The following is a 222593-nucleotide window of genomic DNA, read 5'->3' on the forward strand; positions in this document are numbered from 1 at the left end:
GGGGACGCGCGTTATGGGGACCAATGCGCTTTTTGACACCCACACCATTCGGGCCGCTGAGGCCGGAATGATTGCGCCAATTGCGCGCTGGTGTGAGTGTTTGCACGGCTGTGCGCCTTTCAGGGACGCGTTGAGCGGACTGGCGGCGGCCATTAAGGGGGAAGCAGCTGCAATTTGCAGGATACCGGCCAGCCAGGGCCGGGCTTCAGGAACAGTTATCTTTGACAGGTCTGCGGGCAGCGGAAACGGCCCGCCATTGGAGCGGTCCTTTGCCCGCTCGGTGCTTGGCAGCTATCTGGACAAGGCCAAGCCGGGGGCAATCTGGTACAAGTCCATGAGCGGCGAGGAGGCGGATCCGGCACTGGACCGGTTCCATAGCGCCCGCAAACTGGTGGAACTGGCGGTGATCCCGCTGTCTTCCGGAAAGCAGCACACAGATTTTCTGGAGCTGCATTTTTCCGCCAGGCCCGGGGCGGTGCAGCAGGCGCTTCTGAACATCATCTCCGGCACTCTCGTGCGGACCTGGACCAACCGGTCTCCGGGCCTGTACGCCGAGGCCTGCCTGCGGGAGCAGCGTGCCGCCCGCAAGGACGGGGTGCAGGCGCATCTGCTGAGCATGGAAAACCCGGCGCAGCTGAGCCGCGCTGAATACCGGGTCTGCGTGCTGCTCAGCAAGGGCCAGCCGGCCAAGCGGGTGCAGTCGGATCTGGGGATCTCAAAGTCGACCATGCGCACCCATCTGCGTAACATCTACGCCAAGACGCAGACCAGCAACATGAGCGAGCTGGTCTATCAGCTGGTCTCGGTTGACACCTTTGCCGGCCAAACGCCGCGGCGGAGTTCTGCCGCGTGACGGGTGCCGCTCAGCTGCTGCCGCTGGCTGCGGCCGGCCCGGTGCTGATCTATGCCGGGCTGGGCGACCTGCGGCACTTGCGGCTGTCCAACAGGACGATGCTGGCGCTGGCGGCAGCCTTTGTGCTGACCGCGCCGCTGCTGCCGCTGGCGGAATCCGGGCTGCGCCTGCTGTCGGCAGGCATCGTCTTCGCGCTGTGCTTTGCGCTGTTTTGCGCGCGTGTGCTGGCGGGCGGCGACGTCAAGATGATGGCTCTGGCAATGCTGTTCGTGCCGTCCTCCGCGCTGGCGGCATTCGGATGGTGCTTCAGCGCCGCAATGCTCACCGTGCCCATAGCCTTGACGCTGCTGGGCCGGACGGAGGCCGCCGCCGGCTGGCGGCATTGGGCCTCGCTTCAGACGCCGGGGAGAATGCCGATGGGGGCGGCAATTTCCCTGGCGCTGATGCTGCTGCTGGTTGCGCTGGCCGTCAGCGCCTGATTCTGCACGGCGGCTGAAAACTCAGCGGGCGGCGGGAAACACCGCCGTCCGCTTGACCGTTCCGTAGACAAAACTGGTGTCGATAGAGGCAATGCCGCCGACAGGGTGGATCCGGTTGCGGATGAACTCCTCATAGGCTTCCAGATCCGGCACCAGCACCCGCAACTGGTAATCCATCGCGCCGGTCAGCACGTGGCACTCCAGCACTTCGTCGATCAGCTGCATCTTGCGCTCGAAATTCTTCACGTCCGCCTCGCCGTGCCGCTCCAGCTTGATGCGGACAAAGACGGTGATCGGCAGGCCGTAGGATTTGGCGTCCACCACCGCGCTGTAACCCTGGATCACGCCCTGCGCTTCCAGATTGCGCACCCGCCGCAGGCAAGGGGAGGGGGACAGGTTCACCGCCTCTGCCAGATCTTGGTTGGTCATCCGCCCGTCGCATTGCAGGGCACGGATGATTTGGCGGTCCTTACTGTCCATTTAAAATCCCCTAATTGGCAGAATCTGCCAATATTGATAGTCGGATCAGAATAATTCGCAATCCATTGCTGATAAAACAATCGGATGATGCCTGTAACAACAAACAGGAGCATCCCATGAAAACCTCCGGCGGCTTTGCCACACGTGCCATCCACCACGCCTATGACCCGCAAGAGAACGAAGGCGCGCTGACGCCGCCGCTGCACCTGACATCGACCTTCACCTTCGAGACCGCAGAGGCCGGCGGCGAGATGTTCGCAGGCGAGCGTCAGGGGCATATCTACAGCCGGATTTCCAACCCGACCTGCGACCTGCTGGAGCAGCGCATCGCCACGCTGGAAGGCGCTGAGGCGGGCCTTGCGCTCAGCAGCGGCATGGGCGCCATCACCGCGGTTCTGTGGACGCTGCTCAGCCCCGGTGACGAGGTGATCGTGGACAAGACGCTTTACGGCTGCACTTTCGCCTACATGCGCCACGGTCTGGCGAAGTGGGGCGTTACCATCACCCATGTCGACATGACCGACATGGAGAACCTGCGCGCGGCTGTCTCGGAAAAGACCCGCGTGGTCTATTTCGAAACCCCGGCCAACCCGAACATGCGGCTGGTCGACATTGCTGCGGCTTCTGAAATCGCCCATGCCGCGGGCGCGCAGGTGGTGGTCGACAACACCTATGCCACCCCCTATCTGACCCGCCCGATCGAGCTGGGCGCTGATATCGTGGTTCATTCGGCCACCAAATACCTGGGCGGCCACGGCGATGTGGTGGCGGGCCTGGTCGTGGGCACCGCCGAGCAGATCGGTGAAATCCGCCTGGTCGGCATGAAGGACATGACCGGCGCGGTGATGGCGCCCTTCAACGCCATGCTGATCCTGCGCGGCCTCAAGACCCTGGCGCTGCGGATGGACCGCCACTGCGCCTCCGCCGTGACCGTGGCGGATTACTTGGCCGCCCACCCGGCAGTGAAGTCGGTTTCCTTCCCGGGTCACGACAGCTTTGCCCAGGCCGATGTCGCCAAGCGCCAGATGGCGCAGCCGGGCGCCATGATCGCGTTTGAGGTCGAAGGCGGCCTGCAGGGCGGTATCGCCTTCATGAACGGGCTTCAGATGATCCAGCGCGCGGTGTCGCTGGGTGATGCCGAAACCCTGATCCAGCACCCTGCCTCGATGACCCATTCGACCTATACTCCGGAAGAGCGCGCCGAGCACGGCATCAGCGACGGGCTGATCCGGTTGTCGGTGGGGCTGGAGGACGTGGCCGACATCCTGGCCGACCTGGAACAGGCCTTGCCCGCCCCCGTTCAGCACGCCGCCGAATAAGGAGAGAGCCATGCGCCCCGATCTGACACATCTCAAGACCATCGAACAGCGGCTGCTGTGGCTGTCGCATTGGATGATCCACAACGCGAACCACATCCGCCCCAAGGCGGACGGGATCAAGATCGGGGGGCATCAGGCGTCTTCGGCGTCTATGGTGTCGATCATGACGGCGCTGTACTTCTCGGCGCTGAAGCCGGGCGACCGGGTGGCGGTGAAACCGCATGCCTCGCCCGTCTTCCATGCGATGCAGTACCTGATGGGCAACCAGACGCGCGAGAAGATGGAGAACTTCCGCGGTTTCGGCGGGGTGCAGAGCTACCCCAGCCGCACCAAGGACGTGGATGACGTGGATTTCTCCACCGGCTCTGTCGGCCTTGGCGTCGGGATCACCGCGCTGGCCTCGCTGGTGCAGGATTTCATCACCGCCAAGGACTGGGGCCAGGACGCCCGCACCGGCCGCATGGTGGCGCTGGCAGGTGATGCCGAGCTGGACGAGGGCAACATCTACGAGGTGCTGCAGGAAGGCTGGAAGAACGATCTGCGCAATTGCTGGTGGATCATCGACTACAACCGACAGTCGCTGGACGGGATCGTCCGGGAGGGGCTGTTCGAGCGGATCGAAAAGATCTTCGGCGCCTTCGGCTGGGACGTGGTGCGGGTGAAATACGGCGCCCTGCAGCGGGCCGCGTTCGAGGAGCCGGGCGGCGAAGCCTTGCGTGCCTGGATCGACGCCTGCCCCAACCAGGAGTACTCCGCGCTTACCTACATGGGCGGCGCGGTCTGGCGGCAGCGCCTGATGGACGACCTCGGCGACCAGGGCGAGGTCAGTGCGCTGATTGAGAAGCGCAGCGATGATGAGCTGGCCGAGCTGATGGAAAACCTCGGCGGCAACTGCGTGGAGACGATGGCGGATGCGTTCGCCGCCGTCACCCACGACCGCCCGGTCTGCTTCCTGGCCTACACGGTCAAGGGCTGGGGCACGCCGATTGCCGGCCACAAGGACAATCACGGCGGGCTGATGACCAAGTCGCAGATGACGGAGTGGCAGGCCCATATGGGCGTCGCCGCAGGAGAGGAGTGGGACCCCTTCGCCACCGTCTCCGACCCCGCCGCGCTGCAGGGCTTCCTGCGTCAGGTGCCGTTCTTTGCCGAAGGCCCGCGCCGCCATTTCGACGCGCCGCTGCCGGTGCCTGCTATCGCAATAGACACCTCCCGCGAAATCTCGACCCAGATGGCGTTCGGCAAGATCCTCGACGATCTGTCCAAGGGCAGCAGCGAACTAGCGGCGCGGATCCTGACCACTTCGCCCGATGTGACCGGCACCACCGGACTGGGGCCTTGGGTCAACCGGCGCAAGCTGTTTGCCCGCGAGGTGCAGCAGGATGCCTTTATCGAGCACCGTATCCCGTCAACGGCGAAATGGAACTTCGCTCCCGAAGGCCAGCACCTGGAACTGGGCATCGCGGAGATGAACCTGTTCCTGCTCCTGGGCGCCGCAGGCCTGTCGCATTCTCTGTTCGGCAAGCGGCTGATCCCCATCGGAACAGTCTACGATCCCTTTGTCTGCCGCGGTCTCGATGCGCTGAACTATGCCTGCTACCAGGACGCGCGGTTCATGATCGTCGGCACCCCGTCGGGTGTAACGCTGGCACCAGAAGGTGGCGCGCACCAGTCCATCGGCACGCCGCTCATCGGGATGTCGCAGGACGGGCTGGCGGCGTTTGAGCCGGCCTTCGCCGACGAGCTGGCGGTAATCATGGAATGGGCCTTCAACTACCTGCAGCGCGACGGCGAGGGCGACCCGGATGAGCGCACCTGGCTCCGGGATGAGACCGGCGGTTCGGTCTACCTGCGCCTGACCACCAGCCCGATGGAGCAGCCTGGCAAGCGCGCCGATGAGGATTTCCGCCAAGGCTCCATCGACGGCGGATACTGGCTGCGCAAGCCGGGGCCGAATTGCGATGTGGTGATCGCTTACCAGGGCGCGGTGGCGCCGGAGGCGATCAAGGCCGCGGGCATCATCGGCGAAAGCCGCCGCGACGTGGGCGTGCTGGCGGTGACCTCCGCCGACCGGCTGAACGCGGGCTGGTCCGCTGCGCAGCGGGCTCGTTCGCGCGGCAACGCCGCCGCGCAATCCCATATCGAAACACTGATGGGCGGCCTGCCGCCCCATTGCAAGGTCATCACCGTGATCGACGGCCACCCGGCGACGCTCGCCTGGCTGGGCGGGGTGGCGGGCCACCAGACCGTGCCCTTGGGGGTGGAGCATTTCGGACAGACCGGAACTATCGGCGACCTCTACCGCCACCACGGGCTGGACGCTGCCGCAATCGTGGCCAAGGTGAACGGGCTGACCGCCGGCAAACGGGTCAGTAACGCTGTGCCGGCCGGGTGATGACCCGGCAGGCCCATCGCGGTCAGGATCGAATGCAGAGGCAGCCGCGCCAAAACGCGGCTGCCTCTTGCGTTATTCCGCCACGCAGTCGGCGAAGTAATGGGTCAGCCCGTCGGGACCGGTTTCCTGCACCAGCCCATGAATGTCGGTCTCGAACCCCGGGCATTCCCGCCCGAAGGCGCGGTTGAACTTCAGGTATTCCACGATCTTCTTGTTGAACACCTCGCCGGGGATCAGCAGCGGAATGCCAGGCGGGTAGGGGGTCACCAGGCTGGTGGTGATGCGCCCCTCCAGTTCGTCGATCGGCACCCGCTGGGTGGTGCGCCGGGCGATATGGCTGAAGGCATCGCTCGGCTTCATCGCCGGGGTCAGGTCGCTCAGGTACATCTCGGTCGACAGCCGCGCTACGTTGTTGCGGGCATAAAGCGCGTGCACATGCTCGCACAGGTCGCGCAGGCCCATCTGCTCGTACCGCGGCTGGCTGGCGCAGAACTCCGGCATCGCGCGCGGCACGGCCAAGTTGCGTGCAAAGTCGTCCTTGAACTGCTGCAGCGCGCTCAGCAGGGAATTCCAGCGGCCCTTGGTGATGCCGATGGTGAACATGATGAAGAAGGAATAGAGCCCGGTCTTTTCCACCACCACGCCGTGCTCCGCCAGGTATTTGGTCACGATTGAGGCCGGGATGCCCCAGTCCTCAAACCGGCCGTCCAGATTGAGGCCAGGGGTGATGATGGTGGCCTTGATCGGGTCCAGCATGTTGAAGCCCGGCGCCATGTCGCCGAAGCCGTGCCAGCTGTCCTCACCGCCCGCTTCCACACCGTCGGCATCGGTCTTCTTCAGGACCCAATCCCGGGTGCTGCCGATGCCCTCTTCGGCCAGATCCTCCGGCCCCCAGACCTGGAACCACCAGTCGTCTGAGCCGTATTCTTCATCGACCTTGCGCATGGCGCGGCGGAAATCCAGCGCCTCCATGATGCTTTCCTCGACCAGTGCGGTGCCGCCTGGCGGCTCCATCATCGCCGCCGCCACATCGCAGCTGGCGATGATCGAATACTGCGGGCTGGTGGAGGTGTGCATGAGATAGGCTTCGTTGAACAGATGCCGGTCCAGCTTGGTCTCCTCGCTGTCCTGCACCAGCACGTGGCTGGCCTGGCTGATGCCCGCCAGCAGCTTGTGGATCGACTGGGTGGCATAGGTCACCGAATGCTTGGTGCGCCCGCGCTTGCGGCCCATCGCGTGGTAGCTGCCATAGAACGGGTGGAAGGCCGCATGCGGAAGCCAAGCCTCGTCAAAATGCAGGTTCTCGGCATAGCCGTCCAGCTGGCCCTTGATCACCTCGGTGTTGTACAGCACCCCGTCATAGGTCGACTGCGTCAGCGTCATGATCCGCGGCTTCACCGCATCGGCATCCACGTCCTTCAGGAGCGGGTTGGCACGGATCTTGGCCTTGATGCTGTCGATCTCGAACTCGGAATGCTGGATCGGGCCGATGATGCCCCAGTGGTTGCGGGTCGGTTTCAGGAACACCGGGATGGCGCCGGTCATGATGATCGAATGCAGGATCGACTTGTGGCAGTTGCGGTCTACCACCACCACGTCGCCCGGCGCCACCGTGTGGTGCCAGACCATCTTGTTGGAGGTCGAGGTGCCGTTGGTGACAAAGAAACAATGGTCGGCGTTGAAAATCCGCGCCGCATTGCGTTCCGAGGCCCCGATGGCGCCATTGTGGTCCAAAAGCTGCCCCAGTTCCTCAACCGCGTTGCAGACATCCGCCCGCAGCATGTTTTCGCCATAGAACTGGTGGTACATCTGCCCGACGGGGCTTTTCAGAAACGCAACGCCGCCGGAATGCCCCGGACAGTGCCAGGAGTAGGAGCCGTCCTCGGCATAATCCAAGAGCTTCTTGAAGAATGGCGGCTGAATGCTCTCGAGATAGCCCTTCGCCTCGCGGATGATGTGCCGGGCCACGAATTCCGGCGTGTCCTCGAACATGTGGATGAAGCCGTGCAGCTCGCGCAGGATGTCATTGGGCAGATGGCGGCTGGTCTTGGTCTCGCCGTAGATGTAGATCGGCACATCGGCGTTCTTCCAGCGCACTTCCTCGATGAAGGTGCGCAGGGCCAGAACAGCCGGGTCCAGATCCGGACCGGGGGTGAACTCCTCGTCGTCGATCGACAGTACAAAGGCGCTGGCGCGGGACTGCTGCTGCGCGTATTGCGACAGGTCGCCATAGCCGGTGACGCCCTGCACTTCGAATCCCTCGTCCTCGATGGCCTGGGCCAGAGCGCGGATGCCGGAGCCCGAGGAGTTCTCGGAGCGGAAATCTTCGTCAATGATCACAATGGGGAAGCGGAACTTCATGCCAATCTCCTAGCGGCTCTCCAGCTCTGTTCCCGAAGATACAGGCTGACCGCGTTGATGCAACGCCCGCGGCAGGGCGCAGATCGCGTTACGCCCATCCGTGCACGCCGCCAAGAGGGGATGTAAAGATTCCGCTGGCCTTTGCCGTTCAAATAGTTGACATTGTCAATTACCATGACTCAGCACAGCTTTCATCTTCACACTTCCCTTGGCTATCAGATCACCATGCTGGCGCGTGTGATCGAACGCCGTTTCGAACAGCGCATCGCCGAATACGGCCTGACCCGTGTGACCTGGTGTGTGCTGCTGGCGGCGGGGGAGGAGGGACTGGCAACGCCCTCCGAGATTGCGGATTTCATCGGCATCGACCGCACTGCCACCTCCCGCGCCTTGCGGCAGATGGAGGCGGGCGGCCTCGTCACCCGCAGCAGCGGCCCGGGGGACGGCCGGTCGATCCGGGTGGCGCTGACCGGGCCGGGGCAGGCGGCGCTGCAGGCGGTGCTGCCTATCGCGCAGGAAAACGCCGCCCATTTCGAGGCCAAGCTGTCAGAGAGCGAGCTGGCACAATTGCGCCAGGCCGCTGCCAAGCTGCTGCAGGACGAGCCGCGCATCGTCGCCAAGCTGTAACTCACCGGGGATCAAACATGGGCAAACTGTTTTCCTACCGCAACCGTCCTGTGCATCTGGGGCCGTACCCGATGGAAACCCTGGCGCGGCAGAAGATGCCGGCCGGCCAGGACGCGCTGCCGCCGCAGGGGCAAGCCGGCTTCCGCCGCCCGGATGCGCCGCTTTCCATCGTCAATGCGATGCGCGACTATCAGGCGATGCTGGACGCCACCCGCGAAGGGCTGGTGAAACGGGAGCGTGCGGACATTCCCGCCAGCCCGCAGGAGCGCACCGATCATCTGAAGGCCTTCGGCTATTTCTGCGATGCCTCGCTGGCAGGCGCTTGCGCAGTGCCTCCCTCGGCCTGGCTGGACACGCCGCTGGTGAACCCGGATGTGGCCGCTCTGGCCGAAGCATTGCGCAGCAAGCAGACCAAGACTTTTGCCTCCGGCATTGACGTGGTGATGGCGAACCTGCGCGAGGCAATGCAGGCCCCGCCCGCGGACTGCCGCCACCACAGCCACGCACTGGTCTATATCTACGAATTCCCTCGCGACCCCGAAGCAGGGGAAGACGGCACCGATTGGCTGATGGACGCGCAAGAGCAGCGCGCCTGCCTGCGCGCAGCGGAAACCGCGGTGACGCTGGCCAACTACATCCGCCTGCTCGGGTGGGAGGCGCGCGCCCACACTGGCGCGGCCAGTGACGTTCACCTGGGCAAGCTGGTCGTGCAGGCAGGCCTTGCCGCCTATGAGGACGGCGTGCTGACCAACCCGTACCTCGGCAGCCGCTTCGGCATCGCCGCGGTCACCACCACGCTGGAACTAGCCGCCGATCTGCCGCTGGTCCCGGGGCAGGCGCCGGGCCTGAAATACCGGCTGGGCCTCGGCACCCACGCCAAAAGCGCCGCCAGCCGCGACCCTTACGCCAAACGCCGGTTCAGGGACGGTCCGCACCCGTTCGAGACCCTGAAACGGGTGAAGGATCCAACGACTTACATCGACGAGGCGAACGTCGCGCGGGTGCCGAAACGCGCTGACATGTTCGCGCGCGCCCTGTTCGGAGACCTCGGCAAAGGCCCGCAGGAGGCGGCCAGGAACGGCAACTACGTCCGCAAATCCTCTGCCGCCTTTGCCTTCCGCTCCTCCCTGGCGGCCTTCGTGCTGCTGCAGGACGGCGAAGCCGCGCCGCAGATCGACCCCAGCGCCGCGGACGCCGCCCGCAATGCCGCCAACATCAAGGCCGCAGCCTATTTCCTCGGCTGCGATGCGGTCGGCATCTCGCGCTGCCCGGACTGGGCTTATTACTCCCATGACGCCGCGGGCGAACGCCTGGCGCCATATCACGAAAACGCCATCAGCATGATCATCGATCAGGGCCACGAGACGATGGAAGGCGCCTCCGGCGACGACTGGATCGCCTGTGCCCAATCGATGCGCGCCTATCTGCGGTTTTCGCTCCTGGGCGGGGTGATCGCGCAGCAGATCCGCAACCTGGGCTATACCGCGCGGGTGCATTCGGTGATGGACGGCGAAGTGCTGCAGCCGCCTCTGCTGCTCTTATCGGGTCTCGGCGAGGTCTCCCGCATCGGCGAGGTGATCCTCAATCCCTTCCTGGGCCCCCGCCTGAAATCCGGTGCGGTCACCACCAATCTGCCGATGACCCATGACAAGCCGGTCGACTTCGGGTTGCAGCGGTTTTGCGAGGCCTGCAACAAATGCGCCCGCGAATGCCCCTCGGGCGCCATTACCGCCGGGCCTAAGCTGATGTTCAACGGCTACGAGATCTGGAAATCCGACAGCCAGAAATGCACCACCTACCGGGTTACCGTGCCGGGCGGCGCGATGTGCGGGCGCTGCATGAAGACCTGCCCCTGGAACCTCGAAGGGCTGTTTGCCGAGGCGCCGTTCCACTGGGCCGCGATGAACGTTCCCGGCAGCGCGCCGCTGCTGGCGAAGCTCGACGATGCGCTGGGCAACGGCGAGGTGAACGCGGTCAAGAAATGGTGGTGGGATCTGGAGATGGAGGACGATGGCGCGTATCTGCCGTCAAAGCACCCGGTCAACGCCCGCAGGCTCTCTAAGGATCTGGACCTGAAGTTCGAGGATCAAACCCTGGCGGTCTACCCCGCGCCGCTGGCGCCGCCGCCCTACGCCTGGCCTGCGCCGATGGACCGCGAGGCCGGGATCGGGGCCTATCAGGCCATGATCACCGCAGCGGAACACAAACGCCGCCGCGCCGCAGGCCAGCCGCCGGAACATGTTTATACCGCCGATCAGGGCGAAGCGCCGGTGATGCGGGTGCGGCTGTCGAAGGCCGAGCATATGACGGACGCCGTCACCAAGTATGAATTCTCCTTGCCTGACGGCGCCCTGCTGCCCCCGGCAACAGCTGGCGCCCATATCGACGTGGTGGTGGCGCCGGAATTCTTCCGCCAGTACTCGCTGTCGGGCGATCCGGCGAACCGCACGAAATACCAGATCGCGGTGCTGCGCGAGGAGGCGGGCCGCGGCGGCTCCAGGCTGCTGCACCGGATCTTCGAGGAAGGGCGGATGGTGTTCATCTCCAAGCCCATCAACCACTTCCCGCTGGCCGAGGACGCAGCCAGGTCCTACCTGATGGGCGGCGGCATCGGAGTGACGCCGATGATCGCCATGGCCCACCGCCTGCATGCGCTGGGCCGGGAATTCGAGTTCCGCTATTCTTGTTCGAAAAAGGCAAGCGCAGGGTTCCTGGAGGACCTTCGGAACGTTCCCTGGGCAGATAAAGTGCATCTGCATTTTTCGGACCAGGGCTCCCGCGCGGACCTGGACGAAGTGCTGCAATACGCGCCGGGCAGCCATGTTTACACCTGCGGACCGGAGGCATACATGCAGGCCGTGCTTGAGGCCGCAGAAGCCAATGGCTTCCCGGAAGGGGCCCGTCATATGGAATACTTCTCGGTTCCCGAACAGCCCGAATACGAAAACCACCCCTTCACCCTGAAGCTGGCAAAATCGGGACGCGAGATTCTGGTGCCGCCCCAGAAAACCGCCACCGAGGCGCTGGCGGACAGCGGCATCCATGTGGATGTGAAATGCGCTGACGGCATTTGCGGCGTCTGCAAATGCGGGCTGATCTCCGGCAACGCCGAGCACCGCGACTTCGTGCTTTCGAACAAACAGCGCGAGGGCGCGATCATTCTTTGCCAGTCCCGGGCACTGGAACCGGACGGGGTGCTGGAAATCGATCTCTAAGCGGCAGGCAGCAGCTCAGAACGGCTGCCGCTCGCCGAGCAGGTAGCGCACCGCATCCGCGTAATCGAATGCCAGTGAGACCACGATTACCGTGCACACCGTCAGAATGATCCGCCGCGGCCAGACTGGCATATCCGGGCGCGCCTGCTGGTGCCGCAGCCAGAAAACCAGCGGTGTCCAGAAAAGGATATGCGGCAGCCCGAGCAGGCGCACATAGCCAAGCTGCCCGTAGATCCAGTAGACCCCTCCCGCTGCCAAGATGCTGGCTGCCGCCGTCACCAGTCCCGCGATCCGGCTGGGCTTCCAGATCAGCAGCGCCAGCGGCAGCACAAAGGCCCCAGAAACAGGATATTGACCCATACCTGCAGCCACACCGGCCGGGTTGCGATTGCCTCTTCCAATGTCATGGTGCGGCCCTCCCGCCTGCGACCCTAGGCAGGGGCATTCCGCGCGGCAAGGGTCGGAGCGCCGGACCTTCACGCAACTTGTCCTGTTCCGACGGCGCTGGCGTGCGGTTGAACACGTAAGTTGTGCGGCAGGCCTCCTCGCCGCCCAATTCCTCGATCCTGCAGCGCTGATCGGCAAAGGCGCGGGCGTTTACCTCTTCGGGATCGCAAATCGCCCGCAGACGCCGCTCGCCCTCAGCCAGCGCAGCCTTGGCCTCCCGGTCATTCTCCCCGTCCGCTGCCCGGTCCGCCTGCTCATGAGGATCCCCTGCCAGATCGAACAACTGCGGCCGCAGCCCGGCGTAATGGAGGTATTTCCACATGCCCCACCGGACCATGAAGGCGCCGGTTTTCGACCCTCCATCCTGGTATTCGCTGAAGCCGGTTCGGCTCTCCTTGTAGGATGCTTTGGCAATCGCGCGCAGCGGGACACCGGGCAGGCCTGCGTCCTCAGCTGTGGCGCGCGCCACCAGTGCATCCAGGTTCGGGGTCTTCACGATGGGATGGCCCGCGCGGCCCATCGCATTCTTGCGGTGCTCATCCGGGATGATGACCAGCAAATTCGGCAGTTGGCTCATCCTGACCTCCCCCTTTTGGCTTGGCTCCCAGACTGGCGGCAAAACACGGCGCCTGAATGCCGGATTTCGGCATCCGGGCGGCAGAAAACCCTTTGCGCGTCCACACTCTGCTGCCTCCAGGGTTGCGGGCTGCGGAACAGGCTGCTATCTCTGCTGTTAGGGATGTTATGATATAACATAAAGGATTCGCGCATGACAGACAGCAGGCTGCCGGTAACCGTGCTCTCGGGCTTCCTCGGGGCGGGCAAGACCACGCTTTTGAACCACGTTCTGAACAACCGCGAGGGGCGCCGGGTTGCAGTGATTGTCAACGACATGAGCGAGGTGAACATCGACGCTGACCTGGTGCGCGGTGAAACCGAGCTTTCGCGGCAGGACGAGAAACTGGTGGAAATGACCAATGGCTGCATTTGCTGCACGCTGCGCGACGACTTGCTGCAGGAGGTGCGCCGCCTCGCGGCGGAAGGGCGGTTCGACTACCTGCTGATCGAAAGCACGGGCATTGCCGAGCCGCTGCCGGTGGCTGCGACCTTCGATTTCCGCGATGCCGAAGGGCAGAGCCTCTCGGACGTGGCCCGCCTTGACACGATGGTTACGGTGGTCGATGCGGTGAACCTGCTGAAGGACTTCTCCAGCCATGATTTCCTCAGCGACCGCGGCGAAAGCCTGGGCGAGGAGGATGACCGCACCCTGGTCAACCTGCTGACCGACCAGATCGAGTTCTCCAACGTAATCATTCTGAACAAGGTGACGGATGCAGGCCCGGCGCAGACCGAAGCCGCGATGGCGGTGATCAAGGCGCTGAACCCGGATGCGGAAGTGATCCAGACCGACTTCTCCGAAGTTGAAGGAAACCGCATCTTCGACACCGGCCGCTTCGATTTCGATAGGGCGCATGAGCACCCGCTGTGGGCCAAGGAGCTTTATGGTTTCGAGCACCACGTGCCGGAAACCGAAGAATACGGCATCTCCTCCTTTGTCTACCGTGCCAAACGCCCCTTTGATCCTGCCAGGATCCATGCGCTGCTGAATGGCGACCTGCCCGGCGTGATCCGCGCCAAGGGCCATTTCTGGCTGGCCACCCGCCCGGAATGGGCCGCCGAGTTCTCGCTGGCCGGCGCCATCTCCTCGGTCCGTCCGCTGGGCCTGTGGTGGGCGGCGGTGCCAACGGAACGCTGGCCCACGCACCCCGAGGCCCGGCGCGAATTCTTGCAGAATTGGGACGAGACCTGGGGCGACCGGCGCCAGGAGCTGGTGTTCATCGGTGCAGGCCTCGACAAGGAAGCCACCACCGCGCGCCTGGATGCCTGCCTGATGCCGGAAACGGCAAATGGATTCGATCCGGCCTGGGCCTCCCTGGAGGACCCCTTCCCAAGCTGGCGCCGCAATGGCTGACCGCCGGCCGCGCCGCAACCTGAACTCCCGCCTGAAACGGCGGCGCAGGGCAGGGGATCCGATGCAGGCCTATGACGCGCTGCCGCCGGGGCTGCGGCAGTGGCTAGCCGCGGCCTGCCTGCCCTGGAGCCCGGCCTCGGCGCTCAGGATCTGGATCAAGGCGGGCGGCAGCCGCGATCCAGCTGCCGCGGCCGCCCGGCTGGATGCCGCCGAACAGGCGATGCTGGAACGGGACGCCCGCGTCTGGGCGGTCCGGGACTGACCGCGAGGGCCGCAGCATCAAGCGGTCTTCTTCTCCGCCTCCGCGGCGGCATCATATTCGGCCCGTGCCGCGTCGATCGCCGGCAGATGCTCCAGCGCCCATAGCCCCAGCGCCTTGACCGGCTCACGGAATGACTCCCCCAGCGGCGTCAGAGCGTACTCCACTTTGGGCGGGATTGTCGGGTGATAGGTGCGGCTCACCAGCCCGTCGCGTTCCAGCTCGCGCAAGGTGAGGCTCAGCATGCGCTGGGAAATCCCAAGATGCCGCTTCAGGGCGTTGAACCGCAGCACACCGTATTGCGCCAAAGAGATCACGACCAGCACGCTCCAGCGGTCGCCGACCCGCGACAGCACCTCGTTGATACGGCCGCACTCCGGGCATTGTGGCTCTGCCATGGTGGTTCCTTCCGTGTAACCTGGGCTCAGGAATGTGCCTTCTTGTGTCCATTCCAGTGCTGCTTATATAGCCGGTCACAAATTTATACCAGCCTTCACGCAATCCCCGAAAGGACCGGAAACATGAGCAAGAGCCCCCTGATCGAGAAGCTGAACTGGCGTTACGCCACCAAGAAGATGGACCCCTCCAAAGCGGTCCCGCAGGAGAAGGTCGATCAGATCATCGAGGCGATCCGCATGGCGCCGACCTCCTCCGGCACCCAGCCGTTCGAGGTTTTCGTGATCACCAGCCCGGAGATCCGCGCGCAGATCCGCCCGCACGCCTGGGACCAGGCCCAGATCACCGACGGCTCGCATCTCATCGTCTTTGCCGCCTGGGACAACTACTCCGAAGACCGCATCGACGCGGTGACCCGCCAGATGACCGAGGAGCGCGGCGAGATCCCGATGCTGAACCAGTATTATGATAACCTCAAGGCCACCTACCTGCCGCGCGAGGAGCGCACCAACCACGACCACGCCGCCCGTCAGGCTTATATCGCGCTGGGCTTTGCCCTGGCCGCCGCGGCGGAACTGGAGGTGGACAGCACTCCGATGGAAGGTTTCACGCCTGAGAAAATCGACGAAATCCTGGGGCTTCGCGAGAAGGGCCTGCGCTCAGTCCTCCTGCTGCCGCTTGGCTACCGCCAGGAGGACGGCGACTGGCTGCTGCCGATGAAAAAGGTCCGCAAGTCCCGTGAAGCCATCGTGACCGACATCGTCTGAGGTCTTTGCAGCGGCGGGGGCGGCCGGCACATCGCGCGGCCCGCCGCTGCACCTGCGGCCTTTCTGGCCGCCGGAAACCTTTAATATACTGAATTCAGATACGTTAGGCGGGAAGTCTTAGTTGCGAGTGATGGCGGCTTACCGGAAGCCGCGGTGATTTGGAGTGATGTGCCTTGGGCCGCCAAAGCCTGTTTACGTCTGATTTTTCAGCGGGCGAACTGGCGCCGGAGCTGAAGGCCGTGTTCTTCCAGTGGCGGAATGCGTCGGAAGACGGAGCCTTTCCGAAGCTCACGGAGTTCGGCCTTCCCAACACCCCGCACGCCCCCAATATCCTCTCTGTCTATGAAATAGAGCGGTCGGAAACGGGAGAGCCAGCCGATTTCAAGGCGCTTTATGCGCGCAGCAGGATCAGCAACACGCTGCGCGACAAGTTCGTTGGCACCCGGCTGTCCGAACATGAGGGGTTTGGCCCGGGATCAAGGATCTGGAGCTGCTTTTCAGAAGCCGCTGCCAGCCCCGGCCCTCTGCTGGTGTCTTTGCCCTACGTCGGCCCTTTGCCTGGCTACCGCAGCACTTCAGAAATCTACCTTCCCCTGCTTGGGGAAGCGGGCGGCGTGGACTATCTTCTGACGGCGGTGGTTCTGCTGGAGGATGAATACCGCGGCCCGGATCCCGGCTGACGCGGCCAAGGCGGCACCTGGGTGCGGCAGGCACCGGCGGTGCAAATGCGTTGCCCCCTTGCCATGAAGGGCTTTTCCCTTGCGCAACGTTGGGAAACCGCCTATATCGCGCGCTGTCAGAACATGGGCGGCTAACGTCCGGGCGGCATATCTGAGCAGGGCTGAGGAACACCTCGGCCCTTTGTGTTTGTTTGATCAGATATGCGCCGGGCCACGAACTGGACTGGCTGAACCAAGACCGGCGGAGACAACCGCATGGCCAGAAAACACTTAGTAAAGGAAACCTGAGACCTCATGGCTCAAAACGCATCGATGGAGGAATTCGAAGCCCTCCTGAACGAAAGCTTCGAAATGGACACTCCGGACGAAGGTTCGGTTGTCAAAGGCAAAGTGCTGGCAATTGAAGCCGGCCAGGCCATCATCGACGTCGGCTACAAAATGGAAGGCCGCGTTGATCTGAAAGAATTCGCAAACCCCGGCGAAGCGGCTGAAATCGCAGTCGGCGACGAAGTGGAAGTCTTCCTGCGCGCCGCTGAAAACGCCCGTGGCGAAGCCGTCATCTCCCGCGAGATGGCCCGCCGCGAGGAAGCCTGGGACCGCCTGGAAAAAGCCTACGCAGACGATCAGCGCGTCGAAGGCGCGATCTTCGGCCGCGTCAAAGGCGGCTTCACTGTCGACCTGGGCGGCGCTGTTGCCTTCCTGCCCGGCTCGCAGGTTGACGTGCGCCCCGTGCGCGACGCAGGCCCGCTGATGGGTCTGAAGCAGCCGTTCCAGATCCTGAAAATGGACCGCCGCCGCGGCAACATCGTTGTCTCCCGCCGCGCGATCCTCGAAGAGTCCCGCGCCGAGCAGCGCGCCGAAGTCATCGGCAACCTGTCCGAAGGCCAGGCAGTCGACGGTGTCGTCAAGAACATCACCGAATACGGTGCATTTGTTGACCTGGGCGGCGTTGACGGCCTGCTGCACGTCACCGACATGGCATGGCGCCGTGTGAACCACCCCTCCGAGATCCTGTCGATCGGCGAAACCGTCAAGGTTCAGGTCATCAAGATCAACAAAGAGACCCACCGCATCTCCCTCGGCATGAAGCAGCTGCAGGAAGATCCGTGGGATCTGGTTGGCGCCAAGTACCCGCTGTCCTCCGTGCACAAGGGCCGCGTCACCAACATCACCGATTACGGTGCATTTGTTGAGCTGGAGCCGGGTGTCGAAGGTCTGGTCCACGTCTCCGAGATGTCCTGGACCAAGAAGAACGTCCACCCGGGCAAGATCGTCTCCACTTCCCAGGAAGTCGACGTCATGGTTCTGGAAATCGACGGTGCCAAGCGCCGCGTGTCCCTGGGCCTCAAGCAGACCATGCGCAACCCGTGGGAAGTCTTTGCGGAGACCCACCCGGAAGGCACCCAGGTCGAAGGCGAAGTCAAGAACATCACCGAATTCGGTCTGTTCATCGGCCTCGACGGCGACATCGACGGCATGGTTCACCTGTCCGACCTGTCCTGGGACGAGCGCGGCGAAGATGCGATCCAGAACTACCGCAAAGGCGACATGGTTTCGGCCGTTGTCTCCGAAGTGGACGTCGAGAAAGAGCGTATCTCGCTGTCGATCAAAGCCCTGGGCGGTGACAAGTTCGCCGAAGCCGTGGGCGGCGTGAAGCGCGGCTCCATCGTGACCGTTGAAGTGACCGCAATCGAAGACGGCGGCATCGAAGTGGAATATGAAGGCATGAAGTCCTTCATCCGCCGCTCCGACCTGTCCCGCGACCGTGCCGACCAGCGCCCCGAGCGTTTCTCGGTTGGCGACAAGGTCGACGTGCGCGTCACCAACGTCGACTCCAAGACCCGCCGCCTGGGCCTGTCCATCAAGGCGCGCGAGATCGCGGAAGAAAAAGAAGCAGTCGAGCAGTATGGCTCCTCGGACTCCGGCGCATCGCTGGGCGACATCCTGGGCGCCGCACTGAAGTCGGGCGACTAAGCTCCCCGGCCTCACGGCTGACAAAACTAAGCCCCGCAGGAAACTGCGGGGCTTTTTTTGTCCAGGCTGGCTGTCCGGGCAGCCAGCCCGCGCCTCCGCCTCAGCCGTCTTGCAGCCGGGTCAGCATCGGGCAGGAAACATTGCCGCTGTCACAGTTCCCGCTCAGCTCATGCAAGGCTGCGTCCAGGCGTTCCAGCTCGGCGATTTTGCTGCGCACATTGGCGATGTGCTGCTCTGCCAGCGCCTTGACCGATTGGCAATCGGTGCTGCCTTCCTCCGACAGGTCCAGCAGCGCCTTTGCGTCCGCCAGCGGGAAACCCAGCGCGCGGCACTTCTTCAGAAGACGCAGACGCCCGACATCGCCGTCGGAGTACAGCCGCCGGTTGTTCGACGCCCGCGCAGGCTTGGGCACGATGCCCTCGCGCTCATAATAGCGGATGGTCTCGATCCCGACGCCGCTCCGGCGGGACGCTTCTCCGATGGGGATCATCTTTTTTTCCTGCTTGATCCTGTAGTCGCTACAGGAAGTATACCTGCGGCCGGACCTTGCGGCAAACCCGCGCTGAAAGGCGGCAGATGCAGAAATACCTGAGACTGAGTTACCTTGGATCCGCGTCGGCGCTGCTGGCGGCGGCCTGCTGTGTTTTGCCCGTGATGCTGATGCTTCTGGGAATCGGCGGCAGCGGACTTGCGGTATTTGGCCTGATCGCCGCCGCCAGCTATCACGTGCTGTTCCTGTCAACAGCGCTGCTGCTGGTCGCCGGATGGCTGTCGCACACGCGGGGGGCGCTGGCCCGTTTCAGGTGGTGGCTTGCCGGCAGTGCCGCGCTGACCGCCGTGGCCTGGCTGATCGCGCTGAACGAGAGCCGGATAAACGATTATCTTATTATGCAGATGTGAGCCGATGACTGACCAGCCGATAGAATTGCAATGCACCCTGACCTGCCCGGAGTGCGGCCATAGAGAGACGGAGACCATGCCAACGGAGACCTGCCAGTGGTTCTATGAATGCAGATCCTGCGGCATCGTTCTGAAGCCGCAGCCCGGCGATTGCTGCGTGTTCTGCTCTTACGCCACCGTCCCGTGCCCGCCGGTGCAGCGGGGCGGCGGCTGCTGTGGCTGACCGCGGACGCTGGCCCGGATCAGCCCTGTGGAATCAGTGTGCCAGCATTTCGTGCACGATGTCTTCGCCGCTCATCGAGGCGGGGTAGTAAGTCGGCCAGTTGGTCAGCTCTTTCAGAACCTCGGCGCGAACATCGCCCCAGTACAGATGGTAATGGCTGACCTTTTCGGGCGCGATGCGGTGGTCGCTGAACTGGATGTAACCGGGGGCCGCCGCGTCGCCGCTTTCCTTCCTGAAGATATAGCGCACGCCGCGGTTGCCCTTGTCGTAGGTCAGGATCTCGTGGCCGTCGGAAACGTAGGTTCCGCTGACGGTGCCTGCATCCGTGGTGAAGCTTACCGTCTGCCCGTCGATGCGGATGCTGTCCGTTTCGGTGCCATAGCCCGTTGTGTAATAGGCGCGGTATTCCTCAACGGTTTTGCTGCCATGGGCGGCGCGGTCTTCCAGCACGGGGTCCAGTGTGCCGTTCTCCAGGTAGGGGAACACCGACTGCCAGTCGCCTTCCCAGTCGGACAGGGGGCGTGGCTGGATCTCGCTGTCCTCGAAATACCCCTTGTAGATGCGCTTTGCTGCCACGGTCTGCTCGTGACTGTGATTGTGCGTGCTAGCGGCAGCCGCAGGCAGCGCCGCCGAAAGCAGCAGCGCTCCGGCCGCAAGAGCAGGGAGGGAGATCAGTTTGGTCTTGGTCATTGGATTCTCTCGCTGATTGAAATGTAATAACATAACTAACACTGACTAAAACTTTTGCCTGATCCTTGCAAGGGCGCTGGTCCATAGTTGGCGGGGGCACATGCACGGCGGGGGCCGGGCCGGGCGATATCCGCAGGCGCCCGGCTGCTGCCTGTGGCGCCGGGCGGGCGTTCTCCCCTGTCAGGTTGGCCTGCCCGGATACCGCGCAGACTGTACCGGTCGCCCTGCCTAGTTCGGCCGCACTGCCACCAGAACAACACCCAGTTCCTGTTCCAGTTCCTGCAGCTTCTTCAGCTGCTCCTCCGGCAGGGCGGCGGTGTTTGCCTCTACGCCTGCCAGCGCCACCACCGGGCTGCCGATGTCCTTTTCCAGGCTCTTGATCGCGTCCAGTTTGTCGGCCTCAAGCGAAGCAAGCGGGTACAGCATGGTCGTCTCCTCTCTATTGATGACGCCGACTATAGCCGATTCTCGGGTCATCAGGCCTGCGGGAACAAAAAAAGGCCCCGGCGTCTGCCGGGGCCTCTTCAGAATGCGTCAGGCGGGATCAGGCACGCTGGGTGCTGTCAGCATGGGTAACAACATCCGGCTCCAGATCCCAGTTCTTGCCGTCCAGCCCGTCGATCTGGTCGTCCTCGGACACCTTCAGCCCCACGGTGCGCTCCAGCAGGAACGACAGGATCAGTGCGGTGACAACACCGGTGCCGATGCAGGCGGCGGTGCCTACGAGCTGCATCACCAGCGAGATCTCGCCGTGCTGGAAGGCATAGGCGCCTTCCTCGACGCCAAAGTAGCCGCCGCGCGGGGTGCCTGCCTTGAACAGGCCCAGCAGCACCAGACCGAGGGTGCCGGAGCCCAGGAACAGCGGGAACAGCTTGTGCTCGTCAACACCGCGTTTCAGGGTGAACTCGTAAACCACGAAGGCCGCAAAAGGTGCCACCAGGCCGACGATGAAGGCCTGCCAGGGCAGGTAGACATCAAAGCCGGAGGCGCCCGCGACGTAGCCTGCCAGCGGCCCCAGCAGCGTATAGGCGTATTTGCCGGTGGCATAGGCGATGACCAGACCGGTCACCGCGCCGCCTGCCCAGACCAGGGCGTAATTGTTGATTGCAACGCCGACACTGGTGTCGGCCATGGTGATGCTGACCGCAAGCGCTTCGGGGTCAAAGAAGAACAGGCAGGACAGGATCACCATCGGCAGGCCGGCGAAGATCAGCAGCAGGCCCGGCGCGCAGAGGCCGATGCTGGGAGCCAGATAGGCCGAGATCCGCGGGTGCGGTTCCATCATGCCGGGGCGGGCGCCCAGCTTCGGGGTGAACACCAGCGCCATGCCGGCTGGGAACAGATAGACGAAACCGACGCCGAAGAAGTCGTGGAAACCGGCATTGGTCAGCGGCCCGACCGAGCCCCAGGTCGCCCAGCTGAGCGCCGAGGACACCACCGCGGCCACGATGCAGGTGATGAAATAGGCCGAGGCCTTCATCCGCTCAGACACCGCGAAATGCAGCAGGATGTTGATGATCCCGGCAAACACCGCCAGGAAGAAGACGAAGATCTGGAAGGTGTTCAGCCCCGGAAAGGTCGCCGGGTCGGTGTGATGCGCCAGAGCGTTTGTCATGGCGCCGCCCAGCCACCAGTCCCTGATGGAATCCATCATGGTGGCGCCTTCCATGATGTAATACTGCCCGGCCCACAGGCCGAAACCGATGACGTAGTAAGTGGCAAAGCCGAGGAAGAACCCCAGCGTCTTCTCGATGGTCGAGTTGAACAGGTTCCTGCGTCGCGCGGTGCCCGCGTCGATCAGCAGCAGGCCTACGACGACCAGGATGGCCCCGACGATTCCCGATGCGTACAGGATGTTCTGCACCAGGGAATTCAGGGTAACTTGCTGCACATGTATCGTGCTCATGTCCAATGGCATTTCCAGTTCTCTCCAAGTTGGTTTGCCGTCCTGCCGGTTGTTTGCCACCGGCTTTGGCAGGCCGGCGCCCGTTGCCGCCAGGAGGCGGGCGCGCCGGTTCGAAGGCACCGGGGCCTGTCAGTTTTCTGACGCGCCCGGTTCAGAAAAGGATGGGCGATGCCGGGCGCTTTACAAAGAAAAATTTTACCTAGCGGAAATATAGTTTCATATGCGGCATCAGGGGCGGGCAGATGCCGCATCCGGCGCTGCCGGACCGGGATGGCGATGGCGTCCTGCCGCTTCCGGCTGCGGCCCGCGGCCTTCCGAATCAACCGGGCCTCTATGCGCTGCTCCGGCGCCGATGCCGCGCTGCGGCAGCGATTTGCCGCCCGGGAAACGCCCTTTGAGTCCGGAAAAGCGGGCAAACAGCTGCCGATTTGCCCGCCGGCCCCGCGGCATTTTGTTCCCCCGGGCTCGAATTTTTCCTATACTCTCAGAACAATAGCCAAAACATACCGGCACCTGGGAGGAAAAAGAACATGATCCGCTCTGAGTTGATTCAGAAGATTGCAGATGAAAACCCGCACCTGTATCAGCGGGATGTAGAGAGGATCGTGAACACGGTGTTCGAGGAAGTGACCGACGCCATGGCCCGCGGCGACCGGGTCGAACTGCGCGGCTTCGGCGCCTTTTCGGTCAAGAAGCGGGACGCGCGCGTCGGCCGCAATCCGCGCACCGGCGAGACGGTCGAAGTCGAGGAAAAACATGTGCCGTTCTTCAAGACGGGTAAGCTCTTGAGGGACCGCCTGAACGGGAAAGCCTGATGCGTTACATTCGCTACGCGGTTCTGGGGGCGCTGGCCGTTGTGCTGGTGTCCGTCTGTCTGGCCAACAGCAAGGTGGTTGAGCTGAAACTGATGCCGTCGGCATTGGCGGAGCTGTTTGGCTTCAACTACAGCATCGCGCTGCCGCTGTTTGTGGTGGTGCTGGGCGGGGTCGGTGCCGGGCTGGTGATCGGCTTCCTGTGGGAGTGGATCCGCGAGCACAAGCACCGCAGCGAAGCGGCCCAGAAAGCGCGCGAGGCGCGCAAGCTGAACCGCGAAGTGACCCGGCTCAAGAAGCAGAAGAACGAAGGCAAGGACGAGGTCCTGGCGCTTCTCGAAGACGCGAACTGATACGGGAAAAGTAACGGGCCATGACGGACATCCGGGTCAAGATCTGCGGACTCAGCACCCCGCAGGATGTGGCTGCCGTTGCAGCAGCCGGGGCGGCCTTTGCAGGCTTTGTGTTCTTCCCGAAATCGCCGCGCAATGTCTCCATCGCCCAGGCCGCCGCGCTGGCCGTCGAGGCGCCTATCGGGCTGTGCAAGGTGGCGCTGACGGTAAATGCCTCGGACGATGATCTGGACGCCATCACCGGCGCGGTGCCGCTCGACATGCTGCAGCTCCACGGCAAGGAAAGCCCGGAGCGTGTGGCCGAAGTGCGCGCCCGCTACGGCCTGCCGGTGATGAAGGCGGTGGGCATCGCCGATGCTTCGGACGTGCCGCAGATCGCGCTATATGAACAGGTGGCCGACCAGCTGCTGATCGATGCCAAGCCGCCCAAGGAGGCAGAGCTGCCAGGCGGCAACGGCCTCTCCTTCGACTGGCGGCTGCTGGCCGGGCGCAAATACTGGCAGAAACCCTGGATGCTGGCCGGCGGGCTGACGCCGGAAAACGTGGCGGAGGCCATCCGCATGACCGGAGCCCGGCAAGTGGATGTCTCCTCCGGCGTCGAAAGCGCACCGGGGGAGAAGGATTCGGGTCTGATCGAGGCCTTCACGAAGGCAGCCTTGGCCGCCCGCGGCTGACGGCTCCCGCGGCTGCCCCTTAAGCCTGATTTGCAGAGAGCGGAATTTGAGTATTTGGAGAAAGATGAAAACACTGGGCCTGCGCCTTCATCTTTTTAAAAATACTCACAGCGCAACCGCAGCGCCCAAGGTGTTGCGCCCCCGGCGTACGCTGGTCACACGCGATCTTAAGTCCCATATGTCATGATCTTTCCTGATCGCGGTCACCAGCCGGGCCTGACACCCCCGGCACTTGGGAACTGGGCCCATTGGTACGGGCACGCACAGACGACGTTTCGCGTGCGGGAGCAACCCTCCCGTCCCGCCTCCGCCCTGTGGCGGCGCCGCCATCCTTATCCGTCCGTCTCTCAGGACAGGCAGCAGACAGCAGATAGCAGCAGCACACCGGCGGGGCAGGGGCCTTGGCCGGGCGCATCCGGTTGCGCAATCTCCCTTTACCCGGACCCCGCTGCGCTATAGTCATGGCGGGCGCTGCGAAAGTGAGGGAAGAACCATGGCCGACGATCTTTTCAACAGCTTCATGAACGGTCCGGACGAAAACGGCCGCTTCGGCATCTTCGGCGGGCGTTTCGTGTCTGAAACCCTGATGCCGCTGATCCTGAGCCTTGAGGAAGAATACAACAAAGCCAAGGACGACCCCTCCTTCTGGGCCGAAATGGACAATCTGTGGAAACACTACGTCGGCCGCCCCAGCCCGCTGTACCATGCCGAGCGCCTCAGTGCGGAACTCGGCGGGGCCAAGATCTACATGAAGCGCGACGAGCTCAATCACACCGGCGCGCATAAGGTGAATAACGTGCTGGGCCAGATCCTGCTGGCGCGGCGCATGGGCAAGACCCGCATCATCGCCGAGACCGGCGCCGGCCAGCACGGCGTCGCCACGGCCACCGTCTGCGCCAAGTTCGGGCTGAAGTGCATCGTCTACATGGGCGCCCACGACGTGAAGCGCCAGGCGCCCAACGTCTTCCGCATGCGCCTGCTGGGCGCCGAGGTGATCCCGGTGACCTCCGGCCGCGGCACCCTGAAGGACGCGATGAACGACGCGCTGCGGGACTGGGTGACCAACGTGCGCGACACCTTCTACTGCATCGGCACCGCCGCAGGCCCGCACCCCTATCCGGCAATGGTGCGTGATTTCCAGTCGATCATCGGCAAGGAAGTCCGCTGGCAGCTGGCCGAGCAGGAGGGCGAAGGCCGCCTGCCGGACACCGTGATCGCCGCCATCGGCGGCGGCTCCAACGCCATCGGCCTGTTCCACCCGTTCCTGGATGACGCTTCGGTCAACATCATTGGCGTCGAGGCAGGCGGTAAGGGCGTCGACGACAAGATGCAGCACTGTGCCTCCCTCACCGGCGGCCGCCCCGGCGTGCTGCACGGCAACCGCACCTACCTGCTGCAGGACGAGGACGGCCAGATCCAGGAGGGCTTCTCGATCTCCGCTGGACTGGACTACCCGGGCATCGGGCCGGAGCATTCCTGGCTGCATGACACCGGGCGGGCGCAATATGTCTCGATCACCGACAAGGAAGCGCTGGAGGCCTTCCAGGTCAGCTGCCGCACCGAGGGCATCATCCCGGCGCTCGAGCCCAGCCACGCGCTGGCGCATGTGATGAAGATCGCGCCGGAGCTGCCCAAGGACCACATCATCGTGATGAACATGTGCGGCCGTGGCGACAAGGATGTGTTCACTGTCGCCAAGCATCTTGGCTTCGATATGTCCGACACCGAGGAAGGCCGCACCTTCGAGGAGTGAGACCGGATATTACGGAAAAAGAACAGGCGCCCCGCGGGGCGCCTTTTTTTGTTGCAGTCTATCCGCGGGCGGGCTCAGGCCGGGTCGGCGGCGTAGCTTTGCAGCACGCTCAGCGGCACGATGTCCAAGGCCCGCATGTGGGTGGCCTCCAGGTTTACCTTGGGCGCGCAGCCCTCGTCCGCGGCCTGCAGGAAACGGGCAGCGCACAGGCACCAGCGGTCGCCGGGCTGCAGGCCGGTGAAGCTGAACTCGGGGCGCGGGGTGGACAGGTCGTTGCCGACATATTTGGAAAACGCCAGGAACTCCGCCGTGGTCACCACGCAGACGGTGTGGCTGCCCTGATCCTCGGCGCAGGTGTTGCAATGGCCGTCGCGGAAGAAGCCGGTCACCGGCGCGGTGGAGCAGGGGGCAAGCGGGCCGCCCAATACGTTGATGCTGTCGTCTTTGTTCATGGGGTGCCCCGTCCCTGATACGGTTGAGTGTAATGATAGGGCGAAACTGCCGCCCGTCCCGGTATTTCCGGCAGCGGGGGCGGGGCTGTCAAACGCAAACCGCCCGCCAGCGGGGCTGACGGGCGGCGGAAAACTATTCGGGACAAGCGGATCAGGTGTTGAACAGGAAGTGCAGCACGTCGCCGTCCTTGACGACATAGCTCTTGCCTTCAGCCCGCATCTTGCCGGCTTCCTTGGCGCCCTGTTCGCCGCTGCAGGCGATGAAATCATCATAGGCAATGGTTTCGGCCCGGATGAAGCCCTTCTCGAAATCGCCGTGGATGACGCCGGCGGCCTGCGGCGCAGCGGTGCCCTGGCGGATGGTCCAGGCGCGGGCTTCCTTGGGGCCGACGGTGAAATAGGTCTCCAGGTGCAGAAGGTCGTAGCCGGCACGGATCAGCCGGTCGAGGCCAGCTTCTTCCAGCCCCATTTCCTCCAGGAACATCTGGGCTTCTTCGGCTTCCAGCTGGCTGATCTCTTCCTCGATCTGGGCGGAGATGATGACGTGGCTGTTGCCCTGCGCCGCGGCCATTTCCGCGACGTTGGCGGAATGGGCGTTGCCTTCGACCGATTCCGACTCGCCCACGTTGCAGACGTAAAGCACCGGCTTGGTGGTCAGAAGCTGCAGCATCTTCCAGGCCTTGGCGTCCTCGGCATCCACTTCGACCAGGCGGGCGGGCTTGCCGTCCTCCAGCATCGCCTGGGCGGCGGCCAGCAGGCGGTCCTGCTGCTGGGCCTCCTTGTCGTTGCCCTTCAGCTTGCGCACCAGGTTGGCGCGGCGCTTCTCGATGCTTTCGAGGTCGGCAAGCATCAGCTCGGTCTCGATCACTTCGGCATCGGTCACCGGATCGACGCGGCCGTCCACATGGGTCACGTCGCCGTCTTCAAAGCAGCGCAGCACATGGGCGATGGCGTCGGTCTCGCGGATGTTGGCCAGGAACTGGTTGCCGAGGCCTTCGCCCTTGGAGGCGCCCTTGACCAGGCCCGCGATGTCGACAAATGTCATCCGGGTCGGGATGATCTGCTTGGATTTGGCGATCGCCGCCAGCTTGTCCAGCCGGGCATCCGGAACTGCCACTTCGCCCACGTTGGGTTCAATGGTGCAGAACGGAAAGTTGGCCGCCTGCGCCGAGGCGGTCTTGGTCAGCGCGTTGAACAGTGTCGACTTACCCACGTTGGGCAGGCCGACGATTCCCATTTTAAAGCCCATTCCGGCCTCCTGATGCCACTTGGGAGCTGCTTCTAGGCAGCATTCGGCGTGCGCGCAAGGCACCTGTGGCAGGCAGCTGTGCCACTTTTGCAATCTGTGCGCGGGTTCACAGACAGCTTGCGCCCTGAAACAGCATAGAAGGCTTCAGATTTCGCAGCGAAGACCGTAACACTGGGCAGCGGAAAGCTGCCGGTCAGCTGCACGCAACGTTCGAGGGGCTTGAAATGAAGAAGACAATTATGCTGGCGGCGGCGGTTTCGGCAGCCGTGGCGCTGCCTGCTGCGGCACAGGAGGTGGCCCTGGGGCTGGGGTATTCCGACTATCACCGGGAAACCGCGGATGACGGGGCGGTGTTCTCGCTCGACTACCTGCATGCGCCGTTCCACGAGCGCGGCCGGCTGTCGGCGCGGTTCGGCGCCACGCTGGAGGTGCAGGATGCGGGCGACATTTTTGCCGGTGTCGGCATCAGCGGCGTGATCGACCTGAACAACGACTGGTTCATCGAAACCAGCGTGATGCCGGGGGCCTATCACGAAAGCTCGCGGGAGAATGATCTGGGCTCCGCCTTCGAGATCCGCAGCCTGCTGGCGGTGGGCAAACGGTTCCACAACGGCAAGGCGGTGTCGCTGGCGTTCAGCCACAAGTCCAACGCGTCCACCGCGGATGAGAACCCGGGCGTGAACTCGCTGACCCTGCGCTGGCATATTCCGCTGGGCGGCTGAGCCAGGCCGCAAAACTGCGCGGGATTGATTTCCCGCGCAACATTCGGCACACCAAGGCGGACAGATTTTAAAAGGCCCGCCCATGACCCGTATCGATGCCAAATTCGCCGAACTGAACGCCGCCGGCAAGAAAGCCTTTGTCACCTATGTGATGGCGGGCGACCCCGACTACGACACCTCGCTGGAGGTGGTGAAGGGGCTGCCGGGCGCCGGTGTCGACATCATCGAACTGGGCCTGCCCTTCACCGATCCGATGGCGGACGGCCCGACCATCCAGCTGGCCGGCCAGCGTGCCCTGGACGGCGGCATGACGCTTGAGCGCACGCTGCAACTGGCCGCCGACTTCCGCAAGGAGGACGACACCACCCCGATCGTGCTGATGGGCTACTACAACCCGATCTACAACCGCGGCGTGGACAAATTTCTGGCCGACGCCAAGGCGGCGGGCATCGACGGGCTGATCGTGGTGGACCTGCCGCCCGAAGAAGATGACGAGCTGTGCATCCCGGCGCAGAAGGCGGGGCTGAACTTCATCCGCCTGGCCACCCCCACCACCGACGACGCGCGTCTGCCCAAGGTGCTGCAGAACACCTCCGGTTTTGTCTATTACGTGTCGATCACCGGCATCACCGGCGCCGCCGAGGCCGAGGCCGGCGACGTCGGCCCCGAGGTTGCCCGCATCAAGGCGGCGACTGATCTGCCGATCATCGTGGGCTTTGGCATCAATACCCCGGAGAAAGCGCAGAACATCGCCTCGATCTCCGACGGCGCAGTGGTGGGCAGTGCCATCGTCAGCCAGATCGGCGCGGGCAAATCCCCGGCCGAAGTGCTGGCCTTTGTGAAGTCCCTGGCGGAGGGCGCCCACAAGGGCTGAGAAAGCCGCTGCCCGCAGGTTTGAAAACCGCTCCTTCGGGGGCGGTTTTTGCGTTTCCAGGGTGCGGCAATGGCGGCGTTGCTAATGCACCGGTAAATTGGTAAGGAAATTTTACCAAATAAAAGCGGGAGAGAGACCGGTGCCGGTGATCACCAATATCAACGACCTGAAGCGCATCTATGAACGCCGGGTGCCCCGGATGTTCTATGACTATGCCGAAAGCGGCAGCTGGACCGAGCAGACCTTCCGCGAGAACACCTCGGATTTCGAGCGGATCCGCCTGCGCCAGCGGGTGGCGGTCGACATGACAGGGCGGACCACGGCAAGCCGGATGATCGGGCAGGACGTGGCAATGCCGGTGGCCCTGGCGCCGGTGGGGCTGACCGGCATGCAGCACGCCGACGGCGAGATCAAGGCGGCGAAGGCGGCTGGGGAGTTCGGGGTGCCCTTCACGCTCTCGACCATGTCGATCAACTCGATCGAGGAGGTGGCGGAGGCGACCTCCAAACCGTTCTGGTTCCAGCTTTATACCATGAAGGACGAGGATTATATCCGCCGCCTGATTCAGCGCGCTAAGGATGCGAAATGCTCGGCACTGGTGATCACGCTGGACCTGCAGATCCTGGGCCAGCGCCACAAGGACCTGAAGAACGGGCTGTCGGCGCCGCCCAAGCTGACCCCGAAAACCATCGCCAACCTGATGACCAAATGGGCCTGGGGCATTGAAATGCTGGGCGCCAAGCGGCGCAACTTCGGCAATATCGTCGGCCATGTGCAGGGGGTCTCCGACACCTCGCAGCTTGGGGTCTGGACGGCGGAGCAGTTCGACCCGGCGCTGGACTGGGGCAAGGTCGAAAAGCTGATGGAGATGTGGGGCGGCAAGGTGATCCTGAAGGGGATCCTGGACGCCGAGGATGCACGCATGGCCGCCAGGCTGGGCGCCGATGCCATCGTGGTTTCGAACCACGGCGGCCGCCAGCTGGACGGGGCGCTGAGCTCGATCCGCATGCTGCCGGAGATCATGGATGCGGTCGGCGGCGACGTCGAGGTGCACCTGGACAGCGGTATCCGTTCCGGTCAGGACGTGCTGAAGGCGCTGGCGCTGGGCGCCACCGGCACCATGATCGGCCGCGCCTTTGTCTATGGCCTGGGTGCAATGGGCCAGAAGGGCGTCAGCACGGCGCTGGAGGTGATTCGCAAAGAGCTGGATACTACCATGGCGCTGTGCGGAGAACGCTCTGTGGAGGGACTGGGGCGCCACAATCTGCTGGTGCCGCAGGATTTCGGCGGGCGCTGGCAGGAATAATGCGCCGGCGGCACCGGGCTTGGGGCATTGCCCCTTCCCATGATCTGCTTTCCGGTCTATAGGCACGGCTTCACGCGGGGTGACAGCCTTGGAGGCATCCCGGTAGTCATATTGGAGAATTAAGATGGCAAAAGAGATTCCTGATCTCGTAGTCCAGGAACGTGCGGGGACGGGCAAGGGCGCCGCTCGCGCTGCGCGCCGCGCAGGCATGGTTCCGGGTGTGGTTTACGGTGGCGATGCAGCGCCGCTGGCAATCCAGGTTCCGTTCAACGAGCTGCTGAAAAAGCTGAAGGCCGGCCAGTTCAAGTCCACCCTGTGGAACCTGAAAGTGGAAGGCCACGAAGACGTGCGCGTGATCTGCCGCGACGTTCAGCGTGACGTGGTCAAGGACCTGCCGACCCACCTCGACCTGATGCGCCTGCGCCGCACCTCGAAGATCAACCTGTTCATCCACGTTGAGTTCATCAACGAGGACAAGGCCCCCGGCATCAAGAAAGGCGGCATGCTGACCGTCGTGCGTCCGGAAGTCGAGCTGAGCGTCACCGCCGGCGATATCCCGGAGAAGATCGTTGTGGACCTGGAAGGCCTGAACATCGGCGACGTGGTCACCATCTCGTCCGTGGATCTGCCCGCAGGCGCCAAGCCGACCATCGACCGCGACTTCGTGATTGCGAACATCGCAGCGCCGGCAGGCCTGGCCTCTTCCGATGAGGAAGAAGGCGAAGAAGGCGAAGAAGCAGAAGCAGCTGCTGAAGAATAAGAACCAGCGCCCATCGGGCAACGGTTTCACGGGCTCCCTACCGGGGGCCCGTTTTCTTTTGTGCGGCAGGCCGTCCGCAAGCGATTGACTTTTGCCTGCCCCGCTGCCCCAGTTCCGCCTGAGGACGGGAGGAGACGGGCATGGCGGATTACGATATTGCCGTCGCGGGCGCAGGGGCGGTGGGCATGAGCTGCGCGCTGTGGGCGCAGATGCGCGGCCACAAGGTGCTGCTGATCGATCCGGAGGATCCGGGGTCCGGTACCAGTTACGGCAATGCTTGCACCCTGGCGACCTATGCCTGCCTGCCCGTGAATGATCCCTCAGTGCTGACCTCGCTGCCCGGCCTGATGTTTTCCAAGGACAGCCCGCTGTCGCTGTCTTATGCCCACGCGCTGCGCAACCCGGGCTGGATGCTGTCTTTCCTGGCCAACTGCCGCCCCGGCCCGTCGCGGCGGATCGCAGGCCATCTGGCGGATCTGCTGTCGCACGCCGACGCCGGGATCAATCCGCTGATCGAGGCCGCGGGCGCGCAGGATCTGCTGGTCGAGCGCGGCCAGCTGTCGGTCTGGTCGACAGCGAAGGCCGCCAAGGCCGCAACGGCTGGGCTGGAGCGCCGCCGCGCCCTGGGCGTGCCCTGGCGGGAGGTGGGTCCTGACGAAGCGCTGGAGATGGAGCCGGGGCTGCAGCTGCCCATAAAGCGCGCGGTGCATTTTCACGCCGCCCGCAGCCTGCGCGATCCGCTGGAATTCATCACCCGGATGCACAAGGCGTTCACGGACCTGGGCGGCACCACCCTGCGCGCCAGGGCCGACGCGGTGAGGGTTTCAGACACCGGCGTGGAAGTGCAGGCCGGCGGCCAAAGCCTTACCGCGGGCCATGCAGTGATTGCCAGCGGTGCATTCTCCAAGCAGATCGCGGGGGCAGGGGCGGAGCGTCTGCCCCTGGGCACCGAGCGCGGCTACCACGTGATGTATGAAGGCGAGGCGCACCGGGTGACGCGGCCGGTGGGCTGGGGCGAGGCCGGGTTTTACGCGGTGCCCCATGCAAAGGGGTTGCGGCTGACCGGCACGGTGGAGATCGCGGCGCTGGATGCGCCCATGAACACGCGGCGGCTGGCCTACATCGCCCGCAAGGGGGCGGAGATGCTGGGGGATCTGCCCGCACCCGGCAGCGAATGGCTGGGCTACCGCCCGACGATGCCGGACTCGCTGCCGGTCATCGGCCGCAGCCCGCAGTCGGAGCGGGTGCTTTATGCCTTCGGGCACCAGCACATCGGGCTGACCCTGGGCGGCATCACCGGGCGCTTGATCGCGGATCTGGCGGAGGGCCGCCAGCCGAATGTCGATCTGGCACCCTATGCGGCCGGCCGCAGCTATGTCTGAAGCCGCGCGGCTCTGGATTCCGGGCGCCAAATAGGGCATCACTCGGTTTCCTTGAAACGCAGATTGAGCTCCGCCCATGAAACTCTTTGTCGGCCTTGGCAATCCCGGCCCGAAATATGAGCGCAACCGCCATAACATCGGCTTCATGGCGCTGGACCGGATTGCCGGCGATCACGGGTTTTCTCCGTGGAAATCCAAGTTCCAGGCGCTGATCTGCGAGGGCAATCTGGGCGGCGAGAAGGTGCTGCTGCTGAAGCCGCAAACCTTCATGAATCTCTCTGGCCAGTCGGTGGGGGAGGCAATGCGGTTCTACAAGCTGACGCCCGCCGATGTGGTGGTGCTGCATGACGAGCTGGATCTGGCGCCGGGCAAGGCGCGCATGAAACAGGGCGGCGGCCATGCCGGCCACAACGGGCTGCGCTCGATCCATTCCCATATCGGCGCCGACTACGCGCGGGTGCGGCTGGGGATCGGCCATCCGGGCCATAAGGATGCGGTGGCGGGCTATGTGCTGCGCGATTTCCCCAGGGCGGACGAGGGTTGGCTGGACGACCTGATGCGCGGAATTTCCGACGGCGCGGCAGAGCTGGCCAAGGGGGACGGCGGCAAGTTCATGAATGCCGTTGCCTTGAGGGTCGCACCGCCGCGCAGCTCCAACAGCAAGCCCAAGGCGGAGGCCAAGGCAGACAAAGTTGCCATGGATGAGGTGGCGCCGGACACCCGCTCGCCGCTGGAGAAACTGATGGACAAGTTCAAGTAAGCCGGGAGGCAGGCAGATGGTGAAACTGATTATCGACACCGATCCGGGCATCGACGATGCGATGGCGATCTTCTATGCCGCCGCGGCCCCGGACATCGACCTCTTGGGCCTGACCACGATCTTCGGCAATGTGACCACGGCAACCGCCACCCGCAACGCGCTGCGCCTGCTGGAAGCGGCGGATCTGGACGTGCCGGTTGCCGCAGGCGCCACCGCACCGCTGGTGCTGCCGCCGTTCAAGCCCTCGTCGCATGTGCACGGCGAGGAAGGTTTTGGCGACATCCCCGCGGCGGAGCCCAAGGGCAAACCGCTGGAGGAGGAGGCCGCGGATTTCCTCTGCCGCATGGCGCGCGAGCACAAGGGCGAGCTGGTGGTCTGCCCGATCGGCCCGCTGACCAACATCGCGCTGGCGATGCAGCGCGATCCGGAGTTCATCAAGAACGTCAAATCTATCGTGGTGATGGGCGGCTCTTTGGAAGAGGGCGGCAATATCACGCCCCAGGCCGAGGCCAACATCTATCACGACCCGCATGCGGCGGACCTGGTCTGCCAGGGCGGCGGCAAGGTGGTGTTCGTCGGGCTGGACGTCACCCACCGCATCCTCTGCCTGGCCGAGGACTTCGAGGTGATCGCCTCCAAGTCGCCGGAGCTGGGCGGCATGCTGCAGGAGATGTCATATTTCTATCTGAAGTTCTACCTGGAGGTCGCGGGCAAGAACGGCTGCTCGCTGCATGATCCGGCGGCGGTGATCGCCTGCACCAATCCGGAGCTGTTCGGGATGCGCGACGTGCCGCTTGAGGTGTCCTGCGAGGGCGAAACCTCCGGCGCCACCCTGGCCGCGCCGGACAGCGGGCGCGATCCGGTCAAGGTCTGCATGACGGTGGATGCGGAGGCGGTGAAGGGGCTGTTTCTCAAGCGGTTGGCGCTGCTGCCGTAACCCGCCTGGCGGCCTGCGGGCCGTCACGCATAGCGCTTGGCCCCGGCGACGCAGAGCACCACGAAGGCGGTGGCGCCCAGCATGGCGGGGGCGATGGGCTCTGACAGCAGCCAGGCCGCCAGGATCAGGCCCAGGAACGGCTGCAGCAACTGCAGCTGCCCGACGCCCGTGGTGCCGCCAAGCGCCAGGCCGCGGTACCAGAACACAAAGCCGATCAGCATCGAGAACATCGAGACATAGCCCAGGCTGATCCAGACCGGCAGACTTAGCCCCGAAAGGGTTTCGGGCCGGAAGGCAATGGCGGCTGCGGCCATCACCGGCAGCGCCAGCGCCAGTGCCCAGGAAATCACCTGCCAGCCGCCAAGCCGCCGTGACAGCTGCGCGCCCTCGGCGTAGCCAAGCCCGCACAAGGTGATGGCGGCCAGCATCAGCGCGTCGCCGGCCAGCGACACATCCGCATTCTGCGACAGCGCAAAGCCTGCCACCGCCAGGCTGCCGAGGACGGAAAACAGCCAGAACAGCGGGCCGGGGCGCTCGCCGCCGCGGAGCACGCCGAAGAGCGCGGTTGCCAGCGGCAGCAGGCCGATGAAAACCGTCGAATGGGCCGCTGTTATGTGCTGGAGTGCCATCGCCGTGAGCAGCGGGAAGCCGATCACAACGCCGGCTGCCACCACGGCCAGAGACGGCAAATCCCGCCGCTGAGGCCACGGCTGGCGCAGCACGAGCAGCAGCGCGGCGCCAAGGAGGGCGGCAATGGCAGCGCGGGCCGAAGTCAGGAACAGCGGGTCCAGCATACCAACCGCAACGCGTGTCGCGGGCAGGGATCCGCTGAAGATCACTACGCCCAGCAGTCCGCTGCCCCAGCCCGAAAACGACGCCTGCATCATCTCTCTCCTGTGTTTTTAGCTTTCTAGGTCTGTCTTGCTGCATTAGACAGATACGGAGTCATACAGTTTTCCAAAACTGTACTGGTTCTTGAAGCAGTACAGCGAGGTTCCCCATGGCACAGCCCTCCCGCCGTGCGCTGGTCATCAACGATATCCGGCGGCGCATCACCTCGCGGGCGCTGGTGGCGGGCGACAAGCTGCCGTCGGTCCGGGGCTGCGCGGCCAGGCTGGGCGTGTCGCCGTCAACCGTGGCCGAAGCCTACGATGTTCTGGCGGCCGAAGGGATCATTCTGGCCCGTCGGGGCGCGGGTTTCTTTGTGGCCGCCAAGCCGCAGCCCTTTGCGGTATCAGAGACCGGACCGCAGCTGGCGCGGGAGGTGGATCCGTTGTGGGTGGCGCGGCAGTCGCTCGATGCAGGCACGGACGCGCCCAAGCCCGGATGCGGCTGGCTGCCGGAGGATTGGATGCCGGTTGCCGCCCTGCGCCGGGCGATGCGCGCGCTGGCGGCGGCACCCGACGCGGTGCTGACCGAATACGGCAGTTCTAAGGGCGCCGCCGGGCTGCGCCGCCATATCAGCCGCCTGCTGTTCGACCAGGGTCTGGCCTGCCCGCCGGACCAGGTGCTGCTGACCGGCTCGGGTTCGCAGGCGCTGGATCTGGTCTGCCGGATGCTGCTGCGGCCGGGCGATACCGTGCTGGTCGATGATCCCTGCTACTTCAATTTCCAGGCGCTGCTGCGGGCGCATCAGATCCGCATCGTCGGGGTGCCCTACACGCCGGAAGGTCCGGACCTGGACCGTTTTGAAGCGGCCCTGGGCAAACACCGCCCGCGGCTCTACCTGACCAACTCGGCGCTGCACAACCCGACCGGCGCGACGATTTCGGCGCCGGTTGCGCACCGGGTGCTGGCGCTGGCCGCGCAGCATGACCTGATTATCGTCGAGGACGATATCTTTGCCGCCTTTGAGCCTGACCTGTCGCCGCGGCTGGCGACGCTGGACGGGCTGGAGCGGGTGGTGCGGACCGGAAGCTTTTCCAAGACCCTGTCGGCTTCGCTGCGCTGCGGCTACATCGCGGCCCGCGGCGACTGGATCGAGGCGCTGACCGACCTGCAGGTCGCGGTGAACTTCAGCGGCCCCAGCCCGATGGTGGCGGAGCTGCTGCATGCGGTGCTGACGGACGGCAGCTGCCGCAAGCACCTGGAGGCCCTGCGCAACCGGCTGAGCCGTTGCCGGGCGGAGACGCAGTCGCAGCTTGCGGATCTCGGGATCCGGCCCTGGGTGCAGCCGCGCGGCGGGTTCTACCTGTGGTGCGAGCTGCCGGGCGGGGCGGACGCGGCTGCCATCGCGCGGGCGGCGCTTCAGGAGGGCCTGGTGCTGGCGCCGGGCAATGTGTTCAGCGTGTCGCAAAGCATGACGCCGTTCATGCGGTTCAATGTGAGCCAGATGCAGGACCGCTCCTGCGGCCGGATTCTTGGCCGGCTGCTGGAAGCCGCGACGCGCCGGCCTCCCGGCGGGCAAGGTGAACCTTGAGCGCAATCTGTGCGGAGCAGGGGCTTGGCCCGGCGCCGGCCCATTGGACCGAGCAAGCCGTCAGGTCGCTGGCTGAAACCCCTGTAACTCAAACGCTTGGCACTGCGATCAGGCGTTTGGGAAGCCAGCGGCGCCTGGGGCGTGACGGTCAGATGCAGCCGCAAGAATTTTCTGTGGATAAGGCATTTTGCCCTTGTTCTCCGCGCCCAAGCGCTGATAGACGGGTCAGCGGAGACGTGGCCGAGTGGTCGAAGGCGCTCCCCTGCTAAGGGAGTAGGCGGGAAACCGTCTCGTGGGTTCGAATCCCATCGTCTCCGCCATAATCATATAAAAACACATGGCTTCTGCTGCTTCGAAGGCGGACGATATGCCATTTGATGAGCTGCGCTGCAAACGGATGTTCGGCGTAGCGTCTTGTCTGTACCGACTATGATTTCGACTTAGGTTACAAACTTCTGATAGTGGGCGGGCGCTGGCCGTGCTGTTCGGCATGGGCCGGGGTATTGCCACGGGTAACCAGCGCTTAAGGCGCCTTCCGTCCGGAATGCAGGGCTGCCCGGGAAACGAAGAGTTCCTCGCCGCCTGAGCCGGACGCGGACACTGGGAGCTGGCCGGTTACAAGCGATGGAAGCTGAAAAGATTAAGGCCGCGGATCAACACGTTGCCAGGGCAAAGCTTCATCGGACTGCTGATTGCAGTTTAAGCCGGGGCGCGCTGCGCCCCGGCGGGCGGCATTATTCTCCCGGAACGGCCCGAAGTTCCGGTTCGTCATGGTGGTGATGCTCTTTCACCGGTCGCATGGCGAGATTGGCAAAGAAGGCCACCGCCAGCAGCGCCGCCATGCAATACATCGTTGTATTGTAGAGGCTGGGCGTCGGATCCACGGTGCCCGCGGGTGCGATCTCCATCAGCTTGGCAATGGTCACGGTCTTGGCTGCCACCAGCTGGTCCAACTGAGCAACGGGCGCGCCGAATTTCGCGGCAAAGGCGGCAGGATCCACTTTGGCAGCCAGATCCTGGACCGCGCTGGTCACCGACATCTGCCGCAGCGAGGTGATCGCCAGCGGCCCCAGCACGCCCGCGGTCGACCAGGCGGTCAGCAGCCGCCCGTGGATGCCGCCCACATGCATGGTGCCGAACATATCCGCCAGATAAGCCGGGATGGTGGCAAAGCCGCCGCCGTACATCGAGAAGATCAGCATGGTGGCCAGGTAGAAGCCGCCGAGATACAGCAGCGAGGGGTTGGCCGCAGCCGCCGAGGCGAAATAGGGGATCGACAGGTACAGCGCCGTGCCCAGCACGAAGAAGCACATGTAGGTCGCCTTGCGCCCGATGTAGTCCGAGGTCGAGGCCCAGAAGAAGCGCCCGACCATGTTGAAGACCGAAATCATCAGCACGTAGGTCGAGGCAAAGGCCGCGGTCGCCACCAGCGGCATGACCGAGCCGAAGATCTCGGACATCATGGTCTTGGCGACGCCGATCACGCCGATGCCGGCGGTCACATTGAAGCACAGCATCACCCACAGCTGCCAGAACTGCGGCGTCTTCAGCGCCTGGTCGATATGCACGTTGTTCTGCGTCACCAGCCCCGAGGCGGCAGGTTTCGGCTGCCAGCCTTCCGGCGCCCAGTCCTTGGCCGGAACCCGGTATTGGAAGGCGGCCAGGATCATCACCACCAGGTAAACGATGCCCAGGGTCATGAAGGTCTGCGCTGCACCGGTGTTGCCGGTGCCTACCACATAGATGCCGGCCTCGCCGCCGAACTCGGCAGCCTGCGCCGCGCTGGCGATCACCACCTCGATCTTGCCCTGTGCGGTTGCGGCAAAGACCCGGCCGTTTTCGACCACGGTCTGCACCGCATCCCTGGCGCCCAGATAGGTCGGCGCGGTTGCATAGAAGTCCAGCAGCCAGCCCTTGACCGGCGCGGCGATCATCGCGCCGCCGCCAAAGCCCATGATGGCCATGCCGGTGGCCATGCCGCGCCGGTCTGGAAACCAGCGGATCAGGGTCGAGACCGGCGAGACATAGCCCAGCCCCAGCCCGCAGCCGCCGAGCACGCCGTAGCCCAGATAGACCAGCCACAGCTGATGGCTGGAAATGCCGAAAGACCCGACAATGAAGCCGCCGCCCCAGAGCAGCGCGGCCACCACGCCCACCATGCGCGGGCCGACTTCCTCCAGCCATTTGCCGGCGAACGCGGCGGCCAGGCCGAGGAAGACAATGGCGACCGAGAAGATCCAGACAACGGAGCCGAGGCTCCAGTCATCGGCGCTGGAGGCCACCACCCCCAGCTCGCGGGTGAGCGGCGGGTTGAACACAGACCAGGCGTAAACCGAGCCGATGCAGAGGTGGATGGCGATGGATGCCGGCGGAACGCGCCAGCGGTTGAAACCTGGTTTGGCTATAATGTGATGCTTGTGCAGAAAGCTCAGCCCGCCGGATGATGGCGTACTCATGTTGTGTCCTCCCTAGTGCGGTTCCGGCGGCCGCAACCTCCTATTGCGGCCGTCCCGAATGGCCCGCGGCAATGTGCCGTAGCTTGACAAAGGCGGAGAGCTGGCCCAGCTGTCAAATAAATAATTCAGCAATAACAGTAACTTATCATGACTTCTTGTCTGCTCCGCCGAGCCGCTGCCGACCATATCGGGACATTCTGTCCGCGCCAGTGAGACAACACCTGAATTTTTGCGCCAATTTGTCCCGATCAAGCGCCGGCGGGCGAGGGGAGAAAAATTTCGAACCGGGTGCCCTGTCCGGGCTCGGATTGCACGGTGATACGGCCGCCTGCGCGACTCACCAGCTGGTGGCTGATCGACAGGCCCAGTCCGGTTCCCTGCGCTTGCTTTGTGGTGAAAAACGGATCGAAGATGCGGTTCAGCAGGTCCGCGGGGATGCCGGTGCCGGTATCCTCTGCGGTCAGCAGCACCCCGTCCGGGGCATCCTCGGCGCTCAGCGTCAGGCGGCCGCCGCCGGGCATCGCCTGCACCGCATTCAGGATGAGATTGACGATCACCTGCTGCAATTCCGTGCGCGACATCCGGACTTGGCCGGTACTGGCCAGATGCGCCTCTGCCTCGATCCCGGTGGCCTCGATCTGATGGCGGGTCAGCACCAGGCAGTCGGCCACAACTTCGGCCGGAGAAATCAGCCCGGCAGCGCCGGAATATTCTTCGGGCCGGGCGAATTGAAGCAGCTTGGAGACGATCACGCCGATACGGTAGACCTGATCGTCGATCAGCCGGAATTCCTCCTCGACCGGTTCCGCGTGGCGGCCCAGCACCGTCCGGGCCAGATCCAGGTTGCCCTGGATTACCGCCACCGGGTTGTTGATTTCATGCGCGACAGAGGCGGTGATCTCGCCGACCGCGGCGAGTTTCTCGGAGACAATCAGCCTCTCGGTGGTCCGTTCCAGCCTCTGGTTTGCCTCGCGCAGATCCGCGGTGCGCTCCTCGACCTTGGCCTCCAGGCTTTCCCCCCAGCCGCGCAACTGCCGGTCGCGCTCCTGCACCTGATCCAGCAGGCTGTCGAAATGCGCCGCCACGCGGGCAATCTCGCCGCCGTCCTGCTGCGGGCGGTTGCGGGCGGTCAAGTCGCCCTGTTCGACCAGTGCGATGGTTTGGGTCATGCCCTCGAGCGGGCGGAAGATGCGCCCGGCCCACCGCAGGAAAAGCGGAACTGACAGCGCAGCGATCAGCAGGAAAGCGCCGCCGAGAGACAGCGCGGAGCTGCGCTTGGCTTGGCGGAACGGGGTTTCCAGAAAGCCGACATAGAGCATTCCGGCCCGGTTGCCGTGGCTGTCGAGGATTGGCTCGTAGGCGGAAATGTACCAATCGTTCACCACAAAAGCCCGGTCGAGCCAGGTGTCGCCGCGCCCCAGCACCTGGCCGCGCACCTCGGCCGAGACCCGGGTGCCGAGCGCGCGCACGTTTTCGAACAGCCGCACATTGGTGGAGATCCGCACGTCCTCCAGAAACAGCGTTGCGGTGCCCTGGCTGCCCTCCGGCAGGCTTTGCTCGCGGTAGACCAGCGCGTTGATGGTGTCGATGAAATCCAGGTTGCGGTTCAGCAGCCGCCCGCCCACCAGCACCGCTTTCTGGCCGTCCGGCAGGGCGACCGGGGCCGCGGAGTGGATGATCATGCCGCGGGTCTCGGCGGTGCGGTCCGTGGGCACAGCCGCTTCGGTCGCCACCAGCGGGATGGCTGCGCGGGCGGCGAGGCCGGGGGCCAGCGCATCAAGCTGGGAGGCATCAAGAATGTCGACGGCACTTTGCCATTGGCCTTGCAGCGCGCCGCGGATGACCGGCCAGTCGGCGGGCGAGAAAGCGGCCCGGCCACCGGGGCCGGCGAGATAGAGGAAATCGAGACCGAGCCGGGTCCGTTCCTGTGCGAGGAAATCCGTGCTGCTGCCCGCGGCGAGAGCGCTGCGGAACCGGACAGATTGCGCCACCGCATCCAGCAGCTCGCCCGAGGTGGCAGTCAGCCTGGCCAGATACTGGTCGGCAATGGTCAGATCTCCGTTCACCTTGCTGATCAGCAGGCCGTCGATTTTTTCCGACCAGCGCCAGGTGGCAATACCGAGCAGCAGCGGCATCAGCACCAGCATCGGCAGCAGCGCGATCAGCAGCAACCGGACCCGGACCGACTGCATGAGCGAACGAAGCCTTCGCACGGATTAAAGACCCCAGGCCGCGCATTTGCGGTCAATGGTCTTGCGCGAGACACCCAGCCGGCGCGCCGCCTCGCTGCGGTTGCCGTTCGCTGCCTCCAGGGCGTGCAGGATTTCGCGGCGCTCGACCTCTTCCAGCGGCAGGATGTCGGCAGCGGGACGGGGCGGAGCCAGGGTGTCCAGGGAAAAGCTTCCGAAGATCAGCGAGCGTTCAATGAAATTGCGCAGCTCGCGGATGTTGCCCGGCCAGTCATGGCGCAGCAGGGCGGATTTGACGGTGGCGGGCAGCTCCAGCGGCGGCAGCTGCAGCTGGGCAGCGATTTCGGAAAGGAACAGTTCGGCAAGATCGACAATGTCGGTGCCCCGCTCGCGCAATGGCGGCATGGCGACTTCGACCACGTTGATGCGGAACAGCAGGTCCTCGCGGAAATTTCCCGCGGCCACCGCCTCGGCCAGCGCGCGGCTGGAGCTCATCACGAAGCGGACATCGAGCTGCACAGTCCGCTCAGTACCGACCGGCCGGATGCGGCCGTCCTCCAGCACTCGCAGCAGAGCATTCTGCGCCGAAGGGCTGAGTTCGCCGATTTCGTCGAGGAAGACAGTACCACCCTGCGCCGAGGCCAGCAGGCCTTCGCGGCCTGCAGGGGCACCGGGGAAGGCGCCTGGGGCGTGGCCGAACAGCTCGTATTCGATCACATCCGCCGGAATGGCACCGCATTGCACCGGCACAAAGGGCGCTCCGGCGCGGCTGGAGCGCGCATGCAAATGCCGCGCGGCAACCTCTTTGCCGGTGCCGGAGGCGCCGGTGATCAGCACTGGGGTAGAGACCTGCGAAACCCGGTCCAGCAGGGCGCGCACCTGGCTGACGGCCGGGGATGCTCCGACCAGCTCGCGGCGGCGCCGGCGCCCTACACCTGTTGCTTCCAGCTCCCGCCGCAACAGCATGTTCTCGCGCTTCAAGCGGGCCGTTTCGATGCAGCGGCGCAGGGCATTGAGGATCTGGTTGGAGCGGAAAGGCTTCAGCACAAAGTCCGAAGCCCCGGCCCGCAGAGCGTCGATCGCCGTTTGCAGGTCGGCGTAGGCGGTGATCAGGATGGTGTCGGTGAAACCGCCCTCCCGCCGCTGCTCCTCCAGCCAGTCGAGGCCTTTCTGGCCGGGCATGATGTTGTCGAGGATCATCACATCGTACTGCCGGGTATTGAGCAGGGCCACCGCGCCTTCGGTGTTCCCGGCCTCGTCCACCAGCTGGCAAAGAGGGCGCAGGGTTTTCACCAGGAAATTGCGCATGCCCGGCTCATCGTCCACGATGAGAATACTTGCTTGTCCGAGCGGGTCGGCCAGCCTTGCCATATCTGTTTTTGTCATACCTGCCGCTCTTCAGTGGGGGCGGTATTGGACTATTGTCGCTTTCCATTGCTTTGTCGAGAGACCAGGGGCAGCGCCGCTGCCGGCCGGGCGCAATCAGTCAGCCGCTGCGTGAAGAAGCCTTTAAATCCCGGCGCCCGTGCCGCAGCGGGCTGCTTTTTGTGCCCCGCTGCGGGAAGGACCGGTCAGGAGAGGCGCGGCAGGTCTACACCTCCGCGGGTGCCCGGACCGAGCTGAGTGCCGATTGCACCAGAGGGTCCAGGCCTGTTGCCCCGGTGGCGGCATAGCCGATCAGCTGGCTGCGCATCCGCGGTTCCCAGAAGTCGTTGATATGGGCCGCCACATTTTCAGCCTGGCCGCTGCCAGGCTGGGTTTTAAAGAAGGTGGCAATCTGGTTGGCCATCATCACCATTTTCTCAGGCGACATGTTTCTCTCCGTCAGTGATCCGCTCTGGGCAGGAATAAAGGTCAAAGCCGCCGCCGCGGGCAAAGGCGGCGAGTGTCAGGTTGGCGCCTCGGGCCAGACGCAAGGCATGGGCGGTGGGAGCCGAGACAGCAACCAGGCTGCGGGCGCCGGCCACAACGGTCTTTTGAACCATTTCGACCGAAACCCGGCTGGTCAGCACAAAGGCGCCTGACGCCGGATCCTTCCCGGCGCGGGCCAGCGCCCCGATCAGCTTGTCCAGGGCATTATGGCGCCCGACGTCCTCCCGTGCCAGGACAATACCCTGTCCCGGCAGCAGGAATCCCGCCGCGTGGGTGGCGCGGGTCTGGTCGTGCAGAGGCTGGTGGCCGCGCAGATCGTCCGCGGCGCGGGCGATTTCGGCCGCCGAGAATTCCGGGCCGCCCAGGGGCAGCACCGGCAGCGGGCGCAGGGCCTGGTCCAGGCTGTCGATGCCGCAGAGCCCGCATCCCACCGGCCCCATCATCGCCCGGCGGCGCGCCTTCAGATCCGCGGCGCGTTCCGGCGGCAGCCAGAACCGGGCCTCGATACCGCCGCCATGCTCGGCGGTTTCAAGGTCACAGATTTCACCGGGATGCCGGACGTAGCCCTCGCTGAGGGCGAAGCCGATGGCGAAATCCTCAATGTCCTGCGGTGTTGCCATCATCACGCCTTGGGTGCTGCCGTCGAAGACCATCGCAACCGGCAGTTCCTCCGGCAGGCTGCGCAGCACGGGGCGCTGCCCGTCGCGATGAACGGACAGGCCCGGCAGGCTTTGGGCTGAGCAGAGCGCCATCGGTTACTCCGCCGCTGGAAGAATGCGGCGGGAGCGCTGGGCCTGGGAGGCATAGTCTTCCTGCCATTCCGTGGGGCCGTTCGACAGGCTCACCTGCACGGCTGTCACCTTGTACTCCGGGCAATTGGTGGCCCAGTCCGAGAAATCGGTTGTGATGACATTGGCCTGCGTGTCCGGGTGGTGGAATGTGGTGTAGACCACACCAGGGCTCACCCTGTCGGTCAGCTCGGCCCGCAAGGTGGTTTCGCCTGAACGCGAGGCCAGCTTGATCCAGTCGCCCTGTTTCACCCCGCGGACCTCGGCGTCATGGGGGTGGATCTCCAGAAGATCCTGGTCATGCCAGACCACGTTCCCAGTGCGCCGCGTCTGGGCACCCACGTTGTACTGGCTGAGGATTCGGCCCGTTGTCAGAAGCAGCGGGAAACGCGGCCCTGTCTTTTCGTCCGTCGCCACATATTCGGTGACGATGAAGCGCCCCTTGCCGCGCACGAAGCCGTCCACATGCATTAGCGGCGTGCCGCCGGGGTGAGCCTCGTTGCAGGGCCACTGGACCGATCCCTTTTCCTCCAGGAGCGTGTAGTCGACGCCGGCGAAGGAGGGGGTGGTTGCAGCGATCTCGTCCATGATCTGAGACGGGTGGGTATAGGTCCAGCCAGCCCCCATCGCGTTGGCCAGCAACTGGGTCACCTCCCAGTCGGCGTAACCGTTCATCGGTGCCATCACCCTGCGCACGCGGTTGATGCGGCGTTCTGCGTTGGTGAAGGTGCCGTCCTTTTCCAGGAAGGTGGAGCCGGGCAGGAACACATGCGCGTAGTTGGCGGTTTCGTTCAGGAACAGGTCATGGACGATAACGCATTCCATGGCTGCAAGGCCGGCTGCAACGTGTTTGGTGTCCGGGTCTGACTGCAGGATGTCTTCGCCCTGGCAGTAAAGCCCCTTGAAGCTGCCGTCGACTGCCGCGTCCAGCATGTTGGGAATGCGCAGTCCTGGCTCCGGGTCGATTTCGACACCCCATGCCTGTTCGAAGACCGCGCGCACCTCGGGCAGTTTCACATGCCGGTAACCCGGAAGCTCATGCGGGAAAGAGCCCATGTCGCAGGAGCCCTGCACGTTGTTCTGGCCGCGCAGCGGGTTCACGCCCACGCCTTTGCGGCCGATGTTGCCGGTCAGCATCGCAAGGTTGGCGATGCCCATCACCGTAGTCGAACCCTGGCTGTGCTCGGTCACGCCGAGGCCATAGTAAATCGCCCCGTTGCCGCCAGTGGCAAACAGCCGGGCTGCGGCGCGCAGTTCTGCGGCCGGCACGCCGGTCAGCAGTTCGGTTGCTTCCGGGCTGTGGCGCGGGGCGGAGGCAAACTCGGCATAGACCTGAAACTCTTCCCAGTCGCAGCGGGTGCGGATGAACGCCTCATCCATCAGCCCTTCGGTCACGATCACATGCGCCAGTGCAGTGACCACGGCAACATTGGTGCCGGGACGCAGTGCAAGGTGGTGCGCTGCCTGGATATGCGGCGATTTCACCAGGTTGGTGCGGCGGGGGTCGATCACGATCAGCTCGGCCCCGTCCCGCAGCCGTTTTTTCAGGCGGCTGGCGAAGACCGGGTGGCCGTCGGTCGGGTTGGCGCCGATCACGATCACCACGTCGGTATGCTCGACCGAGTCGAAATCCTGGGTGCCGGCCGAGGTGCCGAAGGTCTGGCCCAGCCCATAACCGGTGGGGGAGTGGCAGACACGGGCGCAGGTGTCGGTGTTGTTGTTGCCGAACACACCGCGGGCAAGTTTCTGCACCAGGAAGGTTTCCTCGTTGGTGCAGCGGCTGGAGGTGATCACGCCAATCGACTTCTTGCCGTACTTCTCCTGCAGGCCGCGCATCCGGCTGGCGGCGAAGCCAAGAGCTTCCTCCCAGGAGACCTCGCGCCACGGCTCGTCAATGCTGTCGCGGATCATCGGGTTCAGGATGCGGTCCTTGTGCTTGGCATAGCCGTAGGCGAAGCGCCCCTTGACGCAGGAGTGGCCGCGGTTTGCCTTGCCGTGCTTGTAAGGCACCATCCGGACCAGCTCATCGCCGTTCAGCTCCGCCTTGAAGGAACAGCCGACGCCGCAATAGGCACAGGTGGTGATGACGGAGCGTTCCGGCGTGCCCAGCTCGATCACCGATTTCTCCTGCAGGGTCGCGGTCGGGCAGGCCTGCACGCAGGCGCCGCAGCTGACGCAGTCGGAGGACAGGAAATCATCCGCCGCGGTGCCTGCGCTGACACGGCTGTCAAATCCGCGGCCCGCGATGGTCAGAGCGAAGGTGCCCTGCACCTCCTCGCACGCCCGCACGCAGCGGTTGCAGACGATGCATTTTGAAGGATCGTAGGTGAAGTAGGGATTACTGTCGTCCTTGGGAACGTACTGCGGATTAGCTTCGCCGTTCTGCCGTGCTTCGAAGTGGTTGGACATGCCGCCGTCCGCCGGTGCCTGATACCGCACATCGCGCAGGCCGGTGGCACCGGCCATGTCCTGAAGCTCGCAATCGCCGTTGGCAGCACAGGTCAGGCAATCGAGCGGGTGGTCGGAGATGTAAAGCTCCATCACCCCCTTGCGGATCTTCTTCACCTTCTCCGACTGGGTCCGCACCACCATCCCCGGCGCCACAGGCGTGGTGCAGGAGGCGGGCGTGCCGCGGCGGCCTTCGATCTCGACCACGCAGAGGCGGCAGGACCCGAAGGCCTCCAGGCTGTCGGTGGCGCAAAGCTTGGGGATCTGGAAGCCGGCTTCGGCCGCGGCCCGCATGACCGAGGTGCCCTCCGGCACGGTGATGTCAAAGCCGTCGATGGTCAGGGTTACCGGGGCGCCCTCGCGAGCAGGCGTGCCCATGTCGCGGTCGTTGTCCCGCGGGATAATCAGGTCTTTCATTCTGCGGCCTCCTTTGCGGTGGCGAAATCGTCGGGGAAATGGGTAAGAGCGGACATCACCGGATACGGGGTGAAACCGCCCAGAGCGCAAAGCGAGCCGTCCGTCATCGTCTCGCAGAGATCGGTCAGAAGCGGGACCGCAGCGGGATCGCCTGCGGCAATACGGTCGATGGTTTCCACGCCGCGCACCGCGCCGATCCGGCAGGGGGTGCATTTGCCGCAGCTTTCGACGGCGCAGAATTCCATCGCGAACCGTGCCATCTGCAACATGTCTGCGCTGTCGTCGAATACCACGATGCCGGCATGACCGATCAGCCCGCCTGCACCGTCGAATTCCTCGTAGCCGAAGGGAGTCTCGAATTTGCCGCAGGGCATGTAGGCGCCCAACGGCCCGCCGACCTGCACCGCCTTGACCGGGCGGCCCGAGGCAGTCCCCCCGGCAATGTCCAGCACCAGTTCGCCCAGAGGCATGCCGAAGGCCGTTTCGAACAGCCCGCCGTATTTCACGTTGCCTGCAATCTGGACCGGAATGGTGCCGCGCGACCGGCCAAGGCCGAAATCGGCGTAATGATCTGCGCCTTTCTCAAGGATCACCGGCACAGTGGCGAGGCTGATCACGTTGTTGACCACCGTGGGGCGGCCCCTGAATCCCTCCAGTGCCGGCAGCGGCGGCTTGGCGCGGACCACGCCGCGCTTGCCTTCGAGGCTGTTCAGCAGCGAAGTTTCCTCGCCGCAAACGTAAGCGCCGGCGCCAGTGCGGATTTCCATGTCGAACGACCGGCCCGACGCCAGAATGCCGGCGCCGAGAATGCCATTGGCGCGGGCGATGCGCACCGCCTCCTGCATCACGCGGATGGCATCGGGGTACTCAGAGCGCAGGTAGACGTAGCCCTTGGTCGCGCCGACGGCGAGACCGGCGATCGCCATGCCCTCGATCAGGCAGAAGGGGTCGCCTTCCATGATCATCCGGTCGGCAAAGGTGCCGCTGTCGCCCTCGTCCGCGTTGCAGACAATGTATTTCTGATCCGCTTGGGCCTGCAGAACCGTGTTCCACTTGATGCCGGTGGGGAAGCCGGCACCGCCGCGCCCGCGCAAGCCGGACCGGGTCACCTCTTCGACGATCTCCGCGCCGCTCATGGCGGCTGCCCGGCGCAGGCCGGCAAGCCCGCCGTTTGCTTCGTAGTCGCTCAGGCTCAGGGGATCTGTCACGCCGCAGCGGGCAAAGGTGAGCCGCGTCTGCCTGGCGAAGAACGGGATGTTTTCAACCGGACCGAGACTGTCCAGCGTGCCGTCCAGCAGCGCAGGCACATCGGCAGCTGTGACCGGGCCATAGCCCTCGCGGCCTGCGCCACGGTCGATCTCGACCAGGGGTTCCAGCCAGATCATGCCGCGGGTGCCGTTGCGGATCAGGTCGATGTCCAATCCGCGGCTGGCGGCCTCGGCGGCGATTGCCGCGGCCACTTCATCGGCGCCAAGCGCCTTGGCGGCGCTGTCCATGGGAACGTAGATCTTCATGCCCCGGCCTCCGCCAGCAGTTTCTCCATGCGGGTTTCATCGACGCGGCCCAGAACCTTGCCGTCGACCATCGCGGCGGGGCCGCAGGCGCACAGGCCCAGGCAATAGACCGGCTCGATGGTGACAGCGCCGTTGCGGGTTGTGCCGTGCCACTCCACGCCCAGCCGGGCGAGCGCGGCCTCAGCCAGGGGGGTGGCCCCCATTGCCTGGCAGGCCTCGGCGCGGCAGATTTTCACCACATGGCGGCCTGCAGGCACCTCGCGGAAGTCATGGTAGAAGCTGATCACACCGTGCACTTCGGCCCGGGAAATGTTCAGAGCGTCCGCAATCAGCGGGGTCGCGGCCTCGGGAATGTGGCCGTAAACCTCCTGCAGCGCATAGAGGATCGGCAGCAGCGCCCCCTCCAGCTGCAGGTGTTCAGAAATGATGTTGCGCATGTCCGTTTCGGACGGCGCTGGCGTTCGTGGTTGCATAGCTGGCCTCCGGCAATTTGCCCAAGGAAAACCAGAGCGTGTATAGTCAGATCAATAACGCCGTTTCGTTGAGTGATAGAGGCCTTCTATCAGCGGGTCTCAGACATCCGCCGTGCCTCCGTAAGCAAGGCCTGTAAAACAGGGGTATGGGGCTCTCGGTAAGGGGCCACGAGGCCGACGGTATGGACGGCCTCCACGGCGCCCATCGGCACGATTTTGAGCGGTTTCCCGACCGCAAGAGAGCGCGCCATGTCGGCCGGCAGCACCGTGAGCCAGCCGCCGTCCTCCACATTTGCGGTCAGGACGATGGTGGAATTTGATTCGATCCAGGCCTCCGGGCTGACCCCTGCTTCCCGGAAATTCTTGTTGATGATCCGCCTGTTCTGCATGTCAGGCGTCAGCAGGCACAGTTTCTGGCCGTCGAGTTCCGCCCAGCCCACCGACTTTCGCTGTGCAAAGGGCGAATCGCGGTGGCATACCAGCATGTAATGCTCGCGGTAGAGCGGCTCTGAGCTGACTTTGCCCATGGGCTCGTTGTCGAGATAGGAAATGCCCGCATCGACAGAGAAATTTTCGATCATCGACAAGATCTCGGCCGAGGTGCGGGACAGGATCGTGAACCGCACCTTGGGGTGTTTTTCGCTGAACCGCGCGGTCAGCCGGGCGGCCCAGGTCAGCGCGGTCGGGATCACGGCAATCCGCAGCTGGCCGGTCAGGCCATGGCGTGTGAACCGCATCTCCTCTTTCAGCTGCCGCGTGTCGCCGACGATCTTTCTGGCCCAGTTCAGCGCGCTTTGCCCTTCCGGCGTCAGCCCGCCATAGCGCGACCCGCGGAAAATAAGCCGCACGCCAAGCTGGTCCTCCAACTGTTTGACGCCCGCAGACAGCGTTGGCTGGGTAATGCCGAGGGCTGCGGCTGCGCGCCCGAAATGCTCTTCCCTGGCGACCGCGATGAACATCTCAAGTTTGTCGAGCATGATGGAAATTCACTATCAAAGTTGTATGTTTTGGCATGGCTACCGCAATGATTGCGTCTTGGCACCACTGGAAACCGGCTTGGGCACCTGCTTTTGCGGCGCTGGCAGATTAAGACCTGCAGAGGGGAATAGCCCTTTGCAGGCCGTTCACGAGTATCTGGAGTTTCCGTCACTTGCGTGCGGGCAGGTACCAAACTGCTCCGCAACAGGGGCTTGCGCGGGCTGACGCAGGGCGGAGCGGATTCGTTGTTCAGCGCCGGAGGAGGAGCGGGGGCTGTTGCCTTGTCTGTGTTCTGTCTCCTGCGGGCCTTGATCTCCTTTGCCAGCCGGAGTTACAGGCGCAGGCGCGGCAATAAGCGGTTAAGCCTCTGAACTGGGTGAGATATTCCTGCAGCGCATGGCCCCGATGTGCATCCTGCATACCCTATGCGATATCGGCATTTCACAGTTCCGGTCCCGCGGGATAGCGTTTGCCGCATAATCACAGGGGAGTATGCCTAATGACGAAATTTGTCAGAAGCCTGGCGGCTGCAGCGGTGGTGGCGATGGCACCGGTTGCCTATGCCGAAACCACCGTGCGCGTTGCCTATGACGCTGACCCGGTCTCGCTGGATCCGCATGAACAGCTGTCCGGCGGCACGCTGCAGTTGTCGCACATGGTCTTTGACCCGCTGGTGCGCTGGACCCAGGACCTGCAGTTCGAACCGCGCCTGGCTGAAAGCTGGGAGCAGATCGACGACACCACCATGCGCTTCAAGCTGCGCAGCGGCGTCACATTCCACAGCGGCAACCCGCTGACCGCAAATGACGTGGACTGGACTTTTGACCGGCTGAAGCAGAGCGACGACTTCAAAGGTATCTTTGCTCCCTTTACTGATGTCGAAGTCGTCGATGACATGACCTTCGACCTAAAGACCGCGGAGCCTTATCCGCTGGTCCTGCACACCGCGACCTACATCTTCCCGATGGACAGCGCGTTTTACACCGGCACCACGGATGACGGCAAAGACAAGGCCGAAGTGGTCAAGCACGGCAACAGCTTTGCGTCCCGGAACGTTTCCGGCACCGGTCCGTTTGTGGTCTCCGAGCGTGAGCAGGGCGTGCGCGTCGTGTTCGACCGTTTCGACGGCTACTGGGATGCCGATGCAGGCAATGTCGACAAGATCGTGCTGACCCCGATCAAGGAAGACCCGACCCGTGTGGCAGCGCTGCTGTCGGGCGACGTGGACTTCATCGCGCCGGTTCCGCCGACCGATCTTAAGCGCGTGGAAGAGGCCGAGGGCGTTGACCTGATCACCATGCCCGGCACCCGCATCATCACCTTCCAGATGAACCAGAACCGCGTTGAAGCCTTCAAGGACGCCCGCGTCCGCAAGGCAATCGACTATGCCGTGAACAACGCCGGGATCGTTGACCGCATCATGCGCGGCTTCGGCACCGTGGGCGCGCAGGCAAGCCCGGCAGGCTACCTGGGCTACGACGAGGCCCTGGCGCCGCGTTTCGACCTGGAGAAAGCCAAGGCGCTGATGGCTGAGGCAGGCTATGCTGACGGCTTCTCGATCACCATGATGGCGCCGAACAACCGCTATGTGAACGACGACAAGATCGCTCAGGCGGTGGCCTCGATGCTGGCGCAGATCAACATCAAGGTCGACCTGCAGACCATGCCCAAGGCGCAGTACTGGCCGGCCTTTGACGAGCGCGCAGCGGACATGATGATGATCGGCTGGCACGCGGACACCGAAGACTCCGCCAACTTCCACCAGTTCCTGACGGCCTGCCCGAACCCGGAAAACGGCAACGGCCAGTACAACTCGGGCAATTACTGCAACGAGGAAGCCGATGCGCTGATGGATGCCGCCAACGCGGAAACCGATCCGGACAAGCGTGCGGAACTGCTGCAGAAGCTGGAAGGCATCCTGTACGAAGAAGCGGCCTTCATCCCGCTGCACTGGCAGAACCTGGCATGGGGTTCCAAGTCCGGCATGAACGCTGCAGAGATCGTGAATGCGCTGAACTTCCCCTACTTTGGCGATCTGGTCGTCGAGACCGGCAGCTAACCCGGATCTACAAAACACACCGGGGCGGCGCATCTGCCGCCCCGGCCACCCAGCCAGAAGAACTGCAGCCACCGGGCTGCGCGTGCGGGAGCTGTGCCAGATGGCGCATCCTGCGTGCTGAACAAATTCTACAAAGGTCAGGAAGATGTTTGCCTATCTCGCCAAGCGAGTGATCCAGGCGATTGCCGTGATGTTCGTCATCTCGCTGATCGCCTTTGCCATCCAGGGCAACCTGGGCGACCCGCTGCGCGAGCTGGTCGGCCAGTCCGTCTCGGAGGAAGTGCGCCAGCAACTGCGCGATGAGCTGGGGCTGAATGACAGCTTCGTGACCCAATACCTGCGGTTTGCAGGCAATGCCCTGCAGGGCGATCTGGGCACATCTTACTTCTTCAAGGAACCGGCGCTGGACGTCATCCTGAAGAAGCTGCCGGCGACGCTGGAACTGGTGTTCGGCGCGACGCTGATCATTATCGGTTTCTCGGTGCCGCTGGGGGTTTATACCGCGATCAAGCCGGACAGCATTCTGAGCCGTATCATCATGGGCCTGTCGATTGTCGGCATTTCGATCCCGGTGTTTCTGACCGCGATCCTGATGATCTTTGTATTCTCTGTGGAATACGGCTGGTTCCCCTCTTACGGGCGCGGCGACACCGTGCATGTCTGGGGCTACTGGCAGACCAACTTTGCCACCGCAGACGGCTGGATGCACATCATCCTGCCCTCGATCGCGCTGGCCTCGATCATGCTGCCGCTGTTTGTCCGCCTGATCCGCGCCGAGATGATGGAAGTGCTGCAGTCGGAATACGTGAAATACGCCAAGGCCAAGGGTATCAACCCGTGGCGGATCTACTTTGTGCATGCGCTGAAGAACACGCTGCTGCCGGTGATCACGGTAGGCGGGGTGCAGATCGGCACTATGGTGGCCTATACTATCCTGACCGAGACAGTGTTCCAGTGGCCGGGCATGGGCTTCATGTTCCTTGAGGCGGTGAACCGCGTCGATACCCCGCTGATCGTAGCCTACCTGATTGTTGTCGGCTTCATCTTCGTGGTCACCAACACCATTGTCGATCTGATCTATGGCCTGGTGAACCCGACCGTGAACATTGCGAGGATGGGCGCATGAGCATCGAAACGCTTTCCCCGAAACCCGAACCGTCGCGCTGGTCCAAGGCCTGGAACTCCAACATGGGCTACAGTTTCCGCCGCAACCCGGTGGCGGTGGTCAGCATGATCGTCTTCCTGCTGATCGCGGCGGCGTCCTTCCTGGCACCGGTGATCGCGCCCTATGATCCCTATGACCCGGGCTCGATCGACATCATGAACTCCGAATACCCGCCGGTATGGATCGACGGCGCGCTGCCGGAGTTCATGCTGGGCACCGACGACCAGGGCCGCGACTTGTGGTCGACGATCCTGTACGGCACCCGCCTGTCGCTGCTGATCGGCATCTGCGCGGTTGCACTGCAAGCGTTCCTCGGCATCTCCATCGGGCTGCTGGCCGGCTATGTCGGCGGCCGCCTGGACAGCCTGCTGATGCGGCTGGCGGACATCCAGCTGTCGTTCTCCACTCTGATGGTGGCGATCATCTTTCTGGCCGTGACGCAGGCGATGTTCGGCTCCGACACCTTCAACCAGTATGCGGTGATCTTCCTGATCGCAGTGATCGGGGTGGCGGAATGGCCGCAGTATGCCCGCACCGTCCGTGCCACCGTGCTGGCCGAGAAGAAGAAGGAATACGTCGACAGCGCCCGCGTGCTGGGCTTCGGGCCGATGCGGATCATGGTGCGGCACATCCTGCCGAACTCGCTGTCGCCGATTTTCGTGATCTCCACTGTGCAGGTCGCCAATGCGATCATCTCCGAAGCCTCGCTCAGCTTTCTTGGCCTTGGCATGCCGCCGAGCCAGCCGTCGCTGGGCTCGCTTATTTCTTCCGGCTTCGACTACATCTTCTCGGGCAGCTGGTGGATCACCGCCATTCCCGGCGTGGTTCTGGTGGTTCTGGTCCTTGTCATCAACCTGCTGGGCGACTGGATGCGCGACGTCCTGAACCCGAAACTCTACAAGGGGTAACGCGATGAGCCTTCTTTCCGTTCGCGACCTCACCGTCAAATTCGCCATGCGCGACCAGACGGTCACCGCACTCAACGGCATTTCCTTCGATCTTGCCAAGGGCGAGCGCTTGGGCATCGTCGGCGAAAGCGGCGCCGGCAAGTCAATCACCGGGTTTTCGCTGATGAACCTGCTGAGCCGCCCGGGCTATATCGACAGCGGCCAGATCCTGTTCGAGGGTGAGGATGTCGTTCAGATGAACGACAAGCGTCTTCGCAACCTGCGCGGCAACCGGATGGCGATGATCTTCCAGGATCCGATGGTGACGCTGAACCCGGTGCTGACCATCGGCCAGCAGATGATCGAAACCCTGATGGCGCACCGCAAGCTGAGCCGCGAGGAAGCGCGCCAGATCGCTATCGTCAAGCTGCGCGAGGTTTATATCCCGTCGCCGGAGGAGCGTCTGGAGCAATACCCGCACGAGCTGTCGGGCGGCATGCGCCAGCGGATCATCATCGCGATTGCTCTCTTGCTGGACCCGCAGCTGATCATCGCGGATGAGCCGACCACCGCGCTGGACGTGACCATTCAGGCCGACATCATGGAGCTGATGCTGGAGCTGTGCCAGTCCAATCAGGTGGGGCTGATCCTGATCACCCACGACCTGGGCGTGGTCAGCCAGATGACCGAGCGCACGCTGGTGATGTATGCCGGCCGCATCATCGAAGCCGGGCGCACCCGCGAGATCATCAATGATCCGCAGCACCCCTACACCCAGGGGCTGATCAACGCGCTGCCGCAGCAGACGGTGCCGGGCCAGCGGCTGAAGCAGATCCCGGGAAATATGCCCGGACTTGCCAGCATCCCCCCGGGTTGCGCCTTCAACCCGCGCTGCAAATACGCCACCGACCTGTGCCGTGCCCGGGTGCCGGAAATCGTGCAATACAGCGAGGTTGCAGTGGCCTGCCACGAGGTGCAGCGCCTGCACAGCGATGAAGACCGTCAGGAGGCACGGGCATGAGTGACGCAAAAACAGACCGCCCGCTCTTGGAGATCAGGAATCTGGAAAAGCGGTTCGACCTCGATCACGGTTTTCTGGAAACGCTCAAGTTCAAGAAAGGCAAGATCGTGCGGGAAAGCCGCTCGGTCCATGCGGTGAACAACATCTCACTGGAGGCCCGCAAGGGCGAGGCACTGTGCGTGGTGGGCGAGTCGGGTTGCGGCAAGTCAACCGTTGCTCGGCTTGTGGCCGGGCTGCTGACCCCAACAGCGGGGGAAATCCACTACGGCGGGCAGCGCATCGACAACCTGTCGCGCGGCGACATGCAGCCGCTGCGCAAAAAGATCCAGATGATCTTTCAGAACCCCTATGCCTCGCTGAACCCGCGAATGACCATCCGGCAGGCGCTGGAGGAGCCGGTGCGCCATCACTACCCCAGTGCTTCGGCGGCGGAGGTTCGCGACAAGGTGACAGAGGTGATGCTGTCGGTCGGCGTCGATCCCAGCTGGGCCAAACGCTACCCTCACGAGTTCTCCGGCGGCCAGCGCCAGCGGATCGCCATTGCCCGCGCCCTGACGGTGGACCCGGAGTTCATCATCGCGGATGAGCCGATCAGCGCGCTGGACGTGTCGATCCAGGCGCAGGTTCTGAACCTGATGCTGGAAGCCAAGGAAAGCCGCGGGCTCACCTATCTGTTCATCACCCACGATCTGAGCGTGGTGGAGCATTTCGGCACCCGCGTCGCAGTTCTTTACCTCGGGTCGGTTTGCGAAGTTGCGGACACCGCGACATTGTTCTCCAACCCCAAACACCCTTATACTCGGGCCTTGCTGTCCGCGGTGCCGCAGCTGAAGGACGACCGGCCGAACCATATCCGCCTCAAGGGCGAGATCCCGACGCCGATCAACCTGCCGACCGGCTGCCCGTTCCAAAGCCGCTGCGCCTTTGCGGACGCACGATGCAAGAGTGAAAAGCCCAAAGCCATTCACCAGCCCGATGGCAGCACCGTTGCGTGCCACGCCGTTGAAGAAGACAGGCTGGATGCGGTGGCTGCCGGCTAGGACGGGACGCCCAGTTGGATATCATCTGGCTAAAGGACTTCGAGGCTTTGGTCGCGTGCAAGAATTTCTCGCGCGCGGCCGAAGAGCGCAATGTCAGCCAGCCCGCTTTCTCCCGCAGGATCCGGGCGCTGGAGAATGAGATCGGTGTGCGGCTGATCAACCGCGAGACGCTGCCGCTGACCCTGACCCCGGCCGGGGAGGTGTTCCTGTCGCAGTCCCGCATTATGCTGCGCACCTACGAGGAAACCATCGAGCGCTGCCAGACCATCGATGCGGCGGGTGAAAACGTGATCCGTTTTGCCGCTTCGCAGTCGCTCTACATGACGCACTACAAGACCCTGATTGCGCCCTTGGCCAGCGAGGGCGGGGTGGATACCGACCTCAATTCCACATCTTGGGCCGCCGACCAGTTCGTCAGTGCGCTGCAGCAGGGCTATTGCGATGTGATCCTGACCTATTGGCACCCGTCAATGGATTTCCTGGGACCCTTGGAAGTTGCCAATTTCGAGTATCTGACGCTGTCCACCGACCGGTATGTGCCAGTTTCCCGCACGACCCCGGACGGTGCGGCGGAGTTTGCCTTCAAGACCGGCAGCAAGGACGCGGTGCCGCTCCTGTCTTACGGTGCGGTTTCGGCACTGCGCTCCGTGCAGGAGTTTGCCCTGACCCAGCTTTTGCCCGGACAGAAAGTGTTTGTCGTGAACCAGAACGCGCTGGCCAACAGCGTCAAGGCGATGATCCAGGAGGGCTTTGGCATCGGCTGGCTGCCGCTGAGCCTGTGCCGCCAGGAAATCGCCTCTGGCCGGTTTGCTGTGGTTGATGAACGGCTGGGCACCGATCTGGAAATCCGCCTTTATCGCGATCCGCGCAGCACCAAGCAGACGCTGGATGTGCTGTGGAAGCAGCTGAAACGCTCGGCGATGAAAGCGGCCTGAGCCGGGCAGGGCCGCGGCGTGTTCGCCCTCTGAATGCGCTGGCAGGCTTGCGGTAATTCTGTCATTGCTTGGGCAGGCGGACGGACTGCCGCGCGGCGCTAGCGGGGACGGGTGGAAATGCACTATCTCAAACGCGAGCTGTATGAGCTGGTCAAAAGCGACGAGGCGATTTTCGACTTTTTGCAGATCGGTTCGCTCGACGGGATCTGGTATTGGGACCTGGAAAACCCCGAGCATGAATGGATGAGTCCGGAACTCTGGCGTCTGTTCGGTGTCGACCCGGAGACCAAGGGCCATTTTGCCTCCGAATGGCAGGATCTGATTCATCCTGACGACCTGGCGCTGGCGCTTGAGAATTTCCAAAAGCATCTGGAAGACCCGGACCATCCCTATGATCAGATCGTGCGCTACCGCCACGCCAAGGGCCACATGGTCACCGTGCGCTGCCGCGGCCTGGCAATTCGGGATGAAAACGGAACACCGGTGCGGATGCTGGGGGCGCACAACGACCTGACGAAGCTGAAGGCGCGGGAGGCCGAACTGGCTGCGGCGAATGTTGAACTTGCCTCTGAAGTGGTGCGCGCCAATACCGCTGTCGAAGCCCGCACTGCCTTTCTGGCAACGATGAGCCACGAGATCCGCACACCGCTCAATGTGATTTTGGGGCTGTTCCACCTGATCAAGAGCGATGAGACGGCTTCGGGTAAAACCCGGGAGCGGGCCGATGTCGGACACCGGGCGGCGGAGATGCTGATGACCCATCTGGTCAATGTGCTGGAGGCGGCGCGGCTGGATTCCGATGCTTTGGAATTCGATCCGAAGCCGGTTGAGACAGCGAGCCTGACAGCGCTGTGGCGCGAGGCGCTCGAAGCTTGCACCACCCGTTACGGAAAGCCTTTGCGCGTCTGTGTGGACGCCCCGGACGGGCTGCCGGAAACGCTCCTGATCGACCATGCCAAGGTTACACAGATCGTGAACAACCTGATCGACAATGCCGTGAAATTCACCGCGCAGGGCAGCGTCTGCATCGTGCTGGAACATGACGCCGCGGCGGCATGCCCCGTCAGCATCACGGTGTTGGACACGGGGCCTGGCATAGCAGCGGAGGATCGCGGCCAGGCGTTTGAGCGGTTCCAGCAACTCGAAAGTGCAGTGTCGCAGCACAAGGGCGGGTCCGGGCTGGGCTTGTCCATTTGCGACGAACTGGCGGCGTTGATGGGCGGGACGCTGACCATTCTGGATCGTCCGCCGGACGGGTTCAGCCTGGGGATCAGGCTGCAAGTGCCCGAGAAGAAAAGCGGTCTCAGGAAAAGGTGACCACCTGCGGGAGGAGGCCTGCGTGCTGGCATTCCGAAGCGGCAGGATCGCTTTAGGCAACAAAAAAAGGCGCCCAAAGGCGCCTTGTTTTATTGGTCGGAGTGAGAGGATTCGAACCTCCGACCCCTGCCTCCCGAAGACAGTGCTCTACCAGGCTGAGCTACACTCCGACCGTGGAGGGCGAAATAGCCCAGGGCGCGGGGTTTGACAAGGGTGATTTCACAGAAAGATGCGGATTTCGGGATTTCTTTTTCGCACTGCAGGCCCGACGGCTGAAGGCCACGAAAAAGCCCCGCGCCGGGGGCCGGGCGGGGCTTTGATTTTTTCAGTTTTGCGACCGGAAATCAGAGGCTTGCGTCCAGAGCGGCAATCACCGCATCGCCCATCTGGCTGGTCGAGACCGGCTCCACGCCTTCGCTGGCCAGCAGGTCGGCGGTGCGCACGCCGTCAGCCAGGACTTTCTCCACTGCGGCTTCCAGCCGGTCGGCTTCAGCGCCCTGGTCAAAGCTGTAGCGCAGCGCCATGGCAAAGCTCAGGATGCAGGCGATCGGGTTCGCCTTGCCTTGGCCTGCGATATCGGGGGCGGAGCCGTGCACGGGTTCATACAGCGCCTTGGGGCGGCCGTTGGCCATCGGCGCACCGAGCGAGGCGGAAGGCAGCATGCCAAGGCTGCCGGTCAGCATCGCGGCGCAGTCGGACAGGATGTCGCCGAACAGGTTGTCGGTCAGGATGACGTCGAACTGCTTGGGCGCGCGCACCAGTTGCATGGCGCCGTTGTCGGCATACATGTGGCTGAGCTCGACCTCGGGGTAGTCCTTGCCGACGCGGGTCACCACCTCGCGCCACAGGATCCCGGATTCCATCACGTTGGCCTTCTCCATCGAGCAGACTTTTTTGTTGCGGCGCATCGCCAGCTCAAACGCCGAACGGGCGGCACGCTCGATCTCGGACTCAGTGTAGCGCTGGGTGTTGATGCCGACGCGCTCGTTGCCTTCCTCGAAGATGCCGCGCGGCTCGCCGAAGTAGACGCCGGAGGTCAGCTCGCGCACAATCATGATGTCGAGGCCGGCAACGATGTCCTTCTTCAGCGAGGAGAAGTCCGCCAGCGCGTCAAAGCACTGCGCCGGGCGCAGGTTGGAATAGAGATCCATCTCCTTGCGCAGGCGCAAGAGGCCGCGCTCGGGTTTCACCGAGAAGTCCAGATCGTCATAGGCGGGGCCGCCCACGGCGCCGAGCAGCACCGCGTCGACTTCCTGCGCCTTGGCCATGGTCTCATCCGCCAGCGGCTTGCCATGCTTGTCATAGGCGGCGCCGCCGACCAGATCCTCGCTCACATCGAACTGCAGGCCGCGCTTGTCGCCGAACCAGGTGATGATCTTGCGCACCTCGGTCATGACTTCGGGGCCGATCCCGTCTCCGGGCAGAATCAGAATCGATGGGTTGGGCATGGGGATCCTCCTAAAAACAGCTGGCACGGGCGTAGCGGGACAGCGGAGCAGGGTCAATAACGGCCCTTGGGAATAAAGGGCAAAGATGAGGATTTGCCCGCGCAATGAAGTTGTGGCAGGCTGGTCAGTCCAGCAGCAAATCCACCCAGACCAGCCGATGGCGGCTGGCGATCGCCGCGGGGTCGTCCGGTCCATCCGGCCAAACCACGCCGCCGCCGGTTACCGTAAGCTCGGCAGAGGCGAGCACATAATCTACCCGCATGGGGCCCGCATTCTGCCATTCCACAGTAGCGGTGCCGCCCTGCGGGCTTTGCGGGCGCGGGTCCTGCAAGCGCGGGTCCGCCAGCAGGCTGCGGATGGCTGCCTTGTGGCCCTCGCCGTGCTCCGGGTCGAGATTGGCGTCTCCGGCAATCACAAAGGGACCTTCAGGCGCGGGCCCAAGCTGGCCGTCCAGCAGCAGCTGCCACAGGCGGATTTCGTCACGGTTGCGCAAACCATTGCGGTCTTCCGGCCCGTCAAACAGCGGTGGAGTGGCATGAAAGGTCATGACATTCAGGCGGCTGCCATCCGGCAGTTGCAGCGGCACCATCCAATGGGCGGTGGCGGACAGGCGCTGTACTGCTTGCGCTTCGGGCGAAGGGAATGGGCTTCCGTCCGGGTGCTGCGGCAGCAAGGCGCCGGGCAGGTTCCGCCACAGGAGCGCGCTGAAGTCACGGATGCCTGCGCGGCCGACCGGCAGCCGCGACAGCAGCGCGATGCCGCCCTGGCCGCGGAACCGTCCATAGCCCTGGTTGTCGCGCGGCTCGCCGGCTTTGCCGTTGCCATCCATGTCCAGCGGAGCAGGCGGCGGCAGGCCGGAATTGGGCTGCAGCGCAACGTGGTAAGGGTAGTCCAGCCCTTGGTCCGCCAGCCGTGCAGTCAGCGCTGCCAGAGCCCGGCCCTCGTAATCCCAGTCGATGCCTTGCAGCGCCAGGACATCCGGCCGGGCGGCGGCGATCACAGCCGTCACCGCGGCAATCTGCGGATCCTTGCCGCGCTCGATATCGCGCAGCAGCAGGCCTGGGCCCTTGCGGGAAAGTTCAGTGTTGAAGGTCGCGATCCGGAGCGTGTCCGCCCAGCCCGGCCCGGCGGCATGGATCAGGAGAAGAACCGCCGCCAGCCGCCTCATGCGGTTTGCAGGGTCTCGTCGGGATCAGCACAGGCAGCGCGGCGTTTCTGTGCGATCAGCCCGGCGATGCGCAGCATCGCCATGCCGCGCATGATCATCGAGGCCGGCACCAGCGCCCAGGCGCTGATCACCCAGATCAGCATGTGCGGCGCGGCCAGCATGCCCGGATCCACCAGGCCTGAGGCGAGCTTGACCGCGGCGGGCAGGGCAAAGGGCAGGAGAACGCCGCCAACGATGTTGACACGCCCGTCGCGCTGCAGCCGCTGAACCACGTCGCCGCCGGTGGTGGGATCGAACAGCGGCAGGTTGACCCAGACGTTGAAAGCGCCGCTGCCCACAGGCCAGTGGCCGACCCGGACCACCAGCGCAAAGATGGCGATAGCGGTCGCCGCCACCGCACTGGCGAGCCCGGCTGCATCCCGCACTGTCAAAATCAGCGCTTCCGGCACCTGCGGCGGCATCATCAGCACCGTCAGCTGCACCGGGGAGTAGGCGAAGTCGAGCTGGCCGCCCAGCCAGCCGCCCAGACGCTGCACAAGGGCTGTCAGCCCGGTCGGCGCCAGTGGGTGCGCTGCCAGCAGGCTCAGCGCGCCGACAGTAACTGCTGCGGCTCCAAAGCGCATCCGGTTGATCGGCGGAGCGTTGCGGAATTCGACAAAACTGGGGAAAAGGGAGGCGTATTCGCTGAAGGCCAAGGCTGATCCCAGCAGCGCGATAAACAGGATGATCTCCGGGGACTCGGTGGCGGATGCCGGCAGAATCAGCGTCGGCATCGCAAAAAGCATGGCCACCAGTATGCCGCGGAACGCCGCGCCTGTGATGCGTGCAAACACGTCTTACATTCCCTTCAAACCGGTGCGGGCGTTGTTTGCCTCTCGTGTCCGGATTTGAAGCCCCCCGGGAAGCGGTCCAGGGCGCTCTGCCTCATTTTCGCCCCATTGTGGCCGGCTGGCGGCTCTCCGCTCAAGGGGCAGCTGCAGGCAAGGGGCCACTTTCCCGGACGCACTGGTGCGGGTTTGCATCAGGGTTTTGCTTCTATTTGAGGGGCTTGGCCGAGTGCATACCAGATGATGTGTGCCCGCGCGCCAAGAGCACAATTAAGGCACCGGTCCGCAATTAAGGCGGAAATGCGGCGCGAATCTGGCGGGGCAAAAGAAAACCGCCCCAGGGCAGGGCGGTTTCCAAATTGTTCAACGGTCAGGTCCGGATCAGACCCAGGGGCGCTCCTGGGCGGCCTTGTCCTCGAAGGTCTTGATCGAGTCGGCCTTTTCCATGGTCAGGCCGATGTCATCGAGGCCGTTCAGCAGGCAGTGCTTTTTGAAGGCGTCCACTTCGAACGGAATGACTTCGCCGTCAGAGGTGGTGATCTCCTGTGCTTCCAGATCGACGGTCATACGGGCGTTTTCGCCTTTTTCCGCATCGGCCATCAGGATGTCGACCTGCTCCTGCGGCAGCACGATCGGCAGAATGCCGTTCTTGAAGCTGTTGTTGTAGAAGATGTCGGCGAAAGAGGTCGAGATGATGCACTTGATGCCGAAATCAGCGATCGCCCACGGCGCGTGCTCGCGCGAGGAGCCGCAGCCGAAGTTGTCGCCCGCCACCAGGATCTCGGCGTTGCGGTACTGCGGCTTGTTCAGCACGAAGTCCTCGATCTCGGTGCCATCGCGGTTATAGCGCATCTCGTCGAACAGGTTCTTGCCGAAGCCGGTACGCTGGATGGATTTCAGGAACACCTTGGGGATGATCATGTCGGTGTCGATGTTCACCAGCGGCATCGGGGCTGCGATACCCTGCAGTTTCTGGAACTTTTCCATTACTCGTTTCCTTGTTTCTGATGCTTCAAACCGCTGAGATCAAAACCGATCTCCTGCGCGTGGCGTGCGATGAAGCTGTGTTTTTCGGGCCGGTGCGCCTTGTGGTAGCGGCGCACCATGGATGCGTAGAGATGAACGGCCAGCGTGTTGTCCGTCAGCCAGCCGTCTTCCTGGCAGCTGCCGCTGAACAGCACGTCAGTCAGCACGCCCCGGATCGGGTAAAAGACGTCCGGCTCCCGGACATGCTCGACCTCTCCGGTCAGGTGCAGCGTGTAGTCCAGCGCCCGGGGGCCAAGCGACGGGCGCTGCAGCTCGAAGGCTGTCAGCAGCCGTTTGCCGGGCGGTGCGGCTTCGACTTCCTTGCGGATTTTGCGGCCAAGCCAGGGCGGCACGAACTCGGGGTCCTCGAACCAGTCCAGCAGGTGGTTCAGCGTTGCCGAGCTTTTCGGCAGCCGCAGAACCGCACCGTTGATCGACCGGGTCGGCTCATAGCCGACGTGATAGTCCGCGTCCGGTAAAGGCCGGCAGCAGAGCATATCGGTGTCGATCCAGATCATGTCCGTCTTCTTCAGCAGATGAAGACGGAACAGATCCGACAGCATCGAGGCCGGCGCCTCCCCGTGCCCTGCCTTGGCAGGGTCCCAGATTTCCGCCGCCGGGCAGGTGCGGACACCTGCCGGAACCGGCGGTGCCGCAGGCCCGGTGTGGAACAGCACAACCTCATGACCGCGCTGCACGAAACTGGCCAAGGACAGTTCGTGCAGCCAGTTGAGGCTGTCACCGATCCACAGGCTTGCGACTGCGGGCAGGGAAGGGCTGGACGGCATCGGCGGCCCCTCAGGCTCAGATCAACTCACGCACATCCGTCAGCCGGCCGGTCAGCGCGGCGGCGGCGGCCATCGCAGGCGACACCAGATGGGTGCGGCCTTTATAGCCCTGGCGGCCTTCGAAGTTGCGGTTTGAGGTGGCGGCGCAACGCTCGCCCGGGGCCAGCTGGTCAGGGTTCATCGCCAGGCACATGGAGCAGCCCGCAAGCCGCCACTCGAAACCGGCTGCTTCAAAGATCTCGGCCAGGCCTTCTTCCTCGGCCTGCGCCCGCACCAGGCCGGAGCCCGGAACGATCATCGCACGCATGCCGTCCTTGATCTTCTTGCCCTTCACCACCTCGGCCACGGCGCGCAGATCCTCAATGCGGCCGTTGGTGCAGGATCCGATGAACACGGTGTCGATCTCTATGTCGGTCAGCTTCTGGCCGGGGGTCAGCCCCATGTATTCGATCGAGCGGCGGGCTGCTTCAACCTTGCCGCCGGTGAAGTCCTCGGGGTTCGGCACCACGCCGGTGATCGGCAGAACGTCCTCGGGGGAGGTGCCCCAGGTCACAACCGGCTGGATGTCTTCGCCCTTCAGCGTGACAACCTTGTCGAAATGCGCGCCTTCGTCGGTGTAAAGCGTCTTCCACCAGTCCAGCGCCGCCTCCCACTGAGCACCCTTGGGGGCGTGCGGGCGGCCCTTGACGTATTCAAAGGTGGTCTCGTCCGGCGCGATCAGACCGGCGCGGGCGCCGCCTTCGATCGCCATATTGCAGACGGTCATGCGGCCTTCCATCGACAAATCGCGGATCGCTTCACCGCAATATTCGATGACATAGCCGGTGCCGCCGGCGGTGCCGGTCTCGCCGATTACCGCCAGGGTGATGTCCTTGGCGGTGACGCCCGGCTTCAGCTTGCCGGTGATCTCCACCTTCATGTTCTTGGACTTCTTCTGGATCAGCGTCTGGGTCGCGAGCACATGCTCCACTTCCGAGGTGCCGATGCCATGCGCCAGCGCGCCGAAGGCGCCGTGGGTGGCGGTGTGGCTGTCGCCGCAGACCACGGTCATGCCGGGCAAGGTCCAGCCCTGTTCCGGGCCGACGATGTGCACGATGCCCTGGCGGACGTCATCCACCGGGTAATAATGCACGCCGAATTCCTTGGCGTTCTTGTCGAGCGCTTCGACCTGGATGCGGCTTTCCTCATTCTCGATGCCTTTGGCACGGTCCAGGGTGGTCGGCACGTTGTGGTCCGGCACCGCGATGGTCTTGTCCGGAGCATGCACCTTGCGCCCGGCCATGCGCAGGCCTTCGAAGGCCTGCGGGCTGGTCACTTCGTGGACCAGGTGGCGGTCGATATAGAGCAGGCAGGTGCCGTCCTCTGCTTCATGCGCAACATGCGCATCCCAGATCTTGTCATAGAGTGTCTTGGGGGACATGGGTCCTCTCCCGTGATGTATTTGGGTATGCTGGCTTTGGGCTGGGCAAGCACCTTATAGGCGCGCCAGGACCGTGCGGGCGGCGCCAAAGAACCGCTCGCGCAGCCGCGCGCGGTCTTGCAGTTCGATCTTTTGCGCCAATACGAGGGTCATGGCTGTCAGATACATCTGCTGTGGCCGGCAATCAAGATTCGTTCGCAGGGCGCTGCGCCAGCCATTGCATGGGGGCGCAGCGCTCTGCGGCCCCGGTATGCGCTTGGGGCTTCCGGCTCAGCCCCGGAGCGGCTGCGGCCTGTCTCCATTCTTGCTCCGGCTTGATCGAAACCGGGCAGGACGGCACACTGGGAAAAAAAGGGGGGCGCAATGGAGCCGGAAGAGCAGACACCACCCAGGGACGCGATTGCGGAGAGCACGGCCGAGGCGCTGGAGCTGGGCCAGCAGCTGTGGGCTCTGGCCGCCGGCGGGCTTGAGATGCTGCTCAGGCCCTGGAACGCTTATCAGGCGGGTATCGTGCTGGCCGTCTTTGTGGCGGCCACCCTGATCGCGCGGCCGATTGCCAATGCCTTCCACAACTGGCTGCGGACCCGCGAGGGCTGGCCGCGCTGGCGGATGCGGGCGGGGCTGGTGCTGCACAAGCGGATCCGCGGCATCCTGTTTGTGCTGCTGATCTGGACCGTGGTGCTGGTGATGCAGGAAATGACGTGGCCCAGCCGGTCCCGGCTGCTCACGGTGATCGCCAACCTGTCGCTGGCCTGGCTGATCGTATCCTTTGCCACCCGGCTGGTCGGCAATCCGTTGCTGCGCAACCTGGTGAAATACGGGGCCTGGATCTGGATTACCCTGAGAATCCTGGGCATTACCGAAGATGCGATACATCTGATGGACGGCATCGCCATCAATTTCGGCGATCTCAGGATTTCACTGTTTCTGGTTGTTCAGGCGATTGTGATACTGGGCGTCATGCTGACGCTGGCGCGGGTGATCTCGTCAGTGGCCTCGAACCGGATACGCGCCAATTCCGATATCTCGCCCTCCATGCAGGTGCTCGGCGCCAAACTGGCACAGATCCTGCTGTTCGGCGGCGCCTTCTTTATCGGGTTGAAGGCCATCGGCATCGACCTCACCGGCCTTGCGGTGCTGTCCGGCGCCATTGGCGTCGGCCTGGGTTTCGGCCTGCAGAAGGTGGTTTCGAACTTGGTGTCAGGCCTGATCATCCTCCTGGATAAGTCGATCAAACCGGGTGACGTGATCTCGCTGGGCGATACCTTCGGCTGGATCAACGCGCTGGGCGCGCGCTATGTTTCTGTGGTGACCCGCGACGGACGGGAATATCTGATCCCGAACGAGGACCTGATCACGACCCAGGTGGTGAACTGGTCGCATTCTGACAAGTATGTCCGGCTGGACCTGCATTTCGGCACCGGTTATGGCGATGATCCCCATAAGGTCCGCAAGATTGCGATTGACGCGGCCTGCGGGGTCACGCGGGTGCTGCAATACGGCAGCAAGAAACCGGTCTGCCACATTACCGGCTTCGGCGACAGCAGCGTCGATTATGTGCTCCGGTTCTGGATCGACGACCCCACCGGCGGTCTCACCAATATCCGCGGCAACGTCTATCTGGCGCTGTGGGATGCATTCCAGGCAGAAGGCATTTCGATCCCCTTCCCGCAGCGCGAGGTGCGGATGCTGAACGACCCGCTGCCGGTCAGGGTTGCACCTGGCGAAGATGACGGATAAAGCACATGGCTTGCATCGCGGGGCAGGGCTTTCATTGAAAGTTTACCCTCTGGTTGCTACATTATTAACAGGCCCGGCGCCGGGGCGTGGCGGCGCGTTGTAAGGAGGACCATGTCCTGTCACCCGTACCTCAAGCGGCGGATGCCGCTGTTAATGGGGCAGCCGTGATGGCCGCCCAGTCCCAGCCCACCAGCGAACAGCTGCTGGAGCGGATTCTCTCCTCACTCAGCGATGACAAAGCCGAAGATGTTGTGCAGATCGATCTGCGCGGCAAGACTTCGATCGGCGATTACATGGTGCTGGCCTCCGGCCGCTCCACCCGTCAGGTCGCGGCCATGGCGGAAAAGCTGACCGACCGGCTCAAACAGGAGTTCCGGATCACCTGCAAGGTTGAAGGCAAGGATGCCGGCGACTGGGTGCTGATCGACTCCGGTGACGTGATTGTCCATATCTTCCGCCCGGAAGTGCGCGAGTTCTATCAACTCGAGAAGATGTGGATGCCCGCTGGCACCGAGGCTGCACCGGCAGCTGAAGGCTGATCCAAGGCTGATTTGATGCAGGCCCGCGCATGGGTGCGGGCCGGATTGCTTCGGGAATTTCATGCGTCTGCATATCTGTGCGGCCGGGCGTCTACGCTCCGGCCCGGAAAAATCCCTCATCGACGATTACCTCACCCGGTTCGACCGGACCGGGCGCGCGCTGGGTCTGGGGCCTGCGCGGGTGGTGGAGATTGAAGATAAGAAAAACGCAGGCATGGCCGCCGAGGCAGCACTCTTGCGCAAGGCGCTGCCCAAGGGCGCGGTGATCTGCACCCTGGACGAGCGCGGCAAGGTGATCTCCTCCCCGGATTTCGCGGACAAGCTGGCCGGCTGGCGCGACAGCGGCCGCCAGGATCTGGCGCTGATCATCGGCGGTGCCGACGGGATCGATCCCTCGCTGCGGGCTGAGGCCGATTTCTCGATCTCCTTCGGCAAGATGGTCTGGCCGCATATGCTGGTGCGGGTGATGCTGGCCGAGCAGATCTACCGCGCGGCGACGATTCTGGCCGGCAGCCCCTATCACCGCGTTTGACTGCGCCGGGCAGTGGCGGACTGCGGTGCGGGTATTTTCTGAAATGAAATGCGTCAGGGCAGAGTGTAGGTATAGACTGCCTTGCTCCAGCCGTCCGTCAGGCAGCGGGCCTGGATTTGCACCTGGGTCGCGCCCTCCGGGAGTTGCACGCGGCTGAGTGAGCGGGTGAAGGGCTGTTCGTGCTCGTGCGGATGTGCAAGTACCCGCAGGCCCAGCTCGTTTCCGTCCATATCCAGCACCCGCCAGCCGTCAGCATAGTGATCCCACCCGGTGTCCGGGTGAGAGAGGGTGACGCTGAAAGTCCAGCCGCCTCCGCTCTGACGCGCGGTGACAGCTTCTACCACCGGTTCATCGGCAAGTGCGGGCAGGGCGGAGGCGCAGAATGCGCCAGTGAGAAACAGATGTCTCATCACCGCACCATAGCCGCGGGCGGTCCGGGCTGCAGTCACGAAACCGTGTCCCCTTGGCTTTCGGGCGGGATGCGCAGCAGGATAGCGCGTGAATGCGAGGCGAATTCCCGCCGGTACAGCACCGCGAGGGTGATCAGAGCCGCACCTGCCAGCGGCAGTGCACCTGCCAGCCATGCGACGGCGGCCAGCGCGAAGTATGTTGACCTCATGCCCCGGTTGAAGCTGCGTGCGGCGGTGATGCTGATCTCAGCGGCCTGCGCGGCGCGGGGGTAAGCAAGGTCATGGCCGGGATCATTCGGCACCGCAGCCATCAGCACTGAGCAATATCCGAACAGCCGGTGCGCCCAAACGTATTTCAGAAATGCGTTGGACAGGAACAGCAGAACTGTCAGGATTTTCACCTCCCAGACAAAGGCGGGGATGCTGTCCTGGATCAGGTCTTCGGCAATGCCTGCCAGCTGCTCGGTGTTGCCGATCAGCGCCAGCCCTCCGCCGATGGCGATCATCGCGGCAGAGGCAAAGAAAGCGGTGCCCTGGCGCAGGTTGCCGACCAGCTGGGCATCAAAAATCCGCGGATCGCGCTCCACCATCCGTTTCATCCAGTCGCGCCGGAAATCAGCCATCAGCCAGGAAACGGAAGGCCGCCCTGCGGGCGGGTTTTCGATGCGCCAGCCGATCCACAGCCAGCCCGCGATCAGCAGGGTCAGCGCAGCGAGGTCAAAAAGGGAAAACTGGGTCAGACGGTCAGGCCAAATCATGGCCTGAACCTAGCGCGGCAATCTGCCCCTTGCCAGACGCATTTAATTGGTAATATTATTTTACCAAACAGGAGAGCCCGATGGAAATGCCATCCCCGAACCCCGCCGTTCTGGCCCGCAAGGCGCGGCTTGCCGCGCGGCTGCAGTCGGTGCTGCCGTCCGACGCGGTGATCCAGGACGAGGCAGAAACGCGGGCCTATGAATGCGATGCGCTCACCGCCTACAGGTGCCCGCCGCTGCTGGCGGTTCTGCCGAGAACCACACAGGAAGTTTCCGCGGTGCTGCGGATCTGCCACGAGGAAGGCGTGCCGGTGGTTCCGCGCGGGGCGGGCACCTCGCTTGCGGGCGGAGCGCTGCCGACAGCGGATTGTGTGATCCTGGGCGTGGCCCGGATGAACGAGGTGCTGGAGACCGATTACCGGAACCGCATTATCCGGGTGCAGACCGGCCGCACCAACCTGAGCGTCTCCGGCGCGGTGGAAGAGGAGGAGTTCTTTTACGCTCCCGACCCGTCCTCACAGCTGGCCTGTGCCATTGCCGGCAATATCGCGATGAACTCCGGCGGCGCGCATTGCCTGAAATACGGGGTGACCACCAACAACCTGCTGGGCGTGACCATGGTGATGATGGACGGCACCGTGGTGGAGATCGGAGGTGCCCATCTGGACGCTGGCGGGCTGGATCTTCTGGGGGTGATCTGCGGCAGCGAGGGGCAGTTGGGCGTGGTGACCGAAGCCACCCTGCGCATTCTGCGCAAGCCGGAGGGCGCCCGGCCGGTGCTGATCGGTTTTGACAGCAACGAGGTGGCGGGCGCCTGCGTATCGGACATTATCAAGGCAGGCGTGCTGCCGGTGGCCATCGAGTTCATGGACCGCCCCTGCATCGAGGCCTGCGAGGCCTTTGCCAAGGCAGGCTACCCGATGTGCGAAGCCCTTCTGATCATCGAGGTCGAGGGCAGCCCGGCGGAAATCGATCACCAGCTGGGGCTGATCATCGGGATCGCCAAGTCCCACAACCCGGTGGAGCTGCGCGAGGCCGGGGATGCGGATGAGGCGGCCCGCATCTGGCTGGGCCGCAAATCGGCCTTTGGCGCCATGGGGCAGATCAACGATTACATGTGCCTGGACGGGACTATCCCGGTGTCCTCGCTGCCGTTTGTGCTGCGCCGGATCGGCGAAATGAGCAAGGAATTCGGTCTCGACGTGGCCAATGTCTTCCACGCGGGCGACGGCAATATGCACCCGCTGATCCTGTTCGATGCCAACAAGCCGGGCGACCTGGAAACCTGCGAGGCCTTCGGAGCCGAGATCCTGAAGCTGTGCGTCGAGGCAGGCGGCTGCCTGACCGGCGAACATGGAGTGGGGATCGAGAAGCGCGATCTGATGCTGCACCAGTACAGCGAGGCGGATCTGGAGGCGCAGCTGAAGGTCAAGGATGTGTTTGACCCCAAGTGGCTGCTCAATCCGTCCAAAGTGTTTCCGCTGCCGGTGACCGAAGGCCGCCGGGCCGTGGCGCTGGCCGCGGAATGATTGGGGGCTAGCCCCCAAACCCCCAAAGTATTTCCGGAAAGATGAAGATGATGACACCAGGGAGCGAGGCGGAACTGGCCGAAGCCATTGCAGGCGCAAACGGGCCACTCTGCATTCAGGGCGGCGGCAGCCGCGGGCTGGCGGTGGAGGGGGACGTTCTGAGCACCCGCGGATTGTCGGGTGTGGAGCTTTATGAGCCCGGCGCGCTGACACTGGTGGTCAAGGCGGGCACGCCCGTTGCCGAGGTTGAAACGCTGCTGGCCGCGCAAAACCAGCAGCTGGCCTTTGAGCCGATGGACCACCGCGGGATGCTGGGCACCGAGGGCGAGCCGACCATTGGCGGGGTGATTGCTGCAAATGTCTCCGGTCCCCGGCGCATCCAGGCTGGCGCGGCGCGCGATCACCTGCTGGGCGTGCGGTTCGTGGATGGCAGCGGCCAGGCGGTGAAAAACGGCGGCCGGGTGATGAAAAACGTGACCGGCTATGACCTGGTCAAGCTGATGTGCGGCGCCCATGGCACGCTAGGGGTGCTGACGGAAGTCTCGCTCAAGGTGCTGCCGCGGGCAGAGGCCTCTGCGACCGTGACCGTGACCGGTGTCGATCTGCCCGGTGCGATCCGGATGATGTCGGCGGCTTTGGGCTCCCCTTATGATGTCACCGGTGCGGCCTATGACGCGGACACTTACCAGGTGCATGTCCGGGTGGAAGGGTTTCAGGATTCCGCCGCTTACCGCAGCGCCAAGCTGGTCGAACTGCTGTCGCCATCCGGGCTGGCGGAGGTGCGGGAGGATGCCGGAGTCTTGTGGAAGGGCATTCGCGACGTTTCTGCCTTTGACAGCCGGCCGGGCGATATCTGGCGGATCTCGGTGAAGCCGTCGGATGCGGCGGATCTGGCGCCTCGGCTGGAGGCTGAAGCGCTGCAGTTCGATTGGGGCGGCGGGCTGATCTGGGCGCTGGTGCCGGATGGCACCGATCTGCGCGCCCGTATCAATGTGCCGGGCCATGCCACGCTGGTGCGGGCCTCGCAGGACACCCGTGCGCGGCTTGGGGTCTTCCAGCCGCAGCCCGCACCGCTGGCGGCCATCTCCGCGGGGCTGCGGAGCCAGTTCGATCCGCGCAGCATCCTCAACCCGGGACTGATGGGGTAAGTTATGCAGACCACATTCACCGAAGAACAGCTGCAAGACCCTGGCACCAAACGCGCCAATGAAATTCTGCGCACCTGCGTGCATTGCGGTTTCTGCACCGCGACCTGCCCGACCTATCAGGTGCTGGGCGACGAGCTCGATTCCCCGCGCGGCCGCATCTACCTGATCAAGGACATGCTGGAGAACGAGCGGGTGCCGGACGCCAAAACCGTCAAGCACATCGACCGCTGCCTCAGTTGCCTGGCCTGCATGACCACCTGCCCCTCGGGCGTGCACTACATGCACTTGGTGGATCATGCGCGCGCCTATATCGAAAAGCACTATGACCGCCCATGGAGCGACCGTGCCTTGCGCTGGCTGCTGGCCCGGATCCTGCCCTATCCGGGACGGTTCCGGCTGGCGCTCTTGGGGGCCAAGCTTGCGAAGCCGTTCAAGGGGCTGCTGCCGGACGAACGGCTGCGCGCGATGCTGGACATGGCGCCCGAAACCATCCCGCCGGTCAGCCGCAATGACGATCCGCAGAGCTTTGCCCCCGCCGCGCCGCGCAAGAAGCGCGTGGCGCTGATGACCGGCTGCGCCCAGAGGGCGCTGAACACCGATATCAATGACGCCACCATCCGCCTGTTGACCCGGCTGGGCTGCGAGGTGGTGGTGGCCGAGGGCGCGGGCTGCTGCGGCGCGCTGACCCACCACATGGGACGCGAGGACGAGAGCCACGCCACCGCGGCCAAGAACATCCGCGCCTGGGCGGCTGAGATGGACGGGCAGGGGCTGGACGCCATTGTCATCAACACCTCCGGCTGCGGCACCACGGTCAAGGACTACGGCCACATGTTCCGCAACGCGCCGCTGGCAGCAGATGCGGCTCGGGTGTCTGGCATCGCGATGGATATCTCCGAATTGCTGATGCAGCTGGACCTGCCCGGGGGCGCAGAAAAGGGGCTGACCGTGGCCTACCACGCCGCCTGCTCGCTGCAGCACGGCCAGCAGATCAAGACCCACCCAAAGACATTGCTGAAACGTGCTGGCTTCAGCGTGGTAGAGCCCGCCGACAGCCACCTCTGCTGCGGCTCGGCAGGCACCTACAACCTGATGCAGCCGGAAATCTCAGCTCAGCTGAAGGCGCGCAAGGTCAGGGCGCTGGAGGCCAAAGAGCCCGACGTGATCGCTGCGGGCAACATTGGCTGCATGATGCAGATCGGTTCCGGCACGGAGGTGCCGATTGTGCATACGGTGGAGCTGCTGGACTGGGCAACAGGCGGCCCGCAGCCGCCTGCGCTGACGGCACCGGGCAGGCGGGCGCCGGAGGTACCCATCCTGCGCTGAAATTTCTGCAAGGAATCGGGCTGCACAAACCGCGCATTTGCCGTAATTTTGCCGGAACAGACAGTTAATCTCCCAGCCGGTGGATAAGAGGAGACGCATGTGAGGCAGTGGTTTCTTGCGGTTGCAGCGCTGTTGCTGCCAGCCGCAGCAATGGCGCAGGACAGCCGGTTGCAGCGGATGGATACGCTGGATGCGGGGCGCAAGTGGGAAGCCGTGGGCCGGCTTGATGTGAACGGCGAGGGGTTTTGCACCGGCGCCCTGATCGCTCCGGACCTGGTGCTGACCGCAGCGCATTGCCTGTATGACAGCCGCACAAAGGCACCGATTGACCCTGCCACAATCGAGTTTCTGGCCGGCTGGCGCAACGGCCGTGCCTCAGCCTACCGCAGTGTGCGACGGGCGGTGCAGCATCCCTCCTATGTTTATGACGGGGAGCTGTCGACGGACCGGGTGCGCAATGACATTGCCCTGCTGCAACTGCAGCGCCCCATCCGCAATACCACGGTTACGCCGTTTGAAACTGACGAACGCCCGCGCAAGGGCGCCAAAATCGGTGTGGTCTCCTACGCCCATGACCGCTCCGAGGCGCCCTCCTTGCAGGAGGTCTGCGCGGTGATGGCGCGCCAGCAAGGGGTGCTTGTGATGTCCTGCGACGTGGACTTCGGCTCCTCGGGCGCACCTGTGTTCTCCTTCGACGGCGGCTCCCCGCGCATTGTTTCAGTAATTTCCGCCAAGGCGGAGGTGAGCGGCAAACGGGTCTCACTCGGATCTGCCTTGGCAGAAGAACTGACACTTTTGCAGGCGCAGCTGACTGGCGTTGCCACCGGCGGTCGGCTGCCGCCTGGCGTGGGCCGGGTCAAAGTGGGAGAGCGTGCCAGCTCTTCCGGTGCCAAGTTCATCAAGCAGTGAACTGGCGGGCACTGATTCTGGCTGCTGTCACCCTGGCGCACGGAGCCGGCGCAACGGCCCAGGGCAGCGGCCTGCGGCGGCTGACTGACCGCGATGACCTGTTCGGCTGGGAAGCTGTCGGCAGGCTGGAACTGGACGGGCAGGGCTTCTGCACCGGCACGCTGATCGCACCGGATCTGGTGCTGACCGCGGCGCATTGCGTCTATGACCAAGAGGATAATCTGCGCCCGGTGGAGCAGATCAGCTTCCGTGCAGGCCTGCGCGACGGGGTCGCGATCGCCGAAAGCCAAGCGCTGCAGATCGCGGCGCATCCGGGTTACAACCCGCGCACCCGCCTGAGTATGGAGAACATCCGCCATGATGTGGCGCTGATCCGCCTTGCAGAGCCGGTGCAGAGCGGCCGGGCAGATGCTTTTGCGCTGCATTCCGGGCGCGGCTACGGCAGCGATATCTCTGTAACCTCCTATGGCGTGGGCCGGGCCGAGGCGCTCTCGCGCCAGCGCCAATGCAATCTGATGGGCGAACATGACGATGTGCTGATGATTGATTGCAACGTTACTTTCGGCTCCTCCGGGGCACCGGTGTTTTCCCGGGTGGGAGGGCGCGGGCGTATCCTGGCGCTGGTTTCCGGCGGCGGCAGTTACCGGGGCAAACAGGTGGCATTCGGCATGAAGCTGCCGGAGCGCGTGGCCGAGCTGAAAGCGCAGTTGCGCCGCAATCCGGTGGCCGCACCTGACCGGAGGATCAAGCGGATCCGGGTTGGCGGCGGCACTGCGGGCGGTGCTAAATTTGTCAGCGTTGGCGACTGACCCCCCTCTTGAAGCCGCATTTTCCATCCCTATCTCGTGATTATCCGGGCAGCCGCTGATTGGGGCCTGGAGCAAAACAGCCTGTCCCCGCGGGGAAGGCATCCTGAAATCGCTCATGAATGAGGATGGAATATGCGTACCTTTGACTTTGCACCGCTGCACCGTGCCACCATCGGCTTTGACCAGATTGCCAGCCTGATGGACCGCGCCTTGAGCGCCGATGCCGCCCAGTCCAGCTACCCGCCCTACAACATCGAGAAGACTGACGCTGACAGCTACCGCATTTCGATCGCTGTTGCCGGTTTTTCTGACGACGACTTGAATGTTGAAGTTAAGGAAAACGCGCTGGTCGTGTCCGCGAAGAAAGCAGAGGACGGTGAAGACCGCACTTTCCTGCACCGTGGCATTGCCACCCGCGCATTCGAACGCCGTTTCACCCTGGCCGACCACGTCCACGTGACCGGTGCCAGCCATGAAAACGGCATGCTGCACATCGATCTGCACCGCGAGGTGCCGGAGGCGCTGAAACCGCGCCGGATCGAAATCTCCTCCTCCCGCCCGAACCGCCCGGAGATCGAGGCCAAAGCGGTCAACTGATCACCCGGACCCCGGTTCGCGCACGAGAAGCCCCCTGGCCTTGCCAGGGGGCTTTTTTAGTGGCTTGCCGGGGTGCGCCTTAGGCGGGTTCGCATGAGGCCTCTGAGGCGCAATCAGTTGTTAGGAATTGGGCGGCACAATGGGGCGGTGAATGGTATTGCAACGGCGTCCTGGCCGCCCGCCGCTGCAATGGGCGCGCGGCCTTGGCAGGTAGCATGGAACCAAGAGAGATACAGTATGTTCAGCAAAGCTTTGCCGGGGTATTTGCCCGCAAGGCAGATCTGGCAGAACGGTTCTATGTGCATCTCTTCACCCGCCTACCGGCAGCGCGGGCGATGTTCCGCGGTAATTTTGTGAAGCAGAAAATGATGCTGACGGCGATGATCGCATCCTGTGTACGCAACCTGGATGACCCGCGCAGGCTGGAAGAGATCGGCACCCGGCTGTCTCGGGAGCACGCTCACCTGGATCTCGGCCCGCGTGAGACGGAGGCAGCAAAGCGGGCGCTGATCGCCGCTTTGCGCGATGTTCTGGGGGATGAACTGGACCCTGCGACCGAGTTCGCATGGGCGAGTGCCATCAGCCGGGTGGCCGGGGCGATGCCCCGGCACTGAGCCATTTTCAGCCCGGCTGTGCTGTTTCGCCGGGCGGATCAGACCGACATGCAGATGTATTTCATTTCCAGATAGTCCTCGATGCCGTGGTGGCTGCCTTCGCGGCCCAGACCGGACTGCTTGACGCCGCCGAACGGGGCCACCTCAGTGGAAATGATGCCGGTGTTGACCCCGACGATCCCGTATTCCAGCGCTTCGGCCACCTTGTACACCCGGCTGAGGTCCTTCGCATAAAAATAGGACGCCAGGCCAAAAATGGTGTCATTGGCCATCGCGATCACCTCGTCCTCGTCCTCGAACTTGAACAGCGGGGCGAGGGGGCCGAAGGTCTCGTCGGTGGCAAAGGCCATGTTCTGGGTTGCACCCTTGACGATGGTCGGCTGGAAGAAGCTTCCGCCCAGTTCCGACGGGTTGCCGCCCAAGATCACTTCGCCGCCCTTGGAGGTGGCATCAGCAATGTGCTCCTGCACCTTCTCGACCGCTTCCATGTTGATCAGCGGGCCGAAATGGATGCCGTCCTTGAGGCCGTCGCCGACGTTCATCTTTTCGACTGCGGCCTTCAGTTTCTCCGCAAAGGCATCGTAAACGCCGGACTGCACATAGATCCGGTTGGCGCAGACGCAGGTCTGGCCGTTGTTGCGGAACTTGCACATGATGGCGCCTTCGACTGCGGCATCGAGATCAGCGTCATCGAACACGATGAAAGGCGCGTTGCCGCCCAGTTCCATCGAGCATTTCATCACCGTGTCCGCGGCCTGGCGCAGCAGGATGCGGCCCACTTCGGTGGAGCCGGTGAAGGTCAGCTTGCGCACCGCGTCGTTCTCGCAGAATTCCTTGCCGATGTCGGAAGCGCGCGACGACGGCACCACGCTGAACACGCCCGCCGGGATGCCCGCACGGTCGGCCAGCACTGCCAGCACGATCGCCGACAACGGGGTTTCGGCGGCGGGGCGGGCGATAAAGGAACAGCCCGCGGCCAGCGCCGGGCCTGCCTTGCGGGTGATCATCGCATTGGGGAAGTTCCAGGGCGTGATTGAGGCCGCAACACCGATCGGCTGTTTAAGCACGGTGATGCGCTTGTCGCGCTGGTGGCCGGGGATGGTCTCGCCGTAGATCCGCTTGGCTTCTTCCGCGAAGAATTCGATGAAGGAGGCGCCATAGGCGATCTCACCGCGGGACTCCGCCAGCGGCTTGCCCATTTCTGCGGTCAGGATGACCGCCAGGTCCTCCTGGTTCTCCATCATCAGGTCATACCAATTGCGCAGCACATTGGCGCGCTCCTTGCCGGTCCATTTGGCCCATTCCTTCTGCGCGGCATCGGCCTGGGCGATGGCGCCGGCAACTTGCGCGCGGCTGGTATCGGCCACCTGGGCGATCACGTCGCCGCGTGCCGGGTTGGTCACGTCAAAGGTGCCTTCGCCGTCTACGAACTGGCCGCCGATGTAGGCGCGGGCTTCCAGCAGGCTGGGGTCATTGAGCAGGGATTTCAGGTCAGTGGTTGCGTCAAGCATTGCGGGCCTCCCGGGGGTTCTGTTGCGGAATGCAAAGCAGCTGTGCCTTGATATGTCCAGAACGATTGATGAGTCCAGAATTTGATCAAATTACAGGTGAAGATTTTTGAACCACAATTTGACATATCCTGTGCCAGACTGTCTGGTAGCAGCCAACAATAAGAACAGGGGAGATAGGGCATGGAATTAGACGATGCCTATGCCAACGGGGCCTATATCGAGAACGCCGCCAAATACCCGCCGCGCTGGGCGGCCTCGGCGGAGGATTTCCGCAACAGCCTGCATGAGCGCGCCCGGCTGGACATCCCCTATGGCGAAAGTGCCCGGCAGAGGTTCGACCTGTTTCTGCCGGCAGGCAAGCCAAAGGGGCTGTTTGTCTTTGTGCACGGGGGTTACTGGCTGGCTTTCGACAAGAGCTCCTGGTCGCATCTGGCGCGTGGCGCTCTGGCGCATGGCTGGGCAGTGGCAATGCCGTCGTATGACCTCTGCCCGGATGTGCGTATTGCCGATATTACACGGCAGGTCGCGGCCGCGGTGACCCGGATTGCGGCGGAGGTGGATGGCCCCATTTCCCTCGCAGGACATTCGGCAGGCGGCCATCTTGTGGCAAGGATGCTGGACAAAACGCTGCTGCCGCCTGCGGTGGGCGGGCGGATCAAGACGGTGATCCCGATCTCGCCGCTTTCCGATCTGCTGCCCCTGCTGCGGACCTCGATGAACCAGAAGTTCAAGATGGATTCCGCCGCCGCCGTGGCTGAAAGCCCGGTGGAGATGAAGGACCGCTATCCGGCTGAGGTGACGGTCTGGGTCGGCGGTGAAGAACGCCCGGCATTCCTGGATCAGGCGATCTGGCTGGTGGAGGCCTGGGGCGCTGATCACGTGATTGCATTTGGCAAACACCATTTCAATGTGATTGACCCGCTGGCCGACCCGGAGAGCGATCTGGTGGCGCTGATCGTGAACTGACTGCGTGGTGGCAGGCAGTAGCACACGCCCTGCTGGGCGTGTGTGATGACGGGCTTCCCTCGTTCATCAGGCGGAAGATTTCGCTTGCCAGAATCCTCTTTCCGCCGCATCTTCCAGCCCAAGGGCCGGGCGATGGCGTCGCCGCATGGATTACATGCCAGCCCCCACATTCCAAATCTGTCCTGAACGCCGGGACCTTTCTTGTAAGAAGGAAGGGTCTGATATGACTGCACGTCCTGAAATGTACCGTTTCCACAATGGTGAGAAGGCGCCGCTGCAATTTGCTGTCTCCGAATACGAGGCGCGGATTGCCGGCCTGCGCAAGATTATGGCCGACAAAGGGGTGGATGCTGCTGTCTTCACCTCGATGCACAACATCTCCTACTACTCGGGCTTCACCTACTGCGCCTTCGGCCGGCCCTACGGCCTCGTCGTGACCGCAAGCGAGGCGGTGACCATCAGCGCAGGCATCGATGCGGGCCAGCCCTGGCGGCGCTCGTTCTGCGACAACATCACCTACACCGACTGGCAGCGCGACAATTTCTGGCGCGCGATCAAGTCGGTATCCGGCGAGGGCGCGGTGGTCGGCTTTGAAAGCGATCACCTGACCCTGCTGCAGAAGGCCAGGCTGGAGGGTTTCCTGAAGCCCAAGCAATTGGTTGACCTTTATGAGCCGACCATGCGCCAGCGGATGGGCAAATCCGCGGCCGAGCTGGACATGATCCGGGCCGGCGCCGCGGTCGCCGACGTGGGCGGTTTTGCCATCCGCGACGCGGTCAAGGAAGGCGCGCGGGAGATCGATGTGGCAATGGCGGGCCGCGATGCAATGGAGCTGGAGATTGCCAAGCGCTTCCCGGATGCGGAGTACCGCGACACCTGGGTCTGGTTCCAGTCCGGCATCAACACCGACGGTGCCCACAACCCGGTGACGGGCCGCCGCCTGCAGCGCGGCGACATCCTGTCCTTGAATACTTTCCCGATGATTTCAGGGTATTACACCGCGTTGGAGAGGACCATGTTCGTGAAGGAAGTGGATGCCGAATCCCTGCGCATCTGGGAGGCCAACGTGGCGGCCCATGAGCTGGGGATCTCGCTGCTGAAACCGGGTGCGAGCTGTGCGGAAATCACCCATAAGATCAACGCCTTCTTCGAGGAGCGGGATCTGCTGCAGTACCGCACCTTCGGCTATGGCCATTCGTTCGGCGTCTTGTCGCACTACTATGGCCGCGAGGCGGGCCTTGAGCTGCGCGAGGACATCGACACGGTGCTGGAGCCGGGCATGGTGATTTCGATGGAGCCGATGCTGACCATCGCCGACGGCCAGCCCGGGGCCGGCGGCTACCGCGAGCATGACATCCTCATCATCCACGAGGACGGCAACGAGAACATCACAAAGTACCCCTACGGCCCGGAGTTCAACGTGGTCGGCTGAGCCTCGGCGCAGGCGGGGCGCTCCCGCCTGCTCATGGCCTCCGGGCGGGAGGCCTTCGCAGTTGGGAGTGGCACCGCGCGATGCACGGTGCCCTTTCTCTTCTGGGGGCACTGCCCGTACACTCTCCTTACCCCGCTGTGCACCGGCTGGCTGCAGAATCTGCGAATATTGCGCCGCGGCGGCTCTTGGGGCATATGTGCGCCACGGTTATAATAGCCCCAAAGTTTGCCCCCAGGTTTGCCTCTGCGCCGCGGCCTTGCCAGCGCCCCGCGAGGAAGAAAGTGCCACCGCCATGTATGATGCTCCGGAAAAGAAGAAGTCTGAATTCGCGCTGATCCAGCTGATGCCGAACATGATGACCATCGGGGCCATCTGCGCCGGGCTGTCGGCGATCCGTTCAGCCGTTTATGGCAATTACACGCTTGCGGTGATGCTGATCCTGCTGGCGGCGGTGCTGGACGGGCTGGACGGGCGGCTCGCCCGCGCGCTGCGCAGCGTCAGCAAAATGGGCGCGGAGCTCGACTCGCTGGCCGATTTCCTGAACTTCGGAGTGGCGACACCGATGGTGATCTACCTGTGGGCGCTGCAGGACATGCGTGGCATTGGCTGGATCTCGGTGCTGGTGTTCTCGGTCTGCTGCGTGGTGCGGCTGGCGCGGTTCAATGTCAGCAGTAAATCGGAGGAGGAGGCGCCGAAGCTCCGCAAGGGGTATTTCGAGGGCATTCCTTCGCCTGCCGGGGCGCTGCTGGCGCTGCTGCCGATGTTTGCCTCTTATGCCTTTGGCGGCGGCGATCCGGTGCTCCACGATCTTCTCATTTGTCTCAACATGGTGCTGGTGGGGCTGGCAATGATCAGCCACATCCCGACCTGGTCGCCGAAAGCGGTTAAAATTTCCCGCGAGAATGTTAAGTACCTTCTTGTGGGCTTTGCCTTCATGGCTGCGGCACTCTTGACCTATGCATGGACCGTGCTGGTTGTGCTATGCCTCGGCTACGTTGCTATGGTGATTTGGGGGCTGGTTTCCAAACCAAAAGACTAGCCCGGGACGTCCGGGGAGGGACGAATTGGATATCAAGGCAGTTGAAGAATCCTACGCGCGCTGGGCGCCGGTTTATGACAGGACATTCGGTGCGGTGACGCGTTCGGGCCGCCGCAGGGCGACCCGCTACATCAACTCCCGCGAGGGCAAGGTGCTGGAGGTCGGTGTCGGCACCGGGCTGTCCTTGCAGCATTATGCGCCGCATCTGCAGGTGACCGGCATCGATTTCAGCCATGACATGCTGAAGAAGGCGCAGGGCAAGGTGCGCGAACTGGGTCTGAAACAGGTCGAGGCGCTGCGCCAGATGGATGCCCGGGAGCTGGATTTCCCGGACAATTCATTCGACACGGTGGCGGCCATGCATGTGCTGTCTGTTGTGCCGGACCCGGAGCAGGTGATGCATGAAATCGCGCGGGTGCTGAAACCGGGCGGCAAGGTGGTGATCACCAACCACTTCAAGAGCGGCAAGGGAGTCCGGGCCTCGCTGGAGCGGCTGTCGGCGCCCCTCGCCAACGTGATCGGCTGGCATTCCGATTTTGCGCTGGAAACAGTGCTGCAGGAAGACCGGCTGCAGGTCGAGGTGCAGGAGAGCATTCCGCCCTTCGGCATGATGACCTTTCTGGTTCTGGGCAAGCAGCAGACCATGTGAAACACGGTGTTTCCGCGAGTCGGCCCCGGGGAAGATCCCCGGGGCTTTTCTTTGTGCGGCCTGTCTGCAACAGTAAATTTGAAACGGGCGGAATTGTGCCGCCCCAGGAGATGTAAAAGATTATTACATCCCCATATCCAGATCAGTTATTTCAGCGGGAGGACCGGACACCATGAGTGTTTCCCAATTTGAGAAGATGGTGGCGGAGAGCCAGGACAAGGTGCGCGAGTCGCAGTCCAAGATCGAGGCCCTGACGGCGCGCATTGAAACCGCGCGCAGCAAGATTGAGGCGGGCGAGGACGCCAGCATCGACATCGAAAACGCCACGCTGGAAGACGTGCACGCCCACACCGAGGTGATGAATGCCAATATCGCCGAGTTGATCATGGGGCTGGATGATGTGACGGCAGCGTTTTCCAAGGATTTCGACGAGATGCGCAACAAGACTGGCTGGGAGAGCTTTGTCGGTTTCTTCAGCCGCGGCAAGTCGGACTCGATGCGCCAGGAGCGGATGCGCACCGCCAATATCGACGACAAGCTGCAGGATCTGATCGCCAAGTCGGATGTGATCGTGAAGCTGCTGGAAGGCCAGCTGGCCACCCTGGAAGAGCAGCGCGAGAAGGTGCAGGTGAACCTGTCTGCCACGCTGGACGACCGCGAATTCACGGTGCAGGAGCTGGAAGGCGTGCGCGCCGAGATCGTGGCGCTGGACCCGCAGATCATTGAGCTGGAGAACAAGATCTCGGTTGAGCAGGACGCCGCCGCGCGCACCAAGCTGGAGACCGAGCTGGCCGACATCAACGCCAAATACAACGCGCTGGTGCAGGAGGAGCAGGTGAAGCTGGCCAAGTCCCAGACGCTGGAGCGTTATATCGAGAAGGGCAAGACCTGGGTCGACAGCTTGCAGAACCAGGCGGCGACGCAGATGGTGCTGATCAACAAGCTGCAGACGGACACCCAGCAGCGGGTGGTGTTGTATGATGCGCTGACCAAATCGCTGAAAACCGCGCAGCAGCAGGATGTGGCGCATAGGATCAACGAGATCGGGGTGCAGACCGACAAGGAAGCCCAAACCGCAATGGCGGCGATCGGCACCGCGACCAACCAGAAGATGGCCGACATGCTGGAAGCGCATGAGGGCAACATGGTGTTCGCCCGCGACGTGCTGGAGAAGAAGGCCAAGGCGGACGAACGCTTTGCCCGCCGGTTTGCCGCGATTGTCGAGAAGCACGACAAGAACCTGTATGGGGGGTGAGCATCCTTGTTGGTCTTTCAGGAACAACGCAGGGCAGGGCCCGGCCGCGGGTGGGACCGTAGCGCCCGCCCGGGGGGGCGGACGGGCGCTGTCCGTGCCGCAGTCGGCGCGTCTAGAGAAGAAAGCCCGTGGCCATGACCGGTCCCGCCAACGATCACGCCGGCCTCAGCGATACCTTCGCCTTGCGCCGCAGACAGCGAGCTGTAAACCGCTTCGTCCGGCTGTTCGGGGCATGTGTTTTTATGGCGCTGTTTTTCTATGGAATTTGGGCCGGGCATACATGGGTTGCTGCCGCAGCGATTTGGATGCTGACGCCGATGCTGCTGGTTTTTGCAGCCAGGCTTCCGGTTTTACTCGATCCAATTGTGGAGCCGAAACACTGCTTGTCAGCAAGCGATGCAATGCGGTCGCGCGAGGTTTGGCTGCAATTCTTCAAGCGGAATTGGTTTGCGGTCGTTAGCTGGTCTATGACAAGTGCTTTTTTGCTTCGCACAGGATGGTTGCCCTGGGGCGGTGTTGCTGGATTTTGGGTTTTTGTCCTTCTGGCGGGTTTCTTGCATGCGAAATCGTCTGTGGAACTGAGAAGGGCGTGCGCATGACTGATCCCTCCCACGACCACGCGGGCCTCAGCGATACCTTTGCCTCACGCAGGTACTTCAAGAAGTTCGAGACCATCATCCGGCATCTGACCCGGGTGGCGGCAGCGATGCAGGCGGAGGGGCGGCTTTCGAAGTCCGATGTGAAGGTGCTGACGGCTTACCTCATGCGGCTGAACTTCACCTTCCGCGCGCTCTCGATGAAATACCTGATGGCGGGGCGCGATACAGGCCGCTTCTTCGGAAGTCTGGCGATGGACAAGCGCGACAGCGGTTTTCCGGTCGCCGCCGAACTGATGACTATGGCCAATGACGCCCAGCAGGCGGAGCGGCACCTGGCCAATATGGCGAGCGAGACGCAGCTGAAGGATGAAATGGTGCGCACCATCATCTCGGACCGCACGGTGCCGTCGAAACTGCAATTCGCCCTGTCGCAGCGGCTTTACTATCAGGAGTTGCTGAAGGGGGAGCTGTTCTGGACCCAGAACGATCCGGTCTGCGAATGGCTGGAGAACATCGGCGAGCGGCGGCGGCGCTTCCTGCTGCACTGGGCGGCTTTTGACAGCCAGGTGAACCTGCCGGTGATCTACCTGATGGAGCTGGAGGACGGCGGCAAGGTAGCGCTGCCGAAGGACGAGCGCCGCTGGCCCGAGGTCCAGGCCCATCTGATGGCGCAGGCCTTGGCAGGGCTGAAGCTGGTCACGATTGCCAAGGGGTTTGACGAGGATTTCGACGACCTCCACCCCAAGCATCTGCGCCGCTTTCATGTGGGGCCGATGTATTCCTCTGCCTATACCGAGCAGTCCGGGCCGCTGCACCGGGTGCTGGAGGAGGCGGAGGCGCCCGCGGGTCAGGACTGGGCGTTGGCCTGGACGCTGGAGGAGCTGGAAAGCGAAGACGTGCGAGAGGAGCGCGCGGGCTGGTTCGGCACCGTGGAGCGGGAGATCTTTGCGCTCGACCCCTTTGGCGGCCGCGGTGCGGATACCGGCGCGACGCGGACCCAGCGCGCGATCATCCTGCCCCAGCGCCCGTTCCAGGTACTGGCAGAGCTGGACCCGCCGGGGTTCGGCGATGTGCAGAAGTTCGTGGTGAGCGAGGCCGGGCAGGTGCTGCGGTATTGAGCGCCTGTGCGTGTTGCGGGGGCGGGAGCCTCCGGCGGGAGTATTTTGGGAAAGATGAAAAGTGGGGCGGATTTTAGGCTGCGCGCTGCGGATTGAGAGGGTGAGATGAGCATTTCAGGCAATCAGATGGAGTTGCGGGAAGAGGATATCCGCAAGCATTACGCGGCTGCGGCGGCGCTGCTGGAGGGATTTGACCATACCCCGCGTATCGCCAAGCCGCAGGCCGAGGGCAAGGCGCCGGAGCGCTCGCCCGGGATTGCCCGTAGCCGCCGCTTCCGCTCGACCACGCCGGGGCTGGTCACCCGCTCCACCGCGCGCGCCGAAGGCGTGCATCTGATTGCCCGGATCGAAGCAGCGGATGAGGAGGATCCGCTGACCTCGCCCTTGCAGGCGACCTTGCAGCACGCCTTGCGCCGGGCGCTGGCGGTCTCTTTGGCGATGGCGGAAGCGTATGCGGATGTCTCCGGCCTGGCGGATCTGAAGCGGGCCAATCTGGCAGGCTCGCTGGACGGCGCGCGGAAGGGCGAGTTTACCGAACTTCTGGCCGCCGAGGCGCTGATTGCGGCGCATGTGTTTGCTAATGCCACCGCCTATCTGCTGGCACCGCACGGGAGCGAGGCGCAGGCCGAGGTGGGCGAAGCGGAGGAGCTGCTGACCGACAACGCGCCGCTGGCCCTGCACGGGGCGCTGTGGGAGCTGGACCAGAAGCTGGCGCTGCACGCACCTGACGATGCGCATCTGATTGCGGCTGCGGCGGCCTATGCCGAGCAGCTGATGGAGAGGGCTGCCCTGCGGGCTCAGAATGCGCCGCGGCTGGAGGCCTTTACCGCGGCTTCCTGGCGGGTGGAGTCGGATGATCTGACTATCAATGGCTTCGAGCCCGCGGCCAAGGCGAAATCCACCACCCTGACGATGGCGTTCAAGAAACCGCATGAGGTGGTCGGCAACCATATCGCCAAATACCAGGCGATGCGACTGTCCAAGATGCTGATGGCCTATGATTTCGACCGCCGCCTGAACCCCTTTGCCGAGATGGGTGGCTTTATTTTCACTTTCATGGGCGACGGCAAGCCAGGGACCGGCAAGACGACGCTGATCCAGATGATGGCGGGGCTGATCCACGACTATTGCCAGAACGCGGGCTATGCCTTTCGCTATCAGAACTTCGGCATCGACAATATCGACAGCTATCAGGGCAAGTCGGGGCAGAACGCCAAAAGCTTCATCCAGAATGTGATCGACCCGGGCGTGATCGGCTTTGGCACCATCGACGACATCGACCAGATTGCAGGCAAGCGCGGCGACCGGCAGTCCTCAGCGGGTCAGCAGGAGGTGACGGCGGTGTTCATGGAGGCCTTTGCCGGCGCCAATACCGTGGTGCGCGGCAACTGCACCTTTGGCATGTTCTCTAACTACCCGGAGAATGTGGATGACGCGCTGCGCCAGCGGGCCGGCGCGCGGTTCCTGGTGGACGGGCCGCAGACGCGGGAGGATTACATCGACATCCTGACCCTTCTGATGGGTAAGAACCACGAGATCCCGCTGGGCGAGCATGATCTGTACGGTGCGCAGGAGATCAAGAAGGCCGTCGCGCGGTCATTCGAGGCGCACAACCGGCCGCAGGAGCCGGGGCTGGCAGAGGTCTTTGGCCGGGTGCATGAGCAGATTGGGGAGCTGGATGATCTGGCCAAGCTGGGGACCTATCTGAAGGCCATTCAACAGGCGGATGAGCGGTTTACCGGCCGGGCGATCAAGAACATCACCGATGCGGTCAAGGTGCGGGCGATGGATTTTGAGCTGCCGGATGAATGGATGGAGAACCCGGAGCGGTTCCTGTTCAAGGATTATGACACCAAATCCGCGATGATTGCCGAGCTGCGGGTGCCGATCACGGTGGACATGGTGGTGCAGGAGATCAACCGCTACGCCGACAGCGAGTTCCGCTATGCCGACAAGTCGGATGAGGTGGCGATTGAAAACATGGTGCGCGATTTCGGGCGGCAGGAAGAGGCCAAGCGGCGGTATCTGGAGGGGAAGGGGTGAGTGTTTCGCGCAACAATAGGGCAGAGCCCGTCCGCGGGCGGAAGCGGAGCGCCCGCCCATGGGGGCGGACGGGCGCTGCCCGAGCCGCAAGCGGCTCAGGCGGGGGGGCATCGGTGAACCGGTTCGTTGAATGGTTGATCTATGTCGTTATGTGGTGGCGTCTCACAACGACACCGGACGAAGTGCTGCGGAGATACGCCCGCCTGTATTGGCGCGGTGTCGATGGGCTGATTAAGTTTGGACTGGCAGGAACACTTATCTTCTTGGCGTCAGCCATGGTATTTTCGTTGGACGACACATGCGATTTTGGGGGCCGTTGCGAGATGCGACTAGTGGCCTTTTTTGACGCTCCGGCAAATGAAGTGGGGGATACACTTGCAGGTTTGGCCGGTGGCCTAGCGTTTTTATGGTTGATTGTCACTGTCACGCTCCAAGGAAAAGAGCTGGCAGCTCAGAGAAATGAGTTGCGATTGACACGTGGGGAGATCAAGGATCAAAGGCAAGCTACGCAGGATATGGCGTTGGCTGCTGCGGAGCAAAATTTCGACAATTTTGTTTTCGAGCTGATCGCAACGCACAATTCTATTTTGAACGCAATGGACATCAAGTCCAGCAGCAAGAGCCAACCTCTGTATGAGGGAAGGGACTGCTTTCGTTATTCTTATAGGGAGTTTTCGAAGCCAACGCACGGAGACGCTATGTATCCCTCAATGGCGCAAGACAAAACACTAGAGCGGTATGATCGGATGTATGAAAAACATCATTCAGATCTCGGGCACTACTTTCGCTTTGTGTACAATATGCTGCGGGCAGTCAGTGAATCTGATGCTGTAAAGGACAAGCACAAAAAACTTATCCGGGCGCTCTTCTCCGATGATGAGCTATTGGTGATTTTTTATAACTCTCTGACAGGTAAGGGACAAAACTTTGTGAAATACGCGGAGGACTTTCAGCTGTTTGATAATCTCCCGCAAGAGCGACTAGCGAAACCAGAGCACAAACAGCTTCTTCCTGCGAAGTGCTTTGGAGAGGCGACATGAAACGCCTCATCCAGCATGGCCTTATGTTCGGCAATCTCTTCCATGTGGCCTCGCCCGCGCTGGTGGAGCGGTATAATCGCGCGCTGAAGCATCTGACCGGCAAGACCACGAGCCTCACGGATTTCCACGTCGATATCTCGGGCTTTTCGCCGGAGATCGGCGATGAGCTGGGGGATGATCACTATCTGAACCATGCGGGTGTGAACCGGCAGTTCATTCTGCTGTCGACCGAGCAGAAGCGCTGCCCGCTGCTTCACGTGAAATTCTCCACCAGCCGGGACATTCTGCGCCGGTTTATCGAGGTGAATGAACGCCAGCTTTTTGCGCTGACCGCGACGGATGCGGTGGGAGGCGAGCTGGTGAATTCGGTGTTTGAGGTGTCCTCGCCCGCGAAGCTGTTCGACATCCGGCAGGTGCGGATCGAGGCGGATACCACCCGCGGCACGCTGCGCCATGCGGACCGGCTGGCGGAGCTGGTGGAGCGCTTCAAATCAGGTGAGGATGCCTGGTTTGACGATGTGCTGATCGGGGAGATGATCGCGACGGCTGAGAAGACCGGCGATGTGACCCGCAATCCGGTGCATCTGGAGCATGAGGTCTTTGAGCAGTCGAACTTCTGGACTGCGCATTTCGGCGGGCTGTACCTGTTTCAGGACGTCGAGCATCCGGCGGTGATTGCCAGCGGGGCGAAGCCCGAAGGCGTGCCGCTGCGCCATGTGTTTGACCTGAGCCAGCGCAATGCGATTGCCCGGTTCCTGGAGCTGAACGGCCTGGCGGAGCCGGTGATCCGGGCGCGCGGCGTCGATGGGGCGGCGATCCTGCGGCAGAAGATGGGGTTTCTGGCGGTTTCGGTTCTGACGGAGAAGGGGCGGGACCTGTCGGGCCTGTCGCGGTCCGACCTGCGGCGGATGGCGGCGCGGCATGCGGATGAGCTGCCGGCGGAGTTCGAGGGGCTGGCGGCGCTGGTGCGCTGGGCCGAGGGGGGCGGTAAATGGCCGCGGATCACCTCGGACCATCCGGCCTATTTCTATTCCCTGCGGGCGTCGGACACGGCCGACCGTGATCTGGTCAACATGCTGCTGGCGGAGCTGTGCCCGCATGACTTCCGGCAGATGTTCATCTGCCACAAGGAAGAGTTTTACCGCCAGTACCGCGGCTGGCCGGAGACCAAGAAAGCCTATGCGGCGGAGTTTCTGGCGAGGGAGTATGCGGTGGACAAGGCCGGCGCGCGCGAGGCGCTGTTTGGGCACGAGCCGGATATGGAGGGGCGGCTGCCCCGGCTGCCGCGGAACCGGCGCAAGGCGGTGCTTGACCGGGTCGGCCCTTGGGGGGCTGTGAACCGGGTGAGGGGGCGTTGATATGTTCGGCTTTATCCGCCTGATCCTGATCCTTCTGGTGGTGCTAACCGTGGTCTATGCCGCGGTGTCGCTGTACTCGCGCGAGATGCGGCGGCTGAAGCTCAAGCGGCGCTGGAAAGAGAAGGGGTTGACCGGCGACCGCGCGGCCTTCATCCAGCGGGGGCTGAAGCAATACGACCGCTCGTTCCGGCGCAAGCTGATCCTCCTGGTCTACATCATCCCGCTGGGGGCGCTGGCGCTCCTGATCTACGTCATTAATTTCATGTGAGGTCCACCCCCATGCGTTTTATCAAATGGGCTTTCCTGATTACCTTCTGGGTGCTGTTCGGCGCCTTCCTGCATTACACGCTGCCGCAGTACGACGTGGTGCGGATCGTCAACACCTATGAGGAACGGCAGGAGCTGAACGACTGGACCCGGATTTTCTGGTCGCAGCCGGATGACCAGTCGGCGCAGCTGATCAACCGGGATGTGCAGTTCATCCAGGCGGTGCGCGCCAACGGCCGCAACATGGTCTACCGCAACGAGGACACCGGCTGGAACTGGCCGCCGTATTTCAAGTTCGACACCGCGAACCTGTACACGGACGCCAATGACAGCATCTCGACCAGGGCCAATCCGGAGTGGGTGGCGGTGATGCATTACGGCTGGCGCAACGAGTTCCTGTCGATCTTCCCGAATGCGGTGTCGATCAAGCCGGTGGCGGGGCCGGAAGACAAGCCAACCAATTGGTTCACGATCATCTTCCTGGTGCTGCTGGCCGCCATTCTGTGGGCCGTCTATGTGCGCTGGCGCCGGTTCCGGCGGGCGCGGATCGATCCGATGATCGAAAGCGCTGAGGACAGCCTTTATGCCGCGGGCGATGCGATTTCCGAGCGGCAGGGCCGGTTCCGGCGCTGGCTGGACAGCTGGAAATCGAAGTGAGGTAGAGGCCGCCGTTGGGGCGGCCTGGACCGGAAATGGCAGTTGCGCGGTCCTTGGCAGGTCCGCGCTTTTTCGTTTCACATACGGTTGAGCACCCAGTCCAGCGCCGGGGTGAAGTCGTCAATGGACAGGGCCTGATCCGGTGCGGCAGCGGCTGCGAAGGCAAAGCCGTGTGTGTAGTCCACGATCAGGCAAAGCAGGGTGCGGGCGTCTTCTCCGGTCATGCCGGCGGCGGTGATTTCCGCTTCGATTTGCCGGGTCAGCCCGGTCAGGGTGGGGCCGATCAAGGAGGGATTCTCCAGAATACATTTCGTCAGTTCCGGATGGCGGGTCGCCCGGGCGCAATAGCGCGCCATCAACTCGCGCAGCCGCTGTTTTGGCGTCTCCGCATTTGAAGGCGTATCAGCACCTTCGAATGCGGAGGCCACCAGACTGGCGATCATCTCGTCCCTGGTGCCAGCGTGGTGGGCTACTGCCATTGGGGTGACGCCAAGTGCATCGGCCAGCGCCTTGAAGGTCAAGGCCTTGCTGCCGCCCTCGTCGAGCAGTTGCAGGGCTTTTTCCAGCACGTCCTGCCGGCTGAGTGTACGGCCGCTTTTGGGCGGGCGTCCCTTGCGCGGAGGCATCTGTCAGACCACCGTGAAGGTGGTTTGGACCATTCCGGCAGGGAGGATGCGGGAATTTGCGACTTTAAGGTCGATGTCCTTATCCAGGTTTCCGAACAAGGGTATGCCGCTGCCAATCAGGACCGGGACCGTTGTGATGGTCAGATCCGCGATCAGCCCCCTGCGCAGGAAGGACTGCACCAGCCGGCCGCCGTCGACATAGGCGCGTTTCCAGCCCTCTTTTTGCAGCTTTTGCATGAGGTCTGCCGGCGTGGCGGTGCTGAAGCGCACCTTGTCCGTCAGCTGTTCCGGAATGTCCTGCGCGGTCAGGCTGCTGCTGAGAACAACAACCGGCTTGGTGTACGGCCATGCGTCGAACCCAAGCAGAGTGCGGAACGACCCTGTTCCCATCACCAGCCCGTCGACGCTGTCCATGAAGGCTGCAAAGCCGCCGTCGTCGCCTTCAGCTGCAGGCTGCTTGAGCAGCCAGTCCAGAGAATGGTCCTGTCGGGCCACATAGCCGTCGAGGCTGGTGGCGATGAAGACATGGCCGGTTGTCATGAGATGCTCCTGAGATGAATTAATTATATTACGTATAATTAATTGGCGGACGGAGGCAAGAGCTTAGTGCTTGGGCCGGGTGACCGCGAATCGGCCCGGCCGCACGAATTCCGCGTAACTGCGTGAAAGATAAGCGCTTGCCGCAAACAGACCGGCGGATGCCGGTTTGGGAAACCGGCGTGCGGTTCCGCTGTCCGAACAGAAAACCTGTATGTCTTTTTCCGGTTTTGGCGGGTCGGATTTGTCTCCGCCGATGCGTCGGGAATAGGGCAATTTCCGCCTCAGCAAGGTGCCGCCTTTCGGGGCGGAGAATTGGGAAGCTGGTGAAACTCCGGCACTGCCCCCGCAACGGTGACCCCGGGCAAGGCATGGCAAGAACCACTGAAGCAGCGGCTTCGGGAAGGTGCCAGGCCCCGCCGCCGAATGGCCCCGGGACAGTCCGGAAACCAGCCTTGCCAGAAAACGTCAACCGCGGGCGGCGGCGGGGCGGTTGCAGGCGCGTGGCCTGCAATCTCTCTCCACATGCCCGCACCCAAGCCAACCTGCCGCGGGGATGCGGCAAAGGAGAGAAGCAGATGCTTCAGGACAGCGAGATTCTGGCCAAACTGGTGGCCCGTCAGAAAAACTATTCCCTGGAACAGGCGTTCTATACCGATCCGGGCGTTCTGGATCTGGACATGCGGCAGATCTTCTACCGCGAGTGGCTGTTTGCCATTCCCGCCTGCGAGATCCCGAAGGCCGGCAATTTCGTGACCCATCAGGTCGGCGCCTACAATGTCATCATCGTGCGCGGCACCGATGGCGAAGTGCGCGCCTTCCACAACGCCTGCCGCCATCGCGGCTCGGTTGTCTGCAAGGCGAAAAAGGGCAACTCTCCCAAACTGGTCTGCCCCTATCACCAGTGGACCTATGAGCTGGACGGCTCGCTGCTGTGGGCGCGCGACATGGGGCCGGATTTCGATGCCTCCAAACACGGGCTGAAGCCGGTGCACTGCCGCGACCTCGCGGGGCTGATCTACATCTGCCTGGCGGATGAGGCGCCGGATTTTGACGCCTTCGCCGACGTGGCCCGCCCCTATCTGGAGCCTCATGATCTGGCCAATGCCAAGGTCGCCCATGAGAGCTCGATCATCGAGAACGGCAACTGGAAACTGGTCTGGGAAAACAACCGCGAGTGCTATCACTGCGGCGGCAACCACCCGTCTCTGTGCCGTACCTTCCCCGAGGACCCGTCCGTCACCGGAATTGAGGGCGGCGAGACCCCGGCGCACCTGCAGAAGCACTTTGACCGCATTGAGGCGGCAGGCATTCCGGCGCAGTTCAAGATCGACGGCCGCGGACAGTACCGTGTGGCGCGGATGCCGCTGAACGAGGGCGCTGAAAGCTACACCCTGGATGGCAAGGCCGCTGTCGCCAGGAAACTGGGCCGGGTGCCGTTCGCCGACGCGGGCACCCTGCTGAAGTTCCACTACCCCACCACATGGAACCATTTCCTGCCGGATCACTCGCTGGTGTTCCGGGTGACCCCGATCAGCGCCACCGAAACCGAAGTGACCACCAAGTGGCTGGTCCACAAGGACGCTGAAGAGTGCAAGGATTACGACCTGAAGCGCCTGACCGAGGTTTGGATGGCCACCAACGATGAGGACCGTACCGTGGTCGAGGACAACCAGCGGGGCATCAACTCGCCCGCATATGAACCCGGCCCGTATTCGGGAATTCAGGAAAGCGGCGTTATCCAGTTCTCCAACTGGTATGCCGAGCACCTGACCCGCGCGCTGACCGGCCGCCACCTGATCGCGGCGGAGTAAGAGCATGGGACTGCAGGCCAACTTCGAAACGCTTGACGAGACCCTGGCGTGGAAGGACGACGAGATGCTGGAATGCGTCTCTGTCGTGCCGGAAGCGCCGAACACCGCCACCTTCAGCTTCCGCGCGCCTTCCGGCGCGTGGTTCAAGTACCAGCCGGGCCAGTTCCTGACGCTGGAGCTGCCGGTGCCGGGCGAAACCGTCTGGCGGACCTACACGATCAGCTCCTCGCCGTCGCGGCCGCTGTCGATCTCGGTGACCGTGAAGGCGCAGACCGACAGCATCGGCACCCGCTGGATGCTGGACCACCTGAAACCGGGCATGTTCCTCAAGGCCTCCGGACCGGCAGGCGTATTCACCCTGCCCAAGCGCCCGAACGGCAAGTTCCTGTTCATCTCCGCAGGCTCCGGCATCACGCCCAGCCTGTCGATGACCCAGTACCTGTTCGACCGTGGCCAGTCGCCCGATATCAGCTTCATCAACTGCGCCAAGCGACCCAGCGAGATCATCGCGCGGCGCCAGCTGGAAGGCATGGCGGCACGGGTTCCGGGCATCAAGCTGAACTTCGTGGTGGAAGAGGATGACCCCTATCAGGTCTGGACCGGCTACCGCGGCCAGTTGAACCAGATCATGCTGGGCCTGATTGCCGGCGACTACTTGGAGCGCGAGGTCTATTGCTGCGGGCCGGATCCGTTCATGCAGGCTGTGCGCGACATGCTGAACGGTCTGGGCTTCGATATGGAGAACTACAACCAGGAAAGCTTTGGCGCGCCGGTGGAGACCGAAGCCGATGCGCCGGAGCTGGACGATGTGGTTCCCGAGGAAACCGCAGCGGCCGAGATCACCTTTGCCGCGTCGGGCGTGACCGCAAACTGCACCGAGACCGACACGGTGCTGGCGGTGGCCAAGGCATCGGGCCTTAACATCCCGTCGGGCTGCACCTTCGGCATCTGCGGCACCTGCAAGGTCAAGAAGACTGCGGGCGACGTGCATATGGTCCACAACGGCGGCATCTCGGAGGAGGATATTGAGGCAGGGTATATCCTGGCCTGCTGCTCCAACCCGATCGGCCGCGTCGAAGTGGAAATCTGATCCAATGGAGGGCCTGTTTCAGGCCCTCCGTTTTCTGCCGGTCCTGGCGTGCGGCAACAAAGTGATTGACGCCGCCCCCGTCCCTTGGTCAACACGGGGCCAAGCCTCTTATCCCCCGTTGCGACACAGGACCACGAGACCATGACTGCCAGCAAACGCATTGCCCTTTCCAGCGACCACGCCGCCATTGAACTGCGCAAGGCCGTTGCCGCCCATATCGAAGCACAGGGCTGGGAGGTCGAGGACATCGGCCCGCAGACCCCCGAAAGCACCCACTACCCCAAGCACGGCGCCGCCGCGGCGCAGCTGGTGGCCTCTGGCGACTGCGCGCTGGGCATCGTCCTGTGCGGCACCGGACAGGGCATCATGATGGCGGCCAATAAGGTCAAGGGCATCCGCTGCGGCGTCTGCTCCGACACCTTCTCAGCCAAGATGATCCGCGCCCACAACAACGCCAACATGCTCTCGATCGGTGCCCGCGTGGTGGGCGAGGGCCTGGCGCTGGAAATCGTCGATGCCTTCCTGGGGACGGAGTTCGAAGGCGGCCGCCACGGCACCCGCGTCGATATGATCATGGCGCTCGAAGATTGAGTCCCTGCGGGGCGGGGAACCTCCCCGGTCAGTCCGCGAACAGATAATGGGTCCCGGCAATCTGCCGGGCCTTGTCCCCGGACAGGCTGAGGAAACCGCTGAGCTGGTCCGCATTGTCCTCAATGCTGGCGCTTTCACGCATCTGGTAGAGCTGGTTGAATCCGGCATCGCGGATGCGGTCGCTTTCATGCAGGATATCGTTGCGGATCGTCGGCAGCAGCCGCTCCAGGGTAAGCTGCGGCGTGCGCTCGCCTGCCAGCCCGACCCGGTGGGCATGACCGATCAGGTAATCATCGCTGAAGTCGCATTCGATATGCAGGAAGCGGGTTGATGACCGGTCCGAATGGAAGTCGTTCATCAGGTCAATAGCACCCGGGTCCAGGCAGATAATCAGCTGGTCGGATTCGTAGTATTCAAACAGCATCCGCATCAGAGCCCGGCGGTGGCGGGTGCGTTTCATCAGCGCCGCCTGGATGCCGCCCAGGTCGGGCAGGGGTGTGTCTTCCTCGTTGAACAGGTATTCAATCGCCGGGATGTTGGTCACCTGGCGGATCTGTTCCAGCAGCCGCTTGGCGACATGCCATTTCTTGCAGACCACGATCAGCAACTCGCGTTCACGGCCCAGGGTGCTTTCGGTCTCCCAGAACCGCGGCGCGAAACGGCGCCCGTCGCGGCCGCGCTGGGCCAGGAATTTGTACAGGCTGCGCCCCTCGTTGGAGATCTGGAACTCCACGCCCTGCGCCGCATATAGCCGCCCGAGCCGCGACTTCAGCTCCTTGGCGTCCGGGCTGACCTTTCGCGCGAACAGGAAATCCTGGCTCAGCAGCAGGTCATAGTGGTCGTTGTAGAAATTCACCGGCATCCCGTAGTCTGTGAACATCAGGAAGGTGAGGGTGCGGGTCTCGATCTCGGCCTCCGGGATCAAGTGGCGCACCAAAGTCTGAAAGAAGGTCTCATCCGGGATCCAGGTGGTGCGGAAAAAGCGCATCACGTCGCGGCGCTTGGCAATGAAATCGAGGATCCATTCCACCGTGCGGCGGCGTAGGCACCACCACTGGCTGCCGATCTGCACCTGGATGTCGGCGGGAATTTCGCGCTGAAGCCCCAGCCGTTTCTGCAGGCCGTGGCTCCAGTAGAAAAGCTGCTTGTGCTTGCGCTCGTTGAAGAAGTGCCGGTAGATCAGCCGGTCCTCCTTCATGCCGGTCTTGATCCAGTCGCTTTCGAAGAAGTCGAAGCTCTCGATGAAATCCTTGTCGTGATCGTCCAGGAAACGGTGGGCGTATTCTGCCGTTTTCACCGCCATGCAATCGCCCGACAGCATGTAGAAATGGGTGGCGCGCGGAAACTCCTCCACGGCGCTGCGCAGCGCGTGCAGTGTCGCCTCCACCAGCGACCACTCGCCCCAGCCGCATTTGATCCGTTTCCTGGCAAAAACAACGTTGGGGTTGTCCGCCAATTCGGTCCGGATCAGCTGATAGTCCTCCGGCGCCGCCCGCCCGTCAAAGTGAATCGCCATGCAGTCGCCGGCCGCGGTCAGGCGCTCCGCCTGCTGGATGATCGCCTCGGGGTCTTTATGGCACAGCAGAATATATGCGATTTTTGCCATGAGGAGGACGGACTGCCTTGTTCTGCCTGATTGTTTACCTTGATAAGCGCGCCGGGCCGGCGAATAAACCAGATTGTTCCCGTTTCGGTAAACATATGCGATTACTGCTGGGAACAGACAAAGACGGACAAGAGGGCAGCAGATGGGGTTTCCCGGAACCTGGATGACGGAAAGTGAAAGTGTGGTCTACCGGGTAGTGCCGAAATGCGCCTGCTCGACCATCGGGCAGATCCTTTATTACTCGGATCACGGGCGGTTCTTTGACGGTGACATTCATGACGCCAAGGAGGGTCTGCACAAATGGGCGCTGGAGCACAGCCAGGGGCCGATCACCCGCAATGTGCAGGGGCAGCGGTCCTATGCCTTCACCTGTGTGCGCAACCCCTATACCCGGATCCTGTCGTCTTTCTTTGACAAGATCTGCGGCATCCAGCGCAACGGCAAGCGCTACCGCGGCAACCTGGTGCCCAAGCTGGCTTATGAATACGGGATCGAGGTCGGCGGCGACGACGGCAAGCAGGAGTTCGACCAGATCGCCAGCTTCCGCCGCTTCTTGCTGTTTGCCCGCGACACCATCCGCTGGCGCCGCCCGATGGACCCGGACATCCACTGGTCGGCGATGTCGGGGCATGTGTCGACCTTTATCCTGAACGGCGGGCGTTACAACCAGATCTTCTGGACCGAGGCCTTCAACGACGGCATGCAGCAGGTGCTGGACGCGATCGAGATGCCGCACGCGGTGGACCTGGCCGCGATCCCGCGTTTCAACGAAAGCGAAGGCCACGGCCCCAAGCGCGCGCACGCTGTAGAGGACTATTTCGACGATCTATCGATGCATCTGGTCTATGAGATCTACAAGCGCGATTTCGAGCTGTTCAAATACGATTTCGAAAACCCGGCCAACAAGATGCCGGTGGGGGAGATCGACCTGGACGAGGTGCACGCCAAGCTGGGGGAGTAGGCGTGGTGCAGGAAGCCGAGGACTGCTACCCCGTTTCTAGCCATACCAAATGGATGGAACTCAGGGACTTGGTCTTGACGCTGGATCCCGGTGACAGGCCTTGTTTCCGGTCTCGTTGTGTAGTCAGCGGATACGTAAGCGGCTGGGACCGCGAATGGTACTACCATTTTTCCGACGGCGGTTTTTCGGATTTGGAATGGGTGGAACTGCGTGGCAGCTGCTTGGCTGATGCCGCCTTTCAAAGACGGCTCGAGCAGATTGGATTGGCTGGGCAAGCCGAGGGGAATGCAGTGCGCATCTTTGGCTTTGTGAAATGCGGTGACCCCGTGGAAAAACTGTCCTTTCCCCAGTCATTTTGAGTGTTGAAAGAAGCGTGGCTCCCGCGCCTTCGGGCAGCATCAAAGATGCAGCTCAAAGCCTTGGGCCGGGCGCCGCTGGCGCGGCGCGGGCGGGTGCCTCATCTGGCAGAGCAGCTTCTCCTTTGCCGAAATACTCCCGCCGGAGGCGCGCCGTGCGCCAGCACGGCGCCACGCCCAACGCCGCGTGGCGTGCTGGCGTCAGCCAGCGGGCCAAAGCGGGGACGGGAGGGCTTGGCTGATGCAGGATGTTTACTGAGAAGCAGTCTCAGGCGCGGGACGCCAAAGAAAACCCGCCGCGCGTGAGCGGCGGGTTTGGCATTTCCCTGGGAGTGTTCTGCCTCAGTCCTCGTCAGGCAGCGCGCGCACGGCGCCTTTAGCCGCCGATGTGGCCAGCAGCGCATAGGCCTTCAGCGCCTTGGAGACCTTGCGCTTGCGCGGCTCGGCCGGTTTCCAGCCCTTGGCGTCCTGCTCCTCGCGCCGCACCGCCAGCTCCTCGTCGGAGACCGCCAGGTGGATGGTGCGGTTGGGGATGTCGATCTCGATGGTGTCGCCCGGACGCACCAGGCCGATGGTGCCGCCCTCGGCTGCCTCTGGCGAGACATGGCCGATCGACAGGCCGGAGGTGCCGCCGGAGAAGCGGCCGTCGGTCAGGAGCGCGCAGGCTTTGCCCAGGCCCTTAGACTTCAGGTAGGAGGTCGGGTAGAGCATTTCCTGCATGCCGGGGCCGCCGCGCGGGCCTTCGTAACGGATCACCACCACGTCGCCTTCCTTGACCTTGCCGGTCAGGATGTCGTTGACCGCCTGGTCCTGGCTTTCGCAGACATAGGCGGAGCCGGTGAACTTCAGGATGTGCTCATCAACGCCCGCGGTCTTCACGATGCAGCCGTCCCGGGCGATATTGCCGAATAGCACCGCAAGGCCGCCATCCTGGCTGAAGGCGTGTTCCTTGGCGCGGATCACGCCGTTTTCGCGGTCGGTGTCCAGCTCCTTGTAGCGGTTGGCCTGGGAGAACGCCTGCGTGGTGCGCACGCCGCCGGGGGCGGCCTTGAACAGCTGTTCGGCCTCCGGGTTGTTGGCGACCTTGATGTCCCACTTGGCAATTGCTTCGCCCATGGTGGCGGTATGCACGGTGTGGCAGTCCTCGTGCAGCAGCCCGGCGCGGCTCAGCTCGCCCAGGATCGAGAAGATGCCGCCGGCGCGGTGCACGTCCTCCATGTGGACGTTGTGGATGTTCGGCGCGACCTTGCACAGGCAGGGCACACGGCGGCTGAGCCGGTCCATGTCGGACATGGTGAAGTCCACCTCGCCCTCGTTGGCAATCGCCAGCAGGTGCAGAACGGTGTTCGTGGAGCCGCCCATAGCGATGTCCAGGCTCATGGCGTTCTCGAACGCTTCAAAGGTGGCGATCTCGCGCGGCAGCAGGCCCTTTTCCTCGTCCTGGTAGTGGCGCTTGGTAATCTCGACGATCTTGCGGCCGGCTTCCAGGAACAGCTCCTTGCGGTCGGCGTGGGTCGCCAGCGTCGAGCCGTTGCCCGGCAGCGCCAGACCCAGCGCCTCGGCCAGGCAGTTCATCGAGTTGGCGGTGAACATGCCGGAGCAGGAGCCGCAGGTGGGGCAGGCGTTTTCCTCGATGTGCTTCACCTGCTCATCAGTGAATTTGTCATCCGCGGCAGCGACCATGGCATCCACCAGGTCGATCTTCTTCATGTCGAGATCGGCGATGTCGATCTTGCCCGCTTCCATCGGGCCGCCGGAGACGAAGATCGCCGGGATGTTGAGGCGCATGGCGGCCATCAGCATCCCCGGAGTGATCTTGTCGCAGTTGGAGATGCAGACCATGGCGTCGGCGCAATGGGCGTTGACCATGTATTCGACGCTGTCGGCGATCACCTCGCGCGAGGGCAGCGAGTAGAGCATGCCGTCATGGCCCATGGCGATGCCGTCATCCACCGCGATGGTGTTGAACTCCTTGGCGACGCCGCCGGCCGCCTCGACCTCGCGGGCGACCATCTGGCCCAGGTCCTTGAGGTGGACGTGGCCGGGCACGAACTGGGTGAAGGAGTTGACGATGGCGATGATCGGCTTGCCGAAATCATCGTCCTTCATGCCGGTGGCGCGCCACAGTCCGCGCGCGCCCGCCATGTTGCGGCCATGGGTGGAGGTTCTGGATCGGTACTTTGGCATCTGGCTGGTTCCCTTAGTCTTTGCCCTCAGGGACACGATTTGCGCAATAAAGGCAACATGCGGGGGCGGTCTTCGGTAATTATGGCGCAGTTTGCGCCGGTTTTCTGTCGCGAAATCTCCGTCAGGCCGGTTTTCCGGCCCGGGCCGGCGTCCTGGCGGGTGGGGTGAGCAGGTGATTCACCGCCAGCCCCAGCACCAGCGCCCAGAACGGGGCCCCGATTCCGAAGAAGCTGACGCCCGAGACGGTGGTCATGAAGGTGATCAGCGCCGCCTCGCGGCCGGTGCTGTCCGCCAGCGCGGCCGACAGGCTGTTGCCGATGGTGGCCAGCAGCGCCAGGCCTGCGACGGTGGCGACCAGCGCCTTGGGGGCGATCAGGAACAGGCTGATGACGGTGGCGCCGCCCAGCCCCACCAGGATGTAGACGAGGCCGGTCATCACGCCCGCCAGGTAGCGGGTCTCCGGATTCTCATCCGCCTCGGGGCCTGCGCAAATGGCGGCCGTGATGGCAGCCAGGTTGAAGGCAAAGCCACCGAAAGGCGCCAGCAGCAGCGAGGCCAGTCCGGTCACGGTAAGGCTGGCGGAAACCGGCGGCTGATAGCCGGCTGCCTTCAGCGCCACCACGCCGGGCATGTTCTGCGAGGACATGGTGACAATATAGAGCGGCAGGCCCACGCCGATCAGCACCGGCAGCGAGAAGGCGGGCATGACGAACTCCGGCCGGGCCAGAGTGAGGTCGAGCGCATTGAAGCTGCCGAAGGCACCGGTGCCTGCGCACCAGGCCACACCCGCCGCCAGCACCGCAGGGATGGTGTAGCGGGGAAACAGCTTGCGCCCCGCGAGGAAGGTGAGGCCCATCACAGCCACCAGCGCGGTGTCCGTCTGGAGCGACGTGAACGCAGTGAGGCCGAACTGGAACAGGATGCCCGCCAGCATCGCACTGGCCAGGCTGTCGGGGATCAGGCGCGACAGCGCGGCGAACCAGCCGGTGATCCCGGTGAGGGTCAGCAGTAGTGCGCTGAACAGGAAGGCGCCCACCGCCTCACCCAGCGGGACGCTGTTCAGGCTGACCGCCAGCAGCGCAGCGCCGGGTGTCGACCAGGCCGTGAGGATCGGCATCCGGTACATCAGCGACAGAATCAGGCAGGTGACCCCCATGCCGCCCCCCAGCGCCAGCATCCAGCTGTTCGCCTGGGGCTGGGTGGCGCCCACCGCCTCAATCGCCTGAAAGATGATGGCAACAGAACCGGTATAGCCGACCAGCACGGCAACCGCGCCTGAGACGATGTGCGAAAGCTTCAGATCCTTGAGCATGCGGGTTTTCCTTTGGTGCCGGATCGGCTAGGAGATTTGTGCGTTATAACGCACAATACACATCGTGCGTTATAACGCACAAGGTGTTTTTTCCAGAGGGGGCAGAGGCGGCGAAGATGAGCGAAGACGGCATACTCCTGAACCTGCGGGAAATCCGTGCGGCGGCAGGGCTCAGCCTGTCCAAGGCGGCGGAGGCCACCGGGGTCAGCAAGGCGATGCTGGGGCAGATCGAGCGCGGCGAATCCAGCCCGACGATTGCCACCCTGTGGAAGATCGCCAAGGGATTCCACCTGCCGCTGACCGCGCTGATCGGCGAGGCTACACGGCCTGTCGGAGAGGCCGCCGGGGTTTATGAGACCGTGCAGTTCCCCGGCAGCATCGGGGTCAAGATCGTCTTTCCCTTCGACCCGCTGCTGGGCGCCGAGACCTTTCAGGTCACGCTGAAGCCGGGCCAGAGCCACCAGTCACAGCCGCATGACACCGGGGTGACGGAGGAGGTCTTTGTGCTGCATGGCTCGATGGAGGTGCTGAACGACGGCGAATGGGTGCCGCTGGAGCCTGGACAGGGTCTGCGCTTTGCCGCCGACCAGCCGCACGGCTACCGCAGCCTGAAAACCGGCGCGGCCTTTCTCAACATGCACCACTACCGGCAGGCGGGTCTGACGCAGCGGGATTGAAGTGCTTCACTTGTGTATTTTTTCCGGCAGCCCTACCAGTTTCACAAGTCATTGAGTTTATGGAATTCGGGGAACGACGGTATGGACACGCTGCGCGGAAGCCTTCTGATGGTACTGGCCATGGCGGCCTTCGCGCTGGAGGACATGTTCATCAAATCCGCCGCCGCCAGCCTGCCGGTCGGGCAGATCCTGATCCTGTTCGGCCTCGGCGGCATGGCGGTATTCGCAGCATTGGCGCGTGCGCAAGGTCACGCCCCCTGGCACCCGGGCTTTGGCACGCGCCCGATGCTGTGGCGCTCGGTGGCGGAGGTCGTGGGGCGCCTGTGTTTCACCCTGGCGATTGCGCTGACGCCCTTGTCCTCGGCCTCGGCCATCCTGCAGGCGACGCCCCTGGTGGTGGCCGCTGGCGCGGTGGTTTTCTTTGGTGAAATTGTCGGCTGGCGGCGCTGGCTGGCAATCGGGCTGGGCTTTGCCGGGGTGCTCTTAATCCTGCGCCCGGGCCTCGGTGGGTTCGAACCGGCCTCCTTGTTTGCAGTTGCGGGCACGCTCGGGTTCGCGGGCCGCGATCTGGCCACCCGCGCGGCTCCCAGGAACATGAGCAACAACCAGCTGGGCTTCCTGGGATTCGCCATGCTGGTGGTCGCCGGGGCGATTGCGCTGGGCTGGACCGGCGGCGCGGTCTGGCCGGCCCCGCGCAACTGGCTGGATATCGGGGCGGCGACGGTGATCGGGGTGATCGCCTATAACGCCTTGTCGGGCGCGATGCGGGCGGGCGAGATCTCCGTCATTGCGCCGTTCCGCTACACCCGGCTGGTGTTTGCCATGGTGCTGGGAGTGCTGGTGTTCGGCGAACGCCCCGATGCGCTGACCCTGATCGGCAGCGCGGTTATCGTCGGCAGCGGTGTTTTCACGCTGCTGCGCAGCCACAAGGTGTGAGCGCCATCTTGCGCCCGCCGCCGCGCGGCCTTACATCTGCCGCCCATGGCCAAGAAGAAGCAGACATCAGACCCGAACTACAAGGTGATCGCCGAAAACCGGCGGGCGCGCTTCGATTACGCGATCGAGGACGATATCGAATGCGGCATCGTGCTGGAGGGGTCCGAGGTCAAGGCGCTGCGCGGCAACGGCACCAACATCGCCGATTCCTACGCCGCGGTGGAGGAGGGAGAGCTGTGGCTGGTGAACTCCTACATCCCGCCTTACGCGCAGGCCAAGGTGTTCAAGCATGAGGAGCGCCGCCGCCGCAAGCTCTTGGTGTCGCGCAAAGAACTGTCGGACTTGTGGAACCTGACCCAGCGGAAGGGCATGACCCTTGTGCCGCTGGTGATCTATTTCAACCACAAGGGCCGCGCCAAGATCAAGCTGGGCATCGCCAAGGGCAAGAAGCTGCATGACAAGCGCGAAACCCAGGCCAAGCGCGACTGGGGCCGCCAGAAACAGCGCCTCCTGAAGGACGCCCGCTAATCGGTTTTCTGCTGCTTGCGAAAACAGCCGGCCAGTCGCGGTACAAGCGTTTTGCGCGGGCGGCTGTAATAACTTATTGTTTCAGTCAGAAAAGGCGCGACCCAGCAGATTCGGCATCCGAGTCAGGCCCGGCAGGAGTGATCCCGGGACCGGAAAAGGATGGCATCAAATGGTATTTACCCAATCAGAAACAGCGGCTCAGGCAACCGTCGGCCCGCAGCCGGCCGGCACGGCGGAACCGTTTGCCGCATTGGGCCTCGATGATTTTGAAGCCGGGCTGCTGCCGCTCCTGCGCCATTTTCTGGCAGGCTTGCGCCGGCCCGGCGGACAGGGCTGGCAGCATGCCTTTCATACGGCTGCGGAGCGCTGGGGGGAGACTTACGGGCTGGCCGTGGCGTATGCGCTGTTTAAAATCATCCGCGCATTGGAGGACGTGCGCCCGGAACGTCTGAACAGCCATGACGCGCTTTGTCTTGAGACCCGCGAATGCCTGACGGCGGATGAGCAGGCGCTTTTGCAGATGATCCATTACATGCGCCGTGATCAGACCCCGGCCGCGCGGCAAGCCGTTGCGGACGCGGCTCTGGGCCGGATGGACCCGCAGGTGATCCGCGCTGGCCTTGCATTCGCACGGCGGTTCCCTTGCAGCGGCGCCGAAACCGCGCCCCGCGCCGGACCGGTCCTGCGCACGGTCGGCTGACTGCGCCCGCGGCAATGCCTCCGATCGCGGATTTGCGACAGATAATTGCGTCAATACACCACCTTCCCTTGCGACTCCCGCATGGCGGCTGTAGGCATGGCGCAGGCGCACACAGGGAGAGGCTTCGATGCTCGACGACCCAAAAACCCTTGTTTCAACCGATTGGCTTGCGGCCCATCTGAAGGATCCGGATCTGCGGGTGCTGGACGCCTCATGGTATCTGCCGCAGCAGGAACGTGACGCCAAGGCCGAGTATGAGGCCGCCCATATCCCCGGCGGGCGGTTCTTTGATATCGACGAAATCTCCGATAACCGTTCCGACCTGCCGCACATGGTGCCTCCGGTCGAGAAATTCATGTCCAAGCTGCGGGCGATGGGGGTCGGCGACGGCCACCAGGTGGTGGTCTACGACGGCGCAGGCCTGTTCTCTGCTGCCCGCGTCTGGTGGCTGTTCCGGCTGATGGGGCAGACCAATATCGCGGTTCTGGACGGCGGCTTCCCGAAATGGCAGGCCGAGGGCCGCCCGGTCGAGGATCTGCCGCCGGTGATCCGCGACCGCCACATGACGGTGCGGGTGCAGAACCACATGGTGCGCGACGTGACCCAGGTTTCCGCCGCTGCCAAGCTGGGCGACCACGAAATCATCGACGCCCGTTCTGCCGAGCGCTTCCGCGGCGACGCGCCGGAGCCGCGCGAAGGTCTGCGCGCGGGCCACATTCCAGGCTCCCGCAATGTGCCCTTTGGCCAGGTGCTGAACGCCGATGGCACCATGAAGGATGCCGACGGCATCCGCGCCGCCTTTGAGGCCGCCGGCGTCGATCTGAACAAACCTGCAATTACTTCCTGCGGATCGGGCGTTACTGCCGCCATCCTCAGCCTCGCCCTGGAGCGTATCGGCAAGACCGACCATGCGCTTTATGACGGGTCCTGGGTGGAATGGGGTGCCTTCCCGACCCTTCCCGTTGCTACCGGAGAGAACTGATGTTCGAGACCCTGAAACCCCAGCCCGCCGACAAGATCCTGGCGCTGATGCAAATGTACCGCGACGACCCGCGCGCGGACAAGATCGACCTTGGCGTCGGCGTCTACAAGAACGCTGAGGGGGTCACGCCGGTGATGCGCGCGATCAAGGCGGCGGAGCACAAGCTGTGGGAAGAGCAGACCAGCAAATCCTATGTCGGCCTGGCCGGTGACCCGGCTTATTCGGACGCGATGATCAAGCTTATCCTGGGTGACGCGGTTGCGCGTGAGAACATCGCGGCGGCGGCGACACCCGGCGGCACCGGTGCGGTGCGCCAGGCGTTTGAGCTGATCAGGATGGCCAACCCCAAGGCGCGCGTCTTCGTGTCGGACCCGACCTGGCCGAACCACGTGTCAATCCTGAAATATGTCGGCATCGAAACCGTCGTCTACCGTTACTTTGACCGCGACACCCGCGGCGTGAACTTTGACGGCATGATGGAAGACCTGAAGGGCGCGCAAAAGGGCGACGTGGTGCTGCTGCACGGCTGCTGCCACAACCCGACCGGCGCCAACCTGAATGAGGTGCAGTGGAAAGAGGTCATCGCGCTCTTGAACGAGCGCGGCCTGATCCCGATGATCGACATCGCCTATCAGGGCTTTGGCGACGGCCTGGAAGAGGATGCGCTGGGCGTGCGCCTGGTGGCTTCCAGCTGCCCCGAGACGCTGATCGCGGCCAGCTGCTCCAAGAACTTCGGCATCTACCGTGAGCGCACCGGCCTCTTGATGGCAGTGACCAACGATGCCTCGGCACAGGCGCTGAACCAGGGCACGCTGGCCTTCCTGAACCGCCAGAACTATTCCTTCCCGCCGGACCACGGCGCCCGTCTGGTCACCATGATCCTGAACGATGATGCCCTGCGCGCCGACTGGGCGGCAGAGCTGGAAGAGGTGCGCCTGGGCATGCTGGGCCTGCGCCAGCAGCTGGCGGATGAACTTCAGCGGCTGACCGGTTCCGACCGGTTCGGCTTCATCGCCCAGCACCGCGGCATGTTCTCGCTCCTCGGCACCACGCCGGAGCTGGTCGAGAAGATGCGGGTCGACAATGGCATCTACATGGTCGGCGACAGCCGCCTGAATATCGCGGGCCTTAACGCGCAGACCGTGCCGGTGCTGGCCAAGGCGATTGTTGACGCCGGGGTCTGAGCGGCCTTACAAAAAAAGCAGAAACGCGCCCGCGAAACGGGCGCGTTTTTTTTGGCGGGAGGCTATCCAGGACTATTGCGTGATTTGCCTCTGGCTGCGGTCTCGTCAAAATCAAGGCACCCGCGCCTGGCGGTGTGTCTTGGCTGCACCAAGACCCTTTCGGGCTTGGGCGTGGCACCTCCTGCACGGTGAGGGGAGATCTGCCGGTGGAGGGTAGATTGCCATGCCGGAAGGCGGCGTCAGGGAATGCGGGGGCGGGCGACGGAAGCGGCAATGGCCTGCGTTCGAGCCTGCGGAAGTCACCAGTAACACAGCCTAGGAAACCTGAAATGACCCTCGCAAAATCTGTTCTCGCCCTGATTCTGTCCGCCGCCGTTGTGCTGCCGCTGGCGGCGCCTGCTTTCGCCGCGAACGGTGAAGTCATCGACCGCATTGAAAGCCGCGCCGACCGCCGTGAAGGCCGCCGGGACGCAGCCGTGGATGCCGGCGTGTGGGACGTGGTGGAGGATCACCTGGATCGAGCCGCAGACCGCCAGGATTACCGTGACCAGATGGCCGCCTCCAAGGTGATCGCGGTGCCCCAAAGCTGACATCAGGCGCAAACGCCCGTCCCGAGGCTTTCTCAAGCGGGCTATTCTGGAAACGCGCCCCATTGCGGGCGCGCTTGCCTGTGCGCCGGATGCGGCAAAAGACGGTCAGACGAAGCCAAGCTTCTTCATCGACATCGTGAATTCATAGGCTTTCTTACGGATGAACAGGAGTTCTCCCTTGTCATCCTTTGACAGCCCCTTGTCCTTCAATCGCTTATCGCAAATCGAATAGACGGTGCGTGCACGCTTAACGTTCAGGTCCGACAGGTACTTCAGGTCATCCAGCGCGCTGCGCCACTTGTCGAGATCCCTGAATTCCTTGAGCGCCTTCTCAAGGTCTTTGTCTTTGATGCGTTTCGGGCCCTTCTTCACGACCTCGGCCATATCGCGGTCGGCATTCACACGGAATATCGTCATTTCAATATCCTTTGTCCCGTGATTAGAGCGTAAAAGTATAGCACAGATTGCCAGGCGTTTGGTGAGAAAGCGGACCTGCTCCGCGGCCGGTCCGGAGAAACGTAAAACACGGCCCCGAGGGGCCGTGTTTCCGCAGTTCGGCAGGCGGGCCGGGATCAGCTGGGCGAGAACTCGGGATAGGCTTCCATGCCGAGCTCGGCCATGTCGAGCCCGTTGACCTCGTCCTCTTCCTCAACCCGGATGCCCAGGGTGGTGCGCAGGATGATCCAGACCACGGCCGAGGCCGCGACGGTAAACACGCCCACAACGGCGATGCCGGTCAGCTGGGTCAGCAGGCTTGCCTCGGGGTTGGACAGAACCACGGCCACGGTGCCCCAGATGCCGCAGATCAGGTGGACCGGGATGGCGCCAACCACGTCGTCGATCCGCAGCTTGTCCAGGAACGGTACTGCGAAGACCACGATCACGCCGCCGATGGCACCGATCAGGGTGGACAGGCCCAGACCCGGGGTCAGCGGTTCCGCGGTGATTGCCACCAGGCCGGCCAGCGCGCCGTTCAGGATCATGGTCAGATCGGGCTTGCGGAACAAGAGCTGGGTCAGCACCAGCGCGGCCACGGCGCCGCCTGCCGCAGCGGCGTTGGTGTTGGCAAAGATGCGGGAGATGTCGGCAACGTCGCCGATCGAGCCCATCGCCAGCTGCGAGCCGCCGTTGAAGCCGAACCAGCCCATCCACAGGATGAAGGTGCCGAGGGTGGCCAGCGCCAGGTTGGAGCCGGGCATCGGGATGGTTTTACCGTCCTTGTACTTGCCGATGCGCGGACCCAGGATCAGCGCGCCGGTCAGCGCGGCCCAGCCGCCCACCGAATGCACCACGGTCGAGCCTGCGAAATCCAGGAACCCCATCTGGTCCAGGAAGCCGCCGCCCCATTTCCAGCTGGCCTGGAACGGGTAGATCACGGCCGTCAGAATGATGGTGAATATCAGGAAGGGCCACAGCTTGATGCGCTCGGCCAGGGTGCCCGACACGATCGATGCGGTGGCGGCGCAGAACATCAGCTGAAAGAAGAAATCCGAGCCGGTGGAGGCATAGGAATAATCATCTGCCGCGTCGGCAGTGATGCCCACCGCCTCCAGCACGCCGGGGCCGAAGACGCCGGACAGCACGCCATCAACAGCCCAGTTGCCCAGCGGGTACATCAGGTTGTAGCCGATCAGCCAGTAGAACACCGCCGCCAGCGAAAACAGCGCCATATTCTTGGTCAGCTGCATGGTCACGTTCTTGGAGCGCACCAGGCCTGCCTCCAGCATGGCAAAGCCCGCGGCCATCCAGAACACCAGGCAGCCGCCGATCAGGAACAGCAGCGAGTTCAGGATGAACACGGTGTCGGTCGCGGGGTTCACACCCGGCGCCGGGCCGTCCTGGGCCAGCGCCAGGCCCGGCAGCGCGCTCAGCGCCAGGGCCGCAAGAGGGAGTTTCAGGGTCTTCATAAGTCTTTCCTCCATGCCGGGCGCGCTTACAGCGCCTCGAGGTTGGTTTCACCGGTGCGCACCCGCAGGGCCTGTTCCACATCCAGAACAAAAATCTTGCCGTCGCCGATCTTGCCGGTGCGGGCGGTCTCGGCGATGGCGCTGACGGCCGCCTCGGCCTGATCGGCGGGCACCACCAGTTCCAGCTTCAGTTTCGGCACGAAGTTCACTTCGTATTCGGCGCCGCGGTAGATTTCGGTGTGGCCGGCCTGGGCGCCGAAGCCCTTGATTTCGGTGACCATCAGCCCGCTCACGCCAAGACCGGTCAGCGCCTCGCGGACCTCGTCCAGCTTGAAGGGCTTGATGGCGGCTATGATCATTTTCATCTCTGCATCCCTTAGGTTTCGCGCTGCCCCGGCCCCATGCCGATGCATTGTGCACTTGCAGCAAAATCGCTGTGCCGAGTCGTGCAAAGCAGAAGGCAGCAAGTTTCCGCGCGTCTTTCTGCGGCCGCACAATAATTTTGCGCCTTTTGTGCGGATCGCTTAAAAACTGGCCATCTGGAAAAGGGGGAAAGGTCCGGATTCTGCCCCCTCTACAATCCGGCGCGGGCAGGATATGGTCCCCGGACAACGGGCAAACCGGGCAGGAACAGACGATGGCACAAGGATCCGGGCGTAGGCCTTTGGTGGCAGAGAAACGCTATTCCGCGGTCGGCAGGGGCAAACCTGCCGCCAAGAAACCTGCACGCAGGAAATCCGCACCCAAGGCCAAGGCGCCGGGGCTGCTGGGACGGCTGTTCGGCCGCAAGAAGGCTCGCGCCCGGCCGGTGCGCAGGAAACGCGGCGTGATCGGCTGGCTGCTGGCACCCTTTGCCTTTGTGTTCCGGCTGGCCTGGGGCTTTACCTGGCGTGTCGGCATGGTGGTATGCGGGCTGGTCGGCCTTGCGGTCGCCTTTCAGTATGCCCGCCTGCCGGATGTTTCGGCCTATCTGGACGGCCGCGCCCGCGGGTCCGTCACCATTCTGGACCGCGAGGGCGAGGTTTTTGCCTGGCGCGGCGACCAGTTCGGCGGCGTGGTGACCGCGGACACTGTTTCGCCGCACCTGAAGAACGCCATCGTCGCAACCGAGGACAAGCGGTTCTACCACCACCTCGGGATTTCGCCGCGCGGCGTGGCCAGTGCCATCCGCATCAATCTGAGCGAAGGCCGGGGGCCGCTGTCCGGCCACGGCGGCTCCACAATCACCCAGCAGGCCGCGAAACTCCTCTGCCTTGGCAAGGTCTATGATCCGGCCGAGTGGAAAAGCGAAAGCGCCTATGAGGCCGACTGCCGCAAGGGTTCGCTTTGGCGCAAGGGGACCGAGGCAATCTTTGCCCTGGCGATGGAAGCTAAATACAGCAAGGATGAGATACTCTCGATCTACATGAACCGCGCCTATATGGGCGGCGGCGCATACGGGGCGGAGGCTGCCGCGCAGCGCTATTTCGGCAAGTCGGCGAACCAGCTGAACCCGGCCGAAGGCGCGATGCTGGCGGGCCTGCTGACCGCGCCCTCGACGCTGGCTCCCACCAACAATCTGCAGCGTTCGCAGGACCGGGCGGCCACAGTGCTTCGGCTGATGCAGGAGCAGGGCTACCTGACGACCGCTGCGATGCAGAAGTACCAGGACAATCCGGCAGAGCTGAGCGAAGCTGCGGCGGCGCGGGCAGGCGGCTATTTTGCTGACTGGGTGATGGACAGCATTCCGGACTTCCTGGGCGATCAGACCACCGAAGACGTGGTGATCCGCTCCACCATGGATCAGCGCCTGCAGCGCGCTGCCGAAGAAGCGCTGAAATACGTCTTCGAAAACAAGGTCCGCGAAGGCTCTAAGGCCCAGGCCGCGATTGTGGTGATGAGCGCCGACGGCGCGGTGCGCGCCATGGTGGGCGGGCGCAAGACCCGGGTATCGGGCGTGTTCAACCGGGCGACCCAGGCCAAGCGGCAGACCGGGTCGGCGTTCAAGCCCTTTGTCTATGCCACCGCGCTGGAGCTCGGCTATTCGCCCTATGACCGGGTGCTGGATGCGAAATACTGCATGAATATCCCCGGCTCCGGCCAATGGTGTCCGGACAATTACACCCGCAAATTCTACGGTGAAGTGACCCTGGCCCGGGCGTTGCGCGACTCACTGAACGTGCCCGCGGTGAAAATTTCGGAGGCTGTGGGCCGCGACAAGGTGAGCAGGGTGGCCCGCGATTTCGGCATCGACAGCGACCTGGCGGCAGGGCCGTCTCTGGCGCTGGGGGCGTCGGAAAGCACGCTGCTGGAGATGACCGGGGCCTATGCGGGCATCCTCAATGGCGGCTCCTCGGTGACGCCCTATGGCGTGACAGAGCTGAAGCTGGTCGAAGACAGCGAGGCGCTGATGGGGGCCAGCGGCGGCATGGGAGAGCGGGTGATCCGCCCCGAGGCGGCACAGCAGCTGGTCTGGATGATGGAGAAGGTTATTTCCGGCGGCACCGGCCAGCGGGCGCAGATCCCGGGCTGGCAGGCCGCGGGCAAGTCCGGCACCACCTCGGCCGCCAAGGATGCCTGGTTCATCGGCTTCACCGCCGATTATGTGGCCGGCGTCTGGATGGGCTATGACGACAACACACCGCTTTCGGGGGTGACCGGCGGCGGCCTGCCTGCCGAGATCTGGCGTGAGACCATGGTGCGGGTGCACGAGGGGTTGGAGCCGAAGCCGCTGCCGATGCTGGAACCGGCGCCGATAGCCCCGCCGCCGCAGGAGCCGCGCCGCGAGCGACGCCGCCGCCAGGGGCCGAACCTCGGCCAGGAACTGGGCCGTGCGGTTGACAATATCCTGCGTGACATTCTCGGCCACTGACCGGGCCGCAGCCAAAGCGTCTCTGCCTTGTACGGCAGGGCGCTACTGCTCCTGATGCTGCAACGGCGGGGGGGGCAGAGCGCGCCGCAGCTGAAACAGCGCGGCGAGAGGCAGGCGGCAAAGAAAAAGGCTCCCCGCAGGGAGCCTTTCTCGATTACGGTAGCGGAGCCGGTTCAGCTCAGCCGTTCCAGCTCTGCGATCAGGGCGTCGATGTCGCCCTTCTTGCTGTCCAGGATCGCGCCGATCTCGGTGCGTTCGGTCAGCAGGAGGTTCACGCCTTCGATGAACATGTTGAAGAACAGGTCGCGGCCCGACCGGTCGGACACCAGGAAGGTGACCTCGAACGGCGACTGGCCCTTGAGGTAGGCAATGGTGCTCACCTCGTACCATTTCTTCACCTTCTTGACGCCCTTGACCTCCAGCTTGCCGCCGATGAATTCGCGGAAGCGTTTGCCGTACTTGCGCGAGATATAACCCTGGAAGGCCTTGGAGAAGGCTTTCTTCTGAGCCGCGGATGCCCGGCGCCCGTCTGCCCCCAGCGCATAGGCCGCGATATAGGAGGTGTCGCTGTAACGCTGGAAGATCCGCTCGAATTCGCGGAACATGGCGCTTTCGCCCTTGCCGGAGTCGATCACCCGGTTGATGTCGGCAACCAGGCTGTTGATCAGTGTGCTGGCGCTGTTTTCGGTCAGTGCCCACAGGGCCTGGGGCGCAGCAATCAGCGCGGCAGCACCGGCGCCGAGGCCGGTCAGGAATTTGCGGCGGTCCATCATCAGAATCCTTCGGTGTTCAGTTCGTACGGGTCGATTTCCTTGATCTCGGCGCCATCCCCCAGCTCGAACCGGCGGTTCTGCAGGTAGATCAGGCGCGATTGCGCATAGCTGTCGGCGCTCTCGTAGAGAATCGAGTCGATCGTGTCGGAATAGTTGCCACGATCGCCCATGCGGCGCACGATCTCGGCGTAGATGGTGATATTGTCGGCAGTATTCTGCTCGGCATATCCCAGCGGGTTGGTGAAGAAATCGACGGCAACCCCCACCGCGTCGCGGCTGGTCGAGGGGCCGAGCAGCGGCAGTTCGACATAGGCGCCTTCACCGACGCCCCATTTGTGCAGGGTCTCGCCGAAATCGGTGTTCACCGCCGGCACCTTGAATTCAGAGGCCGGATCGGCGAGGCCGGCAAAGCCCACTGTCGAGTTGATCACAAAGCGCGAAAACGCATTGCCCGCCGTCTTGAGGTCGCCTTGCAGCAATGCGTTGACCATCTGGCCCGGCATCGACAGGTTTTCGGCAAAATACGAGAAGCTGGTCACCATCGGCGCCGGTACAATCGCCACATACCCCTTGGAGGCGGGGCGGAAGGCGAGCCGATCGACACCGCGGTTGAAGGCGTGAATGGTGCGGTTGGTCCGCTCATAGGGGTCGAACACTTCTCCGGAGGCGCGTGCGACCGGGTCCTGAGTGGCGCAGCCAGCGGCAAAAGCGGCCAAAATCAGCGCAGGTACAAATTTAAGCGGTCGCAACATCAAGGGCATTCGGATAAGTGTCCAATTGGTACTGGAATGGGCGCGTCGGGGGGCAAATAAGGGTTCTCTAGCCGTTTTCCAGTCTGATTACATTTTTTTACCAGCTTGTGCCACAACTGGTACAATTCCAGCCCTGACCTGAAGCCATCGAACCACTATTGCAGTCTGACCATGAATAAAAGCCTTTACAAAAACGGGTACGAGGAACTGCGGCGGGTGCGGCGGCAGAGCCGCGGCCTGTACTGGTTCACCGGTGTATTCAGTTTCTTCGTGAATTTGCTGATGCTGACCGGCCCGCTTTACATGATGCAGGTCTATGACCGGGTGCTTGGCAGCCGCTCGGAGGCGACACTGCTGGCGCTGTCGCTGCTGGTGGTGTTTCTCTATGGCATGATGGGGCTGCTGGATTACGCCCGCGGCCGGATCATGGCCAGGGTGGGGGCGCGGCTCCAGGCGACGCTGGACAAGCGGGTGTTCGATGCGATGATCCGCCGTTCGGCGGTGGCGCAGGATCCGGTGGCGCAAACCGGGCTCAGCGATCTGGAATCGGTGCAGCGTCTGATCGCTTCTCCGGTGCTGACCGCCGCTTTCGACCTGCCCTGGACGCCGGTGTTCCTGGCGGGAATCGCGTTGTTTCACCCCTGGCTGGGCCTGCTGGCGCTGGGAGGCGGTGCGGTGCTGGTGATAATTGCCCTGTTGAACCAGATGTTCACGCGGCTGCCGCAGCAGAAGGCGGGCATGACCGGCCACAAGGCCAACCTGATGTCGGAGGAAATCCGCAACGAAGCGGAGATGATCCAGTCGATGGGCATGCGCGGCGCTTCGTTCGAGCGCTGGAAACAGGCCCGCGATGCAGCGTTGACCGACAGTGTCGCAGCCAATGACACCGGCGGCGGCTTCACCACGCTGACCAAGACGCTGCGGCTCTTCCTGCAGTCAGCGATGCTGGGTCTGGGTGCCTATCTGGTGCTGCAGAACGAAGTGACACCCGGCGCGATGATCGCCGGTTCGATCCTGATGGGCCGCGCGCTGGCGCCGATTGAGCTGGGGCTGGGCCAATGGGCGGTGGTGCAGCGGGCGATGAAAGGCTGGCATAATCTGGCCGAGCTGCTGGACAAGGTGCCCGAAGAAGAGGCGCGCACGGCGCTGCCCAAGCCGAAGGCGCTGCTGGAAGTGCAAGGTTTGGCGGTGGTGCCGCCGGGCAGCAACACGCCGCTCTTGCGCAATGTGAATTTCCGTGTGCAGCCGGGGCAGGCGATCGGGGTGATCGGGCCGTCGGGGTCGGGAAAGTCGACGCTGGCCCGTGCCTTGACCGGCGTGTGGCGGCCCGCAGCCGGCACCGTCCGGCTGGACGGTGCCTCGCTGGACCAGTACGCGCCGGATGTGCTGGGCGGCCATATCGGCTACCTGCCGCAGCGGGTGCAGGTTTTTGACGGCACCATCGCCCAGAACATCGCGCGCCTCGATCAGCAGCCCGACGCCGAGAAAGTTGTGGAGGCCGCCCGCAAGGCCGCCGCGCATGAGATGATCCTGAAGCTTCCGGAAGGATATGACACCCGCGTCAACGCCACTGGCGGGCGGCTGTCCGGCGGGCAGATGCAGCGGGTCGGGCTGGCACGGGCCCTGTTCGACGATCCGGTGATCGTGATCCTGGATGAGCCGAACTCAAACCTCGACAATGAAGGCTCGATTGCACTCAACCAGGCGATCAAGCAGATCAAGGCGGAGGGCCGCTCGGTGCTGATCATGGCGCACCGCCCGGCTGCGATTCAGGAGTGCGACATGCTTTTGGTCATCGACAAGGGGACCCAGACTGCCTTCGGGCCCAAGGACAAGGTGCTGCAGGAGATGGTTGCCAACCATCAGAACATCCGCCAGGCCACGGGCGCGGGAGGTGTGCGATGAGCGTGGAGAACAACTGGCCCGCACGGCGTCCGCTGATCATCGGCCTGATAACCCTGGCGGTTCTGGTGGGCGGCTTCGGTTCCTGGTCGGTGTTGTCATCGATCTCCGGCGCGGTGGTGGCAACGGGGCGGATCGAAGTAGACCGCAACCGGCAGGTGGTGCAGCACCTGGACGGCGGAATCGTTGCGGAAATCCTGGTGGACGAAGGCGACATGGTTCAGGAGGGCGATACGCTGATCCGGCTGGACGCCACTGAGCTGACCTCGCAGCTGGTGATCGTCGAAGGCCAGCTGTTTGAGCTTATGGCACGCCGCGGCCGGCTGGAGGCGGAGCGCGACGAGGCCGCGGAGATCACCTTTGATCCGGAACTGCTGAAAGCGGCCGAAACCCAGCCCGAGGTCAAGGACCTGGTGGAAGGACAGCGGCGCCTGTTCCATGCGCGCAGGGAAACCACGGCCCGGGAAATAGATCAGCTGGAAAAACGCCGGGTTCAGATCGAGGAGCAGATCCGCGGCATCCAGGCGCAGCAGACGTCGCTGAAGGTGCAGCTGGACCTGATCGGCGAGGAGCTGGGCAACCAGCAATCGCTTCTGGACCGCGGCCTGGCACAGGCTGCCACGGTGCTGAACCTGCGCCGAACCCAGGCCAGCCTGGACGGGCAGCTCGGCGAACTGGTGGCTGCCGAGGCGCAGGCGGAGGGGCGGATCACCGAGATCGACATCGAGATATTGAAGCTGGGCACGGGTCAGCGCGAGGAGGCGATAACCCGGCTGCGCGACCTGCGCTACCAGGAACTGGAACTGGCCGAGACCCGCCGCTCGCTGCGGCAGAGGCTGGCGCGGCTCGATATCACGGCACCGGTCTCGGGTGTGGTTTACGGGCTGCAGGTGCAGACCCCGCGCTCGGTGATCCGGCCGGCCGATCCGGTACTCTACCTGGTGCCGCAGGACCGGCCGCTGGTGATCGCGGCGCAGGTGGCCCCCACAGACATCGACCAGTTGTTCACCGGCCAGGAGGTGACGCTGCGGTTCTCGGCTCTGGACCAGCGCTCGACGCCGGAGCTGTTCGGCCATGTGACCCAGGTCTCGGCAGACGCGTTCGAGGATCAGGGAAGCGGCATTTCCTATTACAGGGCTGAGATTGAGCTGAACCCGGGCGAGCAGGGGCGCTTGCCGGCGGGCACGGTTCTGATTCCGGGCATGCCGGTGGAGAGCTATATCCGCACCGCCGACCGCTCGCCGCTGGCCTATCTCGTCAAACCGCTCACCGACTATTTCAACAAGGCTTTCCGGGAAAGCTGACGGGGCTGCCATTCGCAGATGCTTCCGGCTTGGCCGCCGCCTAGGAAGGGCGGATTGCCGCGCCGGGACTTCGCATTTTCCCTTTCCGAAACCTGCTGCTGCGGGTAGCGTCCCGGCCAGATAAGACTCGGAAGGAATGCGCCATGAGCATTGAAGCTAAACTGAAAGAGCTGGGCGTGACCCTGCCTGACGCGCCGGCACCGGCGGCCAACTACGTGCCTTATGTCGTCGCAGGCGACATGGTCTATATCTCCGGCCAGATTTCGGCGGATGAGAATGGACTGATCACCGGCACCCTGGGTGCAGATATGGACGTCGAAGCCGGCCAGGCCGCAGCAAAACGCTGCGCGATCGCACTGCTGGCACAGCTCAAGGCAGCCTGCGGCGGCGACCTGGAGCGGCTGGTCCGCGTCGTGAAGCTGGGCGCTTTTGTCAACTCGAACGCTGACTTCACGCAGCAGCCGCAGGTGGTGAACGGGGCCTCCGACTTCCTGGTCGAAGCGCTGGGCGACATTGGCCGCCACGCGCGTTCTGCCGTCAGCTCGCCCTCGCTGCCGCTGGGCGTAGCGGTTGAAATCGACGGCGTGTTCCAGATCAGATGACGCCGACCCTGCCTGCCGCATTCCTGACTGTTCCGCTGGCCCACCGCGCGCTGCACGATGTTGCGGACCGGCGCCCGGAGAACAGCCGCGCTGCCATCCGCGCAGCAATGGCGGCAGGCTACGGGATCGAAATAGACCTGCAGCTGTCCGAGGACGGCTGCGCCATGGTCTTTCATGACTATGATCTGGACCGGCTCGCCGAAGGCTCCGGTCCGGTCAGGGAAAGAACCCGTGAGGAACTTCGCGCCATTCCGCTCAGGGGCGGTGACGGCGAAGGAATCCCGGACCTGGCAGACGTGCTGGAGCTGGTTGCCGGCCAGGTGCCGTTGCTGATCGAGCTGAAGGACCAGCACGGGGAAATGGGTGTTACGGACGGAGTTCTGGAACGGGCTGCCGTGGACGCGCTGCAAGGCTACGCCGGCCCTGTGGCCCTGATGTCCTTCAATCCGAACTCCGTGGCGGAGCTGGCCAGGCTGGCACCGGACACCGCGCGCGGCATCACCACCAGTGCTTATGACCCGGCGGACTGGCAGGAACTTCCCGAGGCGGTTTGCGACGATCTGCGCGGCATCCCTGACTTCCAACGAAGCGGCTCCAGCTTCATCAGCCACGAGGCCGCGGATCTTGTCCGGCCGCGGGTGCAGGCGCTGCGCAACAGCGGGGTGCCGGTGCTGTGCTGGACCATCAGGTCCGCTGCGGAGGAAACCGCGGCACGGGCCTTTGCAGACAATGTCACGTTTGAACGCTACCTTTCGCCGCTAACATCTTGATCGCGCTGGACCGCACCCCACATCTTTGAAGCGGTGCGGAGGAATTGCATGGCTCAGGCGCAAATCGACATTCGAGTGCTTTCGTCGCTGTCGCAGATCACGGCAGAGGACTGGGATGCCTGCGCATGCCCCGAGGCAGCGGATGGCGGCCGCCCGCTGGATCCCTTCACCACTCACCGGTTTCTGAACGCGCTGGAAGAAAGCGGTTCGGTCGGGCCGGGCACCGGCTGGCAGCCGCAGTATCTGACCGCCTATCAGGAGGGCCGCCTGATCGCCTGCGCGCCGCTTTACGCAAAGGGGCACAGCCAGGGGGAATACATCTTCGACCACAACTGGGCCCACGCTTATGAGCAGGCCGGCGGCCATTATTACCCCAAGCTGCAGATCGCGGTGCCCTTCACCCCAGCCACCGGGCGGCGGTTCCTGGTGCGGCCCGGCTTCGATGGCATCGGCCATTCGGCGCTTTTGCAGGGCGCCGTGCAACTGGCCGCGGACAACAACCTGTCGTCGCTGCATGTGACGTTCTGCACCCAGGACGAGGCGCGGCTGGGCGAGGAGATGGGGCTGATGCTGCGCACCACGCAGCAGTTCCACTGGCAGAACGATGGCTATGCGGATTTCGAGGCCTTCATGCGGGCGCTGTCCTCGCGCAAGCGCAAGAACATCCGCAAGGAGCGGATGCAGGCGCAGTGCTTTGGCGGGGAGATCCGCGTCTATCAGGGCGAAGATCTGCGTCCCGAGCATTGGGATGCTTTCTGGGACTTCTACCAGGACACCGGCGCGCGCAAATGGGGCTCGCCCTATCTGACCCGGCAGTTCTTCGACATCGCGCACAGGACGATGGCCGACGACATTGCGCTGATTCTGGCCGGGCGCAACGGGCGCTACGTGGCGGGTGCGCTGAATTTTATTGGCCGGAAAACGCTTTACGGCCGGTATTGGGGCTGCGTTGAACAGCACCCCTGCCTGCACTTCGAGCTGTGCTATTATCAGGCCATAGAGCTGGCGATTGCCCTGGGCCTTGACCGGGCGGAAGCCGGCGCACAGGGTGAGCACAAGCTTGCGCGCGGCTACATGCCGTGCCAGACCCACAGCTTGCACTGGATCGGCGATCCCGGGTTTGCCGGGGCCGTCGGGCGCTACCTCGAAGCTGAACGGGCGGCTACCGAGGAAGAGATTGAAATCCTGACCGATTACGGCCCGTTCCGCAAAGCCCATGTGGAGGAGCAAGAATGACGGAAAAACTCTCCGACGCCACCCGCGGCCCGCTGCTTGAGCCGCTGTTCGCCACCGGCTGGGAAATGGTGGAAGGCCGCGATGCCATCACCAAGACTTTCAAGTTCAAAAATTTCGCCGATGCCTTCGGCTGGATGACCCGCGCCGCGATCTGGGCCGAGAAATGGAACCACCACCCGGAGTGGAGCAATGTTTACAACCGGGTGACGGTGGTGCTGACCACCCATGACGTGGACGGGATCAGCGCCCAGGACGCCAAGCTGGCGCGCAAGATGGACGGGCTGTTCGGCGAGCCGCAGGAGTGATCCATGCGGCCTGAAAACAGGTCAGCTTTCCTGCCCAATTGTTTCGCGCGCGAAACATTCCGGCAGCAGCGCTGACCTTATTCTTCACGAATTATTAAGGGCTTGTTGGAGCGGCCGCCAGCACTGGCGGCCACCGTGTTTCAGGCTTAGCCCATGGCTTCCAGCAGGCCTTCGCCGGCCGAAAGCTCGCACTGGCCGGGGTTTTCTTCCTTGTTGAGGATCTTCACCTCGCCGTCCTCGACCAGCATTGCATAGCGCAGCGAACGGCCGATCAGGCCGGCGGAGGGCACGTCCAGCCGCATCTCGATCGCTTCGGTAAAGGTGCACTCCGCATCCGACAGCATGGTGATCCCGGCTTCGGTGGCACCGGTGTTGTCGCCCCAGATCGACATCACGAAGGGATCATTCCCGGCCAGGCAAATGATTTCATCGACACCTTTGGCGGCAAACTGGTCCTTGGTGCGGATAAAGCTGGGCACATGGGCGGAATGGCAGGTGCTGGTAAAGGCGCCGGGAACGGCGAAGATCACGACTTTGCGCCCCTTCAGCTTGTCCGACAGCTGAACCTGCTCCGGGCCGTTATCTCCTATCCGCGTCAGTACAGCGTCCGGCAGCTGGTCTCCTACAGAAATCATTGCACGTTCCTCTTTCTCCTGATTGCGTTTTGGGGCCCCGCGTATATAGGGTCCGGTGAAAGCGTGACGGGAACTATTGCGGGAGGCAAGGGAATATGTCCCACATCGTCGTGATTGGAGCGGGGCAGGCGGGGTCCTCGCTGGTGGCAAAGCTGCGCAAGGACGGGTTCGAGGGGGAGATCACCTTGATCGGCGCGGAAGCAGCGCTGCCCTATCAGCGGCCGCCGCTGTCCAAGGCCTATTTGCTGGGCGAGATGGAGCTGGAGCGGCTGTTCCTGCGTCCCGAAAGCTTTTATGCCGAGAACAATATCACCCTGAAGCTGGGCCGGCGGGTCACCGCGATTGATCCTGCGGCAAAAACGGTGACGCTGGGCGAAGAGGTGATTTCCTACGACCAGCTGGCGCTGACCACCGGGTCCGACCCGCGCCGGCTGCCGGCTGCGATTGGCGGCGATCTGGACGGTGTTTACGTGGTGCGCGGGCTGACCGACGTGGATGCGATGGCGCCCAATGTGACCGGGGGCAAGCGCGCGCTGATCGTCGGCGGCGGCTACATCGGGCTGGAAGCAGCAGCAGTCTGCGCCAAGCGCGGTGTTCAGGTGACGCTGGTCGAAATGGCCGACCGCATCCTGCAGCGCGTGGCTGCACCGCAGACCTCTGACTTCTTCCGCAGCCTGCACAGCAGCCATGGCGTTGATGTCCGCGAAGGCGTCGGGCTGGAGCGGCTGGAAGGCGAGGGCGGCAAGGTCACCCGCGCCATTCTGAGCGGCGGTGACGCGCTGGAGGTGGATTTTGTTGTGGTCGGTGTCGGCATCACGCCCTCGTCGCAGCTGGCGGAGATGGCCGGTCTGGAACTGGAAAACGGCATCAAGGCGGACGCCAAGGGCCGGACCTCGGACCCGTCTATCTGGGCGGCGGGCGATTGCGCCTCCTTTCCGTTTCAAGGCAACCGGATCCGGCTGGAAAGCGTGCCAAATGCCATCGACCAGGCCGAGGTCGTGGCGCAGAACATGCTGGGCGCGGACAAGGACTACATTGCCACTCCGTGGTTCTGGTCGGACCAGTATGACGTCAAGCTGCAGATCGCGGGCTTGAACACCGGGTACGACAACGTGGTCACCCGCCAGGGCGAAGGCAGCCAGGTCTCTTTCTGGTATTACAAGGGCGACCAGCTGGTTGCGGTGGACGCGATGAACGACCCGCGTGCCTATATGGTCGCCAAAAGGCTGATCGACGCAGGCAAGACCGCCGACAAGGCCGTCGCCGCGGACCCGACAGCCGATCTGAAGCCGCTGCTGAAAGCGTGAGGATCATTGCAGGAGACTACCGCGGCCGGGCCTTGGCCGCGGTGGGCAAGGGCGATGCGGGCGCCCATCTGCGCCCCACCACCGACCGGGTGCGCGAAAGCCTGTTCAATGTTCTGATGCACACCGGCGCCATCCCCGGCGCCCGGGTGCTGGACCTGTTTGCAGGCACCGGCGCGCTGGGTCTGGAAGCACTGTCGCGCGGCGCGGCAGAAGTGCTGTTCGTCGATGACGGGCGGGTGTCGGGCGGGCTGATCCGCAAGAACATCGCCATCTGCCGGGCGGAAGACCGCTGCACACTCGCGCGCCGTGATGCGCTGAAGCTGGGGGAGAACCCAGATGCGCCGTTTGATCTGATCTTCCTCGACCCGCCATACGGCAAGGGGCTGGGGGAGAAGGCACTGGCGGCTGCGGTGTCCGGCGGCTGGGTTGCGGACGATGCTTTGGTGGTTTGGGAAGAAAGCGCGCCGATGGACGCGCCGGACGGGTTTGAGCTGCAAGACAGCCGGAAGTACGGCGATACCCACATCACCCTGATGTGGCGCCAGGAAAACGGTCACTCCTGAAAATTGCGCTGCTCGCCGAATATTTGAATTTCTATTTGCAAACTCAACTAGCTGCGTGTAGCGAGCCGGTGTTTTTAGGCAAAAATCCGCCCATTTCGGCGGTTTCAAAGGACCCAATATGAAAACTGCAAAGTTTCTTGGCCTGCTGGCAGCAGGCTCGCTGTTTCTGTCCGGTTGTGTTTCGCCGGAAGTCGTGACCACCAACAACGTTGACGACTCTTCGCTGACTTGCGAGGAAATCAAGACCCAGATGGGCCAGTTGGATGAAATCCGCGCCGAGGCCAGGAAGGGCAAGACCGCATCCGGTGCCAATGTCGCCGCTGTGATCCTGTTCTGGCCGGCCGTGATCGGCAACTATGCCAATGCAAATGAAGCCTTGGAAGCTGCCAACAAGCGCCATGAAGTGCTGGTGGGCCTGGCCAAGAAAAAACGCTGCAAGTTCTGAGTTCAGCGGCATTTGCAAATGTTTTAGAATGCAGGGGGGATCCCCTGCATTTTTGTTTCGGGCTGTTTCAGGAAAGCGTCTGCACGTGATTGCGCAGGCGGAAACCCGCGGTGCCGGGTTTGCCGGGGGGCTGAATGCCGATTATGCCGGTGGCTCAAAGCAATTTTTAGCGAAGGCGCTTCTTCATGCCCAAGACATTTCCTACCCCGAAACTGGTGATTTTCGATTGCGACGGCGTGCTGGTCGACAGCGAGCCAGCCTCCAATCAGGTGGTGGTCGAAAACCTGGCCCGGCACGGGCTGGTCCTGACGATGGAACAGTCGATGGCGTATTTCGTCGGCGGCACCATGGCGGGGGTCATGGAAAAGGCCCGCAGCCTTGGGGCCGACCTGCCGGAGGACTGGATCGGAGAAGTCTACGCCGAGACCTATGCACGGCTGAAGCAAGGGGTGCCGCTGACACCGGGCATCCCGGAGCTTCTGGCGCGGCTTGATGCGCAGGGCATCCCGGTCTGCGTCGCCTCCAACGGCAGTGAGGAGAAGATGCGTATCACTCTCGGGCAGAACGGCCTGTGGCGGCGGTTTCATCCTCACGCGATGTTTTCGGCCCATTCCCTTGGCGTCGCCAAGCCGGAGCCCGGGCTGTTTCTCGCGGCTGCCAGCCATTTCGGAGTGCAGGCGCGCGACTGCCTGGTGATCGAGGACAGCGGCAGCGGTGTCACCGCCGCGGTGCGCGCGGGCATGCGCTGCCTCGGCTTTGCGCCGCACGGGGGAGGTCAAAAGCTTGCGGCGCTGGGGGCGGAAGTGTTCCGCGATATGGCAGAAGTGCCCGCGCTTTTGTCGATCTGATGCATTTGTGCTACTGTTCCCGGCATGGAACAGGCATTGCCCAGACCGTTCCCGGCCCCCTTGGCGGAGGCCGGAACCAGACCCGAACCGAAACCGGCACGGGCGCCGCTGTTCATTCAGGATGCGGTTACACCCTGGCCGGATGGCACGTTGCTGCTGGCCCTGTGGCGGCTGCAGGAGGCCGGGAAACACGAGGACTAGGACCGCGTCCGCAGCCGCTTGCTTCAGGTCCGGAAAACTCCGGGCATGCAGGGGGGCGCCGCGGCCCTTGCCGGTCAGCCGTAGGTCGGGTGGAATTTCCCGGCCGGCGACAGGGTGAAAATATCAGCCCCGTCTGCGGTTACCCCGATCGAGTGCTCGAACTGCGCCGACAGCGACTTGTCGCGGGTGACGGCTGTCCATTCGTCGGCCAGGATCTTGGTTTCCGGGCGGCCCAGATTGATCATCGGCTCGATCGTGAAGAACATGCCCTCTTCCAGAACCGGGCCGGTGCCGGGACGGCCGTAGTGCAGCACGTTGGGCGGTGCGTGGAACACCTGGCCCAGCCCGTGGCCGCAGAAATCGCGCACCACGCTCATCCGCTGTGCCTCGGCATAGGTCTGGATGGCATGGCCGATATCGCCGAAGGTGCTGCCGGGTTTCACTGCCTCGATCCCCTTCATCAGCGAATCGTGGGTGACCTGGATCAGACGCTCTGCCTTGCGGCTGAGCTTGCCTGCCACAAACATGCGCGATGTGTCACCGAACCAGCCGTCGACAATCACCGTCACGTCGATGTTCAGGATGTCGCCGTCCTTCAGCTTCTTGTCGCCGGGGATGCCGTGGCAGACTACGTGATTCACCGAAATGCAGCTGGCGTGCTGATAGCCCTTATAGCCGATGGTGGCGGATTCCGCGCCCGCATCCTCGACCATCCGAGTGATGATGCGGTCGATTTCGCCGGTGGTTTGGCCCGGAAACACATGCGCTGCGATGTCGTCCAGAATGCGCGCGGCAAGCGCACCCGCCTTGTGCATGCCGGCATAGTCGCCGACTTCATGAATGCGGATGCCGTCCTTGGTGGTGCGGCCGTCTTTCGATCTCATCGCGCAGAGCTCCATCACGTTCGTTGCGTAGCTATGTAAGGGGTTCCGGCCGAAAGGGCCAGAGCGGGCTTGAGGGAACTTTTCCCGCCGTTGCGCGTTTGTCCGGCTGAACAAACGGACTGGCAACAAAGGGAAAACAGCGGAATGGATAGCTTCAGCAGCCTGATGCAAACCGAAATCTACGACGGAAAGTCGCTCGCGGATCTGGTTACACTGGAATTCCTGGCGCAGGCGCTGGGAAGCGTGGTTGCTGCGGTGCTTATATTGCTGGCCGGGTTCATCGTTGCGGGCTGGGTCAAGCGGCGGATTGTGGCGCTGGGGGAGGCCAATGCCAAACTAGACCCGACCCTGTTCCACTTCCTCGGCAACCTGGCCCGATATGTCGTCCTTGCCTTTGCTGTGCTGTTTGTCTTGAACACCTTCGGCGTCAAGACCACCTCCATCGTGGCGGCCATTGGTGCCGCTGGCCTGGCAATCGGCCTGGCGATGCAGGGGGCGCTGTCGAATGTGGCGGCGGGTGTGATGCTCATCTTGTTCCGCCCGTTCAAGCTGGGCGATTTCATCGAAGTCGACGGCGAAATGGGCACGGTCAAGGACATCAATCTGAACAACACGGTCATTGCCAGCCTCAGCAATCTGAAGGTGATCATTCCCAACTCCGAGGTCTGGGGCAACACCATCACCAACTACTCTTCGTTCGATACCCGCCGGGCCGAGTGGACATTCGGCGTTGGCTATGGCGCCGACTTGTCGGTGGCGGAGCGGGTGATCCGCGAGACGATCATGGGCGACAGCCGCTCGCACAGCGATCCGGAGCCGTTCATCCAGGTGAATGCGCTGAACAGCAGTTCCGTGGATTTCCTGGTGCGTGTGTGGGTCGATGCGGCGGATTACTTCCAGTACCAGGCCGACATGAAGCGCAAGGTGAAAGAGGCGCTGGATGCGGCCGGGGTCGATATTCCCTTTCCGACCCGCACTATCGTGCATACCGGGCAGGATGATCAGGAGGATGAGGCCAGCAAGGCAGCCTGAGCGGATCCGCCGCCCTTGCAGCCGCTATTGTGCGGCAGCAGGGACGGCGGCGATGGGAGCACCGGCTTCGACGCCTGCAGGAGAGATCCGGGTGCCCAGCACCAGCCGCTCCACACCCGCAGCGTGGGCGCTCGCAAAGGCGGCAGCATAGGCCGGGTCGATGTCCGCGGCCAGCTTGAACCGGTCGCAATCGGTGCGCTGCACCAGATAGAGCATCACCGCCCGGTGGCCCCGGGAAACCATGTTCGCCAGTTCGCTTAGATGTTTGGTGCCGCGTGCGGTCACGCTGTCGGGAAACTCTGCCAGACCGGGCTGGCGGGACAGTGTCACGCTTTTCACTTCAACATAGCAGTCCGGCAAGCCGTCCTGGCTCAGCAGGAAATCAATGCGGCTTTTCTCGCCGTATTTCACCTCGGCCCGCACGGTTTTATAGGCGGCGAATTCGGCGATCTCTCCAGCTTCCAGAGCAGCCCTCAGCGCCTTATTGGGGACCGAAGTGTCGACGCCGGTGAAATGGCCGCCGTCATGCTCCACCAGCCGCCAGCCGTATTTCAGCTTCTTCCTGGGGTCGTCGTTGGGTTCCAGCCAGATTTTCATGCCAGGTTCGGCCAGCCCCATCATGCTGCCGGGATTGGCGCAATGGGCGGTGATTTCCCGGCCGTCTTCCAGGCGGCAGTCGGCCAGGAAGCGTTTGTAGCGGCGGATCAGCACGGCGGGGATCAGAGGGGTTTCAAAGCGCATGGGCTTAGGCCTATATCTGCCTGAGCGAGGTATCAAGGGAGGAAGATCATGGCCAATCCAACAGCAGCCATGCTGGTTATCGGGGATGAAATCCTGTCGGGCCGCACCCGGGATGCCAATATGCATTATCTGGCGGGAGAGCTGACCAAACACGGCATCGACCTGAAGGAAGTGCGTGTGGTGAGCGATGACGAGGCGGCGATCATTGCAGCCGTGCAGGCGCTGTCAGGGGCCTATGACCATGTGTTCACCAGCGGCGGCATCGGGCCGACCCATGACGACATCACTGCAGATTGCATCGCCAAGGCGTTTGAGGCGCATCTGGATGTGCGGGAGGATGCCCGTGCGATCCTGCAGGCGCATTACGACACCCAAGGGCTGGAGATGAACGCGGCGCGGCTGCGCATGGCGCGCATTCCGGACGGCGCGGCGCTGATCGACAATCCGGTTTCGGCCGCGCCGGGGTTCACCATCGGCAATGTGCATGTGATGGCCGGGGTGCCGATGATCTTCCAGGCGATGGTGGCGAGCGTGATGCCGACTCTGACCGGCGGCCAGCCGATGCTGTCGCAGACCCTGCGGGTGCTGCGCGGCGAGGGTGAAATCGCGGCGCCGCTGCGCGCTCTGGCTGAAGCTTATGATGATCTGTCTGTGGGCTGCTACCCGTTTCAGAAGGACGGTGTGTTCGGTGCCAATGTCGTGATCCGCGGCACCGACGGAGCGCGGGTTGATGCCGCGATGACCGAACTGGCAAAGGAGCTGGAGCAGTGACCACAGACCCTCGTTATTATGCCGTGACCGAAGCGACGTGGCCGTCTGCGTCCGTGCGCGAGCTTGGCCCTGTAACCCTGCGCGAGGGGAAGGGCGGCGGCAGCCGGGTATCGGCAGCCACGGCGAACGGTCCGGTCTCAGAAGCGCAGATTGCTGCGGCCGAAGACGCGATGCGGGCTCTGGGCCAGGATTGCCTGTTCATGATCCGCGACGGCGAGGCAGAGCTGGACACGCAGCTTGAGGCGCGGGGGTACGAGGTGAAGGATCCGGTGAACCTTTGGACCTGCCCGGCAGAGCGCTTGACGGATATCCCGGTCCCCCGTGTCACTGCCTTTTGCGTGTGGGAGCCGCTGGCGATCCAGCGCGAGATCTGGATGCAGGGCGGCATCGGGCCGGAGCGGCTGGCGGTAATGCAGCGGGTGAAGGGGCCCAAGACGGGGCTGCTTGGGCGGCATAAGGACAAGCCTGCAGGGGCAGGCTTCGTGGCTGTGCATGACGGCGTTGCAATGGTGCATGCGCTGGAAATCCTGCCGCACCAGCGCCGGGCGGGCATGGGCGCCTGGATGATGCGCCAGGCCGCCTTCTGGGCGGTGGAGAACGGGGCCGATGAACTGGCGGTTCTTTGCACGAAATGTAACGAAGGCGCCAACGGGCTTTACGCTTCCCTTGGCATGGAGTGTTCGGGACAGTACCACTACCGGATTTTGCGAGAAGGCCACTAGACGATGACGGATCAGTCCCAGCCCACAGCCCTTGACCTGCCGATGGCGGACCCGCTGCCGCCGGAGACGCAAAAGTACTTCGATATCTGTGTCGAAAAACTGGGCTTTGTGCCGAATGTGCTGAAGGCCAATGCCTTTGACATCGCCAAGCTCAACGCGTTCACCGCCATGTATAACGACCTGATGCTGGCGGACAGCGGCCTCAGCAAGCTGGAGCGGGAGATGATCGCGGTGGTGGTCTCCGCGATCAACCGCTGTTTCTATTGCCTGGTGGCGCATGGCGCGGCGGTGCGGCAGCTGTCGGGGGATCCGCAGCTGGGCGAGATGCTGGTGATGAACTACCGTGTGGCGCCGCTGGATGCGCGGCAGCGGGCGATGCTCGATTTTGCCGCCAAGATGACAACCGCGAGTGCGGAAATCGAGGAGGCGGACCGCCAGGGTTTGCGCGATGCGGGGTTCAGCGACCGGGACATCTGGGACATCGCCAATGTCGCGGGCTTCTTCAACATGTCGAACCGTGTGGCCAGCGCGACAGCGATGGTGCCCAACCCGGAATATCACAGCCAGTGCCGTTAAGACCCTTTATTGCAGCGGCGGCGGCAGCCTGCCTGCCCGGATTTCTGAGCGCTGCGGACCTCGCCCTGCCGGCCGCCGCGGCCGCCATATCCGAGCGGGCTACGGCGTTGGGGGTCTATCAGCTTCCGGTCGGCCCGGAAGCGGCTGACAAGGTGCCGTCTGAGCGGTTCGAGGGGCGGATCATCCGCCGTACCTGGCGGGTGGAAAGCAGCAGCACTGTTCTGCAGATCCTGGCGCCTTTGCGGGAGCAACTGCTGGAGCAGGGGTATGAAATCCGGCTGGATTGCGCGGCGCGCGATTGCGGCGGCTTCGGTTTCCGCTTCGGCATTGAAGTGGTGCCCGCGCCGGACATGATGGTGGATATATCCCGTTATCATTTCCTGTCGGCAGCGCGGGGGCAAGAGGCGGCCTCTGTGCTGGTATCGAGGGCGGGCGGGGCTGCCTATGTGCAGGTGATCAGCGTGCGGCCGCCGGAGGCTGCGCCTGCGGCGGAAATACCTGATGTGCAGCCGCCTGCAGATCCGGCGCGGCCTGTTGAGCTGGCCAAGGTGCTGGAGGTGCGGGGCCATGCGGTACTGACCGATCTGGTATTCGAAAGCGGCTCTACCCGGCTGCGGGAGGGCAGATACGGCAGCCTAAGGGAACTGGCCGCATTTCTGGCTGACAATCCGCAATACCGGCTGCTGCTGGTCGGTCATACCGACACTGAAGGCTCACAGGCGCAGAATGCCGGTATTTCCGAGCGCCGGGCGCAGTCCGTGAAGGACCGGCTTGTTGAAGCCTATGAAGCCGACGCTGCGCGTATCGAGGTGGCCGGTGCCGGCTTTCTGGCCCCGATCGCCAGCAATCTGATTCCGGAGGGCCGGGAAGCCAACAGGCGCGTGGAAGCGGTGCTGCTGGGCGGGTAGCCCGGGGCGGGAGCCTTGCTGCCCTCTCCAGCCGCCTCGCATTCCGGATGCAACTTTGGGGCGGCCGCCACGTTGTGATTGAGACTCGGTGCAAAGCACGGAACCGGGCAGCCGGCACTGCGCCCGCCAACGGCTGCGCGGAGTCAGTCCCGTGCAGGAGATGCGCAAGGCTTGGGAGGTGCGGATGTCAACGACTGGCGTAATCGACGGCCCGGAGAAAGCCCGTCAAAAAAGCCGGAGCGCGGAGAAAGCCGCCGCGCTCTACCGTATGGCGATGCCCGGACACCTTTGCCCCTATGGCCTGAAGTCGAAGTCTTTGCTCGACCGGAAGGGGTTCACGGTCGATGATAATTTGCTGGAAAGCCGCGAACAGGTTGATGCTTTCAAGGAAGCGCACGGCGTCAGCACCACACCGGTCACCTATATCGAGGGTGAACGGATCGGCGGCTACACCGATTTGAAACAGCATTTCGGCTACAGAGTTCTTGGTGAGGACGATACGACCTACCGGCCAGTAATTGCGATCTTTGCCTCCACAGCGCTGATGGCGCTGGCGATTGTGCTGAACCTCCATGACGGCTTCCCGGTGCTGACCTGGCTGAAGTGGTTCTTCGCCCTGTCGATGGCGGTGCTGGCGATTCAGAAGCTTCAGGACGTCGAAGGCTTTGTGAATGGTTTTCTGGGCTATGATTTGCTTGCGCGCCGTTACGTGCCCTACGGCTATGCCTATCCGTTCGCCGAGCTGTACGCCGGTGTCGGGATGATGGCTCTGATCGGGACCGGCAGCCGGCTGATATGGCTGGTGGCGCCCGTCGGGATATTTATCGGCACCATCGGTGCGATCAGTGTGGTGAAGGCTGTCTACATCGACCGGCGCGACCTGACCTGCGCCTGCGTCGGGGGCAGGTCGAACGTGCCGCTGGGCTTTATTTCCCTGACCGAGAATCTGGTGATGCTGGGGATGGGGATCTGGATGCTTGGCGATCAGATCGCGGGCTGACGGCCCCGCACAGGACGGGAACTGGACGGGAACAGTCCGCCTCCCCAAAAAAGCCCCCGCGTTCGGCGCGGGGGCAGGTCTTCGAGGGATGTCTTAGCCCGGTTTTCCGTTGAAACGGTTCAGGTTTTCCATTGCGAAGGGTCGCGGTCGGCAAAGGCCGCAACCAGGAAGTCGATAAAGGCGCGCACCTTGGGCTGGGTGAATTTGCCGGGCGGGTAAACCGCATAGATGCCTTGGGTTTCGACCGGCAGGCTGGGCATCACGTCCTCCACCAGCCCCTCCTCAAGCGCTTCGGAGTAGAGGTAGCTGGGCAGATAGGCGATGCCGAGGCCCGAGATCGCCGCGTTCAGCAGCGACTGCCCATCATTCACTGAGAGCCAGCCTGAGGTGCGCACCTGGCGCTTCTCGCCGGACGGCGCGGTGATCTTCCAGACGTTGCCGCTGGACTGGCTGGAATAATGAAGCAGCTTGTGACTGTTCAGCTCATCAATTTTCTGCGGGCGGCCGTACTTCTCCAGATAGGCGGGCGAGGCGATCATCCGCTTGGTGGTCTCTGTCAGCTTTCGGGCCCGCAGGGAGCTGTCCTCCAGTTCGCCGATGCGCACCGCCATATCGAAGCCCTCGGAGATCAGCTCCACATAGCGGTTGTTCAGCACCATGTTGACGGTGATGTCCGGGAAGTCGCGCAGGAAATCCGACAGCACCGGCGACAGGTGATTGACGCCGAAATCGGTGGCGACGGAAATCCGCAGGAGGCCGGAAGGGGCCGATTGCATCGAGGTGACCAGCGCGTCCGCTTCGCCGGCATCATTCAGCACCCGGCGGGCGCGATCGTAATAGGCGAGGCCGATTTCGGTAGGGGACACCCGGCGCGTGGTCCGGTTGAGCAGCCGTGCGCCCAGGCGGGCCTCCAGGCTGGACACATGTTTGGAGACGGCCGATTTAGAAATTCCCATCTTGCGTGCCGCATCGGTGAAGCCGCCCTGGTCCACCACATTGGCAAAGGCCTCCATTTCCATCAGTCGGTCCATATTCGCCCATCCTCGTAAAGCCGTGTTGCCCTGAAACTGCCGGGGAAATCGGGCAAGATCGGGGCGGTGGTGGGATAATTGCGAGGTTTCGCGGGGATCGTTTGCGCTGCGGAAACGGCGGGGGCTGAAAAGATGCAGCAGAGCGCGGAAGGATTAACGGAACCTTAAATTGCAAGCCTGATGGTTAGAATCCATATCGGCAGGGTTACCGCGCTGAGCAGTGTGGATTGCGCAATAAGTGTGGCAGCCAGCGTGCGGTCGGCACCAAAGGCTGAGGCGAGCACATGTGCGGCCGAGGCCGTGGGCAGCGCGGCAAACAGCACCAGCACCGCAGCAAACCCGGGATCGCTGTCCAGCAGCAGGCAGGCGGCCAGTACGATGGCGGGCACCAGAACCAGGCGGACCAGGCAGAGGTAGCCGTTGAACAGGTCGAGCCGGGCCAGTGCCCGCCAGTTCATGGTGGCGCCGATGGACAGAAGCGCAATCGGGATCGCCGCATGCGCCAGCATTTCTGCCGGTGCCAGAAGCGGCGCAGGAATCCTGTAGCCCGATAGCCCTACGGCAACGCCTGCGACCGAAGCCAGCAGGAAAGGGTTGAGCGCTATCTTCACTGCCGTCTCGTGCAGGGAGAGGCTGCCGCCGCGCGACAGGGCGCTGACCGCCATCACATTGGCCACCGGCACGGCCATGCCGATGGCAACCGCCATCTGGCCGGTCAGTTCCTTGCCGATGGAGGGCAGGGCGACAAAGGCAATCGCGGTATTGAAACGCCAGGCACTCTGCCAGGCGCCGGCAAAGTCGAGAAACTTTTCCGGCCCGAAACGGCGTGCCAGAAATCCGAGGGCGAGGGCCAAGGCCAGAATGCTCCAGACGGCAGGCCCGATGCGGCCGAGGTCAGCGAGCGCGATGGGGCGGCCGCTGGCGGCGAAGAACAGAAGGGCGGGGAAGAGCACCTCGAAATTGAGCTTGTCGAGGCCCTGCCAGGCTTGCGGCGTCAACCGCTTGCGCACCATGCCGCCAAGGCCGACCATCAGGAAGCTAGGGGCCAGGCCCATCAGAATGATTGCAAACACCATGGCTGGCTCCTGCCCGGATAGTCGCGGGTGACACTGCCTGCGCAAGCCAGGGCAGGCAAGCGGAACGGCCAAGGTTCTGGCAGCATTGCCTGCTGCTGCCGCCTTTTTGTGCATATGTTAAAGATGCAGGATTGCCGCTGCCGGACCCGCCCCTAGCTATAGCCTGTTGGTTGAGAGATTTTCCGGAGGACTGGACATGAAAGTTCTGTTGGCTGCTGCTGCCGCCCTTTGCCTTGCCGCGCCGCTTGCGGCGCAGGAGCGCACGCCTTCGCATCCTGATGCGCGGGTGTATTTCGTCAATCTGAAAGACGGAGACACTGTGTCCTCGCCGGTGACGGTGGTGTTCGGGCTGTCCGGCATGGGGGTTGCCCCGGCAGGAACAGAGAAGGAGCACACTGGCCATCATCACCTCCTGATCGACCGCCCGGAGATCGGGAACGGCGAGGACGGCGCGGATGAGCTGCTGAAGGGTCTGCCAGCGGATGAGCACCACGTGCATTTCGGCGGCGGGCAGACCGAAGCTTCCATTGAGCTTTCGCCGGGCCGCCACACCCTTCAGCTGGTGCTGGCCGACGCCAGCCATGTCCCGCATGACACACCGGTGGTGTCTGAAGTCATCACCATAAATGTAGAGTGACACTTCGTTGCGCAGCGAAGCATCCGGCAGCTGAAAAGGGGTAGGCAGGTGGTCCTGAACAGCGAAAGGATCCCTCATGCTTACCTGCGTTATCCGTTACCGCATTGACCCGGCCAAGAAGGCGCAGTTCGAACGGTACGCCCGGAACTGGGGCCAGGCGATCCCGTGCTGCGGTGCGGAGCTGATCGGCTACTTTGCTCCGCATGAGGGATCCTCGACCCTGGCCTATGGGATCTACAATGTGGAAAGCCTGGCAGAGTATGAAGCTTACCGCGCCCGGCTGGCCGCTGATCCTTTGGGGCAGGAAAATTATGAGTTTGCGCAGAGGGAGCGGTTCTTGCTTCGCGAGGACCGCTCCTGGCTCAAGCTGGCTTCGGCGCCGCATGGAAAAGGAGGCCAAGAGGGCTGATGATTGCCGTGATATTCGAAGTTGAGATCGCCGCGGGGCAAAAGGGTGCCTATCTGGAAACCGCGGCGGAGCTGCGCGGTCTGCTGGAGCAGACCGAGGGGTTTGTTTCGGTCGAGCGGTTTCAGAGCTTGACTGCGGCGGACAAACTGCTGTCGCTGTCGTTCTGGCAAGATGAAACCGCGGTGCAGCGCTGGCGGCGGCTGGCGGAACACCGGTCGGCGCAGGAACGGGGGCGGGCCGGGATTTTTGCGGATTACCGGCTGCGGGTGGCCGGGGTGATCCGGGACTACGGCATGACGAACCGGGAGCAGGCGCCGCCCTGCAGCCGCGCGGTTCACGGGTAGGAACGGCCGGTGGTCAGGCTGGCGGTCAGAGCAGTCTGAGCCAGCGCATTACCAGCAGCATGCCGGCGCCCAGCCCCAGCAGGCTGAGGCAGAGCACGGGGAAGGCCAGCGGCGATTCCGCTCCGGGGATGCCGGCAAGGTTCACACCGAACAGGCCGGTCAGAAACCCGAGCGGCAGAAACAGCGCCGCCACCACCGACAGCGCATAGCTGTTGCGGCCCATCAGCCGGGCCAGTTCGGCATCGGTGTGGTCGCGGAGCACCGCCAGCCGCCCGGTCAGAGATTGCAGGGTTTCCGCCGACAGGGTGAACAGGTTTACCGCTTCGCGCAGGTGCAACTGTTCGTCCTCCGAAAACAGCTGCCCCCCGGTTTCCTGCAGGTTCAGAAGTGCTTCGCGCTGCGGTTCCAGGTAGCGGTGCAGTTTCAGCACGTTGCGGCGCGGCGCCTTGAGCGCCTCAGCGGCGGGCAGGGTGCCGTCCTCGGTCATTTCCTCCAGCGCTTCGGTTGCGGCGCCGAGTTCAAGCACCACATCGCGGGTGTGCAGTGCCAGGCCGTTGATCAGGCGGTATAGGAACTGGCCCGGCGACCCGGGACCGCGGCCGGTGCTGCATTCGGCGCGGATCGCATCCAGAGCGAAGGTTTTCCGCAGGCGCACGGTCACAATGGTGCGGCCCGTTGCCCAAATCCTGAGCGACAGCATCTCGGCCGCCTTGGCGCCGGGATTGCGGTTCACCGTGCGCAGGTTCAGGATCAGCCCGTCCTCGAACACGTCGCAGCGGGGCCGGGTTTCGCTCTGCAGCAGCGCCTGGCCCGGAATGCCGGGGAGCTGGGCTGCGCACCAGCCCGCCAGCTCCGGGTCCGCCAGATCGAAATGCAGCCAGCGGTAGTGTCCCGGCCCGGTTGCGGCCAGGTCCGCGGCGGGGCGGGCGGTGCCATCGGTCCAGAGGTCGTAAGCGGAAATCGGCATGGGGCGGCCTCATTTGCAACCGTTTTCCAATGGTTAGCGCGGATGCGCCAATGCCGCCAGATTCATTGAAGAATTCCGCTCCGGGCGGCCCGGGCCGAGGCGGTGCGGCTACAGCGCCGCAGCCAGCCGGGTGCCCTGGTTGATGGCGCGCTTGGCATCCAGTTCCGCCGCCACATCGGCGCCGCCGATGACATGCGCGGTGATGCCGCGCTCTGCCAGCTGGTCTGCCAGCGAGCGCTCTGACACCTGGCCCGCGCAGAGAACGATGGTATCCGCGGGCACCAGCATCATGTTCTCGCGCGCCTCGCCGAAGCTCACATGCAAGCCCTCATCATCAATGCGCTCGTAGTTGACGCCACCGAGGAACTCCACGTCTTTCATCTTCAGCGTGGCGCGGTGGATCCAGCCGGTAGTCTTGCCCAGCCGTTTGCCGTGGCGCTCCGCCTTGCGCTGCAGCAGCGTCACGCGGCGGGCAGGGGCGGCGGGCTGCGGTCCTTCGGGGGCGAGTCCTGCGCGATGCTCGGCCGGGTCGGCAACACCCCATTCCTTCATCCAGGCGGGCAGGTCGGTGGCGGGGCTGTGGCCCTCCTCCAGCAGGAATTCGGACACGTCAAAGCCGATGCCGCCGGCACCGACCACCGCCACGCGCCTGCCCACCGGTTTCTTGTGGCGCAGCACGTCGATATAGCTCAGCACATTGTCCCGGTCCTGGCCGGGGATTGCGGGATCGCGCGGGGAGACGCCAGTTGCGACCACCACCTCGTCAAAACCGGTCAGGTCATCAGCCGAGACCTCGCGGCCCAATTCCAGGGTGATGCCTGCATCCGCCACCATGGTGCGGTACCAATCGACCAGCCCCCAGAATTCCTCCTTGCCCGGCACCTGCTTGGCCAGGTTGAGCTGACCGCCGATTTCCCCGGCGCGGTCGAACAGGGTGACATCATGACCGCGCTGCGCCGCCGTCAGCGCCGTGGAAAGCCCTGCGGGACCTGCGCCGACAATCGCCACGGTCTTGGGCGATGCTGCCGGTTCGATCACCAGCTCGGTTTCGTGGCAGGCGCGGGGGTTGACCAGGCAGGAGGTCAGCTTGCCGCTGAAGGTGTGGTCGAGGCAGGCCTGGTTGCAGGCAATGCAGGGGGCGATACGCTCCGCCTGTCCGGCCTCGGCCTTGGCGACGAAATCCGCGTCAGCAAGCATCGGCCGCGCCATTGACACCATGTCGGCGCAACCACCTGCCAATACTTCTTCGGCGACTTCTGGTGTGTTGATGCGGTTGGAGGTGATCACCGGAATGCCGACCTTGCCCATCAGCTTCTTGGTGACCCAGGCAAAGGCTGCGCGCGGAACGCTGGTTGCGATGGTCGGGATGCGCGCCTCGTGCCAGCCGATGCCGGTGTTGAGGATGGTGGCGCCGGCCTTTTCGATCTCTTGTGCGAGCTGCACGACTTCGTCATGGGTGGAACCGTTGGGAACCAGGTCGATCATCGACAGGCGGTAGATGATGATGAAATCGCGGCCCACGGCTTCGCGGGTGCGGCGCACCACCTCGATGGGCAGCCGCATCCGGTTTTCATAGGAACCGCCCCAGCGGTCGGTACGCTTGTTGGTATGGGTGACCAGAAACTGGTTCAGGAAGTAGCCCTCCGACCCCATGATCTCGACCCCGTCATAACCCGCTTCCTGCGCCAGCCGGGCGGCATTCACGATGTCGGCGATCTGTTTTTCGATCCCGTCCTCGTCCAGCTCGTGCGGCGGGAAAGGGGAGATCGGTGACTTGACCGGGCTGGGTGCGACGCATTTCGGCCCGTAGGCATAGCGGCCCGCGTGCAGGATCTGCATGGCGATTCTGCCGCCGGCCTCATGCACCCGGTCCGTCACCACCCGGTGGTTTTCAACATCCTTGGCCGTCGTCATCATCGAGGCGCCGGGCAGCACCGAGCCTTCCAGGTTCGGACCGATCCCCCCGGTCACCATCAGCGCCACGCCGCCGCGGGCGCGGGCGGCATAGAATTCGGCGACCCGGTTCCAGTCGCCGGTTTCCTCCAGCCCGGTGTGCATAGAACCCATAAGCACCCGGTTCTTCAGGGTGGTGAAGCCCAAATCGAGCGGGGCAAGCAGGTTGGGGTACGCAGTCATCTGAAACTCTCCCTGGCAGTTGCGCCTAGGATCAGGGGAGCAGGCCGTCTTGTCACGGGCAAACGCCGCGTCACCCCCTTGCGTGCCCCCGCGGCAAGCGGTCTAAGGTTGGGCAAACCATGCCGAGGAGAGCCGGATGACGCCCGAAGATATTGCAAAGCTGCCCTACCGCCCCAACGTCGGGGTGATGCTGATCAATGCAGAAGGCGCAGTGTTCGTCGGCCAGCGCAAGGACCGCTACAAGGATGCTTGGCAGATGCCACAGGGCGGTATCGATGCCGGCGAGGACCCGCGCATCGCAGCCCTGCGCGAGCTGGAAGAGGAAACCGGTGTGGCGCCGGAGCTGGTGGAAATCATCGCCGAGAGTGATGGCTGGCTGCCTTACGACCTGCCGCATGATGTGGTGCCAAGTTTTTGGGGCGGCAAATACCGCGGGCAGGAACAGAAGTGGTATCTGATGCGGTTTCTGGGAACCGACGATCAGGTCAATATCGCGACGGATGATCCGGAGTTCTCAGCCTGGTGCTGGCAGCCGGTGGAGAGCCTGGTAGAGAAAATCGTGCCGTTCAAGCGCGAGGTCTACGCGCGGGTGGTGGAAGAGTTCCGGGAGTATTTGTGAGATGAAATTGCGGACCCGCTTACATAAAGCCGGGACCGGCGCTGCCCTGGCCGGGTGTCTGCTGGTGGCCCAAGCAGGCGCTGCCGCAGCGCTGAGCTGCCTGCCCTGGGGACCTGCGGATGCATACCTCCATGCTGCCGGGTCGGAGCGCGTCTACAACGTCATTGCAGGTGAATTGAGGTTTGACGAAAGCCTGCTGCCGCAGTCGCATTCGGAATCCCCTGGCGACACGCCGCCGCTGACACGCATCCAGGCGCAGCTTTCGGGCAAGATGCTGGAGGACAGGTACTTTTCCGGCCGTGTCGCTGTGCCCGCGGTGCTGGAAGTGGAATGCCTTGGCCCCTGGTGCGGCGGAATGAAATCTGGTGCGGACTATGTGTTCTTTGCCGAACAGCGCGGGCAGGAACTTGTAGTCCGGGCGAACGCCTGCGGCGGATTTGCGTTTGATGACACCTCAGAAGTGCGTCGGCAGGTGCTGGAGTGCCACCGCGGCAAGGCATGTGTTCCGGCCGTGCCGCGGTGACGATCTTCATTCCGCCGGGTTTGCGGTGCTTCTTCTGCGCCATGGCAGCCTGGCCTGGCCAAGCCAGAGGCTGAACAGGGCCAGCAGGGCGCCCAGCATTTGATTGGGTGTCAGGGTTTGGCCGAGCAAAAGCCAGCCCAGAATCACAGCGGACAGCGGGCTGAGGACGCCGAGCAGCGACACCTGCGACAGGTCGATCCGCGCGAGGCCGCGGAACCACAGGATATAGGTCAGCGCACCGCCTATCAGGCTCATGTAGGCCAGGCCCAGGATATTGGCAGCCGTGAAGACCGGCATTTCCGGCACCATCCACAGCGCAACAGGCGCCAGCAGCAGCCCGCCTGCGGTCAATTGCCAGGCGGTGAAGGTGAGGGGCGGCACCGGCGGCTGCCATTTGCGGGTCAGAACCACGCCAGCGGCCATCGACAAGGCGCCGCCAAGGCCTGCCAGGACGCCCAGCGTGTCCAGCTTGGCGGCAGGCGTCAGCACCAGAAGGGCGACGCCTGCGATACTCAGTAGGGCGGCGGCAACGGCAACTGTACGGACTTGTGTTTTCAGCAGTACGGCGGACAGGAACACAACAATCAGCGGCTGCACCGCGCCCAAAGTTGCTGCAACGCCGCCGGGCAGGCGGTAAGCGGACAAAAACAGGAGCGTCCAGAACAGCGAAAAGTTCAAGGCGCCCAGCACCAGCAGCTTCGGCCACAAGCTGAGCGGCGGAAGCTGCCGCACCAGCACCAGCAGCAGAAGCCCCGCGGGCAGCGCCCGAAGCAATGCCACCACCAGCGGCGAATGGCCGGGCAGGAAAGTTGTCGTCACGATGTAGCTGCTGCCCCAAATGGCAGGGGCCAGCGCGGTCAGCAGAAGGGTCCGGATCGGCATGGGGTTCTCCTTATCTTGATGTCGAGATAATGTATTTTATCTTGACGTCAAGATGTAAATCTTTAAACCGGTGACATGGACCATGTGGATTTTATCACCCAGCAATGGGGACGGGAGCGGCCGGATCTGGATGTCACGGCCATGGGCGTGATCGGCCGGGTGGCGCGGCTGTACCTGGCCTATCAGCGCGAAATGCATAAGACCTTTGCGGAATTCGGGCTGAATGCGGCCAAGTTTGATGTGCTGGCCACTTTGCGCCGCTCCGGCGCGCCTTACACGTTATCACCGGGGGCGTTGCTGAAGGCGACGATGGTGGCCTCCGGCACCATGACCAACCGGATCGACCGCCTGGAGGCTGACGGTCTGGTCAAGCGTGAAGTGAATCCTGAGGACAGCCGCAGCTTTCTTGTCGGGCTGACGGAAGAGGGGTTTACCCTGATCGACAAAGCCGTCACCGCGCATGTTGAGACCCAGGCGCGGCTGCTGGAGGGAATGAGCCGGCAGGAGGTGGAGGGGTTCACCGCGCTTCTGAGCAAAGCCCTGACAGTCGCTGACGGCTAAGGCTGGACCACTGTGAAACCGGATGCCTGCCGCACGCGGCGGGCAGCGCGGCTGGCGCATCACTCTGCGCCCAGCTGGTGGATCCGCGCCGTCAGGCGCGGTCCCAGCCGGCGCAAGAGTGCTGCCGGATCAAACCAGCCCTGCTTTTTCGAGCAGATGCAGCACGTTGGTTTCCGGACGCGGGCCGATGTGGCGGATCACCTCGCCTGCGCAGACGCAGCCCATCCGCGCGCAGATTTCCATGCTGCGGCCGGTTGCCATACCAAACAGGAAACCGGCTGCAAACTGGTCGCCGGCACCGGTGGCGTCAACCGGCGTGATCGTCTCTACCGGCACGTCGATGCGCACCCCCTCGTTCAGCACGGTCACCCCATCGCCGGAGCGGGTGCAGACCACCAGCGGGCAGATCGCGGCAGTCCTGGTCATGGCCTCTTCCAGGTCGTCCGTTTCGAACAGGGCGCGGATTTCGTCCTGGTTGCCGATCACGAAATCCAGTTCCTCGCCGATCAGGGTCAGGAAGTCCGCGCGGTGGCGCTCGACGCAAAACGGGTCGGAGATCGAGATGCCGACCCGTCCGCCGCCCTCGCGGCAGTCGCGGGCGGCCTCGAGAAAGGCGGTTTTGCCCTTGTCCTTGTCGAACAGGTAGCCCTCCAGGAACATAATCTGCGCATTGCCGGCAACGTCCTGCGGCACGTCGTCAGAGTTCAGCTCGGACGAAATGCCCAGGTAGGTATTCATCGAGCGTTCACCGTCCGGGGAGACAAAAATCATCGACCGTGAGGTCGGAAGTTCGCCATCCGCAACCGGAGGGTTCACGAAGCCGACGCCCTCGTTGTTCATTGCATCAGCATAGAATTTCCCCAGGGCATCGTCACGGACCCTGCCGATGAAGGCGGCTTCCAGCCCCAGCGCGCCGGCGCCGGCGATGGTGTTGGCCACCGAGCCGCCCGGTGTGAGCACCCGATTGCCCATCGCGGCATAAAGATCCTCGCAGCGGTCGCGTTCGATCAGCTGCATAATGCCTTTTTCGATGCCCTGCTCGGCCAGGAAACTGTCTTCGCATTGCGCGATCACATCGACGACGGCATTGCCGATGCCGACAAGCTGATAGGTTTTGGTCATAGTCCCTCCTCGGGGATATCCGGAGCGGCTTTGTTCTGGCGAATAAGCCGCGCCAAAGATTTACAGGTTCTTATCCTCAAACATGCAGAGGTCACGGATCAGGCAGCTGCCGCACATCGGTTTGCGTGCCTTGCAGTGGTAGCGCCCGTGCAGGATCAGCCAATGATGGGCGTGCTGCTGGAAATCCGCCGGGATATTGTCCTCGATCGCGCGTTCCACAGCGTCCACGTCCTTGCCCGGCGCGATGCCGGAACGGTTTCCGACCCGGAAGATGTGGGTGTCCACCGCCTGGGCCGGCTGTTTCCACCACATGTTCAGCACCACGTTTGCAGTCTTGCGGCCCACGCCCGGCAAGGACTGCAGTGCAGCGCGGGAGTTCGGGACCTCGCCGCCGTACTCCTCGACCAGAATTTTTGACAGCTTGATCACGTTCTTGGCCTTGTTGCGGTAAAGGCCGATTGTTTTGATATGCTCGATCAGGCGCTCTTCGCCCAAGTCCAGCATTTTTTGCGGAGTGTCAGCGATCTTGAACAGCTCACGCGTGGCTTTGTTCACACCGGCATCGGTCGCCTGCGCCGAGAGCGCGACGGCGACCACCAGCGTGTAGGCGTTGACATGTTCCAGTTCGCCCTTGGGTTCGGGTTCGGCTGCCTGAAACCTCGTGAAGATTTCGCGGAGCGTATGATAATCGAGTTGCTTTGCCATCGCGCGCCATATGTACAGAGCGGCTCTCAAAGAGCAATTGAAATTGCATCCATCCGCGGCGCTGGCCCGTTCCGCTAACGCCAAAACCGCAAGTTCCGGGTCGCTTGCCGGGAAGGGACGGGGTAGGTTGAAGCCGCAAGCACGGAACAGGCTGGACCGATGAACATCGAAGCGCGGGAAAATACCTACCACTACGGCGTCATGCGGCGCGCGATCGAACTGATCGACGATGGCGGCGAGAACCTTGCGCTGGAGCAGCTGGCCGCCCGGATGGACATGAGCGCGGCGCATTTCCAGCGGTTGTTCTCGGCCTGGGTAGGGGTGTCTCCCAAACGCTATCAGCAGTATCTTCGGCTTGGCCATGCCAAGGCACTGCTGCGCGACCGGTTCACCACGCTGGAGGCCTCTCACGCGGTGGGGCTGTCCGGCTCCGGGCGGCTGCACGACCTGTTCCTGCGCTGGGAAGCGATGAGTCCCGGTGAATATGCCCGCAAGGGGCACGGCTTGCGGATCTTCTGGGGCTGGTTTGACAGCCCGTTCGGACTGGCGCTGGCGATGGGAACCGAGAAGGGCATCTGCGGGCTGGCTTTCGCCGCCGAGACAGGGGCGGAACCGGCCATGGCTGATATGCGTGCCCGCTGGCCGCAGGCGGCATTTGTTGAGGACCCTGTGTTTCTGCGGCCGCTGGTGGAGGCGGTGTTTGCCCAGAAAGGCGAGACAACGCTGCACATGATCGGCGCTCCATTGCAGATCAAGGTCTGGGAGGCGCTGCTGCGTATCCCCTCAGGTCATGTCACCACCTATTCTGAGCTTGCCCGTGCCATCGGTGCGCCCAAGGCGGTGCGTGCCGTCGGGACCGCAGTAGGACGCAACCCGGTGAGCTGGCTGATCCCTTGCCACCGGGCTTTGAGGAAATCCGGCGCGCTGGGCGGCTACCATTGGGGATTGCCGGTCAAACGCGCGATGCTCGCCTTTGAGGCCGCACGGGACGAAGAGGCTGCGGCAGAGGAGATACGCGCCGCCGGCTGAACAGGCGCCGCAGCAGTCCGGGGCGGGCAGGCTTGACTGCCTGTTGAGCTTCGTGCCGCCTTCGCGCGTCCTCGCGCTCTATTTCATGCGGGGCGAGCGGGTGGCGCTGGCCTTCCCAACGGTCGAGGCCCAGCGTGATCAGGACGATCCAGTCATAGGTCAGCATGAGTTTTCTCCCTTTTTCTTTAGACGAGAAAACCAGACCGCTGCTGACATGCTGTTGTCAGCGGCTTGTGCTATTGTGTCAGCAGACTGTCACTGGAAACTGTTCATGCCCCGCACCGGCCGCCTGTTTGAAATCATCCAGATCTTGCGTTCTGCCCCCGCTCCGGTGAGGGCTGAGGATCTTGCCGAGAAGCTGGAGGTTTCCAAACGCACAATCTACCGCGACATCGCTTCGCTGCAGGCGATGCGCACTCCGGTCGAGGGGGAAGCGGGAATCGGCTATGTGCTGCGCAAGGGGTACGACTTGCCGCCGCTCAACTTTGACGAGGAGGAACTGGAGGCATTGCATGTCGGACTTGCGATGCTGATGCGGACCGGTGACGGCGCCTTGCAGAAAGCAGCAGCGCGGGTGAGCCGGAAGATCAAGGATGTGCATGCCACCGCAGATTGGCTGCAGGTAGCGCCTTGGGGAGCACCGCTGGATGATCCTGAACAGGGTTGCGTTTCCAAAGCCTTGCTGCGGCAAGCTGTTCGGGAAAGCCGGAAGCTGCACTTGACTTACTTCAGTCCGGAGAGCGGTGAGAGCTGCCGCACCTTACGGCCGCTGGCACTGATTTATCACATCGAATGCACCATGCTGGCGGCGTGGTGCGAACTGCGCGGGGGGTTCCGCCACTTCCGCACTGACCGGATGCTGTCAGCCAGTTTGCAAGAGGCGGATTTTGCGGCTGAAGCCGGAGCCTTGCGAAAGTTGTGGATGGAGCAGGAAGGCTGGAACTTCGCATTCGCCCCATGAGGAACGGTGTTTATCGGAGCTGTGTGCGCGGTATTCCGCCGAAACGGAAATGCGTTGTCTTGAGAACACTGATCCGCAACACGATATTCGAGCGGAATGCCGGGTTATTCCCGGATCTGAGAAAACAGAAGGCTTTTTGATGATGCAGATGAAACTCACCACGGCTGGTATTGTCGCCGCAACTTTGGCGCTTGGCGCCTGTACCGATCCTGCGACTGTAGGCACTCCCGGCAGCAATACGCAAAAGGGTGCGGTTCTGGGCGGCATTATCGGTGCGGGTGTCGGGGCTATCGCCAATGACTCGGATCGTGGCCTGGGTGCCGTCACCGGCGCGCTGGTTGGGGCGACTGCAGGCAGTGTGATCGGTAACCAGCTGGATGCGCAGGAGCGCGAGCTGCGACAGAATCTGTCGAATGACGACATCACCATCGTGAATACCGGCGATCGTCTGATCCTGTCGTTCCCGAACGATCTGACCTTTGCTACTGACAGCGCGGCGATCTCGCCAGCAGTGCAGGGCGATTTGCGCCGCGTGGCCAACAGCCTGATCCGCTACCCCAACAGCACTATTCAGGTGATCGGCCATACCGATAGCGATGGTGATGCAGGCTACAATCAGGGTCTGTCCGAACGTCGCGCCAATGCCGTGGCCAGCCAGATCGCTGCGGGCGGTGTGCCTTACCACCGGATGCGGATTATCGGCCGCGGTGAAGAGCAGCCGGTGGCCTCGAACCTGACCGCTGAGGGCAAGGCCCGTAACCGCCGCGTTGAGGTGGTTGTGATCCCGCAGGCCGCCTGAATCTGAGCCTGACAGGAAAATAGTCAGCCCGCCCCGCTGGGGCGGGCTGTTTTCATCCAAGGCACGGCAGGTTTACGCAACGCTGCACATGGACTGCGCGGGCATGGCTGTTTCATGCTGGCGGCAGATTCCTGCATGATCGAGCGACACAAACGCGAATAAAAGGATCTCCACATGGCCGACCCTGTCCTGCTGACAATCTCCGGCTCGCTCCGCCGTGAGGCCACCAACCGCAAACTTCTGGCCGAGGCCGCGCGGGTGTTTGGTGCTGCCTCTGTCGTGGAAGGTGACCTGAACCTGCCGCTTTATGATGGTGATGCCGAAGCTGCAGAGGGCATTCCGGCTGCAGTGCAGGCGCTGGCGGACCAGATCGCGGCAGCGGATGCGGTGGCAATCTCGACACCCGAATATAACAAGGGGCCCTCGGGTGTGCTGAAAAACGCGCTTGATTGGGTCAGCCGCACAGAAGGGAACCCCTGGGCAGACAAGCCGGTGGCGGTGATGTCAGCGGCGGCGGGCCGTGCCGGCGGCGAGCGGGCGCAGATGATTCTGCGCGGTTTCCTCGTGCCCTTCCAGCCGCGGCTGATTACCGGGCCGGAAGTGCATCTAGCGGGATCCAGCAAGGAATTCAGTGCGGAAGGGCGGCTGACGAGTGAACAGTATGAAGCCACGCTGGCCAAGCTGATGCAGAAATTGCGTGCGGAGATGCTCCGCTAGGCTCGCTGCACGGCAAGCCGCCGCTGCGCGGATTCGCACAGCCGGGCAGCCTGCAGAGGCCAGGATGTCTCATACTTCTGACGGAACCGCATGCGACGTGCGGCCCAAGTGCCGTCGAAGGATGGAAAGGGACGGCGTCAGAGGTTGTCTTCGACCCGGAAGCCTTCGGGAACGCGGTCTTTCCCCTCCAGCAGCAGGTCCGCCATTACTTGACCCGCTTTGGGAGCCATGCCGAAGCCGATTTTGAAACCGCCATTGGCAATGTAGTGGCCATCACGCCCCGGCCAAGCGCCGAGCACCGGGGCGCGGGACTTGGCGCGGGGACGCACGCCGGCCCAGCGTTCAATCACCTCGGCTCCGTGCAGCACCGGCACCGCGGCGCGGGCGCGCTCGATCACGTCATCAAGCTTTTCATCGGTGGCCTTGCCGTCGTCGAACTCCCGTTCGCTGGTGGAGCCGATTGCCAAAGTTCCGTCCGCATGAGGAATGATATGGAGCCCGTCGGCGTAAAGCTGCGGCACCTCCCCCTCGTGGAAACGCAGCAGCGCGGCCTGGCCCTTGACCCCGCCGCCCACAGGTTTGCCGAAACTTTCGTTCAGCTCCAACAGGCCCGCATAGCCTTTGGCATGGACCACTTTGCCCTGATCCGGGGCTTCCGCCTGGACCTCCACACCCATCACGGCGAGCGCGGAAACCAAGGCAGCGCAGGCGCGGCGGGGATGCATGCGGGCGCTGAGGGTGTCGTGGATGACATATCCGGTGGCGCTGGGCGGCACCCATGGTCCCAGGGACGCGGCCTCGCAGACGCGCCATTCAGCCTCGTCCTTCCAGAACTCGCGGGCGGTTACTTCGCGCTGGCGGGCAAGCTCCAGCGTTCGCTCGTCATTTACCGGCTGCAGCCGCCCGGTGCGGCCGTAGCCGGCAGAGACACCGCCGGTGGCCTCAACCTCCTCCCAGAAGCTTTCGGCCATGAGCAGGCTTTCCAGCTGGAACTGTTTTTTGGCGTTCCAGTTCTCCGGCACATGCGGGGCCAGGGCACCGACCAGGCCGCCGCTGGAGCCGGCACCTGCGCCGAACGGGTCCGCCACCTGAACATGCGCGCCGCGGCGGGCGCAGAGCCAGGCGATTGACAGACCGAATATGCCCGCCCCGCGCACCGTTACATCTGCCATTGCCATTTGCTGATCCTTTCGCCAGTGTCGCGCCGTTCCAAGCTTTCACTTAGGGGATTATAGCATGGCAGACCAGCAGGCCCGCCTCAGCTGGCGCGATGGCACCGTGCCGGTGTCGGATCAGTTCGACGATCCCTATTTCTCGATACAGGACGGGCTGGCCGAAACAGAGCATGTGTTCCTGGCCGGCAACGATCTGCCAGCGCGGTTTGCAGCGGAATTTCGTGTCGCCGAGCTGGGCTTTGGCACCGGCCTCAATATGCTGGCGGCCTGGCGCGCGTGGGAGGCAGCGGGGCAGGAGGGGGCCCTGCGGTTCACCAGTTTCGAGGCTTTCCCGATGGCGCCCGCCGACATGGCCAGGGCGCTGGAGGCCTTTCCGGCGGTAGCCCCTTGGGCAGATCGGTTCCTGGCACAGTGGCAAGGCACAGGAGCATGTGATCTGGGCAGCCTGCAACTGGAGGTGATTGCAGGCGACGCGCGGGTGTCGCTGCCAGAGTGGACAGGGCAGGCGGATGCCTGGTTTCTGGACGGGTTTTCACCGGCCAAGAACCCCGAACTGTGGGGGGAAGGGCTAATGGCTGAAGTTGCTGCGCACACTGCGCCCGGCGGCTCGGCGGCAACCTACACCGCGGCGGGCTTTGTCCGCCGGGGATTGGAGGCGGCAGGATTTGAAGTGATCCGTATTCCCGGCTACGGGCGCAAACGGCACATGACAAAGGCGGTACTGACATGAGCATGGTTCCACAGGAAAAAAGCCTGCCCCAGCCACGGGTGCAGCAGAACAATGTGCCGTTGGGCATCATGCTGATGATCGGTGCCACCATTGTTTTTGCTCTGCAGGACGGTATCTCGCGCCACCTGGCCGGCACCTATAACACCTACATGGTCGTGATGGTGCGCTACTGGTTCTTTGCTGCCTTCGTTGTGTTTCTGGCTGCCCGTGCACAGGGCGGGATCAGGGAGGCCGCGCGCACTGATCAGCTGTGGCTGCAGATTTTCCGGGGGGTGCTGCTGGTCGGGGAAATCTGTGTTGCGGTTTACGGGTTCACCGTGCTGGGCCTGATCGAAAGCCAGGCGGTCTTTATCTGCTATCCGCTGCTGGTTGCGGCGTTGAGCGGCCCGGTTCTGGGCGAAAGCGTGGGCTGGCGGCGCTGGGCGGCAATCGGGGTTGGCCTGATCGGCGTGCTGATCATCCTGCAGCCGGGCATGGGCGTGTTCAACCCGGCAGCGGTAATCCCATTCATTTCCGCCCTGATGTTCGCGGTCTACGGTCTTGTGACCCGCTATGCCGCGCGCAAGGACAGCACGGCGACCAGCTTTTTCTGGACCGGGATCGCCGGCATGGTTTCCATGACTGCTGTCGGCATGTGGTATTGGGAGCCGATGAGCCGTGCCGACTGGATGTGGATGGCGCTCTTGTGTGTGACTGGCGTGACCGGCCATTGGCTGCTGATAAAGTGCTATGAGATGGCCGAGGCCAGCGCCGTGCAGCCCTTTGCCTACTTCCACCTGATCTGGGCGGCGATCCTTGGCATGGCAGTTTTTGGCGAAGTGATCCGCACCAACGTGGCCATTGGCGCGGGGATTATTATCGCTGCGGGGCTGTTCACCCTATGGCGCGAACGCGTGAAGGGTTGAGCCCATCAGCTCTTTTGAAAATGGGACCGGCAACGGTTTCTTGCCCAGCCGCGCCCGGTAAACGGGCAGGCTTTCTGTCACGCGCATCACGTAGTTGCGGGTCTCGTTAAACGGGATGTGCTCGATCCAGTCGACGATGTCCGGATCGCCGTCACGCGGGTCGCCATAGCGCTCCATCCAGGCAATGGGGCGGTGGGGGCCCGCATTGTAGCCAGCCGACATCATCACCACGTTGCCGCGGAACTTGCCCGCCAGACCTGCCAGATAGCTGGCCCCCAGTTTGGCGTTGTAGTCCCACTCTGCCGTCAGGCGGGAGGTCTTGTGGTTTGCCAGTATGCCCAGTTCCGTGGCGACCAGTTCGGCCGTTGCAGGCATCACCTGCATCAGTCCGCGCGCACCGGCGTGGCTGATGACCGCGGGATCGAACTCGCTTTCGCGCCGGGCAATCGCCAGTGTCATTTCCTCTGCCATCGGCAGCTGATGCTTGGCGACCGGGTGCAGCGGGTAATAGGCGCCTTCCAGCTCCACCCCGCCGCGGGCAGCGCGTTTGGAAATCATCACCGCCAGATGCGGTTCGTTCAACTCCACCGCCATCTGCCCCAGCTGGCGTGCCTGCACTGGCGGCAGCGTCTCTACCAGATGAGTCAGAAAGCGCTCGGCCAGAGCCATGTCGCCTGCCTTCAGGAGCATCAGCCCGGCCTCAGTCACCGAACTTTGCATGAACGCTGCCTTGCGCCAGTCCGGCAGCGGTGCGGGTTTCACCAATGCCGGATCAAAAGGGCGTCCCAGTTTCTCAGCTGCCAGAAGCCCGTAGAACGACGTCTGGTATTCCGCACCGCTGGCATAGGCCTCATGCGCTTTGTCGGCTTCGCCCATAGCGGCATAGGCCCGGCCCAGCCAATAGCCGCCTCTGCCGATGGAAATCGGGGTCGCTACAGAGGCGATGAAGCGTTTGAAATGGACTGTGGCCAGCTCAGGGTCGCGCAGTTTTTGCAAAGCGATGTAACCTGCCAGCCATTCACTGTCTGAATAGCCATAGCCGTCCTCGGGCGTGGAAAAGTGATAGGCCGCCAGCTGATAGGCGCGCTCGTGATCGCCGTCGCGCATCAGCTGGCGGGCCAGGTCGCTGCGGCGGCGCAGCCATTTTCCGGGTTCCCCCAGCTTTTCGGCGCTGGTGCTGCGGTCCATCAGCATGGCGATGGCGCTGTCCTGCAGCCGCTTGCGGTCGCGCCAGGCAAAGCGGTCATAGGCGAGCCCAGCTGCGTCTTTCAGGTTCGCGGGAACAGCCTCGATCCTGGCGTCCACACCAGGGGCGGTTTCCTGCAGGGCGATGCGGGCCTCTGCCAGTTTGCGCGGGCCTTCCGGCACCAGCGGCAGCATCCGCTTGGAGCTGACCAAATGCTCGTCCCACAGCAACCGGTCCAGACGCGCGGAGTGATGCGGCTTCAGAATATCAGCGAAATCGCGCAAGTAAGCAGCCTGAATGGCAGTGCCCATCGCCATAGTACGCCAGGCCAGTACAATTTCCGCCTCGCCGTCACCGCGGCGCCCGTCCGCAATCAGCGCCTTGCCCAGGCTCAGTGCGCCCTCGGCGGTTTGAGGCCGCTCCTTGGCATAGAAGGTGAGAATGGTTTCACGCCCGGTGGCGGCGATGGCGTCTTCGTTCTGGCGGCGCAGGTAATCCAGCCCTGGCCAATCCGGACGCCGCTGCAGAAAGGCCATCACGTCCCCGGCAGAACCCAGCCCCGCACGAAGCCGGTGCCATTCGATGATATCGCGTGCCACGCTGTGCTGGTTGCCCGCTTCGCGTGCTGCCTCTTCCCATTTCTCAGCCCGCATAAGATCAAGCGCAGTACTCAGCTCGCGCGCTTGGGCGGGCGCCCCGGGCAGGGACGCCGCAATCAGCAGAATAAGGGCCAGGATGCGTGTCATCTCTTGCATTTTCCAACAGTCCGGGGATAGAGGCTTGAACGTTACTCATTGGCGTGCCGGTATCAACACAATTCACTGGCATTCCGTATCTTGACGGCGGCGGATTGCCGCCTGCACCTGCAGCGAAGGGAGCGTGCCCATGTTCAAAGGCTCTATGCCAGCACTCGTTACCCCGTTTTCGAACGGCGAGCTGGATCTGGATGCGCTCAAACGTCTGGTGGAATGGCAGATTGCCGAAGGCTCCACCGGTCTGGTGCCCGTCGGCACCACCGGCGAAAGCCCGACTCTGTCTCATGAAGAACACGAGCTGGTCATCGCGGAAACGGTCAAGGCAGCGGCCGGCCGGGTGCCGGTGATCGCGGGCGCAGGCTCCAACAACACCGTCGAGATGATTCGATTCGTCGAATTCGCCAAGAAGGTCGGTGCCGATGCGGCGCTGGTTGTGACCCCCTATTACAACAAGCCGACCCAGCGCGGCATGGTGCAGCACTTCCAGGCTGCTCATGACTGCGCCGAGATCCCGATCATCATCTACAACATTCCCGGCCGTTCAGTTGTCGACATGACACCTGCAACCATGGGCGAGCTGGCCAAGCTGCCGCGCATCATCGGGGTGAAGGACGCCACCGGCGATCTGGCCCGGGTCAGCCAGCAGCGCGCCGCCTGCGGCAAGGATTTCGTGCAGCTGTCCGGCGAGGATGCAACCGCGCTGGGCTTCAATGCCCACGGCGGTGTCGGCTGCATCTCGGTGACTGCAAACGTTGCCCCGAAGCTCTGCGCCGAATTCCAGGCTGCCACTTTGGAAGGCGATTACGCCAAGGCGCTGGAATATCAGGACCGGCTGATGCCGCTGCATGAAGCCATCTTCATCGAGCCCGGCCTCGCAGGCGCCAAGTACGGCCTGTCGAAGCTCGGCATGTGCAACGAAGAGGTCCGCTCGCCGCTGACCACGCTGGAAGACAGCACCAAGGCTGCGATCGACGCAGCGATGCTGCACGCGGGTCTGCTGTAAACATCTTCGACAGCTAAAAAAATCAGGGGCGGTTCCGGTGCGGAGCCGCCTTTTTCAGTTCCGGCTTGAAAGAGAACCGCCCTGCTGCAGCGCCTTGGCCAGGTGCCGGGTCTTGTCCGGATTGCGGGTCACATAGATCCGCGTGATCCGGCCCGATGTGATTTCGAGCGAGGTAGCCTGAAGGATGCCATCCTCTGCCAGGTTCAGAACTGCCGGCAGGCCGTTCAGCCTGCAAAACCGCCACGGGAGCGGAGCGGAGCTGCCGAACTTGCGGGCTACACCCTCCAGAAGCCGCAGCACTTTCTCCCGCCCGTAAATCGGGTTGAGGGCTGCCATCGCCTTGCCGCCGCCATCCGAAATCAGCTGGACATCCCGGGCAAGAAGCCGGGTCAGCGCTGCTGTGTCGCCGGTCCTGGACGCGCGGAAAAAGGCTTCGGTCAGATCCTGTCCCTGACGCGGATCGGCAGGCGGCTGGGACCGCAGCCTCTGCACCTTACGGCGGGCGCGCGCTGCCAGTTGCCGGCAGGCGTCAGGCGACCGGTTCAGCGCGGCAGAGATGTCGTCATAGGAGCTGTCGAAGATGTCATGCAGCAGAAAGGCGGCACGTTCCAGGGGCGACAGTGCTTCCAGCGCAAGCAGCAGGGCAACCGAGACGTCGTGGTCCAGTTTTTCGGTCGCGTCCTCGGTCAGCAGCGGCTCCGGCAGCCATTCTCCGGTATATGTCTCGCGCCGGGCACGGGCTGATTTCAGCTGGTCCAGGCACAGCCGGGTGGTGATCCGCATCAAATATCCGGCCGGATCTTGCACCTGCGCTTGCGGTGCCGCCTGCCAGCGCAGGTAAGCATCCTGCAGGATGTCTTCCGCATCGCTGACAGTGCCCAGCATGCGATAGGCGGCCGCAAACAATCGCGGCCGCGTCGCCAGGAACTCATCGGTTCCCTCACTTTGCTGCTGAGCTGTCACGCGGCGTTGGCCTCCTCAGCGGCAGGATGCGGGGTGCGAAAGCCGATTGCAATGCGGTTCCAGGCGTTGATGGCGCTGATCAGAAGCGTCAGCAGCACTTGCTCGCGCGGCGCAAAGACATGCGCGACGGATTCATAGTCCGCATCCGGAGCAGCGGTGCCTTCGATCCGCGTCAGCGCCTCCGTCCAAGCCAGTGCCGCCCGCTCGCGGTCCGAGTAGAGCGAGGACTCGCGCCAGGCATTCAGCAGCTGCATCCGGTGTTCGCTTTCGCCATGAGCGCGCAGGTCTTGGCTGTGCATGTGGATGCAGAAGGCGCAGCCGTTGATCTGCGAGGCACGCAATTTGACCAGCTCCACCAGGCTGTGCTCAAGAGTGCTGTCCTTGAACAGCTTTTCCTGGTCAATCATCGGCTGAAACAGGTCTGGGGCGATAGCGAAATAGTCAAGGCGTTGGGTCATTCGTCAGTTCCTTTCTGGTAGCTTCAGGAACAGGACGAGGCAGCCTTGCGGTTTGTGACATGGCTGGCAAAAAAACTGGGAAAAACGGGGCGCCGCATTGGGCGCCCCGGGAAATTTCAGCGTTTGCCGTAGTAAAGGCCGACCACATGTTCGGCCTGAGCAAAGAACAGCCAGCGCGAGGCGGCAACGCCCGCCAGGTGCGATAGCACCGCGAGAGCGGCAAACACGTGCTTTATCACAAAACCCTGAACCGGGGTCAGGATCAGCAGCAGCGGCAAGGCGAAGCCAAGGGTGAAGGCAATCATCCGCAGCTTCTGCGCGTGTTTGCGGCCGACCAGATGCACGAATTCGCGCAATAGGTAGTTCGACCCTGTGTGCGGCGGCTCGAATGCGCGCACGGCACCGCGATCCCCGAGGCCAGTGGCCGTGCCCAGGTTGGTGCCGGATCTCTCCAGCGCCTTGTCGCCCTTGGCCCAATAGGCCAGCTGAAGCGCACCGGCGATGGCCAGCAGCCAAGGCGCGACGCTTTCGGCTCCGGCCAGCAGCGCGCCGCCCGCCAGGCTGAAGGCGAGGAACATTGCCGGTGTCAGTGCCATGTTCCAGCGCGGAACGGTCTTGAGCTGGGTGTAGATCATGGACGTCGTGAAGACAGTAGCGAGGCTCAATGCTGCGCCGATCCAGCCCAGCAAGGTCCAATCGCTGTCCAGGAACACGGCGCCAAGCGCGTAGAGCCCCATGATGATCAGCGCGGCAACGGCACAGACGCCCTCGCGGCTGAGCCAGCTGGTTTTCCACTGGGTGAAGGCGCGCCATGCACGTTCGGGGCGGCCGAGGTGGAAGGTGGATGCCAGAAGGCCGCCGCAGGCAAGGCCATAGGCGATGGCATAGAACACAAAGGCCACGGTGCCGGTTGCCGCAGGCTGACCGAGGCCCAGGAAGAACAGCAGACCGAAGCCCAAACCTGACAGAGTAGTGAAAATGATGACGGATGGTGCCGGATGCATCAGTTCGCTCCTCCCGGAAGTTTATCGAGAGCTTTGTCGAGCCAGCCCATGAAACCCTGCGGCTCTTCGGCCACCGGCGCCAACAGAGGCGCGAGGATGTCGATTTCCTCTTCGATGGTGTCCTTGGGGCGGGGCGGGAGGTACTTGTTCACTGGTTTGGTGCCCATCTCCGGCATCAAGTCCATGCCGCCACGCTCTGCCACCAGTTGGGAAACATCGCTGTCCGGGTCGCCCAGATCGCCGAAATGCCGTGCGCCCGCAGGGCAAGTCCGCACGCAGGAGGGAATGCGGTCCACCTCCGGCAGGTTCTCATTATAGATCCGGTCTACGCAAAGGGTGCATTTCTTCATCACGCCCTCGGCCAGGTCCAGCTCCCTGGCTCCGTAGGGGCAAGACCAAGCGCAGAGACCGCAGCCGATGCAGTGGTCCTCGTTCACCAGAACGATGCCATCCTCGGCACGCTTATAGCTGGCGCCGGTGGGGCAGACAGTGACGCAAGGAGCATCCTCGCAATGCAGGCACGACTTGGGAAAATGGATCAGCTGGGCGTGGCCTTCCGCCGGCTGAACCTCGTAGGAATGCACCCGGTTCAGGAAGGTGCCCGAGGGATCGCCGCCATAGGGGTTCTGATCCGACAGCGGCGCGCCGTAGTTTTCCGTGTTCCAGCCTTTGCAGGAGATCACGCAGGCATGGCAGCCGACGCAAGTGTCCAGGTCAATGACCAGACCCATCTTTCGCTCTGTGGCGTTGGGGAGCTCGGTCATTTGCCTACTTTCCACTTCAGTTCTTTCGGGCCGGTGCCGACCGGGGATTCCTGCGCCGGGAAGGCCGGTTTGCTTTCCTGCATGTCTCCCGGAGCAGCGGCCTTTTCGATTTTGACCTTCAGATCGAACCAAGCGGCCTGGCCGGTGATCGGGTCCGAGTTGGCCCACCGCATGCCATCGCCCTTGGGCGGAAGAAGTTCGTGGATCAGGTGATTGAGCAGGAAGCCCTTAGTGGCCTCGGGCGCATCCTCCTCCAGTGCCCAGGCGCCCTTACGCTTGCCGATGGCGTTCCAGGTCCAGACGGTGTTGTCGTTGAGCGCGGCCATCTCCATCACCGGCACGGTGATTTCGCCGTGCGGTGAGGTGACCTTCGCCCAGTCGCCGTCCTGCAGCCCGTGCTCGCGCATCAGCTTGGTTGGCACATACATGGGATTGCGGCCGTGCAGCTGCCGCAGCCAGGCGTTCTGGGTGCCCCAGGAGTGGTACATCGCCATCGGGCGCTGGGTCAGTGCGTTGACGGTAAAGCCTTCGTTGCCCTGCTGGTCGGTCTCGTACCAAATCGGCAGCGGGTCCATCACGTCCTTGACCCGCTGGCGCAGGTGTTCGGGCGGCTGGCGCTCGCCATGGCCTTCGGCAGCCAGCTGGAACTTGCGCATCGGTTCGACGTAGAGCTGGAACAGATAGGGTTGCGGGCTGTCGTAGATGCCCATGCCCACCGCCCAGTCCTGGTAAGCGGCGTTCCAGGGTTTGTAATAGTCCGCGCCTTCCGGGATGTGGGCGACGTAGAATCCGCCGTTTTCGATGTATTTGTTCAGCTGATCCGGGTTCACCTCGCCCCGGCCTTCCTTGTCGCCGTTTTCACCGCGAAAGCCTGCCAGCGGGCCGATGCCCGGCTTGCGCTCGTGGTTGACGATGTAGTCGGCGTAATCCTTCCACTTGGGGCTGCCGTCATCGTTGGTGAAGCCCGGCAGGCTCATTCGGTTGGCCAGTTCGATCAGCACGGACTGGAAGCCGCGCACATCGCGGTCGGGCTCGATCACCGGCCAGCGGATCGCATCGGCCGCCGCATCCGCCTCGCAGATCGGACGGTCCAGCAGCGAAATGCAATCATGCCGCTCCAGATAGGTGGTGTCAGGCAGGATCAGATCGGCATAGGCCACCATCTCCGACGAATAGGCATCGGAATAGATGATATGCGGGATCATGTAACCGCCGCCGTCGTTGCGGGCGCTCAGCATCTCCATCACGCCCTTGGTGTTCATCGAGGAGTTCCACGACATGTTGGCCATGTACATGAACAGGGTGTCGATCTTGTACGGATCGCCTGCATAGGCGTTGGAGATCACCATATGCATCAGCCCATGCGCCGACATCGGGTTCTCCCAGGTGAACGCCTTGTCGATGCGCTGGGGCTTGCCGTTTTCGTCCAGCAGCAGATCCTCGGGGCCGCGCGGGAAGCCGAGGTGCGGGCCATCCAGCGGACGGCCGGGGCGGCGGTCGCCGTGCGGGGTGGGGTGGGCCTCGATGGGTTTGGGGTAGGGCGGCTTGAAGCGGAAGCCGCCGGGTACCTCGACGGTGCCCAGGAGGATCTGCAGCACATGCAGCGCGCGGCAGGTCTGGAAGCCGTTGGCGTGCGCCGACACCCCGCGCATCGCGTGCATCGACACCGGGCGGCCGGTCATCTTGCTGTGTGTCTCGCCGCGGAAATCGGTCCATTCGACGTTCAGCTCGAACGCCTCGTCAAAGGCAACGCGGGCCAGCTCGCCGGCAATGGCGCGGATCCGCTTGGCCGGGATGCCGCATTTGTCCGCAATGGCCTCGGGCGCGTAGTCCGGCGACAGGTAGCGTTCTGCCATCAGGTGGAAGACCGGCCGGTGGGTTACGCCGTCCTTCTCGTAAACGGCTGTCAGGTCCGGGCGCACACCGGGCTGGTCGAAGGGTGTGAGCTCGCCGGTGTTACGGTCGATCACCAGCATTTTGCCGGCGTCATCGCGCAGGAACAGGCCGTTTTCCGGGCCTTTGGAGGCGTTGATCAGCACCGGCGCGTTGGTGTAGCGGCTAAGGTAGTCGAGGTCGATCTTGCCTGCCTTCATCAGCACATGGATCAGCGACAGGATGAACAGCCCGTCTGTGCCTGGGGTGATGCCGACCCAGTCATCCGCCACCGCGTTATAGCCGGAGCGGATCGGGTTCACGCCGATCACCCGCGCGCCGCGCTTCTTGATCTTGCCGATGCCCATCTTGATCGGGTTGGAGTCATGGTCCTCGGCCACGCCGAACAGCATGAACAGCTTGGTGTGCTCCCAGTCGGGCTGGCCGAATTCCCAGAACGCGCCGCCCATCGTGTAGATCCCGGCAGTCGCCATGTTGACCGAGCAGAAGCCGCCGTGCGCGGCGTAGTTCGGAGTGCCGAAATTCTGCGCCCAGAAGCTGGTGAAGCTCTGGCTCTGGTCGCGCCCGGTGAAAAAGGCCAGTTTTTGCGGCGCGGTTTCGTGCAGCTCGTTCAGCCAGCCGACGGCGGTGCTGATCGCCTCGTCCCAGGAAATCTCCCGGAAATCGCCCGACCCGCGCGGCCCAACCCGCTTGAGCGGGGCGCGCAGCCGCGAAGGCGCGTTCACCTGCATGATCCCCGCAGACCCCTTGGCGCAGAGCACGCCCTTGTTCACCGGATGGTCGCGGTTGCCTTCGATATAGGCGACCTTGCTGTCCTTCATGTGAACATTGATGCCGCAGCGGCAGGCGCACATGTAGCAGGTGGTTTTCCGCACCTCGTCGGATACAGGGGGGGACGTGTCCACCCGGGGTTGCTGGAATGTCATCTGGCCTCCCTTCTGGTCTCCCGATCAGGTCAACAGCTCAATCCCCGCCAGGATCAGCCCGGCAATGAACAGAGTTTCAACGATGATCAGGGCAATGGCCGCGCCTCCTACGGCCAGGACCTGTTTCAGATTTGTTTTCATACCCACCGCAGCGATTGCGGTAAGCAGCAGCCAGCGCGACGCGTGGCTGAGGAATTCAGTAATGGCCGCCGGGATCAGGCCAAAGGAGTTGATCCCCGCCAGCACCAGGAATGCGATCACAAAGCCCGGCAGGACCGGCGGACGTTTGCCGTCGCTGGGCAGCTCGGCAAAAGAGCGGATCATCAGCGAGGCCGCCAGCACGATCGGGGCCAGCATCGCCACCCGCATCAGCTTGACCAGAGTTGCGGTGTCGCCGGTTTGCTCGGAGATCGAAAAGCCCGCGCCGACCACTTGCGCCACGTCGTGGATGGTGCCGCCCAGGAACACGCCTGCCTGGATGGAGTTCAGCTCCAGCAGGTTCACCAGGATCGGATAGGCGATCATCGCCACCGTCGATAGCACCGTCACGCCCATCACGGTAAAGATCAGCCGCTCCTCGGAACGTTCGTCACGGGGCAGGATGGCGCTGATCGCCATTGCCGCCGAGGCGCCGCAGATCGCCACCGAGCCTGCGGTCAGAAAGGCAAAGCGCCACTTGTGGCCGAAGAACCGCGCCACGGCGAGGCCAAAGAGAATGGTGGCAACCACGCCGCCGACCACCAGCGCAATCAGATCCCAGCCCAGCCCCATCATCAGCGACATTGAGATGCGTACGCCCAGCAGGGCAACGCCGAGCCGTAGCAGCGAGCGGGCGGAAAAGGCAATGCCAGGCACGGTCTTGCCCTCTTCGCCCAGGAAGCTGACGGCGATCCCCAGAAGCAGTGCCAGCAGCATGGCGGGTGTCGCGTAGTGCTCCGCAAGGAACTGCGCTGTGATGGCAACTAGGGCCGACACCGCCACCCCTGGCAGGAGTTGGCGGAGTTTGTTTTGCAATTCACCCGATTGCAGAGATGTTATTTGTGTCAGAACGGACATGGCGGGAAACTTTCCTGATAGACCCATGGGTTGCACATTCTGGCCTGGGGTCAAGAGTGCGTCGTGCCCAAAAGGTGGATTTACGGGTTCGCCTGCAGAATGGTGACGGCGATGATTTGGGTGACATCTTCGGCGCTGCAGCCGCGCGACAGGTCGTTGGCGGGTTTTGCCAGCCCCTGCAGGACCGGGCCGATGGCGGAATAGCCGCCCAGCCGCTGGGTGATCTTGTAGCCGATGTTGCCGGCATCCAGATTGGGGAAGATCATCACATTGGCTTGGCCTGCGACGCTGGAGCCGGGCGACTTGCGCTCCCCGACCGCGGGTACAAAGGCTGCGTCGAATTGCAGTTCGCCATCAGCGGGCACGTCAGGATAGGTTTCCCGGAACAGGCTGAGGGCTTCGGTCACTTTGTCCACTGCGGGGTGTTTGGCACTGCCGGTGGTGGAGAAGCTGAGAAACGCCAGCTTCGGGTCCACCCGAAGCAGCGCGCGGGCCGATCGGGCCGAGGCGGCGGCGATGGCGACCATCTCGGAAGGTTTGGGATCAATTACCAGCCCGCAGTCGGAGTAGAGCATCGCCCGGGCGCCAATCGGCGCGCCTTCGGGCGGGTACATCAGGAAGAATGAGGAGACCATACCGGCATCCGGGGCCATGCCGATCACCTGAATGGCGCTGCGCACCACGTCACCGGTGGTGTGCACGGCGCCGCCGACGGTGCCGGTGGCATGGCCCAGCCGAACCAGCATTGCGGCGTATACCAGCGGGGTTTCGGCTGCGGCACGTGCCTTGGCTTCATCTACGCCCTTGTGCTTGCGCAGTTCATAGTACTCGGTGGCGAAGGCGGCAGTCAGCTCCGATGAAGCGGGGTCGTGGATGGCGACGCCGACGCTGGCGCTGGCGCTTTCCGCCTGCAGTGCAGCTTCGACTTCAGCCTTCGGGCCGACAAGGATCACATCGGCAATGCCCGCTTGATGCGCCGCCAGGGCGCCAGCAACCACGCGGGGATCGGTGCCCTCACTGAGAGCGACAACGGGGCGGGCCGCCGGGGGGCTGGCCTTCAGCAGTTCAAGCGGGGATAGGGTCTGGGTCACGGGCATTGTCCTGTAACAGCGGTTGCGGGGCAGGGCGGACGGTCAAAACGCCAGCCGTGCGATATTGATCAGCGACAGCGCGGTCAGCATCAGAACCACCGCGCGGCGGAACAGCGTCTGCGAGACCGCCTTGAAGCTATGAGACCCGGCCCAGATGCCGAGGCCCAGAATGGGAAAGGCCAGCAGGATGCCGGTCAGGGTTTCCGGCCCGACCAGCCCGTTGGCGGCCATAACCGGCAGAGCCATCACATCGATGCCGGTCAGGAACACGATCATCGTGGCGCGGAACACCGCAGGCGGCACCGGCTGCGCGGTCAGAAAAGCTGCCACCGGAAGGCCGCCGACACCGGCGCTGTTTGCGATCCCTGCAATGGCACCCACGCCGACGTTGCCGTTGCGCCCCACCGGGCGCGTCAGCTGCCAGCCGCTGAGCAAAACCAGGCTCAGCACCAGAATCAGGCTCGAAATCGCCAGCCGTGCTTCCTGCTCGCCCAGCCTTGCCATGATGGCAATGGCGGGAACGGTGGCGACGGCAGCACCTGCCAAAAGGGCAATTGCGCGGCGCCAGTCGATATGCGGGCGGATGTCCCGTGCCTGAAAGGCGGTCATGGCGATTTCGCAGGAAAACACCACCGGGATCAGCGGCAGCGGGTTAGTGGTCAGCGCCGCCAGGATGATGAAGATCGCGGAAAACCCGAAACCGGAGAAGCCCCGGATAACGGCCGCCGCGAATAACGCGGCGGCCAGATAGAGCCCCTGGCCCATGGAGAGGTCAAAGGGCAGGAGCATTGGGTTCAGACCTTCTGCGGACGCATGTCGTCCTTGCTGATGCCTGCAACTTGAACCGGTTTCTTCATCGCGTCACGGCGGAAGGGCTCACCAAGTTCCTGGTTGATCAAGGCTTCGATCAGGGTGGTGATGCCTTTCTTCTGGTCTTCGCAGGCCTGGCGCAGCGCCTCGGTCAGCTCGTCCTGAGTGCGGGCCACGACACCTTTCAGGCCGCAGGCCTGCGCGATGCCGGCATAGGACACCTGGGTGTCCAATTCGGTGCCGACAAAGTTGTCGTCGAACCACAGGGTGGAGTTCCGCTTTTCCGCGCCCCACTGGTAGTTGCGGAAGACAACCTGGGTGATCGCGGGCCATTCCTCGCGGCCGATTGCGGTCAGTTCGGTCACCGCGATGCCGAAGGCGCCGTCACCGGAGAAGCCGACAACCGGCACGTCCGGGCAGCCGATCTTAGCGCCGACAACCGCCGGCAGGCCATAGCCGCAGGGGCCGAACAGGCCGGGGGCCAGATACTTGCGGCCTTCCTCGAAGGACGGGTAAGCGTTGCCGATAGCGCAGTTGTTGCCGATGTCGGAGGAGATGATCGCATCCTTCGGCAAGCCGGCCTGGATCGCACGCCATGCGCGGCGCGGCGACAGCCAGTCGGGTTTGGCAGCGCGAGCGCGCTCGTTCCAGGTGGTGCCGGGATCGTCTTGCTCATGGTCCATCGAGGACAGTTCCTGGGCCCAAGCGGACTTGGTGTGCGCGATCAGCGCCTTGCGCTCCTCACGGCCCTCATCGCCTGCGGTGGCGGAGAGTTTTTCCAGGATGGTGTCTGCAACCTGCTTGGCATCGCCGACGATGCCGACAGTGACTTTCTTGGTCAGGCCGATGCGGTCCGGGTTGATGTCAACCTGGATGATCTTCGCTTCGGTCGGCCAGTAGTCGATGCCGTAGCCGGGCAGGGTCGAGAACGGGTTCAGGCGGGTGCCCAGGGCCAGGACAACGTCCGCCTTCGAGATCAGTTCCATGCCGGCCTTGGAGCCGTTGTAGCCCAGCGGGCCAGCAAACAGCGGGTGCGAGCCGGGGAAAGCGTCGTTGTGCTGGTAGCCTACGCAGACCGGGGCGTCCAGACGTTCGGCCAGGGCGATGGACGACGGAATGGCGCCGCCAATGACAACGCCGGCACCGTTCAGGATGACCGGGAATTTGGCGCTGGACAGCAGTTCGGCTGCCTCATTGACAGCGTCGGTGCCGCCTGCGGGGCGTTCGAAATCAACAACGGCCGGCAGTTCGATGTCCACCACTTGGGTGAAATAGTCGCGCGGCACATTGATCTGGGCCGGTGCGGAGTTGCGCTTGGCCTGCATGATCACGCGGTTCAGCACTTCAGCCATGCGGGACGGGTCGCGTACTTCTTCCTGGTAGCAAACGCAGTCCGCGAACAAACGCATCTGTTCCATTTCCTGGAAGCCGCCTTGGCCCATAGTCTTGTTTGCCGCCTGCGGGGTGACCAGCAGCAGCGGAGTGTGGTTCCAATAGGCGGTCTTCACCGCGGTCACGAAGTTGGTGATGCCGGGGCCGTTCTGTGCGATCATCATCGACATCTTGCCGGTGGCGCGGGTGTAGCCGTCCGCCATCATGCCGCCGGAGCCTTCATGCGCGCAATCCCAGAAGGTGATGCCTGCCGGCTCGAAGATGTCGGAGATCGGCATCATTGCCGAGCCGATAATACCAAAGGCATGCTCGATGCCGTGCATCTGAAGCACTTTGACGAAGGCTTCTTCGGTGGTCATTTTCATGGGTATTGCTCCTGAGTGAGACGCATAATCCGCCCGGGCAGGTGTGCCGGGAATTGACTCTGGTTTAGGCGGGAGCGGGAGGTCCGGTTAGGGCCAGTTGATCTGCTGGAATAGGTCCAAAACTGGACTCATGAAAGTAGCCGGAAGGGTTTTTCACATAAGGTTCAGCCGGTAACGCCCGTTAAGAACCTTAATCTGTATGTATCGTTGGGTGATACGTTTTGTATCATTTAACGGATTTGACCCTGCGGAACAGGTGCAGTGTTCAGCGCTGTTTCAGCTCTTGCGCCAGCAAAGCCAGGCCCGGTTCGATTCGGGTGGCCGGAATCGAGGAATAGCCCAGCCTGTAGAAGTTCTGCTTGCGGTGTTCCGCCGAGAAAAACGGGGCGCCGGGCTCGATGATGACGCTCTCGTCCCGCAGCCGTTCGGCGACGGCGGTGGCATCCACATCTTCCGGGGCCTGCATCCACAGCGCTGAACCGCCAAAGCTGCCAACTCCGGCAATGGTCAGGCCGTGTTTGCGGATGGCGTCCTCAATAACGGCACGCCGGTCGTGCAGGACCTTGGCAATGCGCCGGATCTGAGCATCGTAGTGGCCGAGCGAGAGGAAGTAGGCGACCGTGCGCTGCACGTGGCCGGGGGGGTGCCGCAGTACGCTGGCCCGCAATGCGCGGGCCTGGCGGATGAAGGGCTCGGAGCCGACGAGATAGCCTAGCCGCAAACCCGGAAACAGTGATTTTGAGAAGCTGCCTGCATAAATCACCCTCCCTTCCGTATCGAGCGACTTCAACGACGGCGAAGGTGCACCCAGGAAGGACATTTCGAACTCGTAGTCGTCTTCGACAATAACCGCATCGATCTCGCCGGCCCGCCGCAACAATTCCTTGCGCCGTTCCATCGGCATCGTGAAAGTGGTGGGGCTCTGGTGACTGGGGGTGCAGAAAATGACGTTGGTATCATCAGGAATGCTGCCCGGCGGCAGTCCGCGCTCATCCACCGGGATGCAATCGACCTGGCATCGGGTCTGCACGACCTGGTCTCGCAGGGTGTAGTAAGCCGGGTCTTCCACCGCTGCCCGCCGCCCGCGGTTCAAAAGCAGCTGGCAGGTAATCCAAAGGGCGTTCTGGGCGCCCAGCGTGATCAGGATTTCCTCCGGCCTAGCCGTGATTCCACGCCGCGGCAGGGTGTGCCGGGCGATGTATTCCAGCAGAAGCGGGTCGTCCTGGTCGAAATAGTCATTGGCGAGTGCGGCAAAGTCCTTCTGCCCCAAGGCGCGCAGTGCGCACAGCCGCCAGTTCGCGTGATCAAACAGGGAGGCGTCGGCCTGCCCGTAGATGAACGGGTAACGGTAATCGCGCCAGTCCTGCGGTTTGCGGGGCGTGTCGCCGCCAGTGAAGCTGCGCGCCAGCACCTTACCCCAGTCCACCGTATCACCGGATTTCTGCTGCGGCGTATAGGAGGGCGGCACCGGCGCATTGTCTGAGACAAAATACCCCGACCGCCCGCGCGAGGTGAGATAATCGTTTGCCAAAAGCTCCGTGTAGGCCAGCGTCACCGTGATCCGGCTGATACCCAGATGCGCGGCCAGCTTACGTGAGGACGGCAGCTTCTCCCCGACCCGGAAGCGGCCAGAAAGAATGCCTTCGGCAATCATTTCCTGGATCTGCGCCTGCAGGGTGCCTTGAGCGTCCGGGTTCAGAAAGAATGTGTCGACGGAGATGGCCATGGCTGCCACATTAGGGTGGACTTAAACGCGGTGCAATCTGGACTTAGAGCCGGTTCGGAGGAAACTGTGGTTTGCTCCGCCCTAAAGTGGAGATTGCAGCGCGCCTATTGTCAAAGGATGCTTGATAAACTGGCGGCGGCCGGATTTTTTGCTGGGTCAGCCAGCGGCCGTCCTGACCTGATTTTCCAGGACGGAGCCGGGTAGGCCGCTGCCAAAGAAGACGCCCCGGAACTTCCGGGGCGCAGTTTGTTCGTCTAACAGGGAGAGGTTGTCAGCCGAAAACTTTGGTCAGGGCCTTGTCGACCGCATCGCAGATCTGGTCGATGTCGTCCGCGGTGGCGATCAGCGCCGGGCTGAAGCACAGGGTGTTGTTGCGGCCCGGCAGCGAGCGATTGGTGACGCCGATGATCACACCCTGCGCTCCGCATTCCGCGACGACCTGCTGGGCCAGCTTCTCGTCCACCGGCTCCTTGGTTTCGCGATCCTGCACCAGCTCGGCACCCAGGAACAGACCCTTGCCGCGTACATCGCCGATCACGGCGTGCTTCTCTTGCAGCTTGCGCAGGTTGTCCAGCATCCGCTCGCCCATGGCTGCGCAGTTATCCAGCAGGTTTTCGTCCTCGATGATCTGCATGTTCACCAGCGCCGCTGCGGGGCCCGCGGTGCAGCCGCCGAAGGTGGAAATGTCGCGGAAGTAGTTCATCGGATCGGAGGTGTCGTCCTTGAACATCTCAAAGACTTCCTCAGTGGTAACCATACAGGCAATTGCCGCATAACCGGAGGCCACACCTTTGGCCATAGTCACGAAATCGGGCTTGATGCCGTACTGCTGATAGCCGAACCATTTGCCGGTACGGCCAACGCCGCAGACAACCTCGTCGATATGCAGCAGCACATCGTACTTCTTACAGATCTCCTGCACACGCTCCCAATAGCCTTCCGGCGCTTCGATCACGCCGCCGCCCGCGGTCACCGGCTCCAGGCACAGGGCACCAACGGTTTCCGGGCCTTCCCGCAGGATGACTTCTTCGATGGCGTCAGCAGCGGCGATGCCGAATTCGCGGCCCGAAAGATGCTCCAGGCCCAGCTCATGCTTGCGGTATTCCATGCAGTGCGGGACGCGGACAAAGTCGGGTGCAAAGGGGCCGTACTGGGCGTTGCGCTCATCCTGGCCGCCTGCCGACATAGTTGCCAGGGTGGAGCCGTGGTAATCGCGGTCGCGGTACAGGATCTTGGTTTTCTTGCCGCCATATTTCTTGTGGGCGATCTGGCGGACCATCTTGAAGGCCTTCTCGTTGGCCTCGGAACCGGAGTTGGTGTAGTAGACGCGGGTCATGCCCGGCATCTTGGAGATCAACTTCTCTGCGAACAGCGCGCCCGGGATGGAGCCCGCGGAGTTGGCGAAATAGCAGACCTTCATCAGCTGGTCGTATACCGCCTTGCAAATGTTCTCGCGGCCGTAGCCGACGTTGACGGTCCAGACGCCGCCGGAAACCGCATCCAGGAACTCCTTGCCGTTCTGATCCCAAACGCGCATGCCCTTGCCTTCGACAATGATGCGCGGGTCGGAGCTTTCCAGCGCCTTGTGCTGGAACAGGTGGTGCCACATGTGGGCCTTGTCGGCCTCGACCACACGGGAGAGATCGTTTTCGTTGAACGTGCCGTCCATGACATGTCCTTTCGGCGTTAGAAGTGAATCAGGCTGCCTGGCACCCTACAGGGCTACTGAGGCGTATTATGTACCAGAAACGTCAGATTCCGAGAATTCGTTAGGGCCAGAGCATGTGCTTGCTTAGGTCCAGAGGCGGGATGTTCAGCTTGCGTCGGCAAGGCGCCGCCGGACGTACTCCATTTCAGAACAAATGTTTTGGAATTGTGATGTTGAGATTGCTTGTGCTGACAGTCCAAGGTTCCGTCGGCCGTGGCCTGCATTGCGGCAGGACTTGCTGCATAGGAGGCAGACAGTGGCAGAGTACAAATTGATGGTTGCACCGAATGGCGCCCGGCGCACACGTGCGGATCATCCGCAACTGCCGGTGACGCCCGAACAGACAGCACAGGCCGCCGCCGCTTGTTTTTCCGGGGGGGCGAGGGCTTTGCATTTACATGTGCGGGACGCTGAAGGGCACCATTCACTGGACGCAGGCCGCTACCGTGAAGCCCTTGATGCGGTGCGGGAAAGCGCGCCGGCAATGGCCGTGCAGATCACCACGGAAAGCGCCGGGCTATACAACGTGGAGGACCAGCTCACCTGTCTGGACAAGCTGCGCCCTGCAGCGGCCTCTGTCTCGGTGAGGGAAATGGCCCGGGACGCGGAGCTCGCCGCGCGCGCCTATGCCCTGTGCGCGGAAGCAGGCACGGAAGTGCAGCATATCCTGTACGGTCCGGACTGCATCGCCCAACTGTGCGCCTGGTACCAGGACGGCACCGTTCCGGGGGTCATGCGCGATGCGATCTTTGTTCTGGGCACGTACAGCCCGCCTGTTCTGGCGAAGCCCAGGGGGCTCGCGGCCTTCCGTGACGCTGCGGCGGATATGCGTCTCAACTGGACTGTCTGTGCTTTTGGCCGGCATGAACGCGCCTGCCTGCTGGCTGCTATTGCTACGGGCGGGGATGCGCGAATCGGATTTGAGAATAACATCGAAACACCAGAGGGCGGGCTTCTTGCAGATAATGCAGCCTCGGTCGCCGCTTTCGTTCAGGCCGCAAAGGCCCAGGGCCATACGCTCAAGGAGTGCTGATCATGAGTCATGTCTTTCCCCGCCACACCAAAGCCAGCCTGCCCACTGCTGTTGCAGGCGACGGTTGTTACCTGATCGATGCCAGCGGCAAGCGCTATTTCGACGGCTCCGGCGGCGCGGCAGTCTCCTGCCTGGGCCATTCCGACGCCGATGTGATCAAGGCCGTGCAGGAGCAGGTCGGCAAGCTGGCCTTTGCCCATACCGGTTTCCTCACCTCGGAACCGGCGGAAGAGCTGGCGGACTTGCTGGTGGCCAACGCGCCGGGGGACATCGACCGGGTTTATTTTGTATCCGGCGGATCGGAGGCCACCGAGGCCGCGATAAAACTCGCCCGCCAGTACCACCTGGAGCGCGGCGAGCCGCAGCGCCGCCATATCATCGCCCGCAAGCAGAGCTACCATGGTAATACCCTTGGCGCGCTGGCCGCAGGCGGCAACGAATGGCGCCGCACCCAGTTCGCACCGCTGCTGATCGACATTTCCCATATCTCGCCCTGCTACGAATACACCGGCCGGGCCGAGGGGGAGAGCAGCTATGACTACGGCCAGCGGGTGGCGAATGAGCTTGAGGCAGAAATCCTCCGCCTCGGCCCCGAGACCGTGATGGCATTCATGGCGGAGCCTGTGGTTGGCGCCACCTCCGGCGCAGTGCCGGCGGTTGAGGGCTATTTCAAGCGCGTCCGCGAGATCTGCGACCAATACGGTGTGCTGCTGATCCTGGACGAGGTGATGTGCGGCATGGGCCGCACCGGGCATCTGTTCGCCTGCGAAGCAGACGGCGTGGCGCCTGATATTCTTTGCATCGCTAAGGGCTTGGGCGCCGGCTACCAGCCGATTGGCGCAATGCTCTGCACCCGGCAGATCTATGAGGCGATTGAACACGGCTCCGGCTTCTTCCAGCACGGCCACACCTACATCGGCCACCCTGTGGCGACTGCTGCAGGCCTTGCCGTGGTAAAGGCGATGCTGGAGCGCGGCCTGGTGAAACGCTGTGCGGAAATGGGAGAGAAGCTGCAGGCGGCGCTGGAGGACCGTTTTGGCCTGCATCCTAATGTGGGCGACATCCGCGGCCGCGGACTGTTCCGCGGGGTGGAACTGGTGGCTGACCGCGATACCAAGGAGCCTTTTGATCCTTCTTTGGGTCTGGCGGGCAAGATCAAGAAGGCGGCGTTCGAGGCCGGGCTGATATGCTATCCGATGTCGGGCACGCGGGATGGACGGAACGGCGACCACATCCTGCTGGCGCCGCCTTTCATCATAACCGAGAAACAAATCACTGAAGTGGTGGACAAGCTGGAAACATCGATAAACCAGTGTGTGCCAGAGGCATAAATTCGCGGATCGAGGAAGCCGACTGCACGCCGGACAGGATCTGCAACCCCTTCCGGAACCTTTAATAATCAGCCTTTACCCAATTTGCTTGCGTCGCGTGCCAGTGTTTCGATGGCTGTCCAGTTTCCGGATTGGACCAGATCCTTGGGGGCCACCCAGCTGCCGCCGGCGCAAACCACATTGGGCAGGCTGAGGTAGCTTTCGGCATTGGCCGGACTTATGCCGCCTGTGGGGCAGAAGGAGATTTGCGGCAGCGGCGCGCCAATGGCCTTTAGCGCTGGTGCGCCTCCGGAGGCCTCGGCCGGAAAGAACTTCAGCATTCCATAGCCGCGGGCCAGCAGGCGCATCGCCTCGGTCGCGGTGGCGGCGCCAGGCAAAAGCGGCAGGCCGATGGATTCGCATGCATCCAGAAGATAGTCGGTTGCGCCGGGGGAAACGCCGAACCGGGCGCCGGCCTCCTTTGCGGCCTCTGCGTCCTTGGGGGTGATCAGCGTCCCGGCTCCGACCACACCGCCTTTCACCTGTGCCATTTCGCGGATTACATCCAGCGCCGCACCTGTGCGGAGGGTGACTTCCAAGGCGGGCAGGCCGCCTGCCACCAAAGACTCAGCCAGAGGGCGGGCATGGGCCGCATCTTCCACCACCAGCACCGGCATCACCGGCGCCAGGGCGCAAATCTCGCAGGTGCGCAGGCTGGCGTCCTGAGGGCTTATCCGCATGAGTTACACTCCAAAAACGCTGGCGCCTTCGTCGGCTGAAGCAACCGAGCGGCGGAACAGGGAAAACAGCTCGCGGCCGGTGCCGTGCTGATAGGCGCTCAGGTCGGCCGTGGCGGGTTCGCGGTCCAGCGCGCCTTCAGTGAGGACTTCCAGTGTGCCCTTCACCGCATCCAGCCGCACCAAGTCGCCACTCCGGATCCGGGAAATCGGCCCGCCATCCAGGGCTTCGGGTACCACGTGGATCGCGGCCGGTACCTTTCCGGATGCGCCTGACATCCGGCCATCCGTCACCAGCGCCACTTTCTGGCCGCGGCCTTGCATGATGCCGAGGAAGGGAGTGAGGCTGTGCAGTTCCGGCATGCCGTTGGCCTTGGGGCCTTGGAAGCGCACCACCACGATCACATCGCCGGTCAGTTCGCCTGCCTTGAAGGCCGTCTTGGCTTCCTCCTGGTCGTGGAAGACCCGGGCAGGGGCCTCTACCACGTGGTGCTCTTTCGCGACCGCCGAGACCTTGATGACGGCAGTGCCCAGGTTGCCTGTCAGCCGTCTCAGCCCGCCGGTTTTCTGGAACGGCGCCTCCGCCGGGCGCAGCACCGCTTCGTTCAGGCTTTGCCCCGGGCCGGGGCGGAATGTGAGGCCGTCCTCCGACAGGAAAGGCTCCTGGGTGTAATGCTCCAGCCCTTCGCCCGCCACGGTCCTGGTGTCAGGATGCAAAAGGCCGGTCTTCAGCAACTCGCCGATCATGTAGCCGAGGCCGCCGGCGGCGTGGAAATGGTTCACGTCTGCAAGGCCGTTGGGATAGACCCGGGCCAGGAGCGGCACCACGTCGGAGAGGTCTGCAAAGTCCTGCCAGTCCAGCAGAATGCCGCCCGCCCGCGCCATTGCGATCAGATGGATCAGCAGGTTGGTTGAGCCACCGGTGGCCATTAGGCCGACAATGCCGTTGGCATAGGCTTTCTCGTCTAGCACGTCGCAGACCGGGGTATAGTTGTTACCAAGGGCGCTGAGCGACAAGGCCCGTTTTGCCCCTTCCACCGTCAGCGCCTCGCGCAGGGGGGTGCCGGGGTTTACGAAGGACGAGCCGGGCAGGTGCAGTCCCATGAACTCCATCAGCATCTGGTTGGTGTTGGCGGTGCCGTAGAAGGTGCATGTGCCGGGGCCGTGGTAGGCGGCCATCTCCGCCTTCAGCAGTTCTTCGCGGGAGATCTCGCCGGCGGCGAACTTCTGGCGGATATGAGCCTTGTCGTCATTTGCCAGACCGCTGGTCATCGGGCCCGCGGGCAGGAACACTGCCGGGATATGGCCGAAGGCCTGGGCGCCGATCACCAGCCCGGGCACGATCTTATCGCAGACTCCCAGGAACACCGCTGCATCAAAAACGTTGTGGCTGAGCGCGACACCTGCGGCCATGGCGATGGTGTCGCGGGAAAACAGGCTCAGTTCCATGCCGGCCTCGCCCTGGGTGACACCGTCGCACATGGCAGGGACGCCGCCTGCCACCTGCGCAGTGCCGCCGGCTTGGCGTAACGCGTCGCGGATCAGGGCCGGATAGGTCTCAAACGGCTGATGCGCCGACAGCATGTCGTTATAGGCGGTAACGATTCCCAGGTGGCCCTTGGAGGCCTCAGCAAGGGTCTGCTGGTCTGGGCCCGTGGCTGCATAGGCGTGGGCCTGGCCGGAGCAGGACAAATGGGCGCGGGCCGGCCCTTTGCCCTGTGCGGCGCGCATCCGTTCTAGATAGGCCGCGCGGGTGGACTCGCTGCGGCGGATGATACGGTCGGTGACGGTGGCCAGTGCGGAGTTCAAGCTCATGGGGTGCCTTTGTAGCAAACTGGGGGGCCGAAGGGGAGGTCAGCTATATTATGTTCCGATGCCGCGCCAGCGGCGGCCGTCACGGTGGATCAGCAAGAGCGAGTCATCCGGGCCGGAACCGCCGCTGTCATAGGGTTGAGGGGGATGACCTGTTTCCTGCCAGCCGGCGATAATCGGGTCTGCCCAGGCCCAGGCGGCCTCGACTTCGTCGCCACGCATAAACAGGGTCTGGTTGCCGCGGATCACATCCATGATCAGCCGCTCGTAGGCATCCTGAGGGCGGCCGGATTCCGGAAGCTCGTCGGCAAATGTCATGTCCAGGTTGGCGCCAGTCAGCCGCATGCCCCCGGGGCCGGGGTCCTTGATGGTAGTCTTCAGCGTGATGCCTTCATCTGGCTGCAGGCGGATGACCAGCACATTTCCGTGTACGGTGCCGGAGCCTTCGAAGATGTTGTGAGGCGGATCGCGGAAGTAGACGGCAATCTCGCTCACCCGTTCGCGCAGGCATTTGCCGGTGCGCAGATAGAACGGTGTGCCGGCCCATCGCCAGTTCGCCACCTCCACCTTGAGCGCGATATAGCTTTCGGTGCGGCTGGCGGCATTGCCTGCGTGGTCGCGGTAGCTATCGCCTTTCTTGCCGCCGTTCGTGCCTCTGTACTGGCCGCGGGCGATGTCGGATTGCGGCACCGGACGTAAGGCTTCTATCACCTTGACCTTTTCATCGCGTACCGCATTGGGCGTGAATTTTGCCGGCGGCTCCATCGCGGTCAGGCACAGAAGCTGCATCAGGTGGTTCTGCACCATGTCCCGCATGGCGCCGGATTTGTCGTAATATTCGCCCCGTCCCTCGACGCCGATGCTTTCGGCCACCGTGATTTGCACATGGTCGATGTGCGAGGAATTCCACAGCGGTTCGAACAGCGAATTGGCAAAGCGCAGCGCCATCAGGTTCTGCACCGTCTCTTTGCCGAGGTAATGGTCGATCCGGTAGATCTGCCGCTCCTCAAAGTGTTCCCGCAATGCAGCGTTCAGCGCTTGCGCTGAAGCCAGGTCGTGGCCAAAGGGCTTTTCCAGGACGATGCGGCTCTGTGGCGTGGCGATACCCGTTTGGCTGAGGCGGCGGGCAATGTCCGTAAACAGGGACGGGCCGACGGACAGGTAGAAGGCGCGCACCGCGTCATCGCGCAGTTTGGCCTGAAACTCTTCCCAGCCGGCATCTCCGCGCGCGTCCACCGCTGCATAGTCCAGAAGCGCGGTGAAGGCGGCGATTTCTTCGGGCGTGGTTCCCACATCCTGGCCGAATTCCCGGATTGCATCTGCGGTCTGGCTGCGGAACTCTTCCGCAGTGAGTTCGCTGCGGGAACTGCCGATGATCCGGCATTCCGTGTTGAATTGCCCGATTTGAAAGCGGTGGAACAAAGCCGGCAGGATTTTCCGGCGCGCCAGGTCGCCGGTCGCGCCGAACAGCACGAGATCAAAGGGTTCAACTGGAATGACGCGGGAAACCATTGATTTTACATCGCTGTTCCATTGGGGCCGCAGAGCCAGGCCATTGTGCCGCCATGGGCGGGGCAATTCAATTGCCTCTGCTGGCATAGGGGTGGTTTAAAACATGTTAACGCTAACGTTTCTGATGTGGAATGGCTACTGGAAACTTCACTAGAACTGGCAGGCAGAAGACTTCTTTCAGGGAAAGTAGTCACACCGTCTTTGTTTGGGCGAAATTTGATCAAATCTTGCCCGATGGCCCGGCAGCAGCTAAGCATGTTCGAAAATGAGCAATTGCCAACAGGAAGGAGTGTCCATGACCCCGCTCGCAGGCCTAAAAGTGATTGAACTTGCCCGTATCTTGGCAGGACCGTGGATCGGCCAGTCGCTGGCGGATCTAGGGGCGGAGGTCGTTAAGGTGGAGAGCCCCGATGGTGACGATACCCGAAAGTGGGGGCCGCCTTTCATTGAACGGGAAGGTGATAAAACTGCCGCCTACTATTACGCTGCCAACCGCGGCAAGGATTGCGTAACTGCTGACTTCCGCACCGAGGAAGGCAGACAAGTGGTGATCAATCTGGTCCGCGATGCGGATATATTGATTGAGAACTTCAAGGTCGGAGGCCTGAAAAAATACGGACTGGACTATGAAAGCTTGTCGCGGATCAACCCGCGGCTGATTTATTGCTCGGTCACCGGTTTCGGACAGGATGGCCCTTACGCAGCACGCGCAGGGTATGACTTTCTGCTGCAAGGCATGTCGGGGCTGATGTCGATCACAGGTGCGCAGGACGGGCAGCCGCAGAAGGTGGGGGTGGCGATTACCGATATTGTCACCGGGCTTTACGGCACCATCGGGATTCTGGCTGCAGTGGAGCAGCGCCACACCACGGGCAGGGGGCAGCATCTGGACATGTCGCTGATGGACTGCGCCACGGCTCTCCTGGCAAATCAGGCGATGAACTATCTTGCGACTGGCAACAGTCCCACGCGGCTAGGCAACGACCACCCGAATATCGCCCCTTATCAGGTGATGGAGGTGAAAGACGGCCATGTGATCCTTGCGGTGGGCAATGACGGCCAGTTCCAGCGGCTGTGCGATGTTCTAGGGCTGGCCGAAGCCAAAGTGGACCCGCGTTTTCAAACCAATCAGCTGCGGGTTTCAAACCGCAGAGCGCTGACGGCGGTTCTGGAAGAGGTGCTGGCAAATTGGACGCAAGCGAGCTTGTTAACAGCGCTGGAAGCGGCAACGGTGCCGGCCGGGCCGATCAACACCATTGCACAGGCCTTCGAGGACCCGCAGATCAAGTCCCGCGGAATGCAGATTGCCCCCGAAGGTGTGCCCGGGGTGCGCGGGCCCTGGAAGTTCTCGGAGGCTGAGCTGGCGCTGGAGAAAACGGCGCCGAAGCTGCCGGAGTAGCGGTGCAGCCCGCTTGCCCTGCACCTTTGCTGAACCGCCGAAAATGTGCCTGGGGCTGCGTTCCCTTTCGCGATGAGTGCACTGGGGCGCGTAAATTCGCTTACATTTGCTTCAAAGCGTTCCCTTTTCAGCGGCTGGAAAATTGGGAAATGTGCGGTCAAGGCAGACGCTACATTTGACAAAGAGGTTACCGCCCATGCCCGGCACTTACAGCATCATTGAAAACACCTGGATTACCTTACCTGACGGGCGCAGGCTTTCGGCGCGCATCTGGATGCCCGCGGGTGAGGGGGCGTTTCCGGCAATTCTGGAGTACCTGCCTTACCGCAAGCGTGATGGCACTGCGCCGCGGGATGAAACCACGCACACCGTATTCGCAGCCGAGGGCTATGCTTGTGTCCGGGTGGATATTTCCGGGACCGGTGACAGTGAGGGCGTGTTTGATGATGAATACTCTGAACAGGAGCTGAGCGACGGCGAAGCTGTGCTCGAATGGATAGCTGCACAAAACTGGTGCGACGGCAACATTGGCATGATCGGCATCAGCTGGGGCGGCTTCAACGGGTTGCAGCTGGCCTTCCGCCGCCCGCAGGCGCTGAAGGCGGTGGTCTCGGTGGCCTCGACCGTGGACCGGTACGCCGATGACATCCACTACATGGGCGGCTGCCTGTTGAGCGATAATGCCAATTGGGGCAGCCAGATGTTTGCCTACCAGTCGCGCCCCGCCGACCCGGTGCATCGCGCGGATTGGAGGGAAGACTGGATTAAGCGGATTGAGGAAATGCCGTTCATGGCTGCCGAGTGGCTGCGCCGGCAAGTCCGCGGGGATTTCTGGAAGCACGGATCGGTTTGCGAAGACTGGCCCGCAATTCAGGCGCCAGTGCTGGCGATCACAGGCTGGGCCGATGCCTATGTGAATGCGCCTTCCGCGCTTGCGGCCAACCTGACCGCGCCTGCGAAGGCTATGATTGGCCCGTGGGAGCACCGCTATGCCCACATCGCCAAGCTGGATCCTGCCGATTTCCATGGCGAGGTGCTGCGCTGGTTCGGCAAGTGGCTGAAGGGCGAGGAAACCGGTGCCGAAGATTTGCCGGATTACCGTATTTTCATGCAAGAGCATTTCAACCCCAGCATGCAGAACAAGCCGCGCCAAGGCCGTTGGGTGGCTGAGGCGAAGTGGCCCTCGCCAAATGTGCGGGACCGGGTGATGTTTCTGGGGCAGGGAACTCTGGGAGACCAGCCCGTGGCCGGAACGCTGGCCATCAGCAGCCCGGCGACCTTGGGCCGGGCCGGGGGATACTTCTGCCCGGGCATGCGGTACGACAATGAACTGGCGGGCGATCAGGCGGAGGATGACAGGCTGTCGGCTTGCTTTGAGACCGCGCCTTTGGCCGAACCGCTGGAACTGCTGGGCCGGCCGCGGGTGAAGGTGGCGTTCAGCGTAGATAAACCAGTGGCTCAGCTGGTGGCACGGGTTTGCGATGTCTCGCCGGAAGGCGTTTCACAGCGGATCACATACCGGCCCCTGAACCTCTCATGCCGCAATGGCTTCGAGGCTCCTGAGAAACTTGTGCCGGGCGAGCGCTATGAAGCTGAGATTGAACTGAATGAATGCGCGCACCGCTTGAAGCCTGGTCATGTGTTGCGGCTGGCATTGTCTACGTCTTACTGGCCTATTGTTTGGCCCTCGCCAGAAGCAGCCGAGGTGATGCTGCATCTGGAGGATAGCTCACTGGTGTTGCCGGAACGTTTCGTGACTGAAGAGATCCTGCCGCAGAACCCAGGCGCGGCGCGGGATTATCCGGTACTGAAGGCTGAGCAACTGCGCAACGCCAGCGGCCGCTCCAAGATGTGGACCCGCGAGGACGGCGCATTGGTGCTCGACACTTTTGACGACTACGGGAAGGCTGTAGACCCCTACCACGGCATGTGCGTGGGCAGTCATGTGGCGATGCACTACGAAGTGCATCCGGACGATCCGGCAACCGCAGCTTTTGCCAGCGATTGGACCTTTGAATTCGAGCGCGGCGGCTGGCAGGTCTCGATCGATACGGAGAACAAGGTGACCTGCGACCGCGAGAATTTTTATCTCTGGCGCAAGGTCACGGCTTATGAAGGCGCGGAAAAAGAAGTGGCGGTAACCAAGGAGTGGCGGGAGTCTGTGCCCCGAGGGGTGCTGTAGGCGGCACGCTGACAGCTCTGTCCAAGCGCGCGGTGCTGAATTGAGCGCCGCACGCCCGATGTTCAGAAGTCGAGGCCCAGATCCAGCGTTCGCGCCGAATGGGTGAGCGCGCCGGAAGAAATGTAGTCGACCCCGGTTGCCGCCACCTCGGCTATGCGCTCAAGCCGCATGTTGCCGGAGGCTTCGGAAACGACATGGCCTTTGGCCATCTCCACGGCCTTGGCGAGGGTGGGTGTATCCATGTTGTCGAGCAGCACAACATCGGCGCCGCCGGTGGCGATCACTTCAGCGAGCTGGTCTAGGGTGTCGACCTCGATTTCCACCTTCATCATGTGGCTGACGCTGGCCTTGGCGGCTTCCAGCACCGCCTTGACCCCGCCGGCGGCAGCGATGTGGTTGTCCTTGATCAGGATTGCGTCCGACAGGCCGAATCGGTGGTTGTAGCCGCCGCCGTGCAGCACGGCCTGCTTCTCGGCAATGCGCAGGCCCGGAGTGGTCTTGCGGGTGCAGGTGATACGTGTGCCTGTGCCGCGTGTCTCGGCAGCAAAGGCGGCGGTCAGGGTGGCGATGCCGGTAAGGCGGCCGGCAAAGTTCAGCGCAACGCGCTCGCCCGACAGGATCGAGGCAGCAGAGCCTTCGATAGTCATCAGGGTGTCGCCCTTTTTGCATGGCGAGCCGTCGGCCAGCAGGGTTTCGATTTTCAGGCCGGCGTCCACCAGGTGAAAAGCGATGCGGGCGATCTGCATACCGGAGACCACACCGTCCTCGCGGGTATTCAGCCGGGCCGAGTAGGTTGCGGAGGCCGGGATAACCGCGCGGGTAGTGATATCGCCGTTCTGGCCCAAGTCCTCCATCAGCGCGGCGCGAACCATCGGTTCCAGAATCAAGTCAGGCAGAGTGGCGAATTGAGTACTCATGTCAGTTCCTTCACAGCCTTGGTTCGGATCGCCAGGGCCTCGTCCAGGGTGATGCGGGTGCGGTGGGCCTGCGCGGGATCAGCGTCAGGGAAATCGTCGCGGAAATGACCGCCGCGGCTTTCCTCGCGCTGAAGCGCGGCGGCGGCGATCAGCGTGGCGGTTGCGCACATATTGGTAAAGTTCTCGTCCGCTGCCTGTTCAGCTTCAAGCCGGGCAATTGCGGCAAGGGCATGTTTCAGGCCGGTGGCAGTGCGGCGGACGCCAGCGTGGGCGGTCATGGTTTGGCGCAAGTCATTCAACGCCGCCGGGTCCAGTTCCTGTCCGCCTTCCGGAAAGCTGGGCCGGACGGCTCCGGCGTCTGAAGGGGCAGCCAATGATGCCATGTCCTGCGCGGCATTGCGGGCATAGACCAGCGCCTCCAGCAGCCCGTTGGAGGCGAGACGGTTGGCGCCGTGCAGACCGGTCGAGGATGCCTCGCCGCACACCCAGAGCCTGGCCAGGCTGGTGCGGCCATTCATGTCCGCCTCTACCCCGCCCATGTGGTAATGGGCAGCGACGGCAACCGGGATCGGCTTTTGCACCGGGTCGATTCCAGCGCGTGCACATGTTTCTGCCACGGTTGGGAAACGGGTCAGGACCTCCGCGCCCAAGGCGTCGCGTGTGTCGAGCATCGGGCGGCGCCCGGCTTGCGTTTCCGCAAAGATGGCGCGGGCGACAATGTCGCGGGGAGCCAGCTCCGCGTCGGGGTGCGCGGCCAGCATGAACCGTTCGCCGCGCGCATTGACAAGAACTGCGCCTTCGCCGCGGAGAGCCTCGGTGGCGAGCGGCGCCGGGTCCTCGCCGATGTCAAAGGCGGTGGGGTGGAACTGCACGAATTCCGGGTCGGCGATGCGGGCACCGGCGCGGGCGGCAAATCCGATCACCTGGCCGCGGATGCGGTGCGGATTGGTGGTGTGGGCGTAAAGCCCGCCGGAGCCTCCGCCCGCCAGCAGCACAGCTGGCGCTTTGACAAGCACTGGAGCAGATGGAGCATCGGCGCGGGTGATCCAGATGCCGGTGGCTGTGCTGCCCTCTGTTTCCAGCCGCACGGCCTGGGTGTTTTCCAGAACCTGCACAGAGGGCGCCGCGCGGACCGCGGCAATCAGCGTCCGCATGATCTGACCGCCGGCCTGATCACCCTTCACCCGGACCACGCGGGCGGCGGAATGGGCAGCTTCGCGGCTCATCACATAGTTGCCATCAGCGTCGCGGTCAAAGGGAGTGCCAAGTTCGGTCAGATCGATGATGTGCTTGCGGGCCACCTTCGTGACCATGGCGGCAACCGCAGGGTCCACCGTGCCGGCCCCCGCCTGCAGGGTGTCAGCGGCGTGGGCCTCTGGCGTGTCATGGCTGGCCATTGCTGCGGCCACACCGCCTTGGGCCCAGGCCGAGCTTGCGCCCTCGCCCAAGGTTTCGGGGGAGATAACAAGGACCGGCCGGGGCGCCAGCTCAAGCGCGGCGTAAAGCGCGCCCAGACCTGCGCCGGCAATGACGATACGGCCGGTTTCGATCACGGATCAGATGCCCAGCTTTTGCGAAAGGTCAATCATCCGCTGCACCGCGATGCGGGCTTTTTCGGCAACCTCGGGATCCACTTCGACCGGCTCGGACATGGTGTGCAGAGACCACAGGACTTTCTCCAGCGTGATCTTCTTCATGTAGGGGCACATGTTGCAGGGGCCGACAAACTCCACCTCGGGCAGCTGATCGGCGATGTTCGACGCCATCGAGCATTCGGTGATCAGCAGGGCCTTTTCCGGCTTCTCGTCGGTCACGTATTTGACGATGCCGCTGGTCGAGCCGGAGAAGTCGGCCTCGGCAACCACGTCCGGCGGACATTCCGGGTGGGCAATCAGCCGCGTGCCCGGGTTCCACTCGCGGAAGTCGCGCAGGTCCTTGGCGGTGTACTGCTCATGCACGATGCAGGAGCCCTCCCACCAGACGATGTTCTTTTCCGGCACCTGCTGGGCGATGTTCTGCGCCAGATACTGGTCCGGGGTCATGATGATGGTGTCCTCTTCCATCGCGGCAACGATTTGCGCGGCATTGGAGGAGGTGCAGCAGATGTCCGACGCGGCCTTCACCTCGGCAGTGGTGTTCACATAGGTGACCACCGGCGCGCCGGGATAGCGGCGGCGCATCTCGGCGACGCCTTCGGCCGTAATGCTTTCGGCGAGCGAACAGCCGGCCTCCATGTCCGGGATCAGCACGGTCTTCTCCGGACTGAGGATTTTGGACGTTTCGGCCATGAAGTGCACGCCGCATTGCACGATCACGTCAGCCTCGACCCGGGTGGCCTCGATCGCCAGCTGCAGGCTGTCTCCAACGACGTCAGAGATGCCGTGATAGATTTCCGGCGTCATGTAGTTATGCGCCAGAATCACAGCGTTACGCTGTTTCTTCAGTTCCAGAATTGCCGCAACATACGGCGCATGGGTCGCCCATTCGACAGGGTTTACCACGCGGTCCATGCGGGCGTAGACGTCTGCCATCTGTTCGGCCAAGGCCGGGTTGGGAGCCAGATCGTAGTGGTTGGCGAGCTGATCCCGCATGGATTGCAGGTCGAACATGGCGTATCCTCAAGGTTGCGTCCGGGGTGACACTTTGGGCGGGGGTTGTTTCATGTTCATATCATCCGCGCAAGCGCGTGTGAGCGGAAACGGAGCCAAATGCGGTGATTTGGCGCTAACAGGTGGTGTCTTCTGCCTGCCGTTGCTTCTCAGATGGGTATCAACAGCATAAATTTCCAGCCGTTTTGCCGTTTTTGGCTGTCCCGGCGTCCTCTCCTGTGATTTGGAGCCGTGAAAAGCCGTGTTAGACCGGACCGGTATGTGGCCCGAGGGAGTGTGACCGTACGCAATGGATGATCTGTGGGCAGGACTGAGCCAGGCCTTTTGGCTGCTGGTGACGCTGGACGCGGATCTGGTGGAGATAACCCTGCGCTCGCTGCGGGTGACGCTTACGGCCTTGGTCATTGCCTGTACGATTGCGTTGCCGCTTGCAGCGTTTCTGGCGGTGCGGCGTTTCCGTCTGCGCCGGGCCACGATTGCGGTGCTGAACGCGCTGATGGGGCTGCCGCCGGTGGTCGTGGGGCTGGTGGTCTATGTGTTCCTGTCCCGGGCCGGTCCGTTCGGTGTGTTCGGCCTGCTGTTCACCCCCACCGCTATGATCATTGCCCAGGTGATCATCGTGGTGCCGTTGGTGGCCTCGGTTGCGCATCAGTCGTTGCGCGAGTTGTGGAGCGATTACCACGATCTGCTGATTTCGATGAACGCGACGCAATTCCAGCGTATTCAGGCGCTTCTGTGGGACGGGCGGCGGGCGTTGCTGACTGCCGCCCTAGCGGGCTTTGGCCGCGCCATAGGAGAAGTGGGCGCGATCATGGTGGTCGGTGGCAACATCGACCACGCGACCCGGGTTCTGACGACGGCGATCGCTTTGGAGACGGGTAAGGGTGAATTCGCCATGGCGCTGGGTCTTGGGTTCGTGCTGATCGCACTTGCTATCGCGGTGAACCTGGCGATTCACTGGCTGGGCCACACCGAAAGCGAGGGTCGCTGGTGATGCAGCTGTTTCCGCTGACAGCCAGGGGCGCCATGGTGCGCCGCCGCGGCAAGGTGCTGGTCGGCCCTGTGGACCTGACGCTGGAGGGGCAGGGCACTTCGATTGTGATTGGCCCCAACGGGGCGGGCAAAACGACGCTGCTGAAGATGCTGCACGGTATTGTGCGGATGAATGGAGGCAGCCTTGGCTGGACCTGCCCCCTGGACGAGGCGCAGAAACATCAGGCCTTCGTGTTCCAGACTCCGGTCATGATGCGGCGGACGGTAATAGAAAACATCGCTTATCCGCTGCGTTTGACCGGAACGGGCCGCAAGGAAGCCCGCGCTTTGGCCGCCGAATGGGCGGCGCGGGTCGGCCTGGGCGCGATTCTGGAGCGTCAGGCCACCATGCTTTCAGGCGGCGAGCGGCAGAAGCTGGCGCTCGCCCGCGCGCTCGTGCGCGAACCGCAGGTGCTGTTCCTGGATGAACCCTGTGCGGCTCTGGATGGCCGCGCCACGCGCGAGATCGAGGAAATCCTTGCCCGGGCCGCCGCCTCTGGCACGCGGCTGATCATGTCGACCCACAATATGGGGCAGGCAAGGCGTCTGGCGGATGAGGTGATCTTCGTCCTTGGAGGCCGCATTCACGAATTTGGTCCGGCAAATGATTTCTTCGCCGGGCCGGAGACCGCGCAAGCACGCGCATTTCTGAACGGAGATATTGTCGAATGAAAAAGCTGATTATCAGCGCAGTCGCTTCTTTGGCTCTTGCCACTTCCGCAATGGCGGAAGAGTTGAAAATGGCGGTGACAACCTCTTTCCACAATTCCGGCCTGGCAGAGATCCTGCTGCCGGAGATCAAACAGGACCTGGGGCTGGAGGTTCAGCTGCTGGTGGTCGGAACCGGCCAGGCGATCCGTCTGGGCGAGGCGGGCGACGTGGATGCCATCCTGGTGCATTCGAAGTCGGCCGAAGAGAAGTTCCTGGCAGGCGGAAACGGCACCCACCGCCGCGAGATCATGTACAATGATTTCGTGTTTGTTGGCCCCAAGGGGGATGAAGCTGGAATCGCGGAAGCTGCCGACGCAGCCGGGGCGCTGCAAAAGATTGCTGAAGCCGAGGCATCTTTTGTCAGCCGCGGCGATGACAGCGGCACCCATAAAAAGGAACTGAGCCTTTGGAAAGCGGCAGAGCTGGATCCCGCAGCTTTCGGCACGTGGTACCGAGCGGTCGGGGCCGGCATGGGCGCCGCACTGAACACCGCCGCAGGCATGGATGCCTATATCATGTCGGACCGCGCGAGCTGGCTGAACTTTGGCAACAAAGGCGGTTTGGATCTGCTGTTCGCGGGCGATCCGGTGCTGTTCAACCAGTATGCCTACCTGCCAGTGAGCCCGGAAAAGCATCCCCATGTGAAGCATGATCTGGCGATGCAATTGGAGGGCTGGCTGGTCTCGGACAAGGCCAAGGAACTGATCAATGGCTACCAGATCAACGGCGAAACGTTGTTTGTCTTCAACGCCAAGCAGTAAACCCCGCACCCGCGGAACACGGCCCCTGCCAGTTGGCGGGGGCTTTTTGCTGTGCGGGTGTCGGCCCGTGTGGCCTCAGTCCTCGCCGCCGACGGTCAGGGTGACCCGGTCACCGGCAAACCAGGTGCGGCCGAACTCTACCGGTGTGCCGTCGGGGTCCACGCTGATCGAGGTGGTGCGCAGGATTGGCGCGCCTTCGCTGATGCGCAGATGCAAGGCCTGCGTGGCAGTGGCCAGCTTGGCGGTGATGCGGGTCTCGAGCCGGGTGTAATCCGCCACGCCGCAAGCCTTCAGCGCCGCGGTGATCGAGGTTTCTTCGCGCAGGGCGCCGCAGAGATCCGGCAACCGTTCCGCCGGAAAAATCGCCTGCGCCAGCGCCACCGGCTGGCCATCGGCCAGCGACAGCCCGTCATAGACATGCACCGGATCACCCGGCGCCAGCCCCAGCGCCTCAGCCTCGCGTACACCGGCCGCACGGGTTTCCAGCATCAACACCTGCTTGGCCGGAGTGCGCCCCTCGCGGGCCAGGTTCTGGTGAAAGCGCACCCGCTTGCCGATCGGGTAATCCGCGGGCTTGGCCGCCACAAACACGCCCGCACCCCGGCGCGCATGGACGAGTCCCTGCTCGGCCATCTCGGCCAGGGCGCGGCGCACCGTGTGCCGGTTTACCCCGAAGCGTGCGGACAACTGTGCCTCAGGCGGCAGCTTGGCGCCGGTCTCGTAGCGCCCCTGCGCGATGTCGTCGGTTAGGGCAATGGCAATGGATTTCCAAACGGGGGTGCGGGCCATGTCACGGAACTTTCACAAGACTCAGATTGCGCCGCCCGGAGCGACTCGGCTAACATTTGTCTAGTTGTATAGTTGAAGTAGACAACCCGGCCAAGAGGCTTAGACAGATGAACACGAATATTTCCGCACAGGACCGCAAGGGCTGGATGAGCCTGCTGGCCAGTGCAGACGAGGCCCGGCTTTCGGAGCTGTGGCAGGGCTACGGGGCGGATCCTGCCTTTGACTGGCTGCGCGCGCCCGAAGCGGGCGGCGTCATGGTGCGCGGCCGCATGGGCGGCAGCGGCGCGCCCTTCAACCTGGGCGAGATGACGGTCACCCGCTGCGCGCTGGTTTTGGCGGATGGCAGCGCGGGCCACGGATATGTGCAGGGCCGCAGCAAGGCCAAGGCCGAGATCGCCGCCAAGATTGACGCGCTGATGCAGACCTCGGCAGCGGACGATCTGCGTGCCGCAGTGCTGGCTCCGCTGGCCGCCGAACAGACGGCCAGGAAGGAAGCCCGCGCCGCCAAGGCCGCGGCCACCAACGTCGAATTTTTCACAATGGTACGGGGCGAAGACTGATGCAGCCACAGACCCAAAACACCATCTACGGCGGCGGCTTTGCCAACCCGCCGGTGGATTCGGCGCATGGGTTCCGCGCCGCGATGAACGCCATGGCGCGCCCCGGCACGATCCAGCAGATCAGCGGCGCTGTGCCGCTCGACGGCATCTCGTCTGCGGCTGGCGCGCTGCTGCTGACCCTGTGTGACCCGGAAACCGGCGTCTATCTGGCGCCGGATGTGGACAGCGACGACCTGCGCGGTTGGCTGACCTTTCACACCGGCGCGCCGGTTGTCGCGGCTGAGCGGGCGGATTTCGCCTTGGGCCGCTGGGCGGCGCTGATGCCGCTGGATCGCTTCCGCATAGGAACCGCGGAATATCCGGACCGGTCGGCAACGCTGATCGTCGAGATGCCAGAACTGGATGCCCCCAACGCACGGCTGCAAGGGCCGGGGATCAAGGACAGCGCCCGCCTGACGCTGCCGGAACTGGACGCATTTCAGCAAAACGCGATGCTCTATCCGCTGGGCGTCGATTTCTTTTTCACATCGGGGTCGAAGCTGGCGGCGCTGCCCCGCTCGACCAAAGTCACCGCTGGGGAATAGACCATGTATGTTGCAGTAAAAGGCGGCGAGCAGGCGATCGACAACGCCCATGCCTGGCTGGCCGAGGAACGCCGCGGCGACACCTCCGTGGCCGAGCTCAGCCTCGCCCAGATCCGCGAGCAACTGGCCCTTGCGGTCAACCGGGTGATGGCGGAGGGCTCGCTCTATGATCCCGACCTTGCCGCGTTGGCAATCAAACAATCGCGCGGCGACCTGATCGAGGCGATCTTCCTGATCCGCGCCTATCGCACCACGCTGCCGCGCTTTGGCTACACGCAGCCGGTGGACACCGGCGCGATGGCTTGTGACCGCCGCATCTCGGCTACCTTCAAGGACGCGCCGGGCGGACAGGTGCTGGGGCCGACATTCGACTACACCCACCGGTTGCTCGACTTCAAACTGGCCGCTGACGGCGAGGTGCCTGCCGCGCCAGAAGCAGAGCCGCGCCGCGAGCCGACGCCGCATATCACGGAGTTCCTGCAGGGCGAGGACATCATCGAGCGCGAGCCCGCCTCGGACGCGGAGCCGGGCGATCTGACCCGCGAGCCGATGGCCTTTCCGGCGGGCCGCGCTGTGCGGCTGCAATCGCTGACGCGCGGCGATGAGGGTTTCATCCTTGGCATGGCCTATTCGACCCAGCGTGGCTATGCGCGCAACCACGCCTTTGTCGGCGAGCTGCGCATTGGCACCGTGCCGGTCGAAATGGAGATCCCCGAGCTGGGCTTTTCCATCGAGATCGGCGAGATCGCGCTGACCGAATGTGAGACGGTGAACCAGTTCAAGGGCTCCAAAACCGTGCCGCCGCAATTCACCCGCGGCTATGGCCTGGTGTTCGGCCAGTCAGAGCGCAAATCCATCGCCATGGCGCTGGTTGACCGCGCCCTGCGCTGGGAAGAGCTTGGCGAGGACAACGTCGGGGCGGCAGCACAGGACGAGGAGTTTGTCCTGAGCCACGCCGACAACATCCAGGCCACCGGCTTCCTCGAGCACATCAAGCTGCCGCATTACGTCGATTTCCAGTCCGAGCTGGAGCTGGTCCGCAAACTGCGCCGCGAGGCTGCAGAACTGGCGGAAAACCTTGCAGCACAGGAGGCTGCGGAATGAGCGACTACAACTTTGCATACTTGGACGAACAGACCAAGCGGATGATCCGCCGGGCGATCCTCAAAGGGCTGGCGGTGCCGGGCTATCAGGTGCCCTTCGCCAGCCGCGAGATGCCGATGCCCTATGGCTGGGGCACCGGCGGCGTTCAGGTCTCAGCCGCAACGCTGACGCCGGAAGACACGCTGAAAGTGATCGACCAGGGCGCAGATGACACCACCAACGCGGTGTCGATCCGCAAGTTCTTTGAACGCACGGCATGCGTGGCCACGACGGAGGAAACCGCCAACGCCAGCGTTATCCAGACCCGCCACCGCATCCCCGAGGCCGAGCTGAGCGAGGATCAGATCCTGGTCTATCAGGTGCCGATCCCGGAGCCGCTACGGTTCCTCGAGCCGCGCGAGACCGAAACCCGCAAGATGCATGCGCTTCAGGAATACGGCCTGATGCACGTGAAACTCTATGAGGACATCAGCCAGCACGGCGCCATCGCCACCGCCTATGCCTATCCAGTCAAGGTCGAGGGCCGCTATGTGATGGACCCTTCGCCGATCCCGAAATTCGACAACCCCAAGATGGAAATGGCCGCGATCCAGCTGTTCGGCGCAGGCCGCGAGCAGCGCATCTATGCGGTGCCGCCCTACACCAAGGTCGTCTCGCTCGATTTCGAGGACTACCCGTTCGAGGCCAGCAAGGCCGACCACTCCTGTGACCTTTGCGGCGCAGAGGACAGCTATCTGGATGAGGTGATCCTGGATGACGCGGGCAACCGGATGTTTGTCTGCTCGGACACGGATTATTGCCGCTCGCGGCGCGAGGCGGGCCATAGCGGCCGCCTGGGAGAGGAGGCAGCGTGATGACACCTTTGCTGCAAGTGAAAAACGTCGCCAAGATGTATGGCGCGCGCATCGGCTGTACGGAAGTGAACTTTGACCTCTACCCCGGTGAGGTGATGGGCATCGTCGGCGAAAGCGGCTCGGGCAAGTCGACGCTGCTGAACAGCCTGGCAGGGCATCTGACGCCGGACCGCGGCGAGGTGATCTTTGACACCCGTGCGGACGGGCCGGTGGATACTGTCACCATGTCGGAACCGCAGCGGCGCATGCTCAGCCGCACCGATTGGGCCTTTGTGCATCAGCACGCCCGTGACGGGCTGCGGATGTCGGTCTCGGCTGGCGGTAACATCGGTGAGCGGCTGATGGCGGTGGGCGACCGGCATTATGGATCGATCCGCGAACGCGCTGCCGACTGGCTGGGCCGGGTGGAAATTGCCGACAGCCGCATTGATGACCGTCCCTCGGCCTTCTCCGGCGGCATGCAGCAGCGGCTGCAGATCGCCCGCAACCTGGTGACCGGCCCGCGGCTGGTGTTCATGGATGAACCAACCGGCGGGCTGGATGTCTCGGTGCAGGCGCGGTTGCTGGATCTCTTGCGCGGACTGGTGCGCGAGATGGGCCTGAGCGCCATCATCGTTACCCACGATCTGGCGGTAGTGCGGCTGCTGGCGGACCGGTTGATGGTGATGAAGGACGGCCATGTAGTTGAAAGCGGGCTGACCGATCAGGTGCTGGACGACCCCCAGCACGGCTATACCCAGCTGCTGGTCTCTAGCGTGCTGCAAGTCTGAGGGTGATGAGATGATTGAACTGAACAACGTCAGCAAAAGCTTCACCCTGCACAATCAGGGCAGTGCGGTGATCCCGGTGATGGAGGGCGCCAGCCTGAGCGTCAAACCCAGCGAATGCGTCGGCCTGATCGGCGCATCGGGGGCGGGGAAATCCACCCTGATGCGGGTGATCTACGGCAACTACCTGGCAGCCTCCGGCAGCGTCATGGTGGGCGGCACGGACGTGGCGACGGCGGAACCGCGCGAGATCCTTGAACTGCGCCGTCACACGCTGGGCTACGTCAGCCAGTTTTTGCGGGTGGTGCCGCGGGTGGCGACACTGGACGTCGTGGCCGAGCCGCTGCTGGCGGTGGGCACCCCTGTCAATGCCGCCCGTGACAAGGCCGCGTCCCTGCTGGCGCAGCTGAACATTCCCGAACGGTTGTGGAGCCTCAGCCCCACCACGTTCTCGGGCGGTGAGCAGCAGCGGGTCAATATCGCCCGCGGCTTTGCCCACGACTACCCGGCGCTGCTGCTGGATGAGCCCACCGCCAGCCTGGACGCGCAGAACCGCGCCACGGTACTGGAGCTGATCGCGGGGGCCAAGGCGCGCGGCGCAGCGATTGTCGGCATCTTCCATGACGAGACCGCCCGCGAACAGGTCTGCGATCGCTTCATAAATGTCTCGGCCTTCAGCCCGCGGAGTGCGGCATGACCGGCGCCGCGGCAAAAGGCCCGGTGATCGCCGTGGTCGGCCCCTCGGGCGTTGGCAAGGACAGCCTGATGTCGGCTCTGGCGGTTTCTGGCCCGCAACTGCGGGTGATGCGCCGGGTGGTCACCCGCGCGCCGGAGGCAGGCGGAGAAGATTACCAGCCGGTGAGCGAGGCGGAGTTTTCTGCCTTGGCTGGAAACGGGGTGTTTGCCCTGCACTGGCAAGCGCACGGTTTGTGCTATGGCATTCCGCGAGACATTGAAAAGCAGCGTGAAGGTTCGGGCGGTGTGCTGGTTAACCTGTCCCGTACAGTACTGCTGGAGGCCCAGGAGGTGTTCGGGGATTTCATTGTTCTGTCCGTGACAGCCCGGCAAGAGGTATTGGCGGAACGGCTAGCCGCCCGGGGGCGGGAGGACGCAGCAAACGTTCAGAAACGCCTGGCCAGAGCGGTCAATCCGCTGCCGGGCGGGCTGAGCCGGGTGCATGAAATTGACAACAGCGGGGCGCTCAGTAAAGCGGTGAACGCTGCGCTGGCGGTCATTCAGCCGGAAAGGGCATAGCGGTGGATAAGGTGAAACCTTCCGTCCGGCGCTTCCCCCATCAGTGCCAGATCACGGATCTCGAAGGGCTCAGGCAGCAGCGGGATAAAATGCTTGCTCAGGGTGTCTTCCACGGCGGGCAATTCCGGCTTGGGAAGCTTGCCAGTCAGAGTGATGTGGAAACGGAACTGATCCAGCACGTAAGGGTAGCCCCAGCGGGTGAGGTTCGCGTCCTGCTCCGGTGTCAGGCCCGCTGTGCGGCGGCGGTTCAGTTCTGCCTCAGGCGCCGGGGCACGAAACGTATCAAGTTCCATCACGCAGGCAGCCGCCAAGGCGTTCAGCGGGCTCTGATCCCCGGTGGGGCGCAGAGCCAGAAAACGGCCGAGCCTGGCCAGGTGCAGACCGGAAAGGAAAACAGGTGCTTGAGAGCCGGCCAAGGCTTCGCAGGCGGTTTCAAGGGCAGCCTGCGTCTGCCCTTCACCGAGACGCATAGGCGGCTTCATCGTCGCGTGCAGACCGTATTTACGCGGCACGTCCGTAATTGCCGCCACATTCAGCCCGGTTCCTTCCGGATGGGGCAGCGCTGTCCCGGTTTCCATGTCCCAGCCCAGCCACTTGGCGCCGAAACGGCTCCACGCCTCATCGGCGGGGGGAGCGTAGTAGATCGCGTATCGCGTGAATGTCACATTGGCCTCCTAAACGTGGCCTTCCATAGCTCGAAAGATGTGAAGTTCAGATGACAGATGAATTGATCCTTGCCAATGCCAGGCTGGTGCTTCCGGGGGAAACCCTGATCGGCAGTGTGAAAGTTGCTGAAGGTAAGATAGCCGATATCTCCGGGGGAGCGTCGGTGCCTGTAGGGGCGGTAGACTGCGAAGGCGATTACGTTTGCCCCGGTCTGGTTGAGCTTCACACCGACAACCTGGAGCGCCATATCCAGCCGCGCCCCAAGGTGGACTGGCCGCACGCCAGCGCAATAATCGCACACGATGCCGAACTGGCAGGCACCGGTATCACCACGGTTTTTGATGCTATGCGGGTTGGTTCGATCAGCCGACGGGAAAGCCGTTACGGTGCCTATGCCCGGCAGTTGGCATCGGAGCTTTTGGAACTGCGGGCCGCAGACGCACTGAAAATCTCGCACTTCCTGCATCTGCGGGCGGAAATATGCACGGATACTCTGGTCGATGAGCTGAAAGCCTTTGGAGAAGAGGACCGGGTCGGCCTGGTTTCACTGATGGATCACACGCCTGGACAGCGCCAGTTCCGCGATATCTCCAAGCTGGAGCAATACGTGAAGGGTAAACACGGGTTTGATGATGCAGCCTTTCAAGCGCATGTGGCGCATTTGATGGAGCTCCAAGAGACCTACGGCGCAGTGCACGAAGCGGAGGCTGTTAAAGCGGCTAATCACTTCGGCGCGGTGCTGGCAAGCCATGATGATACCACGGAAGCGCAAGTGGCCGTTTCCGCAGGCCACGGCATCCGCCTAGCCGAATTCCCGACAACCGTGGAGGCCGCACAGGCCTGTCACGCTCATGGCATCAAGGTCATGATGGGCGCACCGAATCTAATCCGCGGCGGCTCGCACTCCGGCAACGTGGCCGCGCACGAGCTGGCGGAGGTGGAATTGCTGGATATCCTGTCGTCGGATTATGTGCCGGCGGCGCTTCTGATGGCAGCGGTCAAGCTGGGCGGACTATGGGGCGACATGGCGCGGGGGCTTGGCACGGTGACACACGCGCCGGCGGATGCGGTGGGCCTGGAGGACCGTGGCCGGATGGAGGCCGGTAAGCGCGCCGACTTGATCCGCTTTGGCATCAAGGCGGACACGCCTGCCTTGCGCGGCGTCTGGTCGCGCGGTGTGCGCGTGGCCTGATACTGGCAATTAGCCAATGGCAAGGTGTCCGCCTGCTCGTGGGACGGGTGGGCGCTTTGCGTGGCTGGTCAGAAGGGCAGAACTTAATCAACGGCCCGGTAGAACATATAGCGGCCTGGGGGGATGCCCGCAGGGCCGTCCAGCTCCTGAAAGCCTGACAGAGGCTGGCCGGAGACGATGATGCCGCCAGGCGCCATAACCCGGGCAATTTCCGGTGAAAGTGCGGCAGCTTCAGCAACATCTTTTTCTTTGACGCCAAAGCCGAAATCGTAGTGTGCGAGTGCAATCCTGCGGTTTTCCGCCGCCAGCAGTTCCAGCATTGGTCTAGCTTCGCCTTGCAAAAAATCTTTCTCAGGCGGAACGCAGGAAGGGTGGCATTGCAATACCCTGTCAATCACCCAGATCCGGCGGCTTGCCAGAATTTCTCGGAGGTGGTCATAGGTGCGCCCGTTTCCAAGCCCCATGTCGAGCACATCGCCATCCAGCTTGGCAATCTGTTCCGCAGCCCAGTTCAACCCGTCCCGCTGGGCCGTCAGCCTGCGCAGCATGGAATCCAGACGGCTCATTCAGGACATCCTTTCATCATAAATCCAGGCCTCTCCGGGGCCATCCAGCAAACGTTTGGCCAATGCGCTGACAAAAGACCAGATTGCCTCGTCATGAACCAGATGGTGTGTCAGCAGCCCGTAAGGTTCTGCATTGTCCGCGTCTCCTATGCGGCGGTCGCGCAGCTGGCGCGTCACCTGAGCAATCAGCTGTTCCGGCGGCAGCAAGCTGCGGCTGCCTTTCCAGTCAATCGGATCCAGATGGGTGTTCACCCGCAGCAGTCCCGAGGCGGGCTTGGCTGCCTTGCGTGGAGTGAAGGTGGAGACCGCCGAAAAGCCGGCGCCGGCCAGCCAAGTCAGCATTTCCGGTGAGATCCTATTCCAGGGCGGCACGAACATCGGCCTTAAACTGCTGCCGAACATCTTCTGCAAAGCGGTCAGGCCGCGCTCTGCGTCGTCCAGCAGTTCTTCCAGCGGGCGGTGAGCCCCGAATTCGGCCTTTTTCTCACCCGCCGGTGCATGGTTCTGGTGCGCCCATCCGTGGACAACCGGGATTATCATAGGGTGACCGGCAACGAAACGGACCAAGTCATGCGTGGCGCCATGCGGGATCACTGCAAGATGCACGGGCAGGTCGAGGTCGGCTGAGAGTTTTGCCAGCCGTTCGAGCTCAGCGGACTGGGACATTGCATCGTCGTCCCGCCACCAAAGCGGCAGAGTGTGTCCTGCCTCCTGCCAATGCTCCAACTCCTCATCCAGACTGCGCCAATCCGGTGTCATCCTCGCCCTCCCGCAAGTTCTGCGGCAATGTCCACACTACGGGCGGCCCCGTCAAACCTGAAACCGCCTGCAAGCCGCGGCGGCGCCTGCAATACCGCCTTGACCGCAGTGCATAGCGTTTCAGGGGTGAGGTGTGCGGTTTCTATGACCCGGACGCCGTTGAGGGGGGCGAGGCTGGCCGCGCGCAAGCCCTGTTCGGTCTCGTTGCCGGCGTCGAACGGGACCAGCACCGCAGGAGTCCCTGCCTGCAAAAGATCCAGCGCAGTGTTGTAGCCGCACATGCTGACAGAGGCGGCCGCGTGGGACAGCATCTGGCGGAAATCCTTGCGCGCAGGCTCCAGCCGGGCAGGGGAACCTAATTTGGATAAATCCGTAATCCGCGCACTTGCGTCCGCGCCGCCGACCAGAAGCCGCCAGGGGACATCGGGCATTAGCCGGGCGGCCTCCAATGCGGCGCGGTAGAGCGGCGTCCCGACGCTGCCGCCCCCTGCACTGACCAGTACCTCACCTGCGCCTGCAAGCCGCGGATGCGGACCCGCAGCGGGAGGCGCCACGTAACCGGTGTAGCGCAGCTTGCCTGCAAGTGCCTTGGAAACAGGCCAGCTGGCCTCCAGCCGGGTCGCGGCAGGGTCGGAGTGGACGAGAACCGCGTCATAAAACTTCGTTATGACCGCATCGGCCTTTCCCGCTTTCTCTGGCTTGGAAGGCGGAGCAAGGATGTCGCGGATGGATGAAAGGATTACCGGCCGCTGGGACAGCGCGTGCGCGGCTTCCAGCAGATCCAGGAATTCCTTGCGCAGGGAACGGCGTCCAAAAGGGAAAAGCTCGGTGATCAGCACATCAGGCTGTAGGTGCTGCAAGGCGGCGCAAAGGGCTGTTTGGCGGCTCGCAAGATATGACCGGTCCGCCAGGGTGCCATCCTCTGCCAGCAGACGGGTAAAGTCCACGCCGTCGGAGCGCAGCGGCGGCAACTGCAGCAGCTCGATCCCGTCCGTATTGAGTTGCGGCGCGGGAAATCCGCCTGAGACGACCTGTGCCATGTGGCCTTTTGCCAGGAAAGCCCGCGCCAGTGTCAGGGCGCGCGACAGGTGTCCGGTACCCAGAAGATGCGTGACAGCGATCAGCACTTTCATGAGGCATCCTCGCGCAGCAGGCGGACCGGTTCGGGCCAGGGGAGCAGGCTGCTCCTGCTAATCTCAACCACAAACAGCCGGTTTCGCTTGACGCGGAAAGGGGGAGGGCCGTTAAAGTCCCAGCCGTGCGCGCGGGCCAGGATCATACGCATGATGCCGATATGGGAAACTGCCAGAGAGTCCTGGGTCAGGCCATGCAGCCAAGGCTCAACCCTGGACCAGACTTCAGCAGGTGTTTCACCGCCGGGCGGGCGGTAGTCCCAGCCCCAGTCCTCGATATCCCGGAAGCCGCTGTCAGGGGAATCTTTCAGGTCCGCACCGTGCAGCCCTTCCCATTCACCCCAGTTCATTTCAGTGAGTTCCGGTGCAACGTGCGGCTTGCGTCCGGCAACCAAATCTGCGGTTTCCGCCGCACGCATCAGGGGGCTGGACCAAAGTTCTGCCCGCCGCCAGTCTTCGGGCAGGGCGTAGCCGCGCAGCTCAGCACGGGCCTGATCGTCCAGCGGAATGTCGCTGCGCCCCTGAATACGGCCAGCCCGGTTCCAGGCGGTGTGGCCGTGGCGCAGAAGAGCTAAGCGTATCATGCGCGCGATCCCATCAGCGGCAGAACCGTGTCCCAGAAACGCCGGGCTGCGGCGGGTGCCAGGTGGTTGTTCAAAATGAAGTTGCGTGCATGCCGGGCAGTTTCAGTGCGCAGGGCAGAGTTTGCAAGCAACTGGCTGGTAAAAGATGCAAGACCTTGCGCACCTTCTTCAGGTGCTGGGTAGGTTGCGGGCAGTAGCACGTCCTTCACTCCCGGCCGGTTTTGGGCCGCGACGGGAAGGCCATGGGCCTGTGCTTCCAGATAGACCATGCCAACAGCCTCATTCACACCTGGCCACAGGAACAGGCTGGCCTTGGCATAGGCTGCCGTCAGCTCTGCGCGGCCAAGCTGGCCGAGGAAAGATATCTTTGGTCCAAAAGGGGCCAACAGGGCTTCAATCGCAGGCCGGGCGGGGCCGTCACCGGCAATCTCCAAGCGCCAATCGCCGGACAGACGGGCCAGTGTATCTGCGATGATTGCATAGGAGGCGAGTTTGTCGCCTGCTCTCATCATGCCTGCAGTCAGCATCGGACCTTGCAGGGAGGAGAGGGCGGGCAGTTCTTCAAGCGGCAGGAAGGGCGGCAGATGGGCAATGGCCTGATCGCCACAGCGGTCGCGTTCGAGTGCGAAGCGGTCCTGTTGAGTGAAGTAGAAAATCGCGCCGGCGACATTGGCGGCATCGTGGGCGGCTTGAGCGAACTCAGCCCACGGCCCTGACAAGCGTTTCGTGGCGCGAGTGGATTCAATTTGCACGTAGGGGATGCTTCGGGCTCGGGCTACTGCAGGGCCGATCAGATCAGGGGCTTTGTAGTAATTGTGATAAGTGACCCAGAGGTCGGTTTCCGGCATTTCATTGGTTAGCCGTGAGGCCTCGGCTTGAGCCTGCGCGGTCAGGGCCGCCTGCAATTCCTCGCTGCCGTGCTTGTCGTAGATCCGCAGATCAGACACCAGCTGCACTTCCGCGCCGCTGTTGCGGATCAGGCTCATCAGGTTGCGGGCAATCTCGCGATCGCCGGAGGGCACCGGGTGATGCGGCGGCTTCATCGGCGCGTAGAAGGCAACCCGCTTTCCGGCTCCAGGCTGCATTGAATTCAACGGTCCTGCAGCATTGCGCTCAGCCGCTTGGAGAGCTGGGCAATGCCTGGGTCCATTCTGAATTCCGAGCGCAGCCTCGCCAGCGCGGCCTCAGCCAGTTCCGCCAGTTTTTGAGGGTGCCGGGCAGCGTAAAGCAGGCTTTCAGCCAACGCCTCGGGACTGTCTTCGCTAAGCAGTCCGTGAATGCCGTGGTCAATGAACTCCGGGATCGCTGAAACAGGGGTAGACAGGATCGGCAGCCGCTGGGAGGCAGCTTCCATCAGTACATTGGGCAGTCCGTCACGGTCACCATCCGCCGCCACGCGGCTCGGCAGCACGAACAGGTCCGATGCGCGCATGGCTTCGATTACCTCGGGCTGGTCACAGGCACCCCGCCACGTTATGCGGTGAGCGATCCCGGCGTCCTCCGCCATTCCCTGCAGCAGGACACTCAGCCCGCCGCCGCCAATGTGGGTCCAGTGCCAGTCAAGGCTTGAAGGCAGCAAACCCAGCGCGGCGACCAGGCGGTCGAAACCTTTCTTCTCCACCAGACGGCCGACGGACATGAAACGCACCGTCTCCTGCGGCTGGCGCAATTGGCGATCTGGCGGTGCCGGGAAGCGGCCAAGGTCCAGCCCGTGATAAACCAGATCGACCCGTTCCGGCGTGTCAGCCAGTTCTTGCAAATGCTTAGCGCCGAAACCGGTGCAGGTGGCACCAAAGGCCGCACCATGGTGAGCGGCAGAGAGCTTCTCTTTGAGCTCCCAATCAGGCGAGGTCCATATGTCCTTGGCGTGGGCCGAAAAGCTCCAAGGCAGGCCGCGCATGATTGCTGCATAGCGTGCCACTGACGATGGCGTATGCAGAAAATGGGCGTACAGACCGAGGACTTCACCGGGCATTTCCGCAGCCAGCACACAGGCCTGGCCGAAGCGGCGGATGCGGTTGGGTGACAGGTCGCGGCGCAAGTCGCTGCGCCAGACACGGTAGGCCTCTGCGTAACCAGGCAGCTGCTGCGCCACAGCTCGGGCTCGCCAGACCCTATGCGGCTCTTCATGCAGATACTCAGGCAGATAATTCACCTGCGCTTTCAGTTGCCTGTGCAAAGGATGGCGTTTTTTGTCGGTAGGGTGGCGGAGGGACCATATCACGAAAGCATGGCCCGCAGCCTCGAGGGCTACCAACTCCTGCGCGATAAACGTCTCGGACAGGCGCGGCCAGCCCTTGACCACCACTGCAAGGGGCGTGTTCATTCAGCTGCCTCTCTGCGAGTGTCCTGAAGCAATGCGGCAACTCTGCGGGTCACATAATCAAGTCCGTCCAGAAGCCCTTCGGAACCAGCCGCCGAGGGCGGGGGCTGGTCTGCAAGCGCACGAATGGCCTTGGCCAAGGCGGGCGCGGTCCAGCCATCCCGGGTTTCGTCCAGCATGGTGGTGAGGCCGATTTCTTCAGCCCGGCTTGCACGGATCCATTGCTCCAGACGCGGGGTGGTGCGTGGCACGATCACAGCAGGTTTGTCAAATGACAGGACTTCGCAGAATGTGTTGTAACCGCCCATGCAGACAACGCCCTGAGCGCCAGCGAACAGGGTTTCGATTTGCGACTCGAACCCCACCGCGGTGACGCGGCCATTCAAGCGCGCCACACGCTCTTCAAAATCCTCGCGGGTCTCACCTGACAGGAAAGGGCCGTAGACCAGAACCGCGCGGGGGGAGAGTGCGGGGTCAGCTTCATAGGCCGAAAGCACCAGATCCACCATCATTTCGCCATCACCGCCGCCGCCTGCGGTGACCAGCAGGTAAGGCTGCTCGGGCGGCTCGCCTACCTGGCCAAGATCGCGGCGCAGGTAGCCGGTCCAATGCATCCGCGCCTGCATTTCAGGAGTGAAGGGCAGGCCTTCCGTCGGATCATAAACAGACCGGGGGCCATAGACCCAGATCTCGTCGTAGAAATCACGGGTGGCTTCTACCGCGTGCTTACGTTTCCATTCCGCCGCCAAAACATCAGGGTCATCAAGAACATCCCGCAGGCCCAGCACCATTTTGCAGCTTCCGCGCGTCTTCAACAGGTCAAGCGCCGGCATCAGTTCTCCACGAAAGCCAGTAGGTTCCTTGTCAGCAACCAGAACGTCCGGGTTATACTGTTCAACGGTCGACCGGATCAGAGCCGCACGGAGGTCGGCGGTTTCCTCAATGCTCATGCCCATTGTGCGCGATGCATAGGAGCCATCAGAGCGCTTGATGACACCGGGAAGGCGCACATGGTCGACCCGGGTCGGGAAGGAAAACCGGCCTGCGACCGGTGAGCCCGTGAGGATCAGAGCCGATGCGTCAGGGTTTGCTGCGGTGATCGCACCGGCAAGTGCCCGCGACCTTCGCAGGTGACCCAGCCCGAAAGTGTCGTGGCTGTAGAACATGATCCGGGGGCCGCGCCTGCCGGTGTCTGCCGGGGAGTGGGTGGTGCCATTGTCCGTCATATGATTGCCCGGAAGGAAAGCCTGCAAGCGCGAGGCTGCGGCCAGGCTGCGGAGGCGCCGGAAGCAGGCCAGCCTGTGCTGCCGCTCGTTTCCAGGCGCATGCTTTCATGCTCCGCCATCTTCCGCCTCAGTTTGCGTGCCCGCTGGCCGTTTGCGGCAGGGGCGCGGTAGGTATTTGTTTTGCCGCTTCCGGCCAGGCTGATTGCTGCCGGGCCGCGGCATTGCGGCTTTCTGCCCTATGGCAGATATCTGAGTTTGTATAGCCCGGAGCCGGAGCGCTTGCAATCATGCCGCATTGTTGCAGGGCGTACGGCAAATTGTACGCGCGCCATTTGCGCAACGCGCCGGCAGGTGATTAATTTGACGCAAGTTTTCAGAAGGGTAGCCTGCCATGCTGCATACACTGGTCCGTTTTCTTCTCTGCCTGCTTCTGAGTCTTGGCCCGGCATCTCACGCCGGCGCGCAGAAAAGTGACCCAGCTGGGCCAGAGGCGCTGTCCCGGGCGATCGAACAAGCGGCGGAAAGCGGCGTCAGCGTGTTGGTGGTCGACAGCAATGGGCGGTTGCTGAATGCGCCGCCGGATGCCCAGCAGGCAACGGCCAATTCTGCAGCCGGTGTGATGGAGCAGCCGTCAGCGCTGATGAAGGCGCAATCGAGAGTTGCCGCATTCCGTGCAGAACTGAACAGCCGCTTGGAAGCGCTGCCCTATTCCGTTTTCGAGATGCAATACATCTTGCGGCAGACCAGCCCGGACGGGCGCATTATGACCTATGTGGAGGTGTTGGGCTGGAGTGTGCTGTTCCTGCTGATCGGCCGCTGGCTGTCAGTGGAGATATACGGAAAGCGTTTTGCCAAGAGGTTCGTGGTCGCTCGAATCCTGAAAACCCCTGAAGGATACCAGGAGAAGATGCCCTTTCTGGTTTTCCGCTTCCTTATGGGTATTGGAGCCACAATCTTTGCGATGATCTTTGCCGCGCTGGTTTCGTATCTGATTTTTGGCGCGTCGGGTGATCCCTCCATCGAGTTTACCGTGACAGCGATCTACACCGCCTACTTCCTGGCGCGGACCGTGTCGGACCTATGGAGGATGGTGCTGTCGCCATTTCTTGCGCAGTACCGTATCCCGGTATTCTCTGACCGGGACGCCAAGCGGCTGTATATCTGGGCGTCCTTGCTGGCAACCTACGACATCTCGTCGACGCTGTTTGCGACCTGGGTCGGGGACTTCGGGCTCAACTACAACGTCTACGCGTTGGTGTACGGTGTTCTTGCGTTGGTAGGGACACTCGGCAACCTCTTGATGGTGCTGGTCAACGGCCGCGCAATCTCAAATGCCATCCGCGCTGGCCGCCCGCCTGAGGACTGCTCATGGCTGGTGCGGCTCCTGTCAGTGGCATGGGCGCCCGTGCTGATGTTCTACATGATATTCGGCTGGTTCAAACTGGCCTTTGACCTGGTCCTTGAGCATGAGGTTTCGGTTCCGCTGATGGCGGGAAGCTACTTTGTTCTGACCACGATACTGGTGGTGTACGGGGCCATTAATTACCTGATTGAAAGGTATTTCCGCCGCATCCGCTCTGGCCGTGCTGCGCTGAAAGGGGGAAAAGAGTCTGAAGCGCTCGAACCGAGCGCCGGCGAGGATGGCAGCAGGGAACCGGCAGATGAGACGGCTTTTCCGGGAACTGGTTCATCTGTGCAGCCAGATACCATTGCCGCCGGAGACAGTGCAGCAGCCGAGGCAATGCCAGCGGGAGCTGAAGCTATTGGGGAACTGTACGACAGCACTGAAGAGATGTCCGAGCAGGCGAAGCATCCGATTGCCACTTACGAGGATCTGGCCCGCCGCGTCGCGGGGATCCTTGCCTTTGTCGTCGGGGCTTATTCGCTGGTTATGGTCTGGAACCCGGATGCCAGTTGGCTCAGAACCACTGCGGCAGAACGTGCAGTGGATGTGACTGCCATTCTGTTCATCGGGTACATTGTATATCACCTGTTCCGGATCTGGATCGACAGCAAGATTGACGAGGAAGTCGGGGACATCCCTGAGGCCGAACTGGGGGATGAGGGCGGTGCGGGCGGGGCCAGCCGGCTGGCTACGCTCCTGCCTTTGTTCCGGGGCGCTATCCTGGCTGTAGTGCTGGTGTCGATTGTCCTCATTCTTCTGTTGGAACTGGGGATCAACGTCAGTCCGCTGTTTGCCGGTGCGGGCGTTGTCGGCCTGGCTGTGGGTTTTGGCTCGCAGACGCTGGTGCGGGATATTTTCTCAGGCGCGTTCTTCCTGATCGATGATGCCTTCCGCAAAGGCGAATACATCGATATCGGCGATGTGAAGGGTACTGTCGAGAAGATCTCGGTCCGCTCTTTCCAGCTGCGTCATCACCTTGGCGCACTGCACACCATACCCTTCGGCGAGATCAAGGTGCTGACCAACTATTCCCGTGACTGGGTGATGATGAAGCTGCCCCTGCGGGTCACTTATGACACCGATGTTGAGAAAGTCCGCAAGCTGATTAAAAAATTGGGACAGAAGCTGATGGAGGACCCTGTCGTCGGTCACACCTTCATTCAGCCGCTGAAATCGCAGGGGGTGATCGAAATGCAGGATTCTGCGATGATCATCCGGGTGAAGTTCATGACCAAGCCGGGGGATCAGTGGATCGTCCGCAAGAGGGTGTACCAGGAAATCCGTGAACTGTTCGCGCGGGAAGGCGTGAAGTTTGCCCATCGTGAGGTCACTGTCCGGCTGGCGCCGGATCAAAATGAAGAAGCAACCTCCAAACAGAAACAGGCGGCTTTGGGAGCCGTGCAGGCTGCCATTGAGGAAGAGATGCCGGAAGACATGGGCGGACCTGGCGGTGAAGACCGTTGAGTTGTTTCGCCAGGGAAACAATTCGGTTCTGCAATGTTTTGATGGCACGTTCCGGTGGGATCAGGTTTGGGGATTTCTGCTGCGCAACGTTGCTTAAGGCAGTGAATTGGCAACTAGGGAGAAGCTGAAGCTTCCCGGCCGGTTTTATCCCGGTCCGGAAGATAGCGCAGGGATTGGACTTGAGGCTTCGCGGAGCTCTGCCGGCGCTTCCTAGCCCGGCCAGAAGGCTGGGGCACTGCAGCAGCGGGTTGCCGGCAGGTCCCAGTGCATTCGGGTCGTGCTTAAGTTCAGTGGTGCGGCGAGGCGATGGCCGGGCCCCCAGCCAGTGTTCTCTGTTCGCTGAACATAGTCTTGTTCCGCGGGCATGGTCAGTTCCATGCCCTCAGCTGTTTGTTGTTTTCCGGCGAGCAGTTCAGCCGTGCGGGCAAGAGAGAGGCGGGCGGACGGGGCCGTTTCACCTCGGGCCGCTGCGGCTAAAGCGCTGAGCACTGCCGCTGCCATCAGATACCCTGTCGCGTGGTCAAGGGCCTGTACCGGCAGAGGGTGCGGATCGCGTGATCCTGCCCAGTCCCGGCCCGCATCCGCGATGCCAGCGCTCATCTGCACCAGGCTGTCGAACCCGCGGCGGTCAGCCCAGGGACCGGTCCAGCCGTAAGCATCCAGAGCTGCTTCCACAGCGTTGGGCGCCAGCTTGCGACGGGTTGCGCTGTCATATCCAAGGCGATCCAGCGCTCCAGGGCGGTAGCCGTGCACCAGCACATCTGTCTGGGCCAACAGGGATTCGAAAACCAGCCGGTCTTCGCCCTTGGTCAGATCAAGTGCGGCCATCCGCTTGCCCAGCGATATGTCGGCAATAACCCCAGGCTCGTCCCAGCCGGGGGGGTCGATGCGCAGCACATCGGCGCCGAAACCGGCCAGGGTTCTGGTGGCGACCGGGCCGGCCAGGACGCGGGTGAGGTCCAGCACCCGCAAGCCGGCAAGGGGACGTTCTGCCGTTGCCTGCGGCCGGTTCCCGAGTCTGATTGAGCGGGGTAAGTTCCAATCGATCAGAGGCTCTGCCGCCACCGCGCGCCCCTGAGGATGCTCCTGCCATTCCGCGCGGCTGCGCATGGCGGCAGCTACACCGCCTGCAGACACAACGGCGCTTTCCAGAGCTTCTGACTGCCAGTGGCTGACAGCTTCGGAAACGGCGTCGCGTTCAGCCTGGCAGCCCAGCACGCGCAAAGCAGCTGTACGGTGATGAGGCAGGTTTGTGTGAAGGCGGATCCAGCCGTCCGCAGTTTCGTAGTTGCCGGCAACGGGATCCCACAGACTGGGCAGCTTCCAGCCATCAGGGCGGAAGCTGTAGCCGAACCAGAGTGCGGCCAGGCGCTGATCAATAACGACATCAGGCGCAGAAGGAGCGAGATGCAAAGTTTCAATCAGCCTTGCCAGCTCAAGCCCGACAGCCGCAATCGAGGCGGTAGCGAGTTCGGTGACAGCAAAGGCGCTGCGCCACCGGCCGCTCCCGTTCAGGCGGAATTGGCCCGCGGCGGGTAAGGCGGCCAGAAGTGTCAATGCTGATAGGGGTCCAGGCTGTCACGCAGCCCGTCGCCAAGGAAGTTGAAGGCAAGCACGACGACGACGATCGGCAGCATCGGAATGGCCAGCCAGGGGTAAATCTCCACAGATGTCAGGTTCTGGGCGTCGTTCAGCATAACCCCCCAGCTGACCGCCGGCGCGCGCAGGCCGAGGCCAAGGAAAGACAGGGCGGTTTCACCCAGAATCATGGCCGGGATCGAAAGGGTAGCAGAGGCAATAAGGTGTGACATGAAGTTCGGCAGCAGATGCTTGCGGATCACCCGGCCGGAAGACGCCCCCATCATTTCCGCGGCGCGGACATATTCCTCTTCCCTAAGAGACAAGAACTTGGCGCGAACAGACCGGGCAAGGCCGGGCCAGTCCAGAATACCGAGAATGATCGAGATTATGAAAAACACAGCAACCGGCGACCAGTTCGAGGGAACTGCCGCAGAAAGCGCGAGCCACAAGGGCAGTTCGGGCAGTGAGCGCAGGATCTCGATCACCCGGTTCACTGTCCAGTCTACGCGGCCGCCGAAGTACCCGGCGACACTGCCGAAGAAGATGCCCAGAACGAAAGAAACCGTGATCCCGATCAGGCCTACTGTCAGGGACAGCTGGGCTCCGTAAGATACCCGACTGAAGATATCGCGCCCCAGGCGGTCTGACCCCATAATGAAGATCGTGGCTTCCTCGCTGGCACAAAACAGATGCCGGTTGCTTTCGATGAAGCCGGCCAGGTTGTAGGTGCTGCCTTCACAGAAGAACTTGAGTTTGAGCGGGCGCGAGGTGTCCGGCTTGAACTCCCACTGGAAAGTCTCGAGGTTGGCCTCGGAAGTCATCGGGTAGACGAAGGGGCCGATAAACTCCCCTTCGTGGAACAGCTTGATCGATTGCGGCGGTGAATAGAGGTGTTCAGAAAACCGCTGGTTGGGGCCGTAAGGAGCGATGAAGCCGGCGAATGGGATAAGGAAATAAGCAATAAAGAGGAAGATACCGGAAATCAGACCCAGCTTGTGGGTCTTGAATTTGCGCCAGACCAGCAGCCAGTTGGGAGCGTCCAGATCCTTACGCTCCAGCTCCAGCAAAGACGCTTGCGGATCGAAGGGCTCATCATCGACATAGCGTCCGTCGGGCAGATGTGTCATGCGTCGCGCCCCTCGTAGCGGATTCTGGGATCAAGCAGCACCAGCAGCACATCCGAGATCATGGTGCCGATCAGGGTGAGCAGGGCGACGAACATCAGTACAAAGCCAGACAGGAACATATCCTGGGTCTTCAGCGCCGTAAGCAGGGTTGGGCCGATGGTTTGCAGGCCCAGAACCACCGACACCAGCACGGACCCGGAAATCATTGAGGGCAGCAAATTGCCGATGTCGGCCACAAAGGGATTGAAGGCCACCCGCAACGGGTACTTTGCCAGCATGCGCGACGGTGCCATGCCTTTTGCGATGGCGGTCTCCACATAGGGCTTGCCCAGTTCGTCCAGCATGTTGGCGCGCAGCCGCTGCATCATGGCAGAGGCACCGGCTGTGCCGATCACGAAGGTTGGAACAATGAGGTGGACAAGGATGGATTTCACCTTCTCCCAGTTCATCGGCACGCCCTCGAATTCAGGTGCCATTAGCCCGCCGATCGGCAGATCAAACCAGCGGTGACCGTAGTAGAACAGGATCAGGGCCAGCAGGAAGTTCGGCGTTGCAAGCCCCAGATAGCCGACAAAAGCAGTGGTGTAGTCGACCCAGGTGCGGGCGCGGGCGGCAGCCAGTACGCCCAAGGGCAGGGCGACGGCATACACAAAGATGACAGCAGCCAGATTCACCAATACGGTCAGCCACAGGCTGTCGCCGACAATATCGGCCACTGGGCTGTCGAATTCGAAGGACCAGCCGAAATTGCCCTGGATCATGCCGGAGAACCCGTGCGGGCCCGGCAGGAAGCCCATCCAGATCATGTATTGCTGCCACAGCGGTTTATCGAGCGCGTATTCTTTGCGCAGGAATTCGGCTTTTGCCACGCCGGCGGACTGACCGGTCGCCTGCAGTTCGGCAATCTGGTTCGACAGGTAATCGCCGGGCGGCAGGTTGATAATGACGAACACAAGCACCGAGACCACCAGCAGTGTCATCAGCATGGTGCCAAAGCGGTAGATGGCGTATTTCAGTATTTCCATCAGTCCAGGCCACCCTCGAAGAAAAACTCATCCGGCCGGTAGACTCCAAAATGTGCGCCGGGATCCCAGGCCCAGATCGCCTGCTCAGGCACGTTGCGCAGCCGGTTGCTGACGACCACAGGCTGCGGGGCAGCAGCAACCACGCCAATAGCGTAAACCTGTTCGGCATGGATCTGCAGCATGGCGCGCCAAGCTGCCATGCGCTCGGATTTTGTCGTGGCCATGTCCCAATCCTGCAGCAGGGACAGCAGCTGCTGGGCCGGTTCCATATCCGGCGGCTCGCCTGCGCTGCCGCCGGTTTGGTAGAACTGTCCCCATTTCGGCCAGGACAGGAACACCTGATCAGTAGGTGCCAGATAGACCGGTGACGTGTAGGACTGAGGCAGGCCATTGTCCCAGCCGAACCAAGCGGAAGCCATGGCACTGCCGGAAAAGACGCGGTTCCTCAGGATGTCGCGGTCCAGCGGCCGCATGATCAGCTTAACCCCGACGTCGCGCCAGTCGTCGTAAATGATCTGCAAGGCGTTTTCTACTTCCTGCCGCTCGCCTGCGGTTTCCACCACCAGTTCCATCAGGCGGCCGTCCGGCAGATAACGGATGCCGTAGCCGTCCTTTTCGGTCAGCCCCGCCTCGTCAAGCAGGCGGTTGGCCTGCTCCGGATCGAACTGCGCCCAGGCTTCACGCAGGGCGGGATCGAACAGTTCGCTCTGCTCAAGAACTGTCATGGCACCCGGCTTGGCAAGGTTGAAATAGAGTGCCCGGTTGATGGCGCGGCGGTTGATTGCGAGCGATAGTGCACGCCTGACCCGCACATCGCGCAGGATTTCCCGCCAGACCGGATCGCGGGCATTGAGGTTCGGATAGATAGCGATCTGCGACGCGGCGCCGTTGCCCCATAGGTAGGTCTTGTACCCTGAATTGTCCTTTTCACCCTTGCGGAGAATTGGAATGTCACGGAAATCCAGCCCGCGGGCCTGCAGATCCGCTTCGCCTGCGTTCGATTTGGCGGCAACCAGCCCGGAGGTCACGATTTCCATCTCCACAGTGTCGATATACGGGAGCTGAACGCCGCGGCTGTCAATCCGGTGATAATAGGGGTTGCGCACAAATTGGTGCCGGATCTTCTTGCCCGGCGAGGCGTTGATCCACGGTTGCAACGTCGGAAGTTCGTGGTTATCGAACTTGTACATGTTGTCGTACTTGTTGTGCAGCGCGGCCCAGCTTTTGACGCGGGCGTAGTCAACCTCCTCGGCCAGTGTTTCCTGGTCGGCATAGTCCGCATGAAACTGCTTCAGGTACTTGGCTGGCCGGTAGATAAAGGGCGGCCGGGCCTGAGCCAGCATGTGCAGGAAACTGGGGTTTGGATCGTCCCATTCGTAAACCACGGTAGTCTCATCCGGGAAGCTGACCCTCGGCAGCTTCCCCATCACACGCAGGAAATCCGGCGGGCCGGCCGGGCTCAGCAGTTCGTTATTGGCAACATCCTCCCACCAATAGCGGAAATCGTTAGAGGTAAACGGGTCGCCGCTGGACCAGCGGTGGCCGGGGCGCAGTTTAAGCGTGTAGCGGCGGTTCCCTTCGTTTTCATATCCCAGCAGTATGTCGGGGTTCAGCTGGTATGTCTCGTCATAGCCCGCCAGCCGCGCATAACCGTAGACCACCATCTGCCGGATATCTTTGGAGCGCGTGACCATGGTGTTCAGCGTTCCGCCCTGCACGCCGAATTCGCGCCCCTTTGCTTTCAGATTAACGATGAGCGGTGTGTCCGGGAGGCGTTCGGCAGCAGGCGGCATATGGCCCGCATTGACTTCGGCGCTCCAGAAACTGCTTTCCTGAATTGGCGGGGCAGCCAGGGAAGCAAGCGGTGCAAGGCAAAGCGCGGCGGCCAGTATGGGTTTCAGAGCCTCAAGCATGGCAGCGGACCTTGTGGCCGGGTTCCAGGTGTTTCAGGTTCACCAGGGGCGGTGCGTTGATACCGTTGAACCGGAACGCCTCCGGCCAGTGCTCCGGCGCGCCCGCGCCCTGTGCTACAAGTTTGAGATCAATCGGCCGGTCAATGTCAGGCTCCGGCTGGGCGGCGATCAAAGCCTTGGTGTAGGGATGCTGGGGATTGTAAAACAAGGTTTCCGGTGGTGCCTGCTCCACAATCAGACCGCGCCGCATCACAGCAACCTCATCCGCGATCCGTGCCACAACCGCAAGGTCATGACTGATGAACAGGTAAGACAGGTTGTGACGGTCGCGAATATCTTCCAGCAGCCGCAAGATCTGTTCCTGAACCGAGACATCCAGTGCAGAGGTCGGCTCGTCGCAGACAATCAGCGCCGGGTCCAGCATCAGGGCGCGCGCAATTGACAGGCGTTGGCGCTGGCCGCCGGAAAAGGCGTGCGGATAGCGCTGCAGCATGTCAGGCGACAGTCCGACAAGGCGCAGCATCTCTGCTGCTTTTTCGCGCCGCTCTGCACGGCTTCCTATGCGGTGTATTTCCAGCGGTTCCACCAGCGTGTCGTGAATGCGCATTCTGGGTGAAAGCGAGGAGTAGGGGTCCTGGAACACCATCTGGGCCTGTTTCTGAAAAGCCGTCCGGGTTTCGCGGTCCATTTTGTGGACAGTGACCGGGGAGCGGCTGGCGTCGGGCCGGAACAACACTTCGCCGCCGGGGTCAGGTGGCTCTGCACCCAATGCGATGCGGGCAGCGGTGGTCTTTCCAGATCCGCTTTCACCGACAATGGCCAGTGTTTCACCCCGGGTCACCCGCAGGTCAATCTCCCGGCAGGCATGAATCAGGGTGGGGGCCTGCCATCCCTTTCCGGCCCGCAAGGTATAAGTCTTGGAGACCGACTTCATCTCCATGATGAGATCATCGCGCGAAGGTGGGATCGCAACGACCGCTGCATCCGGGATTTCCGGCGCGGCATCAAACAACGCCTTGGTGTAAGGGTGGGCTGGAGAGCGCAGCATGGGTTCGGCACGGCCCGACTCCATGACCCGACCCTTGTGCATCACCACGACCTGTTCGGCCATGTTGGCGACGACGCCCAAGTCATGGGTTACCAGGATCATTGCCATTCCCGTTTCGCGCTGGAGATCCTTCATCAGCCCAAGAACCTGCGCCTGCGTGGTCACGTCCAGTGCAGTGGTCGGTTCGTCTGCAATCAGGAGGTCCGGCTTCGCGACCATCGCCATGGCAATCATCGCCCGCTGGCGCATGCCACCTGACAGTTCGAACGGGTAGGAGCGGTAAGTGCGCTCCGGTTCCGGAAAGCCGACCCGCTCAAAACACTCAAGAACAACTTCGCGCGCCTCGCGTTCGGTTTTGCGTCCATGCAGCCACAGCACCTCAGACACCTGATTTCCAATCCGGTGCAGCGGCGAAAGCGAGCGCATCGGTTCTTGAAAGATCATCGAGATCGTGTTGCCCCGCACGTCGCGCATCAGACGTTCGTCAAGCGAGGCCAGATCCATCTTCTTGCCGCGCGTTTCCAGCAGGATCCGGCCGGAACGCAGTTGCGCCACCTTTGGCAAGATACGAAGAACCGCCCGGCAGGAGACCGTCTTGCCTGAACCGCTTTCCCCGACCAAGGCTAGAGTTTCACCCGGCTGGACGGAAAAACTCACGTCTCTGACAACGGATTCTCCCTTGCCAAAGCCGATGCTGAGGTTTTCTACGGACAGCAGCGGACGCATTCAGATTTGTCCGCCCAGCTGTTTCAAGGCGCTCATAAGATCGTGCTTTCCCCTGTTTTTTTGCAACACCTTCGCGCGCCAGAGGCTGTTTAGTCAAACCCCATTTGGCCAGATGCCCGCTGCACAACGGAAATTTGACTTGTTTCCCTTGCAGCACGTTGCAGGCGCAACGGCCTGGCGACGATCTTCGCACGCTCAGCACGCTCAGCACGCTCAGCACGCTCAGCACGCTCCACGGCTGGCGGCGCCAGAGAAGTATCACCCACGGTCGCAATGGTTCAGGGGTCAGAGTTTTGCTGCGGAGCAGCCTGACGCCAGCAATTGGCGGCAGGTGTGGCGCCAGTGTCACTCAGGTATGGCCGCAAAAAGGAGGGGGCAGAAGTGCTGTGTTGGCGCCGGAAGGCGGGCCGGCGTAGGATACCGGAAACCCTCACGATCTGGAAGGCCGCTTATGCCGCAAAAAACTGTTCTGCATCGGGATGACCCGGAGGCCGAGCCGCTGGTCGGCAACATCAAGGTCACCCGTAACGACTGGCTGAACGTGGCGATGGATGTGCTGATCTCGGACGGGGTGGAACAGGTCAAAGTGCTGGCGCTGGCAGAGCGAATGCAGGTGTCGCGCTCCTCATTCTATTGGTATTTCAAGTCGCGTCAGGACCTGCTGGACGCGCTGCTGAAAACTTGGGAGCAGACCAACACTGCCGGTATGGTGCGCCAGGCCGAAGCCCCGGCTAAGACCATCACCGGGGCTGTGCTCAACGTGTTTCACTGCATAACCAACCCTAACCTTTTCAATACCGCGCTGGATTTTGCGGTGCGGGACTGGTCCCGCCGTTCCGGCAAAGTGCGCAGCCTTCTGGACCGTTCCGACCGCCGCCGGGTTGAGGCGCTGACGGCAATGTTCGCCCGCTATGGTTATCCGGAACGCGAGGCGATGACGCGGGCCAAAGTGCTCTATTACATGCAGCTCGGCTATGACATGGCAGACCCCAACGAAAGCCATGCCCACCGGCTGGAGGTAACGCCGGAATACCTCAAGGTGTTCACCGGGCGCGAACCGCTGCCGGAGGAAATGGAGGCTTTTACCGAGTTCACCCGCCAGCACTGGGACGTGTAACGAGCCGGCCTGGATGGGCCGGCGGCGAAGGTTACAGGCTGCTGAGCGTTTCCTCGGCCTGTGCGCGGACTTCCTTGGCGGCCTGCAGGCGGACCGGGCCGTAACCGCGGATCTCCATCGGTGCTTTCAGCAGCTTCAGGATGGCTTCGCGCTTGTCCGTGCCGTAGCGGCGCGCGACTGTGTCCAGAACCCTTTCATACCACGCCAGCAGATCACGGTGCAGCCGGGCCTCCTCGTGATAGCCGAAGATGTTGAAGGCCGAGCCGCGCAGCGCCTTGCCCTTGGACAAGACGTTCATCGCCGGGCGCAGCCAGGCGCCAAAAGCCCGTTTCACCGGTCGCCCCCGCGCATCCCGCTTCCAATTCATCAGCGGCGGGGCAAGGTGGTATTTGACAGAGAAATCGCCCTCGAACTCCTCCTCCAGCTGATGCCGGAACCCGTCGCTGGTCAGCAGCCGGGCGACCTCATACTCGTCCTTGTAAGCCATCAGTTTGAACAACGACCGGGCGGCTGCGGCGGTCAGCTCTTCCTGCGCCTCGCGGGGCAGGGCGTCGCGGAACCGGTTCAGGGCTGCGGTGTAGCGGCTGGCATAGGCCATGTTCTGATAGCCGGTGAGGAAGGTGGCGCGGCGTTCGATCAGCTCGTCCAGCGTCTCCTCTTTCTTCGGAGTCTCCTCGTAGTGACTGGCAACCAGGTCCGGGTCCACCGCCATTGCGCGGCCGATTGCGAACGCGAGGCGGTTTTTGTCGATCGCAACGCCATTCAGCTCAATCGCCTGATCCAAAGCCCCGGCGCTGACCGGCACCAGACCCTTCTGCCAGGCGAAGCCCAGCATCATGACGTTGGCCAGCACCGCGTCGCCCAGCATCTTCTCCGCGGCCTCGTTGGCGTTGAAGCCGGAGAGGTTCTGCGGGCCGACGGCATCGGCGATGGTCCGTTCACGCACGCCTGCCATCAGGTCGGCATCGCGGCGCAGCACCAGGTCGCCGGTGGGCATTTCCGCCCGGTTCAGCACCACCTTGGTTCCGGCACGGTAATGGACAGAAGCCTTGGGCGCTGAGCTCACCACCACGTCGCAGCCGATAACGGCATCCGCGCCGCCTTGGTCGATCCGCACCTGATTCAGTGTCTCAGGGGAAGTGGACAGCCGGATGTAGCTCAGCACGGTCCCGAACTTCTGGGCAAAGCCAGTGAAGTCCAGCACACTGGATCCTTTGCCCTCCAAATGGGCGGCCATGGTGATCAGCGCGCCCACGGTGACAACGCCGGTGCCGCCCACGCCGGTGACCAGAAGGTCAAAAGGCTCCTTGAGCGATGGCAGTTCGGGCGCAGGCAGCTTGGCAGTCAGCGCGGCGGCGTCCAGCCCGGTGGTTTTCTTCTTGCGCCGGGTGGCCCCTTCGACCGTGACAAAGCTGGGGCAAAAGCCGTTCAGGCAGGAGAAGTCCTTATTGCAGGTGGACAGGTTGATCTTGCGCTTGCGGCCAAAGGGCGTCTCCTTCGGTTCCACGCTCAGGCAATTGGATTCCACCGAGCAATCGCCGCAGCCCTCGCAAACCAGATCGTTGATGAAGGCAAAGCGTTTCGGGTCTTCCAATTTTCCGCGCTTGCGGCGTCGGCGCTTCTCAGTGGCGCAGGTCTGTTCGTAGATCAGCACGGTGACGCCGGGGATATCGCGCAGTTCCCTCTGCACCGTGTCCAGCGCGCTGCGGTTATGAAAGGTTGTACCTGCCGGGAAGTCGCTATGGCTGAACTTTCCGATGTCGTCCGAGACCAGGGCAATCCGCTCCACCCCTTCAGCGCGGCAGGTCTGGGCGATGCCATGCACCGAGACCGGCCCGTCCACCGGCTGGCCGCCGGTCATCGCCACCGCGTCATTGTAGAGGATTTTGTAGGTGATGTTGGTGCCCGCCGCGACCGCCTGGCGGATCGCAAGGGAGCCGGAGTGATACCAGGTGCCCTCGCCGAGGTTCTGGAACACGTGTTTGTTCCCGTTGAACTGCGAGGCCACGGTCCAGGGCACGCCTTCGCCGCCCATTTGCGCATAGCCCGCGGTCTCCCGGTCCATCCAGCTTGCCATCACATGGCAGCCGATGCCGGAGAACGCCTTGGAGCCCTCGGGCAGCTTGGTCGAGGTGTTATGCGGGCAGCCCGAGCAGAAATAGGGCGTGCGGGTGGCGCCGGGCACGTTCAGCACCTTGGGCGGCTCGGCAGTCAGCGCCGCTGCCTTGGCGGGCAGGTTTTCTTCGGGGAAGAACTTGTCCAGCCGCGCCGCGACGATGGGCGCCAGCAGCAGCGGGCTCAGTTCGCCGGTCCAGGGGATCAGCGGTTCGCCCTGGCTGTCGTATTTGCCCACCATCTTCTCCGGCTTGCTGCCGGGCCAGTCGTAGAAGTTCTCCTTGAATTGGCTCTCGATGATGCCGCGCTTCTCCTCGACGACCAGCACCTCCTGCTTGCCCTTCACGAACTCCAGCGCGTCGGAGCGGTCGAGCGGCCACACCATGCCGACCTTGTAGATGTCGATTCCAAGGCGGCGGCAGGCGGCCTCGTCGAGGCCTAGGAGCCGCAGCGCCTCCATCAGGTCGAGATGCCCCTTGCCGGTGGAGACAAAGCCGAAGCGCGCGTCCTTGATGTCGTAGATGCGCCTATCGATCGGGTTCGCCTCGGCAAAGGCGCGCACGGCATCCAGCTTGGCGTGGATGCGGGTTTCGATCTCCGGCGAGGGAAGGTCGGCACGGCGGATGTGTAGTCCGCCGGGATAGTCCGGCAGCTCGGGATAGATGAACTCGCGGTCCGGCTGCAGCTCGACCGAGCGCGCGCTTTCCACGGTTTCCGAGACCGCCTTAAAGCCGACCCAGGTGCCTGAGTAGCGCGACAGCGCAAAGCCGTATTCGCCGAAGGCCAGGTACTCCGACACATCGGCCGGGTTCAGCACCGGCATGAACCAGGACATGAAGGCCACGTCCGACTGATGCGGCATCGAGGAGCTGACGCAGCCGTGGTCATCGCCCGCAACCACCAGGACGCCGCCCTTTTTCGAGGAGCCATAGGCGTTGCCATGCTTCAGCGCGTCGCCGGAACGGTCGACGCCCGGGCCCTTGCCGTACCACATGGAGAAGACGCCCTCGACCTCGCAATGGGGGTCAAGAACGGCCTGCTGGGCACCAAGAACAGCGGTGGCGCCAAGGTCTTCGTTGACGGCGGGCATGAACTTGATGCGGTTTGCCTGCATCCGCTCCTTGGCGCGCCAGAATTCCAGGTCGACCCCGCCCAGCGGCGAGCCGCGGTAGCCCGACACAAAGCCCGCGGTGTTCAGGCCGGCATCACGGTCGCGGCGGGCCTGGTCCAGCATCACCCGGGCCAGCGCCTGGGTGCCGGTCAGGAACACCCGGCCCTTGGTCATTTCGTAACGGTCATCCAGTTTGTAGCTGCGGAAATCGTGGCTCAGCTTGGTCATCGCGGCGGAATCCTTGCGCGGAAGATCTGTTTCCCGGAAAAGTAATCCACCCAGACTGAACAGATTTGCCTGAATTACTTGTTTTGCGGCCAGTTGTGGTTGTGCTATCCATAATTCGCGGCCTTAATGGAGAAAATGACCGATAAATGAAGATCGACGACCGCGACCGCCGCATCCTGACGCTGCTGCAGGAAGATTCCCGCATTTCCAATGCAGACCTGGCAGAGGCCGTGGGCATGTCCGCGTCTGCTCTTTGGCGGAGGGTTCGGGCGCTTGAAGAGGCTGGCATTATCGAGCGCTACGGTGCCGTGGTGAATGCCCCGGCAATGGGATTGAGGTTCCAGGCGATTGTGCACGTGCACCTGACCCGCCATGACCCGGACAAGCTTGTGGAGTTCATCCGTGCGGTGGAAACAAGCCCGCTGGTGCAGGAGTGCTACGCGACGACTGGTCAGGCCGACTACCACTTGCGGGTTCTTGCCCCGGACCTTGAGGCCTACAACCGGTTTTTGGAGAGTTTTCTGTTCCGCCTGCCCGCAGTCGCAAGTGCCCAGACCAATGTGGTGCTGCGCACGATCAAGCGGGACAAGCCTGTGGTACCCTGAAAAAGCTGACCGCTGCACCGATCGCCCATGGCAGGATCATAGCGCGCCACAGCACCTTACATCGCTGCGTATTTCACCCAAGCCCAGGCCATTGCAAGGTAGGTCAGCTGGTGCAAGGCCTGATCCGACCCCAAGGCTTGCCAGAACATGGCCTGTTGCGGGTTCAGTTTCTTGCGTTCGGAGAAACGGGCCTTGCCGAAGTCGATGTGGAAGTGGACTGCCCATTCCAGAACAGCAAGTATCAGAATGAACATCAAAGGCGCACCGAACAGAAGAAAGACCAGAGCGGAGCCGATCACGTGAACACCCGCATGCTGGGCCCGGCCCATATGGGCATATGCACAGCGGCCTGAAAGCATCTTGGGGGTTTGCAGGAAGAAGTCCCCAAACAGATGCTTGACCTGCAGGGCGCAGAGCAGCAGTAGAACGGATCCGACATATTCCGGCAAACCAGTCTGCCTCCTAAAAGTGTACCTGGCTGGAACCTTACGGATTTTTTGCCGCCTGGCAAATGCTGTGACGGCAAGATGCCGTAACGGGACGGGACGGCTTTCTTGCCATTGCCTGTGCCGGCCAAACCGCGCTACCCATAGTGCACTTTGTCTCTGTCTGCCTGCTATGGAGCATTCCCATAGAACGCTCTCTGTTCCATTTTATTTGGAAGTACTCCAAGCGCGACCAACTGGTGCTGCTGGTGGTCACGGCGTGTCTCTTTCCTCTGCTTTATCTGACCCTTGAGCTGCCCAAGCGCATTATCAACGACGCAATCGGCGCTGAGAGCTCAACGATCACGGTGCTGGGGCAGAGTTTTGACCAGCTGACATTCCTTTGGATTCTCTGCGGTGCGTTCCTGCTGTCGGTGCTGTGTCACGGACTGCTGAAAATGCGGATCAATACCATGAAGGGGGTGCTGGCGGAACGGATGCTGCGCCGCTTCCGCTACCAGCTGATCGCCCGCGTCCTACGCTTCCCTCAGCCATATTTCGAAAGGGTCAGCCAAGGCGAACTGGTGTCGATGGTAACGTCCGAGTCAGAACCGATGGGCGGGCTGATGGGCGATGCGGTCAGCCAGCCGGTGCTGCAGGCCGGGCAGATGCTAACGATCCTGTTTTTCCTTTTCCTGCAGAATTTTTGGTTCGGCATGGCGGCAATTGCGCTCATTCCGCTGCAGGGCTGGCTGATCCCGATGCTGCAAAGGCAGATCAACCTGCTGAACAAGAAACGCATCAAGCAGGTGCGGGCGCTTGCCACGGAGATCGGTGAAAGCGCAGCCGGAGCCTCGACGCTCAGGATCAATGGCGGCTGGCGCTACCGCATGGCGATCATAACTGCCCGGCTTGGGCGGCTTTACGAAATCCGGTTCCAGATCTACCAGAAAAAGTTCTTTATGAAGTTTCTCAACAACTTCATTACCCAGCTGACTCCGTTCTTCTTTTATGCGGTCGGCGGGTATCTGGTGCTGCAGGGGAAGGTTTCTCTGGGCGCGCTGGTGGCGGCATTGGCGGCCTATAAGGATCTGGCTTCGCCTTGGAAGGAGCTGCTGGCATATTACAACCAGACCCAGGACATGAGCTTGCGCTGGGATGTGATCCTGGAGCGTTTTGCCCCGCAAGGCATGATCGACGAAAATCTGCTCAGCGGCGAGCCAGAGGACCTCGGGCGCCTGCAGGGCGATATCAAACTCGATACTGTGAGTGTGAGGGACACAGACGGCAATCTGGTGCTGGAAGAGCTGAGCGCGACCTTCCCGGCGGGGCAGGTCGTAGGCATTGCGGCGCCGTCCGAGGAGGACAGGCGTGCCCTGGCTGAACTGCTGACCCGGGAAATTCTGCCGTCCTCCGGAACTGTGACGGTGGCGGGGCAGAGCCTTGCCGGGCTTCACCAGGCGACTGTGGCTGCGCGGATCGGTTATGCCACGTCGCGTCCGGTTCTGTTCCAGGGGTCTTTCGGCGACAACGTGATGATGCCGATGCGGATGCGACCGCTGGGCGAGGCGCGGAATCTGCAGCAACTGGAAATCGCAAAGCTTGCAGGCAATAGCCCGGACCCTTTTGATGCCCCGTGGCTGGATCCCGAACTGGCCGGTTTCTCCAGCGAGGGGGAGCTGCGCAGCTGGTGGCTGAAGCTGGTAGAGGGGATTGGCTCGGACACCGCGCTTTTCCGGCGCGGTGTAGATCAGTATTTTGAGACGCCTGCGCACCCGGAGCTTGCTGAGCAACTGGTGAAGTTGCGGTCGGTGGTGCGGAAGGCGATCGAAGATGCCGGGCTGGACGTGCATGTGCATTTTCTTGACGAGGAAAGCTATAACCCGGCCCTGCCGGTCGCGGAGAACTTGCTGTTCGCGGCGTCTCAGGAGGCCCTGACCGGTGAGATGCTGCACCGGCAGGGAGAGTTCCTTGACCAGCTCAAGCAGCTGGGACTCGATGAAGGGCTGGTCGCGCTGACACGCGATGTGGTCGAGATGCTGCGGCAGATTTTTGGTATGGACGGTACAGGCCATCCGTTGTTCCGCAAACTGGGGCTGGATGTGGAAGCCTATGAGGCCGCGCTGGCGCTGGCGGAAAAACCTGGTGTCACCGACGCCGCAAAGCTTAGCCGGGAAGAGCTGGCGCAGCTGTTGATTGTGCCGTTCACGATCTCCGCGGAACAGATCGGGCCGGCCTTTGAAGACAGGATGAAGGAGCGCATCCTCGGCTTCCGCCGCAGCCATGGCGAAAGCCTGCTGAAGGCGTTGGGTGCGGGGTTTGTACCGTTCAGAGAAGATGCTTTTGCGCCCAGTTTGACGGTCCTTGAGAATGCTTTGTTCGGCAAAATTTCCGACGCCGCCGGGGCCAAGGCGGATGAGGTGCGCAAGTTAGTATCAGATCTCATGATTCACGAAGGGCTACGCGATCAAGTGGTGGAGCTGATCTTTGATATGCCGATCGCTGTGGGCGGGCAGGGCCTCGCAGCCAGCTTTGCCGAACCGCTGGCTTTCTGCCGGGCAACCATCAAGCGGCCGGATATCCTGATACTTGATTCCGCAATGGCAAGCTATGATCTGGAAACGCGCGTTGCCGTGCACAAAAACCTGCGCAAGCTGCTTCCGGAGACAACCCTGATCTATCTGGCCCCCAGCTTTCAGAACCCTGATGTATTCGATGTGTTCTTTGAGTTGCGCCAAGGGCGGCTGGTCAGCGATGAGGCCCAGGCCACGGCAGCCAGTGACGGGGCGGCGAGCCAGGATCTGGCGCGCAAGCTGCGGGCGCTGGAGCAGACGGAGTTGTTCTCCGGTCTGAACCGTCGCCAGTTGCGCCTCTTGGCATTTGGTGCGCGGTGGTATGAGGCCAAGGCTGGCGAAGTTGTTTTTCTGAAGGATGATGAAGCCAAAGACGGGGCTTACATGATCCTTGAAGGCGAGGCGGGTTTGTACCTGCCTCAGAAAGGCGAAGAGGATCGTCTGATCGCAACTGTGGGTCCGGGAAGGCTGGTTGGAGAACTTGGATTGATCCGCCATGAACCGCGGGCACTGAGTATGATTGCGGAGAGTGACCTGCGCTGTCTGCGGATAGGCGAAGAGGAGTTTTTGGCAGTGGTTGAAAACGATGCCTCCACGGCGTTTAAACTGCTGCAGGTGGTTGCGGGCTACGTCTCCAACTGATCCGGGGCAAGGTAATAGGGAAGAACGGAAATGAAGCTGCTGCGATACCGTGCGGGTAAGGAAGTGCTGCCGGGGCTGCTGGACAACAGCGGCATAATCCGGGACCTGTCAGGGCATGTGCCGGACATCACGGGAGCGGTTCTGAACGACGCTGTCCTAGCCCGTCTGGCAGCTTTGGATCCCTCAGAGTTGCCACAGGTGGAAGGAAAACCAGACTTGGCCCCCTGTGTCGGACAGTGTGGCAAATTCCTGGGAATTGGACTCAATTACACTGATCATGCCGAAGAAATGGGCATGGCGTTGCCTGAGCATCCGATCCTCTTTCTCAAGGCTACTTCCTCGATCACTGGGCCAAATGACGATGTGGTCCTGCCGCGCGGGTCAGTAGCAACGGACTGGGAAGTGGAGCTGGGCGTAGTAATTGGCACCGCAGCTAAATACGTTTCAGAGGAAGAGGCACTGGAGCACGTTGCGGGCTATTGCGTGGTCAACGATGTGTCCGAACGGGACTACCAGACCAAGCTGACAGGGCAATGGACCAAGGGCAAGAGCTGCGACACCTTCGGGCCTATCGGCCCTTGGCTGGTGACGCGGGATGAGGTGCCTGACCCGCAAAAGCTTTGGTTGGCCTGTGATGTGAACGGCGTACGGCGCCAGACAGGCAGTACCAGTAGGATGGTGTTCACTGTCGCGCAGATCATCTCGCATCTAAGCCAGCTTATGACTCTGCATCCCGGCGATGTGATCGCAACGGGGACCCCGCCGGGAGTTGGTATGGGCGCCAAGCCAAAGCCGGTCTATTTGAAGTCCGGGGACGTGATGCAGCTGGAAATTGAAGGGCTGGGAGTACAGACCCAAAATGTGCGGTCTGACAGCCGCTAGCTCAGCGCTGGTACGCATGTCCGTCGCCGCCGTTTAGAACTCCGTCGCGCTTCACTCTAGTAACGCAGGCTGGAGGCAGGGCCAGGCCGGCGAAATTACCCGCTGGCCGGAGGCTGGCAGCGGAGTCATGGCGAGGCCAAAGCGCCTCGGAGCCTTTCTTTCGGCGCTCAGTTTTGCGTCATGTTCAGCCTCGGTTGAAAACGACAACATTCCGCCTGGCACGGCCGGCTTTGGTGTCGGCAATCGCTTCGTTGATCTGTTCGAGAGACCAGCGGCCGGAGATAAGTTCATCCAGCATCAGCCGGCCCTGTTCATACAGATCCACAATCCAGGGAATGTCGCGCTGGATCACTGTGTCACCCATCTTGGAGCCGATCAGACCCTGGCCCAGCGCAGCGAGCACGACGGGTTCGTAGTCAGCTTTTGCGCCGGAATGCGGCATGCCGATGAGCACTGCCTTGCCGCCGCGCGCCAAGTAACGCGGTGCCTGATTGTAGGCGGGAATGGCGCCGGCGGTGACCAGAACTGCATCCGCACCGCGTCCGCCAAGCGCCGCATGAACAGCCTTCCAAGGCTTTTCTTCGGCCGCAAGCACTCCGTGGGTGGCGCCGAACTCCATAGCTGTTTCCAGTTTTCCGGGGCTCATGTCGACTGCTACTATGCGGCGAGCGCCGGCGATGCGTGCGCCTTGGATCGCGTTCAGGCCAACACCGCCTGCGCCGATGACCACAGCGTCCTGGCCGGGGCGGAGACAGGCCGCGTTGACCGCCGCGCCAATACCGGTGATAACGCCGCAGGATATCAGCGCCGCTGCGTCCTTGCCCATATCTTTGGGTATCTTCACGATTTGGCGCTGGTCTACGACCACTTTCTCGGCAAATGCGCCGCAGGCCATGGCTTGGTCCAGGGGCTGGCCGCCTGCGGTCTTCAAAGGGCCGTTCACCGTGTCATATGGCGTTTCGCAAATCACCGGTTTCCCGCCCGCGCAAGATGAGCAGGTGCCGCAGCTTCGAATTAGGGTAACTACCACGGAGTCGCCCCTCGCGAATCCTTTCACGCCTGTGCCAAGCCCGGTGACCACCCCGGCGGCCTCGTGGCCGTAGACCGCAGGAAGATGGCCGCCCCAGGCACCTTCAGCGAAGGAAATGTCGCTGTGGCAGATCGCGACCGCGTCCAGTGTGACCTCGACTTCGCCTATTCCAGGCGGTGCCAGCTGCACGTCCTCAATAACCAGCGGGGCGCCGAATTCATGGCAGACAGCGGCTTTGATAGTTTGCATGGTCTCACTCCCGGTTTTCAGTCAGGGTGACGCGCCGGAGTGCCAGCTTCAAGCGGGATTACGCAAAAGTGCAAGTGCAGTAACGTAACGAATGACGCTTCGCCCCGGCGGTTGAAGCAAGCGGTCTATGATTTGTTCAGCCCGTCTGCCATTTTGCTGAATTCGAGGGCTTCCAGCGGGGCATTGCCCAACTGTTGGGCGGGGTCGAAAAGGGCGCTTGCATCCATCGCGGGATAGTCCCGTTCCACAAGCGCTTTCAATGGAGTGCGTGTGGACTGAGCTTCCTTGCACAGATCCTTTACCGCCGCTTGAGCTTCCGGCCGCGGCATTTGTCCGGCCAGAGTAAAGGTCAGCGCTTCGGCGTGGATTAGGCCCAGCCCTTGCGTGAGGCCTTCCGCCATTGCCCCGGTGTTCGGGGCAAGGCCGCTGCAAAGCGCACTACCAGCCCTTGCGGCACAGGCGGCGCCCAGAACGACCTGCGGCAGGCACATCCATTCGGTGAACCAGGCCGCGCCGTCGCGCTGGTGCTGCTGCAGCGCTGCGGACTGCAGGACAGTGAATAGACCGCTGCCTTGCCGGGCCAAGGCTGTCAGCACGGACGGAGCCACCGGGTTCTGTTTTTGCGGCATTGTCGACGAGGCCCCGCCGCCGCCCAATGAGATCTCCTGAATGCCGCTTTGCACAAGCGCGGTGCAGTCCTCTCCGATCTTTCCAAAGGCGAGATTGACCCGGAGCAGCCAGTCCGCGATGCGCAGCACCGGTGTGCGGTCGGTGTGCCAGCTGCGCCCCGGATCCTGCAACGCAAGTCCTTTGGCCATCGCGGCACGCACCTCGGCGGCCTTTGGCCCCAGCGCGCTGGACGTTCCCGCAGCACCGGACAAAGACACCACAAGGCAGGACTGCCGCAAGGCGGGCAGTTCCCCCAGCAGGTTCAGCAATGGCACTCCCCAGGCAGCCGCCACCGCGCCAAAACTGGTTGGGGTAGCATGCTGTCCGTAGGTGCGGGCGGCCATCGGCAGGTTTGCGTGCGACTTGGCCAGTTTTCCAAGCGATTGGACCGTGGCCTTCACGTCTGTTTCCACCTGCGTCAGCGCCTGGCGCAGCCGCAGCATGAGCGCACTGTCCATAATGTCCTGAGAGGTTGCGCCCCAATGCACGTATTGTGCATGTTCGGGTGCCTTCATCTCCTCACGGAATGCAGCCACCAGCCCAGGCACAGGTACACCGTTTTGTCCGGTGGGCCGTTTCAGAACGCCCGGATCGACGGCGATTTCCACCACCGCCCGCCCAATCGCGGCGGCGCTTTCCTGCGGGATCACGCCTGCCTCTCCCTGCGCCTTGGCCAGCGCGCCTTCCACCAGCAGCATGGCCCGCACCTCCGCACTGTCCGAGAACAGGCGGCTGGCCTCGCCGCCGCTGAAAAGTTCGCCGTAAACCTGGCTGTCAAAGACGGAGCCTGCCATCAGAAGTCCTTTGCAATCTGCCCTAGCATTTCTGCCAGTCCTTCCGGGTCGGAAAAGAAAGGCGAGTGGGATGTGTTCATAATGTGTTTGCGCCCAGGCGGCAGCTGATCGGCCATCTGCCTCTGGTATTCGGGCGGAATAACCCGGTCTCCGGTGCAGCGGATGTAGGCTTTGGGCACCGCCTCAAACCGGCTGCTCAGCCGGATCGGTGTGTCCTGCGGCTTGATCGGCTGCTCGCATAGGTTCTCCATGGCGAAGCGCACCGTTTCAGCCGGGCAATCGTGGTAAAACAGGTCCGGCGCGGTCTCCGGCACCAGGCTATAGGCTGTGCCTGCAGCGTTTTTTCGCGTGGCGCCTTCCAGAGTCTGCCGCGGTCCTGCCTTGCGCATATCAATCAGCGACATGCCGCTAACCGGCAGATAGGCGCAAAGATAAATCAAACCGCGTAAGTGGTCAGGATACGCCTCTGCTGCCGCGGAGATGGGAAATCCGCCCCAGGAGTGGCCGACGATCAGGGCGTCCCGGTTGGAAGCCGTGTCTACCGCCTCAGCTGTTTCAGATAATGTTACCTTTGCAGGGTCGCGTCCGTCCGCATGGCCGGGCAGGCAGACGGTGCGGGCACTGTGGCCGTGGGCCTCCAGGGCCGGGACCACATCGCGCCAGCACCAGGGGCCATGGCAGGAGCCGTGAACGAGAAGGAAATCAGCCAATGTGTCCAGTCTCCTTGAGGAAAGCCGTCAGCCGATTTGCGTAATCTTCGGGCTGCTCGACACAGGGGATATGGCCGGCACGGCGGATCAGGTGGAACTGGCTGCCGGGGATCAGGTCCACCGTCTCACGCACCAGATCTGGCGGAGTGGAGCCGTCTTCAGAGCCTGCAATTCCAAGGCAGGGCAGCCGCAGGCCGCTGGTGGGCGTATAGAAATCGGTGCCCGCAATCGCTGAACAGCAACCGGCGTAACCCTCACGGGATTGCTGCACCAGCATATTGCGCCACAATTTCAGCTGCGGCGTGTCGCGGAACCCGCGGGCAAACCAGCGCTCCATCACGGCATCGGCCAGCGCTTCAATGCCCGCGCTCTGAACTGTCTGGACCCTTTCCTTCCACATTTCGGCAGTGCCGATCTTTGCTGCGGTGTTGGACAGTACCAAAGCCCGCACCTGATCCAGCCGCTTTACCGCCAGTCCTTGCGCGACCATTCCGCCGATCGACAGGCCAACGAACATGCAGTCGCGCACTTCCAGGTGGTCCAGCAGCCGCTCTGCATCCCGTACCAGTGCGCCCATGGAATAAGGTGCCGGGGGGCACGAGGACAGGCCATGACCGCGCTTGTCGTACCGGATGACGCGCAGGCCCGCAGGCAGCCGTTCCACCACGGCATCCCAGATACGCAAATCAGTACCCAGTGAATTGGCAAAAACGATCGGGGCGCCCTTTGCGTCACCGTCAACCCGGTAGTGAAGCTGGATATCGCCCAGATCTGCGATCTTCATGGAGAACCTCTTTTCTGCTCCGCGGCAGTCTACCCGTGCCGGGGCAGGGAGGTAAAGCAACCGGCTGCACTCAGCCGCGCAGTTCCATATGGGCCATTATCTGCCCGTGATCCGAGGCCAGTTTGTTGTATGGCGCTTCCGGATGACTGCCATCAGTCAGGTGGTCGTTGAAGACGCTGTAATAGTGCATCCCGCCCACAGCGCCGGGCCAGGCAGGATCAAAGTGGCGGGACATGTAAATCTGGTCGATACTTTCGTGCACACCGCCAAAGGCGGTGGTGTAAACCACATCGCGCAGGGATTTCCGCAGGAACATATTCTCAGCAGAGCGCAGTCGCACCCGGTCGATAGCTTCGCGGATCTTTGCGTCCTCTTCTTTGCTGTAACGGTCGGCCGGGTGCTGGGCATCATGGCGCAGCATCCATGTATAGTTTTTGAATGGCACCTCGCCGGAGATGATTTCGCTGCTGACCGCGTGTTCGCCATCGTTGAAATCCCCCAGAACCATCACCGGGCGGCCTTGCTCCAGCTCCTCCAGCACGGCGCGGCGCAGCACCCAAGCTTCGCCCATCCGCCTGAGCGCCGCGCGCAGCGCTCCCATCGCCCGGCCCGCTGCATCATAGGCCGTCAGCACGGTTTCAGGCGGGTACGGGGCACCTTGCGGATTGATGTATTCGCCAAGCTTCGACTTCAGGTGGCAATTGAAGACGCTGATCACCTGTTTTCCGACCGGCACCTGCACCTTGAGTATCGGGCGCGACAGGCGGCGCAGGGTATAAAACCCCGCATCGTCTTCTTCTCCAAGACATGCCATAGGTATATCCAGCGGCTGCTCGAGATCCTGGATAACCTCGGGTTCATCGGCAAAACCGAAGCGGGACAGTACCGCGAGTCCAGGCCGCCGCTTGCCCGACTCGTCCGTGTCATTGAGGTTCGCTGCAAAAGCGAGCTCCGCTTCGGCATAGGAGCCATAGGCCAGCTTCTGGAATATTGCCTTGCGGTGATAGCGCTTGGACGGGTCCGGGATGCTGGCTGCATTGGCTTGAGCCCCGCGCCGGTCGGTTTCGACAATCACCTGGCGCAGCGGAGCTTCTTCGAAAACTTCCTGAAAACCGACAATATCCGCGTTAAGCGTCAGCAGCTGGTCGGCCATCCAATCGGCTTTCCATGCGTACTCTTCAGGCGTGTAACTTTGAAAGCGGTAGTACTCCCGCTCGGGGCCGATCAGGTTTTTGACATTGAACGAGGCGATTGTAAAACGGGTCATAACGTGTCCCCCTGGCTGCCGCGCAGCAATCACACGGCCCGGTCTTAAGCATAACGCGTGAGCGCCTCCCGGAATAGGTCTGCGTCCACATTGCCGCCAGTTGCGACTGCGACCACTGCATCGCCCTCGATCTGGTCCCCGTGGAACAAAGCCGCCGCCAGAGAAGCTGCACCGCCGGGTTCCAGCACAATTTTCAGCCGTAAGAAAGCCAGCGCCATGGCCCGCATCGCCTCATCTTCTGTGATTACAACCCCGGGACCGCACAGACGGCTGACAATGGGAAAGGTGATCTCTCCCGGTTGCGGTGTCAGGATGGCGTCGCAGATAGAGCCGGACTGGCTTGAGTTACGCTGTACCTGGCCTGAGGCCAGGGACCGGGTGACATCGTCAAAACCCTCCGGCTCCACAGGGCGCACTCGCAGACCCGGCGCACGGGCCTCCAGCGCCAGCGCAATGCCAGAGGACAGCCCGCCGCCGCCGCAGTTCACCAGCACATCTGCCCGGGTGACGCCCTCGAAGGCGGCTTGCTCTGCGATTTCCAGCCCGCAGGTGCCCTGGCCGGCAATCACCAGCGGCTCGTCATAGGGCTTGATAAGCGTCAGGCCGCGCTCTTCCGCGTGTCGAGCGCCGACGGCTTCCCGGCTCTCGCCGCCGGAACGGTCATACAGGACCACCTCCGCGCCCAGATCACGGGTGTTACGGATTTTCAGCTGTGGTGCATCTGCAGGCATCACGATCACCGCAGGTGCGCCATGCGCTTTGGCAGCTGCGGCCACGCCCTGAGCATGGTTGCCGCTGGAATAGGCAATCACTCCGCGTTTCCGGTCCTCTTCTGTCAGAGCCGAGACCGCTGACCAGCCGCCGCGGAACTTGAAGGACCCTGTATGCTGCAGGCATTCAGCCTTCACCAGCAGGCGTCGCCCGGCGATCCCGTCCAGAAACGGCGAGGACAGGAGCGGGGTCCTGCGGACATGGCTCTTGAGCCGTGCCGCAGCGGCTTCGATCATTGCAATAGAAGTCATTTGATTTGGTCCAGGACTGAATGGATGAGGGCGAGGGCTTCCGGCTCGTCCAGAAAGGGCACATGGCCGCGGTTTGGAATTTCTGCGGCTTGCAAGGCGGACAGGCGGCGCTGCATCTCCGCGAAGGTTCCGGCGCTCAGAATATCGGAGTTCGCCCCGCGGATCACACCGCAGGGCACGCCGTCCAGTGCCAGGAACAAGGGCCAGAGATCCGGGGCTGGCCCTGTCTCTGCTTGTTCCAGCAACGCGTCGCGCAGGCGCGGGTCATAGCGTAAGGAAAGCCCCTGCGGGGTTTGAACATAAAAGGCTTCAACCTCCTCGCGCCAGCGGGAGGTAGGGACATCCGGAAATGCATGCTCCATTAGGGAGCCAAGGGTCTCTGCGGCTCTTTCCCAGGTCTTCGCAGCGGGGCGGCGGCCCACATATTCCATAATCCGGGCAATTCCGCCGGGCGGAATCTCGGGGCCGACATCATTTAGGATCACAGCCGAAAGCCTCGCCCGCGCGATCGCTGCCAGCGTCATTGCCACCAGCCCGCCGCGCGAGGTGCCAAGGATGGCGGCTTGCGCAAGCCCAAGGTGGTCGAGCAGCTCCAGAGCATCCTGTGCTTCGCGCAGAACGTTGTAGTTCATGAACTCTGGATCATAATCCGACTGTCCGCGGCCGCGGGAGTCCAATGTGATCATCCGGTAACACGCTGCATGCGGCGCAAAATACCGGAAGTCCCGGCTGTCGCGAGTGAGGCCGGCCAGGCACAGAAGCGGAACCCCGTTCCCCTTGTCGGAATAGTGCAGGCTCAGCCCGTCCGAAGTGTTGAAAAATGGCATAGCTGCGTTCAGCTTTCCACCAGGTGGGGGATGGCTGTCAGATCCGGCAGGATGTGCGATGGCTTCCAGGGCATGCGATCCACCGGCTCATCAGCGCGGTTGACCCACGCGGTGACAAACCCATACCCCGATGCGCCGGCAGCATCCCAGCCGTTGGAGGAGACGAACAGCACCTCTTTACTTTCGCAGCCGAACCTTTTCCCGACCAGATCATAGACCCGGGCATCAGGTTTGAAGATGCCAACGCTTTCCACTGACAGCACATCATCCAGCACATCGCCCAACCCCGCAGACTGCACTGCGCCGTCGAGCATCGCAGGCGAACCGTTCGACAGGATTGCAATGTTCATCCCCGCATGCTTCAGCGTCTCCAGCATTGCAGGGACTTCCGGGTAAGGCTGCAGTTCCCAGTACAGATCAAGAAGCCGCTGGCGCAACGCCCGGTCGCCTGCCAGTCCTGCCGACTCCATTGCCCAGTCGAGCCCGTCCTGCGTCACCTCCCAGAAATCGGTGTGGGCATTGGTTATCGCGCGCAGCCAAGTGTATTGCAGCTGCTTCAGCCGCCAGTGATTGGCCAGCTCAGCCCAGTTGTCCTGCAAATGCGGAAATTCGGGCTCGCCGGCCGCTTGTCTGGCAGCAGCTGCGACATCGAACAGCGTTCCATAGGCATCGAAAATACAGGTGGTAATCGGCATCGGTTCCTCCCTTGCGGTGAAAGTTGCACGAAGGCGGCGAGACGGCAAAGCAGGAAATTGTACCCATACGGGTTTACATCACGTCCCCGAACGCTAGGCTGCGCCCCTTTATCAACCCGTAACCGATTGGAGGTCTCATGACCGGGGTAAAGAACGGCGACACCGTGCGCATCCATTACACAGGCAAGCTGACGGACGGCACCGTTTTCGACAGTTCCGAAGGGCGCGACCCTCTGGAATTCACAGTAGGCACCGGTCAGGTGATCGCGGGGATGGACGCAGGCCTGGAAGGCATGGGCGTGGGAGAAAAGAAAACCCTCGAAATCCCCTCGGCCGAAGCCTATGGCCCGATAAATCCTGCCGCGCGCCAGGAAATCCCGCGCGAAGGTATCCCGGCGGATATTCCTCTGGACCTCGGCACCCAGCTGCAGATGCAAAGCCCCGATGGCCAGGTATTGCCGGTGACTGTGGTGGAAGTCAGCGAAGAGACCGTGACGCTGGATGCCAATCACTTTTTGGCGGGCAAGGATCTGGTGTTCGACATCGAACTGGTTTCAGTCAACTGA

Annotated in this window: 212 protein-coding genes, 2 tRNA genes and 1 riboswitch; of the genes, 119 read left to right on the plus strand and 95 right to left on the minus strand. The window is 63.0% G+C overall.

What is annotated here, in order from left to right; translation table 11 throughout:
* Positions 1-256: 256 nt before the first annotated feature.
* Together KUV26_RS08865 and KUV26_RS08870 are read left to right on the plus strand one after the other, a co-directional pair.
* Complete coding sequence (locus KUV26_RS08865; RefSeq protein ID WP_222508082.1) at positions 257-853, plus strand: helix-turn-helix transcriptional regulator; 597 nt, start codon at positions 257-259, stop codon at positions 851-853.
* Positions 850-1332 (plus strand): prepilin peptidase, encoded by a 483-nt coding sequence (locus KUV26_RS08870; protein WP_222504354.1) that lies wholly within the window; start codon positions 850-852, stop codon positions 1330-1332. Before KUV26_RS08865 ends, KUV26_RS08870 begins: the two co-directional genes overlap by 4 nt.
* 21 nt (positions 1333-1353) lie before the next feature.
* On the opposite strand, the gene KUV26_RS08875 is transcribed toward KUV26_RS08870, so the two are convergent.
* A complete protein-coding gene (locus KUV26_RS08875) occupies positions 1354-1812 on the minus strand; it encodes an Lrp/AsnC family transcriptional regulator (protein WP_222508083.1) in 459 nt (152 codons plus the stop codon).
* A gap of 116 nt (positions 1813-1928) precedes the next feature.
* On the opposite strand from KUV26_RS08875, the gene KUV26_RS08880 reads away from it, so the two are divergent.
* The gene (locus KUV26_RS08880) at positions 1929-3131 is read left to right on the plus strand and encodes a methionine gamma-lyase (RefSeq protein WP_222508084.1); all 1203 of its coding nucleotides are present in this window, start codon (positions 1929-1931) and stop codon (positions 3129-3131) included.
* 10 nt (positions 3132-3141) lie between these two features.
* Positions 3142-5526 carry a transketolase gene (locus KUV26_RS08885; RefSeq protein WP_222508085.1) on the plus strand — a complete coding sequence of 795 codons (2385 nt, stop codon included), beginning with the start codon at positions 3142-3144 and terminating at the stop codon, positions 5524-5526.
* 72 nt (positions 5527-5598) lie between these two features.
* Here KUV26_RS08885 and KUV26_RS08890 read toward each other — a convergent pair whose 3' ends face one another.
* The gene (locus KUV26_RS08890) at positions 5599-7887 is read right to left on the minus strand and encodes an arginine/lysine/ornithine decarboxylase (protein ID WP_222508086.1); all 2289 of its coding nucleotides are present in this window, start codon (positions 7885-7887) and stop codon (positions 5599-5601) included.
* A gap of 174 nt (positions 7888-8061) precedes the next feature.
* Between KUV26_RS08890 and KUV26_RS08895 the strand changes: the two genes are divergently transcribed.
* Entirely contained in the window at positions 8062-8514 is a 453-nt protein-coding gene (locus KUV26_RS08895; protein WP_222504349.1) for a MarR family winged helix-turn-helix transcriptional regulator, read from the plus strand.
* Positions 8515-8531: 17 nt separating this feature from the next.
* Positions 8532-11729 (plus strand): 2Fe-2S iron-sulfur cluster-binding protein, encoded by a 3198-nt coding sequence (locus KUV26_RS08900; RefSeq protein WP_222508087.1) that lies wholly within the window; start codon positions 8532-8534, stop codon positions 11727-11729.
* A gap of 15 nt (positions 11730-11744) precedes the next feature.
* On the opposite strand, the gene KUV26_RS08905 is transcribed toward KUV26_RS08900, so the two are convergent.
* Together KUV26_RS08905 and KUV26_RS08910 are read right to left on the minus strand one after the other, a co-directional pair.
* Positions 11745-12089, minus strand: coding sequence for a hypothetical protein (locus tag KUV26_RS08905; protein WP_261399807.1), 345 nt, complete (start codon positions 12087-12089; stop codon positions 11745-11747).
* Between the two features lie 43 nt (positions 12090-12132).
* Entirely contained in the window at positions 12133-12753 is a 621-nt protein-coding gene (locus KUV26_RS08910; RefSeq protein ID WP_222508088.1) for a hypothetical protein, read from the minus strand.
* Positions 12754-12945: 192 nt separating this feature from the next.
* On the opposite strand from KUV26_RS08910, the gene zigA reads away from it, so the two are divergent.
* Together zigA and KUV26_RS08920 are read left to right on the plus strand one after the other, a co-directional pair.
* Positions 12946-14148: a zinc metallochaperone GTPase ZigA gene (gene zigA / locus KUV26_RS08915; RefSeq protein WP_222508089.1), complete on the plus strand. Its 1203-nt coding sequence runs from the start codon at positions 12946-12948 to the stop codon at positions 14146-14148.
* Positions 14141-14410: a DUF6525 family protein gene (locus KUV26_RS08920; RefSeq protein ID WP_222508090.1), complete on the plus strand. Its 270-nt coding sequence runs from the start codon at positions 14141-14143 to the stop codon at positions 14408-14410. The genes zigA and KUV26_RS08920 overlap by 8 nt, the downstream gene beginning before the upstream one ends.
* A 17-nt stretch (positions 14411-14427) precedes the next feature.
* Here the strand turns inward: KUV26_RS08920 and KUV26_RS08925 are convergent, their stop codons facing one another.
* The gene (locus KUV26_RS08925; RefSeq protein ID WP_222508091.1) at positions 14428-14805 is read right to left on the minus strand and encodes a winged helix-turn-helix transcriptional regulator; all 378 of its coding nucleotides are present in this window, start codon (positions 14803-14805) and stop codon (positions 14428-14430) included.
* 123 nt (positions 14806-14928) lie between these two features.
* Between KUV26_RS08925 and KUV26_RS08930 the strand changes: the two genes are divergently transcribed.
* From KUV26_RS08930 to rpsA, 3 genes are all read left to right on the plus strand, one after another.
* Positions 14929-15570 carry an NAD(P)H-dependent oxidoreductase gene (locus tag KUV26_RS08930; protein ID WP_222508092.1) on the plus strand — a complete coding sequence of 214 codons (642 nt, stop codon included), beginning with the start codon at positions 14929-14931 and terminating at the stop codon, positions 15568-15570.
* 173 nt (positions 15571-15743) lie between these two features.
* The gene (locus tag KUV26_RS08935) at positions 15744-16250 is read left to right on the plus strand and encodes a hypothetical protein (RefSeq protein ID WP_261398765.1); all 507 of its coding nucleotides are present in this window, start codon (positions 15744-15746) and stop codon (positions 16248-16250) included.
* A 294-nt stretch (positions 16251-16544) separates the two neighbouring features.
* Positions 16545-18224, plus strand: coding sequence for a 30S ribosomal protein S1 (gene rpsA, locus KUV26_RS08940; protein WP_065269590.1), 1680 nt, complete (start codon positions 16545-16547; stop codon positions 18222-18224).
* Between the two features lie 100 nt (positions 18225-18324).
* Here the strand turns inward: rpsA and KUV26_RS08945 are convergent, their stop codons facing one another.
* Complete coding sequence (locus tag KUV26_RS08945; protein WP_222504341.1) at positions 18325-18714, minus strand: MerR family transcriptional regulator; 390 nt, start codon at positions 18712-18714, stop codon at positions 18325-18327.
* 86 nt (positions 18715-18800) lie between these two features.
* Here KUV26_RS08945 and KUV26_RS08950 point away from each other — a divergent pair, with 86 nt between their 5' ends.
* Positions 18801-19124 carry a hypothetical protein gene (locus KUV26_RS08950; RefSeq protein ID WP_222508093.1) on the plus strand — a complete coding sequence of 108 codons (324 nt, stop codon included), beginning with the start codon at positions 18801-18803 and terminating at the stop codon, positions 19122-19124.
* A 4-nt stretch (positions 19125-19128) separates the two neighbouring features.
* Positions 19129-19347 (plus strand): GDCCVxC domain-containing (seleno)protein, encoded by a 219-nt coding sequence (locus KUV26_RS23610; RefSeq protein WP_261399808.1) that lies wholly within the window; start codon positions 19129-19131, stop codon positions 19345-19347.
* 33 nt (positions 19348-19380) lie between these two features.
* Here KUV26_RS23610 and KUV26_RS08955 read toward each other — a convergent pair whose 3' ends face one another.
* The 3 genes from KUV26_RS08955 to KUV26_RS08965 form a co-directional block, all read right to left on the minus strand.
* On the minus strand, positions 19381-20037 hold the full coding sequence (locus KUV26_RS08955) for a ZinT family metal-binding protein (protein ID WP_222508094.1): 657 nt from the start codon (positions 20035-20037) through the stop codon (positions 19381-19383).
* A 228-nt stretch (positions 20038-20265) separates the two neighbouring features.
* The gene (locus KUV26_RS08960) at positions 20266-20463 is read right to left on the minus strand and encodes a hypothetical protein (RefSeq protein WP_174147203.1); all 198 of its coding nucleotides are present in this window, start codon (positions 20461-20463) and stop codon (positions 20266-20268) included.
* Positions 20464-20581: 118 nt separating this feature from the next.
* A complete protein-coding gene (locus KUV26_RS08965) occupies positions 20582-21943 on the minus strand; it encodes an ammonium transporter (protein ID WP_261399809.1) in 1362 nt (453 codons plus the stop codon).
* 503 nt (positions 21944-22446) lie between these two features.
* On the opposite strand from KUV26_RS08965, the gene ihfB reads away from it, so the two are divergent.
* The 4 genes from ihfB (at position 22447) to trpB (ending at position 25535) form a co-directional block, all read left to right on the plus strand.
* Complete coding sequence (ihfB, locus tag KUV26_RS08970) at positions 22447-22758, plus strand: integration host factor subunit beta (RefSeq protein WP_315900102.1); 312 nt, start codon at positions 22447-22449, stop codon at positions 22756-22758.
* A complete protein-coding gene (locus KUV26_RS08975; protein WP_222508096.1) occupies positions 22758-23108 on the plus strand; it encodes a lipopolysaccharide assembly protein LapA domain-containing protein in 351 nt (116 codons plus the stop codon). Before ihfB ends, KUV26_RS08975 begins: the two co-directional genes overlap by 1 nt.
* Before the next feature lie 20 nt (positions 23109-23128).
* Positions 23129-23782 (plus strand): phosphoribosylanthranilate isomerase, encoded by a 654-nt coding sequence (locus tag KUV26_RS08980; protein ID WP_222508097.1) that lies wholly within the window; start codon positions 23129-23131, stop codon positions 23780-23782.
* Between the two features lie 493 nt (positions 23783-24275).
* Positions 24276-25535 (plus strand): tryptophan synthase subunit beta, encoded by a 1260-nt coding sequence (trpB, locus tag KUV26_RS08985; protein ID WP_222504334.1) that lies wholly within the window; start codon positions 24276-24278, stop codon positions 25533-25535.
* Positions 25536-25609: 74 nt separating this feature from the next.
* Here the strand turns inward: trpB and KUV26_RS08990 are convergent, their stop codons facing one another.
* Positions 25610-25987 carry a DUF2237 family protein gene (locus KUV26_RS08990; protein WP_222504333.1) on the minus strand — a complete coding sequence of 126 codons (378 nt, stop codon included), beginning with the start codon at positions 25985-25987 and terminating at the stop codon, positions 25610-25612.
* A gap of 151 nt (positions 25988-26138) precedes the next feature.
* Positions 26139-27236, minus strand: coding sequence for a redox-regulated ATPase YchF (gene ychF / locus KUV26_RS08995; RefSeq protein WP_222508098.1), 1098 nt, complete (start codon positions 27234-27236; stop codon positions 26139-26141).
* A gap of 224 nt (positions 27237-27460) precedes the next feature.
* Between ychF and KUV26_RS09000 the strand changes: the two genes are divergently transcribed.
* The 7 genes from KUV26_RS09000 to KUV26_RS09030 all read left to right on the plus strand — a co-directional run bounded on the left by KUV26_RS09000 (position 27461) and on the right by KUV26_RS09030 (position 33977).
* Positions 27461-27958 (plus strand): acyloxyacyl hydrolase, encoded by a 498-nt coding sequence (locus KUV26_RS09000; RefSeq protein ID WP_222504331.1) that lies wholly within the window; start codon positions 27461-27463, stop codon positions 27956-27958.
* 82 nt (positions 27959-28040) lie between these two features.
* Entirely contained in the window at positions 28041-28832 is a 792-nt protein-coding gene (gene trpA, locus KUV26_RS09005) for a tryptophan synthase subunit alpha (RefSeq protein ID WP_222504330.1), read from the plus strand.
* A 139-nt stretch (positions 28833-28971) separates the two neighbouring features.
* Positions 28972-30138 (plus strand): alpha-hydroxy acid oxidase, encoded by a 1167-nt coding sequence (locus KUV26_RS09010; protein ID WP_222508099.1) that lies wholly within the window; start codon positions 28972-28974, stop codon positions 30136-30138.
* Positions 30139-30262: 124 nt separating this feature from the next.
* Positions 30263-30898: a 50S ribosomal protein L25/general stress protein Ctc gene (locus KUV26_RS09015; RefSeq protein WP_222504328.1), complete on the plus strand. Its 636-nt coding sequence runs from the start codon at positions 30263-30265 to the stop codon at positions 30896-30898.
* 140 nt (positions 30899-31038) lie between these two features.
* A complete protein-coding gene (locus KUV26_RS09020; RefSeq protein WP_222508100.1) occupies positions 31039-32280 on the plus strand; it encodes an NAD(P)/FAD-dependent oxidoreductase in 1242 nt (413 codons plus the stop codon).
* A gap of 76 nt (positions 32281-32356) precedes the next feature.
* Positions 32357-33040: an aminoacyl-tRNA hydrolase gene (pth, locus tag KUV26_RS09025; RefSeq protein ID WP_222508101.1), complete on the plus strand. Its 684-nt coding sequence runs from the start codon at positions 32357-32359 to the stop codon at positions 33038-33040.
* Between the two features lie 16 nt (positions 33041-33056).
* The gene (locus tag KUV26_RS09030) at positions 33057-33977 is read left to right on the plus strand and encodes a nucleoside hydrolase (protein WP_222508102.1); all 921 of its coding nucleotides are present in this window, start codon (positions 33057-33059) and stop codon (positions 33975-33977) included.
* A 23-nt stretch (positions 33978-34000) separates the two neighbouring features.
* On the opposite strand, the gene KUV26_RS09035 is transcribed toward KUV26_RS09030, so the two are convergent.
* Positions 34001-34861, minus strand: a complete 861-nt coding sequence (locus KUV26_RS09035; protein ID WP_261399811.1) for a DMT family transporter — start codon at positions 34859-34861, stop codon at positions 34001-34003.
* Between the two features lie 116 nt (positions 34862-34977).
* Between KUV26_RS09035 and KUV26_RS09040 the strand changes: the two genes are divergently transcribed.
* Together KUV26_RS09040 and KUV26_RS09045 are read left to right on the plus strand one after the other, a co-directional pair.
* Positions 34978-36396: a PLP-dependent aminotransferase family protein gene (locus KUV26_RS09040; protein ID WP_261399812.1), complete on the plus strand. Its 1419-nt coding sequence runs from the start codon at positions 34978-34980 to the stop codon at positions 36394-36396.
* A 230-nt stretch (positions 36397-36626) separates the two neighbouring features.
* A tRNA-Ser gene (locus KUV26_RS09045) sits at positions 36627-36716 on the plus strand.
* A 414-nt stretch (positions 36717-37130) separates the two neighbouring features.
* Here KUV26_RS09045 and KUV26_RS09050 read toward each other — a convergent pair.
* The 9 genes from KUV26_RS09050 to KUV26_RS09090 all read right to left on the minus strand — a co-directional run bounded on the left by KUV26_RS09050 (position 37131) and on the right by KUV26_RS09090 (position 49530).
* The gene (locus KUV26_RS09050) at positions 37131-38852 is read right to left on the minus strand and encodes an OFA family MFS transporter (protein ID WP_222508104.1); all 1722 of its coding nucleotides are present in this window, start codon (positions 38850-38852) and stop codon (positions 37131-37133) included.
* 248 nt (positions 38853-39100) lie between these two features.
* The gene (locus tag KUV26_RS09055; RefSeq protein WP_222508353.1) at positions 39101-41044 is read right to left on the minus strand and encodes an ATP-binding protein; all 1944 of its coding nucleotides are present in this window, start codon (positions 41042-41044) and stop codon (positions 39101-39103) included.
* Positions 41045-41068: 24 nt separating this feature from the next.
* Positions 41069-42427, minus strand: a complete 1359-nt coding sequence (locus tag KUV26_RS09060; RefSeq protein ID WP_222508105.1) for a sigma-54-dependent transcriptional regulator — start codon at positions 42425-42427, stop codon at positions 41069-41071.
* A 205-nt stretch (positions 42428-42632) separates the two neighbouring features.
* Positions 42633-42854, minus strand: a complete 222-nt coding sequence (locus KUV26_RS09065) for a formate dehydrogenase subunit delta (protein WP_222508106.1) — start codon at positions 42852-42854, stop codon at positions 42633-42635.
* Complete coding sequence (fdhD, locus tag KUV26_RS09070; RefSeq protein ID WP_222508107.1) at positions 42844-43665, minus strand: formate dehydrogenase accessory sulfurtransferase FdhD; 822 nt, start codon at positions 43663-43665, stop codon at positions 42844-42846. The genes KUV26_RS09065 and fdhD overlap by 11 nt, the downstream gene beginning before the upstream one ends.
* A 3-nt stretch (positions 43666-43668) precedes the next feature.
* Entirely contained in the window at positions 43669-46566 is a 2898-nt protein-coding gene (gene fdhF, locus KUV26_RS09075) for a formate dehydrogenase subunit alpha (protein WP_222508108.1), read from the minus strand.
* Positions 46563-48080 carry a formate dehydrogenase beta subunit gene (locus tag KUV26_RS09080; RefSeq protein ID WP_222508109.1) on the minus strand — a complete coding sequence of 506 codons (1518 nt, stop codon included), beginning with the start codon at positions 48078-48080 and terminating at the stop codon, positions 46563-46565. The genes fdhF and KUV26_RS09080 overlap by 4 nt, the downstream gene beginning before the upstream one ends.
* Positions 48077-48553, minus strand: coding sequence for a formate dehydrogenase subunit gamma (locus KUV26_RS09085; RefSeq protein ID WP_222508110.1), 477 nt, complete (start codon positions 48551-48553; stop codon positions 48077-48079). The genes KUV26_RS09080 and KUV26_RS09085 overlap by 4 nt, the downstream gene beginning before the upstream one ends.
* Before the next feature lie 89 nt (positions 48554-48642).
* Positions 48643-49530, minus strand: coding sequence for a LysR family transcriptional regulator (locus KUV26_RS09090; protein WP_222508111.1), 888 nt, complete (start codon positions 49528-49530; stop codon positions 48643-48645).
* Positions 49531-50030: 500 nt separating this feature from the next.
* On the opposite strand from KUV26_RS09090, the gene KUV26_RS09095 reads away from it, so the two are divergent.
* The 7 genes from KUV26_RS09095 (at position 50031) to KUV26_RS09125 (ending at position 57955) form a co-directional block, all read left to right on the plus strand.
* On the plus strand, positions 50031-51590 hold the full coding sequence (locus KUV26_RS09095) for an ABC transporter substrate-binding protein (RefSeq protein WP_222508112.1): 1560 nt from the start codon (positions 50031-50033) through the stop codon (positions 51588-51590).
* Positions 51591-51735: 145 nt separating this feature from the next.
* The gene (locus KUV26_RS09100; protein WP_222508113.1) at positions 51736-52716 is read left to right on the plus strand and encodes an ABC transporter permease; all 981 of its coding nucleotides are present in this window, start codon (positions 51736-51738) and stop codon (positions 52714-52716) included.
* Positions 52713-53663, plus strand: a complete 951-nt coding sequence (locus tag KUV26_RS09105; protein ID WP_222508114.1) for an ABC transporter permease — start codon at positions 52713-52715, stop codon at positions 53661-53663. Before KUV26_RS09100 ends, KUV26_RS09105 begins: the two co-directional genes overlap by 4 nt.
* 4 nt (positions 53664-53667) lie before the next feature.
* Positions 53668-54663, plus strand: coding sequence for an ABC transporter ATP-binding protein (locus KUV26_RS09110; RefSeq protein WP_222508115.1), 996 nt, complete (start codon positions 53668-53670; stop codon positions 54661-54663).
* Positions 54660-55703 (plus strand): ABC transporter ATP-binding protein, encoded by a 1044-nt coding sequence (locus KUV26_RS09115; RefSeq protein ID WP_222503224.1) that lies wholly within the window; start codon positions 54660-54662, stop codon positions 55701-55703. The genes KUV26_RS09110 and KUV26_RS09115 overlap by 4 nt, the downstream gene beginning before the upstream one ends.
* Positions 55704-55717: 14 nt before the next feature.
* Positions 55718-56638, plus strand: coding sequence for a LysR family transcriptional regulator (locus KUV26_RS09120; protein ID WP_222503225.1), 921 nt, complete (start codon positions 55718-55720; stop codon positions 56636-56638).
* Between the two features lie 117 nt (positions 56639-56755).
* Complete coding sequence (locus tag KUV26_RS09125; RefSeq protein WP_222508116.1) at positions 56756-57955, plus strand: PAS domain-containing hybrid sensor histidine kinase/response regulator; 1200 nt, start codon at positions 56756-56758, stop codon at positions 57953-57955.
* Between the two features lie 93 nt (positions 57956-58048).
* Here KUV26_RS09125 and KUV26_RS09130 read toward each other — a convergent pair.
* The 8 genes from KUV26_RS09130 to KUV26_RS09165 all read right to left on the minus strand — a co-directional run bounded on the left by KUV26_RS09130 (position 58049) and on the right by KUV26_RS09165 (position 64785).
* A tRNA-Pro gene (locus KUV26_RS09130) sits at positions 58049-58125 on the minus strand.
* A 174-nt stretch (positions 58126-58299) separates the two neighbouring features.
* Positions 58300-59403: a 3-isopropylmalate dehydrogenase gene (leuB, locus tag KUV26_RS09135; protein ID WP_222503227.1), complete on the minus strand. Its 1104-nt coding sequence runs from the start codon at positions 59401-59403 to the stop codon at positions 58300-58302.
* 124 nt (positions 59404-59527) lie between these two features.
* Positions 59528-60571: an endonuclease/exonuclease/phosphatase family protein gene (locus KUV26_RS09140; protein ID WP_222508117.1), complete on the minus strand. Its 1044-nt coding sequence runs from the start codon at positions 60569-60571 to the stop codon at positions 59528-59530.
* Positions 60568-61404: a hypothetical protein gene (locus KUV26_RS09145; protein WP_222508118.1), complete on the minus strand. Its 837-nt coding sequence runs from the start codon at positions 61402-61404 to the stop codon at positions 60568-60570. The genes KUV26_RS09140 and KUV26_RS09145 overlap by 4 nt, the downstream gene beginning before the upstream one ends.
* A gap of 375 nt (positions 61405-61779) precedes the next feature.
* Positions 61780-62385 carry a 3-isopropylmalate dehydratase small subunit gene (gene leuD, locus KUV26_RS09150; protein WP_222503230.1) on the minus strand — a complete coding sequence of 202 codons (606 nt, stop codon included), beginning with the start codon at positions 62383-62385 and terminating at the stop codon, positions 61780-61782.
* Positions 62385-63212, minus strand: a complete 828-nt coding sequence (locus KUV26_RS09155) for a hypothetical protein (RefSeq protein ID WP_222508119.1) — start codon at positions 63210-63212, stop codon at positions 62385-62387. Before KUV26_RS09155 ends, leuD begins: the two co-directional genes overlap by 1 nt.
* A gap of 16 nt (positions 63213-63228) precedes the next feature.
* Complete coding sequence (gene leuC / locus KUV26_RS09160) at positions 63229-64632, minus strand: 3-isopropylmalate dehydratase large subunit (protein ID WP_222508120.1); 1404 nt, start codon at positions 64630-64632, stop codon at positions 63229-63231.
* A 54-nt stretch (positions 64633-64686) separates the two neighbouring features.
* Positions 64687-64785 carry an isopropylmalate isomerase gene (locus tag KUV26_RS09165; RefSeq protein ID WP_226429013.1) on the minus strand — a complete coding sequence of 33 codons (99 nt, stop codon included), beginning with the start codon at positions 64783-64785 and terminating at the stop codon, positions 64687-64689.
* A 210-nt stretch (positions 64786-64995) separates the two neighbouring features.
* Between KUV26_RS09165 and KUV26_RS09170 the strand changes: the two genes are divergently transcribed.
* The 3 genes from KUV26_RS09170 (at position 64996) to rlmH (ending at position 67443) form a co-directional block, all read left to right on the plus strand.
* Positions 64996-66372 carry a mechanosensitive ion channel family protein gene (locus tag KUV26_RS09170; RefSeq protein ID WP_222503233.1) on the plus strand — a complete coding sequence of 459 codons (1377 nt, stop codon included), beginning with the start codon at positions 64996-64998 and terminating at the stop codon, positions 66370-66372.
* Between the two features lie 167 nt (positions 66373-66539).
* Entirely contained in the window at positions 66540-66911 is a 372-nt protein-coding gene (rsfS, locus tag KUV26_RS09175; RefSeq protein WP_222503234.1) for a ribosome silencing factor, read from the plus strand.
* A 61-nt stretch (positions 66912-66972) separates the two neighbouring features.
* On the plus strand, positions 66973-67443 hold the full coding sequence (gene rlmH, locus KUV26_RS09180; RefSeq protein ID WP_222508121.1) for a 23S rRNA (pseudouridine(1915)-N(3))-methyltransferase RlmH: 471 nt from the start codon (positions 66973-66975) through the stop codon (positions 67441-67443).
* Positions 67444-67496: 53 nt separating this feature from the next.
* Here the strand turns inward: rlmH and KUV26_RS09185 are convergent, their stop codons facing one another.
* Together KUV26_RS09185 and KUV26_RS09190 are read right to left on the minus strand one after the other, a co-directional pair.
* Positions 67497-67853 carry a hypothetical protein gene (locus tag KUV26_RS09185; RefSeq protein ID WP_222508354.1) on the minus strand — a complete coding sequence of 119 codons (357 nt, stop codon included), beginning with the start codon at positions 67851-67853 and terminating at the stop codon, positions 67497-67499.
* A 35-nt stretch (positions 67854-67888) separates the two neighbouring features.
* The gene (locus KUV26_RS09190; protein WP_222508122.1) at positions 67889-68611 is read right to left on the minus strand and encodes a DUF599 domain-containing protein; all 723 of its coding nucleotides are present in this window, start codon (positions 68609-68611) and stop codon (positions 67889-67891) included.
* An 80-nt stretch (positions 68612-68691) separates the two neighbouring features.
* Between KUV26_RS09190 and KUV26_RS09195 the strand changes: the two genes are divergently transcribed.
* The 7 genes from KUV26_RS09195 (at position 68692) to KUV26_RS09225 (ending at position 75543) form a co-directional block, all read left to right on the plus strand.
* Entirely contained in the window at positions 68692-70140 is a 1449-nt protein-coding gene (locus KUV26_RS09195; RefSeq protein WP_222508123.1) for an FAD-linked oxidase C-terminal domain-containing protein, read from the plus strand.
* 50 nt (positions 70141-70190) lie between these two features.
* Complete coding sequence (locus KUV26_RS09200) at positions 70191-71288, plus strand: FAD-binding protein (protein ID WP_222508355.1); 1098 nt, start codon at positions 70191-70193, stop codon at positions 71286-71288.
* Positions 71289-71291: 3 nt separating this feature from the next.
* Positions 71292-72614, plus strand: coding sequence for a glycolate oxidase subunit GlcF (gene glcF / locus KUV26_RS09205; RefSeq protein WP_222508124.1), 1323 nt, complete (start codon positions 71292-71294; stop codon positions 72612-72614).
* A gap of 150 nt (positions 72615-72764) precedes the next feature.
* A complete protein-coding gene (locus KUV26_RS09210) occupies positions 72765-73523 on the plus strand; it encodes a trypsin-like serine peptidase (protein ID WP_222503578.1) in 759 nt (252 codons plus the stop codon).
* Complete coding sequence (locus KUV26_RS09215; RefSeq protein WP_222503240.1) at positions 73520-74332, plus strand: trypsin-like serine peptidase; 813 nt, start codon at positions 73520-73522, stop codon at positions 74330-74332. Before KUV26_RS09210 ends, KUV26_RS09215 begins: the two co-directional genes overlap by 4 nt.
* A 132-nt stretch (positions 74333-74464) precedes the next feature.
* A complete protein-coding gene (locus KUV26_RS09220) occupies positions 74465-74929 on the plus strand; it encodes an Hsp20 family protein (protein WP_222503241.1) in 465 nt (154 codons plus the stop codon).
* Positions 74930-75144: 215 nt separating this feature from the next.
* A complete protein-coding gene (locus KUV26_RS09225) occupies positions 75145-75543 on the plus strand; it encodes a globin domain-containing protein (RefSeq protein WP_222508125.1) in 399 nt (132 codons plus the stop codon).
* Between the two features lie 38 nt (positions 75544-75581).
* On the opposite strand, the gene KUV26_RS09230 is transcribed toward KUV26_RS09225, so the two are convergent.
* Complete coding sequence (locus KUV26_RS09230) at positions 75582-77054, minus strand: NAD-dependent succinate-semialdehyde dehydrogenase (RefSeq protein WP_222508126.1); 1473 nt, start codon at positions 77052-77054, stop codon at positions 75582-75584.
* Between the two features lie 180 nt (positions 77055-77234).
* On the opposite strand from KUV26_RS09230, the gene KUV26_RS09235 reads away from it, so the two are divergent.
* From KUV26_RS09235 to KUV26_RS09290, 12 genes are all read left to right on the plus strand, one after another.
* Positions 77235-78020 carry an alpha/beta hydrolase gene (locus KUV26_RS09235; RefSeq protein WP_222508127.1) on the plus strand — a complete coding sequence of 262 codons (786 nt, stop codon included), beginning with the start codon at positions 77235-77237 and terminating at the stop codon, positions 78018-78020.
* A 223-nt stretch (positions 78021-78243) separates the two neighbouring features.
* A complete protein-coding gene (locus KUV26_RS09240) occupies positions 78244-79452 on the plus strand; it encodes an aminopeptidase P family protein (RefSeq protein WP_222508128.1) in 1209 nt (402 codons plus the stop codon).
* 292 nt (positions 79453-79744) lie between these two features.
* Positions 79745-80491, plus strand: a complete 747-nt coding sequence (locus KUV26_RS09245) for a CDP-alcohol phosphatidyltransferase family protein (RefSeq protein ID WP_222503246.1) — start codon at positions 79745-79747, stop codon at positions 80489-80491.
* 25 nt (positions 80492-80516) lie between these two features.
* Complete coding sequence (locus KUV26_RS09250; RefSeq protein ID WP_222503247.1) at positions 80517-81140, plus strand: class I SAM-dependent methyltransferase; 624 nt, start codon at positions 80517-80519, stop codon at positions 81138-81140.
* A gap of 172 nt (positions 81141-81312) precedes the next feature.
* Positions 81313-82395, plus strand: coding sequence for a hypothetical protein (locus KUV26_RS09255; RefSeq protein ID WP_222508129.1), 1083 nt, complete (start codon positions 81313-81315; stop codon positions 82393-82395).
* Between the two features lie 134 nt (positions 82396-82529).
* Positions 82530-82994 (plus strand): hypothetical protein, encoded by a 465-nt coding sequence (locus tag KUV26_RS09260; RefSeq protein ID WP_222508130.1) that lies wholly within the window; start codon positions 82530-82532, stop codon positions 82992-82994.
* Positions 82991-84112 (plus strand): hypothetical protein, encoded by a 1122-nt coding sequence (locus tag KUV26_RS09265; RefSeq protein WP_222508131.1) that lies wholly within the window; start codon positions 82991-82993, stop codon positions 84110-84112. The genes KUV26_RS09260 and KUV26_RS09265 overlap by 4 nt, the downstream gene beginning before the upstream one ends.
* Before the next feature lie 105 nt (positions 84113-84217).
* Positions 84218-86155: an AAA family ATPase gene (locus KUV26_RS09270; RefSeq protein ID WP_222508132.1), complete on the plus strand. Its 1938-nt coding sequence runs from the start codon at positions 84218-84220 to the stop codon at positions 86153-86155.
* A gap of 113 nt (positions 86156-86268) precedes the next feature.
* Entirely contained in the window at positions 86269-87195 is a 927-nt protein-coding gene (locus tag KUV26_RS23800; protein WP_222508133.1) for a putative phage abortive infection protein, read from the plus strand.
* Positions 87192-88553: a DUF6638 family protein gene (locus KUV26_RS09280; protein WP_222508134.1), complete on the plus strand. Its 1362-nt coding sequence runs from the start codon at positions 87192-87194 to the stop codon at positions 88551-88553. The genes KUV26_RS23800 and KUV26_RS09280 overlap by 4 nt, the downstream gene beginning before the upstream one ends.
* A 1-nt stretch (position 88554) precedes the next feature.
* Entirely contained in the window at positions 88555-88821 is a 267-nt protein-coding gene (locus KUV26_RS09285; RefSeq protein ID WP_222503253.1) for a hypothetical protein, read from the plus strand.
* Positions 88822-88832: 11 nt separating this feature from the next.
* Positions 88833-89477 carry a DUF1523 family protein gene (locus KUV26_RS09290; protein WP_222508135.1) on the plus strand — a complete coding sequence of 215 codons (645 nt, stop codon included), beginning with the start codon at positions 88833-88835 and terminating at the stop codon, positions 89475-89477.
* Between the two features lie 77 nt (positions 89478-89554).
* Here the strand turns inward: KUV26_RS09290 and KUV26_RS09295 are convergent, their stop codons facing one another.
* Together KUV26_RS09295 and KUV26_RS09300 are read right to left on the minus strand one after the other, a co-directional pair.
* Positions 89555-90103, minus strand: coding sequence for a TetR/AcrR family transcriptional regulator (locus KUV26_RS09295; protein ID WP_222508136.1), 549 nt, complete (start codon positions 90101-90103; stop codon positions 89555-89557).
* 3 nt (positions 90104-90106) lie between these two features.
* Complete coding sequence (locus tag KUV26_RS09300; protein WP_222508137.1) at positions 90107-90643, minus strand: dihydrofolate reductase family protein; 537 nt, start codon at positions 90641-90643, stop codon at positions 90107-90109.
* Between the two features lie 270 nt (positions 90644-90913).
* Positions 90914-91113: riboswitch (cobalamin riboswitch) on the plus strand.
* 105 nt (positions 91114-91218) lie between these two features.
* Here KUV26_RS09300 and KUV26_RS09305 point away from each other — a divergent pair.
* The 3 genes from KUV26_RS09305 (at position 91219) to rpiB (ending at position 94135) form a co-directional block, all read left to right on the plus strand.
* Entirely contained in the window at positions 91219-92454 is a 1236-nt protein-coding gene (locus KUV26_RS09305; protein WP_222508138.1) for an aromatic ring-hydroxylating oxygenase subunit alpha, read from the plus strand.
* A gap of 4 nt (positions 92455-92458) precedes the next feature.
* Complete coding sequence (locus KUV26_RS09310; RefSeq protein WP_222508139.1) at positions 92459-93544, plus strand: hybrid-cluster NAD(P)-dependent oxidoreductase; 1086 nt, start codon at positions 92459-92461, stop codon at positions 93542-93544.
* Positions 93545-93685: 141 nt separating this feature from the next.
* Positions 93686-94135, plus strand: a complete 450-nt coding sequence (gene rpiB / locus KUV26_RS09315) for a ribose 5-phosphate isomerase B (RefSeq protein WP_222508140.1) — start codon at positions 93686-93688, stop codon at positions 94133-94135.
* Positions 94136-94163: 28 nt separating this feature from the next.
* Here rpiB and KUV26_RS09320 read toward each other — a convergent pair whose 3' ends face one another.
* On the minus strand, positions 94164-95741 hold the full coding sequence (locus KUV26_RS09320) for a DUF5928 domain-containing protein (protein WP_222508141.1): 1578 nt from the start codon (positions 95739-95741) through the stop codon (positions 94164-94166).
* Positions 95742-95883: 142 nt separating this feature from the next.
* Here KUV26_RS09320 and KUV26_RS09325 point away from each other — a divergent pair, with 142 nt between their 5' ends.
* Together KUV26_RS09325 and KUV26_RS09330 are read left to right on the plus strand one after the other, a co-directional pair.
* Entirely contained in the window at positions 95884-96702 is an 819-nt protein-coding gene (locus tag KUV26_RS09325; RefSeq protein WP_222508142.1) for a sulfotransferase family protein, read from the plus strand.
* A gap of 2 nt (positions 96703-96704) precedes the next feature.
* Positions 96705-97061 carry a DUF6678 family protein gene (locus tag KUV26_RS09330; protein WP_222508143.1) on the plus strand — a complete coding sequence of 119 codons (357 nt, stop codon included), beginning with the start codon at positions 96705-96707 and terminating at the stop codon, positions 97059-97061.
* A gap of 339 nt (positions 97062-97400) precedes the next feature.
* On the opposite strand, the gene ilvD is transcribed toward KUV26_RS09330, so the two are convergent.
* Together ilvD and KUV26_RS09340 are read right to left on the minus strand one after the other, a co-directional pair.
* A complete protein-coding gene (gene ilvD, locus KUV26_RS09335; protein ID WP_222508144.1) occupies positions 97401-99245 on the minus strand; it encodes a dihydroxy-acid dehydratase in 1845 nt (614 codons plus the stop codon).
* Positions 99246-99366: 121 nt separating this feature from the next.
* Complete coding sequence (locus KUV26_RS09340; protein WP_222508145.1) at positions 99367-100557, minus strand: benzoate/H(+) symporter BenE family transporter; 1191 nt, start codon at positions 100555-100557, stop codon at positions 99367-99369.
* A gap of 116 nt (positions 100558-100673) precedes the next feature.
* Between KUV26_RS09340 and KUV26_RS09345 the strand changes: the two genes are divergently transcribed.
* The 7 genes from KUV26_RS09345 (at position 100674) to KUV26_RS09375 (ending at position 106154) form a co-directional block, all read left to right on the plus strand.
* Positions 100674-101234, plus strand: coding sequence for a helix-turn-helix domain-containing protein (locus KUV26_RS09345; protein ID WP_222508146.1), 561 nt, complete (start codon positions 100674-100676; stop codon positions 101232-101234).
* A gap of 81 nt (positions 101235-101315) precedes the next feature.
* Positions 101316-102170 carry a DMT family transporter gene (locus tag KUV26_RS09350; protein ID WP_222508147.1) on the plus strand — a complete coding sequence of 285 codons (855 nt, stop codon included), beginning with the start codon at positions 101316-101318 and terminating at the stop codon, positions 102168-102170.
* Positions 102171-102215: 45 nt separating this feature from the next.
* A complete protein-coding gene (gene smpB / locus KUV26_RS09355; RefSeq protein WP_019297314.1) occupies positions 102216-102698 on the plus strand; it encodes an SsrA-binding protein SmpB in 483 nt (160 codons plus the stop codon).
* Positions 102699-102867: 169 nt separating this feature from the next.
* Positions 102868-103398 (plus strand): hypothetical protein, encoded by a 531-nt coding sequence (locus KUV26_RS09360; protein ID WP_261399813.1) that lies wholly within the window; start codon positions 102868-102870, stop codon positions 103396-103398.
* Positions 103399-103525: 127 nt separating this feature from the next.
* On the plus strand, positions 103526-104380 hold the full coding sequence (gene sseA, locus KUV26_RS09365) for a 3-mercaptopyruvate sulfurtransferase (RefSeq protein ID WP_222508148.1): 855 nt from the start codon (positions 103526-103528) through the stop codon (positions 104378-104380).
* On the plus strand, positions 104380-105564 hold the full coding sequence (locus KUV26_RS09370) for an aromatic amino acid transaminase (protein WP_222508149.1): 1185 nt from the start codon (positions 104380-104382) through the stop codon (positions 105562-105564). Before sseA ends, KUV26_RS09370 begins: the two co-directional genes overlap by 1 nt.
* 329 nt (positions 105565-105893) lie before the next feature.
* The gene (locus tag KUV26_RS09375; RefSeq protein WP_222508150.1) at positions 105894-106154 is read left to right on the plus strand and encodes a hypothetical protein; all 261 of its coding nucleotides are present in this window, start codon (positions 105894-105896) and stop codon (positions 106152-106154) included.
* A 105-nt stretch (positions 106155-106259) separates the two neighbouring features.
* Here KUV26_RS09375 and KUV26_RS09380 read toward each other — a convergent pair whose 3' ends face one another.
* The 3 genes from KUV26_RS09380 to KUV26_RS09390 all read right to left on the minus strand — a co-directional run bounded on the left by KUV26_RS09380 (position 106260) and on the right by KUV26_RS09390 (position 108426).
* Positions 106260-106571, minus strand: coding sequence for a hypothetical protein (locus KUV26_RS09380; protein ID WP_222503269.1), 312 nt, complete (start codon positions 106569-106571; stop codon positions 106260-106262).
* Between the two features lie 155 nt (positions 106572-106726).
* Positions 106727-108061 (minus strand): ammonium transporter, encoded by a 1335-nt coding sequence (locus KUV26_RS09385; RefSeq protein WP_222503270.1) that lies wholly within the window; start codon positions 108059-108061, stop codon positions 106727-106729.
* 26 nt (positions 108062-108087) lie between these two features.
* Entirely contained in the window at positions 108088-108426 is a 339-nt protein-coding gene (locus KUV26_RS09390) for a P-II family nitrogen regulator (RefSeq protein WP_222503271.1), read from the minus strand.
* Between the two features lie 272 nt (positions 108427-108698).
* Here KUV26_RS09390 and KUV26_RS09395 point away from each other — a divergent pair, with 272 nt between their 5' ends.
* Positions 108699-110912: a transglycosylase domain-containing protein gene (locus tag KUV26_RS09395; RefSeq protein WP_222508151.1), complete on the plus strand. Its 2214-nt coding sequence runs from the start codon at positions 108699-108701 to the stop codon at positions 110910-110912.
* Positions 110913-111085: 173 nt separating this feature from the next.
* Here the strand turns inward: KUV26_RS09395 and KUV26_RS09400 are convergent, their stop codons facing one another.
* Both KUV26_RS09400 and KUV26_RS09405 read right to left on the minus strand, forming a co-directional pair.
* Positions 111086-111682 (minus strand): phospholipid-binding protein MlaC, encoded by a 597-nt coding sequence (locus tag KUV26_RS09400; protein ID WP_222508152.1) that lies wholly within the window; start codon positions 111680-111682, stop codon positions 111086-111088.
* A gap of 2 nt (positions 111683-111684) precedes the next feature.
* On the minus strand, positions 111685-112437 hold the full coding sequence (locus tag KUV26_RS09405; protein ID WP_261399814.1) for a VacJ family lipoprotein: 753 nt from the start codon (positions 112435-112437) through the stop codon (positions 111685-111687).
* A gap of 171 nt (positions 112438-112608) precedes the next feature.
* Here KUV26_RS09405 and KUV26_RS09410 point away from each other — a divergent pair, with 171 nt between their 5' ends.
* The 6 genes from KUV26_RS09410 to KUV26_RS09435 all read left to right on the plus strand — a co-directional run bounded on the left by KUV26_RS09410 (position 112609) and on the right by KUV26_RS09435 (position 118556).
* The gene (locus tag KUV26_RS09410; protein WP_222503275.1) at positions 112609-114342 is read left to right on the plus strand and encodes a type I secretion system permease/ATPase; all 1734 of its coding nucleotides are present in this window, start codon (positions 112609-112611) and stop codon (positions 114340-114342) included.
* A complete protein-coding gene (locus KUV26_RS09415) occupies positions 114339-115643 on the plus strand; it encodes an HlyD family type I secretion periplasmic adaptor subunit (protein ID WP_222508154.1) in 1305 nt (434 codons plus the stop codon). The genes KUV26_RS09410 and KUV26_RS09415 overlap by 4 nt, the downstream gene beginning before the upstream one ends.
* 143 nt (positions 115644-115786) lie before the next feature.
* A complete protein-coding gene (locus tag KUV26_RS09420) occupies positions 115787-116245 on the plus strand; it encodes a RidA family protein (RefSeq protein WP_222508155.1) in 459 nt (152 codons plus the stop codon).
* Positions 116242-117015 (plus strand): glycerophosphodiester phosphodiesterase family protein, encoded by a 774-nt coding sequence (locus KUV26_RS09425; RefSeq protein ID WP_222508156.1) that lies wholly within the window; start codon positions 116242-116244, stop codon positions 117013-117015. Before KUV26_RS09420 ends, KUV26_RS09425 begins: the two co-directional genes overlap by 4 nt.
* 48 nt (positions 117016-117063) lie before the next feature.
* Positions 117064-118251, plus strand: a complete 1188-nt coding sequence (locus KUV26_RS09430; RefSeq protein WP_222508157.1) for a GNAT family N-acetyltransferase — start codon at positions 117064-117066, stop codon at positions 118249-118251.
* The gene (locus tag KUV26_RS09435) at positions 118248-118556 is read left to right on the plus strand and encodes a 4a-hydroxytetrahydrobiopterin dehydratase (RefSeq protein WP_222503280.1); all 309 of its coding nucleotides are present in this window, start codon (positions 118248-118250) and stop codon (positions 118554-118556) included. Before KUV26_RS09430 ends, KUV26_RS09435 begins: the two co-directional genes overlap by 4 nt.
* Positions 118557-118702: 146 nt before the next feature.
* Here the strand turns inward: KUV26_RS09435 and KUV26_RS09440 are convergent, their stop codons facing one another.
* Positions 118703-119191 (minus strand): peroxiredoxin, encoded by a 489-nt coding sequence (locus tag KUV26_RS09440; RefSeq protein ID WP_222503281.1) that lies wholly within the window; start codon positions 119189-119191, stop codon positions 118703-118705.
* Between the two features lie 95 nt (positions 119192-119286).
* Between KUV26_RS09440 and KUV26_RS09445 the strand changes: the two genes are divergently transcribed.
* From KUV26_RS09445 to KUV26_RS09465, 5 genes are all read left to right on the plus strand, one after another.
* Positions 119287-120498, plus strand: a complete 1212-nt coding sequence (locus KUV26_RS09445) for an NAD(P)/FAD-dependent oxidoreductase (RefSeq protein ID WP_222508158.1) — start codon at positions 119287-119289, stop codon at positions 120496-120498.
* Positions 120495-121061 carry a 16S rRNA (guanine(966)-N(2))-methyltransferase RsmD gene (gene rsmD / locus KUV26_RS09450; protein ID WP_222508159.1) on the plus strand — a complete coding sequence of 189 codons (567 nt, stop codon included), beginning with the start codon at positions 120495-120497 and terminating at the stop codon, positions 121059-121061. The genes KUV26_RS09445 and rsmD overlap by 4 nt, the downstream gene beginning before the upstream one ends.
* Before the next feature lie 118 nt (positions 121062-121179).
* Positions 121180-121506 carry a YgdI/YgdR family lipoprotein gene (locus KUV26_RS09455; protein WP_222503284.1) on the plus strand — a complete coding sequence of 109 codons (327 nt, stop codon included), beginning with the start codon at positions 121180-121182 and terminating at the stop codon, positions 121504-121506.
* A gap of 185 nt (positions 121507-121691) precedes the next feature.
* Positions 121692-122354 carry an HAD family hydrolase gene (locus KUV26_RS09460; RefSeq protein ID WP_222508160.1) on the plus strand — a complete coding sequence of 221 codons (663 nt, stop codon included), beginning with the start codon at positions 121692-121694 and terminating at the stop codon, positions 122352-122354.
* A gap of 24 nt (positions 122355-122378) precedes the next feature.
* Entirely contained in the window at positions 122379-122555 is a 177-nt protein-coding gene (locus tag KUV26_RS09465; protein ID WP_222503286.1) for a hypothetical protein, read from the plus strand.
* A gap of 74 nt (positions 122556-122629) precedes the next feature.
* Here KUV26_RS09465 and map read toward each other — a convergent pair whose 3' ends face one another.
* Positions 122630-123439, minus strand: a complete 810-nt coding sequence (map, locus tag KUV26_RS09470; protein WP_222508161.1) for a type I methionyl aminopeptidase — start codon at positions 123437-123439, stop codon at positions 122630-122632.
* A 144-nt stretch (positions 123440-123583) separates the two neighbouring features.
* On the opposite strand from map, the gene KUV26_RS09475 reads away from it, so the two are divergent.
* The gene (locus KUV26_RS09475; protein WP_222503288.1) at positions 123584-124471 is read left to right on the plus strand and encodes a mechanosensitive ion channel family protein; all 888 of its coding nucleotides are present in this window, start codon (positions 123584-123586) and stop codon (positions 124469-124471) included.
* A gap of 24 nt (positions 124472-124495) precedes the next feature.
* On the opposite strand, the gene sfsA is transcribed toward KUV26_RS09475, so the two are convergent.
* Positions 124496-125212: a DNA/RNA nuclease SfsA gene (gene sfsA, locus KUV26_RS09480; RefSeq protein ID WP_222508162.1), complete on the minus strand. Its 717-nt coding sequence runs from the start codon at positions 125210-125212 to the stop codon at positions 124496-124498.
* A 48-nt stretch (positions 125213-125260) separates the two neighbouring features.
* On the opposite strand from sfsA, the gene KUV26_RS09485 reads away from it, so the two are divergent.
* From KUV26_RS09485 to KUV26_RS09505, 5 genes are all read left to right on the plus strand, one after another.
* Positions 125261-125983, plus strand: a complete 723-nt coding sequence (locus KUV26_RS09485; RefSeq protein ID WP_222503290.1) for a competence/damage-inducible protein A — start codon at positions 125261-125263, stop codon at positions 125981-125983.
* Positions 125980-126705 (plus strand): GNAT family N-acetyltransferase, encoded by a 726-nt coding sequence (locus tag KUV26_RS09490; protein WP_222508163.1) that lies wholly within the window; start codon positions 125980-125982, stop codon positions 126703-126705. The genes KUV26_RS09485 and KUV26_RS09490 overlap by 4 nt, the downstream gene beginning before the upstream one ends.
* 3 nt (positions 126706-126708) lie before the next feature.
* On the plus strand, positions 126709-127281 hold the full coding sequence (locus KUV26_RS09495) for a peroxidase-related enzyme (protein ID WP_222508164.1): 573 nt from the start codon (positions 126709-126711) through the stop codon (positions 127279-127281).
* Positions 127272-128189 (plus strand): OmpA family protein, encoded by a 918-nt coding sequence (locus KUV26_RS09500; protein ID WP_315900097.1) that lies wholly within the window; start codon positions 127272-127274, stop codon positions 128187-128189. The genes KUV26_RS09495 and KUV26_RS09500 overlap by 10 nt, the downstream gene beginning before the upstream one ends.
* A gap of 184 nt (positions 128190-128373) precedes the next feature.
* Positions 128374-129189, plus strand: coding sequence for a glutaredoxin family protein (locus KUV26_RS09505; RefSeq protein ID WP_409996944.1), 816 nt, complete (start codon positions 128374-128376; stop codon positions 129187-129189).
* A 119-nt stretch (positions 129190-129308) separates the two neighbouring features.
* Here KUV26_RS09505 and KUV26_RS09510 read toward each other — a convergent pair whose 3' ends face one another.
* Positions 129309-130220 carry a LysR family transcriptional regulator gene (locus tag KUV26_RS09510; protein ID WP_222503293.1) on the minus strand — a complete coding sequence of 304 codons (912 nt, stop codon included), beginning with the start codon at positions 130218-130220 and terminating at the stop codon, positions 129309-129311.
* A 164-nt stretch (positions 130221-130384) separates the two neighbouring features.
* Positions 130385-131296: an AEC family transporter gene (locus tag KUV26_RS09515; RefSeq protein WP_261399815.1), complete on the minus strand. Its 912-nt coding sequence runs from the start codon at positions 131294-131296 to the stop codon at positions 130385-130387.
* Between the two features lie 196 nt (positions 131297-131492).
* On the opposite strand from KUV26_RS09515, the gene KUV26_RS09520 reads away from it, so the two are divergent.
* The 3 genes from KUV26_RS09520 to KUV26_RS09530 all read left to right on the plus strand — a co-directional run bounded on the left by KUV26_RS09520 (position 131493) and on the right by KUV26_RS09530 (position 132686).
* Positions 131493-131933, plus strand: coding sequence for a DUF4399 domain-containing protein (locus tag KUV26_RS09520; RefSeq protein WP_222503294.1), 441 nt, complete (start codon positions 131493-131495; stop codon positions 131931-131933).
* Positions 131934-132009: 76 nt separating this feature from the next.
* Positions 132010-132342, plus strand: a complete 333-nt coding sequence (locus KUV26_RS09525) for an NIPSNAP family protein (protein ID WP_222508165.1) — start codon at positions 132010-132012, stop codon at positions 132340-132342.
* Entirely contained in the window at positions 132342-132686 is a 345-nt protein-coding gene (locus KUV26_RS09530; protein ID WP_222508166.1) for an antibiotic biosynthesis monooxygenase family protein, read from the plus strand. The genes KUV26_RS09525 and KUV26_RS09530 overlap by 1 nt, the downstream gene beginning before the upstream one ends.
* A 25-nt stretch (positions 132687-132711) precedes the next feature.
* On the opposite strand, the gene KUV26_RS09535 is transcribed toward KUV26_RS09530, so the two are convergent.
* Positions 132712-133653 carry a CorA family divalent cation transporter gene (locus KUV26_RS09535; RefSeq protein WP_222508167.1) on the minus strand — a complete coding sequence of 314 codons (942 nt, stop codon included), beginning with the start codon at positions 133651-133653 and terminating at the stop codon, positions 132712-132714.
* 108 nt (positions 133654-133761) lie between these two features.
* A complete protein-coding gene (locus KUV26_RS09540; RefSeq protein WP_222508168.1) occupies positions 133762-135789 on the minus strand; it encodes an NADPH-dependent 2,4-dienoyl-CoA reductase in 2028 nt (675 codons plus the stop codon).
* A gap of 136 nt (positions 135790-135925) precedes the next feature.
* Here KUV26_RS09540 and KUV26_RS09545 point away from each other — a divergent pair, with 136 nt between their 5' ends.
* Positions 135926-136408: an RNA pyrophosphohydrolase gene (locus tag KUV26_RS09545; protein ID WP_222508169.1), complete on the plus strand. Its 483-nt coding sequence runs from the start codon at positions 135926-135928 to the stop codon at positions 136406-136408.
* A gap of 1 nt (position 136409) precedes the next feature.
* Entirely contained in the window at positions 136410-136931 is a 522-nt protein-coding gene (locus KUV26_RS09550) for a hypothetical protein (RefSeq protein WP_222508170.1), read from the plus strand.
* Between the two features lie 6 nt (positions 136932-136937).
* Here the strand turns inward: KUV26_RS09550 and KUV26_RS09555 are convergent, their stop codons facing one another.
* Complete coding sequence (locus tag KUV26_RS09555) at positions 136938-137813, minus strand: EamA family transporter (protein ID WP_222508171.1); 876 nt, start codon at positions 137811-137813, stop codon at positions 136938-136940.
* A 75-nt stretch (positions 137814-137888) separates the two neighbouring features.
* Here KUV26_RS09555 and KUV26_RS09560 point away from each other — a divergent pair, with 75 nt between their 5' ends.
* On the plus strand, positions 137889-138374 hold the full coding sequence (locus tag KUV26_RS09560) for a MarR family winged helix-turn-helix transcriptional regulator (protein WP_222503302.1): 486 nt from the start codon (positions 137889-137891) through the stop codon (positions 138372-138374).
* A gap of 129 nt (positions 138375-138503) precedes the next feature.
* Here KUV26_RS09560 and KUV26_RS09565 read toward each other — a convergent pair whose 3' ends face one another.
* Positions 138504-139496 carry an adenosine kinase gene (locus KUV26_RS09565; RefSeq protein ID WP_222508172.1) on the minus strand — a complete coding sequence of 331 codons (993 nt, stop codon included), beginning with the start codon at positions 139494-139496 and terminating at the stop codon, positions 138504-138506.
* Positions 139497-139556: 60 nt separating this feature from the next.
* Complete coding sequence (gene nth / locus KUV26_RS09570) at positions 139557-140201, minus strand: endonuclease III (RefSeq protein ID WP_222503304.1); 645 nt, start codon at positions 140199-140201, stop codon at positions 139557-139559.
* A gap of 159 nt (positions 140202-140360) precedes the next feature.
* Here nth and KUV26_RS09575 point away from each other — a divergent pair, with 159 nt between their 5' ends.
* From KUV26_RS09575 to KUV26_RS09590, 4 genes are all read left to right on the plus strand, one after another.
* Complete coding sequence (locus KUV26_RS09575) at positions 140361-141230, plus strand: methylated-DNA--[protein]-cysteine S-methyltransferase (protein ID WP_222508173.1); 870 nt, start codon at positions 140361-140363, stop codon at positions 141228-141230.
* Between the two features lie 271 nt (positions 141231-141501).
* The gene (locus KUV26_RS09580; RefSeq protein WP_222503306.1) at positions 141502-142191 is read left to right on the plus strand and encodes a helix-turn-helix transcriptional regulator; all 690 of its coding nucleotides are present in this window, start codon (positions 141502-141504) and stop codon (positions 142189-142191) included.
* Between the two features lie 139 nt (positions 142192-142330).
* Positions 142331-142990, plus strand: coding sequence for an OmpA family protein (locus tag KUV26_RS09585; protein WP_222503307.1), 660 nt, complete (start codon positions 142331-142333; stop codon positions 142988-142990).
* Between the two features lie 174 nt (positions 142991-143164).
* Complete coding sequence (locus KUV26_RS09590) at positions 143165-143707, plus strand: NADPH-dependent FMN reductase (protein WP_222508174.1); 543 nt, start codon at positions 143165-143167, stop codon at positions 143705-143707.
* Between the two features lie 137 nt (positions 143708-143844).
* Here the strand turns inward: KUV26_RS09590 and KUV26_RS09595 are convergent, their stop codons facing one another.
* Entirely contained in the window at positions 143845-144885 is a 1041-nt protein-coding gene (locus tag KUV26_RS09595) for an NAD(P)/FAD-dependent oxidoreductase (RefSeq protein ID WP_222503309.1), read from the minus strand.
* Positions 144886-144943: 58 nt separating this feature from the next.
* Between KUV26_RS09595 and mnmD the strand changes: the two genes are divergently transcribed.
* Positions 144944-145612: a tRNA (5-methylaminomethyl-2-thiouridine)(34)-methyltransferase MnmD gene (gene mnmD / locus KUV26_RS09600; RefSeq protein ID WP_222503310.1), complete on the plus strand. Its 669-nt coding sequence runs from the start codon at positions 144944-144946 to the stop codon at positions 145610-145612.
* Positions 145609-146517 carry a DMT family transporter gene (locus KUV26_RS09605; protein WP_222503311.1) on the plus strand — a complete coding sequence of 303 codons (909 nt, stop codon included), beginning with the start codon at positions 145609-145611 and terminating at the stop codon, positions 146515-146517. The genes mnmD and KUV26_RS09605 overlap by 4 nt, the downstream gene beginning before the upstream one ends.
* Here the strand turns inward: KUV26_RS09605 and KUV26_RS09610 are convergent.
* Positions 146491-148449: a lytic transglycosylase domain-containing protein gene (locus tag KUV26_RS09610; protein ID WP_222508175.1), complete on the minus strand. Its 1959-nt coding sequence runs from the start codon at positions 148447-148449 to the stop codon at positions 146491-146493. The two genes, KUV26_RS09605 and KUV26_RS09610, sit on opposite strands and share 27 nt — an antisense overlap.
* Before the next feature lie 139 nt (positions 148450-148588).
* Here KUV26_RS09610 and dapA point away from each other — a divergent pair, with 139 nt between their 5' ends.
* A complete protein-coding gene (dapA, locus tag KUV26_RS09615; protein WP_222508176.1) occupies positions 148589-149461 on the plus strand; it encodes a 4-hydroxy-tetrahydrodipicolinate synthase in 873 nt (290 codons plus the stop codon).
* A gap of 54 nt (positions 149462-149515) precedes the next feature.
* Here dapA and KUV26_RS09620 read toward each other — a convergent pair whose 3' ends face one another.
* From KUV26_RS09620 to KUV26_RS09670, 11 genes are all read right to left on the minus strand, one after another.
* A complete protein-coding gene (locus tag KUV26_RS09620; RefSeq protein WP_222508177.1) occupies positions 149516-150424 on the minus strand; it encodes a sigma-70 family RNA polymerase sigma factor in 909 nt (302 codons plus the stop codon).
* A complete protein-coding gene (locus KUV26_RS09625; RefSeq protein ID WP_222503315.1) occupies positions 150421-150882 on the minus strand; it encodes a carboxymuconolactone decarboxylase family protein in 462 nt (153 codons plus the stop codon). The genes KUV26_RS09620 and KUV26_RS09625 overlap by 4 nt, the downstream gene beginning before the upstream one ends.
* 116 nt (positions 150883-150998) lie before the next feature.
* The gene (locus KUV26_RS09630) at positions 150999-151886 is read right to left on the minus strand and encodes a dimethyl sulfoxide reductase anchor subunit family protein (RefSeq protein ID WP_222508178.1); all 888 of its coding nucleotides are present in this window, start codon (positions 151884-151886) and stop codon (positions 150999-151001) included.
* The gene (locus tag KUV26_RS09635) at positions 151886-152650 is read right to left on the minus strand and encodes a 4Fe-4S dicluster domain-containing protein (protein ID WP_222503317.1); all 765 of its coding nucleotides are present in this window, start codon (positions 152648-152650) and stop codon (positions 151886-151888) included. Before KUV26_RS09635 ends, KUV26_RS09630 begins: the two co-directional genes overlap by 1 nt.
* Positions 152647-155469: a molybdopterin oxidoreductase family protein gene (locus tag KUV26_RS09640; protein ID WP_222508179.1), complete on the minus strand. Its 2823-nt coding sequence runs from the start codon at positions 155467-155469 to the stop codon at positions 152647-152649. The genes KUV26_RS09635 and KUV26_RS09640 overlap by 4 nt, the downstream gene beginning before the upstream one ends.
* 24 nt (positions 155470-155493) lie before the next feature.
* On the minus strand, positions 155494-156525 hold the full coding sequence (locus KUV26_RS09645) for a YeiH family protein (RefSeq protein ID WP_222503319.1): 1032 nt from the start codon (positions 156523-156525) through the stop codon (positions 155494-155496).
* Positions 156526-156605: 80 nt separating this feature from the next.
* The gene (pta, locus tag KUV26_RS09650) at positions 156606-157616 is read right to left on the minus strand and encodes a phosphate acetyltransferase (protein WP_315900098.1); all 1011 of its coding nucleotides are present in this window, start codon (positions 157614-157616) and stop codon (positions 156606-156608) included.
* A gap of 42 nt (positions 157617-157658) precedes the next feature.
* On the minus strand, positions 157659-158405 hold the full coding sequence (locus tag KUV26_RS09655) for a sulfite exporter TauE/SafE family protein (RefSeq protein WP_222508181.1): 747 nt from the start codon (positions 158403-158405) through the stop codon (positions 157659-157661).
* A 5-nt stretch (positions 158406-158410) separates the two neighbouring features.
* Positions 158411-160183, minus strand: coding sequence for a sulfoacetaldehyde acetyltransferase (xsc, locus tag KUV26_RS09660; protein WP_222503322.1), 1773 nt, complete (start codon positions 160181-160183; stop codon positions 158411-158413).
* Positions 160184-160448: 265 nt separating this feature from the next.
* Entirely contained in the window at positions 160449-161909 is a 1461-nt protein-coding gene (locus tag KUV26_RS09665) for a PLP-dependent aminotransferase family protein (RefSeq protein ID WP_222508182.1), read from the minus strand.
* 271 nt (positions 161910-162180) lie between these two features.
* On the minus strand, positions 162181-163578 hold the full coding sequence (locus KUV26_RS09670; RefSeq protein WP_222508183.1) for an aspartate aminotransferase family protein: 1398 nt from the start codon (positions 163576-163578) through the stop codon (positions 162181-162183).
* 295 nt (positions 163579-163873) lie between these two features.
* Here KUV26_RS09670 and KUV26_RS09675 point away from each other — a divergent pair, with 295 nt between their 5' ends.
* Together KUV26_RS09675 and KUV26_RS09680 are read left to right on the plus strand one after the other, a co-directional pair.
* Entirely contained in the window at positions 163874-164650 is a 777-nt protein-coding gene (locus KUV26_RS09675; RefSeq protein ID WP_222508184.1) for a 3-keto-5-aminohexanoate cleavage protein, read from the plus strand.
* A gap of 2 nt (positions 164651-164652) precedes the next feature.
* Positions 164653-165981: an aspartate aminotransferase family protein gene (locus KUV26_RS09680; RefSeq protein ID WP_222508185.1), complete on the plus strand. Its 1329-nt coding sequence runs from the start codon at positions 164653-164655 to the stop codon at positions 165979-165981.
* A gap of 68 nt (positions 165982-166049) precedes the next feature.
* Here KUV26_RS09680 and eda read toward each other — a convergent pair whose 3' ends face one another.
* From eda to zwf, 3 genes are read right to left on the minus strand one after another with little or no spacing between them, the layout of a single operon-like run.
* Positions 166050-166700, minus strand: coding sequence for a bifunctional 4-hydroxy-2-oxoglutarate aldolase/2-dehydro-3-deoxy-phosphogluconate aldolase (eda, locus tag KUV26_RS09685; RefSeq protein ID WP_222503326.1), 651 nt, complete (start codon positions 166698-166700; stop codon positions 166050-166052).
* 3 nt (positions 166701-166703) lie between these two features.
* Positions 166704-168512: a phosphogluconate dehydratase gene (edd, locus tag KUV26_RS09690; RefSeq protein WP_222508186.1), complete on the minus strand. Its 1809-nt coding sequence runs from the start codon at positions 168510-168512 to the stop codon at positions 166704-166706.
* A gap of 48 nt (positions 168513-168560) precedes the next feature.
* The gene (gene zwf, locus KUV26_RS09695) at positions 168561-170021 is read right to left on the minus strand and encodes a glucose-6-phosphate dehydrogenase (protein ID WP_222503328.1); all 1461 of its coding nucleotides are present in this window, start codon (positions 170019-170021) and stop codon (positions 168561-168563) included.
* A 295-nt stretch (positions 170022-170316) separates the two neighbouring features.
* On the opposite strand from zwf, the gene KUV26_RS09700 reads away from it, so the two are divergent.
* Positions 170317-171420 (plus strand): CaiB/BaiF CoA transferase family protein, encoded by a 1104-nt coding sequence (locus tag KUV26_RS09700; protein ID WP_222508187.1) that lies wholly within the window; start codon positions 170317-170319, stop codon positions 171418-171420.
* Positions 171421-171616: 196 nt separating this feature from the next.
* Positions 171617-173602, plus strand: a complete 1986-nt coding sequence (locus KUV26_RS09705; RefSeq protein WP_222508188.1) for a CocE/NonD family hydrolase — start codon at positions 171617-171619, stop codon at positions 173600-173602.
* Between the two features lie 62 nt (positions 173603-173664).
* Here the strand turns inward: KUV26_RS09705 and nadC are convergent, their stop codons facing one another.
* From nadC to nadA, 3 genes are read right to left on the minus strand one after another with little or no spacing between them, the layout of a single operon-like run.
* Positions 173665-174519 (minus strand): carboxylating nicotinate-nucleotide diphosphorylase, encoded by an 855-nt coding sequence (nadC, locus tag KUV26_RS09710; RefSeq protein WP_222508189.1) that lies wholly within the window; start codon positions 174517-174519, stop codon positions 173665-173667.
* A complete protein-coding gene (locus KUV26_RS09715; protein WP_222508190.1) occupies positions 174516-176072 on the minus strand; it encodes an L-aspartate oxidase in 1557 nt (518 codons plus the stop codon). Before KUV26_RS09715 ends, nadC begins: the two co-directional genes overlap by 4 nt.
* A gap of 3 nt (positions 176073-176075) precedes the next feature.
* Entirely contained in the window at positions 176076-177128 is a 1053-nt protein-coding gene (gene nadA, locus KUV26_RS09720; RefSeq protein ID WP_222508191.1) for a quinolinate synthase NadA, read from the minus strand.
* 289 nt (positions 177129-177417) lie between these two features.
* Here nadA and KUV26_RS09725 point away from each other — a divergent pair, with 289 nt between their 5' ends.
* From KUV26_RS09725 to KUV26_RS09735, 3 genes are read left to right on the plus strand one after another with little or no spacing between them, the layout of a single operon-like run.
* Positions 177418-178122, plus strand: a complete 705-nt coding sequence (locus KUV26_RS09725) for an ABC transporter permease (RefSeq protein WP_222508192.1) — start codon at positions 177418-177420, stop codon at positions 178120-178122.
* Complete coding sequence (locus KUV26_RS09730) at positions 178122-178832, plus strand: ATP-binding cassette domain-containing protein (RefSeq protein ID WP_222503335.1); 711 nt, start codon at positions 178122-178124, stop codon at positions 178830-178832. Before KUV26_RS09725 ends, KUV26_RS09730 begins: the two co-directional genes overlap by 1 nt.
* On the plus strand, positions 178829-179632 hold the full coding sequence (locus tag KUV26_RS09735) for a substrate-binding domain-containing protein (protein ID WP_222503336.1): 804 nt from the start codon (positions 178829-178831) through the stop codon (positions 179630-179632). The genes KUV26_RS09730 and KUV26_RS09735 overlap by 4 nt, the downstream gene beginning before the upstream one ends.
* A 75-nt stretch (positions 179633-179707) precedes the next feature.
* On the opposite strand, the gene phnF is transcribed toward KUV26_RS09735, so the two are convergent.
* Positions 179708-180421, minus strand: coding sequence for a phosphonate metabolism transcriptional regulator PhnF (gene phnF / locus KUV26_RS09740; protein ID WP_222508193.1), 714 nt, complete (start codon positions 180419-180421; stop codon positions 179708-179710).
* A 107-nt stretch (positions 180422-180528) separates the two neighbouring features.
* On the opposite strand from phnF, the gene phnG reads away from it, so the two are divergent.
* The 7 genes from phnG to phnN are packed head-to-tail and all read left to right on the plus strand — an operon-like array spanning position 180529 to position 185544.
* On the plus strand, positions 180529-180981 hold the full coding sequence (gene phnG, locus KUV26_RS09745) for a phosphonate C-P lyase system protein PhnG (protein ID WP_222508194.1): 453 nt from the start codon (positions 180529-180531) through the stop codon (positions 180979-180981).
* Complete coding sequence (gene phnH / locus KUV26_RS09750; protein ID WP_222508195.1) at positions 180981-181565, plus strand: phosphonate C-P lyase system protein PhnH; 585 nt, start codon at positions 180981-180983, stop codon at positions 181563-181565. Before phnG ends, phnH begins: the two co-directional genes overlap by 1 nt.
* 3 nt (positions 181566-181568) lie before the next feature.
* The gene (locus KUV26_RS09755; protein ID WP_222508196.1) at positions 181569-182669 is read left to right on the plus strand and encodes a carbon-phosphorus lyase complex subunit PhnI; all 1101 of its coding nucleotides are present in this window, start codon (positions 181569-181571) and stop codon (positions 182667-182669) included.
* Entirely contained in the window at positions 182666-183523 is an 858-nt protein-coding gene (locus tag KUV26_RS09760; RefSeq protein WP_222508197.1) for an alpha-D-ribose 1-methylphosphonate 5-phosphate C-P-lyase PhnJ, read from the plus strand. Before KUV26_RS09755 ends, KUV26_RS09760 begins: the two co-directional genes overlap by 4 nt.
* Positions 183523-184293 (plus strand): phosphonate C-P lyase system protein PhnK, encoded by a 771-nt coding sequence (phnK, locus tag KUV26_RS09765; RefSeq protein WP_222508198.1) that lies wholly within the window; start codon positions 183523-183525, stop codon positions 184291-184293. The genes KUV26_RS09760 and phnK overlap by 1 nt, the downstream gene beginning before the upstream one ends.
* A gap of 10 nt (positions 184294-184303) precedes the next feature.
* Positions 184304-184987 carry a phosphonate C-P lyase system protein PhnL gene (gene phnL / locus KUV26_RS09770; RefSeq protein ID WP_222508199.1) on the plus strand — a complete coding sequence of 228 codons (684 nt, stop codon included), beginning with the start codon at positions 184304-184306 and terminating at the stop codon, positions 184985-184987.
* Positions 184984-185544 carry a phosphonate metabolism protein/1,5-bisphosphokinase (PRPP-forming) PhnN gene (gene phnN / locus KUV26_RS09775; RefSeq protein WP_222508200.1) on the plus strand — a complete coding sequence of 187 codons (561 nt, stop codon included), beginning with the start codon at positions 184984-184986 and terminating at the stop codon, positions 185542-185544. The genes phnL and phnN overlap by 4 nt, the downstream gene beginning before the upstream one ends.
* Here phnN and KUV26_RS09780 read toward each other — a convergent pair.
* Entirely contained in the window at positions 185526-186209 is a 684-nt protein-coding gene (locus KUV26_RS09780; RefSeq protein WP_222508201.1) for a DUF1045 domain-containing protein, read from the minus strand. The two genes, phnN and KUV26_RS09780, sit on opposite strands and share 19 nt — an antisense overlap.
* Positions 186210-186259: 50 nt before the next feature.
* Between KUV26_RS09780 and KUV26_RS09785 the strand changes: the two genes are divergently transcribed.
* Entirely contained in the window at positions 186260-187402 is a 1143-nt protein-coding gene (locus KUV26_RS09785) for an alpha-D-ribose 1-methylphosphonate 5-triphosphate diphosphatase (RefSeq protein ID WP_222508202.1), read from the plus strand.
* An 83-nt stretch (positions 187403-187485) separates the two neighbouring features.
* Here KUV26_RS09785 and KUV26_RS09790 read toward each other — a convergent pair whose 3' ends face one another.
* The 7 genes from KUV26_RS09790 to KUV26_RS09820 are packed head-to-tail and all read right to left on the minus strand — an operon-like array spanning position 187486 to position 193993.
* A complete protein-coding gene (locus KUV26_RS09790; protein ID WP_222503347.1) occupies positions 187486-187968 on the minus strand; it encodes a class I SAM-dependent methyltransferase in 483 nt (160 codons plus the stop codon).
* Positions 187969-188727, minus strand: coding sequence for a polysaccharide deacetylase family protein (locus KUV26_RS09795; protein ID WP_222508203.1), 759 nt, complete (start codon positions 188725-188727; stop codon positions 187969-187971).
* Positions 188724-189860 carry a glycosyltransferase family protein gene (locus tag KUV26_RS09800; protein WP_222508204.1) on the minus strand — a complete coding sequence of 379 codons (1137 nt, stop codon included), beginning with the start codon at positions 189858-189860 and terminating at the stop codon, positions 188724-188726. Before KUV26_RS09800 ends, KUV26_RS09795 begins: the two co-directional genes overlap by 4 nt.
* Positions 189857-190444: a histidine phosphatase family protein gene (locus tag KUV26_RS09805; RefSeq protein WP_222508205.1), complete on the minus strand. Its 588-nt coding sequence runs from the start codon at positions 190442-190444 to the stop codon at positions 189857-189859. The genes KUV26_RS09800 and KUV26_RS09805 overlap by 4 nt, the downstream gene beginning before the upstream one ends.
* Positions 190441-191529 (minus strand): glycosyltransferase family 4 protein, encoded by a 1089-nt coding sequence (locus tag KUV26_RS09810; protein ID WP_261399816.1) that lies wholly within the window; start codon positions 191527-191529, stop codon positions 190441-190443. The genes KUV26_RS09805 and KUV26_RS09810 overlap by 4 nt, the downstream gene beginning before the upstream one ends.
* A gap of 5 nt (positions 191530-191534) precedes the next feature.
* On the minus strand, positions 191535-192770 hold the full coding sequence (locus KUV26_RS09815) for a glycosyltransferase family 4 protein (RefSeq protein ID WP_222508206.1): 1236 nt from the start codon (positions 192768-192770) through the stop codon (positions 191535-191537).
* Positions 192767-193993, minus strand: a complete 1227-nt coding sequence (locus tag KUV26_RS09820) for a glycosyltransferase family protein (RefSeq protein WP_261398604.1) — start codon at positions 193991-193993, stop codon at positions 192767-192769. The genes KUV26_RS09815 and KUV26_RS09820 overlap by 4 nt, the downstream gene beginning before the upstream one ends.
* A gap of 391 nt (positions 193994-194384) precedes the next feature.
* Here KUV26_RS09820 and KUV26_RS09825 point away from each other — a divergent pair, with 391 nt between their 5' ends.
* Positions 194385-196862, plus strand: a complete 2478-nt coding sequence (locus tag KUV26_RS09825; protein WP_222508207.1) for a mechanosensitive ion channel domain-containing protein — start codon at positions 194385-194387, stop codon at positions 196860-196862.
* A gap of 210 nt (positions 196863-197072) precedes the next feature.
* On the opposite strand, the gene KUV26_RS09830 is transcribed toward KUV26_RS09825, so the two are convergent.
* From KUV26_RS09830 to KUV26_RS09850, 5 genes are read right to left on the minus strand one after another with little or no spacing between them, the layout of a single operon-like run.
* Positions 197073-198419 carry a CoA transferase gene (locus tag KUV26_RS09830; RefSeq protein WP_222508208.1) on the minus strand — a complete coding sequence of 449 codons (1347 nt, stop codon included), beginning with the start codon at positions 198417-198419 and terminating at the stop codon, positions 197073-197075.
* Entirely contained in the window at positions 198416-199570 is a 1155-nt protein-coding gene (locus tag KUV26_RS09835; protein WP_222508209.1) for an ABC transporter permease, read from the minus strand. Before KUV26_RS09835 ends, KUV26_RS09830 begins: the two co-directional genes overlap by 4 nt.
* Positions 199567-200595 carry an ABC transporter permease gene (locus tag KUV26_RS09840; protein WP_222503355.1) on the minus strand — a complete coding sequence of 343 codons (1029 nt, stop codon included), beginning with the start codon at positions 200593-200595 and terminating at the stop codon, positions 199567-199569. Before KUV26_RS09840 ends, KUV26_RS09835 begins: the two co-directional genes overlap by 4 nt.
* The gene (locus KUV26_RS09845) at positions 200595-202508 is read right to left on the minus strand and encodes an ABC transporter substrate-binding protein (protein WP_222508210.1); all 1914 of its coding nucleotides are present in this window, start codon (positions 202506-202508) and stop codon (positions 200595-200597) included. Before KUV26_RS09845 ends, KUV26_RS09840 begins: the two co-directional genes overlap by 1 nt.
* On the minus strand, positions 202501-204282 hold the full coding sequence (locus KUV26_RS09850; RefSeq protein ID WP_222508211.1) for an ABC transporter ATP-binding protein: 1782 nt from the start codon (positions 204280-204282) through the stop codon (positions 202501-202503). The genes KUV26_RS09845 and KUV26_RS09850 overlap by 8 nt, the downstream gene beginning before the upstream one ends.
* Before the next feature lie 451 nt (positions 204283-204733).
* Between KUV26_RS09850 and KUV26_RS09855 the strand changes: the two genes are divergently transcribed.
* Positions 204734-205399 (plus strand): TetR/AcrR family transcriptional regulator, encoded by a 666-nt coding sequence (locus tag KUV26_RS09855; protein WP_222503358.1) that lies wholly within the window; start codon positions 204734-204736, stop codon positions 205397-205399.
* Between the two features lie 31 nt (positions 205400-205430).
* Here KUV26_RS09855 and KUV26_RS09860 read toward each other — a convergent pair whose 3' ends face one another.
* A complete protein-coding gene (locus KUV26_RS09860) occupies positions 205431-208853 on the minus strand; it encodes an indolepyruvate ferredoxin oxidoreductase family protein (protein WP_222508212.1) in 3423 nt (1140 codons plus the stop codon).
* A 146-nt stretch (positions 208854-208999) separates the two neighbouring features.
* Here KUV26_RS09860 and KUV26_RS09865 point away from each other — a divergent pair, with 146 nt between their 5' ends.
* Complete coding sequence (locus KUV26_RS09865; protein WP_222508213.1) at positions 209000-209458, plus strand: Lrp/AsnC family transcriptional regulator; 459 nt, start codon at positions 209000-209002, stop codon at positions 209456-209458.
* Between the two features lie 56 nt (positions 209459-209514).
* On the opposite strand, the gene KUV26_RS09870 is transcribed toward KUV26_RS09865, so the two are convergent.
* Positions 209515-209907: a DUF3307 domain-containing protein gene (locus KUV26_RS09870; protein WP_222503361.1), complete on the minus strand. Its 393-nt coding sequence runs from the start codon at positions 209905-209907 to the stop codon at positions 209515-209517.
* 233 nt (positions 209908-210140) lie between these two features.
* On the opposite strand from KUV26_RS09870, the gene KUV26_RS09875 reads away from it, so the two are divergent.
* Together KUV26_RS09875 and KUV26_RS09880 are read left to right on the plus strand one after the other, a co-directional pair.
* Positions 210141-213098 (plus strand): ABC transporter transmembrane domain-containing protein, encoded by a 2958-nt coding sequence (locus tag KUV26_RS09875; RefSeq protein ID WP_222508361.1) that lies wholly within the window; start codon positions 210141-210143, stop codon positions 213096-213098.
* 30 nt (positions 213099-213128) lie between these two features.
* On the plus strand, positions 213129-213980 hold the full coding sequence (locus KUV26_RS09880; RefSeq protein ID WP_222508214.1) for a fumarylacetoacetate hydrolase family protein: 852 nt from the start codon (positions 213129-213131) through the stop codon (positions 213978-213980).
* Positions 213981-214164: 184 nt separating this feature from the next.
* Here KUV26_RS09880 and KUV26_RS09885 read toward each other — a convergent pair whose 3' ends face one another.
* From KUV26_RS09885 to KUV26_RS09920, 8 genes are all read right to left on the minus strand, one after another.
* Complete coding sequence (locus KUV26_RS09885) at positions 214165-215259, minus strand: Zn-dependent alcohol dehydrogenase (protein WP_222508215.1); 1095 nt, start codon at positions 215257-215259, stop codon at positions 214165-214167.
* A gap of 125 nt (positions 215260-215384) precedes the next feature.
* A complete protein-coding gene (locus tag KUV26_RS09890) occupies positions 215385-216722 on the minus strand; it encodes an adenylosuccinate lyase family protein (RefSeq protein WP_222508216.1) in 1338 nt (445 codons plus the stop codon).
* On the minus strand, positions 216722-217432 hold the full coding sequence (locus KUV26_RS09895) for an alpha/beta fold hydrolase (RefSeq protein ID WP_222508217.1): 711 nt from the start codon (positions 217430-217432) through the stop codon (positions 216722-216724). The genes KUV26_RS09890 and KUV26_RS09895 overlap by 1 nt, the downstream gene beginning before the upstream one ends.
* Positions 217425-218216 (minus strand): 3-oxoadipate enol-lactonase, encoded by a 792-nt coding sequence (gene pcaD, locus KUV26_RS09900; RefSeq protein ID WP_222508218.1) that lies wholly within the window; start codon positions 218214-218216, stop codon positions 217425-217427. Before pcaD ends, KUV26_RS09895 begins: the two co-directional genes overlap by 8 nt.
* A gap of 70 nt (positions 218217-218286) precedes the next feature.
* The gene (locus KUV26_RS09905; RefSeq protein ID WP_222508219.1) at positions 218287-219483 is read right to left on the minus strand and encodes an endonuclease/exonuclease/phosphatase family protein; all 1197 of its coding nucleotides are present in this window, start codon (positions 219481-219483) and stop codon (positions 218287-218289) included.
* 44 nt (positions 219484-219527) lie between these two features.
* A complete protein-coding gene (locus tag KUV26_RS09910; protein WP_222508220.1) occupies positions 219528-220505 on the minus strand; it encodes a threonine/serine dehydratase in 978 nt (325 codons plus the stop codon).
* A complete protein-coding gene (locus KUV26_RS09915) occupies positions 220502-221332 on the minus strand; it encodes an alpha/beta fold hydrolase (protein WP_222508221.1) in 831 nt (276 codons plus the stop codon). The genes KUV26_RS09910 and KUV26_RS09915 overlap by 4 nt, the downstream gene beginning before the upstream one ends.
* An 8-nt stretch (positions 221333-221340) precedes the next feature.
* On the minus strand, positions 221341-222027 hold the full coding sequence (locus KUV26_RS09920; protein WP_222508222.1) for a haloacid dehalogenase type II: 687 nt from the start codon (positions 222025-222027) through the stop codon (positions 221341-221343).
* 137 nt (positions 222028-222164) lie between these two features.
* Here KUV26_RS09920 and KUV26_RS09925 point away from each other — a divergent pair, with 137 nt between their 5' ends.
* The gene (locus KUV26_RS09925; protein ID WP_222503371.1) at positions 222165-222593 is read left to right on the plus strand and encodes a peptidylprolyl isomerase; all 429 of its coding nucleotides are present in this window, start codon (positions 222165-222167) and stop codon (positions 222591-222593) included.

It is taken from the genome of Leisingera daeponensis (genome assembly GCF_019801465.1).
Classification (GTDB): domain Bacteria; phylum Pseudomonadota; class Alphaproteobacteria; order Rhodobacterales; family Rhodobacteraceae; genus Leisingera; species Leisingera daeponensis_A.

Excerpts from the sequence above, each read along its gene's own strand:
- trpB (WP_222504334.1), top strand. The coding sequence starts at position 24,276 with ATGGCCGACGATCTTTTCAACAGCTTCATGAACGGTCCGGACGAAAAC.
- zigA (WP_222508089.1), top strand. The coding sequence starts at position 12,946 with ATGACAGACAGCAGGCTGCCGGTAACCGTGCTCTCGGGCTTCCTCGGG.
- KUV26_RS09375 (WP_222508150.1), top strand. The coding sequence starts at position 105,894 with ATGACCCTCGCAAAATCTGTTCTCGCCCTGATTCTGTCCGCCGCCGTT.
- KUV26_RS09095 (WP_222508112.1), top strand. The coding sequence starts at position 50,031 with ATGACGAAATTTGTCAGAAGCCTGGCGGCTGCAGCGGTGGTGGCGATG.
- KUV26_RS09170 (WP_222503233.1), top strand. The coding sequence starts at position 64,996 with ATGGAGCCGGAAGAGCAGACACCACCCAGGGACGCGATTGCGGAGAGC.
- KUV26_RS09595 (WP_222503309.1), bottom strand. The coding sequence starts at position 144,885 with ATGGCAATGGCAGATGTAACGGTGCGCGGGGCGGGCATATTCGGTCTG.
- KUV26_RS09445 (WP_222508158.1), top strand. The coding sequence starts at position 119,287 with ATGTCCCACATCGTCGTGATTGGAGCGGGGCAGGCGGGGTCCTCGCTG.
- KUV26_RS09440 (WP_222503281.1), bottom strand. The coding sequence starts at position 119,191 with ATGATTTCTGTAGGAGACCAGCTGCCGGACGCTGTACTGACGCGGATA.
- KUV26_RS09730 (WP_222503335.1), top strand. The coding sequence starts at position 178,122 with ATGCAGCTGTTTCCGCTGACAGCCAGGGGCGCCATGGTGCGCCGCCGC.
- KUV26_RS09655 (WP_222508181.1), bottom strand. The coding sequence starts at position 158,405 with ATGCTCCTGCCCTTTGACCTCTCCATGGGCCAGGGGCTCTATCTGGCC.
- KUV26_RS09855 (WP_222503358.1), top strand. The coding sequence starts at position 204,734 with ATGCCGCAAAAAACTGTTCTGCATCGGGATGACCCGGAGGCCGAGCCG.
- KUV26_RS08875 (WP_222508083.1), bottom strand. The coding sequence starts at position 1,812 with ATGGACAGTAAGGACCGCCAAATCATCCGTGCCCTGCAATGCGACGGG.
- KUV26_RS08945 (WP_222504341.1), bottom strand. The coding sequence starts at position 18,714 with ATGATCCCCATCGGAGAAGCGTCCCGCCGGAGCGGCGTCGGGATCGAG.
- KUV26_RS09580 (WP_222503306.1), top strand. The coding sequence starts at position 141,502 with ATGCCCCGCACCGGCCGCCTGTTTGAAATCATCCAGATCTTGCGTTCT.
- KUV26_RS08950 (WP_222508093.1), top strand. The coding sequence starts at position 18,801 with ATGCAGAAATACCTGAGACTGAGTTACCTTGGATCCGCGTCGGCGCTG.
- ilvD (WP_222508144.1), bottom strand. The coding sequence starts at position 99,245 with ATGCCAAAGTACCGATCCAGAACCTCCACCCATGGCCGCAACATGGCG.
- KUV26_RS09035 (WP_261399811.1), bottom strand. The coding sequence starts at position 34,861 with ATGCAGGCGTCGTTTTCGGGCTGGGGCAGCGGACTGCTGGGCGTAGTG.
- KUV26_RS09200 (WP_222508355.1), top strand. The coding sequence starts at position 70,191 with ATGACACCAGGGAGCGAGGCGGAACTGGCCGAAGCCATTGCAGGCGCA.
- KUV26_RS09805 (WP_222508205.1), bottom strand. The coding sequence starts at position 190,444 with ATGATACGCTTAGCTCTTCTGCGCCACGGCCACACCGCCTGGAACCGG.
- trpA (WP_222504330.1), top strand. The coding sequence starts at position 28,041 with ATGACCCGTATCGATGCCAAATTCGCCGAACTGAACGCCGCCGGCAAG.
- KUV26_RS09140 (WP_222508117.1), bottom strand. The coding sequence starts at position 60,571 with ATGAGGCGGCTGGCGGCGGTTCTTCTCCTGATCCATGCCGCCGGGCCG.
- KUV26_RS09410 (WP_222503275.1), top strand. The coding sequence starts at position 112,609 with ATGAATAAAAGCCTTTACAAAAACGGGTACGAGGAACTGCGGCGGGTG.
- KUV26_RS09915 (WP_222508221.1), bottom strand. The coding sequence starts at position 221,332 with ATGCCATTTTTCAACACTTCGGACGGGCTGAGCCTGCACTATTCCGAC.
- KUV26_RS09280 (WP_222508134.1), top strand. The coding sequence starts at position 87,192 with ATGAAACGCCTCATCCAGCATGGCCTTATGTTCGGCAATCTCTTCCAT.
- KUV26_RS09795 (WP_222508203.1), bottom strand. The coding sequence starts at position 188,727 with ATGACACCGGATTGGCGCAGTCTGGATGAGGAGTTGGAGCATTGGCAG.
- KUV26_RS09090 (WP_222508111.1), bottom strand. The coding sequence starts at position 49,530 with ATGCTCGACAAACTTGAGATGTTCATCGCGGTCGCCAGGGAAGAGCAT.
- KUV26_RS09820 (WP_261398604.1), bottom strand. The coding sequence starts at position 193,993 with ATGACGGACAATGGCACCACCCACTCCCCGGCAGACACCGGCAGGCGC.
- KUV26_RS08965 (WP_261399809.1), bottom strand. The coding sequence starts at position 21,943 with ATGAGCACGATACATGTGCAGCAAGTTACCCTGAATTCCCTGGTGCAG.
- KUV26_RS09725 (WP_222508192.1), top strand. The coding sequence starts at position 177,418 with ATGGATGATCTGTGGGCAGGACTGAGCCAGGCCTTTTGGCTGCTGGTG.
- fdhF (WP_222508108.1), bottom strand. The coding sequence starts at position 46,566 with ATGAAAGACCTGATTATCCCGCGGGACAACGACCGCGACATGGGCACG.
- KUV26_RS08900 (WP_222508087.1), top strand. The coding sequence starts at position 8,532 with ATGGGCAAACTGTTTTCCTACCGCAACCGTCCTGTGCATCTGGGGCCG.
- KUV26_RS09380 (WP_222503269.1), bottom strand. The coding sequence starts at position 106,571 with ATGACGATATTCCGTGTGAATGCCGACCGCGATATGGCCGAGGTCGTG.
- KUV26_RS09385 (WP_222503270.1), bottom strand. The coding sequence starts at position 108,061 with ATGAAGACCCTGAAACTCCCTCTTGCGGCCCTGGCGCTGAGCGCGCTG.
- leuD (WP_222503230.1), bottom strand. The coding sequence starts at position 62,385 with ATGGAAAAGTTCCAGAAACTGCAGGGTATCGCAGCCCCGATGCCGCTG.
- KUV26_RS09605 (WP_222503311.1), top strand. The coding sequence starts at position 145,609 with ATGAGCATGGTTCCACAGGAAAAAAGCCTGCCCCAGCCACGGGTGCAG.
- KUV26_RS09265 (WP_222508131.1), top strand. The coding sequence starts at position 82,991 with ATGACTGATCCCTCCCACGACCACGCGGGCCTCAGCGATACCTTTGCC.
- KUV26_RS09705 (WP_222508188.1), top strand. The coding sequence starts at position 171,617 with ATGCCCGGCACTTACAGCATCATTGAAAACACCTGGATTACCTTACCT.
- KUV26_RS09080 (WP_222508109.1), bottom strand. The coding sequence starts at position 48,080 with ATGAAGATCTACGTTCCCATGGACAGCGCCGCCAAGGCGCTTGGCGCC.
- KUV26_RS23610 (WP_261399808.1), top strand. The coding sequence starts at position 19,129 with ATGACTGACCAGCCGATAGAATTGCAATGCACCCTGACCTGCCCGGAG.
- KUV26_RS09435 (WP_222503280.1), top strand. The coding sequence starts at position 118,248 with ATGACGGAAAAACTCTCCGACGCCACCCGCGGCCCGCTGCTTGAGCCG.
- pcaD (WP_222508218.1), bottom strand. The coding sequence starts at position 218,216 with ATGAAGATCGCAGATCTGGGCGATATCCAGCTTCACTACCGGGTTGAC.
- KUV26_RS09350 (WP_222508147.1), top strand. The coding sequence starts at position 101,316 with ATGGACACGCTGCGCGGAAGCCTTCTGATGGTACTGGCCATGGCGGCC.
- KUV26_RS09020 (WP_222508100.1), top strand. The coding sequence starts at position 31,039 with ATGGCGGATTACGATATTGCCGTCGCGGGCGCAGGGGCGGTGGGCATG.
- rpiB (WP_222508140.1), top strand. The coding sequence starts at position 93,686 with ATGACTGCCAGCAAACGCATTGCCCTTTCCAGCGACCACGCCGCCATT.
- KUV26_RS08980 (WP_222508097.1), top strand. The coding sequence starts at position 23,129 with ATGACGGACATCCGGGTCAAGATCTGCGGACTCAGCACCCCGCAGGAT.
- edd (WP_222508186.1), bottom strand. The coding sequence starts at position 168,512 with ATGAGCTTGAACTCCGCACTGGCCACCGTCACCGACCGTATCATCCGC.
- KUV26_RS09540 (WP_222508168.1), bottom strand. The coding sequence starts at position 135,789 with ATGACTGCGTACCCCAACCTGCTTGCCCCGCTCGATTTGGGCTTCACC.
- KUV26_RS09845 (WP_222508210.1), bottom strand. The coding sequence starts at position 202,508 with ATGCTTGAGGCTCTGAAACCCATACTGGCCGCCGCGCTTTGCCTTGCA.
- KUV26_RS09860 (WP_222508212.1), bottom strand. The coding sequence starts at position 208,853 with ATGACCAAGCTGAGCCACGATTTCCGCAGCTACAAACTGGATGACCGT.
- KUV26_RS08990 (WP_222504333.1), bottom strand. The coding sequence starts at position 25,987 with ATGAACAAAGACGACAGCATCAACGTATTGGGCGGCCCGCTTGCCCCC.
- nth (WP_222503304.1), bottom strand. The coding sequence starts at position 140,201 with ATGGCAAAGCAACTCGATTATCATACGCTCCGCGAAATCTTCACGAGG.
- KUV26_RS09495 (WP_222508164.1), top strand. The coding sequence starts at position 126,709 with ATGACGGATCAGTCCCAGCCCACAGCCCTTGACCTGCCGATGGCGGAC.
- KUV26_RS09000 (WP_222504331.1), top strand. The coding sequence starts at position 27,461 with ATGAAGAAGACAATTATGCTGGCGGCGGCGGTTTCGGCAGCCGTGGCG.
- KUV26_RS09475 (WP_222503288.1), top strand. The coding sequence starts at position 123,584 with ATGGATAGCTTCAGCAGCCTGATGCAAACCGAAATCTACGACGGAAAG.
- KUV26_RS09040 (WP_261399812.1), top strand. The coding sequence starts at position 34,978 with ATGGCACAGCCCTCCCGCCGTGCGCTGGTCATCAACGATATCCGGCGG.
- KUV26_RS09755 (WP_222508196.1), top strand. The coding sequence starts at position 181,569 with ATGTATGTTGCAGTAAAAGGCGGCGAGCAGGCGATCGACAACGCCCAT.
- KUV26_RS09835 (WP_222508209.1), bottom strand. The coding sequence starts at position 199,570 with ATGACACATCTGCCCGACGGACGCTATGTCGATGATGAGCCCTTCGAT.
- KUV26_RS08885 (WP_222508085.1), top strand. The coding sequence starts at position 3,142 with ATGCGCCCCGATCTGACACATCTCAAGACCATCGAACAGCGGCTGCTG.
- KUV26_RS09360 (WP_261399813.1), top strand. The coding sequence starts at position 102,868 with ATGGTATTTACCCAATCAGAAACAGCGGCTCAGGCAACCGTCGGCCCG.
- leuC (WP_222508120.1), bottom strand. The coding sequence starts at position 64,632 with ATGTCCCCCAAGACACTCTATGACAAGATCTGGGATGCGCATGTTGCG.
- KUV26_RS09155 (WP_222508119.1), bottom strand. The coding sequence starts at position 63,212 with ATGCCGTCCAGCCCTTCCCTGCCCGCAGTCGCAAGCCTGTGGATCGGT.
- phnH (WP_222508195.1), top strand. The coding sequence starts at position 180,981 with ATGCAGCCACAGACCCAAAACACCATCTACGGCGGCGGCTTTGCCAAC.
- ychF (WP_222508098.1), bottom strand. The coding sequence starts at position 27,236 with ATGGGCTTTAAAATGGGAATCGTCGGCCTGCCCAACGTGGGTAAGTCG.
- KUV26_RS09885 (WP_222508215.1), bottom strand. The coding sequence starts at position 215,259 with ATGCAAACTATCAAAGCCGCTGTCTGCCATGAATTCGGCGCCCCGCTG.
- KUV26_RS09395 (WP_222508151.1), top strand. The coding sequence starts at position 108,699 with ATGGCACAAGGATCCGGGCGTAGGCCTTTGGTGGCAGAGAAACGCTAT.
- KUV26_RS09670 (WP_222508183.1), bottom strand. The coding sequence starts at position 163,578 with ATGGACGGCACGTTCAACGAAAACGATCTCTCCCGTGTGGTCGAGGCC.
- KUV26_RS09550 (WP_222508170.1), top strand. The coding sequence starts at position 136,410 with ATGAAATTGCGGACCCGCTTACATAAAGCCGGGACCGGCGCTGCCCTG.
- KUV26_RS09700 (WP_222508187.1), top strand. The coding sequence starts at position 170,317 with ATGACCCCGCTCGCAGGCCTAAAAGTGATTGAACTTGCCCGTATCTTG.
- KUV26_RS09255 (WP_222508129.1), top strand. The coding sequence starts at position 81,313 with ATGAGTGTTTCCCAATTTGAGAAGATGGTGGCGGAGAGCCAGGACAAG.
- KUV26_RS09065 (WP_222508106.1), bottom strand. The coding sequence starts at position 42,854 with ATGTCGCCTGAGAAAATGGTGATGATGGCCAACCAGATTGCCACCTTC.
- KUV26_RS09635 (WP_222503317.1), bottom strand. The coding sequence starts at position 152,650 with ATGACCGAGCTCCCCAACGCCACAGAGCGAAAGATGGGTCTGGTCATT.
- KUV26_RS09245 (WP_222503246.1), top strand. The coding sequence starts at position 79,745 with ATGTATGATGCTCCGGAAAAGAAGAAGTCTGAATTCGCGCTGATCCAG.
- KUV26_RS09880 (WP_222508214.1), top strand. The coding sequence starts at position 213,129 with ATGAAGCTGCTGCGATACCGTGCGGGTAAGGAAGTGCTGCCGGGGCTG.
- KUV26_RS09425 (WP_222508156.1), top strand. The coding sequence starts at position 116,242 with ATGACGCCGACCCTGCCTGCCGCATTCCTGACTGTTCCGCTGGCCCAC.
- KUV26_RS09230 (WP_222508126.1), bottom strand. The coding sequence starts at position 77,054 with ATGCTTGACGCAACCACTGACCTGAAATCCCTGCTCAATGACCCCAGC.
- KUV26_RS09420 (WP_222508155.1), top strand. The coding sequence starts at position 115,787 with ATGAGCATTGAAGCTAAACTGAAAGAGCTGGGCGTGACCCTGCCTGAC.
- KUV26_RS09285 (WP_222503253.1), top strand. The coding sequence starts at position 88,555 with ATGTTCGGCTTTATCCGCCTGATCCTGATCCTTCTGGTGGTGCTAACC.
- KUV26_RS09325 (WP_222508142.1), top strand. The coding sequence starts at position 95,884 with ATGGGGTTTCCCGGAACCTGGATGACGGAAAGTGAAAGTGTGGTCTAC.
- KUV26_RS09195 (WP_222508123.1), top strand. The coding sequence starts at position 68,692 with ATGGAAATGCCATCCCCGAACCCCGCCGTTCTGGCCCGCAAGGCGCGG.
- KUV26_RS09030 (WP_222508102.1), top strand. The coding sequence starts at position 33,057 with ATGGTGAAACTGATTATCGACACCGATCCGGGCATCGACGATGCGATG.
- KUV26_RS09560 (WP_222503302.1), top strand. The coding sequence starts at position 137,889 with ATGGACCATGTGGATTTTATCACCCAGCAATGGGGACGGGAGCGGCCG.
- KUV26_RS09225 (WP_222508125.1), top strand. The coding sequence starts at position 75,145 with ATGGAACCAAGAGAGATACAGTATGTTCAGCAAAGCTTTGCCGGGGTA.
- KUV26_RS09235 (WP_222508127.1), top strand. The coding sequence starts at position 77,235 with ATGGAATTAGACGATGCCTATGCCAACGGGGCCTATATCGAGAACGCC.
- KUV26_RS09505 (WP_409996944.1), top strand. The coding sequence starts at position 128,374 with ATGTCAACGACTGGCGTAATCGACGGCCCGGAGAAAGCCCGTCAAAAA.
- KUV26_RS09290 (WP_222508135.1), top strand. The coding sequence starts at position 88,833 with ATGCGTTTTATCAAATGGGCTTTCCTGATTACCTTCTGGGTGCTGTTC.
- KUV26_RS09340 (WP_222508145.1), bottom strand. The coding sequence starts at position 100,557 with ATGCTCAAGGATCTGAAGCTTTCGCACATCGTCTCAGGCGCGGTTGCC.
- KUV26_RS09305 (WP_222508138.1), top strand. The coding sequence starts at position 91,219 with ATGCTTCAGGACAGCGAGATTCTGGCCAAACTGGTGGCCCGTCAGAAA.
- KUV26_RS09345 (WP_222508146.1), top strand. The coding sequence starts at position 100,674 with ATGAGCGAAGACGGCATACTCCTGAACCTGCGGGAAATCCGTGCGGCG.
- phnK (WP_222508198.1), top strand. The coding sequence starts at position 183,523 with ATGACACCTTTGCTGCAAGTGAAAAACGTCGCCAAGATGTATGGCGCG.
- KUV26_RS09085 (WP_222508110.1), bottom strand. The coding sequence starts at position 48,553 with ATGCAACCACGAACGCCAGCGCCGTCCGAAACGGACATGCGCAACATC.
- KUV26_RS09790 (WP_222503347.1), bottom strand. The coding sequence starts at position 187,968 with ATGAGCCGTCTGGATTCCATGCTGCGCAGGCTGACGGCCCAGCGGGAC.
- KUV26_RS09865 (WP_222508213.1), top strand. The coding sequence starts at position 209,000 with ATGAAGATCGACGACCGCGACCGCCGCATCCTGACGCTGCTGCAGGAA.
- pth (WP_222508101.1), top strand. The coding sequence starts at position 32,357 with ATGAAACTCTTTGTCGGCCTTGGCAATCCCGGCCCGAAATATGAGCGC.
- fdhD (WP_222508107.1), bottom strand. The coding sequence starts at position 43,665 with ATGGCGCTCTGCTCAGCCCAAAGCCTGCCGGGCCTGTCCGTTCATCGC.
- KUV26_RS09060 (WP_222508105.1), bottom strand. The coding sequence starts at position 42,427 with ATGACAAAAACAGATATGGCAAGGCTGGCCGACCCGCTCGGACAAGCA.
- KUV26_RS09590 (WP_222508174.1), top strand. The coding sequence starts at position 143,165 with ATGGCCGACCCTGTCCTGCTGACAATCTCCGGCTCGCTCCGCCGTGAG.
- KUV26_RS09825 (WP_222508207.1), top strand. The coding sequence starts at position 194,385 with ATGCTGCATACACTGGTCCGTTTTCTTCTCTGCCTGCTTCTGAGTCTT.
- KUV26_RS09310 (WP_222508139.1), top strand. The coding sequence starts at position 92,459 with ATGGGACTGCAGGCCAACTTCGAAACGCTTGACGAGACCCTGGCGTGG.
- dapA (WP_222508176.1), top strand. The coding sequence starts at position 148,589 with ATGTTCAAAGGCTCTATGCCAGCACTCGTTACCCCGTTTTCGAACGGC.
- rpsA (WP_065269590.1), top strand. The coding sequence starts at position 16,545 with ATGGCTCAAAACGCATCGATGGAGGAATTCGAAGCCCTCCTGAACGAA.
- phnN (WP_222508200.1), top strand. The coding sequence starts at position 184,984 with ATGACCGGCGCCGCGGCAAAAGGCCCGGTGATCGCCGTGGTCGGCCCC.
- mnmD (WP_222503310.1), top strand. The coding sequence starts at position 144,944 with ATGGCAGACCAGCAGGCCCGCCTCAGCTGGCGCGATGGCACCGTGCCG.
- eda (WP_222503326.1), bottom strand. The coding sequence starts at position 166,700 with ATGCGGATAAGCCCTCAGGACGCCAGCCTGCGCACCTGCGAGATTTGC.
- KUV26_RS09115 (WP_222503224.1), top strand. The coding sequence starts at position 54,660 with ATGAGTGACGCAAAAACAGACCGCCCGCTCTTGGAGATCAGGAATCTG.
- KUV26_RS09430 (WP_222508157.1), top strand. The coding sequence starts at position 117,064 with ATGGCTCAGGCGCAAATCGACATTCGAGTGCTTTCGTCGCTGTCGCAG.
- KUV26_RS09320 (WP_222508141.1), bottom strand. The coding sequence starts at position 95,741 with ATGGCAAAAATCGCATATATTCTGCTGTGCCATAAAGACCCCGAGGCG.
- KUV26_RS09400 (WP_222508152.1), bottom strand. The coding sequence starts at position 111,682 with ATGGACCGCCGCAAATTCCTGACCGGCCTCGGCGCCGGTGCTGCCGCG.
- KUV26_RS09630 (WP_222508178.1), bottom strand. The coding sequence starts at position 151,886 with ATGCATCCGGCACCATCCGTCATCATTTTCACTACTCTGTCAGGTTTG.
- KUV26_RS09565 (WP_222508172.1), bottom strand. The coding sequence starts at position 139,496 with ATGACCAAAACCTATCAGCTTGTCGGCATCGGCAATGCCGTCGTCGAT.
- KUV26_RS09515 (WP_261399815.1), bottom strand. The coding sequence starts at position 131,296 with ATGGTGTTTGCAATCATTCTGATGGGCCTGGCCCCTAGCTTCCTGATG.
- KUV26_RS09390 (WP_222503271.1), bottom strand. The coding sequence starts at position 108,426 with ATGAAAATGATCATAGCCGCCATCAAGCCCTTCAAGCTGGACGAGGTC.
- KUV26_RS09785 (WP_222508202.1), top strand. The coding sequence starts at position 186,260 with ATGACAGATGAATTGATCCTTGCCAATGCCAGGCTGGTGCTTCCGGGG.
- KUV26_RS09840 (WP_222503355.1), bottom strand. The coding sequence starts at position 200,595 with ATGGAAATACTGAAATACGCCATCTACCGCTTTGGCACCATGCTGATG.
- zwf (WP_222503328.1), bottom strand. The coding sequence starts at position 170,021 with ATGGTTTCCCGCGTCATTCCAGTTGAACCCTTTGATCTCGTGCTGTTC.
- KUV26_RS09270 (WP_222508132.1), top strand. The coding sequence starts at position 84,218 with ATGAGCATTTCAGGCAATCAGATGGAGTTGCGGGAAGAGGATATCCGC.
- KUV26_RS09415 (WP_222508154.1), top strand. The coding sequence starts at position 114,339 with ATGAGCGTGGAGAACAACTGGCCCGCACGGCGTCCGCTGATCATCGGC.
- KUV26_RS09850 (WP_222508211.1), bottom strand. The coding sequence starts at position 204,282 with ATGCGTCCGCTGCTGTCCGTAGAAAACCTCAGCATCGGCTTTGGCAAG.
- rlmH (WP_222508121.1), top strand. The coding sequence starts at position 66,973 with ATGCGTCTGCATATCTGTGCGGCCGGGCGTCTACGCTCCGGCCCGGAA.
- phnF (WP_222508193.1), bottom strand. The coding sequence starts at position 180,421 with ATGGCCCGCACCCCCGTTTGGAAATCCATTGCCATTGCCCTAACCGAC.
- KUV26_RS09610 (WP_222508175.1), bottom strand. The coding sequence starts at position 148,449 with ATGACACGCATCCTGGCCCTTATTCTGCTGATTGCGGCGTCCCTGCCC.
- KUV26_RS09295 (WP_222508136.1), bottom strand. The coding sequence starts at position 90,103 with ATGCCTCCGCGCAAGGGACGCCCGCCCAAAAGCGGCCGTACACTCAGC.
- KUV26_RS09810 (WP_261399816.1), bottom strand. The coding sequence starts at position 191,529 with ATGCAGCCTGGAGCCGGAAAGCGGGTTGCCTTCTACGCGCCGATGAAG.
- KUV26_RS09530 (WP_222508166.1), top strand. The coding sequence starts at position 132,342 with ATGATTGCCGTGATATTCGAAGTTGAGATCGCCGCGGGGCAAAAGGGT.
- leuB (WP_222503227.1), bottom strand. The coding sequence starts at position 59,403 with ATGCCCAACCCATCGATTCTGATTCTGCCCGGAGACGGGATCGGCCCC.
- KUV26_RS09910 (WP_222508220.1), bottom strand. The coding sequence starts at position 220,505 with ATGACTTCTATTGCAATGATCGAAGCCGCTGCGGCACGGCTCAAGAGC.
- KUV26_RS08920 (WP_222508090.1), top strand. The coding sequence starts at position 14,141 with ATGGCTGACCGCCGGCCGCGCCGCAACCTGAACTCCCGCCTGAAACGG.
- KUV26_RS08910 (WP_222508088.1), bottom strand. The coding sequence starts at position 12,753 with ATGAGCCAACTGCCGAATTTGCTGGTCATCATCCCGGATGAGCACCGC.
- phnG (WP_222508194.1), top strand. The coding sequence starts at position 180,529 with ATGAACACGAATATTTCCGCACAGGACCGCAAGGGCTGGATGAGCCTG.
- KUV26_RS08895 (WP_222504349.1), top strand. The coding sequence starts at position 8,062 with ATGACTCAGCACAGCTTTCATCTTCACACTTCCCTTGGCTATCAGATC.
- phnL (WP_222508199.1), top strand. The coding sequence starts at position 184,304 with ATGATTGAACTGAACAACGTCAGCAAAAGCTTCACCCTGCACAATCAG.
- KUV26_RS09240 (WP_222508128.1), top strand. The coding sequence starts at position 78,244 with ATGACTGCACGTCCTGAAATGTACCGTTTCCACAATGGTGAGAAGGCG.
- KUV26_RS09800 (WP_222508204.1), bottom strand. The coding sequence starts at position 189,860 with ATGAAAGTGCTGATCGCTGTCACGCATCTTCTGGGTACCGGACACCTG.
- KUV26_RS08975 (WP_222508096.1), top strand. The coding sequence starts at position 22,758 with ATGCGTTACATTCGCTACGCGGTTCTGGGGGCGCTGGCCGTTGTGCTG.
- xsc (WP_222503322.1), bottom strand. The coding sequence starts at position 160,183 with ATGAAAATGACCACCGAAGAAGCCTTCGTCAAAGTGCTTCAGATGCAC.
- KUV26_RS09190 (WP_222508122.1), bottom strand. The coding sequence starts at position 68,611 with ATGATTTGGCCTGACCGTCTGACCCAGTTTTCCCTTTTTGACCTCGCT.
- KUV26_RS09665 (WP_222508182.1), bottom strand. The coding sequence starts at position 161,909 with ATGGCCATCTCCGTCGACACATTCTTTCTGAACCCGGACGCTCAAGGC.
- KUV26_RS09185 (WP_222508354.1), bottom strand. The coding sequence starts at position 67,853 with ATGAGACATCTGTTTCTCACTGGCGCATTCTGCGCCTCCGCCCTGCCC.
- KUV26_RS09455 (WP_222503284.1), top strand. The coding sequence starts at position 121,180 with ATGAAAACTGCAAAGTTTCTTGGCCTGCTGGCAGCAGGCTCGCTGTTT.
- KUV26_RS09460 (WP_222508160.1), top strand. The coding sequence starts at position 121,692 with ATGCCCAAGACATTTCCTACCCCGAAACTGGTGATTTTCGATTGCGAC.
- KUV26_RS09920 (WP_222508222.1), bottom strand. The coding sequence starts at position 222,027 with ATGCCGATTACCACCTGTATTTTCGATGCCTATGGAACGCTGTTCGAT.
- KUV26_RS08955 (WP_222508094.1), bottom strand. The coding sequence starts at position 20,037 with ATGACCAAGACCAAACTGATCTCCCTCCCTGCTCTTGCGGCCGGAGCG.
- KUV26_RS08960 (WP_174147203.1), bottom strand. The coding sequence starts at position 20,463 with ATGCTGTACCCGCTTGCTTCGCTTGAGGCCGACAAACTGGACGCGATC.
- KUV26_RS08930 (WP_222508092.1), top strand. The coding sequence starts at position 14,929 with ATGAGCAAGAGCCCCCTGATCGAGAAGCTGAACTGGCGTTACGCCACC.
- KUV26_RS09260 (WP_222508130.1), top strand. The coding sequence starts at position 82,530 with ATGACCGGTCCCGCCAACGATCACGCCGGCCTCAGCGATACCTTCGCC.
- KUV26_RS09125 (WP_222508116.1), top strand. The coding sequence starts at position 56,756 with ATGCACTATCTCAAACGCGAGCTGTATGAGCTGGTCAAAAGCGACGAG.
- KUV26_RS08905 (WP_261399807.1), bottom strand. The coding sequence starts at position 12,089 with ATGGGTCAATATCCTGTTTCTGGGGCCTTTGTGCTGCCGCTGGCGCTG.
- KUV26_RS09465 (WP_222503286.1), top strand. The coding sequence starts at position 122,379 with ATGGAACAGGCATTGCCCAGACCGTTCCCGGCCCCCTTGGCGGAGGCC.
- rsfS (WP_222503234.1), top strand. The coding sequence starts at position 66,540 with ATGGCCGCCCAGTCCCAGCCCACCAGCGAACAGCTGCTGGAGCGGATT.
- KUV26_RS09405 (WP_261399814.1), bottom strand. The coding sequence starts at position 112,437 with ATGTTGCGACCGCTTAAATTTGTACCTGCGCTGATTTTGGCCGCTTTT.
- map (WP_222508161.1), bottom strand. The coding sequence starts at position 123,439 with ATGAGATCGAAAGACGGCCGCACCACCAAGGACGGCATCCGCATTCAT.
- KUV26_RS09510 (WP_222503293.1), bottom strand. The coding sequence starts at position 130,220 with ATGGACCGACTGATGGAAATGGAGGCCTTTGCCAATGTGGTGGACCAG.
- KUV26_RS09525 (WP_222508165.1), top strand. The coding sequence starts at position 132,010 with ATGCTTACCTGCGTTATCCGTTACCGCATTGACCCGGCCAAGAAGGCG.
- KUV26_RS09100 (WP_222508113.1), top strand. The coding sequence starts at position 51,736 with ATGTTTGCCTATCTCGCCAAGCGAGTGATCCAGGCGATTGCCGTGATG.
- KUV26_RS09585 (WP_222503307.1), top strand. The coding sequence starts at position 142,331 with ATGATGCAGATGAAACTCACCACGGCTGGTATTGTCGCCGCAACTTTG.
- KUV26_RS09575 (WP_222508173.1), top strand. The coding sequence starts at position 140,361 with ATGAACATCGAAGCGCGGGAAAATACCTACCACTACGGCGTCATGCGG.
- sseA (WP_222508148.1), top strand. The coding sequence starts at position 103,526 with ATGCTCGACGACCCAAAAACCCTTGTTTCAACCGATTGGCTTGCGGCC.
- nadA (WP_222508191.1), bottom strand. The coding sequence starts at position 177,128 with ATGTTCGACCTGCAATCCATGCGGGATCAGCTCGCCAACCACTACGAT.
- KUV26_RS08925 (WP_222508091.1), bottom strand. The coding sequence starts at position 14,805 with ATGGCAGAGCCACAATGCCCGGAGTGCGGCCGTATCAACGAGGTGCTG.
- KUV26_RS09050 (WP_222508104.1), bottom strand. The coding sequence starts at position 38,852 with ATGAGTACGCCATCATCCGGCGGGCTGAGCTTTCTGCACAAGCATCAC.
- KUV26_RS09890 (WP_222508216.1), bottom strand. The coding sequence starts at position 216,722 with ATGGCAGGCTCCGTCTTTGACAGCCAGGTTTACGGCGAACTTTTCAGC.
- KUV26_RS09815 (WP_222508206.1), bottom strand. The coding sequence starts at position 192,770 with ATGAACACGCCCCTTGCAGTGGTGGTCAAGGGCTGGCCGCGCCTGTCC.
- KUV26_RS09735 (WP_222503336.1), top strand. The coding sequence starts at position 178,829 with ATGAAAAAGCTGATTATCAGCGCAGTCGCTTCTTTGGCTCTTGCCACT.
- smpB (WP_019297314.1), top strand. The coding sequence starts at position 102,216 with ATGGCCAAGAAGAAGCAGACATCAGACCCGAACTACAAGGTGATCGCC.
- KUV26_RS09535 (WP_222508167.1), bottom strand. The coding sequence starts at position 133,653 with ATGCCGATTTCCGCTTACGACCTCTGGACCGATGGCACCGCCCGCCCC.
- KUV26_RS09545 (WP_222508169.1), top strand. The coding sequence starts at position 135,926 with ATGACGCCCGAAGATATTGCAAAGCTGCCCTACCGCCCCAACGTCGGG.
- glcF (WP_222508124.1), top strand. The coding sequence starts at position 71,292 with ATGCAGACCACATTCACCGAAGAACAGCTGCAAGACCCTGGCACCAAA.
- KUV26_RS09760 (WP_222508197.1), top strand. The coding sequence starts at position 182,666 with ATGAGCGACTACAACTTTGCATACTTGGACGAACAGACCAAGCGGATG.
- KUV26_RS09165 (WP_226429013.1), bottom strand. The coding sequence starts at position 64,785 with ATGACCCTCGTATTGGCGCAAAAGATCGAACTGCAAGACCGCGCGCGG.
- KUV26_RS09105 (WP_222508114.1), top strand. The coding sequence starts at position 52,713 with ATGAGCATCGAAACGCTTTCCCCGAAACCCGAACCGTCGCGCTGGTCC.
- KUV26_RS09625 (WP_222503315.1), bottom strand. The coding sequence starts at position 150,882 with ATGACCCAACGCCTTGACTATTTCGCTATCGCCCCAGACCTGTTTCAG.
- KUV26_RS09055 (WP_222508353.1), bottom strand. The coding sequence starts at position 41,044 with ATGCAGTCGGTCCGGGTCCGGTTGCTGCTGATCGCGCTGCTGCCGATG.
- nadC (WP_222508189.1), bottom strand. The coding sequence starts at position 174,519 with ATGAGTACTCAATTCGCCACTCTGCCTGACTTGATTCTGGAACCGATG.
- KUV26_RS09640 (WP_222508179.1), bottom strand. The coding sequence starts at position 155,469 with ATGACATTCCAGCAACCCCGGGTGGACACGTCCCCCCCTGTATCCGAC.
- KUV26_RS09520 (WP_222503294.1), top strand. The coding sequence starts at position 131,493 with ATGAAAGTTCTGTTGGCTGCTGCTGCCGCCCTTTGCCTTGCCGCGCCG.
- KUV26_RS09210 (WP_222503578.1), top strand. The coding sequence starts at position 72,765 with ATGGCGCAGGACAGCCGGTTGCAGCGGATGGATACGCTGGATGCGGGG.
- KUV26_RS09485 (WP_222503290.1), top strand. The coding sequence starts at position 125,261 with ATGGCCAATCCAACAGCAGCCATGCTGGTTATCGGGGATGAAATCCTG.
- KUV26_RS08890 (WP_222508086.1), bottom strand. The coding sequence starts at position 7,887 with ATGAAGTTCCGCTTCCCCATTGTGATCATTGACGAAGATTTCCGCTCC.
- KUV26_RS09680 (WP_222508185.1), top strand. The coding sequence starts at position 164,653 with ATGAGTCATGTCTTTCCCCGCCACACCAAAGCCAGCCTGCCCACTGCT.
- KUV26_RS08880 (WP_222508084.1), top strand. The coding sequence starts at position 1,929 with ATGAAAACCTCCGGCGGCTTTGCCACACGTGCCATCCACCACGCCTAT.
- KUV26_RS09905 (WP_222508219.1), bottom strand. The coding sequence starts at position 219,483 with ATGACCCGTTTTACAATCGCCTCGTTCAATGTCAAAAACCTGATCGGC.
- KUV26_RS09645 (WP_222503319.1), bottom strand. The coding sequence starts at position 156,525 with ATGTCCGTTCTGACACAAATAACATCTCTGCAATCGGGTGAATTGCAA.
- sfsA (WP_222508162.1), bottom strand. The coding sequence starts at position 125,212 with ATGCGCTTTGAAACCCCTCTGATCCCCGCCGTGCTGATCCGCCGCTAC.
- KUV26_RS09300 (WP_222508137.1), bottom strand. The coding sequence starts at position 90,643 with ATGACAACCGGCCATGTCTTCATCGCCACCAGCCTCGACGGCTATGTG.
- KUV26_RS09555 (WP_222508171.1), bottom strand. The coding sequence starts at position 137,813 with ATGCCGATCCGGACCCTTCTGCTGACCGCGCTGGCCCCTGCCATTTGG.
- KUV26_RS09220 (WP_222503241.1), top strand. The coding sequence starts at position 74,465 with ATGCGTACCTTTGACTTTGCACCGCTGCACCGTGCCACCATCGGCTTT.
- KUV26_RS09110 (WP_222508115.1), top strand. The coding sequence starts at position 53,668 with ATGAGCCTTCTTTCCGTTCGCGACCTCACCGTCAAATTCGCCATGCGC.
- KUV26_RS09370 (WP_222508149.1), top strand. The coding sequence starts at position 104,380 with ATGTTCGAGACCCTGAAACCCCAGCCCGCCGACAAGATCCTGGCGCTG.
- KUV26_RS09015 (WP_222504328.1), top strand. The coding sequence starts at position 30,263 with ATGGCAAAAGAGATTCCTGATCTCGTAGTCCAGGAACGTGCGGGGACG.
- KUV26_RS09925 (WP_222503371.1), top strand. The coding sequence starts at position 222,165 with ATGACCGGGGTAAAGAACGGCGACACCGTGCGCATCCATTACACAGGC.